Raw genomic sequence first — 230,686 nt, 5'->3', positions numbered from 1 at the left:
ATCCTGACCTTCGGCGGCTTCATGACCGCCCGCACGAGCATGACCGTCGTCGGCGTCATCATCGCCGCGACGCTCGGCTCGGTCATCGGTGCCGTCATCCTGTACTACATCGGCGCGTGGCTGAACGCGGAGCGCCTGGAGCGGATCGTCGCGCGCTGGGGCCACATCCTGCGCCTCAAGCCCGAGGACGTCCGCAAGGCCGACGCCTGGTTCGACCGCTACGGCCCGTGGGCCGTGCTGCTCTGCCGGCTCGTGCCGCTCGTGCGCAGCCTCATCTCGATCCCGGCGGGCATGTCCGGCATGAGCTTCCCGCTGTTCCTGCTGCTGACGACGATCGGCTCGCTCATCTGGAATACCGTGCTCGTCTCCGTCGGCGCTTCCGTCGGCGAGTCGTGGGAAACGATCGTCGGCTACATGGACATCTACTCCAACATCGCGTACGCGCTGATCGCGCTCGGCGTGCTCGCGGGCGCGTTCTGGTTCTACCGCAGCCGCCGCAAGGCAGGGCGCTGAGGCCGCCAGGCAAGCCGCGCGGAGCTGGGGCGGCTCTCCAAGCCGCAACGAGCCATGAAGCCACGAAGCAGCCAAGCAGGCGCAACAAAGCCCCGTTCCCGGATCTTGTCCGGCGAACGGGGCTTTTTCCTTACTCCGTGCCGATCGTCATGCCTTGCTCCCTCAGCATGCGGCGATAGGCGATGGCGACGCGGTCGGAACGCAGATGCAGCTCGGCCTGCAGATCGAGCGGCAGCAGCTCGGGCTTCTGCGCCTCGACGATGACCTTGTCCTGAGCGAGCAGCGTATTCTGAAAGTCGATGAACACCTGCTCCGGCACGTTCGGCGAGTAGTTGCGCAGCTGCAGCATGAAGGCGGTGCAGGCGGTCGCCGTCTCCGGCAGGACGATCAGGAACAAGTGGAATTCCTCGTCGGAACCGCTGCTGCGCTTGACGAGCTTGACGCAGGTCGGACCGAAGATCTCGTAGACATACCGGCTCTCGACGCCGACTCCCCGCCCGTCCGGGTCGGGCTGGTAGACGACGATCTCGTCCGTAAACAGCGCGTCCTCGCGCCGATGCACGCCGTAGTCGTTGATTTCCGCATGGCGGCTGTCTCCGAGCAGGCCTTCGTGGACGAACATCAGATGCGAGACGTCGAGGAAGTTCTCGACGACGCGAGGCGCCGCGGCCTGCACCGGATAAGGGCCCATCCAGACCGGGATCAGCGCCGGGTCGACCTTGCCCTGCAGCGGCAGCCGCTCCGGCTCGGCCTCGCCGAGGCACACCCAGACGAAGCCGCCTTCTTCCCGGCAGCGGTACGCTTCGGCCCGCGCCTTGGACGGAATCGGCTGGCGCGGCGGCAGCGATGGGATGCAGACGCATGCCCCGCCGCCGTCATAGCGCCACCCGTGATAAGCGCAGACGAGCTCGCCCCGGTCGACCTTGCCCAGCGACAGCGGCACTCCGCGATGGATGCACAGGTCCTTGAGCGCGTGGACGCCGCTGCCGCTGCGGAACAGGACGAGCTTCTCTCCCAGGACCGTGACCGGATAGGGACGGTCCGTCACGTCGCGCGCGAGCGCGGCCGGATGCCAGCAGGCCGTCAGTACGGGATCTTCCAGCCTCATTCATTTCCTCTCCTTTCACCCCTCCGCCTACTGCGGGATCGTTCCCTCGATGCCCTCGACGAACCACGTCATGCCCAAAATGTCCTCGACCGTCATCGCGCCGCCCTCCGGCACCCGCTCCGCCCCGCTCTGGTCGCGGATCGGACCAGCGAACACGTCGAAGCTCCCGGCAAGGATCTCCTGCTTCTTCTCCTCCGCCAGCGCCTTCACGTCCTCCGGCACGTTCTTGCCGAATGGAGCGATGTCGGTGATGCCGTCGGCCATCGAGCCGAAGTAGCTTCCGCTCTGCCAGGTGCCGTCGATGACCGCCTTCACCTGCTCCACGTAGTACGGCCCCCAGCGCCAGACCGGGTTGGAAATGTACGTCTCGGGCGCGTAGCGGCCCATGTCGGAATCGTTGCCGATGCCCCAGACGCCGCGCTCGGCGGCCGCCTGGATGCTCGCCGGCGAGTCCTGGTAGGCCGCCAGCACGTCGACGCCCTTGTCCAGCAGGCTGACCGCCGCCTGGCGCTCCGTCGCCGGGTCATACCAGGTATTGCTCCAGACGACGGACAGCTTGATGTCCGGATTGACGCTCTGCGCGCCGAGCGCGAAAGCGTTGATCGTATAGATGACCTCAGGGATCGGATAAGCGCCGACATAGCCGAGATGGTCGTTCTTCGTCATCTTGCCGGCCGCCATGCCGACCAGATAAGCGCTTTGATACTCCTTGCCGAGGTATGTGCCGAGGTTGTCCGCCGTCTTGTAGCCGCTCGCGTGCATGAACTTGACGTCGGGATGGCGCTTCGCCACATTGACCATCGCGTCCATATAGCCGAAGCTCGTGCCGAAGACGACGTCGTGGTTCTGGGCCAGCTCCTCGAACACGCGCTCGGCGTCCGCCCCTTCCGGCACGTTCTCGACGGTCGTCGCCTCGATGCCCAGCTCCTTTTCCATCATCAGTCGCCCCTGGTCATGCTCGTACGTCCAGCCTCCGTCCCCGGGCACGCCGAGATAGACGAACGCGACGCGCGGCTTGGCGATGCCGCCGCCTGCCGGGGCGGGAGAAGCGCCCGCCGGCTCGCCTGCGCTCGGGACCGACGTCGGCCCCGCCCCCTCGTTCGCCGCTCCGCCTCCGCCCGAGCACGCTCCCAGCACCAGCAAGATCGCAAGCATGCCGGCCGTTCCGAAATGCCCCCATCTTCTCCCCACTTGCATCTCTCCCCCTGACCGTTCTTGCGGAGAGTATAGAGATGAAGATAGGTTGATGTCAATATATATTACACAATACGGTGCCGAAGGATGAAAAAAGCGCGGATCCGAGGATCCACGCTTGTTCGATGTTATCTTTCCTCGCTCGTGATTCGCTTCGCATAGGAACCAGGCGTCATGCCGACGACCGCCTTGAAGTCGCGGATCAGATGGGCCTGGTCGAAATAACCGAGCTCCAGCGCGAGCGACGCCCAGTCCGGGTCGCCGCTGGCGAGGCCCATCGTCTCGTGCAGCCGGTACCGTCGGATGACCGCCTGCGGCGTCATGCCGATGTAGGCGCGGAACAGCCGCTGCAGGCTGCGCGGCGACAGCCCCCAGCGCGCGGCCACCTCCCGGGCGCTGCGCTGGCTGCGGTCGAGCTGGATGCCGGTGACGATGCGATCGGCCAGCTGTGCGGACGGATCGGGCGCTAGCGAGGCCGAGCCGGACGGAGCCCGCTTCGAGTGATCCGTTCCGGGCGCGGCCGATCTGGACGGAGCCATCTTGGACGGATCCGTTTCGGGCGCGGCCCCCAGGGAGGCCGGGGCGAAGGAAACCGAACCGGACGGGACAGGGGCCGGCGGGGCGGATGCTGGCGTAGGGTCGGATGCCGGGTCGAATGTCGGGTCCGGCGTAGGGTCGGACGTCGGGTCGGGCTCGGGGTCGGATGGCGGGTCGGACGTCGGGTCGGGCTCGGGGTCGGATGGCGGGTCGGATGTCGGGTCGGACGTCGTGCGGAAGCAGGGCAGCGTTCCGGGCTCTGCCAGCCGCTCGGCCCAGAACGCATCGACGAGCGCCGCTCGGCGGCTGGAATCCGGCTCGGCGAAGACGGCGCGCTCCAGCTCCAGCACTCCGGGGCCAAGCACCTGCTCCGCCGGCAGCCGCCGGCCGGCCAGCTCGCCGGGATCGCGGTCCAGCCAGCGGCGGAACAGTCCCGGGCGGAACAGCATGCCGAGCACCTCGTCCCGCCCCTCGAGCCGCTGCTGCGAGCGTTCGGCTCCGGCGACGCTGACGACCGAACGGCCGGGCTGCAGGACGACGTTGACCGTCGGATGCTCCAGCACCTCCTGCGTGTGGACGGCGCCCGGCGGCAGATTCCATTCGATGAGCCAATAATGGCGGATATAGGCCGCCGCCGGCCCTTGCGGCAGCAGCCGCTGCAGGCGGAAGCTCTGCGCCGCCGCCCGCGGCTCGAAGATGGCGCGGTTGTTGAGCGGCAGCAGCTCGCGATCGTCCATGGTCCGACCTCCTTTTCCTTATTATGGCGAATCGGCAGGACGCCCGTCCAGAAAGAAAAGCCGAAAAAGCCCAGGCGCCCCGCAAGGAGGCCCTGGACTTCTCGAATGTAGGAACGCCACGCTCAGTCGCCCCGCCGCGAGGAGGAGCTGGGTATGCGCAGCTCCGCCCGGTACTTGGCGACGGTGCGCCGCGACAGCGGGATGCCGAGCTCCGCCAGCCGCTCCGCGAGCTGCTGGTCGGACAGCGGCCGCTCGCGGCACTCGGCCGCGACGAGCTCGGCGAGCCGCTGCTTGGCGGCGGCGGCGGACACCTCCTCGGCCGCTCCGCCCCGGCCGAGCGCGGCGCTGAAAAACGCCTTGAGCGGATAGGTGCCGAGCGGCGTCCGCACCTGCTTGCCGGACACGGCGCGGCTCACCGTCGACTCGTGCAAGCCGAGCCGCAGCGCCACGTCCGCGAGCGTAAGCGGCCGCAGCGCCGGCCAGCCGCGCTCCAGGAACGCGGCCTGCTCCTCAAAGACGGCGCGCACGACCCGCGCGAGCGTCTCCCGCCGCTGCTCCAGCCCGCCGATGAGCGCGCGCGCCGCGCGGCGGCAGCTCTCCACGTAGGCGTACGCCTCGTGGCCGCGGGCGACGGCCGCGAGCGGGCCGGAGCCGATATCGGCGAGCGACAGCCGCGGCTCCCAAGCGGCGGCCAGCTCGACGAGCAGCTCGCCGTCCGCGCCCTGGCGGACGAGAGCGTCGGGCACGACCGCCTGCGTCCGGCCGGCTGCCCCGGCCGCCAGCCGCTGGCCGGGCCGCGGGTCGAGGCGCAGCAGCGCTCGGCGCGCCTCTTCGAGCTGCGCGCGGCTAAGGCCGGTGCCGGCCGCGATCTCCTCCCAGCGGCGGGCCGCCAGCTGGGGCAGCCAGCGCGCGGCGAGCTCGCGCGCCCCGGGAGCCGGCTCCGGCTCCCGGTCCAGCTGCAGCAGCAGGCATTCGCGCAGGTCCCGCGCGCCGATGCCGGCCGGCTGCAGCGACTGCAGCAGCCGCAGCGCCGCCTCGGCCTCGGCGGCGGAAAGGCGCAGCCGCTCCGCCGCTTCCGCGAGCGGCAGCGCCAGCCAGCCGCTCTCGTCGAGGTTGCCGGCGAGCCAGGCGGCGGCGCGGCGGAGAGGCGCGGGGGCGCCGCTGAGCCGCAGCTGCGCGAGCAGCTCGGCTTCGAGCGTGGGCGGCGCGGCGGCGGCGCGCTCGAGCGGATCGGCGGCCGAGGCGTGGCCGCGGCCGCCCAGGCGGCGCGAGGCCGCGGGCTCGCGGATCTCAAGCAGCGGATTGTCCGCGGCGAGCTCGCGCACCGCGCGGTCGAGCTCGGCCGCGGGCAGCGCGAGCAGCGCCAGCGACTGGCGCATCTGCTGCGTGAGCGCGAGCTTCTGCCGCTGCTCCTGGCGGAGCAGCGCCTGAGGCTGCAGGACGGGTCCCGGCATGGCGGCGGCCTCCTTGGGCGGTTTTATTCAGTATACCGCGCGCGGGTCGCGGCGCGGGATTACATTTTTTCGGAGACGAGCTTCGCCTGGGTGAACAGCAGCAGGTAGTCGCGGCCGCCGGCCTTGGAGTCGGTGCCCGACATGTTGAAGCCGCCGAACGGATGCACGCCGACGAGCGCTCCGGTGCACTTGCGGTTGAAGTACAGGTTGCCGGCGAAGAATTCGCGGCGAGCCTGCTCCAGGCGGCTGCGGTTGCGGGAGATGACGGCGCCCGTCAGGCCGTAGTCGGTGTTGTTGGCGATCTCGAGCGCTTCGTCGAACGTGGACGCTTTGATGAAGGCGACGACCGGCCCGAAAATCTCCTCCTGCGCGAGCCGCGCTTCCGGAGCGATGTCGGCGAAGATCGTCGGCTCGATGAAGAAGCCCTTCTCGTCGCCTGTGCCGCCGCCGTGCACGAGACGGCCTTCGTTCTTGCCGATCTCGATATACTCCTGGATCTTGGCGTACGCCTTGTCGTCGACGACCGGTCCGAGGTTCGTGCCGCGCTCGGCCGGATCGCCCAGCGTCAGCTTGGCGGTGCGCTCGACCACCTTGGCCAGCACCTCGTCGTACACGTCCGCATGGACGATCGCGCGCGAGCAGGCGCTGCACTTCTGGCCGGAAAATCCGAACGCCGACGCCGCGATCGCATCCGCCGCCAGCTCCAGATCGGCGTCGGCGTCGACGACGATCGAGTCCTTGCCGCCCATCTCGGCGATGACGCGCTTGATCCACTTCTGGCCCGGCGCGGTCTTGGCGGCCCGCTCGTTGATGCGCAGTCCGACGTCGCGCGAGCCGGTGAAGCTGATGAAGCGGGTCAGCGGATGCTCGACGAGGAAGTCGCCCACCTCGGAGCCCGGACCCGGCAGGAAGTTCACGACGCCGGCCGGCACGCCGACCTCCTCCAGCAGCTCGACGAACTTGGCGGCAATGACCGCCGTCGGGCTCGCCGGCTTGAGCACGACGGTGTTGCCGGAGACGAGCGCGGCCGTCGTCATCCCGGCCATGATGGCGAGCGGGAAGTTCCACGGCGGGATGACGATGCCGACGCCGAGCGGGATGTAGTACAGCTCGTTGTCTTCGTCCGGGATGCGGGTGAGCGGCTGCGGCTCGCTCAGGCGCAGCATCTCGCGGGCGTAAAATTCCATGAAGTCGATCGCCTCGGCCGTATCGGCGTCGGCTTCGGCGCGGTTTTTGCCGGACTCGACCGTCAGCCACGCGGAGAACTCATGCTTGCGGCGGCGCATGACGGCAGCGGCCTTGAACAGGTAGCCCGAGCGCTCCTTCGCGCTCGTGTGGCGCCACCAGCCGAACGTCTCGTAGGCGGTGCGGATCGCTTTCTCGGCCAGCTCGCGGTCGGCCTGGTGGACGACGCCGACGACCTCGGCCTTGTCGGCCGGGTTGATCGAGTCGAGCGTGCGCCCGGTCTCGATCGCCTCGCCTCCGATGACGATCGGGTACGTGCGGCCCAGCTGCCCGCGGACGGCGGCCAGCGCGGCCTCGTAGGCGGCGCTTTCCTCTTCCTTGCTGAAATTCGTGAACGGCTCGTTGGCATATTCCATTCTCATGCGAATTCATCCTCCTCGGAAAGGTCTCCTTGGCCCTCGCTGCTGACCGGGGCTCTTCGCCGTAAAAGATAAGCAAGAATCGTGCCACTAATCCGGGCCCCGATATCGCAGGCGGAGCCGGCTGGAGGACGTTGGCCTCGGAAATCCGGGCTCCGATATAGCGGGCGGAGCCGGCTGGAGGACGTTGGCCTCGGAAATCCGGGCTCAGTAACTCGATTTCTTCGACTAAGGCCCGCCAAACGCCAACTTCGGCACTCAGTAACTCGATTTCTTCGACTTAATACCCGCCAAACGCCACTTCGGCACCCAGTAACTCGATTTCTTCGACTTAATGTCCGCCAAGCGCCCACTTCAATGCCCAGTAACTCGATTTCTTCGTCTTGCCGCCCGCCGGATGCCCTCACACGACCCGAGTTACTCGGTTTTTCCGCGTATCTCCCCCATCCGGACGCACATCCGACCCCAGTTACTCGGTTTTTCCGCGTATCTCCCCTATCCGAACGCACATCCGACCCGAGTTACTCGGTTTTTCCGCGTATCTCCCTCATCCGGACGCACATCCGACCCGAGTTACTCGGTTTTTCCGCGTATCTCCCCCATCCGGACGCACATCCGACCCCAGTTACTCGGTTTTTCCGCGTATCTCCCCCATCCGGACGCACATCCGACCCCAGTTACTCGGTTTTTCCGCGTATCTCCCCCATCCGGACGCACATCCGACCCGAGTTACTCGGTTTTTCCGCGTATCTCCCCCATCCGGACGCACATTCGACCCCAGTTACTCGGTTTTTCCGCGTATCTCCCCCATCCGGATGCACATCCGACCCCAGTTACTCGGTTTTTCCGCGCATCTCCCCCATCCGGACGCACATCCGACCCGAGTTACTCGGCTTTTCCGCGCAACTGCCTCTTCCGGCTGTGCATCTGCCCCGTTCCATTGCCCAGCCCCATCCGCAGCCAGCTCATCCGCATTCCGCCGCGCTGCCCTGACTTCCTCCAAGCAGCCCGCGCGCCGCCGCGGCGCGTGCCGGCCAAGCCGCCAGAAACCGCCGTGGCGCCAGCGCCCTGGATGCCATAGCCTATACCGTTGGCATGAATATTGCTACTACAACTCCCTAAGAACGCCATTATCCGCATATAAAGGGGAAGGATCACTATGGACATCGGCTCCGAGCTGTACCGCAAGACGCTGCTCACGATTTCCGGCAATTCGCTCGTCGAGAAGCTGACGCTCAAATACGGCGGCAAGCTCGCCGCCAAATTCATCGCCAGCCAGGAGCTGGACGGCGCGCTCCAGGTCATCGGCGACCTGAACCGCAAAGGCATTATGGTCACGCTCGACCATCTCGGCGAAGGCATCCGGGCGCTGAGCGAAGCCTCGGGCTATCGCGAGGAATACATCCGCCTCGTGCGCGGCATCGAGCAGGCCGGCGTCAACTCCAACGTGTCGCTCAAGCCGACGCAGATGGGGCTGGCGCTCGATCCGGAAGCCTGCTACGCCAACATCCGCGCCGTCGTGCGCGAAGCGGCCGCCTCAGGCAACTTCGTGCGCATCGACATGGAGGACTCGCCCTACACGCAGGCGACGATCGACATGGTCAAGAGGCTGCACGGCGAAGGGCTGACGAACGTCGGTACCGTCATCCAGGCGTACCTGCGCCGCACGCAGGCCGACGTCCGCGACCTGATCCAGAGCGGCGTCAACCTGCGGCTCGTCAAAGGCGCCTACAAAGAGCCCGCCGAGGTCGCCTATCAGAAGAAGTCCGAGGTCATCGACAACTTCAAGGCGATCATCCGCATGCACCTCGACCAAGGCGTCTACACCGCCATCGCCTCCCATGACGACACGATCATCCGCTGGGTGCGCGAGTACGCCTCCGCCAACCGCATCGGCCAAGACAAGTTCGAGTTCCAGATGCTGTACGGACTGCGCATGAACGAGCAGGCGCGCCTCGCCTCCGAGGGCTACCGCGTCCGCTGCTACGTCCCTTACGGCAAGATGTGGTACCCCTACTACACGCGCCGTCTCGCGGAGAAGCCAGCCAACCTGATGATGGTGCTGCAGAACATGTTCCGTTGAAAAATGCCGCCCGCCCCGCAGCGGCCGGCGCAAGCCGCAGCTCCCGAGGAGCGGCCCGCCCGGCGGGGCCGCTTCTTTTTTCCGACAAAGCCCTTCCGCTCGGCTATTTTCGGCGGAAGGGCTTTTCGCATGCAGGAATCGTGTCTAATGTGTCTAATTTTATAGACATAATTGTCTGCCTATTCATACACTTATTAGACACCCCCATCGACGAGGAGGAACCAACGATGAAGCTGAACCTCCCCCGCTTGATCGAGCTGCCCCAGACGAGTTATGCGCTCGCGGAATGGCCGGAGCAGCCGCCGGATCGTCCCCTGTTCCGCCAGGAGACAGACGGGAGCTGGAGCTGGCTGCCCGAAGCGCTTGCGAGCCTGCCCGACCGGCTTGCAGCCGCCCTGCCCGCGTCGGCGTTCCCCGCATCGCTGCGGCTGGACGAGCTGCCGCCGCTGCCGGACGGCTGCCCTTGGCTGCTGCTGCTGGACGAAGGCGGCCAGCCCTGCGGCTGCGTCTCTGCGACTGCGGCGCTTGAGGAGCTGCGCCAGTCGTTCCGGCGGCTGAGGGCCGGCTTCGAGGCGACGCTGGAGACGGTCGACAGCGCGATCACGGTCATCAACGCCGACAGCGAGGTAATCGCCTGGACCGGCGAGGCGGAGCGGATGTTCGGCATCCGCCGGGAGGAGATCATGGGGCGTCCGGCGGATGCTTTTTTCCAGAAAGAACGGCTCCAAGTGCTGCGCGCGCTGACGACCGGCGAGGTGCTGCAGGGGGCGCAGCATCAGCCGCGGCCCGACATGCACGCCGTCATCCACGCCCGTCCGATCGAGCTCGGCGGCGAGCGCATCGGGGCGGTGGCGGCCGAGCAGGACATCACGTCGCAGATCCGCCTGAACCAGCAGCTGTTCCGGATGACAGCCAAGATGCAGCATCTCGAGCGCAAGGTCGAGCGGCTCGACCCGAGCGGCGCCGACCCGTTCTCGGCGATCCGGGGCGGCAGCCCGGCGGTGCGGGCCTCCGTCGAGACGGCGCGCAAGCTCGCCTCCGCCAAGGCGCCCGTGCTGCTGCTCGGCGAAAGCGGCGTCGGCAAGGAGCTGTACGCCCGCGCGATGCACGATGCCGGACCGGGGCCGGAGACGCCTTTCATCGCGATCAACTGCGGAGCGATCTCGCCGACGCTGTTCGAGAGCGAGCTGTTCGGCTACGAGCGCGGCGCCTTCTCCGGCGCGGATCCGCGCGGCCGCAAGGGCAAGCTCGACCTGGCGGCGGGCGGCACGCTGCTGCTCGACGAGGTCGGCGAGATGCCGCTGGAGCTGCAGGTGAAGCTGCTGCGGGTGCTGCAGGAAAAGACGTTCTACGCCGTCGGAGGCACGACGCTGCGTCGCGCCGACTGCCGCATCCTCGCGGCGACGAACCGCGATCTGCTGGCGATGATTGCGGACGGCCGCTTCCGCGAGGATCTTTACTACCGGCTGAGCGTCGTCACGCTCGACATCCCGCCGCTGCGCGAGCGCACCGGGGATGTGTACGAGCTGCTGCCCGCGTTCCTCAGCGAGTTCGCCCTGCTGTACGGCCGCTTCATCGAGGCTTGTCCGCATGAGGTCGTGCAGCGGCTCGCCGCCTACGACTGGCCGGGCAACATCCGCGAGCTGCGCGGCGCGGCCGAGCGGCTCGTGCTGCTCGCGACCGACGGCGTCATCCGGCTGGAGCATCTGCCGCCTCGGCTGCTGCAGAACGCGGCGCGCCAGAGCAGCGGCACGGGCGGAAAGAGCGCTCGCAGCGCCGCGACGCCCGACCGCCTCGGCTGGGCCGGCACGTCGGAAGCCGCTGGCGGGGCTGCCTTCGGCGAGCAAGTCTTCGGGGGGCCAGCCTCGGGCAGCGCCGCTTCCGGCGGGCCTGCCTACGGGGCTGTTCCCGGCAGCGCAGCTTCCAGCGAACTCTCCGTCGACGGAGCTGCTCTAGGCAGGCCGTTCTCCGCCGGACCTGCTCCTGGCGGGGCTGCCCACGGCTACGGCAATGGAAGCCAGCCGTTCCCTCCGGCTCGCTGGCCCGACAGCCCGGAAGACTACGAGCGCGAGCGCATTCGCCGGCTGCTCGAGGCTGAGCGCGGCAACAAAAAAGCGGTTGCCCGCCAGCTCGGAATATCGCGAGCGACGCTGTACAACCGCATGAAAAAGCTGGGCATGCCCCTATAGGCAGACGCTGCAAGAAAAAACCGATCTGCGAGCGGCTGCCTTTTGGTCGAGGACGGTCGAGGCGACCGCCCCCAGGCTGGCGACGGTCAAAATTCGCTGCCCGAGGAGACGGCCCACCGCTGAACTCGCCCTCAAGCGGATCGATGAACCCCGCAGAAGCAGCCCGGAATGATCGGTTGCCGCTCGAAAACGGATCGAGAAGCTTCTTTGCCGCGGCTGAATCTGCTTGCTGCAGCCGGCAGCCGCGCCTCCAGCCCCCCATTGCCTTGCCGCGGTCAGGGAAAGCCGCCTCATTGACGCGGCTTCAACCTTTACGACGCGTCAGACGCTTAGAAGCTCATTTGGCCTGCTTTCGCGGCGCTAACGATTCCTCACGCGCTTAGATGTCCCGATGCGCGTGTTTCGGCCATGTTTCGGCGGCTTTTGCCGCTCTAAGCGTTTCATCCGTCGTTAGATTTTCAATGGGGCCGCTTGAAGCCCTCTAACGAGCTGATTCGTCGCAAGCTTTCGCGGCGGCAAAGCCTCCCTGTCGAGGTGTCCGCCTGCCGCGACAGCGTGCCCGCTTTCGCGCATTGCGCTCGCCTACTTTCACTGCAACCGCCTGCCTGCATCGCGCTCGCCAGCTCTACCAGCTCATCAGCAGCCGCTCGATGTCCCGCTCGTCGAGCACCCGTCCGATCTCCACCTGCATGCATTGCAGCTCGGTCACGGCCTTGACGCCATGGCGCGAGCCGGGAGGAAACCGCATGACGCTGCCCGGTCCGATCGGGTAGATCTCGTCCTCGAGCATGAAGCGCCCCTCGCCGGAGAGCACGGTCCACACCTCTTCCTTGCCTTCATGCAGATGGTAGCTCGTACACTTGCCCGCATGGACGGCGACGCGCCGCGTCAGCACCTGGCCGCCGCCGCTCAGCCGGTCGATCTCCAGCGTGCGGCAGCTGCCCCAGCGCTTCTCCTCCTGCATCGGCAGTCCGGGCAGCTCGCGAAGCGCTTCCTTGATCCGGTCGGAGTGCTCCTTGCTCGCGACCAGGATTCCGTCGGGACTCGCAGCCACGACCGCGTCGGAGATGCCGATGACGTGGATCGGGCAGCCCAGCTCGTTGATGAGATGGGTGTTGCGGGCGCCGGCCGATACGGCTCCCGGCCCCAGCTGCGCCTCGCCGAGCTGGCTGAGGAACGTGCTCCAGCTGCCGAGATCCTTCCAGCTGCCGGCATAACGCAGCACGAGGCTGCGGGAGGCTTTCTCCGCCAGCTCCTGATCGAAGCTTTTCTCGCTCCATTCGTCGTAGCCCCGCAGCAGCTCCGGCAGCGAGGACGGATATCCCCTCGCCTGAAGCTGACCGAGCAGCCACCCTAGGCGAAAGACGAAGACGCCGCTGTTCCACAGCCCGCCCTGCTTGATCAGCCTCGTCGCCGCCGGCGGATCGGGCTTCTCCGCGAAGCGCCCGACCGGCAGCCAGCCCGCGCCCGCTCCGTCTGCGCCTGCGTCCGCGCCAGGCGGCGCCGCATTCCTGCCCGCTCTCGCGCCGTTTCCGCCTGCATCCGCGTCCGGCCGCGCTGCGCTCCTGCCAACTCCCGCTCCGTCTGCGCCTGCATCCGCGTCCGGCCGCGCTGCGCTCTTGCCAACTCCCGCTCCGTCTGCGCCTGCATCCGCGTCCGGTCGCGCCGCTCTCTCGCCCGCTCCCGCTCCCGCGCCAGCGTCCGTCATGCCGCCGAACTTCCGGCCGCCGGCCGCCGCACGCCGCTTCGGCCGGCGGGGGCGGGGCTCGCGGATCGGCACGATGTAGCCGTACTGCGCCGAAGGATGCGTCGGCTCGGTGCCGATCATGCCGAGGTCCGCGCCGCGGGCGAGCGCCTCCGGCAGCCGCCGCAGCAGCGCAAGGAAGTCCGCCTCCACGAACAGGTCGACCGGCAGCACGCACACTGCCTCATCCTCCGGCGCGCGGCCCGGACCGGCCAGATAGGCGGCGCCGAGCGCCGCCGCCGTGAACGTGCCGCGCTTGGCCGGCTCCTCCACGATCGGCACGTCCGCTCCGGCATGGGCGCGCGTAATCTCGGCCTGGCTGCGATGGGTCACGATGACCGCTCCCTCCAGCAGCCCCTCCTCCCGCAGCTGGCGGCACAGCCGCTGCATCATCGACTCGAGGGTGCCGTCCGGCGCGGGCAGCAGCTTCAGGAACAGCTTCGACCGAATCTCGTTGGACAGCGGCCACAGCCGCTTGCCCGAGCCTCCGGACAATAGGATAAGTCTCACTTCCGTCTCGTTCTCCTCTCCTTGGCGTCTGCCGGAGCGCTCCCGCTCCCGCGCGGCGCCCGCCGGCGCTGTCCGCGCAGCGCGGCCGAAACAAAGCCTGGCGGATCGGCCTCGCCGCTCTCCCGCGAAGCGGCCGCGCCGCCCCGCGGCGGCTGCGTCCCGATCCTCTCCAGCGCTTGCCGCAGCTGCCGTCCCGCCGCTTCCCAGCTCCAGCTCTTCATGTCCTGGCAGCCCTGCCGGCCCTTACGCCGACAAAGCGCGACGTCCCGGCTCGCGGCGCGCAGCTGCCGCTTCAGCCCGGCCAGATCGGCCTCGGCCCACAGCTGCCCCTCCTGCGCGAACAGGCCGCCGAACCGGCGCGAGATCGCGCCGGCTCCCTTCATGCTTTCCGCCGGCTTCCGCAGCTTGTAAGGAACGGCGAACGAATTGCCGTCCGTCAGGAAGTCGCTCTGCCCGCCCCAGCGGGGCGCGATGACCGGCACGCCGCTCGCGAGCGCCTCCATGAACGGCATGCCGACGCCTTCTCCCCGTGTCGGCAGCACGAAGGCGTCCGCCGACGCGTACAGCCCCAGCAGCCGACGCTCGCCGATATGGCCGGCGACGATGTGGATCGGCGCGGGCCGATGCGACAGGCGCAGCGAAGCCACGTAGCGGCGGATCGCCCGCTCTGCCCCCGCCGAGCCGCCGGCTTCCCGCCAGCCGCTCGTCTTGATGACGAGCAGCACGGAGTCCTTTTCGCTGAACTCCTCCGCGTAGGCGCGCAGCAGCGCCTCCGGATTTTTACGATGCTGAAAGCTGAACACCGAAAGGAAGACGAAGCGCCCCTCCGCTCCAGACAGCGCGGCTTTCGGCCTGCCCGGCCGGAACCGCCGCGTGTCCACCCCGTGCGGCACCCGGTACACCGGCACGCTGACGCCGCTGTCCTTCATCGCCTGCACGTTGTGCCGCGACGGCACGAGCACCGCATCGTAGCGGTTGATCGTCCTGCGCCACTGGGACGGGATGCGCGACGTCTCCCAGACGGCGTTGAGCACGACCCGTCCGTAGCCGGCCCGGCGCGCCCGATCCGGATCGAGCGTATGCGGCGGATAATGGTACACGAGCATCCGGCGGGTCCCCGGAGCAAGCCGGCCGGCGGCAGGCTGCCCCATGGCCGCCGAAGCGTTCACCGGCAGGCCGGCCCCGCGCAGCGCGCGCACATAGCTCCGGCTCGCTCCGCCCAGTCCGCCGGCGCGGCCGAGCGGGCCGCGCCAGTCGACGGACCAGCCGGAGCGGCGGGCTTGCGGCGAGCGGCCCCGCCCTGGCGCGGCGTGTCCGGCCCGGCCGCTGCCGCGCGGCTTCATCGGCGGCCGCCCCCGCCTCGCCGCACGGCGGCGCAAGCGGCAAGCCTCGGTCCGGCAAAGGCCGGCGGCCGACGCTTCGCCGCCCCGCCGCGCAGGAAAGCCGTTCTGCCCGCGTCATCGGCGCGTCCGCTTCCGCCGAGCGTGCGCCGAGCTGAGCCGGCTCCGGCCGGCGCTTCGATCCGGCGCGCGGACGCTCCGGCCTTGCGCACATAGCCTTTGCGCTCGTGGAAGCTCACGGAGCGATGCTTGGCGGCCAGCTGGCGCGTCCGCTCCGGCGTCAGGCTGCGGACGCCGTCGTGCAGGGCGCGGTTGAGCGCCGGACGCAGCCGCACGGCGGCCGGATTGCGGCTGTACACATAGTTGCCGTACGTCTCGTACTCGCTGAACCCGAACTGCTGCGAGCGGTTCAGCTTGGTCAGGATCGCGCGATGCCAGCTCATGCCGTGGCGCATCTCGATGTCCCGCTTCATGTCGCGCAGCTTCGCCTTTTCGAACAGCATGTAGTGGGTGACGAGCGAGCGCGGCGCGGCCGCCTTGCGGCCCATGAGCCGCTCGTGCATGCGCAGGTACTCCGGCTGCGTCCAGCTGCGGGTGTAGAACGTCGTGCGGCCGCCGGAGCGGAACGTGTGGGGCCGAATGAGCACGGTGTCGGCGTCGATGACGAGGAAAAAATCGGCCGAGCACAGCTTGTCGCCGCTCAGCTTGAGCAGCTGCTGGAACAGCCAGCCGGAGCGCTCCCAGCGGGCGGAGCGGTAATGGATGTCTTTTTTCGTCAGGGGCAGCACGGTGTTCTCGTCGACGAATCTCCATCCGTGCTCGCGGCACAGGGAGACGATGGCGTCCTTGCGGGGGGCGACGATGACGATCTCGCCGATCGGATGGCGCACCTGGGCGCGCGCGGCGCGGATGACATGGGGCAGCGTCGGAAGGTCCTTCTCGATCGCGGGGATGAGCACGTCGATGCGGGGGAGCGCTGCGGCTCCCGCCGCCTTCGGCTTCGGCATGGTTTCGATCAACTCCTGTACGGTCGTCAAAAGCTTTGCCACCAGCATATGCCGCCCGCGGGGGCCGGGGCTGGGCAAGCAGGATGAAGGGGCCGATGCCTTGGCGGCTCGGGCGGCCGGCCGGACAGGCGCTTCGGGGAAATGGCGGCCTGCGCCGCGACCCAGCGCTCGGAGGAATGCCGCTGGCGCCGGCCTCGCTGGATTATGTGCCCGCGCACCTGCTATAGTGGACGCATGAAGAGCCTGCTGAGCCGTCCTGGAGGCGGCGCGGCAGGCGCAAGCGACAGATTCCGCTGAAGCGGCGGCTCCACGAGCCGTCCCAGCACAGCAAAGGAGATTTTTTTCATGGACAAGCATGATCTGAAATCGGAACTGATCCGCCGCTTCGTCGCCTATGCGGCCGTCGATACGCGGAGCGACGACAGCAGCGAGACATGCCCCTCGACCCCGGGCCAGCTCGTGCTGGCGCGCCAGCTGGCGGACGAGCTGGAGGCGATCGGGCTGACCGAGGTCACGCTCGACGCCAACGGCTACGTCATGGCGACGCTGCCAGCGACGAGCGCCAAGGCCGTGCCGACGATCGGCTTCCTCGCGCATATGGACACCGCCTCCGACTTCACCGGCACGAACGTGAAGCCGCAGCTCATCGAGAGCTACGACGGCGGCGACATCGTGCTCAGCGCGGAGCCCGGCATTACGCTCTCGCCGCGCGAGTTCCCCGAGCTGGCCGGCTACAAGGGCCAGACGCTGCTTACGACCGACGGCACGACGCTGCTCGGCGCGGACGACAAGGCGGGCATCGCCGAAATCATGACCGCGATGGCCTATCTGGCCGCCCATCCGGAAATTCCGCATGGCCGGATTCGCGTCGGCTTCCTGCCGGACGAAGAAATCGGCCGCGGGCCGCATCGCTTCGACGTCGCGGCGTTCGGCGCCGACTTCGCCTACACGATGGACGGCGGTCCGCTCGGCGAGCTGGAGTACGAAAGCTTCAACGCCGCCGAGGCCGTCGTCACGATCCAGGGCAAAAACGTGCATCCCGGCTACGCCAAGGGCAAGATGCTGAACGCGCAGTCGATCGGCATGGCGCTGCACGGCCGCCTGCCGGCGGGCGAGGTGCCGGAGTTCACGGAGGGCTACGAGGGCTTCTTCCACTTGATCTCGTTCGAGGGCACGGTCGATCGGACGCGCATGCGCTACATCATCCGCGACTTCGACCGCGAAAGCTTCGAGAACCGCAAGAGCCTGCTCGCGACGATCGCCGAGGAGTTCCGCCAGACGTACGGCGCGGGCAGCGTCACGCTCGAGCTGAAGGACCAGTACTACAACATGCGCGAGAAAATCGAGCCGGTGATGCACATCGTCGAGCTGGCGCGGCAGGCGCTCGAGGACTGCGGCGTCAAGCCGGACATCAAGCCGATCCGCGGCGGCACGGACGGGTCGCAGCTGAGCTACATGGGGCTGCCGACGCCGAACCTGTTCGCGGGCGGAGAGAACTTCCACGGCCGCTACGAATATGTGTCCGCCGACACGATGGTCAAGGCGGCCGAGGTCATCCTGCGCATCGCCGCTCTGGCGGAGGAGCAGGCTTAGCCCGCCCGCCGGGCTTGGGAGGCGGCGGGCGCCTAAGCGCCGCAGGCGTAGGCGTTATGGCGCGCGCGTTGCATGCGTAGGCGTTATGGCGCGCGCGTTGTGGAAACACAGGCTCGGATGCAGATGCGGACGTTGCAAACGTAGGCGTTGAAATTGTGCGCGTTGCGGATACGCAGGCGCCGGACGCAGGTTTGGACGTTGCAGGCGCGAGCGTTGCGGATACGCAGGATCGGATGCTGCAGGCACGGGCGCCTAGGCAAAAGTTAGACGCATGATGATGAACGCCGGCAGACAGGGAGCGCCGCTCCTTGCCTGCCGGCGTTTTTGTGCGTTCAGCCTGCCGAACTGCATCAAACCCGCTCCTCGGCGACCCGTAACTCGATTTTTTCGACTTATTGCCCACCCAGCCCCCTCCTCCAAGCCCCGTAACTCGATTTTTCCGACTTATTGCCCACTCCGCTCCCTCCTCGGTGCCCCGTAACTCGATTTTTCCGACTTATTGCCCACCCCGCTCCCTCTTTGGCGACCCGTAACTCGATTTTTTCGAGTTATCGCCCGCCGAACCCGCTCCTCGAAGCCAAGCTCTTGCCGAACCGCTAGCGCGCCACCACCGCCAAAGCCGCCCTCATTTACAACCTCTACACCCCGCGCTGATCCGGCGCTGACAGTCGTCCGGTAGGCTCTAGCCGAGAGAGCGCGCGGGACGGGATCGCCGAATCTGCCGCTTTCGCTACGACCGAACCGGGAGGGATCGCCATGCGCCTCGCCTTGTTTACGGATACGTTCGCCCCGCAGATGAACGGCGTCGCCCGCACGCTCGGGCGGCTGACCGCCCATCTGGAGCGCCGCGGCATCGAGCATCTCGTCTTCGCCCCCGCCTCGCCTGAAGAAGCGACAACGCCGCCTCCCGCCCCGGAAGCGCCGCCGCTGTCGCTGCGCCCGTCTCCCAGCGTCCCGTTCCTGCTCTATCCGGAATGCCGCCTCGCCTTGCCCAACCTGCTGTCGATCCGCCAGCAGCTCGACCGCTTCCGCCCCGACCTGCTTCATCTGGCGACGCCGTTCAACATCGGCCTGTGCGGCCTCCGCTACGCCCGGCGACGCGGCCTGCCCCATGCCGCTTCTTACCACACCCACTTCGACCGCTACCTGGCCTACTACGGCATGGCCAAAGCCGTCCCGCTCTACTGGCGCTACATCCGCTGGTTCCACCGCAGCTGCGGAGCGACGTTCGCGCCGTCGCGCGAGACGCTGCTCGCCCTCTACCGCCAGGGCGTCGGCGGCCTCCGGCTGTGGACGCGCGGCGTCGACAGCGAGCTGTTCCATCCCGCCAAGCGCCGCGCGGGGCTCGTCCGCGAGCGCTTCGGCATCGCCCCGGACGAGCGCATCCTGCTCTACGTCGGCCGCATCGCGCCGGAAAAGGATGTCGCCACGCTGGCCGAGCTGCTGCGCAGGCTGCCCGCTTCCCGGGAGGGAAGGGCGCGCTGGCTGATCGTCGGCGACGGCCCCGCTCTGCCGGAGCTGCGGGCCGCAGCGCCGGACAACGCCATATTCGCCGGCTATCGCGAAGGCGAGGAGCTGGCCGAGCTGTACGCGTCGGCGGATCTGTTCGTCTTTCCATCGAGCACGGAGACGTTCGGCAACGTGGCGCTGGAAGCGATGGCGAGCGGCTTGCCCGTCATCGGCGCGGACGCCGGCGGCATCCGGGAGTCGGTGCGCCACGAAGCGACCGGCCTGCTCTGCCCGCCCGGCGACGCCGCCGCCTTCGCGTCTGCCATCGAGCGGCTGACGGCCGCCCCGGAGCTGGCGCGCCGCATGGGCGAGCAAGGCCGCAGCCATGCCGTCACCCGCTCATGGGTCTCGATTTTCGACGAGCTGCTGGAGCAGTACGGCGAGGTGATCGAGCGCTCCCGGCATGCAGAGCATGCGGGCCGTTCGTACCGCACTGGCTGACCGCGCTCGGCCCGGCTCGGCCTACGCCCCCCTGCCCGGGCCCGCATGCCAAAAAGCCGTTCCCCTGCGCCGAAGCGGGGGAACGGCTTCTTTTCCATCTGCCCGAAGGCCCGAGTCCGTCCTCTACAGAGCGAGAGCCTCGCCGGCTTCCTCGCGCTTCGGCGCGGCGCCTGCGGCCTCGCGGCGCTGGCGGGCCGCCTTGCGGAAGAACAGCAGCTCGTAGATGCAAGGCACGATGACGAGCGTCAGCACGGTGGCGACGATCAGGCCGCCGATGACGACGATCGCGAGGCTCTGCGAGACGATGCTGCCGCTCTCCGCCGAGCCGAACACGAGCGGAAGCATCGCGCACACGGTCGCGACGGCCGTCATCAGGATCGGCCGCATGCGCGTGCCGGCCGCCTCGAGCAGCGCTTCGCGGATCGGCATCGTCTCCTCGTTCTGCTTGACGCGGTCGAGCAGCACGATCGCGTTGGTGACGACGATGCCGATCAGCATGAGCGCGCCGAACATCGCCGTGAAGTCCGGCGTCACCTGCGTCACGATCAGGCCGAGCACCGCCCCGATCGCCGCGAGCGGCAGCGTGAACAGGATCGCCAGCGGCGTCCGCAGCGTCTTGAACGTCAGCACCATGATGAGGTAGACGATGCCGATCGAGATGAGCGCGATCATGCCGAGATCGGCGAAGTCCTGCGACATGTCCGCGGAGGCGCCGCCGACATAGGCATGCGTGCCTTCAGGCAGCTTCAGGCCGCCCACCGCCTTGGCGATATCCGCGCCGACGACGGACAGCCGGCTCGGCTCCGCCTCGGCCGCGATGCGGACGTAAGGCTTGCCGTCCTTGAGGTAATAGACGGCCGGCTTTTCTTCCTTGACCCACTTGGCGACCGCCGATACCGGCTGCGGACCGGCGTCCGTGAGCACGGTCAGCGCGTCCAGCTCCGCGGCATCCGCCGGAGCGAGCGCCGGCTGCAGCACGACCGGCGTCTGCCGCCCGTCCTCCCCGGCCAGCATGCCGATCGGCACCGGATTCAGCATGCCCTGCAGCTGCTGGGCGAGCTCCGCCGACTTGGCTTTCGCCGGATCGACCTCAAGCGTGTAGACCGTCTTCCGCTCCTGCTCGTTGCTCTCGACCTTGAGCACGTCCCGGACCGGCTCGATGGCGGCCATGACCTTCGCCGCGGCCGAGCTCGCCGTCGCCGCGTCCGGTCCCGTCACGTCCACGTACACCTGGGAGCCGCCGCCCCCGCCGATCAGGCTGGACGTCTGCACCTCAAGCGCGGCGTCGGCGGGCGCTCCGGCCTTCGCCTTCACCTGCTCGACCAGAGCCTCCGCGTCCGTCCCCTTTTTCAGCCCGAGCATATAGCTGATCTGCGTCCGCGACGCGACTCCGCCGTACTGGGCCGATTCCGCGTTGCCTCCGGCGGACATGTACACCCATTCCTGCTCAGGAAGGCTGCGGAGATACGACTCCAGCTTCTCTCCGTCCGCGTCCATCCGCTCCTGCGTCGCGTCCGCCTTGAACTTCAGCGTCACCGTCAGGTTGGAGGCGTCCGACGTGTCGAGCGCGCCCTTGGGCATCGCGACATAGGCGCCGATCGAGCCGGCGAGCAGCACGACGGCGGCCGTCAGCGGCAGCCACTTGCGGCGCAGGTTCCAGTCGAGGAAGCGCTGGAAGCGGCGGGACGGCCCATGCTCCTTCAGCGACACGCCCTTGAACAGCCCGGCGCCGAGCAGCGGAATGACCGTCAGCGCGACGAGCAGCGACGAGAGCAGCGAGTAGGTCACCGTCAGCGCGAAAGGAAGCAGGAACGCCTGCAGCGAGCCGCGCAGCAGGCCCATCGGCAGGAACACCGCGACAGTCGTCAGCGTCGACGCGGTGATCGCGGTCGAGACCTCGCGCGTCGCGTCGACGACGAGCGGGATCGAGAAGCGCTCCTTTTGCAGCCGGCGGAAGATGTTCTCGATGACGACGATGCTGTCGTCGACGAGCCGTCCGACCGCGACGGCGACGCCGCCGAGCGTCAGGATGTTGAGCGACACGCCCGACAGGTCGAGCAGATAGAGCGTCAGGCCGAGCGACAGCGGGATCGACACGATCGTGACGAGCGTCGCGCGGATGTTGCGCATGAAGACGAGGATGACGAGCGTCGCGAACAGCGCCCCGAGCAGCACCTCTTTCATCATGCTGTTCACGGAATGCACGACCTGCTCCGAGGTGCTCATGAGCACCTTGAGCTCCGCGCCGGGAATCTCCTCGTTCAGCCGCTCGGCCGCCTTCTCCACGCCTTCGCCGACGGCGACCGCGTTGGCGCCCGGCGCCTTGGTCACGGTCAGGACGAGCGCGTCCTTGCCGCCGAGCCGGCTGATGCCGCCGGCCTCGCTCTTCGCCTCGACCTGCGCCACGTCGCCGAGCGCGACGCCCGGAGCGACCGGCAGCTTGCGCAGCGTCTCGACGTCGCGCAGCGTCGACGCCACGTTCAGGTTGACGGCGCTGCCGCCGAGCTGGCTCTCGCCGACCGAGGCGGAGCCCGTGCGGCCTTGCAGCACGCCGTACAGCGCCTGCAGCGGCACGCCCTTGGCGGCCAGCTTATCGGGGTCCGGCGCTACCGTCACCGACGGCTGCGGACGGCCCGACAGCTGCGCCGCGCCGATGCCGTCGATGCCTTGGAACGCCTCGAGAATGTCCTTCTCCGCCTCGGCGCGCTTCGCCTCGGCCACCGTATCGTCGAACGTCAGCGTCACCCAGCTCACCGGGATCATCGACGTGTTCAGCTGGATCACATAGGGCGGGGCAACCCGCTCGGGCAGCGGCACGGCGGCGATCGCCCGCTCCACGTCCATCCGCGCCTGCTTCATGTCCGTCGACGAGTCGAAGCTCAGATTGAGCTGCGAGTAGCTGTCGCCGGACGAGGCGAACGAAGCGGTCTTGCCCTTGATGCCCGCCGTCGCCTCCTGCATCGGCTTCGTCACGAGCGCCTCCATCGACGCCGCGTCGTAGCCCGGCCCGATCGTCGTCACCGTCACCTCCGGATTGTCCGCCTCCGGCAGGAACTCCATCGGCAGCTTCAGGTAGCTCGCCGTCCCCATCGCCAGCACGAGCACGACGCATAGCCACACCGCCGCCTTGTTTCGGAATGCTCCTTGAATGAATGACCTCATCCCCATCTTCCTCCCCATCATCGCTTGCTCTTTGTCTGATTAAAGTGCCATAGAAAGTGTACCTTGCGCCCGGGGAGGCCTGGAAACGGCTGGGGGATGGTATTCATTCCCATCCGCGGGAGGGCAAAGGGCCCGGACTTCGGTCGGGGATCGGGCTCCGCCTGCGGATGGAGGCGGACGCGGAAGCATGGGGATCGAGAGCGGACGAACGGCCGCGGGCTTCCTTTTTTTCGCATGCAAAAAAGCCCGGGAGATCGTCCTCCCGGACCTGCTCAGTCCTCCCGCCGCACCGCCCGCTCCAGCTCCTCGACGTAGGCGGCCCCCAGCCGGGAAAGCGCGCGCTGCCGCTGGCTGATCCAGCCGACCTCGATCGTCTCGTCGCATTCCAGCGGCACGGGGATGATCTCGTTGCCGTTGAGGTCCTTGCTCAGCACGCCGGTGGAGATCGTGTAGCCGTTGAGGCCGATGAGCAGGTTGAACAGCGTCGCCCGATCGCTGACGCGGATGCTTTTGGGATGGGACAGCGTGCTGAGGATCTCCTCCGCGAAATGGAACGAGTTGTACTCGCCCTGGTCGAACGACAGGTACGGGTACGGCTCCAGATCCTCGACCGTCACCCTCGCCTTGCGGGCGAGCGGGTTGCGGATGCTGATGAACACATGCGGCTCGGCCGTGAACAAGCTGTGGAACTCCAGGCTGGCCGAGGCGAGCAGCTTCTGGATGACCTGGGCGTTGAACTCGTTGCGGTAGAGGATGCCGATCTCGCTGCGCAGCAGCCGCACGTCCTCGATGATCTCATGCGTCTTGGTCTCGCGCAGCGCCAGATCGTACTCCTCCTGCCCGTATTGCTCGACGAGCCGGACGAACGCGTTCACGGCGAACGCATAGTGCTGGGTCGAGACGGAAAAATGCTGCGGCGCCTGGCGGGCGCTCCGGTAGCGGCTCTCCAGCAGGTCCGCCTGCTCGACGACCTGGCGCGCGTAAGCGAGGAACTCCGTCCCCTCGGTGGACAGCTCGATGCCCTTGTTCGTACGGCGGAAGATCGTGATCTGAAGCTCCTGCTCGAGCTCCTGCACCGCCTTGGACAGGCTCGGCTGCGAGATGAACAGCCGCCGGGCCGCCTCGTTCATCGACCCTCTCGCCGCCACCTCGATGATGTAGCGCAGCTGCTGCAGCGTCATGCTGGCTCGTCCTCCTTGCTCGTTCGGATAGGGCTAGTATAACGGGAGACGGCCGCATCCGTAAACGAACCGGGCTTCGGCGGGCGGGCTGAGCGGCCGGCAAAATGAAAGGCATGACCAAGTCATACCTGGTCATGCCTGCATGAAGGACATGCGCGCGGCGGACCGGATTCGCCGCCGCCCCCGCACCCGTCCGTCCATCCGCTACTGCGCCTGACGCGTCCAGTGGCGATGCTCGGCGACCGCCTGGATGAACGGCTGGCCGAGCCCATCGCCTGCGAGCAGGCCCGGATCGCCGGCCTGCGCCTTGATGCCGGCAAGCGCGAGCAGCCGCTCCGCGTCCTCCGTCCGGGCGAAGCCGATCGCCTTGAAATGCCGGAATGCCTCCTTCAGGAAGTCCGCCAGCTTCGGCTCGGCAGCCAGCGCCTCGACGCTCGCCTTGCCGCCGGCGACGAGCACAGCGTCGAACAGCACCGAGTCGCTCGTCAGGAAGCTGTGGTCCGCCTCGACGTCCGCCCCGCTGCCGCTCTTGATCGGGCCGAGCCGCGTGCTGCAGAACTCCGGCACGATGCCGGCCGCCCTCAGCTCGCGGACGAGCGCGTCCGTCGCCGCGCCGTCGAAGCCTCCCGCGACAAGCACCGCGACCTTGCGGCCCTTCGGCGTCTTGACCGTGTTCATCATGCTGAGCGCCGGCGAAGCGCCGCTCTTGCTTTTGCCCGCTGCGCCGTCCGCCTCCGCCGGAGATGCCGCGCCGATGTTGGCGGCGATGCCCGCCGCCAGCTCGCCGCTCACGTTCGCGAACATGTCGACGACGGCCTGGCGGAGCGCCTTGTCCTTGACATGGCCGAGCTCGAAGCTGAACGCCGAGACGATATGTCCCTTCTCCACGTCCGACATGCTGTTCCAGAACAGCGCCGCCTGGCTGTAATGGTCCTTGAAGCTGTCGCTGCGCTCGCGCGTGACATGGCCCTCGACCTTTTCCTGATGATGCTTGTAGCCGTCCGCGCTCGGATGCGGCGAGCCGCCGGCGATGCCGTTCTTGTGGTACGCGGCCGGGCCGCGGTTGATCGTCATGCGGTGCATGCCGTCGCGCTGGTTGTTGTGCACCGGGCACATCGGTCGGTTGATCGGCAGCTCGTTGAAGTTCGGGCCGCCGAGGCGCGACAGCTGCGTGTCCGTGTAGGAGAACAGCCGCCCCTGCAGCAGCGGGTCGTTGGAGAAGTCGATGCCCTTGACCAGATGGCCCGGGTGGAACGCGATCTGCTCCGTCTCCGCGAAATAGTTGTCCGTATTGCGGTTCAGCGTCAGCTTGCCGATCTTGCGCACCGGAACGAGCTCCTCCGGCCACAGCTTGGTCGGATCGAGGATGTCGAAGCCGAACTTGAACTCGTCCTCCTCCTCCAGCACCTGGATGCCGAATTCCCACTCCGGGCAGCGGCCGGCCTCGATCGAGTCATGCAGGTCGCGGCGGTTGAAGTCGGGATCCTTGCCGCCGAGCTTCTGCACCTCGTCCCACACGAGCGAGTGCGTGCCGAGCAGCGGCTTCCAGTGGAACTTGACGAAGCGCGCCTTGCCCTCGGCGTTGACGAGCCGGAACGTATGCACGCCGAAGCCCTCCATCATCGCGTAGCTGCGCGGCAGCGAGCGGTCGGACATCGCCCACATGACCATATGGGCCGTCTCCGTGTTGTGGACGACGAAGTCCCAGAACGTGTCATGCGCCGACTGCGCCTGCGGAATCTCGTTATGCGGCTCCGGCTTGACGGCGTGGATGAAGTCCGGGAACTTCATCGCGTCCTGGATGAAGAACACCGGCATATTGTTGCCGACGAGGTCGAAATTGCCCTCCTCGGTGTAGAACTTGACGGCGAAGCCGCGCACGTCGCGCACCGTATCGGCCGACCCGCGCGAGCCGGCGACGGTCGAGAAGCGCACGAACACCGGCGTCTGCTTGGACGGGTCCTGCAGGAAGCCCGCCTCCGTCAGCTCCGTCAGCGGCTCGTACGCCTGGAAGTAGCCATGGGCGCCGGCGCCGCGCGCATGCACGATGCGCTCGGGGATGCGCTCATGGTCGAAGTGCGTCATCTTCTCGCGGAAATGGAAGTCCTCCATCAGCGTCGGGCCGCGCACGCCCGCCTTCAGCGAATGCTCGTCCTCCGCTACATGCAGGCCGGTATTGGTCGTCAGCTTCTGCCCGTCGTTGTCGACGGTGAAGTCCTTCAGTCGCTCCGTCTTGGCCGTCTCGTTCGGGTGCCGCTTCGGCTGCTCGCTCATGGAAAAAACGTCCTCCTCCAGATGGGTTGATGTCCTCCCTCCTTAACCGGAGGGGACGGTCCCCAATCAAGAGCGCGAGCTTCTAGGCGGCGTCCGGCGAGGAGCCGCCCGCCGCAGCTCCGTCGCGCCGGCCTGGCGGCGATCCGGCGTTCTCCGCTCTGCGGAAGCCGCTCAGCTCCTGGCGCAGCGCGTCGGACATGTCCCGCAGCTGCTCCGTCGAAGCGGATACTTCCTGCATGACGCCCCGCTGGGCCGCGCACAGCTCCTCGGCGTGAACCGTATGCTTCGCGATCGACGTCGCAAGGCCGAGCAGATCGTCGCTCGAGGCGAGCAGCTCCTCCATCGAGGCCGACAGCTCTTCCGTCGACGCCGACACCTCCTGCGCCTGCTCGGCGACGACCGCGATCGACTCGTTGACGTCATCGAACGCCGCTCCGGTCCGCTCCAGCTCGCGGAAGCCCGCCTTCGTCTCCTCCAGCCCGCGCACCATCGCCTCCGCCGCCTCATCGGCCTGCTGCGCCATGCCGCGCACCGCCGCCGCGATCCGCACCGAGGACGCCGCCGTTTCGTCGGACAGCTTCTTCACCTCCTGGGCGACGACCGCGAAGCCTCGGCCATGCTCGCCCGCGCGCGCCGCTTCGATCGAAGCGTTGAACGACAGCAGCTTCGTCTGCTCGGCCACGGCCGTGATCACATCCGTCACCTGGCCGATCTCCTTCGCTTGCCGCACGAGGCGCTCGGCTACCGCGCCGGCCTGCTCGATCGCCGCTCCGACCGAGTCCATCCGGCGCCGCGCCTCGGCCATGCGCGCCTTGCCCTCCTCGGCCGCCTGCATCGCCCGCTCCGACGACTCCGCCGTCAGCGACGCCGATTCCGCGACGCCGTTCAAGCTCACCGAGCTTTCCTCCAGCGCCGTCCGATTCTCGCCCATGCGCTGCCGCTGGCCTTCGGCCGACTCGGAGATGAGACGCATCGTCTCCACCATCCGCTCCGAATCCTTTTCGGCCGATGACGAGCTCCTCGCCAGCAGCCGCGCCGCCCCTCCGAGCTCGTCCGCATTGTCGCCGATCGTTTCGATGAGACGGGACAGCTTGGCCTTCATCGCGTTGACCGACTCCGCCATCGCGCCCAGCTCCGCGATCCTCGGCCGTTCCATGTCCTCGCCGCCGAGGTTCCCCGAGGCGATGTCGCCCGCGAGCCGCGCCGTCGCCCGCACCGGCCGGACGATGAGGCGCGTCAGCCAGGCCGCGGCGGCAGCGCCGACGAGCAGCGCGGCGGCGGCGACGATCGCCAGCACCAGCCTCGTCCGCTCCACCTGCTCCTGCGACGCGGCGATCGACTCGTCCAGCAGCGACTGCTGGAACGCCTCCAGCTCGGCGGCCTTGTCCGACAGCTGCGCCGACAAGGGAATGCTCTTCTCCACCAGCAGGGCGGTGTAGCCCTCGGTGTCGCCGCGCTGCCGCAGCTTCGTCAGCTCGGCGACGACCTTCCCATATTCGCCTTCCAGACGGTGCAGCTCCGTGACGAGACCCGCCGCCTTCTCCTCCCGCATGTCTGCCTGCAGCCGCTCCATCCCGGCCGCAAAAGCTTTCCGATCCTGATTGTAGGCCGTGTAGTTCTTCTCTTGGCCCGTCAACAGGTAGCCGCGGATGTTCTTGTCCTCGCTTGCCGCGAGATAGCGCAGATTTTGAATAAGGACGATATTCCCGACTCGCTCCTCCATCAATTGCTGGTAAGTCCCTTTGACAGAGCCAACCTGGAACCAGCCGGCGCCTCCGACGACCATCGTCAGGAGCAGCACGCCGGCGAACCCGAGAGACAATACGGTACGAAGCTTCAACATTCTGCCATCCCTCGCTTTGATTACGGATGTAACGATACGAATACATTAGACGAAAATAGGTCTTATCATCTATATAATCGGATTGGATCGGGGAATAAATGAGTCTATGGACCCAGTTCTTGACCGGCGATTAGGCATTCATCCGTTTATTTAGTATTATAGATACAAGAATGTCCATTACGTTCAAGGAGGAACGATCATGACCCCCTCTGACCATACGCCGATTCCCTATTCTCTGCTGGACCTCGCGCCCGTCACCGAAGGCTCGGACGCAGCCGAGTCGTTCCGCCGCACGCTCGAGCTCGCTCAGCTCGCGGACGAGCTCGGCTATACGCGCTACTGGCTCGCCGAGCATCACAACATGCCCGGCGTCTCCAGCTCCGCCACCGCGCTCATCATCGGCCATGTCGCCGGCGGCACGAAGCGCATCCGCGTCGGCTCCGGCGGCGTCATGCTGCCGAACCATGCTCCTCTGGCGATCGCCGAGCAGTTCGGCACGCTCGAATCGCTCTATCCGGGCCGCATCGATCTCGGCCTCGGCCGCGCGCCCGGCTCCGATCAGCCGGCCGCCCGCGCCCTGCGCCGCGGCTTGACTGCCGGCGGGCAGGACTTCCCCGAGCTGCTGAGCGAGCTGCGCGGCTATTTCGACCCGACGCTCGGCACGGCCGCCCCGGGCGTGCGCGCCGTTCCGGGAGAAGGGCTCGACATTCCGATCTGGCTGCTCGGCTCCAGCGGCTTCAGCGCCCAGCTCGCCGGCGAGCTCGGCCTGCCGTTCGCCTTCGCCAGCCATTTCGCGCCCGACTACCTGCTGCCGGCCCTGGCGCTCTACCGCAGCAGCTTCAAGCCGTCGCGCCATCTGGAGCGGCCCTATGCGATGGTCGCCGTGAACGTCATCGCCGCCGACACGGACGAGATCGCCGCGTGGCTCGCGACCTCCCAGCAGCAGCAGTTCCTGAACATTGTCCGCGGCCGCACCGGCAAGCTGCAGCCCCCGGTCGACTCGATGGACGGCCTGCTCTCGCCGCAGGAGCAGGCGATCCTGACCAGCACGCTGCGCTATTCCATCGCCGGCAGCAAGGAGACCGTCAAGCGGCGCCTGCCGGAGATCCAGGAAGAGACCAGGGCGGACGAGTTCATCGTCGCCAGCCAGATCTTCGATCACGCGGCGCGGCTGCATTCTTGCCGCCTGACGGCCGAAGCGTTCCGGGAGCTGGGCTGAGCGGCCGGCTTCCGTTCCTGCTTCCACCCAAAAAGCGAGCCTCTCCGGCTGGAGAGGCTCGCTTTTTTGGCGATGCGGCGTATGGCGTCAACGGAATATTCCCATATTTCGGATTGATCGGATAATGAAGTAACTGTATAATAGCTCATGCCAATTGAAATCCCATAGCGGCATGACCGTTCCGATAGAGAGGGGGATTCAGATGATCGGAGTCATAGTCGTAGACCCTTACCAGCTCGTCCGGCGCGGCATCACGTCTATCCTGTCCGGGGTAGACTCGATTCAGGTTGTCGGCGAAGCCTCGGACCGCAAGGAGGCGCAGTCGCTGATCCACAGCCTGCGCCCGGACATCTGCATCATGAACAACCGCATCAACCAGCAGAGCGGCCTGGAAGTGATCGGACAGCTCCGGCAAGCCGGATCGTCATGCCGGTTCGTCTATCTGACCTCGTCGATGCCGCCAGCGGAGCTGAAGCGCGCGCTCGAGCTCCAGGTCGAGGGCCTCGTCCTCAAGGAGGCGCTTCCCGAGGAGCTGATCCACGCCATCCGCATGATCTCCCGCGGCCGCAAGTATTACGACGTCGAGCTGCTCGAATCGCGGCTGACGGATCAGCCCGCCGACATCACGGCCGGCCTCACGCCCAAGGAGAGCGAGGTGCTGCAGATGCTGAGCGAGGGCTTGTCCAACAAGGAGATCGCCGCGCGGCTGGTCGTGACGGAATACACGGTCAAGAAGCATGTCAGCCAGATCCTCTCCAAGCTTGACCTGCCGGACCGTACCAAGGCGGCGCTCTACTACCATCAGAGCCGGTCGGCGATCGGCAGCTGATGCTTCCTGCATGCAAACGCACAGAGCCGGCGGACATGGGTCCGCCGGCTCTTTTTCCGTTGCCGCTTATCGTACGTCCCCGAAGGCATCCGCGGACGGCTCCGCAGGATCCGTTCCGGTCAGTCCAGCGGACCTGCTATGCCTCCCCAAGGAAGGAGCCTCATCAAGGCATAGCCCTCGATCTCGCTCACCGGCACTTGGCCGAGCTTCGGATTGCGGCTGTCCAGGCTCGCGCCGGGTTCGCGGTTGTCCCCGAGCACGAAGACATGCTCCGGCCGCACCGGCTGCGGAGCCATGTCTTCCGGATCGCCCGTCGAATACAGCTCCGGGAGGGCTTCCTCGTTGACATAGACGATGCCGCCCCGAATCTCGACAATGTCGCCCGGTAGGCCGATGACCCGCTTCACGAGACGATAGCCGAGGCTGCTGCTGGCGATGACGGCGACTTTTCCGTAAGCAGGCTCGCCGATATACCGAGAAAGCTTGTTCACGAGCAGGATGTCCCGGTCGGCCAGAGAGGGCTGCATCGACTCCCCGGAGACGCGGTTCAGCCCTGCGATGCTCGTGATGAGGAAAACGGCGGCCGCCAAGCCCGCGATATAGCGGACCCAGCCCCACAGCTCCTTCTTCAGGCCGCTCATGGCGTCGCGCCGTCTCCAGCGTATACGTCGCCGGACACCGTCGGCGCGGCAGCGGGCATGTCTACGCCGGACAAGGAAGCGAGCGCGGCAGCGGTTGCCGCCTCAAGACGGGAAGCGTACTCCCGCTTCTGCTCCTCGCTGTCGAAGCTGCGGGAGGAGAGCAGCGACTCGGCATAGTCGGCGATTTCCTGGCGCTTGGCTGTCTGCAGCTCCGCAGAGAATCGCTCGAACTCAGCCGCTTGGCGCTCCAGCTCCGAGCGGACCTGGCGCTGCAGCTCCGCTGCTTGCCGAGCGGTCTCGTCCTGGATGGCGCGATCGAGCTCGGAGACGGCGGCATCGGCCTGCAAGCCTGCCCAAGCCATGATCCTGCCCTTCAGATCCACGTCGGCGTAGGCCGCTCCGGCCGTAATCGCCATCGCGGACGCGATCGCCGCCGCTCCGATCGCCATTCTTCGCCACCATCCGTTCGCGGCCCTCGCGCCGCTCCGCTGCTTCCTCATGTCGGTTCCCGCTCCTTCTCTTCAGCCGTAAAGCCATGAAGCGAAGAGCATGACGGGCATCCCCGCCATGCTGCTCCCTTCCTTGCGATTGCGCTCGATTTACTTGATGACTGCCGCCGCATCCAGCGCTGCAAGCGCGGCTTTCGTCTTGGTGTCGGCTTCGGCTTTTACTTTCGCCTGCGCGGCTTCGACCTGCTGCTTCGCATAAGCGCTCAGCTCGGCGCGCAGCTCGGCGATTTTGGCTTCGATATGGGCGCGGATCTCCGCATCGGATGCCGCTGCCTGCTCCTCGATGAGCTTGCTGAGCTTGTCCTGGCGGTCCTTGATCGTCGCCGTCAGGTTGTCCGTGGAGGACTTCTGGTAGGCAGCGACGTCTTTGCCGACTTGCTCTACGCTTGCTTTGGATTGGCTCTCGACCGAGCTTTTCAGATCGATCTCGCCTACGCCCTTGGCGAGGTTTTTCGCCGTGTCGACCGTCGCGTTCACGTCGCTCACGAATTTATCGAAGTCTGCAGGCGCTTTGGAGGACAGGCTGTCCGCCGCCGCGTTGACTTGGTTGATGTAGTCGTTTTTCTGGCTGTTGATGGTTTTCATGGAGCCTTCGGACTGCTGCTTCTGGTACGACACGACGCCGTTTACGGATTCCGTTTTCAGCTGCTTGTACTCGGTGTTGTAGGCGTCCAGCTTCTTGCCGTTCTCGATGAGCGCCTTCACGGCCACTTCGGTCGTTGCCGAGCGGAACTGCTTGTTGTACCAGCTGTTGAATTGGCCTGCGATGTCCACGCCTGCGAATGCCGTTCCCATGCTGGCTACGATTCCCGTTGCGACGACGCCGACTGCGATTTTCGTTTTAAGCATTTTGATAGCCATGATTGATTTATCCCCTTTGAATTGGTTTTGGTTGAGTTATGTAAGGCTTCCCGCATCCGGCTTGCCGCCGGTTCGAGCGCTTATTCCCCTTGCGTCAGCTCCGTCAAAAGCTCGTCCAGGCTGCGCTCCAGCTCGTCATCCGCTTGGGCTCGCGCCGCCGCCGATGCTTCGTTGAATTGCCGCCCGATGCCGCCTTCCGGACCGGTAAGCGCGGCATCCGCTTCGTCGAGCTCGCGGAGATAGCGCTCCAGATGCTCGCTGTAGGTGTCGAAAGCTCTCTGACGGGCCCGCTCAGCGGCCTCTTCGACCTGCTTCCCGTAGGTTGGCTCGGCCTGCTGAGCGAGCAGGTCGGCGGCTTCCCGGAACGACTCGGCGGCTTGGCGCTCCGCCCCCCAGCGCAGCTCGTCCGCTTTCTGGCCGAAAGCTTCCGAATACCATTCCTGCACCGCCGCTTTGATGCCCGCTTGGCCAAAGGCTGTTCCCGAACCGATCGCCGCCGCGAGCGCCAGCGCTGCCGTGCCGGCAGCCAAGCCTCTCCGTTTCATTCCGTTCACCTCGACCTTCCGTCTCAAGAGCTTTCGTCCTGCTGTCTGTACTCAAGTATAGAGGAGCGGCGCGCGCCGAGGCCTCCCCCCCGAGGATACTTTGCGGTGTTCCAGTTCGCCCCAATTTTATCAGTCCGATGGAATACCACAGCGAGACCCGCCTCGTCGAAAGGATGCTACTCTTCCTCCTTGTTCCGTCCATTCCAACCCCAGTGTAGTAGCCCAAAGTGCCGTACAAGGTATCCTTTCGAGCCATACATCACTCGAATGTTGTCGACAGAAGTCGGATTTTGACATTCTTTGGACCTAGATCTGCATCGCCCCGCGCTGGGATGCCTTCCGTTTATCGAATCGGCCGACCGGTTATATAATTTCCACGACAGGAAATGCATGTACGGAAGCAAGCTCGACGACTCCACGAAAGCGAGGTCAATGGACATGAGTAAAAAAATCGTAGGCGTATACGACACGGAGCAGGCGGCGATCGAGGCGATCGAGCTGCTGAAGGAGCGGGGCGTGGATAGCGACGACATCTCGATCCTGGCCCGCGACAAGGGCGATGTCTCGACGATTCAGGAGGAGACGGGCACGATGGCGCCGGAGGGCGTCGCCGCCGGAGCGGCGGGCGGCGGCATGCTGGGCGGCATGACCGGCTTGCTCGTCGGCCTCGGCGCCTTGGCCATCCCGGGCATCGGCCCGATCGTCGCGGCCGGCCCGATTGCGGCCGCGCTTACCGGCGCGGCCGTCGGAGCGGGAGCCGGCGGGCTGGTCGGCGGGCTGATCGGCCTCGGCATTCCGGAGAACGAGGCTTCCCTTTACCATGAATATGTCCAGGACGGCAACATCCTGGTGCTGGTCGAATCGCGCGCCGAGCGCGACCATGAAGTCTATGACTCCCTGCGGAGCACCGGCTCCATCAACGCCCCCTCGTATGAGCGCGACGTGCAGCCTTACGGCCAGTCGGCGGCCGCGACCGAGCTGCCCGGCGATGCCGGGGCGGTGCCGGCAGGCGAAGTCTACCCGGACGGCACGCCGGTGCGGGCCGGCCGCCCCGACGCGTCGACGACGATCGGCTTGGCCGGCGACAGCTACGTCGATACCGATCTGGACCGCGACCGCGACGGCCGGGTGATCGGCAGCGACCGCGATCCGGTGGACGGCAGCTATCGCGCCGCCGACGGCTACGCCGAGCCGGGACGCACGCGGGACAGCCGTTATTATGAAGAGAACGGCGTCCGCCGGGACGGTCCGCCGCTGAATCAGGACCGCGACGGCGACGGCGACGTCACGCTCAAGGAGCGCGCCCAGAACCTGCGCGACAAGGTCGACAACCGGTTTTAACGCCACGCGAGGCGTGGCCGGCAGCCTTCCTTAAGCGGACAGCTCCGCTTCAATAGAGCGAGGGCGGCGCGCCGCAAAAGATGAAGAAAGGCCTCATCCGTTGTTCGGAGAGGCCTTTCTTTATTTTACGGACAGCCATGCGGACGTCCCGGCAAGGAAGCTTCTTCCCTGGCTCGACCCGCTCAAGAAGCTTCGCCGGCCTCCTGGAACGCGGCGGCGGATTCGCGGCGACGCGTCATGACGAGGTTGAGCACGATCGCCGTGACCGAGCCCGTGACGATGCCGCTCTGCAGCAGCATCGACGCCTCCGTCGGCAGCTGCGCGAACATCGACGGCACCGTCGCGGAGCCGAGTCCGACGGCGAGGCTGCAGGCGACGATCATGAGGTTGCCTTCCTTGCGCAGGTCCACCTCGGACAGGATGTTCATGCCCGCCGCGGCGACGGAGCCGAACATGACGATCATCGCGCCGCCGAGCACGGCGTTCGGGATGACGGTCGTCAGCGCCGCCAGCTTCGGCAGCAGGCCGAGCAGCACCATGATGCCTCCCGCGGCGAAGATGACGTTGCGCGTCTTGACCTTGGTCAGCTGGATCAGGCCGACGTTCTGCGAGAACGCCGTATATGGAAAGGCGTTGAGCACGCCGCCGAGCATGATCGCCGCGCCTTCGGAGCGGAGGCCGTTCACGATCTGGCGCTGCTCGACCTTCTGGTCGGTCGCCTTGCCGACGGCGAGATAGACGCCCGTCGACTCGACCATGCTGACGATGTTGACGAGGATCATCGTGCCGATCGCCACGAGGCTGAACTGCGGAGCGCCGAAATAGAACGGCGTCGGCACGTTGACGAACGAAGCCTCGGCCACGCCGCCGAAGTGGACCATGTCCATCGCGTACGCCGCGCCCGTCCCGACCGCGAGGCCGACGAGCACCGCGACGGCCCGCAGGAAGCCGCGCGCGAAGCGGCTGACGATCAGGATGACGACGAGCGTCAGCAGCGCGAGCAGCAGGTTGCGCGGCGCGCCGAAGTCGGCGGCTCCCTGGCCGCCCGCGACGTTGTTCATCGCGACGGGGATGAGCGACAGGCCGATGATCGTTACGACCGAGCCGGTGACGACCGTCGGGAAGAAGCGCAGCAGCTTGCCGTAGAGCGGCGCCGCCAGCACGACGAACAGGCCGGAGACGATGATCGCTCCGTAGACGGCGGCGAGGCTGTATTCGGAGCCGATGACGATCATCGGGCCGACGGCCGTGAACGTGCAGCCGAGCACGACCGGCAGGCGGCTGCCGAACCAGCGCGAGCCGATGACCTGCAGCAGCGTCGCCAGGCCGCAGGTGAACAGGTCGGCGGCGATCAGATAGGCGATCTGCTTCTCGGTCAGGCCGAGCGCGCCGCCGATGATGAGCGGCACGACGACGGCGCCGGCGTACATCGCCAGCACATGCTGCAGGCCGAGCGCGGCGACCTTGCCGGGAGCGAGCGGCTTAGACATGCGAGCCTCCGCTCGGGCCGCCGGCAGCCGCGGACGCGGCGGATGCCGCCTCCGCCTCGCGCACGTAGGTCACTTCGCCCGGGCGCATGGACGCGATCCGCGCCAGCGAATGCACCTCGACGCCGAGCGCCTCCAGCAGCCCGCGGCCTTCCTGGAAGCTCTTCTCGATGACGCAGCCGACGCCGCGCAGCTCGGCGCCCGACTGCTTCACGATGTCGACGAGGCCGACCAGCGCCGCGCCCGTCGCCAGGAAGTCGTCCACGATGAGGACGCGGTCCTGCGGCGTCAGGTACGATTGCGAGATGCTCACCTGATACGTCTCCCCGCGGGTGAACGACACGACCTCGGACGTGAACAGGTTCTCCGTCAGGGTGACGGCTTTCTTTTTCTTGGCATAGAGGAAAGGCACGTCCAGCGCGATGCCCGCGGCCATCGCGAACTGGATGCCGCTCGCCTCGATCGTCAGCACCTTGGTGATGCCGCGTCCCGCGAAGATGCGGGCGAATTCCTGCCCGATCTCCAGCGCCAGCCTCGTGTCGACCTGGTGGTTCAGGAACGAGTCCACCTTCAGCACCTTGTCGGAGAGGATCAGCCCTTCCTGGCGGATCCTTTGCTCCAGCTTTTCCATTGTCCGTCGCCCCTCTTCTCCTCGATTCCCTTCATCCGGCAAAACAAAAGACAGATCTCCCCTGGGCGCGCTGCTCCAAGTGAGATCTGTCTGCGATGACAAGTCCTGTCGGCGCCTGCGCGAAGCGGTCCGGCGGACCTGATTCCAGGTCCGGGCCGGCCGCCCGCGCGGGCGCTCCCACTCATAGTCAGACGATTGCGATGGTCGTCCGGTAGAAACTTATGGGCCATATCCCCATGATTATACGAGCTTGTATTCAGTTATCTTTAACGTATCCTACACAATCCGACAAGGGCTGGCAAGCCCCAATATCCGACATCGCCGAGCCCCTAGCCCGCCTGTCCTTCCTCGCCCCGCTCGTCCACCCGCAGCAGCAGCAGGCCGCTGGCCAGCAGCAGCGCCGAGCCCGCATAGAACATCAGGTCGAGCGTGAAGTAGTCGATCAGGAAGCCGCCCGCGATGACCGCTATCCCCGAAAACAAGGCGATGCCGGTCTGATAGCGGCCGATCTTCTCGCCCCGGCCGGGCTCCCCGTCGGTCAGGTCGGCGAGCAGCGCCTTCTCGCAGGTGCGCTGCATCGCGCCGAACGCGCCCATGGCGATCTGCAGGGCGTACACCTGGGCGATGCTCGTCGCGAGCGGGAACAGCAGGAACAAGCCGGCCATGCCCCATGAGCCGGCAAGCAGCAGCGGCGTGCGTCCGAACCGGTCGGACGAGCGCCCGAACCAGCCGTTCAGAAACGCCGAGCAGATCGTGAACAAGCCGTAGGCGATGCCGTATTCCGCGAAGCCGCCCCCGATCTCCTTGATCTGGATCAAGTAGAACGGAAAGACGATGCCCGATCCGAGCGTCATCGCGTTCTGCGACAGCATGACCCAGCGCAGCGCGCTCCGCTTCATCGGCCCTCTCCCCCTTCTTCGCTTAGATAGGTATCGTACCAGTCGTTCCAGAACAGGCTGCCCGGATCGTACCGCCGCTTGACGGCCGCAAGCTCCTCCCAGCCCGGATAGCTCCGGCGGAACTGCTCCAGGCTGGCATAGGGCTGATACGTCAGGTAATACGCGCCTCCGAGCGACTGGGCCAGTCCGATCATCCGCTGCGTCAGCCGCTCCAGCCGCGCGAGCCGGGCCTCGCTCCGCTTCTCGTTGATCAGCAGCACGAGCGCCGCCCGATCCTGCGTCGAATACGAGAGCGTCGACTCGCCGTTCCGCGGCATGTAGCGGACGGTGATGTTGACGACGTTCAGCGGCTCCTCCCGCAGCAGCTCCCGCAGGCCGTCGACGAACGCTTCATATCGGCCGAGCGGAACGAAGTATTCCTGCAGCAGGTCGCTATGCTGCGCATCCCGGTACTCCAGGAAGTCGCTCTCCGGACGCATCGCGTTGTTGCGCGTCACGAGCTCGCCTTGCTCCGAGCGGAACAGCCGCTCCTGGAAGCTCCAGCTCAGGCTCTTGCCCCAGCCGTACTTCCGCTGCAGGCCGAACACGAAGCGCGTCAGCTCGACCGCCCGGTCCTGCTTGAGCTCCCGGTCCGCGCTCTCCAGGGGGAGGCCGGTCCGCCGGTATTCCGTCATGTACATCCGTTCGAGAAAATGCTCCGGCGCCGTCGACAGCCGCGCGATCAGCAGTCCCGTATCCGGCGACCGGGCCGCCTCCCCGAACCGCTGCGGGAACTCGCGGTACGACAGCACCGACGTATGCGTCTCGTACACCTCGTCCGCGGTCAGCCCCAGCGTCGCCTCGAGGATGACGCCGAGCCCTCCGAAGCCCCCGATCGCCGCGCGGAACAGCTCGGGCCGCTCCTCCCGGCTCGCCGTCACCACGCTGCCGTCCGCCAGCATCACGCGGATGGAGCGGACGGCGGCGATGAGCGGGCCTTCCGACGGATCGCGGCCGTGGATGTCGGCGCTCAGCGAGCCTCCGATCGTGAACATGTTCTGCGACTGCATGACGCGCACCGACAGGCCGAGCGGGTTGACCGCTTCCTGGATGTCGGCCCACGTCGCGCCGGCCTGCGCGGTAAGGGTCCTCGCCTGCTCGTCGACCGCGAGGATGCGGTCGTACCGCTTCATGTCGAGCACGACCGCTCCTTCATAAAAGGTCTGTCCGCCCATGCTGTGGCGCGTGCCGGCGATGCTGACCTTGCGGCCCTCCGCCGCCGCCTCCCGGATGGCCCGGCGGGCGTCCTCCACGCTGCGGACCTCCACCGTCCGGTCTACGCGCGCGCGGACGACGCGCCCGACATCGGTCGCCTCCTCGCCGCGAGGAAGGGCTGACCTCGCCTGCAGCGACAGCGCCAGCAGCAGCGCGTAGACCGCGCAGGCGGCCAGCGCGAGCCTGCGCCTGCCGCGCCCGCTCCTCATCCGCCGGCTTGCCCGGCTTCAGCCGCGAGGCCGTGCCGGTACTGGCCCGGCGTCATGCCGGTCCAGCGCTTGAACGCCCCGTGAAAAGCGCTCGGCTCCGAGAAGTGGAGCAGATAGGCGACCTCCGCCACGCTCAGCTCCTGCTTCGCCAAGTAGCGGACCGCCAGCTTGCGCCGCATCTCCGCGGCGACGCCGGCGAACGTCGCTCCCTCGCGCTGCAGCTTGGCCTGCAGGGTGCGCGCGCTCATGCCGAGCGACCGCGCGGCCGCAGCCAGCGTAGGAGGCGCGGCTCCGGTCCGCTCCAGCAGATAGCGCGAGAGCTCGTTCGTCATCTCCTGGCCTTTTGCGAGCGAGTCCAGCATCCGGTCGGCCAGCGCCTGGAACTCCTGCCGCAGCCTCTCGTCCCGCGCCAGCACGGGCCAGTCCAGCACTTCGGCCGGCAGCCGGATCGCGTCTTGCGCCGCTTCGAACTCCGGATCCAGCCCGAACACATCCCGGTACCGTTCCGGATCCGCCGCCGGCGCATGCCGGAACGACACGCCGGCCAGCTCGACCGGGCGGCCGACGAGCCGCAGCAGCGAGCGGCAGAGCGAGGCGACCATATCCTCCGTACAGTGGCGGGATGCCTCCAGCGCAGGGTTGTTCAGACGGAAGCGCAGCTCCGCCAGGCCGTTCTCCGCAGGCGCAGCTTTCAGCTCATAGCCGCTGCAGATCATTTCATGGTACTTGTTCATCGCCTGCACCGCTTCGCCGGCCGTCGCGCAGTGCTGCACGACGTAGCCCGCCACGCCCAGATCGGCCAGCTCCATCTCCGCCCCTTGATGAAGCCCGAACAGCGGGTCTCCGGCGAAGCGCGCCGCCTCGTCCATGAGGCGGGCCATTTCTTCGTGCGCGATCCGGGCATCGCCTCGCCGCAGCAGCTCGGGATCCAGTCCCGCTTCCCGGCAGAAGCGCCCGGTATCGAGCCCGCGAGCGGCCATGCCGCGCACCGATGCCGCCAGCAGCGCCACCGTCATTCCGTTTTCCCTCATGCGATCCCTCCTGTGCACGTTCCGTCACTACCCTCGCGCCTTCGCTCACTGCGCGGCGCGTTACGGCCAGTTTATCATAGAATCAATCCCATCCATCCGAAAGAAAAAGGAGACCTGCCCATGTCCCGCCGCATCGCCGTCATCATCGGCCATCCTGATTCACAAAGCCTCTGCCACGCGCTGGCCGCCGCCTATATCCGCGGAGCCGAAGCGTCCGGCGCGCAGGTGAGCGTGCTCGACCTCGCTTCGCTGGCGTTCGAGCCGAGCCTCCGCTACGGCTACCGCAAGCGCACCGAGCTGGAGCCCGATCTGCTGCATGCCCAGCAGACGCTGCTGAAGGCCGACCATACGGTCTGGATCTTCCCCATCTGGTGGGCTTCCATGCCTGCCGTGCTCAAGGGCTTTCTCGACCGCGCGCTGCTGCCCGGCTTCGCCTTCCGCTACGACGACAGCAAGCCGGTGCCGGTGAAGCTGCTGGGCGGCAGGAGCGGACGGATCATCGCCACGATGGACTCTCCGACTTGGTATTACCGAACCCTACTTCGGGATGCCGGCATTACCGTCATGAAAAAAGGCGTGCTGGAGTTCTGCGGCATCCGCCCGGTCGGCGTCACCCGCTTCGGCTCGATCCGCGGCTCAAGCGACGAGCGGCGAGCGAAAATGCTGGCCCAGGCCGAGCAGCTCGGGCGGGCGCAGAAGTGATGCCCCGCAGCGGCTGATCCTGGCTGCCCTGAAGGCAAAAAGCGTCCAGCCCCGCATGTCGATGCGGGGCTGGACGCTTTTTTTCTTTTATCCGGCGAAGCCGAGCCGATCCAGCAAGCGCAGGATCAGCACCGCCGCTTGCGCGCGGTCGGCCTTGCCTTGCGGATCCAGCTCGGCGCTGCCGGTGCCGGACATCAGGCCGAGCTGCGCGAGCGCGGAAACCGGCTCCTGCGCCCAGCTCGAGACAGCGGCGGCATCGCGGTAAGCGGACAGCGCCGCAGCATCTGCCGCTGCCGGCTGGCCCGCATAGGCCAGCGCCTTGGCGACCATGACCGCCATCTGCTCCCGCGTGACGAGCGCCTGCGGAGCGAAGCTCTCGGCGGAGACGCCGTTCACGAGGCCGGCACGCACGGCAGAGGCGAGATCGCCCGCATACCAGGCTTGGTCCGGCACATCGCCGAAGCCGGAGCGCTCCGCCGGCTCGGCCAGGCCGAGCGCGCGAGCCAGCATCGCCGCGAACTCCGCGCGCGTGACCGCCTGGTTCGGCGCGAATCGGCCTTCCCCGACTCCGCTCGCGATGCCGAGGCGGGCCAGGCGGTTCAGATCGGCCTGCGCCCAGTGGCCCGCCAGATCCTTGAACGCCGCATCGGACCGGATCAGCCCATAGACGCTGTCATGCGGCGACAGCAGCGTGATCCGTCCGTTCTCGTTTCGCAGCGGGATGAACCGCAGCTGTCCGGTGCGCTCATCCAAATAGAAGGCGGACCAGCCGCGTTCCGTCGAAGGCGGCACGAGCGTCCGCTCGATATACGTTCCGGCATGGTCGCCGGCGCTCTTGCCGTCGATCCGCAGCGAGAACTCCGCCATCGGACCGAGGCTGCGGCCGGACGCGCCTGCTGCGCGAGCCGCCTGAGCGGCCGCTTCCGACGAAGGAACGCCGATCACGACCGTTACGACAGCCTCGCTGCTCAGCCCGGCAAGACGGGAGACCGGCAGCCTGTAGCTCGCCGCGCCTTTCTCGACGATGAGCTCGACAGCCGCGCCGGCCGTCAGCTTCTGCAGCGCTCCGGCCGGGAAGACCAGCTCGGCAAGCTCGCTCGTCGCCTCGAGGCGCAGCGTCAGGCTCCTTCCCTCAGCGGCGGCCATCCAGGCCGCGAGCTGCTCCGAGCTGACAAGGAAGCGGGTCGATTGCCGTCCGTCCGTCAGCCGTACGTCCTGTTTCTCCATTGCCGCCGGCTGGCCGTTCACCATGAGAACCGCGTCCGCGCCGGGAGTCGGAGCTGGCGTCGAGCTCGGGCTCGCCGTTACCGGCGTTGGCGTCGGCGTCGGGCTCGGCGTCGGTGTTGGCGTCGGAGCTGGCGTCGGTGTTGGCGATGGCTCCGGCGTTGGAACGGCCGCCCACTTCGCATGCAGCTCCAGCGGGCCCGTCACCGCCGCATTAAAATCATACGCCTGCTTCAGCTCCGCGTCCGTGTACCAGCCGCCGAACGTGTAGCCCGTTCGCATCGGATCGCTTGGCTTAACGACCTTGCCCCCGTGATCCACTTCCAGCGCCGGAACCGCGCTGCCTCCATGGCTGTCGAAGCTCACCGCGTACTGGTTCAGCGTCCACTTCGCATGCAGCTCCAGCGCACTCGTTACTGCGGCGTTGAAGTCATACGCTTGCTTCAGTTCCGCGTCCGTGTACCAACCCCCGAACGTGTAGCCCGTTCGCGTCGGGTCGCTTGGCTTCGCGGCTTTCGCGCCGTGATCCACGTCCAGCGTCGGAACCGCGCTGCCTCCGTGGCTGTCGAAGCTCACCGCGTACTGGTTCAGCGTCCACTTCGCATGCAACTCCAGCGGGCCCGTCACCGCCGCATTAAAATCATACGCCTGCTTCAGCTCTGCGTCCATGTACCAGCCCCCGAACGTGTAGCCCGTCCGTGTCGGATCGGTCGGCTTCACAGCTTTCGATCCGTGATCGACGTCGAGCTTCGCGACCGAGCTGCCTCCGTGGCTATCGAAGCTCACCGCGTACTGGTTCAGCGTCCACTTCGCATGCAGCTCCAGCGGGCCCGTCACCGCCGCATTAAAATCATACGCCTGCTTCAGCTCTGCGTCCGTGTACCAGCCCCCGAACGTGTAGCCCGTTCGCGTCGGGTCGCTTGGCTTGCCGACCTTGCCGCCGTGATCCACGTCCAGCGCCGGAACCGCGCTGCCTCCGTGGCTGTCGAAGCTCACCGCATACTGGTTCAGCGTCCACCTCGCATGCAACTGAAGCTCACCCGTCACCTCGGCGTCAAAATCATACGCCTGCTTCAGCTCCGCGTCCGTGTACCAGCCCCCGAACGTGTAGCCCGTTCGCGTCGGATCGCTCGGCTTGCCGACCTTGCCGCCGTGATCCACGTCCAGCGCCGGAACCGCGCTGCCTCCGTGGCTGTCGAAGCTCACCGCGTACTGGTTCAGCGTCCACTTCGCATGCAGCTCCAGCGCACCTGTCACCTCGGCGTCAAAATCATACGCCTGCTTCAGTTCCGCCTCCGTGTACCAGCCTCCGAACGTGTAACCCGTTCGCGTCGGATCGCTCGGCTTGCCGACCTTGCCGCCATGATCCACATCCAGCGCCGGAACCGCGCTGCCTCCGTGGCTGTCGAAGCTCACCGCATACTGGTTCAGCGTCCACTTCGCATGCAGCTCCAGCGGGCCCGTCACCGCCGCATTAAAATCATACACCTGCTTCAGCTCTGCGTCCGTGTACCAGCCGCCGAACGTGTAGCCCGTCCGCGTCGGATCGCTCGGCTTGCCGACCTTGCCGCCGTGATCCACGTCCAGCGCCGGAATCGCGCTGCCTCCGTGGCTGTCGAAGCTCACCGCATACTGGTTCAGCGTCCACCTCGCATGCAACTGAAGCTCACCCGTCACCTCGGCGTCAAAATCATACGCCTGCTTCAGCTCCGCGTCCGTATACCAGCCGCCGAACGTGTAGCCCGTTCGCGTCGGATCGCTCGGCTTGCCGACCTTGCCGCCGTGGTCCACGTCCAGCGCCGGAACCGCGCTGCCTCCATGGCTGTCGAAGCTCACCGCATACTGATTCAGCGTCCACTTCGCATGCAGCTCCAGCGGGCCCGTCACCGCCGCATTAAAATCATACGCCTGCTTCAGCTCTGCGTCCGTGTACCAGCCCCCGAACGTATAGCCCGTCCGCGTAGGGTCGCTCGGCTTCACGGCTTTCCCTCCGGCCGGCACCGTCTGCGATGCGACCGTACTGCCTCCATGGCTGTCGAAAGCCACGACCGCGCTTGTTTCGATGCGGAAGGTGATCGTCGCCGCGTTGCCGACCGCGTCGGTCACGACGAGCGTATACGTCCCATCTGCCGACACCGGCTGGCCGCTCGTCCAGAGCGCCCCGTTGAGCGTCGCCGTGCCTTCCGTGAACACCGGCGTCACCGGGACGTTGTAGGAGCCCCCATCCTTCACGCCTGTCACGATTGGAGGCGTCATGTCGATGCTGAAGGTGAGCCTGGTCTGCGACGTTCCATGCAGCGAACGCACATCCAGCACATGGGAGCCTTCGCCCGACTCCACATGGCCGTTCGGAATCTGCCGGCCGTCTAGCGTCGCCGTACCGCTGTCGAACGCAATCGTCACGGGCCGGCTGTACGAGGCGCCGTTCGTCACGCCGGTCACGACCGGCGCCGGCTCCGCACTTACGTTCAGCTGGACGAGCGCATCCGTGCTGCTGCCTTCCGAGTTGGAGGCGCGGTAAAGGAATGAGTCCCCTCCGACAAAGCCCATCCTCGGCTGATAGATGAAGGTTCCGTCGGGGCGCAGCGTCAGCGTTCCGTTCGATGGAGGCTTGCTCACCGCCGCCCGGTTGGCTCCGCTGTCATTGGCGAGCACGCTGACGCTGGACGCAAAGGCCGGCGCCGCTCTAAAGCTGAAGCTGTCTCCTGCCGCCAGCGGCGCGGAGCCCCCCCTCGCGAACCGGATAAATGCCCGTCTCCGCCAGGTAAGCCGGAAACGGCAGCTTGCCTCTCAGGTCAGGAAGCTGGAAGATCCGGATGCCGTCGCCTCCGAAGCGGGCGTACAGCACGGAAAAGAGCGCCTCGTTTTCCGATATCTGAATTGTCTGCCCGACGGCCTGCGGCCATCTGGCAGCGCCGGCATGCATCGACACCATGCCCATGTAGGCTAACTCCTGCGGATACGTAGAAACTTGCGGGTCGGGAAAGCCGCCCTTGTGAGCGACCAGCACCTTCACTCCATCGACATCCGCCACATTCGGAAGAGCGAACGTCGAGCTGCCGTCCCCTCCGTAGGTCGTGCCGACAAGCGAGTACAGGGCGGAGTGCTCGCGTATGGCCAGCGTGCCGCCATTGGCGCTGAGAAAGCCCCCCGGGGCGAAGCTGCCGGCGAATAGAACGGCCTCGCCGATGTTCACTCCGATCTGACCCGGCATATCCGCCGTTTCATCGCGATTGGGGAAAGCGCCTCTCACGGCGATATAATAACCCACTCCGCCCATCGGATCCTCGTCCCGAAGATCCGGGAGCGCGAATGTCGATTTCCCGTCGCCTCCATAATTAGTCCCCAGCAAGCTGAACAAAGCGGTATTCGACTGTATGCTCAACAGCCGGCCATCGCAATACGTCCAGCCTCGCGGCGCGAAATCAGTCGCGAACAGCGCGACCTGCCCGAGCATCGGCTCGATTCCAGAAGCGGCATTGGCCTTTGGCGGCGCAGGCAGCAGCCCGCCCCCCAGCGCGATCAATACGGCCATCGCCAGGACAAGCGTTCGGCGCAGGAGCGCCGGCATCGGCAACAATATCACAATCAGATTCCCCCATGGATCATAATGAATGCTTTCTCTACTCTACTACAGCATTCATTCCAAAAAAATGCAATTTCTAGTTTTGCCAAACGCGCTATCGCGGCCGCGACACATTCCGGTTACCCGCCTCGCGGAAGCGCCACGGATAGTCCCGCGCCTCGCCGCTATTGCCGATGCCGACCCGCGGGCCGGCCACGATCTCTCCCGGCTCGCGCCCGGCCGCGACGAACAGCGGCCGCACCCACATCGCATGGCCGTAATCGGCCATCGTAATGCCGAGCGCCCGCGACAGCTTGCCCGGTCCGCTGGCCAGCTCATGCGGCCGGAGGCCGAGGCCGCGCCTGCGCGCCATCAGCTCCAGCCCCTCGCACGGCTCCAGCGCCCGGATGAGCACGCCTTGCGGACATCCCGCCTGCTCGCTGACGATGTTGAGCAGGCAATGCGTGTGCATCACATGCGCATAAGCATGTCCCGGCTCGCCGAACATGACCTCCGTGCGCTTCGTACGGCGGCCGCCGTAGCTGTGCGCCGCCCGGTCGTCCGGGCCGCAATAGGCTTCCGTCTCGACGATCCAGCCGGCCGCCCTCCCCTCCGGCGTCTCCTTGACGAGCGCCATGCCGATGAGCGCCCGCGCCAGCGCAAGCGTCGGCCGGCGGAAAAAGTCCTGATCGACCGGCATCCATTCCATGCGCGTCCTCTCCTTCTCCGATCTGCCATGAATCTGCCTTTATTTTACCCGCGAGGGGTGGGTAAGAGGGGGCTTTTCTGATACAATAACGAAAAATTCACTCAGAGTAGGGGATCGATATGGAGTACATCAGCACGAGAGGGAAAGTGTCCGGGGTCGGCTTCGTCGACGCCATCCTGATGGGACTGGCCGACGACGGCGGCCTGCTGGTGCCGGCCCGCCTGCCGCAGCTGTCCGAGGCTGCGCTCAAGCAGTGGCAGGAGCTTCGCTACCAAGAGCTCGCCCTTGAGATCTTCTCCCTGTTCATCGGGGACGAAATTCCGCGCGCGGAGCTCAAGCAGCTCGTGGACGACAGCTACGCCACGTTCCGCGACGAGGACGTGACGCCGGTGCGCGGGCTGCGGGACGGCCTGGACGTGCTGGAGCTGTTCCACGGCCCGACGTTCGCGTTCAAGGACGTGGCGCTGCAGTTCCTCGGCAACCTGTACCGCTACGTCGCGGCCAAGACCGGCTCGACGATCCATATCCTCGGCGCGACGTCCGGCGACACCGGCGCCTCGGCGATCGAGGGCGTGCGCGGCAAGGAAGGCATCTCCATCTGCATCCTCCATCCGCACGGCAAGGTCAGCCGGGTGCAGGAGCTGCAGATGACGACGATCGACGACGCCAACGTGCTCAACCTGGCGATCGACGGCACGTTCGACGACGGCCAGCGCATCATCAAGGAGCTGTTCGCCGACGTGGACTTCAAGCACCGCTACCACCTGCGCGCGATCAACTCCATCAACATCGCCCGCATCCTCGCGCAGACGGTCTACTACTTCTACGCCTACCTGCAGCTGGCGAAGCGCGGACATGCCGGCCCGGTCAGCTTCAGCGTGCCGACGGGCAACTTCGGCGACATCTTCGCCGGCTACCTCGCCAAGCGCATGGGCCTGCCGGTCGACCGCCTCATCCTCGCGACCAACGAGAACAACATCCTCGCCCGCTTCGTCGCCGAGGGCGTGTATCAGCCGGGCGAGTTCCGCGGCACGCACAGCCCGTCGATGGACATCCAGGTCGCGAGCAACTTCGAGCGCTACCTGTTCTATCTCTATGGCGAGGACGCCGCGAGCGTCGCCGGGCTGATGGAGCAGTTCAAGCAGCAAGGCTCCCTTTCGATTCCGGCCGACAAGCTCGCCGCCGTGCAGGCGGATTTCTCCGCCCATGCGGTCGGCAACGAGGAATGCCTCGACACGATCGCCCGCTACCATCGCGACACCGGCTATCTGCTCGATCCGCATACGGCCTGCGGCGTCGCAGCCGCCGACCGCATCGCTCCGGCGAGCCCGGTCGTCGCGCTGGCGACGGCGCATCCGGCCAAGTTCGACGAGTCGATCCGGCTGGTCGGCATCGAGCAGACGTACCCGCCGCAGATCGCGGAGCTGTTCGAGCGCCCGACGTATGTCGAGCTGTCGCCGGCGGACGCGGACGCGATCGCGGACCGGCTGAAGACCTTCTTTGAGTAAGCGTGAGCAGCCCGATCCCAAGCCCCGGCATCGAATGCCGGGGCTTTTTGGCGAGCTTTTTCCTTCGGCCACATAATCCCCGGCTGCGCTGCCTACCCTATGGATATCCTCGTTTTGCCATAAAGGAGGCTTTGCATGTCGTTCGACTGGGTTTGGAAATCCGCTTTTCTCGTGCTCGTAGGCATCGTCCTGCTGCGTGCCGCCGGCCGCAAGCCGCTGTCGCAGATGAGCATCGCGCCAGCCGTCATCATGATCTCGATCGGCACGACGATTGTGCAGCCGATCGCCAACCACCACCTCTGGATCGCCATCGGCTCCGCCGTGATGTTCATCCTTACGCTGCTGGCCGTCGACTGGCTGGAGCTCAAGTCGAACCGGTTCGAGCGGCTCGTCCGGGGCGGCTCCAAGATCATCATCGAGAACGGCCAGATCCACGAGGCGAACCTGCGCAAGCTGCGCCACTCCGTCGATCAGATCGAGATGCAGCTGCGCAACCTCGGCATCTCCAGCCTGAGCGAGATCGAGCGGGCGACGCTGGAGCCGAACGGCCTGCTCGGCTACCAGCTGACGCGCCGGGCGCGCCCGGCGACCGTCGGCGACCTGGAGGACCTGCTGCTGAAGCATCTGCCTGCGGCGGCCGGACCGGCCGAGCTGTTCGACGAAGTGTCCCGCCAGGGCCACGGCACCCGCGCCGTCGATTCGAAGCTGCAATAGGCGGGCGAGAGCTCCTGCCGTCTAAGCAGGCGGCGATAGGAGCAAGAGAGGAAATGCATCCAAAACGCCCCTGTTGGCTACCGGCGTAGAATGCTATTTCACTCGGCCTGAAAAGGAGCAAACAACAAAAAGAAATCCGACGCTTTTAAGAAAAGCGTGGGGTTCTTGACAATTTGAGTAAGCCAATCAATATATATTGTTTGTTATATCCTAACGATGGGCATTATGATGATTACTTTTTCAAGTTGAACCTTTTTAACTTGTTATCTTCCACGAACTCCGTCTCGCTTCTGGCTTCTGCAGAGAGCGAAGGTTCCAACGGCGTTAGGACGCGCTGATGCCGTCGAACCGCGCTCCCTAAAGGCAAAAATGACGTTAGCACGCGCTCATGCCGTCGAACCGCGCTCCCTAAAGGCAAAAATGACGTTAGCACGCGCTGATGCCGACGAACCGCGCTCTCTAAAGGCAAAAATGACGTTAGCACGCGCTCATGTCGACGAACGCTCGTACACCTAATTCATTACGGCCGCATGCGGTCTCGATTCTTCTCTACGAATCGCTCCCAATGATGGTTCTCATCGAAAAATCTCACTCCATTGCCTGAAAAGATATCCTTTCTTTAATATCGAAAAAAGCGCATCGTCCCCTTCCGGGAACGATGCGCTTTTTTTGCGAAATCAGGCGCTCTTGATCTCCAGCACCTTGTATTGGATCTTGCCCATCGGCGCGTCGACCTCGACGGTATCGCCGACCCGCTTGCCGATCAGCGTCTTGCCGAGCGGGCTCTCGTACGAGATCTTGCCGTCGATGACGTCGGCCTCGGCCGGCGCCACGATGCGGTACTGCAGCTTCTCGTCGAACTCCTGATCGAGCAGCGAGACGAGGGAGCCGACGGTCACCTTGGACGTATCGGAGCTGTCGGCGACACGCGCCTTCTTGAGCATCGCCTGGATCTGCAGAATGCGCGTCTCCATGAATGCCTGGTCTTCCTTGGCGGAGTGGTACTCGCTGTTCTCCTTGAGGTCGCCGTAGCTGATCGCCGTCTTGATCCGCTGCGCCAGCTCGCGGCGCTTCGGACCCTTCAGGTCTTCCAGCTCCGCCTCCAGCTTGGCCAGTCCCTCGGCCGTCAGGATTATTTCTTCATTCGCCATGATCGTTCTCTCCTATCGGGTCGCATATGCCCTCTAGTGTATCACAATCGAGCCGGACCATGCTGAGCGGCGGCCCCGACGCGGCAGAGGACGGGCGAATTTCCTCAAGCCGTCGGCGCTCCGGTCCGGCCGGCGCCGGAGCCCTCCCGGGTCGAAGCTCCTTGCTCCAGCGTCGCGATCAGGCGATGGCGGCCTCGCAGCGGCCGGTAGCCGAGGCGGCGGTTGATCGCCAGCATCGGGACGTTGAGCGAGTCGTTGTCCGTCCGCAAATAGCGGGCCCCGGCGCGCAGCGCGAGGCGGATCGACAGCAGCTTGAGCGCGCGGGCGATGCCGCGGCCGCGATATTCCCGCGCGACGCCGGTATACTCGTGGTACATGCCGCCGGAATCCTCGTTGTAGATGACGTTGCAGATGCCGACGAGACGCTCTCCGTCCATCGCCACGAGCACCCGCGCCGGCGCGTAGCCCTCCACCTGCAGGCCCCACTTGAGCCATTCCCCGTAGGGCATCGTCTCGCCGAGGAAGCCGGGGATGTCCGTATAGGTCGACGTGCACAGCTCATGCAGCCGCCGCAGCGTCTCCTCTCCCGGAGGCAGGTCCGCCAGCGAGGCAAAAGCGATGCCCTCCTCCTCCAGCCGCTCGATGATCATCCTGTCCTCCGGCTGCGAAGGGTCCTGGCCGTCCGTCAGATCGAGCACCGACTGCCACGAGCGCCGCTCCGTCTCGAACCCTCCGCGGCGCGCGAAGGCAATCGCCCGCTCGTCATCGTCCCAGCATTCGCTGAGCAGCGTGTCCGCGCCGGCTTCTCGCGCCCACTCGCGGGAGCTCCGGGTCAGCTCCGCGCCGATGCCCTGTCCATGCGCGTCGGCGGCGACGAGCACGAAGTGGTTCACCATGCCCGGCGGCGTCCAGGGCGCGCGCCAGATCGTCGAGTAGCCGACGAGCCGTCCGTCCTCCGCCTCGGCCACCTGGCGCAGCCGATCGTAGCCCGCGAGCTTGCCTTCCTCGTTTCGATGCAGCTGTCCCTGTTCGTACATCTTGCGGTCTTCCTCGGCCAGCCCCTCCGCCGTCGTCGGCTCCGCCAGCCACTCGTTCCACAGCGCGGCCATGCCGTCGTAATCGTCCGGCAGCCTTGGCGCCCGAATCTTCGTCCCGATCAATGGCGTTCCTCCCTGTCCCTGTCCCTGTCCCTGTCCGCCTGTCGGCGTCCTTGATGACTCCATTATGGAAGCCTGCCGCAGGCCCGGTAAAGGGAGGAAACGGATATAGCCAAAGAAGGGCTGCCCCGTCCCGTCCGCAAAGGACGTTCGGGGCAGCCCTGGAGGCCGTGATGCGCCTACACGCCGGCAGCGGCCGGCTCCTTGCCCTCGCCGCCGCGCAGCTGCTTGCTGCGCAGCTGGCCGCAGGCGGCGTCGATGTCGGCGCCGTGCTCGAGCCGCACGCTGACGCTGACGCCGTTTTTCTTGAGCACGTCGTAGAAGCCGTCGATCGCCTCCTGCGTGCTGCGCCGATACTGGCTATGCTCGTCGACCGGATTGTACGGAATGAGGTTGACGTTGGCCAGCCGGAGCAGCTGCGGGCGGGAGCGGACGAGCTCGGCGAGCTGCTGCGCTTCCTCGCGGCGGTCGTTCACGTCCGCCAGCAGGATGTACTCCAGCGTGATGCGGCGGCGCGTGCGCTCGAGGTAGTAGTCGATGCTGTCAAGCAGCTTCGCGATCGGGTACGCCTTGTTGATCTTCATGATGCGCGTGCGCAGCTCGTCATTGGGGGCGTGAAGCGACACGGCGAGGTTCGCCGGCACGCCGCTGTCCGCGAACTCGCGGATTTTGGCCGTCAGGCCGCTCGTCGACACGGTGATGTGGCGCGGGCCGATGGCGAGGCCCTTCGGATGCTGGACGATCGCGAGGAAGTCCATCAGATGCGCGTAGTTGTCGAAGGGCTCGCCGATGCCCATGACGACGATATGGCTCACCCGCTGGCCATGCCCCGCATCGTCGAGGAACAGCTGCACGCGCATGATCTGCTCGGCGATCTCGCCGGCCGTCAGATCGCGGCTCTTGGCGAGCAGCCCGCTCGCGCAGAAGCTGCAGCCGATGTTGCAACCGACCTGCGTCGTCACGCAGACGCTGAGGCCGAACTTATGCTTCATCAGCACCGTCTCGATCAGGTTGCCGTCCTGCAGGCGGAACAGGAACTTCACCGTCCCGTCCACCGACTCCTGGCGCGTATGCTCCTCCAGCGTGCCGATCGCAAACGACGCCTCCAGCAGCCGCGCGACCTCCGGCTTGACGCCGGCCGCCTCCATGCCCGCGAAGTCGCGCACCCGCTTGCGGTAGAGGCTCTCCCACGCCTGCATCGCGTGGAACTTGCGGTGTCCCCGCTCGCCGAGCCAAGCCTCCAGCCCATCCAAAGTGAATCCATACAGGGAAGTCATCGTTCCATTCCTCTTTTCTGAGACTGACAATCATTGTCATTTATAATAATTGCAACCATGTAAGAATTGAGTTAATATAATAATTAATCTAATTTAGATCCGAGGGCGCCGGACAGCGGCTGCTACCGTGCTCCGCGCCCCGGATCCGGAAAGGTCGCGACCCCCATGCCAGACTATCATCACCTGGAGCATGTCAAAACGCAATCCCGTTCCAAGCGCACGCTCTGGATCACGCTGCTGCTGACCTTTTTCTTCACGATCGTGGAAATCGTCGGCGGCCTGCTGTCGAACTCGCTCGCGCTGCTCTCCGACTCCGCTCATATGATCTCCGACGTCATCGCGCTCGGCCTCAGCATGACCGCCATCTACATGGCGTCGCGCCAGCCGGACTCGCGCTATACGTTCGGCTATCTGCGCTTCGAGATCATCGCCTCGTTCCTGAACGGGCTGGCGCTGGCCGCGATCTCCGTCGGCATCCTGATCGAGGGCGTCCGCCGCTTCCTGCGGCCGGAGCCGATCGACTTCGGCCTCATGCTCGGCATCGCCTCGATCGGGCTCGTCGTCAACATCGTGCTGACGATCGTGCTCAGCCGCAGCATGAAGGAGGAAGACAACCTGAACGTGCGCAGCGCGCTCTGGCACTTCATCGGCGACCTGCTCAGCTCGATCGGCGTCATCGCCTCCGCGCTGCTCATCCTCTGGACCGGGCGCGTCTGGTTCGACCCGCTCGTCAGCCTCGTCATCGCGGGCATCATCTTCGCCGGCGGCGCGCGCATCACGCGCGAGGCGTACCTCGTGCTGATGGAGTCCGTGCCGGGAGGCTTCGATCTCGAGGAGATCCGCCGGGCGATCCGCGCCGTCGAGGGCGTCGAGGACGTGCACGAGATGCATCTGTGGGCCGTGTCGACCGAGCACTACTCCCTGACCGCGCATGTGTTCGCCGACGAGCGCATCCAGCCCCACTGCATCATTCTAGCCATCAACGACACGCTTCAAAAGAACTTCGGCATCTCCCACTCCACCGTGCAGATCGAGCATGCCCGCATCCATCCGCATGGCGAATACGGCGCCGCGTTCCTGCGGCGCAAGCGGCTCGGCCTGCGCTCGAGCGGCCGGCGCGTCTAGCGGGGCTCCGCAAGCGCGGCGGCCGCCGCAGCCGGCCTCACGTCCATTTGGAAGCCCAGAGCTTCATTTCCCGGATGATCTGATGCAGATCCTCGCCCTTGGGCGTCAGCGTATACTCGACCGTGACCGGCACGGTCGGGTATACCTTGCGTTCAAGCACGCCCTTCTGCTCCATATGGCGTAGCGTGCTCGTGAGCGCGCGCGGGCTGACGGCCGGGATGAGCCGCTGCAGCTCGCCGAAGCGGCGCGTGCCGACGAACAGCTCCCGCAGGACGAGAAAGGCCCATTTGCCGCCGATGACGTCCAGCGTCTTTTCGATGTTGCAGTTGATCACGTCGGGCTTTTTCGGTACATAGTTGTTGGCAGCCAAGTCGAACGTCTCCTTCTCGTAAGCTAGTAACCTCAAGTATAGTAGATAACCCTTGTATAATAAAGTGACGAATTTTTCACTACTTCCATCCCGGTAGAAACATGCGTAGAATAGAGGCTGTTCCGAAATCCGATTCCAATGGAGGGATATCCCGATGAGCATGAATTACCGCAGGCTGGGAAGCGCCGGCGTCAAGGTGAGCGACATCAGCCTGGGCAGCTGGCTGACGTACGGAGGGTACGTGGAACGCGAGAACGCCGTCAAGGCGATCCATACGGCATACGATCTGGGCATCAACTTTTTCGATACGGCGAACGTGTACGAGCGCGGAGCGGCCGAGACGCTGCTCGGCGAGACGATCAAAGCGTTCCCGCGCCACTCCTATGTGCTGGCGACCAAGGCGTTCTGGCCGATGGGCGACCTGCCCAACGACCGCGGCCTGTCGCGCAAGCATCTGACCGACCAGTTCCACGCGAGCCTGAAGCGGCTGGACGTGGATTACGTCGACATCATGTACTGCCACCGGCATGATCCGGAGACGCCGCTCTACGAGACGCTTCGCACGCTGGACGACCTCGTGCGCGCCGGCAAGGTGCTGTACGTCGGCGTGAGCGAGTGGACGGCGTCGCAGATCGCGGAAGCGCATGCGATCGCCGACCGCTATCTGCTCGACCGCATCGTCGTCAACCAGCCGCAGTACAACATGTTCAACCGCTACATCGAGCCGGAGATCATCCCGTACAGCGAGCGCAGCGGCGTCGGACAAGTCGTCTTCTCGCCGCTGGCCCAAGGGCTGCTGACCGGCAAGTACACGTCGGCGACCGACATCCCGGCGGACAGCCGCGCGGCCAAGCTCGACTGGGTCAAAAACGGCATCACCGAGGAGAAGATCGGCAAGGTCAAGCAGCTCGCGCACGTGGCGGCAGAGCTCGACCTGACGGTCGGCCAGCTGGCGCTCGCCTGGATTCTGCGCCAGCCGAACGTCGCCAGCGCCCTCGTCGGCGCGAGCCGTCCCGAGCAGGTCGTCGAGAACGCCAAGGCTTCCGGCGTGAAGCTCGACGCCGAGATCGTCGAGCGCATCGAGTCGATCCTGACCGGCGAGAAGAAGTAATCGCAAAAGAGCCGTACCGTTCGTCAGCTTGCTGACGGCGGTACGGCTCTTTTAGTCGGATGCGGCTATACCCGTTCCATGAACTCCAGCCGGTTGCCGAACGGATCCTGCGCGTAGAAGCGCAAGATGCCTTCTTCTTGCCTTGCGTCGTCGTCGGCCGTCGCGATCCCTGCCTCGTCCAGCGCCCGGCGCAGCTCCTCCAGCCCCGTCGCGAGAAAGGCCGGATGCGCTTTGCGAGCCGGCACGAAGCCGTCCTGCACGCCGATATGGACCTCATGCCGGCCGCAGCGGAACCAGACGCCGCCCCGCTTCGCCAGCTCGGGCGGCTTCGGCAGCTCCTCCCACTGGAGGCGGCCGCCGTAAAAGCGGCGAGCCTCCTCCTCGCAGCCCGCCGGCGCGGCCAGCTGCACATGGTCGATTCCTTCGTAGGCGAAAGCCATCCTGTCCCTCCCTTTCCACGCAGGCAATCGAGCGGGCCTTCTAGAAGCCGCGCCCCCTTACTCCAAATACCGCTCCCGAAGCAAGCGGCGTTCCTCCGCGCTCACGCCGAGCGCCTGCTCGAGGTAGCCGACGGTGGAGCCGTACACGCGCCGCATCTCGTCCAGCGCGCTATGGATGTACTCCGGCGACACGCCCAGCACGGAGCGGACAAAGCCGAGCACCCGCTCGTCCGGCAGCACGGCGCCGACCTGGGCGAGGATGCGCTCCGTCGCTTCCGGCCGCGTGCCCTCGGTCGCCATGTAGTCGGCCGCGATCGTCTCCTCCGAGGCGCCGAGCGCCAGCAGCACGACGGCGGCTGCGAAGCCCGTGCGGTCCTTGCCGACCGTGCAATGCCACAGCACCGGGCGGCCTTCCGCCTCCAGCAGCGCGCGCATGAGGCGGGCATAGGCGCCGCGGGTATGCTCGTCGGTCACGAACTGCCGGTAGATGCCGGGCAGCGGATTGTCGAGCTGGCCGCCCGCCGCGAGCTGGCCGAGCAGCTTCGGAATCTCTCCGGAGCTGAAGTTGCCGCCGAACACCGGCAGCTGCAGATACGGCGCCTCGCCGATGCGCGGCGTCGGCACCTCGGCCCCTTTGTCCGCCGTGCGCAGGTCGCAGACGAACGCCAGCCCGAGCGATTCCAGCAGGCGGAACTCCCCTTCGCTCAGATCGGTCAGCTCCCCCGACCGGTACAGATGTCCCGGCTTGACCCGCCTGCCGCCCTCGGCCGGCAAGCCGCCCAGCTCCCTCAGGTTCAGCCGGCGCTTCAGCTCGGCGCGGACGTCCCCGCTTTGTCCCACAGCCTCTTCTAGGCTCATCTCTTTCTCCTCCTCGGATAGACAGCTCCAGGCTCATCGCAAAGGTTATTCGTCCCGAGACGAGCCGGCTCCTGCCGCTATCGACGAATCGATGGTGTCCAGCGCCGGGTTCACGGCGCGGTCGACGCATCGACTCGGATGCCGATGCTTTCCGGCTCCGCCTCGGCATCCATGCCGTCCTGGATGACGACGGTCCAGCTCGCGCCGTTTTCCTGGTACGAGCTTTCGACGATGATCGGCACGGCCGCATGCGCCTGTTCGAGAGCCATGCGGATCGCCTTCTCCCGCGACAGGGCCAGCTTCTGCGGGTCGCCGCTGTCGATCCGCTCGACGGACGCCGCCTTCGCCTGGGCGGGATAGGACTCGTTGATTCCTCCGTCGAAACGGACCCTCACCTGCTGACCGAGCTCGACGGAAACAGGGCTCGTGACGGACAGGGCGTTGCCCGACGGGCCGCCCTCTCCCGTGAGAAGGAACCCGCCCTTGTCGATGCGGACGACATGTCCGGTCATGGACGCTCCTTGTTCGGCGGGCGTCTTTGCATCCGGAATCCGGACCTCCTGAACTCGTTCGTCCTTCGCCTGGTCATCCTCCAGCCGCACCGTCCAGCTCGCATCGTCCGCCGCATAGACGACTCCCTGCACGACCGGAACGGCGAGCTCCGGCAGCTGCTCCAGCGCCCGGCGAATCGCCTCGGCCGCCGTCAGCGACGCGCCTGCGAACGGCTCTCCCTCCTCCTGCAGATGCTTGATGACGCGGGCGGTTCCCTGTCCGGGATAGCTGGTCGCGATCGCTCCGCCTTGAAAATCGACGGATACCTTCTGTCCGACCGGCGGCAGCTCCAGCTCGCCTCCGACCGCGACCCAGACCGCTTCGTTGCTCGGCAAACCGGGCGCGGAGGAAGTGAACAGGAACCGCCCCTCCTCGACGCGCACGGCATGTCCGATCCACGGTAGAGCGGTGGAGACGGCCGGCGACTCCGCGTCGTCGCTTGAGCCGCAGCCCGCCAGCACGCTGGCCAGCAGGGCGAGCGCGGCAAGCAGACCAAGCAAGCGGCGATGGCGCAGGCCGGGGGCTGCCGGCCCCTGCCGAACCGGGCGGCGATGGTTCAGCCTGGAGCCGTCCAGCCTCTCTAGATCCGGACGGCGGCGGTTTACTGCGGCGGTTTCGGCACGGACAGGCGGGACGGCGGAAGGGTACGACGGCGCGCGGAGGACATTTCCCTCCTGCTGCCGAACGGCTGGTTCTCGCATGACACGCTCCCCTTTCTCGGGTCGGCTTCGGCTCGACCGAACGCCTCTTCTGCCCTTCCTGACGCCCGCCGCCTGCCAAAGGTTGCCATGCGCCTCACATTCCGAGCGTAGAAGGCCCGCCTGCCCCCATCGACCGCCTGAACAGCGACGTGCGGAGAAAGAGCGCCAGCCCCAGTCCGGCCGCGAGCGCGGCAACGGCCACGCATACCGGCTGCAGGCCGAGCCGGTCCGCCAGCAGGCCGACGAGCAGCGTAAGCGCGATCTGCAGCCCGCCCTGCGCCATGTCCGACGCGCTGGCGACGCGGCCCATCAGCTGCGCCGGCACCTGCTGCTGGAAGTACGTCGCATAGCCCGCTCCCGCATACGCCATGCCGAACCCGAGCCCGATGAACGCCGCCGACGGCATCCAGAACCCATCCGACAGATAGAACAGCAAATAGAAGACGCAGGTCATGAACGTGCCGCCGCCGAGGTACCAGAGGAAAGGAACGCGCCGGGCGAGCAGCGCCGCCGTCGACGCGCCGGCCAGCGACCCGATGCCGGTCATGCTGACGAGCAGGCCGTACGCCTCCGGGGACAGCGTCAGCTGCTCGCGGATGAACGTCGCCTCCTGCGAGTCGATCGCCGCTCCGAGCAGCATCGCGCCTTGGAAAAGGCCGTACACGAGCAGGAACGGCTTGGCCGAGCGGGCGAAGCGCCCGACCTCCCGCCAGTCGGCGGCCCATGCCCGCAGCCGCGGCAGCCGGACTTTCCCTGGCGCAGCCAGGGCGGAGCCGGAAGGGAGGCTCGGTTCGTCGGCGGAATTCGAGCCATGAGGGGAGCGTTCGGCTGCACCGGCGGCCGGCTCGCCCCGATCCGCCTCGGCCTCCTTGGGAGCCGCAGGCGCGCCCGCTGCGCCTTCGCCCACGGACGGCAGCCGCGCGATCATGCCGGCGCAAGCGAAGAACGTCGCGGCGTTGAAGAAGATGCTGAAGTCTGCGCCCCATAGCGGGATGAACAGGCCCGAGACGGCGGGTCCGAGCAGGAACGCGCCGGAGCTGCTCATGCCGAGGATGGAGTTGAAGCGCGCTCGCTCCTGTCCGGGGATGAGCTTGACGATGTACACCTGCTGGCTGGGACCGAAAAACGAGCCGGCAAGCCCGATCAGGAACACGAGCGCGTAGATGCCCCACAGCGTGGAGACGAAAGGAATGGCCGCCATCAGCGCGCCGCGCACTAGATCGGAGGCGATCATCAGCCGCCGCGGGTCGGCGCGGTCGACGATGCTGCCCGACCAGAAGTTCGTCAGCAGCAGCGCCGCAGGGCGCAGCGCGAACAACACCGCCACGGCGGCCGCCGAGCCGCCGCTCAGGTCCAGCACCGTCAGGTTGATGGCGACGAAGTAGATCCAGTTGCCGAGATAGGATAGTCCCAGTCCGCTGACGAGCAGGACCGCTTGCCTCCATGAGGTCATACGGAAGCGCCTCCAATTTTGAGTTCTCTTCCAGAATATCACAGGCATGCGTGGCGTCCCGAAGGCAGATGTGGCGTTCCCGTGGCGGGCGTCGATCCAGTCATCGGAGGGGCGCGTCAAATCGAAGGGCGACGGTCCGAGAACCGTCGCCCTTCTTCCCTGCCCGCTTGAGCGGGGCTGCAAACACGCCCTAGCGCTGCAGCTCCAGCTGCGCGCAGGACGGCACGACGACATCCGCGTCCGGCAGCTCTTGCGCCTTGTCCGCGTCGGCCAGGCCGATGGCGGCTCCCGCTCCGGCGGCGCGCGCCATGAGCATGTCGCCGTTCGTATCGCCGACGACGGCGACGCGAGCCGGATCAACGCCGAGCCGGCGGCAGGCGAGCTCGACCATGTCGCCGTAAGGCTTGCCGCGGTCGACCTGATCGGTGCCGATGATCTCGGCGAAATAGCCGTCCAGCCCGAGCCAGCTCAGATGCTGCACGGCCGATGTCGTCTCGTCTGCGGTCACGACCGCAGCCGGCAGCCCGAGCTCGCGGCAGGACGCGAGCAGCTCCGGCACGCCGGGCAGCGCCAGCGCGGGCCGCTCCTGCTGCATTCGGCTCTCGGCGAGATGCAGGCTTTCCTGGGCGAAGACGCGAGCCTCGCTCCAGCCGAGGCCGCGTCGGTAGCCGCTTGCCGCGAGCAGCGCGAGCAGCTCGGCCAGCGTGCCGGCCGCGAGCGGACCGTTCCGGTCATAGCCGGAGGCGATGCCGCTCTCCGCGAACGAGATGCCCCATTCCCGGCCGAGCTCCTCGCGCGGCAGGTCCGGGAACCCTTTTCCCCGCAGCCGCTCCGCGAACGCCTCCTGCATATGCCGCGTCCATACTCCCCATGTGTAGCTGAATTCGATCAGCGTCCCGTCCTTGTCGAACAGGATCGCCTCCACCTCGAAGCCCTTCTCTCCTGCCAGCAGCAGCGCCATCTGTCTCCTCCGTTCCCAAGTTCGATTCCTGATCTCATTGAAGAAGGTTCGGCCGGAATAGTCAAGCCGAGGCGGGAGTAGAGCGAGAGCGGGGGCGAGACGGATGCGGGTGTGGAGGCAGGTGCCGAAGCAAGTGCGGAGACGGATGCAGGTGTTGGAGCGAGTGCCGAAGCGAGCGCGCTGCGGGGGCAGGTGTGGGAGCAGGTGCCGAAGCGAGTGCGGTGCGGATGCAGCTCCCGAAGCGAGTGCCGAAGCAGAAAAACCGCCCGCTCCTTGCGGAACGCGCGGCTTTATTCGAGTCCAAGCGCTCGACTGTCCCGACTAGAACGTCGTGAACCCGAGCCGGTCCTGCACGCGGTACATCAGCCGCTTGAGCCAGACGGTCTTCTCCTCGTACTCGCTGTAGTCGAGCGTGTAGCGGGCGCCGTCGTTCGTCCACAGCTTGCGGAAATACGCCTCCAGCTCGGCGGCGGGACGGCTGTCCGGAGCGGCCTGCACCCGCAGGTTCGTTTCCAGGTTGAGGTCGTCCAGGTTGCGCGTCGTGAAGTTGGCCGAGCCGTTATGGATAACCGCGCCGTTCGGGCCGGAGACAAGCATGAGCTTGGCGTGGTACTGCTCCTCGTCCGTGTTGTACCAGCGCACCTCGATGCGGCCCTCCGTCCGGTCCCGCAGCTCGGCGGCGACGGGGCGGTTGGGCACGCCGATTTTGGAGTTGCCGAAAGCGACCTCGTTCGGATCGAGGATGAGCCGCACCTGCGCGCCGCGGTCGGAAGCGCGGACCAGCGCCTGCACGACGTCGCGGTCCGCCAGGTAGAACATGCCCAGCCAGATCCGGTCCTCCGCTCCCGCCGCGTCCAGATCGCGCAGCACATGCGCGCGGATGCGGCCTTCGGTCAGCAGCTGCACGGAAGCTTGCTCGGCGGAGGGCGGACCCGAGGATGCCGAGGCTGGATCGGATGCGGCGGAGGACGGCGCGGAGGATGCCAGGGCTGGATCGGATGCGGCGGAGGACGGCGCTTCAGTTGCTGGCGTCGGAGCGAGCTGATCCGGTCCCGGCAGCCGCACGTCCGAGCCGGACAGGTCGATCGCCGCTTGCTCGGTTCGCAGCGCCTCGGCCAGCAGCTCCGGCACGCCGGTGACGGCATAGCCGCTGTTGGAGTTGAAAAAGCTCGCGTCATGCGCGTTCGCGCTGGCGACGACGAGCGTATCCTCGGTGATGAGCGTCTTGCGGTGGTTGGCTTTGGCGTTGACGAGCTTGAGGTAGGAGCGGACGGTCATGTCGGGGGCTCCGCTGGCCATCTTGTTGGGCAGCCAGCCCCGGCCCTCGGTGCCGAGCCAGCCCGCCGTCAACCGCCAGCCCGCCGTATAAAGCGGATTCGAGTCCCGCAGCGGATCGACGTCGGTGACGACGACGGCGATGCCGGCCTGCCGCAGCCGCTCCAGGTCAGGAGCGGGATGCGAGCCGTAGGAGGTGTTCACGTCATCCGTGATGACCGTGACGCTCAGATTCGGAAGCTCTTTTTTGCGGGCGATGAGGGCGTCTGCGACCGGCCGGCTCAGAGGCGGGAACGACTGGTCCTCGTTGTAATACCCGTTGAAAAGAAACAGGTCAAGCACGACGAACCGCTCGGCGTCCCCGATCGCCCGGAGCATGCGCGAGAAAATGGCCTGCTCCGTCGTCTTGCCCCCGTCCTCGTCCTCGAACGTCAGGTCGGTCAGCAGCTCGATGCGGCTTGCCGGCACAGGATGGACCGCGCCCTCGAACGACACGCCGGGCGGCAGCGGCTTGTTCGCCTGATAGAGGACGACGCCGGCGTACAAGAGCAAGAAAAGCAGGAGCAGGACGAGCCGCAGGCCGGGGCGGCGGGGGCGCCGAGAACGGCGCGGACGGCTTGAAGCTCCGCCCGAATCAGGCCGAGCGGGCGCGGGCTCATCCCCGCCCTGTACAGCGGCCGGCGCGCTGCGTGCCGCTTTTGCCGGAAGCGGGTTCGCTGCATGGCGGCGGTCGGATGGCCGCTGGCGGCGACGCGGATCGGATGGATCGGCGTCCGCGAGGTCGGATGGAGGAATCGGTTCATTGGGGCGGGATGCGCTCATGGAAGGCCTCTTTCTAGTCCCGCGTTTCGCGAGGGTTTTCTTCATGAGTACCGCCGCGCCCGTCCCTTTGAAACAGCAGAGGAAAGAAGAGGCGCGGGCGGCAGGAATGACCGCCTGCGCTTCAATTGAACGGCTCCGGACGCGGCACGCAGGCCAAGCCTCTGAAGCGGCAGCCACCGGTCCAAATTTATGGATCCCATCGGCGGGTCCAAGGCACTTTTGTGCCTTGGATTTCATTCGGCGGCCCGTTTCGGTGCATCCAAGGCACTTTTGTGCCCTGGATTTTTGTCGGCGGCCCGTTTCGGTGCATCCAAGGCACTTTTGTGCCCTGGATTTTAGTCGGCGGCCCGTTTGGGAGGATCCAAGGCACTTTTGTGCCCTGGATTTTAGTCGGCAGCCCGTTTCGGTGCATCCAAGGCACTTTTGTGCCCTGGATTTTTGTCGGCAGCCCGTTTCGGTGCATCCAAGGCACTTTTGTGCCCTGGATTTTTGTCGGCAGCCCGTTTCGGTGCATCCAAGGCACTTTTGTGCCCTGGATTTTAGTCGGCGGCCCGTTTCGGCGGGTCCAAGGCACTTTTGTGCCTTGGATTTCATTCGGCGGCCCGTTTCGGTGCATCCAAGGCACTTTTGTGCCCTGGATTTTTGTCGGCGGCCCGTTTCGGTGCATCCAAGGCACTTTTGTGCCCTGGATTTTAGTCGGCGGCCCGTTTGGGAGGATCCAAGGCACTTTTGTGCCCTGGATTTTAGTCGGCAGCCCGTTTCGGTGCATCCAAGGCACTTTTGTGCCCTGGATTTTAGTCGGCAGCCCGTTTCGGTGCATCCAAGGCACTTTTGTGCCTTGGATTTTAGTCGGCGGCCCAAATTGGGGTGCCTGCCGGGCTCAAGCGGTCGCCAGCTTAGTCGCGGAGATCGCTAGAATCGTCGTCACCGCTGGCCAGAGCGCCGGAACTTGACGCTCCTCCCCCAATTGAAACGGAGCCAGGCCCGTCCATAGCCGCTGGCCGATGCCGATTCGCCTCAGCGGGCGCCCCGTACCGCTCCGCCTCGTACTGGCGGAGCAGCTCCGCCAGCTCGTTCGCGGAGCGCAGCTCGGCGCCCGAGTCCGCAGCGGGCGCAGCCGCACCGCTGTCGACGGAGCCTCGGCCGCCGAACCAGCGGGCCAAGCGCGAAGCTGCGCCCCGCTGTATAGAGGCCGCGGCCGGTACGGCAGCAGGACGCCCTGGAGCAGCAGCCTGCTCGGCGTCTCCCGCGCCTCCTCTAACTCCGGACTCGGATCCCACCCTGCCGACCGCGCCCCCTCTAACCCCGGACGCGGATTTCACACCGCCGTTGCCAGCGCTTCCTCCACCGCCGGACGCGGATCTCGCGCTGCCGACCGCGTCTCCTCTAACTCCGGACGCGGATCCCACGCCGTTGCGAGCGCCTCCTCCACCGCCGGACGCGTCGCCGCCGAGCCGCCGCTCCAGCTCGCGCGCATGCTCCGCCGGCGTGCGGTCGGCGCGGTACGCGTAGCCGCGGCCGATCTCGCGCGCGATCAGCGCCCGGTATCGGCGGCGCGCTTCGCCGCCCGGCCCGGCGGCCGGATCGCCGCCGCCGGAGCTGCGGCGGCCGCGCCGCTGGGCGTCGCCGACCCGCTCCAGGCGGACGACCTCGTCGACGTAGCCGGTCTCGACGCCCGGACGGCGCAGCTCGCGCGACAGCCGCAGCCAGCGCAGCAGCTGGCCGAGCAGCCGGTGCAGCCGCTCCGGCAGCCAGCGCCGCACGAGCCGGTAAAGCAGCACCAGCGCGAGCACGGCGGCGGCGGCAGCGGTGAGGTAGCCGAACCAATCGCTGAGCAGCGCCAGCCAAGCCGGCGGCGGCTCGGATGGAGGCATCGGCGGCATCCCCGTTGCGCCGGCCGGCGGCTCCGTCGCGGGAGGAGGCGGCTCTGTCGAGCCCGACAGCAGGCGGCGCAGCAGCGAGCGCAAGCCGTCCAGAAGCGCCTGCAGCGGGCCGAGCCAAAGGACGCCGAGCCCGAGCAGGGCGACGACGCCGAGCGTGAGACGCCGATTGAGCATGGCAATGCTTGGTGTTACCGCATGGCGGCTATCCTCCGCATGCGCCGCGCGGCGCAGCTGCCAGCCGTTCCAGCGCAGCAGCAGCAAGCTGATGGCGGCGAAGGCGAACAGCAGCAGGTTGCTTACGGCAGCAGGCTGATCCGCGACGGCATAATAAACCCTAGGCCCGAGCGCCACGAGCCAGGCGCGTCGCCACGATAGATAACAGGGGCGGCCGCTGCAAAGCTGCACTCCGCATAGGTGCGCTGAGCAGGAGGGGGGCGCGATGCCGGCTCCAAACCGCATGCGAAGCCGAGCCCCAGCGCCCTAGCGTCAGCGCGAACCGGCTCCACATCGCGCTGGCGGGGGCCTCGCTAGCCTAGGCCGCTCAGGCCGAGAGCGTGAGCGCACCCGAGCCCACAGCACACTAGCGGCTCGCCAGGCGGCGGCATATTCGGCGGCCAGCACGGCCGCCGGGTAGAGCGCCGCCGTTTCCGGCAACGTGCCCCACAGCAACAGGCCGCGCCGATCCTCGGCCAGCTGCGCCGCCGCCAGCGCCGACTCATCCCGCTCCGGGCCGCTCGATTCCCCGTGTCCCGATCTGCTCGCTCCGCCGTGCCCCGACCCGCTCGCTCCGCCATGCTCCGGACCGCTAGCTCCGCCTTGCTCCGGACCGCTCGCTCCCCCGTGCCCCGACCCGCTCGATCCGACATGCTCCGGACCGCTCGATTCCCCGTGCCCCGACCTGCTCGATCCGACATGCTCCGGACCGCTAGCTCCGCCTTGCTCCGGACCGCTCGCTCCCCCGTGCCCCGACCCGCCCGAGCCGCCGACCTCCAGCCGGCCCGCGTCCTTCTGCTTCGGACCGCCCGCTGCGGCTGAATCCGCTTCTCCCGGCTCCTGCCGCCATCCTTTGGGGCCGTCGTCCAACCGCTTTCGCCCGCTCATGCCGGCTCCCTCCTTCGCTTGCGCCCGTCCGCGGACGGCGGCCGCACGATCGTCACGCCATGCCCGAGCGCGGACAGCCGCTCCGCCGCCTCCCGCACGCGGGCCGATTCATGCGCCGTGATGAGCAGATAATCGAGCCGCTCGCCGCCGGCTCCCTGCTCCTGCCGATCCGCCTCCTGGCGCAGCAGCTCGTGAAACGGCACCCGCGCCTGCGGCGCCACCGCCGCCATCGCCTCCAGCAGCGGCTCCAGCGCGAGGCCGCCGTAGCCGGGCTCCACGCGGTTCGGCAAGCCGGCCGCTTCCTCGGCCAGCATCGCGTTATGCGCGAAGCCCGCGCCAAGGCCGCGGTGCAGCAGCTCGGCCGCGCTCGCGGCGGCGCAGCGCAGCGCTTCCTCCAGCCCCTCCGCGTCGTTCACCCGGCCCCACATCGTCTCCGACTCCTCGACGTTCAGCAGCAGCATCGCCCGCGGATTCGCCGTGTGGCCGTAGCGATGCACCTGCAGGCCGGCGGAGCGCGCCGAGGCTTTCCAGTGGATGCGGTTCATCGCGTCGCCCGGCGCGTAGTCCCGCACCCCGCTCGTCACGAACGGATCCTCGGCCACCCAGCGCCGCACCTCCAGCTCGCCTTGCCAGCGCAGCCACGACTCCGGCAGCCGCTCGAGGCCGGCCAGCTCCGGATAGACGACGAGCCGCCACGGCAGCTCGACCTTGATCGACGCCGCGAACAGGCCGAACAGATCGCCGCCCGTCATCGTCGCGGTGCCCATATGCCAGACGCCCCGGCTCGCGCAGACGGCGGCATGGCGGCGAATGATCCGCACTCGCGGCGGCAGCGTGAACAAGCTGGCGTGGTTCTGGTAGATCGAGCCGGAGCTGATCGACATCTGGCCCGTCCCGCGAAACAAAAGCCCCGCCGGCAGCATCGCCTCCAGCCGCAGCCACGGCACCGGCAGCCGCTTGCCGTTCTCGATGGTCTCGACCATCTCGATGGCATCTCCCGCATGGCAAGCCGACGCGCTGAACGAGCGCTCCACCCGCACGCCGCGCAGCGCCCAGCGCCCGAGCAGCAGCCCCTGCAGGCCGAGCGCCGCCGCCAGCGCGGCCAGCAGCGCGAGCATCCCCATCAGCGGCCTCCCGCGCCGGCGCCCGAAGAAGCGCCCGGCTCGCCCGCTGTCCCGGCAAATCGGCCTGCCCCGCTTGTCCCGGCCGGCCCGACCCCGCCAGCTGATCCGGCTGCCCCGACAGCCCGGCTATTCCCGCCTGTCCCGCCTGCCGGCCCGGCCAGGCCCGCCCCGCCCGCGGCGCTCGCGGCGAGCGCGGCCAGCGCCTCCTCGCTCGGCACGGGCACGCGCGCCAGCGCGTCCTGCACGATGCGCCCGGCGGCCGCCGCCTGCGGCTCCTGGCGGCGGCGCGGCACGATGCGATGGGCGCATACCGGCACCGCCAGCCGCTTGATGTCGTCGGGCAGCACATACGCTCGCCCCTGCATCGCCGCGTACGCCTGCGCCGCGCGCAGCCACGCCTGGGTGCCGCGCGGGCTGACGCCGAGCAGCGCGTCCGGATGCTCGCGCGTCGCCTCCGCCAGCTCGACGAGATAGGCGAGCAGGTCGGCGTGGACCGCGACCTCGCGGCAGCGGCGCTGCGCCTCCAGCAGCTGCGCCTCTCGGGACCGGTTCCCTTCGTCCGCGCGGCCGCCTGCCGCCGCGGGGTCTTTTTCGCCCGGAGTCCCGCCCCGCTGCAGCTGCCCGAGCGCCGTCCTCCGCAAAATCTCGACGCCCTCCTCCCGATCCGGGTAGCCGAGCTTCATGCGGATCATGAACCGGTCCATCTGCGCCTCCGGCAGCGGGAACGTGCCCTGGCTGTCGATCGGATTCTGCGTCGCGAGCACGAGGAAAGGCTCCCGCAGCGCCATCGTCTCGCCATCGATGCTGATCTGGCGCTCCTCCATGCACTCGAGCAGGCTCGACTGCGTGCGCGGCGTCGCCCGGTTGATCTCGTCGGCGAGGACGATCTGCGTGAACAGCGGGCCCGGGCGGAAGCGGAACTCGCCTTCCTTCTGGTTGTAGTAATGGATGCCCGTCAGGTCCGACGGCAGCAGGTCCGGCGTGAACTGCACCCGGCGGAACTCCAGTCCGAGCGCCGCCGCCAGCGACTGCGCGAGCAGCGTCTTGCCCGTCCCCGGCACGTCCTCCAGCAGCACATGCCCGGAGGCGAGCAGCGCCGTCAGCAGCAGCTCCACCTCCTCCCCCTTGCCTACGATCGTCTGCGCCAAGCTTGTCCGAACGGCATCGGCAAGCGCTTTCACCTGTTCCATGTCCTCGCTCCTCCCCGGCCCTCGGCCGCCCTCTGTCTCCTGATTCTACCAAAACCCGGCCGCCCTGGCACGGAAAGCCGCCCGAAAAAGGCAGACGGGCCGCCCGGCTCCTGCTACACTGGAGCCAGAAGCCGCCGCTAGGAAGGCGGCCTGACCGGCTCCTGCTGCACTGGAGCCAGAAGCCGCCGCTAGGAAGGCGGCCTGACCAGCTCCTGCTGCACTGGAGCCAGAAGCCGCCGCGAGGGAGGCCCGCTCGTCCGCGGCCTCCCGATCCTTTGCTGCCGGAGGAGCTTCGCCTCCTGAATGAACCATTCCCGCCAGGCCCAGCGCCTGCCCGAAAGGCTGTGATCCCCGTGTCCAATCTGCACGAGCAACCGACCCCTGATCCTGATCCTGATCCTGATCCGACTGCGGCCCCGACGCCGCCAAGCCCGTCCGCAGCCGCCCTGCTCGCCGATGCCGAAGCCTACGCCCGCGCCGAGCTTGGCGGCGATACGAGCGGCCACGACTGGTGGCATGTGCAGCGCGTCGCCGACATGGCCCGCCGTCTGGCCGCGGAGGAAGGCGCCGACGCCTTCCTTTGCGTGCTCGCCGCGCTGCTGCACGACGTCGCCGACGAGAAGCTGAACCCGTCCAAGGAAGCGGGCATGGCCAAGGTCGCCTCCTGGCTGGAGGCGCGAGAGCTGGCCCCCGGCGACCGGGAGCATGTGCTGGAGATCATCGGCACGATGTCTTACAATGGCGGGGCGAATCCCCCGATGCGCACGCCCGAGGGCCGCGTCGTCCAGGACGCCGACCGGCTGGACGCGATCGGCGCGATCGCCGTCGCGCGCACGTTCGCCTATGCCGGCCATGTCGGCCATCCGATCCACGATCCCGGGCTGCCTCCGCGCGACCGCCTCGTGCTGACGGCCGAGGAATACCGCAAGGACAAGAGCACGGCAATCAACCATTTTCACGAGAAGCTGCTGAAGCTCAAGGACCGCCTCAACACGCCGGCGGCCAAGCGCATCGCCGAGCAGCGCCATGACTTCATGCTCGGCTACCTGGAGCAGTTCCGGCTGGAGTGGGACGGCGAGCGGTAGCCGCGCCGGAACGACGACACCATCAGGGGATGAGGAAGGATGCCATGGACCGCGAGATCCGCTTGCTGACCGCCGAGGAAGGAAGCTGCGAATATTCGATTGCCGGCTCCTGCCGCCAGCCAAAAAAAGGTCCTCAGGGCTCATGCCCCGAGGACCTTTTTGCATGCTCTGCTGCTCCGCGCCTACAGGCTCTTCGCGCCGAACGTGTCGCCGCCTTCGAGCGCGCCGGACTCGAAGCCCTTGTAGAACCAGCGCTTGCGCTGCTCCGACGTGCCGTGCGTGAAGCTCTCCGGCACCGCGTAGCCGCGCGCCTTCTCCTGGATGCGGTCGTCGCCGACCGCGCTCGCGGCCGTGAGCGCCTCCTCCAGGTCGCCTTCCTCCAGCAGGCTCTTGCCCTGCGCATGATGCGACCAGACGCCGGCGTAGTAGTCCGCCTGCAGCTCGAAGCGCACGAGGTACCGGTTGAACTCCTCCTCGCTCAGCCTCTCGCGCAGCGGCATGATCTTGTCCGACGTGCCGAGCAGCGTCTGCACATGATGCCCGACCTCGTGGGCGATCACATACGCCATGGCGAAGTCGCCCGGAGCCTGGAACTGCCGGCGCAGCTCGTCATAAAAGCTGAGGTCGATGTACAGCTTGCGGTCGCCCGGACAGTAGAACGGCCCCACCGCCGACTGCTGCGTGCCGCAGGCCGACTCGACCGCATCGTCGTACAGGACGAGCGTCGGCTTTTCATACGTCAGTCCCTGCTGCTGGAAAAGGCCGCCCCAGATCTCCTCCGTATCGGCCAGCACGACCGACACGAACTGCGACAGCTCCGCCTCCTCGGCCGTCTCCTCGTACGGCTGCGACTGCTCCGTGCCCGCTCCGCCGATGACGCCGCCGAGCAGGTCGCCCGGATTGCCGCCCATCAGCGTGACGAGAATCAGCAGGATGATGCCGCCGATGCCGCCTCCAACTATGGTCTTGCCGCCGATGCCTCTGCCCCGGCGATCCTCCACGTTCGCGCTGCCTCTTCTCCCTTGCGTCCGCATCCCGTTCTCCTCCGTACCTTCGTTTTACTGAAGATATACCCGCATTCGGGCCGTTGACGCGAAGGGGGCGAAAAGGACGTCGCCGACCGGATTGCCGCCGAGCCGGACTTAGGCTGCAAGCATGCCTTGCACGCCCTAAAAGAAGCAGCCGCCGTAATCGGCCTTGCGGTCGCGCCACACCGTATGCACATGGCCGCGGCCGGGCAGCGCCTCCTCCGCCAGCGTGACCGTCTCCAGCCATAGGCGAGGCCCGTCGATCCGGACGTACGAGCCAGGCACGCGGTCGTCCGTCGAGCCCGACCAGCCGATGTACGTGCGCTCCAGCGCTTCGGGCGAAAGGTAGGCCGCGAGCAGCGCCTGCGCCGATGCCGGAGCCGCCGTGCGCACCCAGGCGGCGATCGACGCGCGCACCCGCTGCTTCTGCTGCTCCCCGAGATGGGAGTACGGGATGCCCTCCGCCTCGGGGAAATGCCCGTCCTTGCCCGGGCCGAGCAGCACGTCGGCGTGGCTGTCGCCGAGCCGGGCCGCCGCCATCTGGTCGGGCGGCAGCGAGCGCAGCATCGCGTACATGCTCTCCAGCCGCGGCTCCATGACCGCCCAGTCGCGTCCGCCGGCGGAGAACAGCCGCGGCTCGATGCCGAGGAACATCGGCGTCACGCCGGTCTCGCGCGTGTTGCTGGCGAGGTTGAGCGCCAGATGGCGCCCGCTCAGCTGCAGCATCCACGGCTCGCGGCTGCTCGGGTCGCCGAGGAACGCGACATGGTACAGCGCCGAGCCCCAGCGCGGATTGCCGCCTGCGGCCGACGACATCTTGTCGTCGGCGAGGATGATGCCTCGGGCCGTGTCGTAGCCGCTCTCGCTGAGCGCCTCCCGCAGCAGCGCCTTGAGCGCCTCCAGGCTGTCCTCGCCGAGCGTGCCGAGCGCGATGCCGTTGCGCGGGAACTCGTCGACGGGGCGGTTGCTCCAGCTGACGGCATGCTTGGCCGTAAAAGGAAGCCGCAGCGCTTCCCGCTGCGGCGGCGTCAGCGTCGCCTCGAACGCCACCGCCAGGCAGACGAGCCGCGACGGCCCATCCGTCCGGGACGCTTCGCCCGGCCGCTCCGGCTTGGCAGGCTGCGCCGGGCATCTCGCCTCGGCGGACGACGCGATCGGCCTCGCCATCGCCTGGCCGACGGCCGCGTCCGCGACGGCGAGGCCGCTCTTGCCGCCAGGAGGCGCAGGCTTTCCTGCCTGTCCTGGCGCGGCGGCGCCCGGCGCCCGACGCGCCGCATTCGGCGCAGGCGCAGCTCCAGCTGCCTGATGCGGCGCATCCAGCCGCGCCGCCGTTCCCGGCGCCGCATTCGACGCTTGCGGCGACGGCGCGGCTCCGTCCCTTTCGTTCCGCGCAAGCGGCGCTCGGGCCGCCATGTCCATCAAGCTCGGCGCAAGCGCCGGGGCCGGGGCCGCCTGCGCTTCCGGTCCGGGATAGCCGCCTCCCAGCGTCGCGCCGATTCCCGTCGCCAATACGGCCATCGCAGCCGTTTTTCTCCACCTGCTCTGCTTCAAGGCTCTGTTCTCCTCCTTTTTCCACCTGCTAGCTTCTTCCTCCCGCCTCCCTTTTATACGTTTTTTGGCAAAGCAAAAACGCCCCATGGAGGGCAAAAGCCCGTCCCATGGGACGCTGCTTGGAGCAAGCGGCATCCTGGCCGCTGCTAGACAAGGCTCCATCCGCCTACGTACGGAACCGGCTGACCAGCCCCTGCAGCTCGTCGGCCATCTCCGCGAGCGATCGGGCGGAGGCGCGCATCTGCTCCATCGAAGCGAGCTGCTCCTCCGTCGAAGCCGCAACCTCCTGGGCGCTCGCCGAATGCGACTGCGCGACCTCGGCCATACGTCGGCCGGACTCCGTCATCTCCCCGGCGCGGACGCGAATCTGCTGCGCCACGGCCGCCATTTCCTCCATATGCGGAGTAATGCCTCGGGTGCCGCCGAGAATGACGCCGAATTTGTCGGAAGCCTGGCGCGACACCTCGACGCCGTCCTTCGCGCTGCGCATCGCTTCCTCCATGAGCCGGGCGGACTCCTCCGTCTCCTGCAGGATCGCGCCGATCAGCGCGCCGATCGAGCCCGCCGACCGATGCGACTGCTCGGCGAGCGAGCGCACCTCGTCGGCCACGACGGCGAAGCCCCGTCCGTGCTCGCCGGCGCGGGCCGCCTCGATCGAGGCGTTGAGCGCCAGCAGGTTCGTCTGGCGAGACAGCTCGCCCAGCACCTGCAGGATGCCGCGGATCTCCCGCGAGCGCTCCGACAGCGAGCGCACGACGCCGCTCGCGCGTTCGATCGAAGCATGGATCGTCTGCATCTGCTCCAGGTTTTCGGCAACGATGCTTCCGCCCAGCTCCGCCTCCTGGCTCGTCCGGCGAGACAGCTCCAGCACCTCGGCGGACGTCGATCCGACCAGCTCCGCGCCTTGAGCGAATTCCTTCAGCGTCTCCCGGTTCTCCTCCACCCGCGCGGCGGTCCATTCCGCGCCGCCAGCCATCTCCTCGATCGCCGACGCCACAGACTCCGCAGCCCGCGCCGACTGCTCGGCGCCGCTGCTCAGCTGCTCTGCCGCAGAGCCGAGGCTGCCCGCGTGAACAGCGATGCCGCCGACCATGCCGCGTATGTTGTCCGACATGCGGCGGAACGAGTCGCTCAGCTCCCGCAGCTCGTCGCGGCCGCGCACTTGCGGCTGCTCCCCCGTCAGGTCGCCGTCGGCCATCCGCTGCGCGGCGCCGTTCAGGCCGGCGAGCGGACGGCTGATCATGCGCGCGGCGAACCAGCCGGCGGCGATCGCCGCGGCCGAGGCCAGGCCGCAGATGACCATGATGAACAGCTGCCCCTTCTCGGCTTTACGCTGCGCCTCCAGCTTGACGACCTCGATGACTTCCTTCTCGACCCAGGTGGCCAGCGCGTCGCTCTCGGCCCGGATCTCGTCGCTGATCGGCTTGATGTCCTTCTGCCCCTCCAGCGCGGCTTGACGTTTGTTGACGAGATAAGCGTTCATGATGCGCACGGTCATCTGCCGGAACTGATGGTTCGCCTTTTGAATGCGCTCCAGCTGCTCCCGGACCTCCTTGGCATCGCTCCGCTTCATCGCGGACGCGATCGTCTGGTCGATCCCGTCATTGGACTCGTACAACCCTTCCTTGTAGGAAGGATCGTCGTACAGCAGGAATGCCCTCAGCCGGCTTACCTGCCGTTCCGACAGCATCTGGATCGTCTGCGCGTCGGAGCGGAGCTCCCCGGCCACATCGGTGATGTACGCGTACGAAGCCCGTGTCGACTTCTCATTGAAATAGGAAAGGACGGATGCCAGCCCGAACAGAAGAGAGACGAGAACAAAAATGGCGATTAATTTGTGCCTCAGCTTGATCTTCATGCAAAAATAATCCTTTCTAAAGCAGAATAGAATGTATTTCGACATGATAAGGTCAAGTTGTTAGCGATTAATCACAGTATTCTGCGAAACGAATGATGGAATTGTTAAAAATTCTATTCCCGTCTCGCCTTTTTACACATTGCTTCTTCACCGAAGCAACGAAAAAAAAGCCCTCTCGAATCTTGCAACGATTCAAGGCGAGCGAATGGAGGTATAAAAAGCTATCCTGATCGACCATCCTAATGCCAAGGAGGTGAGATCCATGGCAAAAGACGTGCGCTGTGAAGTAAACTCGTGCAAGCACTGGGCTGCCGGCAATCACTGCAACGCTTCTTCGATCTATGTCGTGAGCCGCAGCAGCAAGCCGAGCCATTCCGACGAAACCGACTGCAAAACCTTTGAACCGAAAGTGTGATCCATCCGAAAGGCGACCGTGCCAGCGGTCGTCTTTCTCTTTTGTTATATTAACCAATAATGATTCTTATTATCAGTCGGGGGCGAAAAAAAGAACCTTATCTCGCCCGCATTCGCGGAGATAAGGTTCTTTGCGTATGAAACGAGAACGAGAAATGGTCCTCCTCCGGCATATCGGCGGCGCCAGGCCGCCGATATGCCGGAGGTCGGCTGCCAGCCGCCTTAGCCGCGAGGCTGGCCGCTACGCGCGCCTTGCGCGGACGGAGCCGTTCCGGCGGAGGCTGGACCGCGGCCGGAGCCGCCGCGGCGACGCTTGCGCTTGCGGCCGGCGCCGGCTGCGCCCGGCTGCTGCGCTTCGGAGCCGCCGGCTGCGGGACGCTGCTGCGACTGGCCGCTCGGCTGCGGACGCCCGCCTTGGCGCGCGTTCCCGCCGCCTTGCTGCTGGGAGCCGCCGCCCTGGCGCGCGCCGCCCGACTGCGGACGCACGCCTTGACGCGCGTTCCCGCCGCCTTGTTGCTGGGAGCCGCCGCCTTGGCGCGCGTTCCCGCCGTCACGCTGCTGGGAGCCGCCGCCCTGGCGAGCGTTCCCGCCGCCTTGGCTTTGCGACAGCGACGGAAGCACCGGCTCGCCGCCGGCCATCGGGTACGGATGGTCGCTTACGACCGGCACTTTCTTTTTCGTCAGCTTCTCGATGTCCTTGAGGTAAGGAACTTCCTCGTCCTCGCAGAACGCGATCGCCGTGCCGCTCTTGCCGGCCCGGCCCGTGCGGCCGATCCGGTGCACGTACGTCTCCGGGATGTTCGGCAGGTTGAACTGGATCACATGCGCCAGCTCGTCGATGTCGATGCCGCGGGCCGCGATGTCGGTCGCCACGAGCACGCGCGTCGCGCCGCTCTTGAAGTTGCCGAGCGCCGCCTGGCGGGCGTTCTGCGACTTGTTGCCGTGGATCGCCTGCGCGGTGATGCCGGCCTTGGTCAGCACGCGCACGACGCGGTCCGCGCCATGCTTGGTGCGGGTGAAGACGAGCACCGACTCGATCGAGCGGTCGCGCAGCAGATGGATGAGCAGCTGCGGCTTGCTGTCCTTGTCGACGAAGTAGACCGACTGGTCGATCCGGTCGACCGTAGAGGAGACCGGCGTAATCTCGACCTTGACCGGGTCATGCAGCAGCGACTCGACGAGCCGGCTGATCTCCGGCGGCATCGTGGCGGAGAAGAACAGCGTCTGCTTTTTGGCCGGGATGCGCGCCATGATCTTCTTGACGTCGTTGATGAAGCCCATGTCGAGCATGCGGTCGGCCTCGTCGAGCACGAGGATCTCGACATGCTGCAGGTCGGCGTGCTTCTGGTTGATGAGGTCGATGAGGCGGCCCGGCGTCGCGATCAGGATGTCCATGCCGCGCGCCAGCTGGATCTCCTGCGCCCGCTGGGACACGCCGCCGACGATCGAGAAGCAGCGGATGTCGGTGAACTGGCTGTACGCCCGGATGTTGTCCTCGATCTGGATCGCCAGCTCGCGCGTCGGCGTCAGGATGAGCGAGCGGATGCGGCGCTTGCCTTGGGCTTTGCCGCCTTGGCTCGTCAGCCGCTGGATGATCGGGATGGAAAAGGCGGCCGTCTTGCCGGTGCCGGTCTGCGCGCAGCCGAGCACGTCGCGGCCTTCGAGGGCCGCCGGGATGGCCTGCGCCTGGATCGGCGTCGGCTCGGTGTAGCTTTCTTTCTCAAGCGCTTTGAGAATGGGGGAAATCAGCTTCAACTCAGTGAATTTCATTGGGTCTCCTATCGTTTTGAATGATCTATTTTCACGGTATGGTCGAACTTGTAGGCTCCGTAAGCTGCAATCCGCGAATATTCCCTTCTATCATAACGCAAGCTTCGAATGAAATATACTGCCTCAGCGCCCGATCGCAGGCCGTCAGGCAAAAAAAGCCGCTCCCGCCCGCATCGGAGCCTGCGGGAGAAGCGGCCCGCCATTCGCCCGGAGGCCGCGCGCTAGTGGCCCTCGGCCTGGTCCACATGGCGGATATGCTTATGGTTCGCGGCCAAGAAGGCCGCCGACAGCAGCACGAAGCCGGCGCCGACATAAAAGGGCACGCTATGGCCGTAATGCTCGCCGAGCTTGCCGGCCATGTAAGGCGCGATCGCGCCGCCGATGAAGCGCAGGAAGCTGTACGCGGCCGAAGCCGTCGAGCGCTCGACCGGAGCGGCGTTCATGACGCCGGTCGTGATGAGCGTGTTGTTGTTGCCGAGCAGAGCGCCGGCGAACACGACGCTGGCGATGACGACCCACTGGACGTCGGTCCAGACCGCCATCGCGAGCAGCGTCAGGCTGAACAGCGCCAGCATCGCGCCCATCGTTTTGACCGTGCCGTACGCCCGCTGCAGGCGCGGCGCCATGAACACCGACGTCAGGGCAAGCAGGACGCCCCAGCCGAGGAACACGTAGCCGATGCCGCGGATTTCCAGCCCCATGACGAACGGGGCGTAGGCCATCAGCGTGAAGAAGCCGATGTTGTACAGGCAGGCGGTGAGGCCGAATACGAGCAGCGAGCGGTGGCGGACGAGCGCCCGGATCGGATCCAGCAAGGAGGCGCGGCGCGCGGGAGCCGTTCCGGCCGCGGCCTTGCGCTCCTTGGGCATGAGCGCGATCAGCGCGACGAAGGCCGCGAGCATGCAGCCTGCGACGCCGAGGAAGGGTCCCCTCCAGGACAGCGTGCCGAGCTCGCCGCCGAGCAGCGGCCCGACCGCGATGCCGATGCCGATCGCCGCTTCATAGAGGATGATCGCCTTGGTGACGCCGCCGCGCGACATCGACACGATGGCGGTCAGCGCGGTCGCGACGAACAGCGCGTTGCCGAAGCCCCAGCCGCCCCGATAGGCGACGAGCTCCCAGATGCCGCTGGAGATGCCGCCGAGCCCGGAGAACAGCGCTACGATGACGACGCCGACGAGCAGCGTCCGCTTCATGCCGAGACGGCTCGAGATCAGGCCGGTCACGAGCATCGCGACCGCCATGACGGCGTTGTAGCTCGTGAAGAGCAGCGTCGTCTGGCTTGGGGTCGCGTTCATTTTTTCCGATATGGCCGGTAGAATAGGGTCCACGAGCCCGATGCCCATGAACGAGATGACGCCCGCAAAAAAGACCGCCCATACGGCCCGGGGCTGGTTGAAGATGCTGGACGACGGCTGCGCCGCCTCCTGGACGGCTTCTGCCGTCAAAGTCGATTTCGCCACGCTGTTGTCACTCCTGTTCCTGTCGCCATGCTTGCTTCGCCTCGTCGATGCGCGCCTGCAGCTCCCGGTACTCGTCGCGGACGCGCCCGATCTGGGCCAGCTTGGCGTCGATCACGTCCAGCTGCTGCCGCACCGTGTCCTCGAGCCGCAGCACGGCGGCGCGCTTCTCCGCGCCCGTCTCCTCCCGCACCGCCTGCCGCAGCCGCGTCAGCTCCTCATGGATCGCCACGTACTCCTGCAGCTCCTGCAAGGAGAACCCGAGCGCGTCCCGGGCGTCGATCAGCTTGCGCAGCCGAAGGACATGCTCCTCGCCATAGAGCCGGTACCCCCCGTCGCTCCGCTCCGGGGAGAGCAGGCCGATCTCCTCGTAGTAGCGGATCGTGCGCTTCGTGAGGCCGGTCATCTGCGCGATGTCCTCGATCTTGTACATAGCCCCCACCTTTTCGTTTCTATATATTTTATAACTAAAATATTATGAGCTCATGTTACCACTCCATAACCTTGACGTCAACGTAAAGGTTGAACGAAAAAAAACCCGCAGGCGGCCCGAAGGCTGCTTGCGGGTGGAGGAAACGATGTCGGTGCGGCGCTAGGAGCGCCGCGTCAGGGCGCGATCAAGGCAGCGCCAGGAACTGCTCGGTGAACAGCTTCAGCAGGTGGTCGAGCGTCGTTGGATCGCTGTAGGTCGACGCTTCCGTGTCGATCGTGATGACGCGGCCCGCTTTGACGGCCGGGATGCCCTTCCACGTCTCCGTTTCGAAGACCGGGTTGGACATGCCCTTGGTCTGGCTGAGGACGATGTAGTCGCCGGCGTAATCGCCGAGCTTTTCGCTCGAGAGCGCGTAATAGCCCGGTCCGAGCACGTCCTTGGTGACGCTCTCCGGCATCTTGAGCCCCATCGCCTGGTACAGCACCTCGGTGCCGCGCGCCCAGTTGTTGCCGAAGACATAGATGTTCTTGGCGTCATACTCGTACACGGATACGGTGGAGTCCTCGCCGATCTTCGCCTTGATCTGCTCGCCTGCCTCGGCGGCACGGGTTTTGAAGTCGTCGACCCAGGCCTGGGCTTCGGCTTCCTTGTTCACCAGCTTGCCGATCTCGACCTGCTGCTGCAGGTAGTCCAGCTTGCCCCAGGTGTAGGCGACGGTCGGCGCGATCTCCGCCATCTTGTCGAGGTTCTTGTTGTGCGTGCCGGCGATGATGAGATCCGGGTCAAGCTCGACGATCTTCTCGAGGTTGTCCTCGGAGACGATCTCGACGCCGGCCAGCTTGTCCGTGAACAGCGGGTTCTTGCCGGTCCATTCGTCGACGCCGACGAGCGGCAGGCCGAGGGACAGCACGTTCGGCGCGCTGGCCAGCGCGACGATGCGCTGCGGGTTCGCCGGCACCTCGACCGGGCCGGATTCCGCCTGGTAGGTGATCGTGCCGGTCGCGGCCGGAGAAGCCGTCGGCTCGGAGCCGCCGCCGGAGTCGTTTTTCGATCCGCAGGCGCTGAGGACGAGCGCCAGCGTCAGCGCGATCGGAGCAAGCCATTTTCTCATGATGAAGAACCCCTTTCTATATGTTTCATGAAGTAATTGATAATGATTATCAGTAGCGACTTCATTACTATAAGGGGGCCGCCCCTGCCTGTCAATAGGAAAAAACAGACTCCTCCCGGGCGGTTTGCAAAAGGAGCATTCGTGGTAATTCCGAAGTAATGACCTGCGGTCGACGGCAGCGCCGGGAGGCGGCCGGACCAGCGGACGGAGGCGTCGTCATGAGTGAATTCACGGTAGATAACGAGATCGGAAAGGCAAAGCCGGCCCGCAAAGCGATGGTCATCCTCAATCCTTCCTCCGGGAAGGAAAGGGCGGCCGAATACGCGCGCGACATCGAAGACGTGCTGCGCGCCAAAGGCTACGACGTCGAGCTGCGCGAGACGGCCGGCGAGCAGGACGCGACGCGCTTCTGCCGCTCCGCCTGCGGGATGCGCTGCGACCTCGTCGTCTCGGCGGGCGGCGACGGCACGCTGAACGAGACGATCAACGGCCTGCTGAGCCAGGAGCATCGGCCGCAGCTCGGCATCGTGCCGCTCGGCACGGTGAACGACTTCGCGCGGGCTCTCGGCCTCCCGCTCGATCCGCAAGCCGCGATCGCGGCGCTCGCTTCAAGCCGCGTCCGGGCGGTCGATCTGGGCCGGATCAACGACCGGCTGTTCACGAACGTCGTCGCCGCCGGCAACATCGCCGAAGCGGTGGCGGCGGTCAGCTCGGAGGAGAAGTCCCGCCTGGGCTCGCTCGCCTACCTCAAGGAAGGGCTCAAGGAGCTGGTCTCGCAGAAAGCCTATCCGATGCGGATTGAATATGATGGAGAGGTCTGGGAGGGCGAATCGCCGCTGTTCGTCGCCGCGCTGACGAATTCGGTCGCCGGCTTCGAAAAGATGGTGCCGGACGCGGCTGTCGACGACGGCCTGATCCACGGCTTCATTTTCAAGGACATCGGCTGGCTCGGCACGCTCACGGCCGGCTGGTCGCTCTGGGCAGGCAGCCTGCGGGAGCACAAGGATGTCGTCGCCTTCACGGCACGCCAGGTCAGCGTGCGCTCGTTCGAGCGCGTGCGCACGAACGTGGACGGAGAAGAAGGCCCCGACCTGCCGCTGGAGCTGCAGCTGCTGCCGGGCCATGTCGAGGTTGTCGTGCCGGAGGACGATCGGTGAAGCGTCTATTCGGACAGAAAGGAGGCCGTCCCGTAACGGGACGGCCTCGGTCGTCATGCAGGCCTGGTGCGCGAGCCGGTCCGCGCTGACTGTGAAATCGGTTTCTAAAAGAGGTTGAAGCGCTTGCTTGCGCTGTGCCACAATAAGGAGGACGCGGATTCCAATCCGCTGGATTCATCCTACCTTACAGCCTAAGGAGGCTATCGATCCATGAGAACATTCAAGCTGGGCGCAAGCGCCCTGGAGGTGCCGGCGGTCGCGGTCGGCTGCATGCGCATCAACTCGCTGGACAAGCCGGGGGCGGAGCGCTTCGTCCGCAGCGCGCTGGATCTCGGCGCGAACTTCTTCGACCATGCCGACATCTACGGCGGCGGCGAGTGCGAGGAGATTTTCGCGGAGGCGGTCGGCATGAGCCCGAGCGTGCGCGAGAGCTTGATCCTTCAGTCCAAATGCGGCATCCGTTCGGGACAATTCGACTTTTCCAAGGAGCATATCCTCGGGTCGGTCGACAAGATCCTGCAGCGGCTGCGCACCGACTATCTGGACGTGCTGCTGCTGCATCGCCCGGATACGCTCGTCGAGCCGGAGGAGGTCGCCGAGGCGTTCGACCAGCTGGAGCGCTCCGGCAAGGTGCGCCACTTCGGCGTCTCCAACCAGAACCCGATGCAGATCCAGCTGCTGCAAAAATTCGTCAAGCAGCCGCTCGTCGCGAACCAGCTGCAGCTGAGCATTACGAACAGCACGATGATCTCGCAGGGCTTCAACGTCAACATGGAAAACGAATCGGCGGTGAACCGCGACGGCAGCGTGCTCGACTTCTGCCGCCTGCACGACATCACGATCCAGCCTTGGTCTCCTTTCCAATACGGCTTCTTCGAGGGCGTGTTCCTCGGCAGCGCCAAGTTCCCTGAGCTGAACGCCAAGATCGACGAGGTCGCGGAAAGCTACGGCGTCAGCGCGACGACGATCGCGATGGCCTGGCTGCTGCGCCATCCGGCGAACATGCAGCCGGTGACCGGCACGATGAACATCGAGCGGCTCACGGACTGCGTGCGTGCGGCGGACATCCGCCTGACGCGCGAGGAATGGTACGCGATCTTCCGCGCTGCGGGCAACGTGCTGCCTTGATGCGCGCATAGATGCGCCTGCGCTGACCGCGCGGGCGCGGAGGCACGGATCTGAGCGCGGTTGTGAATGGGCCAGCATCGCTGGCTAGAGCGAGCAGTGTTGGTGCGAGCGGGCTCCAGCAACTGCGAGCGGGCGAAACTGCGACGGGCATGGGCGCGAGTGGCGGGCCGGTGCTTGCGCGGGAGTAAACACGAGCACGCGGCTCGACATTGCTGCGAGCAGAGCGGCTGCGCGATGCTGGCGTCACGACAAGAGGGCTATCCCAAGGTCGGTATCAACGACCGATGGGAAGCCCTATTTGTCGTTCCGCCCGGAACGAGCGCTACACGCGGTTTTTCCGCGCGTAGGCCGCAGTACGGCTCTCCAACCTCCCGCTACACGCGGTTTTTCCACGCGTAGGCCGCAGACCGGCGCTCCAACCTCCCGCTACACGCGGTTTTTCCGCGCGTAGGCCGCAGACCGGCGCTCCAACCTCCCGCTACACGCGGTTTTTCCGCGCATAGGCCGCAGTACGGCTCTCCAACCTCCCGCTACACGCGCTTTTTCCGCGCATAGGCCGCCGTCCGGCGCTACAGACTCTCGCGACACGCGGTTTTTCCGCGTGTAGGCGAGCCTTTTGCCTGGCCGGGAATTCAATGTCGCGAGATGCGCCATGCCGACCATGCAACGGGCAATGAGAGGGTCTAGACTACCTTCGTGCGGCCGGTTCCGAAAGCGGCCAAGTTCGTCTATCAGCTCTAGTCATAGCCAGTAGTAAAAAAGTGCACCCGTAAGTTGCCGAACGTTGCCACGCTTGCTCCAGCCCCATCCACTCCAGTAGTCGAGCCCGATCAACGAATTGAAATGGGGGCCGGTTTTACCGTTAAGGACCCGCTCTCCGGGCCGCAGCGCCCGAAGCGGCCAGCCGTCCCTCCCCGCGCTCCTGCTCTGCTGGGCGGGTTCCGCCCACCACCCGCTCAGCACCCTCCACGCGCTGCGGCCAGGGCTAGGCCTTGCGCCGATACACCCGCTCCGGCCGACCGACGCTGCCGTAGGCCAGGTCGGCCTGCAAGCGGCCCGCGCTGACGAGATATTCGAGGTAGCGGCGGGCGGTCGAGCGGCTGATGCCGAGCCGCGCGCTCAGCAGCGGCGCGGTGAGCGGCCCCTCTTCCTCGCCGAGCAGCCCGCTTACTTTGTCGAGGGTGAGCTGGTCGATGCCCTTGGGGTAGCCGCTCGGGCGGCCCCGCTCCGCGCCCGGCTCGCGCAGCCGCAGCAGCGCGTCGATCTCGGACTGGCCGAGCGCGCCGGCCGCCTCGGCTTCGAGCGCCGCCATCCGCTCGCGATAGGAGCGGTACCCGAGCAGCGTCTCCTGCAGCCGGTCGAAGATGACCGGCTTGAGCAGGTAGTCGTAAACGCCGCCCTCGATCGCCTCGCGCACCCGATGCAGCTCCTTGGCCGCCGTCACCATGATGACGCCGGTGCGCGGATGGCCGGCGCGGATGCGGCGCAGCAGCTCCAAGCCGTCGACATGCGGCAGGAACAGGTCCAGCAGCACGAGGTCCGGCTGCAGGATGTCCAGCAGCTCCAGCGCCTGGCGGCCGTCTGTGGCGACGCCGGCCGCCTCGAAGCCGTCCACCTTGCCGACGAAGCGGCGGTGGATCTCGGCGTTGCGCACGTCGTCCTCGACGATGAGCACTTGAATCATGGCGAATCGCTCCTTTGCTTGGGGATGGCGACCGTGAAGCGCGTGCCTCCGCGTTCGCCCGGCTGGAACTCGAGCCAGCCGCCGAGCTGGCGGACCGAGCGCTGGACGAGCGCCAGGCCGTAGCCTCTTCTCTCCTTGCTTTTCGTGGAATAGCCGACCTCAAAGATGCGCTCGGCCGCCTCCTCCGGAATGCCGCAGCCGTTGTCCTCCACCTCCAGCACGAGATCCGGCCCGAGATCGGTCAGCAGCACGGCGACGCGCCCCTCTCCGTCGTGGCTGACCGCCTCCAGCGCGTTGTCGATCAGATTGCCGAGGATCGTCACGAGCTGCGAGCGGTCAAGCTCCGGCGGCACGTCGCGGAACGTGCTGTCCTCGTCGACCTCCAGCTCCACCCGCAGCTCCTGCGCGCGGTTGATCTTGCCGAGCAGCAGCCCGCCGATGACGGGATCGGGAATCTCCTTGAGGATCGTGCCGATACGGCTGCTGTGGCTGTCGGACTCCCGCGCGATGAACGCGACCGCCTCGCGGTACTGGTCCAGCTGGAGCAGCCCCGAGATCGTATGCAGCTTATTGGAAAACTCATGCGTCTGCGCGCGCAGGCCGTCGGCGTACTGCTGCATCTGCGACAGCTGCTGCGTCAGCAGGTACAGCTCCGACTGGTCGCGGAAGCTCGACACGGCGCCGACGACGCGGCCGCCGGCATCCTTGACGGGCACGCGGCTGACGATGACCGCGCGCGTGCCGACGATCGCCTCCTCGCCGTAGGCCGCGGCCTCGGACTCGCCCGGCCGCGGAAAGGCCGCGTCGGGCAAAATCCCGCGCGCCGGGCGTCCGAGCAGCTGCGCGCGATCCTCGAGGCCAAGCATCCGCATCGCCTGCTGGTTGAGCAGCGTCGCCTCGCCCCGGTTGTTGACGGCGACGATGCCCTCGCGCACCGACTCGAGCACCGCCTCCTGCTCGCGATACAGCCGTCCGATGTCCTCCGGCTCGAGGCCGTGGATGGCGCGCTTCACATGGCGCGCGATGAGCGCCGCGCCAAGCGCGCTCAGAGCGAGCGCGGCCAAGGCGAGCGCGGCGATCGGCAGCAGGAAGCGGCGGGACTTGCGCTCGATGTCCTCGGTCAGAATGCCGACCGACACGACGCCGATGATGCTTCCGTCCGCGCCGTATACCGGCGTCTTGCCGCGCAGCGACGGGCCGAGCGTGCCCGTCGCCTCCGACACGATCGACTGGCCGGCGAACACCGGACCGTTGTCGCCGCCGACCATCGGCTGGCCGATCAGCTTCGCATTGGGATGCGCGTAGCGGATGCCCTCGGCATTGCCGACGACGATGAATTCGGCATCCGTCCGGCGGCGGATCTCTTCGACCATCGGCTGCAGGATGAGCGACGGGTCCGGCTCGGCAAAGGCTTCCCGGACGTCGGGAATGGCCGCGACCATCTGCGCCAGATTGAGCGCCTTGGAGCCCTCCTGTTTCTTGTACGTGTCGAGGAGCATCTCCCGAAAGGCGAGCGACAGCAGCAGCAGGATGATGGAGGTAAGCGCGCAGAGGAGCAGCGTCAGCTTCGTTTGCAGGCGCATCGGTCGGCTCGTCCTTTCCGTGGTTTTTATGAACAAAATGGCTGAAATGCGGCAAATGCAAGGTATGCGCGCAATATAGCCGGCTGGAATATGTTCATGATACAGTCACAATTGTAAACGCTACCATAAAAGATTGGCGCTAGATCGAAGTATCCGTACTATACCACAAGGGGGAAGCGTCATGAAATTCAATTCGTGGAAATGGAAACCGGTCGTCGCCGCGCTGGCGGCCGCAGCGGCAATGTCCGCGCTGACGGCATGCGGAGAGGGAGGCGGCTCCGGAGGCTCGGGCTCGTATCCGTCCAAGCCGATCGTCGTCGTCGCTCCGTCCGGAGCCGGAGGCGGCTGGGACAAGACCGCCCGCTCGCTGACGAAGGTGCTCGGCGAGACCAAGCTCGTCGACAAGACGATGACCGTCGAGAACAAGCCCGGAGGCGGCGGCGCCGTATTCATGGCCGAATACGCCACGCAGGACAAGAAGAACCCGTATCGGCTGTTCGTCAGCTCGCCGCCGATCCTCATCAACAACCTCAAGAAGGAAGGCAACAGCCCTTACGGCTACAAGGACGCGACGCCGCTCGCCCAGCTGACCAAGGATTACGGCGCGATCGTCGTGCGGGCCGACTCCAAGCATGCCGACATCCAGTCGCTGATGGCCGATCTGAAAGCGGATCCAACGAAGGTGACGGTCGCCGGCGGCTCGGCTCCGGGCTCGATGGACCATCTCATCACGGTGCTGCCCGCCTATAAGGCCGGCATCGACCCGAAGGCGGTCAAGTACGTCTCCTACGACGGCGGCGGCGAAGCGATCGCGGCGCTGCTCGGCGGCAACGCCGACGCCATCGGCACCGACATCTCCAGCGCGTCGGAGTACCTCAAGGCCGGCAAGGTGCGCGTGCTCGGCATCACGTCCCCGGAACGCCTCGGCGGCGACTTCAAGGACGTGCCGACGCTCAAGGAGTCCGGCATCGACGCCGAGTTCACGATCTGGCGCGGCGTGTTCGGACCGAAGGAAATGACCGACGACCAGAAGGCGTACTGGGCCGAGAAGCTGCAGGCGCTGAACGACTCGGACGCGTGGAAGAAAGAGCTTGCGGCCAATGCCTGGGAGCCGGAATTCAAAGGCTCCGACGACTTCGCCGCGTTCCTCGGCGAGCAGGAAAAGATGATTCAAGAGCTGCTGACCGCGCTCGGCATGGCTAAGTAACACCGAGTATTTCCGATTGATTTCGATTCCATTCTTGCGAGGTGAGGCATCATGAACCGCATCTTCGACCGGTACGCCGGCGTCGCGTTCCTGCTGGTCGGCGCAGCCTTCGTCTGGGAAAGCCGCAAGATCGGCGAGAGCTCCTACGGCAGCAACGTCGGTCCGGATATCTTTCCGATGGGGCTCGGCATCCTGCTCATCCTGCTGAGCGCGCGGCTGCTCTATGAGACGCTCCGCGGCCGGATGACGGACGCGGCAAGCGGCGAGAAGCCGAGACTCGACTACAAGCGCTTCGGCATCCTCGTCGGCGCCGCGCTCCTGTACGCGTACTTCCTGGAGGACATCGGATACGTGCTTGGCACGTTCCTCTTCCTCCTGCTCGGCTTCCAGGTCATCGAGCGGGGCCGATGGCTCGTCTCGCTGCTCGTGTCCGCGCTGTTTTCGTTCGGCGTCTATTATTTGTTCGTCCAAGTCCTGGAGGGCACTCTGCCCGGCTTTCCCTCCTGGATGAATCTCGGGTAGAAGGAGGCTGTCCCCATGGAAACGCTGCAATTCCTTGCCGACGGCTTCGCTTCGGCCCTGCAATGGCAAAACCTGCTGTTCGCCTTCGTCGGCGTGCTCATCGGCACGGCGGTCGGCGTCCTGCCCGGCATCGGCCCGATGAGCGGCGTGGCGCTGCTCATCCCGGTCACGGCGACGCTGACGAGCGGGCAGGATCCGGCGTCCGCCGCCACGAGCGCGATCATCCTGCTCGCCGGCGTCTACTACGGCGCGATGTACGGCGGCTCGACGACGTCGATCCTGCTCAACACGCCGGGCGAGTCCTCGTCCGTCGTGACGACGCTCGACGGCTACCAGATGGCCCGCCAGGGCCGGGCGGGAGCGGCGCTCTCGATCGCGGCGATCGGCTCGTTCGTCGCCGGCATCGTGGCGCTCGTCGCGCTCGTGCTGCTGGCGAAGCCGCTGTCCGAGGTGGCGATCAAGTTCGGTCCGGCGGAATATTTCTCGCTCATGCTGCTCGGCCTCGCCGCCGTCAGCGGCCTCGCCGGCAAGTCGATGACCAAGGCGCTGATCATGACCGTGCTCGGCCTGCTGCTCGCGACGATCGGCATGGACAACGTCTCCGGCGTCGCCCGCTTCACCTACAACGTGCCGGTGCTGTACTCCGGGCTGGAATTCCTCACCGTAGCCGTCGGCCTGTTCGCTCTCGGCGAGGTGTTCAAGACGGTGCTGCACCGCGACTATGGCGGAGGCGAGATCATCAAGGTCGGCCGCGTGCTGCCGACCCGCCAGGATCTCAAGGAAAGCGCAGGCCCGATCGCGCGCGGCTCGCTGCTCGGCTTTTTCATCGGCGTGCTGCCGGGCGCCGGCGCGACGCTCGCCTCCTTTTTCAGCTACATCATGGAAAAGAAGCTCAGCCGCAATCCCGAGAAGTTCGGCAAGGGCGCCATCGCCGGCGTCGCCGCGCCCGAGTCGGCCAACAACGCGGCCTCCGGCGGGGCGATGATCCCGCTGCTCACGCTCGGCATCCCCGGCTCCGGCACGACCGCGATCCTCATGGGCGCGCTCATCATGTACAACGTGCAGCCGGGCCCGCTCCTGTTCGAGGACCATCCGGGCGTCGCCTGGGGGCTGATCGCAAGCATGTTCATCGGCAACCTGATGCTGCTCGTGCTCAACATGCCGCTCGTCAAGGTGTTCGCCAAGATCATCGAGACGCCGCCGAAGTACCTGCTGCCGATCATCATCGCCATCTCCGTGTTCGGCGTCTACGCGGTGCAGTACACGACGTTCGACCTGCTGCTGCTCATCGGCTGCGGCATCGCCGGCTACTTCCTGGCGCAGAACGACTATCCGCTCGCTCCGCTCGTGCTCGGCCTCGTGCTCGGGCCGATGATCGAGAACAACATGCGGCGCGCGCTCACGGCGTCGAACGGCGACTTCAGCATCTTCCTGACGAAGCCGATCTCGCTCGCCTTCCTCCTCGTCGCCGTCCTGTGGCTGCTCGTGCCGCTGCTGCTCAAGCTGCGCGGCAAAAAAGTGATCATCAACGAAGAAGCGTAAGGAGGGGAGCGGCGACGCTCCCTTTCCTCATCCCCGTCCGACCGGAAAGGAAGATCCGCCATGGCATCCAGCTCGACCATCATCATCCGATTGGAAATCCGCAAGTCCGCCATCTCGTTCGGCGAGGTGGCGGTGACGATCGGCGCCTGCGGCGGCGACATCGTCGCCACCGACGTCATCCGCTCGTCGCCGGAGACGGCGATCCGCGACATCACCGTCCACGTGCCGGACGAGCGCCGCGAAGCGCTCGTCTCCCATCTGTCCTCGCTGCAGGGCCTCAAGGTCGTCAACGTCTCCGACCGCACGTTCCTCGTCCATCTCGGCGGCAAGATCGAGGTGACGCCCCGCATCGCGGTCAAAAACCGGGAGGAGCTGTCCCATGTGTACACGCCGGGCGTCGCCAAGGTGTGCCGGGCGATCCATGAGGACGAGTCCAAGGCGTTCTCGCTGACGATCAAGCGCAATACGGTCGCCATCGTCAGCGACGGCACCGCGGTGCTCGGCCTCGGCGACATCGGGCCGTACGGCGCGATGCCGGTCATGGAGGGCAAGGCGATGCTGTTCAAGCAGTTCGCCGGCGTGGACGGATTCCCGATCTGCCTGGACACGACCGACACAGAGGACATCATCCGCACGATCAAGAACATCGCGCCGGGCTTCGGCGGCATCAACCTCGAGGACATCAGCTCACCGCGCTGCTTCGAGATCGAGGAGCGGCTCAAGGAGGAGCTCGACATCCCCGTGTTCCACGACGACCAGCACGGCACCGCCGTCGTCATGCTGGCGGGCATGCTCAACGCGCTCAAGATCGTCGGCAAGCGGCGCGAGGACGTCAAGCTGGTCATCGTCGGCATCGGCGCGGCGGGCGTCGCCTGCGCCAAGATGCTGCTCGCCGCAGGCTTCCGCAACGTCGTCTGCGTCGACCGGCACGGGGCGATCCGCGCGGGCGAGGCCTACGACAATCCGATGTGGAGCTGGCTCGCCGAGCACAGCAATCCGCATGGCGAGAGCGGCGGGCTGGACGAGGCCATCGCCGGCGCCGACATCTTCCTCGGCGTATCGGGACCGGGCGTGCTGAAGGTGGAGCATCTGCAGCGGATGGCCCGCGATCCGATCGTGTTCGCGATGGCGAACCCCGAGCCGGAGATCGAGCCGGAGCTGGCGGAGCCGTACGTGCGCGTCATGGCGACCGGGCGGAGCGATTATCCGAACCAGATCAACAACGTGCTCTGCTTCCCCGGCATCTTCCGCGGGGCGCTGGAGTGCCGGGCGCGCTCCATCAACGAGCCGATGAAGCTGGCCGCGGCCGAGGCGATCGCAAGCTCCGTCAGCGAGGAGGAGCTCAGCGAGTCCTACATCATCCCGAGCGTGTTCAACGAGGAAGTCGTGCAGCGCGTGCGGACGGCCGTCATCCAGGCGGCGATCGACACCGGCGTCGCCCGCCGCATTCCGCGCGACTTCCGCTGATCCGCCGTCATGGGCGTCTTTCTGCTCATCCTGCTGCAGGTCATCTTCCCCGTGTTCGCGCTGCTCGGTCTCGGCGCGCTGCTCCATCGCCGGCTGCGCTTCGATCCGCGCACGCTGTCGCGGCTGACGGGCAGCGTGCTGCTGCCGGCGCTCGTGTTCGCGAATCTGTACGAGGCGCGGTTCGAGGCCGCGCTCGTGCTGCAGGTCGCGCTGTTCCTGCTGCTGCAGAACGGCCTGCTGATGCTCGCCGCGGAAGCGGCCGCGCGCTGGCTGCGGCTGGAGGCGCGCACCGCCTCGACGTTCCGCAACAGCATCGTCCTGTTCAACTCGGGCAACTTCGGCCTGCCGGTCAGCCAGCTCGTCTTCGCTACGCAGCCGGTCGGGATGTCCATCCAGGTCATCGTCACGCTGTTCCAGACGCTCGTCACGAACACGTACGGCCTGTTCAACGCGATGCGGGTGGAAACGCCGGGCTGGCGCGCGCTGCGCGGACTGGCGCTGAACCCGATCGTGCTTGCGATGCTCGCCGGCATCGCGCTGCAGGCGACGGGGCTGCGGCTGCCGGATTTCATCTGGCGGCCGATCGACACGGTCGCGTCCGCCTTTCTGGCGGTGGCGCTGTTCACGCTCGGCGCCCAGATCGCCGGGCTGCGGCTGCGGCGCCCGTCGCTGCCGCTGCTGCTGACGGCGGCCGGCCGGCTGCTGATCTCTCCGGCGCTGGCGCTGGCGCTCATCCTCGCGCTCGGCCTGGACGGCGTGACCGCGCAGGCGCTGCTCATCGCCGGCTCGTTCCCATGCTCGCGCAATATGGCGCAGTTCGCCATGGAGCACGGCAACGATCCCGACTACGCCGCCGAGGCGGTGCTGCTGACGACGCTGCTCAGCTCGCTGACCGTGGCGGCGACCGTGTTCGCCGCTCAGCAGCTGTTTGGATGAGGCGGGCGGCATAAAACGTTCTCGTTACTCGGCCCGAGAGGCCATCAGGAGGAATGAAGCATGAGCGGAATCGGAACGAAGGAAATTATCGACATCAACCGTACGGCGTCGGGCTTCGAGTCCAGCATCGTGCTGCATGCGGGCGGCCGCTGCATCGACGTCAAAAGCATCCTCGGCCTCACCGTCACGCTGGTGCGGGACGAATGCTACACGCTCGAGATCCACGGCCCGGACGAGGTCGACGCGGCGGTCGCGCTGCTCGACGCCTTCGCCGCCGCGGGGCTCCGCGTGCGGATGAAGTAGCGGCCGGAGGCGGATTCGCCAGGGCGTGTTTGCATACCCCGAAGGAAGCAGATGGGGCCGAATTTTTGATCCCTGCGTGACGAAGCAGGGGGCAAAAAGGCGGTGATAGATGCCCCTGAGCGGGTTTGCAAACACGCCCTAGGGGGGATATTGTTCCTAGGCGAATTCGAAGTCCATCAAGGAAAAAAGCGCTGCCGCTTTCTTCTTCCACACGGACTCCGTTTCGCTTCTGGCTTCTGCAGAGAGCGAAGGCCCCCGAACCGCGCTCCTTAAAGGCAAAAATGACGTTAGGACGCGCTCATGCCGACGAACCGCGCTCCCTAAAGGCAAAAATGACGTTAGGACGCGCTCATACCGACGAACCGCGCTCCCTAAAGGCAAAAATGACGTTAGGACGCGCTGATGCCGACGAACGCTCGCACACCGCCAGCTTGAATTCATTACGGCCGCATGCAATACCCGCTTTAAGAGGTTCGTTTCCATGATCCTATTTTTCCCACAGTCTCAGCAGCCTGAAAAGATATCAAAAAAGGAGCCGTCTCAGAGACGGCTCCTTTCGTTTGTCCTACTTCAAGCATCTTTTCAGCTGATCGTAAAAGTTTTCCCTAGAACCAGCCAGGATAATGACGACCAGTTCTCCTTCCTCGTTCTCTTCGACACGGTACGCGATCTCATAATTTGTTTCCTTATAAGAGACATCGTAGCCGAATAAGCCCGAAAGATCCCCGGTCTTTCGTTCCCCGATTGATGGATCATGACGAATGGCGAGAATCGCATCGAAGTACGCACGCTTCAGCGGCTTCTCGACGAGCTTTTTGAAGTAGCGTTCCGCAGGACCAAGATAGATGACGGGAAGCATCTAATCCTCCATCACATCGCCGAAGATGGCTTCCGTTCGGTCGGAGCCTTCGAAGTGGCGAGCGGCATCCTGGGATTCGGAAATCATGGTTTTGACGGCGGCTTTCAAAGCCTGCTGCTTCTCGCGGAATTTAGAGAGCAATTCGGAACCGACATAACCTTCCTGAATGAGATCGGCAAGAATCAAATCGGCATAATAGTCGTTCCCAGCCTGTTCACGCACGGGCCGAATGATGATGTGGCTGCCTTTGATGCTGAATTCGACTTCATCCTGGATGCCCGCCTGTTCGAACAACTTTTGAGGTATCGTTACTTGGCGCTTCGGCGAGACTCGCGCACGCTTCCATTCCATACCGTTCATCACCTCATTTGCAATTGCCATAGTATACCCCATTTTCCTTTTTTCTCATTTTCTTTGTTTCCATTCTTCTTTACTTTACACCTTTCGTTGCGATTGGAAAAGAGGGATTCTTGCACGTTTAAGCAAAAGCAGAGCCGCCCTCCACCCCGTCCTGCGACGTAGTGGAGGGCGGCTTCCCGCATGCCTGGCATCGAGCTTCGCCGGCCTTTTAGTTGGCTGGATCGGGCAGGCTATCGCCTGCCTGGGGCTTCCATGCCGCACGCGCCAATTCCAAGGGAGGCTCGCACGCTCCGGATGCGAAAGAGGCTACGCGCCGCTCTCGGCGCCGGCCGCGCCGGAAGCCGAGCCGGCCGCGCCCGGAGCGGAGCTGTCGCCCGGCGTCGTGCTGCCGGGACCGTCCCCCTGCGCAGGAGGCTCGCCTGGAGCACCGTCCGGCGGGGCGAAGCCTTGGCCATCGGGAGGCGTCATGCCGCCTTGACCGCGCCCTCCGCCTTGGCCGCCGAAGCCGCCGCGGCCTCCGCCCATGCCTCCGCCGCCGGTCGTGACGCCCGATTCATCGACATAGGTGACAGCCGAATCGCCGAGCTCGAAGCTTACGACCTCCATGCCGCCGCTGAGCGAGCCGCCCTCGTACAGGCCGTCCTTCGCTGCGGCGCCGGACGTCCCGCCCGTATAGAAGCTGTAGGTTCTGCCGGACTCCAGCTTCGGCGAGGCGATGACGATGTTCTGGATCGTCTTGGACGTCTCGAAGCTCACCAGCGGCGTGCCCGATTCATCCGCCAGCGTCACGAGCGTGCCGGCCGCGAGAGCCGACGGGAACGTCATCGATACGGAGCGCTGGGAAGAGGTGTCCGACGGAGCTTGCGCCATGCCGGAGCTGCCGGCGGCGATGAGCAGTCCGCCCGATTGCTCGAACGTTCCGTCGTAATCCAAGCTGCCGTTGCCGCCGTTCGTCGGGCCGTTCACGATGACGGTGCCGCCGGACATCGCGATCGAGCCGTTGGAATCGAGTCCGTCGCCTTCCGCGTCGACGACGAGATAGCCGCCGCTGATCGCGAGCCGCGCCTTGCCCGCCGCGCCGAAGCCGCCGCCCGGGCCGCCACCTTGGCCTCCTGGCTCGCCGCCCGGACCGCCTTGGCCCTGTCCGGATGCGCCATCGGCGGCGCCCTGCTCCTCAGCCGGCGCTTGACCTTGTCCCGCCGTGCCTGTCGGTGATGCGGCCGTCTCCTCCGCGCTGCCTTCCGAGGCATTGACCCCGTCGTCGCTGGCGACGACATGGATCTCGCCGCCGCTGATGGCGATGTCGGCGCTCTCCAAGCCTTCGTAGCTGGCGGCGATGTTGATCATGCCGCCGCTGATCGCGAGCGAGGCGTCGGCATGGACCGCGTCGTCGCCGGTGCGGATCGCCAGCTGGCCGCCGCTAATTGCGACCGCGCCATTGCTATGGACCGCATCGTCCTTGGCGTCGATGTCGAAGTCGCCGTCCGCGATGGAGATGCCGACGGTCGCCTTGAACGCCTTGGCGCTGCCGGATTCCGCATCGGTCTCCGTGCCGACGGCCGAGCCGGCCGAGCCGCCGCCCTCCGAGCCCGCGTCGCCCGTTCCATTTTGCACGCCTGTGTCCGTACCTGTGACTGCCCCGTTCCCCGTACCCTCTCCGGCTCCGCCTTGCTGGCGCTGCCCCATGCCGCCGAAGCCGAAGCCCTCCTCCTGATGCGGCTCCGCCTCGGCGCTGCCGCCTCCGCTGACGATGCGGTATGTGCCGCCGCCGACGAGCAGCGAGCTCGCCGCCTGGAAGCCGTCGCTGCCCGAGGCCACGTCATACGTGCCGCCCTCCAGCGCCACATAGCCTTTGCCTTCCTCGCCGTCGTTCGTCGACTTGAAGCCGTCGCCGCCCGCTTTCACCGTCAGGACGGCATCCTTCACCGCCAGCAGGTCGCGGCCGACGATGCCGTCGTCCTTGGCGGTCACGTCGATCGTGCCGCTGACGATCTTGAGCTCGTCCTTGCCGACGATGCCGTCGTTGAAACGGGCCGTCACGGACAGCTTGCCCGCGCCGTTGATCGTCAGGTCGTCCTTGCTGAACACCGCCCCCGACGGCTCGCCGTCCTCGTCCTGCTCGGCATAGGCCGCGCCGTCGGCCAGCCGGTTCGACGTGCCCTCCTGCAGCGTCAGCACGGTTTTGCCGGCCTGCTTGACCCAGATCGCCGGACCGCTGGAGCTCGACACCTCCGCTCCGCCCAGCACGAGACGCACGGCGCCCTCGTCCGCGCTGTCCACGACGATGCGGCCGTCCGTCAGCGAGCCGCTGACTGCATAGGTGCCGGCGGCCGAGATCGTGACGATGCCGCCGTCCACGCTTGCCCCGGCGCCGTCGACGCTGGCGCCCGCGCCGCTCAGCGTGATCGTCGTCGCGGCCGAAGCGTCCCACTCGACCGCCAGGTCATCCTCGTCATAGGACGCGATATCGCTCAGCTTGACGCTCGCCAGCTTGGCGGCAGCCGCCGCGCTTTCCGCCGAGGCGTCAGCCGCGGACTCGCTCCCTGTGGCTGCGGCCTCCGCAGCCGTGTCCGCCGCTCCGTCGCTGCAGCCGGCCGCCAGGATGGCGGACAGCAGGACGAGGCCGGCCATTTTAGCCGATAGGTTGGTCTTCATCATCATCATCCTCTCTCTGAATTCAATACTCCTGCACGACGGGACTCATCGTCAGCGTAATGTCGAGATTGCCGTTGCGGACGCGGAGCGCGTCGAGAAACTCCTTCTGGTTCGTCTGCGGCCCCATCTGGACCGAGTACATCACTTCATACAAGCTGCCGAGCTCGGTCGTGCGCACCCGCTTCAGCTCGTACCCGACCTGATGCAGGCGGAACACCTCGGCGAACGCCTCCTCATAGCCGAGGCTCTCGGGTATCGTCACCTTGAGCGTCTTCATCGCCGGGCGGCTCGCGCCGAACTTGACCGCCTTCAGCACGAGCATCAGCGCGCAGAGCACGATCGTGAACAGGACCGCATAGCCGAAAGCCCCGACGCCGCAGGCGAGGCCGGCCGCCATCGAGAACAGCACATAGGAAATGTCCTTGGCGTCGCCGGGGGCGCTGCGGAAGCGGATGATCGAGAACGCTCCGGCCAGGCTGAACGCCCGGGCGATGTTGCTGCCGATGAGCAGGATGATGATGGCGACGATCGTCGGCAGCACGATCATCGTCAGCGTGAAGCTCGGGCTGTACGCCGGCTGCGTCCTCATATAGGTCAGGCTGATGAGCAGGCCGAGCCCGATCGCGACGCCGAGCGTCAGCAGCGCATGGCCGAGCGTGAGCGCGGACTCGCCGGCAGCGGCGGTGCCGAAGATGGATTCGATCATAGGACGATTCTCTCCCTTTCGATGACGGGCGCCCCTGCGCCGCGGATGTTCTTCTTGTATTCGTTGCCGTACTTGCTGAAGCCGGTCCGGTACAGGCCGAGCTCCGAGAGCAGCCGCGACAGCCAGACCGGAACGGTCTTCTCCGCCTTCACTTCCATGAGCCATTGTCCCCGCTCCAGCAGCGGCTCGCCGTAATCGCCGGCCTCCAGCCGCAGGTCATGCCGCCGGGAGCGGATGTTCGTGTCGAACGTGATGCGCAGGTCGCGGCTTTCCTTGCTGAACAGCGCGATGCGGTCGTAGGCGAGATAGGCCATCGGCCGCAGCTCGTAGCGGCTGAGAAAGTATTCGATCTCGCTCATCACCTGCCGGTTCATGCCTTCGCGCCACTCGGGCGGCACGCCGCTCCGGGCGAAGCCGTACGCCTCGCCGAGCCGCATCGCAGTCCGGCGCTTGTTGACGAGTCCGCTCACCTTTTTCTTCAGCTCCAGATACACCTTGGCGTCCGGCCCCGGCACGCCGTAAGCGCGGATGCGCAGCTTCTCGCGGTACTTCGGCTTGGCCAGGCTCGTGCGGATGAGCGTGTGCTGCTCCGTGTCGTAATACAGGTTGCTGATGGCATAGAACTTGTCGTTCCGGTTGAACTCGTCCAGCTGCATATGCTCCATCAGGCGGTTGTACAGGTCATAGAAGGCTTTCGCATCCATCAGGTACTTGTTCTCGTACCGGTTGAACACCTCGATCGCCATGATCCCATCGCCCCTTTCGGCTGTCGTATCGGCGGGCGTCCCCGTCGTGCTGGCTTCAGCTTAGAGGGTCAACCTTTAGCGAAGCTTAAACCCCGCCGGACATGCTACACTTAGGGCGTGCAGGCCGCCGGTTAAGGTTGGCTAAAGGTTCGCTTCTTAAAATAAGCGCAAGGGAACAAGAGAAACGAAGCGGGACCGGGAGCGTCCGGGTCCGCAGGCGATAGGAGGGATTGCGATGAGGATTCTGATCGTGGAGGACGAGACGAATCTCGCCGAAGCGCTCGCCCAGGTGCTGCGCAAGCATCATTATTCGGTCGATCTGGCGCATGACGGCGAGGAAGGTCTCGACCACGCGCTCAGCGGCATCTACGATCTCGTGCTGCTGGACATCATGCTGCCGGAGCGCGACGGAATCTCGGCGCTGCGGGCGCTCCGCGCCGAAGGCGTCGCGACGCCGGTCATCCTGCTGACGGCCAAGGGCGAGACGGCCGACAAGATCGCCGGCCTCGATACGGGAGCCGACGACTATATCGCCAAGCCGTTCGATACCGGCGAGCTGCTCGCGCGCATCCGCGCGGCGCTGAGGCGCAAGGGCGAGGTTTTGCCGGAGGAGGGGCTGCGCTTCGGCGACATCGAGCTGAGCCCGCAGACGCTCAAGCTGAGCTGCGGGGGCAAGGAGCTCAAGCTGATCTTGAAGGAAAGCGAGCTGCTGGAGCTGCTCATGACGCGCCGCGCGGCGGTCACGAGCAAGGAGCAGATCATCGAGAAGCTGTGGGGCTTCGACTCCGACGCAGAGCCGAACAACGTCGAGGTATACGTCAGCTTCCTGCGCAAGAAGCTGGCCTTCCTCAAGGCGAAGGCGCGCATCGCCACGATCCGCGGCGTCGGCTACGTGCTGGAGGAGGGGACATGATGTTCCAGCGGCTGCGCAACCGGTTCCTGCTGCTGAACCTGGGCCTGTTCTCGATCCTCATGCTCGCCGCCTTCGGCGCGATCTACGGCATCACCGTGCAGAACATCAACCAGGACATCCGCCTGGAGCTGCTGCGCGTGGCGGACTATTACCGCAACGATCTGGGCGGGCCAGGCGCCGGGCCGCATCAGGACGGGGGAAAAGGCGACGGCTTCCGGCCGTTCCAGCCCGGCGGACGCATGGAGCCGCCGCCGGAGCGCTCCGTCTCGTTCGCGCTGCACACCGACAGCGAGTGGAACCTGCTCTCCAAGTCGACCCGCTTCGACATGGAGGACGACTTTTACGAGCAGGCCAAGGACGAAGCGGTCGCAAGCCCGGTCGAAATCGGCCGCTTCACCCTCGACGGGACCCGCTGGGCGTACAGCGTGCAGCAGCGCCCGGACGGCGCAGGCTACTCCATCGTCTATCTCGACGTGAGCGCGCAGCAGACGATCCTGACGAATCTAATCTACACGTTCACCGCCGTCGCGCTCGTCATGTTCGCCGCCATCTTCCTCGCCAGCCGCTATTTCGCCGGGCGCTCGATCGAGCCGGTGCGGGAGGCGTTCGAGAAGCAGCGGCGCTTCATCGCCGACGCCTCGCATGAGCTCAAGACGCCGCTCGCGGTCATCAACACGAACGCGGACGTGCTGCTGGCGAGCGGCTCCGAGACGATCGACAGCCAGGCCAAGTGGCTGCAGCGCATCAAGTCGGAGACCGAGCGCATGAAGAGGCTCACGACCGACCTCCTTTACCTGACGGAAATGGAGGACGCGCGCGAGCAGCCGCTGCAGGTGCCGTTCGACCTGAGCGATACGGTGGAGAGCGTCATCCTGACGATGGAAGCCGTCGTCTACGAGCGGCGGCTGGAGCTGGACTATGACATCGAGCCGGGGCTGACCGCCGTCGGCAGCGCCGAGCAGATCCGCCAGGTCGTGCTCATCCTGCTCGACAACGCGATCAAGTACGCCGGCCCGCAAGGACGGATCGCGATCTCGCTCAAGAAGCAGCATCATCATTGCCTGCTGCAGGTGACGAACACCGGCGAGGGCATCCCCGAGGAGCATCTGGAGCGCATCTTCGACCGCTTCTACCGCGTCGACGCCTCGCGCTCCCGCAAGCAGGGCGGGTACGGCCTCGGCCTCGCCATCGCGCGCTCGATCGTCGAGCAGCACAAAGGGCGCCTGTACGCGAAAAGCGTCCCGGGCGCGGAGACGAGCTTTTATATGCAGCTGGGCGGATGACGAAAAAAGGGCCTTCTCCCACCAGGAACGGTGGAAGAAGGCCCTTCGTGCTGCAGCTTCCGGAGAGGATCAGGACTGGAAGAGAATTTCTCCCAGCAGACGCTGAAGCAGCAAGGCGCTCTCTTTGCGGCTGCTTGATGCGTTCCTTTCGAAATGGAACGGGTCGTTCGCGGTTCCGATCAATTTCGAGCCGATCGCCTGGCGATAGGACTCTACAGCCCATGCCGAGAGGCTCGGCGTGGCGATCATGTCAACGGACATGGGCTTGTAGCCGCTGAACTGCATCGCTTTGACAAGCATGACCATCATTTCCTGATGCGTGATAGTCTGGTTCGGCTTGAACGCGCCGTCGCTGTATCCGTTGATGATGCCTGCCTTTGCGACCAGCTTGACGGCATCGCTGTACCAGCTTCCTGCAGCGACATCCTTGAAGGCCGCCGCCGCTTCGCCGCTCGCGGACGGCGACAAGCCCAGCGCCTTGCTCAGCATGACGGCGAATTCGGCCCGCGTCACCTTGCCGTCCGGCCGGAACGTCCCGTCCGAATAGCCGTTCAAGACGCCGCGCGCAGTCAGCGTCAGGATGCTGGAGTCGTACGCCGCATTTCCCGTCGCATCCTTGAAGGACGACGCTTTCTTGACGACCGCGAACAATCCGTCCTTCAGGCTGTACATCGTGACGTTCGCACCGCCTGCAGCGGAGTCGACTCGTACGGGAACCGGTTCGAACCGGTTCGTTTCCGGGTTGAGCCGGTAGCCTCCGATCTGAGAAGCAGGCATGCTGCCGGAAACGAGGATGGCATGCCCCACGTACTGCCCATAGTCGTTCAAGTCCTGGACGGACCCGTCTTTCTGAACTGCCGCCAGATCGAATTTGACGACAGAGCCTAGCATCGCGCCTTTATTGGATGTGCGCAGCTCCGCGCCAAGCGAGGCATCCTGGACGAAAATGGACAGCCGCAGCGAGCTCGCTTCCGGCATGTTCGAGGCTAGGGCTGAGGCAGGAACGGTCCAGGTTCCGACCGATGTTTCCAGAATCAGGCGGCCGTTTTTCTGCGCGGCCGATTGGACCGCTCCCGATTCGATTTGGAAAACAATTTGTCCGGCTTTGCTTTCGCTCTTGGCCCGGACGTCCGATGACCCTGCGAGCTGGCCGGCCGCATAGGCCGCATTCAAGCCGATGACCGCCGTCACGACTCCATTCGCGTCGGTCTCTTCCTTGACATCGAGCTTCGCCGGCGCTGGCGTAGGACTCGGCGCCGGCGCTCCGCCGCCGCCGATCATGCCGCCTCCGCCTCCGCCTCCGCCCCCGCCTCCGCCGGCCGGGGGCGCAGTCGGCTTGACGCCGCCGCCAGGGGTATCTATGATCATCGCCGGAATGGTCATGGCGACAGGCTCGCTTTCCAGCTTGCCTTGGCTCGTCCGCGTAATGAAGACCGTGCCTCCTGGCGATCCCATGTCGCCTGTATCCAAAGAAACGGAGCTGCTTCCCGAGGAGGGCTTGCCGGAGGCAAGGAGCGCGTAATTCGAATGATAGACGCGGATCATGTCGCCGGCCGCCAGATTCCTGACCTCTACCCGGTCGCTCGCGTACAGATACTTGTACAAAGAGATATCGCGCGCGTCTGGCGGCGAGCTTTCAAAACGACTCAGGACGAGGTACTGATATAAAGGCGCCTCGCCATCCGCGCCGCTCTGGACCAGAGCCAGGCCGACCGCCTTGTCCGGAATCCGCACAGGGCCGACTTTCAGGCTATAGGAGGCTTTGCCTCCCGGAACGGAAGCGATCGCCTCGCCGAGCAGATCGTCCTCTCCCATCCAGTACAGCTTGTAAGTCATGGCGGTTCTTTCCACGCCAGGCTTCCAAGTCAACGTGCCTTCCAGCTCCCCGTCCTTTGCCGGCAGCTCCGCCAGCGAGAACTCCTTGGCGAATGCCCCAGGGAAATTCCAGAAAGGCAGCACGACCGGCTTGCGCGGCTTCCAGTCATAGTTGTCCGTGCGGGGCCACACGGCCAGGGAGACCGCTTGAGCAGGAGCATCATGGACGCTGGCCTTGAGGACGACCGTGCCGTCCTCCAGCTTGACCTCCGAGTAGAGCGACAGGTTGGAGGACAGCGTGTTGCCGGATGCATCCCTCAGCTCCGCCGCATAGCCCCTCACCAGCTCGGAATCTCTTCCAGGAGTCAAATACAGCTTGCCTTGGAATGCGGTCGGGTCGGAATAGCCGTACTCCAGCTGCACATCGCTCGGCATGAGCATCGTCTGGACGTACTCTTCCAGCCCGTCCAGATTCGCGAACCGATACGTCCGGCTGTCCGTGGCCAGCACGATCGTTCCGTCCGCAGTGACATGCGCTTCCTTGGCTTCGAACGGCAGGTCGGCGATCTTGGCGTACGAATCACGGCCGTAGACCGCTTTTCTTCCGATGACGAATTCCTTGCCCACGGCAAGCGGCCGTTCGGGATAGGTTCCGAGAATCTGGGCAGGAGAGCTCTTGCTCCGCCTGACGTTGCCCAGATAGAGGCTCGTCCCATCCTGCAGGACGGGACCGTCGCCCGAGGAGAAAGCAACGGAGGTCGAGGAGACCTCCTGCAGGGTGGCTGCATCATAGCGGCTGATCTTGCTGTAAGTAGCGACGTACAGGCTGCCGCTTGCCGCATCGTAGACCGCTTGGCCTTGGGACGGATTGCTCGGATAGGCGAAGACGGGCTGATTCGTTCCGCTGCCTGCAAGGCGCAATTCTCCATTCATTTCCTCGCCCCAGTAGAAAAGCTTGGAGCCTGCGGGAAGCAGCCGCTGCGGATTGGACGACGTCCGGATCCGCTGCACTCCGCTCCCAAGAGCAGATGCATCGAGGATGCCGATCGCGGTTTCCCCATGGAAGGCCACATAAAGCTTTCCGGCCTGCAGCTCCAGATGAGCGGGCTGGGAGCCGACGTAAGCCTTCTCCACGAGCGACAGGTCGCTTTTCAAAAGCTTGACGACTTCGTTTGTGTCCTTCGACACGCCATAGAGATAAGTCTCGTCCGAGACGATGCTTGACAGCGGGGCGTTCGGCACGGCGTGGAAGCCGGATGCCGCCTGCAGCTTGAATTCAGGCTGCATCAGCTTCTCCGGCAGCTCGTAGACTTCAATTTTCTTGGCATCCCACCGGCCTTTCTGCACGTAGATCCTGCCGTCCCCGATCTGTCCGCGCTCCGCCTCGGCGAAAACGTCTCCAGGGAATCCGGCCAGCTGCAGATAGCGATCCCGGCTGTACAGGCCTTGCTGGGTCAGGATCAGCTCTCCTTTCTGGTCCAACAGCTTGGACATCAGATACGAGTAGCTGCCTGATCTCGGGTACATGCCTTTGATCCACGTCAAGTCGAGCGCATCCAGACGCGAGCCTGCATAGAAGACGTCATCCCCGTCAAGACCGATGTACGGAGCTGGAAACTCGAATCCATACCCTCCTCTGTAGGTGGATTCGCTCCTCTTCCTTCCGGTGTCGTACTCATAGGACGACAGGTTGGAGCCTGTACTCCCCGTCTCGCCGATGTACAGCAGACGACGGCTCTCATCCGCCTTCAGGACCGCGTCGGAGACCGACTCTGCAAATCGGGTCGTAACCCCCGTGGAACGGTCCTGCTTATAGACCGTATTCCACGAGCCGCCGCTTGTATAGAATATATATTGCGACGTTACAGCCAGCTGCAGAGGGCTGTACGTCGTTTCAATGACCGAAGCGAGCGTTTGCGTCGTCATGTCTACGACCCGAATCGATGTCGCTCCGGAGGAGGCGATATACAGCTCGTTGCCGTACCGCTCCAGATCCGACGGCATGGAGCCGACCGTCAGCTCCTTTTCCACCTTCTGCGTGGCCGTATCCACAATGGTCAAGGTGTTGGTCGACTTGGAGACCGCATACAGCTTTCCGCTCGCTTCGTCCAAGTCCCAGTCCGTCAGCTCGTTTGCCAGCGGGATCGTTCCGATCTGCTTCAATGCCTCTGCCTGCGGAGCTTTCTCGGCATGCGCCGTGCCGGCTGCCCCGAGTCCTGAAACCCCTCCCGACAATAGGACTGCCGCCGCTAGGAATGCGCTTAACCCCTTCGTGACTATTCTTTTCATCGCCCTGTCCTGCCTCTCCTCTACGAATCACCAACCTATCCTAATCTACGGTTTTTTTTAAAAATATTCCATATAAATGTTTTTAAAAGAATGCCGCTCTGGAGGCATGATGGATCAAGCTTCCGCAAGCAGGGAGATGAGCACCTGAACCAGACGCAAGGATGCGCTCCGGCATGCAGCCGGGCGAGCCCGCCATGAGCTCGCCTTTTTTCATTTCTGGTATAGTTTGGGTAAAAATGTTTTACCCCTGAAAGGCGAAGTCCCGATAAGGTTATACTGGGAAACGGAGGTTCGCATCGACTCCGGCGCATGCCGTCCTCTTCCCATTCCTATCCATAAAGGGGCTGATTCCATGGATGCTCCATCCACGAACCTACCATCTTCGCCGAGCCTTTTCCGCAACCGGTTCCTGCAGACGATCCTGCTCTCGAGCATGACGCTGCAAATCGGCATCTGGGTGCGCAACTTCGCCATCCTGCTCTACGTCGCCGAAAAGACCAACGACGATCCGATCGCCATCTCGCTCATCAGCGTAGCCGAGTTCGCCCCGATCTTCATCTTCTCGTTCATCGGAGGCACGTTCGCCGACCGCTGGCGGCCCAAGCGGACGATGGTCTGGTGCGACCTGCTCTCGGCCGTATCCGTCTTCGTCGTGCTGCTGGCCGTCCATTACGGCAGCTGGGAATCGATCTATCTGGTCGCCTTCATCTCCGCCATCCTGTCCCAGTTTTCCCAGCCGTCCGGCATGCGTCTGTTCAAGCAGCATGTCCCGGAAAGCCAGATGCAGCAAGGCATGGCGCTGTTCCAGTCGCTGCAAGCGACGTTCATGGTGCTCGGCCCGATGCTCGGCACGTTCGTCTACAGCCGCTTCGGCCTGGAGACGTCGATCGCCGTCATGGGCACGGCGTTCCTGCTGTCGGCGCTCGTGCTCGTCCGCCTGCCCAAGGATCTCGTGCAGCCGCGCGAGGCCGGAGCGAGCGGACAGTTCTGGAGCGAGCTCGCCGAGGGCTTCCGCTACGTCTGGCGCAGCACGGTGCTGCGGACGCTCGGCATCGCCTTCCTGCTCGCCGGCCTGGCCGTCGGCCTGGCGCAGGCGCTCAACCTGTTCATCGTGACGGAGCGGCTCGGCCAGGACAAAGAGTTCCTCCAGTACCTGCTCGTCGTCAGCGGCGTCGCGATGCTGATCGGCGGAGGCGTCGTCGCCGCGTTCGCGAAGCGCATCCCTCCGCAGCTGCTGCTGGCCACCGGCATGCTGTTCAGCGCGGTGTGCACGGTCATCGTCGGCTTCTCGACGAGCGTGCCGGTGACGCTCGTCACCCAGTTCATCAACGGCCTCGCCTTCCCGTGCATCCACATCGGCATCAGCACGATGATCCTGACCTGGTCGCAGCCGTCGATCGTCGGGCGGGTGAACGGCGTGCTCAACCCGCTGTTCATCGGCATGATGGTCGTGTCGATGTCGCTGGCCGGCGTGCTGAAGAGCGCGTTCCCGCTCGTCGCCATCTACAGCGGCTCGGGCCTGCTGTTCCTGCTCGGCGCGCTGGCGATGCTGCCGATCGCCAGGCACAAGGCTCCGGAGCAGCCGGCGCAGGTGCCGGCGCAGGCGTAGATTTTTGACGCAGGCAAAAGAAAAAAGCCGCCCCCTCGCTGAACTGCACCCCGTCAAGTAGACAGTACAAAAAATAAAGATCTATGAAGCGGCCTTAGCCCTAAATTCAATGGGACTGAGGCCGTTTAGTTTTTTCTGCAATCGTTCGTAATTGTAAAAGTGGATGTAATCATCAATATCGTTCTTTAGCTGCTCAAAAGTTTGGTATTTATGCAAGTAGTACTTCTCACATTTCAACGTTCCCCAAAAAGATTCCATAGGACCGTTATCAATACAACGTCCGACCCGGGACATGCTCTGCTTCAGCTTAGCCTTATCCAACATTTTCTTAAAACTCGAAGACGTGTACTGGAAGCCCCGGTCGCTATGAAGGAGCGCTTTGCTTCTTGGCGCTGCCTTTAGCGCCAACTTCAATGTTTTAAACACGAGCGGATTATTATTGGAATGTCCCAGTACATAAGAAACAATCGATTTATCATGAAGGTCGAGAATGGCGCTTAAATAGGCCTTCTGACCGTTGCCATATTTAAATTCAGTGACATCCGTTAGCCACTTTTCGTTCGGTGCTTCCGCTTGAAACGCACGGTTTAATACGTTCTCAGCTACGTGCTGCGGTGTAGAACGTTCATATTTCTTTTTCTTCCTGCGAATGACGGACTGAATCCCTTTTATCTTCATCAGACGATACACGCGTTTGTGGTTAATCCGCTTCTCCGTTTGTCGACGCATATGCAGCGTTAATTGACGGTAACCGAAGGTGCCTTCAACCTTTTCATATAACGTCATCATGACCGCCGTAAGCTCCTGGTTCTCCAACTGTCGTTGGCTAGGCTTGTGACTGAGCCACTTGTAGTAGCTTGACCTTGGAATCTCCGCCACCTTGCACAGTAGCTGTATGCTAAGCGCTTCTGCCTGCTGCACGGCTTGGATAGCGAGATAAATGTTTTCCTGTCGATGTCCGCTTAGCGACGCCTCCCTTGAAACTCCTGTAACTTTTTTAAGAAAGAATTCTCCGCCCGAAGCCGCTCAACCTCGTACTCCAGTTTCTTCATGGCGAGCTTTTGCTGGTCGACCTCAGATAACTCTTCAGGTGCCTTTGTGCGCCCTCTGCCGTCTCGCAAAGCGTTCTCGCCATCTGCTTCGTACTTCTTTACCCATCCGTAAACTTGCTGATAAGAAACGTGATATTTCTCTACTGCTTTTTGATAGTTTCGATTTTGCGATAAGCAATAGATTACAATGTCCATTCGTTCTTCCCAAGTCGTTGTCCGTCCCTTTGTCATAGCGGCTCCGCCCCCGTTCTTATACGGTCTTAGACCGCTATGACTATTATACTTCTTAATCCAGTTTCGGAGCTGTGTACGGCTTGCCATATGGTACTTCCTTATGATTTCATTCTGTGAGTACTTTCCAGATAGATAATCTTGAACAGCCTGAAGTTTAAGTTCCACTGAGTAGCTCTTATTCTCTGCACGCCATGCTAACCCTTCGAATCCGTACAGTTCATAACGACGTCGCCATTCCTTCAACGTACTGACGTTAATGTTATATTTACAAGCGATGTCTCTTCGTGATCCCCGTCCTGCTTCATACTCCTTCAGAATGGCCAATTTCTCTTCTCCGCAGTACTCATTTATTTGAGACATGAAAAAACTCCCCTTGATAAACAGGTTTTTATTATTTCACCTGTCTACCTAAAGGGGAGCATATCACGCCGGGGACGGCCGTGCTGCCCGGATGATCCGGGCAGCTTTTTTGTATTGGTGTCGCGGGCGGCGTGCGCTACACGCGGTTTTTCCGCGCGTAGGGCGCCTGGGCGCTAGCGCAGCGAGCGCTTCGCGCGGTTTTTCCGCGCGTAGGGCGCCTGGGCGCTAGCGCGGCGAGCGCTTCGCGAGGTTTTTCCGCGCGTAGGGCGCCTGGGCGCTAGCGCGGCGTGCGCTACACGCGGTTTTTCCGCGCGTAGGGCGCCTGGGCGCTAGCGCGGCGTGCGCTTCGCGCGGTTTTTCCGCGCGTAGGGCGCCTGGGCGCTAGCGCAGCGTGCGCTACACGCGGTTTTTCCGCGCGTAGGGCGCCTGGGCGCTAGCGCAGCGTGCGCTTCGCGCGGTTTTTCCGCGCGTAGGGCGCCTGGGCGCTAGCGCAGCGTGCGCTTCGCGCGGTTTTTCCGCGCGTAGGGCGCCTGGGCGCTAGCGCGGCGAGCGCTTCGCGCGGTTTTTCCGCGCGTAGGGCGCCTGGGCGCTAGCGCAGCGAGCGCTACACGCGGTTTTTCCGCGCGTAGGGCGCCTGGGCGCTAGCGCGGCGAGCGCTTCGCGAGGTTTTTCCGCGCGTAGAGCGCCTGAGCTCTAGCGCAGCTCCTTGCCGTCCCGATAAGCCGGGTCATGCAGCGCCTCCAGCACAGCCTGAGCCTTGACCCCGTCGGCGAAGTCGTACACGATCGCCTCTTCGCCGCGGATGCGGCGCAGCACCTGCTTCAGCATCGGCAGCGGTCCTTCGTCCTCGGCGACCTCCACCGGCTCGAGCGAGGCCTCGTCCCGTCCGACGAGCAGCTGCCGCCAGTTCTCCAGCGCGACGACGCCGTCTCGGCCGCGAATCACCATCGACACCCGCTCCTCCGCTACGCCGCGCGTGCGCCCGGTCAGCCGGATCCGCTTGCCGTCCGCCAGCGTCAGCTCCGCCTCGGCCTGCGTCTCGCTCGCCTCCGCTCCGTCGCCGTAGTCGACCTGGCTGCGCACCCCGACGATGTCGCCGAACAGCTGCTGGATCATGTGGATCCAGTGGATGCCGACCTCGAGCAGGAAGCCTCCTTCCGCGCGCGTCGTGATCCAATCGTTCTGCTGCCAGGCGCGCGGCCACTGCGGGAACTCCAGGATGAGCTCCATGCTCTCGATCTCTCCGACGGTCCGCTCCTCCAGCAGCAGGCGGCGCATTTCCCTCACGGCCGGGTCCTGCGGGAAGGAGAAATGAACGGCATTCACGACGCCGGCCGCCTCCGCAGCCGCGCGCATCCGCTCCGCCTCCTCGAGGCTGCTCGCCAGCGGCTTTTCGGAAAAGACATGGATGCCCTTCGCCATCGCGGCCTCGGCCGTCTCCCGATGCAGGGACGGCGGGACAGCGATGTAGACGAGGTCGAGCTTCTCCCGCTCCAGCATGAGCCGCCAATCCTCGTACAGCGCGATTCCGGGCCGCTGCTCCCCGATCTCCCGCAGCGTCTGCGCGCGCGGCTCGCTCGCCGCGACCAGCTCGCATTGCTCCGCGAACCTCGGCTGCGTGCGCAGCGACATGCCCTTGCCCATATTGCCCAGGCCGATGACGGCCATCCGGATCTTGTCCATGGTTCAGCTCCCCCTGATGCCTTGAAATGTTCGGTCTCTCTAAGGGTTCGACCCGGCGCTTCGCGCTTCCTTCCCGGCTGCGAAAAGAGGGACGGGGCCTGCCATTCGCCCTCGGGCGGCCTCCTTTTTCGGACCGCCTGACGGACAGCCGAAAGAGCCGCTATTCAAGCCTCGCTTGAATAGCGGCTCCTGGGCTCGTCCTGCGGCGGAACCCCCGCCTATTGCAGCTCGACCGTCTCGTTCAGCTTGCTGTCGCCCGAGCCGGCGCCGGTCAGCCGGTGCAACATGAGCTTGGCCGCCTCGAATTTATTCGCCGTGTCCCAATACTCCGCCGCCTCGGCGTTCACCTTGACGAGCACGACGTTCGGGTCGTCGTAGGAGGCATGGAGCAGCTTTTCGTACGCCTTGTTCCAGAACGCCTTCTTCTTCTCCAGATCCTCGACGAACTCCGCCTTGCCGCGGATCGAGACGAACGACTTGCCCGCATAAGCGACGTTGACCCGCGGATCGCGCCGCAGCTCCCCGTACTTCGCCGTATCCTTCATCGTAACGAACCACAGGTCGCCGTCGAACTCGATCTCCTGGGTCTTCATCGGCCGCGAGACAAGGCCTTCCTCCGCGATCGTCGTCAGCATCGCGGTCTCGATGCCGTCGATCAGCTCCCGCACCTTCTCCACCGCTTGTTCATGGGTCGTCTGCTTTTCCGACATGATGCATCACCTCTTCCGCTTTTGTATTCCCTTTTTACACGGAATCGATAAGTTCCAATCGTTCTGCTGACGCGCAAAAAGGCGGCCCTCCCGCGAGGAAGGCCGCCCTGCACAAATGTTACGCTCAACCGCCGGCGGCGAAGACGCCGCTTTTGTACGTGAGCGTATAGACGATGCCGCTGTCCGTCAGCAGCGTCGCAGCGACATTGTCGCGGACGATCGCCGTGCTTTTGCCGTCGGCTCCGACCTTGTACAGCCCCGGCTCATAGCCGTCCGAGACGTAATAGACGCCCTTCGGTCCGACCTCGTACGAATGGGCCGGCTTGTCGCTCAGCTTGATCTCGCGCCCGGCCGCCAGATCGTAGCGGTACAGATCGCCCGCCTGAGCATGCAGATCGCTCGGACCGGTCCCGACCGGCTGCGCCCGGTAGTACAGGCTGCCGCCATGCAGCCGGACGTCGAAGACGGGACGGTCGACGACGATGCGGCTCGCGCCTCCGCCGAGTCCGGCCTGGCCGAGCTTGCCGGTCGCGCGGTCCACATAGTAGACGGAGGCGCCTTCCAGCCAGAAGTCGGAGGCCGATGGAGTCAGCCTCGTCTGCGTACCGCCGTCCAGCGGGATCCGGTAGACGGCGCTCGTCGCCGTCTGGTCCGCCTCTTCATAGCCGAGCGCATAGGCGCTGCCGTCCTTGACGTACAGCTTGTCGCTGCCGACATGGCCGACGCTGCCGCCTGAGACCGTCCGATTGATGCCGTAGGTGAAGGCGCTGTCGCCGATGGAGGAAGTCTTCCCGGTCTTGAGATCAACCTGCTTCAGGTTGCCCGGCTGCATCGTCATGAAGTGAAAGTTGGTGTACAGCAGCCGGTCGCCGGAGCGGGCATAGGCCATCAGGCTCTTGCCGCCTCCGACCTCCTTGAGCGTCCCGCCGTCCAGCCGGTACAGCGTCTCCGAGCCCATCGTAAGATCGCCGGAATGCAGGTTGACCAGCAGCTGGCCCTCCAGCTTGACCACTGCCTCCAGCCAGCCGTCGCTTGGCTTCCAGCCGCTCAGCGAGGCGGCTTTGGCCGCCTTGCCCGTCGCCGGATCGAGCGCGTGGAGCTCCGCCTTGCCGCTGATGACCGTCGGATAGTAGACCTTGCCATCCGCCGCTTTCGCCTGGCTGAGGACCGGCTTGCCCGGCAGCTCGATCCGGACCGGCTTGCCGCCGTCTTTTTGCTTGTACAGCAGCTCGGACGTCGCCGTGGCGGTATAGAACGAACGGTAGTAGTACGAAGTGTTACCCGACCTTGCCAGCAATTCGGTCGAGCTCTCCACCTCGGCGCGCGTACGCTTGTCCGTCAGCTGCCGCTTGATCGGATCGATCAGAGAGCGCGTATCGGCAAGCTTCGGATCGATCTTGTCGTCGCCGATGAGGATGAGCCCGTCCAGCCATTGGATCTCCTTCTCCAGCGCGTCCGAGGCGCTGCGCAGCGGTAGCAGGATCGTGCCGTTCACCTTGTACGGGGCGACGTCGATCGCGACGGCTTTGCCGTTCACTTCCATCGTCCGGCTGCCCACGGCAAAGCGGATCGTCCTCTTGAGCGCGGCATTTGTCAGCACGACCTCATTCGGCCGCTTGGCGTCCCAGATCGTTTCCCAGATGCCGCCGGAGCGGTTCGCTTCTCCCGCCAAGTAGCTCAGCAGGCGGATCGGCACGAAGACGCGGCTTTCGCGCTGCACGAGCTTGTAGTCGAGGTACAGGTCCGTCTTCTGTCCGCGGATGAACGCCTTCTGTTGAAAGTCGTAGGGCAGGATGACGGTCCGGTCGAACGCCTGCTTCAGCGACGTCGAGGCCGGAGCTCCGCTGTCCGCCGCATCGGCGGGAGCAAGCGCGGCGCCAGCCCACAGGGCGGCCGCGAGAACGGCGAGCGCAGTCTTTTTCATGTCGGGTCTCCTTTTTATGGGGGTCTTCCCGAATAGACGGATGTCGACGGAAGAATGTTCCAGCCTCCATCCTGAGCCCGTCTCTTGCCCGCCGCTCCACGCACGCGTTCCGAGATTTCTCTTGACCTCCATCATTTACACCTGTAATCTATACCTATCGTTTACATGTGTAGATGTTCAAGGAAAAGGAGGAATTCCGAATGAACGCCCCCATCCGCATCAGCGAATCGGAGAGCGAGGTGATGAAGCTGCTGTGGGAGCAGGAGCCGCTCACGGCCAGCGAGATCATCGAACGCCTGCAGCGGCAGATGGATTGGTCGGATCAGACGATCAAGACCTTTCTCAACCGCCTGCTCAATAAAGAAGCGATCCGCTTCGAGAAGTCCGGCCGCACGTATCTCTACTATCCGCTCGTCACCCGCGACGAGTACTTGAGATCGGAGAACCGCTCGTTCCTGAACCGCGTCTATGACGGAGCGATCGGCATGATGTGCGCCAAGTTCCTGGAGGAAGAAAGGCTGTCCGATCAAGAGATCGAGCAGCTGCAGCGGCTGCTGGACAAGCAGAAGAAAGGCGGCGACGCATGAGCGCGCTCGAGGCGATCTTCCTGCTGCTGCTCCAGGCCTCCATCGGCTCGTCGGCGCTCATCGCGCTCGTGCTGCTCCTCCGCCGCTGGCGCGAGGGGCGGCTGCTGCCGCGCGTCATGCCGCTGCTCTGGCTGCTCGTGCTCGTCAAGCTGCTCGTTCCGGCGCTGCCGGAAACGCCGTTCAATCTATTCCGGGTCGTCCCGGCGCTGGTTCAGGAAGCTTCCAGCGTCGTCTCGGAAGCTCCTGCGAAGTCGGCCGCATCGGGTCCGGCCAGCCTCCCGGCAGCAGCTCAGCCGGCGGCTCCTGGCGCCGAGGCCAGCGCAATCAGCACAACGGATTCGGACAAGCCGACTGCTGCTGCAGCGCCGGATCCGGCTGCTTCCGCCCTCAGCCTCTGGCTGATGTTAGGCGCGCTCGTCTGGCTGGCAGGAATGCTCGCGCTGGGCGGCACCGGCCTCTATGCCGCGCTGCGCTTCCGCCGTATCTTGAAGCATGCCGTACCGGTTCAGGAGGCTTCCGTCCTTTTCGCCCTGGAAGCGTGTCGGCAGCGGCTCGACATCCGGCGCCGCATCGGGCTGTACGAGCTGCCCGGGCGAGCGGGTCCTTTCGTCTATGGCTGGATGAGACCTGCCGTCTACATGCCCGCAGGCTTCGCCGCCGAAGCCGATTCCCGGCAGCTGACGCATGTGCTGCTGCATGAGCTGATCCATGTGAAGCGGAAGGACGTGTGGGTCGGCGCGCTCTGGGCCGCTGTCGCCGCGATCTACTGGTTCAATCCGTTCGTCTGGCTGGCGCTGCGGAGCATGAAGGCCGACCGTGAGATCGCCTGCGACGCCGGCGTGCTGGACGCGCTCGGCGAACGGGAAGGCTCCTCCTACGGCATGACGCTGCTTCAGCTTGCCCGCCGCCCCGGCCCGCGCCCGGCGCCGGGACTGCCGTTCGCGCTGTTCCCGCAGAAGCGCGGTGAGCTGAAGCGGCGGATCGCCATGATCGCGCGCTTCCGCGAAGGCTCGTATCGCCTTTCGTTTCCGATCATCGTACTGGCGCTCGCCGCCAGCGCCGTGCTGCTGATGATGGCCTCCGCCCCGCTTCAAGGGCCGAAGACGCTCGAAACGGCCTCGGCGAAGGGTGACAGCCGCGGGCCTGGATCTCTCGGCATCACCCGCAACATGGATGACTTCAAATGGTTTTCCAGTCTGGATCGGCTGCGCGTCCATACGAACTTTGACTTTAAAGTGCCGGACGATCTGCCGCAGGGGTATAAAATGAGCCACTTAAACGTCGACCAGGCCGTCCGAGAAGAGGAAAAGGACCGGGTCACCGTCGGGTTCGTCTCCATGAGCCCTGCAGCGGGCTACGTTCCGAGGTTCGAGCTTAAGGCCTCGCTTAACGATCTGCGAGAGACGTATCGAGTGCAGCCAGGCGAGGAATTTTGGACGAACGCTCCGGCGATGTGGGGAAAACCGGAGCCGATTGCGTTCCGGCACGAGCCGGCCGAATTCGCGGGTATCCAAGGCACGCTCGTCACGGAGGTCCAGAACTATGCCTGGCATCTTCCCGAGCACGCCAAGACATTCATTTGGAAGGACGGAGACGTCTGGTACGCTCTCGATTATTTCAGCGAGAACCATAGCCAGAAGGAAGGAACGCCTCAGCACTGGATGAACCTCAGCGACGCGCAGCGTGATCAGGTGCTCCGCTCGTTCGTCTGGCCGGATCAAGTAAAGGCGACGGACTACAGCGGAGCAGGCGAACCATTTCCGCTTTACGATACCGAAGATCTGGACGCTGCGACAAAAATCCTCGGCTTCGAGCCAATGCTGCCGAAGACGATCATGACAGAGAAGCTGACGCTTGATAATGCGGTTATGCTCCAGCGGGGGGGACGGAATATTAGCTATCCGTCGCTAATTGTGAGCGATTCTCTGGAAAGCACCTACCGCGCGCCTTCCAATGCCCCCATAGGCGATCGGAACGATACGGTATCCTTCTATCAAGGCAGCGGCCCCCTCGTCGAGGCGGACAAGCTGATTCCCCCAAGCCGCATAAGCTTGCACGGCATGGATTTATTAGTCGTGAAAGACAGCAATTCCGCAACAAATCCATATGGATTCGATAAAGGCTACAACGATGACCGCACCCACACCTACTACATCTGGGAAAGCGGCGGCCGGCATTACGTGGCGTTTTTCCGCGGCATGGACGGGTTCCACAATGAGGTGCTGAAAGAGCTGGTCGGACTGACGAAGAGTTAGGAAGGCTTCGCCTTAATGGCAAAAGAAGCGTCCGCTCCGGCTCGCAAGAGCTTGGACGGACGCTTCTTTTTCCAATCGTCGAGGCCTGGCGAAAGCTAGCGCCGCCGCCTTGCCCCTGGCGGCAAAGAGCTCGCCGACCAATTGCGGCGGCATGCGGTCAGCCAGCAGCTCGCGGGGCTCGGCCGTCGGCTGTCAACGTTCGTGCAGCAGCCCCCGCAAATGCTCCGCCAGCGCCTCCGCCGCCTGCCGATGCGCCTCGGCGCCGGGATGCTGGCGGGCGCCCTGCGTGCGGGCCGTCATCGCCGGCAGCTGGAACACGGCGACGCGGCGGTCGCCGGTGCGCCTCGCATGGGCGTCGACGGCGCGATAGAGGCTCGGCATCATCTCGATGCCGAGCATGCCGTACGCCCAGACGATCCACGCCTGCGGATTGCAGGCGCGCAGCCGTCCGAGGAATTGCTCAGCCGCCGCCTCGAACGCCTGCAAATCCTCCTCGTGAAAGCTGCCGTCGTCCTTCAGCCGCTGCTTGAACGTCTGCCCCGTCTCCGCGCAGGTCCACTGCGGCGAGCGGAACGCGCCGCTGTCGTTCGTGCCGAGATTGACGACGACCGCATCCGGCTGCCAGGAGCCGAAGTCATGCGGCTCCAGCGCGCCGAGCGCCGCGTTGCGCTCGCCGCCGAGCAGGCCGCATGTCTGCTCGTACACCGCCGGCATCCGCGAGCGCGGATCATTGTCCCAGCCGCTGAGCACCCCCCAGCCGCTCTGCGACAGGATGCGGCAGTCGGCGTCCAGCGCCTCGGCCGTCCGCCAGCCGTAGCTGTCGAGCGCGCTGAACCACATCGGGATCCAGTCCTCTTCCGCCTGCGCCCCGACCGCTCCTTCGCCGGAAGTAATGCTGTCCCCGACGAACTCGATCCGGCGCGCCCGCTCCGGCACCGGCAGCAGCTCCCCGTCCGTGCGCAGGCCGTGGAGCAGCAGCGCGCAGGCCGGATCTCCGCTCATTGCCTGCGTTTCCTTGACGAAACGCACGCGCTTGGCCGTCCGCGGGTCCATCCCGCGGAACACCGGCACCCAGCGTCGGCCCTCCTGAGCCATCTGGCGGCTGACCGGAGTCCCGTTCACCAGCAGGCTGAACCATGGCTCATACGGTCCGAACGAAGCCTCGACCTCCAGCCACAGCTCCGTCCCCGTCACGACCAGCTCGATGCCGCTGCCCGTCCAGAACAGCGCGAGCGGCGAGCGCGACGGCCCTGTCCTCCCATGCGCTCGGATCAGCGGCGCATCCTCCAGCGCCATCGTCCGCATCTTCTGTTCCATTCTCGCATCCCCCTCGTCGGCTCTTTTCGCGCGAGCCCTGCATCCGTGCATGGGTCCAGCGCCCACGGGCGGCGCAGCCTAACGGTTAGGCCGCGCCGATCTCCTCCTTATCGTTCCACTCGGCAGAGGGATCGTCAAGCCTGCGGCAGCCTCCGCGCCGGACGCCGCTCCGCGCGCCGGTACGCCCGGGGCGTCTGGCCTTCCCATTTCTTGAACACCTTGATGAAGTAGCTCTGATCGTGAAAGCTCAGCCACGCCGCGATGTCCGCGACCGGGTAGTCGGTGAGCGAGAGCAGCTTCTTGGCCTCCTCGATCCGCTCGCGCTGGATGTAGGCCGAGATCGTCAGCCCGACCTCCTGGCGGAACAGGCCGGACAGGTAGTTGGGGCTGAGGTGGGCGCGCTCGGCGAGCCGGGGAAGCGTCAGCTCTCCGTACAGCCCGCTGGCGATCTCATGGAGGCAGTCCTGCACGGCGGGAGAAAAGCGGCCGCGGCGCTCCTGCGCCACCCGGTCGACGAAGTCGAACAGCGCCTTGGTCATGACCGCGCCGACCTCCTGCAGCGACGGCTGGTCCTCGAGCTGCTGAATATAGTAGTCGCTGAGCGTGAAAGCCGTCTCCTCCGGCAGGCCGCCCTCGATGGCGGCCCGGCAGATGAGCGCGATGCCGGTGATCATCAGGTTCTTCTCGCTGCGCAGGCGGCTGCGGCGCGCGAGCACGCCGAATTCCTCCTCGCCGACGATGAACTCCATGACGAACGCGCGCATCCGTTCTTTTTCCCCGGTGCGCACGTAGTGCAGCAAGACGCGCTCATGCGGCAGATTGGCATGCTGCAGCCCGCTGCGCCGGCTGCGCGACAGCTCCGCCTCCGCGCCGCGCCTCTCCGCCGAGGCCGGCTCCTGCAGCGGAGCCTCGGCCAGCAGGCCGGCTGCCGGATCGACCGGCGTCCGGCGCACCGCGAAGTGGACCATGAGGCCGATCGCGGCGGCCCGCTCCGACTCCAGCAGCGGCACCGCCTCGTACAGCTCGAGCAGCTGGCGCCGGTTGCCGGCATGGAGCGCGGCCAGTCCTTCGTCCAGGCCGTCGCCCGCATCCCGCTCCTGCGCGAACGGTCCGAGCACGATCGTGCCGGCGAGCCGCTCGTCGTCCAGCGCGTTCACGAACAGGTATTGCAGCCGCGAGCGCGTGAAGCGGATCGGCTGGTCGGCCGCCACAAGCGCATATTCGGCGCCGGCGACCTGGTCGCGGACGGCCGCGAAGAACGGATTGGTCCGGAGCGCGGCGGGGGCGTGCTCCGCTTCGATTTTTCGCCCCGGATGGACGATGAAGACCGGCACCTGCAGGGCGTCGTATAGAAGCCTTCCGAATTCCCTCAGCTGCTCCAGCTTGTTCATGTCCGTCCCCCTTCGGCTGCCGGCCGATCTCAAGATGTGAAAAAAGTACTACAAATCGGAGAAAAGAACAAGGAACGCCGATGTAAGCGCTCTACAATGGAGGAGCAGCAGATCCCACTCTCTCCGAAAGGATGATCCCATATGCTTAACGAAAAAATCGCGCTCGTCACCGGCGGAGGCAGCGGCATCGGCCGCGCCACGAGCCTGAAGATGGCCGGCTACGGAGCCAAGCTCGTCATCGTCGACTTCAACGAGGCCGGAGGCCAGGAAACGGTCCGGCTGATCCAGGAGCAGGGCGGCGAGGCGATCTTCGTCCAGGCCGACGTCTCCAAGGCCGAGGACGTGCAGCGCTATGTGCAGGCGGCCGTCGACGCCTTCGGCCGGATCGACGTCTTTTTCAACAACGCCGGCATCGTGCAGAAGTTCAACCGGCTCGCCGACATCGAGGAGAGCGAGTTCGACCGCATCATGAGCGTCAACGTGCGCGGCGTCTTCCTCGGCATGAAGTATGTGCTGAAGGTGATGGAGCAGCAGGGCGGCGGCTCGATCGTGAACACGGCTTCCACCGCGGGCGTGAAGAGCGAGCATAGCGCGTCGGCCTATTCCGCGAGCAAGCATGCGGTCGTTGGCTTGACGAAGGGCGCGGCGATCGAATATGTGAAAAAAGGCATTCGCGTCAACGCCATCTGCCCGGGCGGCGTCGAGACGGCGCTGACGAAGGGCGTCGAGGCGGCGTTCCTGTCCGGCGGCTACGTGCCGGAGGAAGTCGGCAACATGCGCATGGGCCGCTACGCCCAGCCGGACGAGCTCGCGGAGGTGGCCTGCTTCCTGGCCTCGGACCGCGCCAGCTACATGACCGGCTCGATTGTCGTCGCCGACGGCGGGCTCACGCTGTAAGGCGCGGACGGACGGGCAAGTCGCAAAAAAGAGAAGGAGCCGAGCAAGCTCGGCTCCTTCTCTTTTTTGCGGTTGATGGCGATGGGCGGATGGACCGCCGGAACCGGCGGGACGGGACGGATTCAAGGCAGTTTTCTGCCTTGAATCCATCGGTTCCGGCTGGCTGGGACGGATTCAAGGCACATTTCTACCTTGGATTTGCCGGTTCCGGCCGTCGGGCCGGATCCAAGGCACATTTCTGCCTTGGGTTCAGCGTTTCCGGCCGGTCGGGCCGGATCCAAGGCACTTTTCTGCCTTGGATTCGCCGGTTCCGGCCGACGGGCCGGATCCAAGGCAGTTTTCTGCCTTGGATTCGCCGGTTCCGGCCGGTCGGGCCGGATCCAAGGCACTTTTCTGCCTTGGATCCACCGGTTCCGGCCGTCCGGGCCGGATCCAAGGCAGTTTTCTGCCTTGGATTCGCCGGTTCCGGCCGTCGGGCCGGATCCAAGGCAGTTTTCTGCCTTGGATCCATCGGTTCCGGCCGGTCGGGCCGGGTCCAAGGCACATTTCTGCCTTGGATTTGCCGGTTCCGGCCGGCCGGGACGGATTCAAGGCAGTTTTCTGCCTTGGATTTTCCGGTTCCGGCCGACGGGCCGCATCCAAGGCAGTTTTCTGCCTTGGATCCACCGGTTCCGGCCGTCCGGGCCGGATCCAAGGCAGTTTTCTGCCTTGGATTCGCCGGTTCCGGCCGACGGGCCGGATCCAAGGCACTTTTCTGCCTTGGATTCGCCGGTTCCGGCCGTCGGACCGGCTCCAAGGCAGTTTTCTGCCTTGGATTCACCGGTTCCGGGCAAGCGAGGATGGCTGCATACGGCGGACTGCGATGAAGGAGTTCAGACTACCTTCGTACGTCCTGGCTGTACCTGCCCTTGCCTTGTCCGCCTCGCCCTGCCTCTACCTGCCTTGCCCTGTCCGCCTCGTTCCACCTTTACCTGACTTGCCTTGTCCGCCTTGCCCGTCCCGCATCGTCCTGCCGCTCGCCCGCAGTGCAGCTCGCCTAGAGGCCGAGCTGCTCCCGCCAGCGGCGCTTCGGCTGCCAGCCGAGCAGGCGCATCGCCTTTTCGCTGCTCAGCAGCGACTCATGCCCTTCCAGCGGAGCGCGATAATCCTGCACCTCGGGATAGCGCGCGGCCATCAGCTCGCGGCTCGGAACCGCCATGCTCGTCTCGTCCGACGCCAGGTTCAGCGCGACCGAGCCGAGCCCCTCCGCCTCGACGGCCAGACGGCAAGCCTCGGCGGCATCGCGCGTGTCGATGTAGCTCCATAGGATGCGCTCCCGCTCCTCGGGCTTGTCGATCCAGGACGGGAACTGCTCGTACCACTCCGGCGGAATGACGTTGCCGAGCCGCAGCGAGACGACCTGCATGCCGGTCCGCCGATGGAACATATCGGCCGTCAGCTCGCCGACGACCTTGGACAGGCCGTAACTGTCCTGCGGCAGCTGAGGATGCGCCTCGTCCATCGGCACATACTGCGGGCCGAACGGATGCACGGCGAAGCAGATGCCGTAGCTCGACTCGCTCGAGGCGACGACGGCCTTGCGGATGCCGAGCCCCGCCGCGGCCTCCAGCACGTTGTAGGTGGACATGACGTTGTTGCGGAACGTCGTCTCGGGCGGCACCATGCCCGCTCTCGGGATCGCCGCCAGGTGCACGACCGCGTCTGCGCCGGCGAGCGCGCCGTAAGTCTGGCCGAGATCCTGCAGATCGACGATGAGCGTCGGGCAGAGCGGCTCCTCCGGGTGGCGGGTATCGACATTCGTCACTTCATAGCCTTGCTCGAGGAAATGCCGGACGACCCAGCGTCCCAGCACGCCGCTTCCTCCGGTCACGACCACTTTCTTGCCAGCAGATGACATGATCGGATCTGCCTCCTCTAGTTGGGTTTTAGCTGCACTGCTTCGTTCGCATGCCTCGCTGCAAGGACAGCTCCCCTTAGCTTAAACTTTGTTTAGCGGACGAACAATCTTTTTCTGGACTATGCCCCCTATGGAAAAAAAGGTATGGTTTACCTATCCGAAAACGATTGCCGAGGAGGAAGATGTCCGATGGAGGAATATGTAAGAGATTATGCGATGTACGCGTCCGTATTCGGCCTGTTCAGCATGAGCTGGTTCGGCTGGGCCCAGGAAAAGCCGCGCGAGTCATGGCGGGCCGGACTCGGGATCGCGGCAGGAGCGGCGCTGCTCGTCTGCCTGGGCGGCGTCTACTTGAGCATCACGAACTGGGACGCGCCCTCGGCGCTGAACGAGACGAACGCTTTCCGCGCTTACCTGATCGCTTTTTATGCGGAGCTGGCGCTGGCCGGCATCGGCTCCTGGCTTCTGTACCGGGCCAAAAAGCCGTCCTTCGTGGCGCCGTGGATCACGCTCGTCGTCGGCGTCCATTTCATCAGCCTGAAAAGCGTCTTCGACGATGCCGCGCTGTACCTGCTCGCGGCGCTCATGATCGCCGTCGCCCTGGCCGCTGTCCCGCTGGCGCGAAAGCTGAACGTCGCCTCGAGCGCGATGACCGGCATCGGCTGCGGGACGATCCTGCTCGGATTCGCCGCGCTGGGCCTGATCCGCTTCTGGATGGCGGCTTGAAGCCGCAGGCCAGCGTCGCCTGCGTCGCCCGGGTGGCCCGTGCGAGGCCAGCATCGCCTGCGTCGCCCGGGTGGCCCGTGCGAGGCCAGCATCGCCTGCGTCGCCCGTGTGGCCAGCGAGGCCAGCGTCGCCTGTATGGCCCGCGAGGCCCGTGTGGCCCGCAGGCCAGCTTCGCCTGCGTCGCCCGCGGGGGGCCGACTGCCGAGCGGCTCCTCGCGCCCGCCGCTCACGCCTGCGCGGAGGCCGGCTTGGCGGGCCGCCTGAACAGCGGCAGCTGCAGCCAGAGGATGCCGCCGATGAACACGGCCGCCCCGATCCCGACGTAGATCGTCATCGGCTCGTCGAAGAACAGCACCGACCAGAGCATCGTGAACAGCGCCTGCACGTTGCCGAGCAGCGCGGCCGCGGCGAGCGGCACGCGCTTCAGCCCTTCCGCGAACCAGACGAAGCTGAGCCCGGTAATGAGGCCGAGCGCGAGCACCGCCGCCCATGCGGCGAGCGACATCTCGCCGACGAAGCCCCAGCCGGGCTGCAGCGGCGGCAACGGCGCCAGCAGCAGCGCGCTGACGGCGAACGCCGACAGGTTCATGCTGCCGGAATCCAGCTCGCCGACGAGGCGGCGCTGGCTGATGACATGCAGCCCCGCCCCGGTGCCTCCGAGCACGAGCAGCAGCATCGTCAGCCCGCCCGAGCCGAGCTGCTCCAGCGGCATGCCGTTCCAGCCGATGAGGCCGACGCCGAGCATGCGCAGCGCGGCGGCCGTCCAGCCGCGGCCGGATACGCGCTCGCGCAGCAGCCAGGCGGAGAACAGCAGGATCGCCGTCGTCTGCACCGGCGGGATCAGGATGTTGGAGTACGAGTAGCCGAGCGTGATCGCGGCGTTCTCGAACAGGTAGTTGGCCGCTTTGGCCGCTCCGCCGATCCAGATCCACTTGAGCGCCAGATGAAGCCGCAGCCCGCGGCCCCGCACGAGCATATAGATTCCCAGAAACAGCACGCCGAAGAAAAAGCGGCCGAACGAAATCGCGAAGCTGTCCAGCATCGGCGAAGCGGTCTTGACCAGCACGCCGACGAAGCTCCAGGCCAGCGTGGCCAGAAGCACAAGCACGTAACCCATTGCCGTTCCCCCTTCGATGCATGAAGTATAGGCTCGCACGGGAGAATAGGCAAGAGCGGCGGCAGAAGGCCGAGCGGCTTCGTTTCCAGCCGTTCCCCCTGCGGAAGCGGTTGTGGAAGGCGGCATTCCTCGCTATAATACTGAATATACGTTCAGGATACGATCAAGGCTAGGAAACCGGGGTGAGGCCGAGTTGAACAAGAAGCAGCAGCAGACGGAGCAGACGAAAAAACGGATCGCCGACGCCGCACGGACGTTGTTCGTGCAAAAGGGCTACAAGGCGACGTCGATCGACGAGATCGTCCAGGCGACCGGCTGCAGCGCCGGCAACATCTACTACCATTTCAAGAGCAAGGAAGGGCTCATCCTCCATCTGCTCGACGAGTGGAACCGCGAATGGGAAGACAACTGGCTCGCCGAGGAAGCCCGCTACGAGACGGCGGCCGACAAGCTGTACGGCATGGCCGAGCATCTCGCGCTCGACCAGTGGAGCCACCCGCTGGCCAAGGCGGTCGACGAGTTTTTCAACCTGTCCGACAAGACGAGCGGCGTCGAAGAGCGAATGCACGGCATCGTGGAAGGCTATCTGGCGTTCAACCGCCAGCTGCTGCAAAAGGGCGTCGACAGCGGAGAGTTCGCGGTCCAGGACGTGGAGACGGCGGCTCTCCTGCTGGACAGCCTGCTCTACGGCCTCAGCCAGCATGCCAAGCGCATGACGCGGGAAAAGGCTCTCGCGGCCTATCGGGCCGGAATGGATGCGTTCCTGTACGGAATCGCCGGAGCGGCTCGGTAACAGCCGCGCTTTTTTTCGCCATATTCTAGAACGAATATTCAGGATTTTCGCAATCCATCAGGGGGTACCATCATCATGACGCTTCTACTGCGCAACCGCGGAGCGATCCTGCTCCTCATGCTCAACCTGTTTATCGTCTTCACCGGCATCGGCCTCGTCATCCCGATCATGCCGAAATTCATGGAGCTGCTCGGCATCTCCGGCAGCCTCGTCGGCCTGCTCGTCGCTTCCTTCTCGCTGACGCAGCTGCTGTTCTCTCCGCTCGCGGGACGGCTCTCCGACCGGTTCGGCCGCAAGCGGCTGATCGTGATCGGCATGACCGTCTTCGCCGTATCCGAAGCGCTGTTCGGCTTCGCCGAGCAGCCTTGGCTGCTGTTCGCCTCGCGCCTGCTCGGCGGCGTCAGCGCCGCGCTCATCATGCCGGCGGTCATGGCCTACGCCGCGGACGTGACGACCAAGGAGGAGCGCGCGGCCGGGATGGGCTACATCAACGCCGCGATCACGACCGGCTTCATCATCGGGCCCGGCATCGGCGGCTACATCGCCGAGTTCGGCCTGCGCGTGCCGTTCTATGCGGCCGGCGTCGCCGGCCTGATCGCCGCGGCGCTCACGCTGTTCGTGCTGCGCGAGTCGAAGCCGGCGCAGCCGGACGCAGCCGCATACGCGGCGCAGCTTCCGGACGCCTCCTACGGCCGCCGGAGCAGCCTCGCCGGCCAGCTGCTGACGTCCCACCGCGAGCCTTATTTCTTCAGCCTCATCGTCGTCTTCACGCTGTCGTTCGGCCTCGCCAACTTCGAGACGGTGTTCGGCCTGTTCGTCGACCACCGGTTCGGCTTCGAGCCGAAGGACATCGCGTTCATCATCACGTTCGGCTCCATCGCCGGCGCCGTCGTGCAGGTGACCGCCTTCGGCTGGATCCTCAACCGGTTCGGCGAGAAGCGCGTCATCTCGACCTGCCTGCTGTTCGCCGGCGCGTTCATCCTGCTGACGCTGTTCGTGCACACGTTCTGGCTCATCTTCGCCGTGACGTTCGTCGTCTTCCTCGCGATCGACATCCTGCGGCCCGCCATCAGCACGCAGATGTCCAAGCTTGCCGGCGCCGACCAGGGCTACGTAGCCGGACTGAACTCCGCCTTCACGAGCCTCGGCAACATCGCCGGTCCGATCGTCGCGGGCGTGCTGTTCGACGTCCATATCGCGACGCCGTACGCGCTCGCGAGCGTCGTGCTGCTGCTCTGCTTCGTCCTCTCGACGAGGCTGCGGGGCGGGGAGCCGGAGACGGGCCGCTAGGCGGAGCCCTTCTTCCGGGTCCCGCTCGGCTTGAACCGCGGCAGCCCGATTCCTTATCCTGGGGTCAGCGGCGCATTAAACAACCAGCAAAGGAGGGTCTCTCCATGCATTCGAATCTCCGACTGATCGTGGACACCGACACCGCCGGCGACGACGTCACGTCGCTCCTGATGGGCCTGCTCTGGCCCGGCGTGCGCATCGAGGCGATCACCACCGTCATGGGCAACATTCCCGTCGAATCCTGCACGGCCAATGCGCTGACGACGGTCGAGGCGGCAGGCCGCGGCGGCCAGGTGCCGGTCTACCAGGGCTGCGACCGGCCGCTGCTGCGGCCGCTCATGCAGGCGGCCTACGTCCACGGCGCGGACGGCATGGGCGAGTCGAACTTTCCGCCGCCCGAGCATCGCGCCGAGACCGAGCATGCCGCCCATGCGATCGTCCGGCTGCTGAACGAGCATCCCGGCGAGCTGGAGATCGTCGCGCACGGCCCGCTCACGAACCTCGCCGTCGCGTACATGCTCGACCCTTCCATCGTCCATAAGGTCAAGAAGGTGTGGGTCATGGGCGGCAGCTGCCACTTCCGGGGCAACATCACCGCGACGGCGGAGTTCAACTTCTACGTCGATCCGGAAGCGGCCCGGATCGTGTTCCAGGCCGGCTTCCCGATCGTCATGATCGGCTGGGACATCTGCGTCCGCAACGCCCTCGTCGGCGGCGAGGACCTGCAGCGCCTGCACGCGATCGACACGCCGACAGCGCGCTTCTACCGCCAGGTCAACCGCAAGGCGCTCGCCTTCAACCAAGCGAACGGGCTGGACGGCGTCACGCATCCCGACTCCATCACGATGGCGATGGCGATCCAGCCGGAGCTGATGCTGCGCTCGCAGCGCTGCCAGGTGGACATCGAGTGCCAGAGCGAGGCGAACCGCGGCTTCAGCGCCGTCGATACCCGGCCCGCGCCGGAGAATACGCCGGCCTGGACCGGCGGCGAGCGGACAACCGCCGAGGTGTGCCTGGAGGCCGACTACGGACGGTTCTACCGGATGCTGACGGCGGTGCTGAGCGGCGACTTCCGCGAGTTCGCCTGAGGCGCGCGCGGCCCGGCAGCGGCTGCCTGCCTCTGCCCCGCGGAGAACGCGGAAAAAGACGGCGCCGGGATGCTCCCGGCGCCGTCTTTTTCCGCTTGGCGCGCCAGGCTCCGCTCAGTTCGCCGGAGCCATGTTGTTGTAGATGACGTCCGCCGTCACCTTGCCGCCGGCGACATCCTGCGAGGTGTAGCCGGAGACGACGTTTCCGACCTTGAACTCCTTCTGCAGCAGCTCCTCGGACGGCTCTGCGGCCGTCGGCTCCGGGCTGCCGAGGCGGGTCTGCTCCGTGACCGACACCCACAGGTCTCCGACCTTGAAGCTCTTGCCGTCCGCGCTCACCTCGGTGATGACGCCGTCGATGTTGACGGCGACCTTGCCCATGACCGGGGGCTTCGTGCCGACGCCGGCCGAGGCCTGCGGCTTCGGAGCCGGCTCCGGCGCGCTCGGATTCATCAGGAACAGGCTTGCCGACAAGGCCGCGCAGGCGGCCAGGCCGACGCTCCAGCCTGCGATCGTTCTCTTTTTGCTTGCTTCCATATTCATTCTCTCCTTCGCGGGATTGGATTTGATTTCTTCGGCCGTAGCCGCTGCCGCCGTCAGCTTCCGGCATGTCTCTTCCTGAAAGGCCTCGCTCGTCTTGACGCGGTCCATCGCCGACTTATAGACAGACTTCTTCATGGTCCAGACCTCCGATCTTCTGCTTCAGGATCATGCGCCCGCGCGCCAGCCAGGTGCCGACCGTGGCGGGCTTCGCCTGCAGGATCGCCGCGATCTCCTGGATCGAGTAGCCCTCGTAATAATGCAGGTGAATGGGGAGCCGGTACTTGCCGTCCAGAGCCAGCACGGCCTGCAGCACCTCGCTCTCTTCCTTCGGAAGATAGCTCAGGTCCTCGGGCACGGGATGGCGGCTCTTGAACCAGCCCGCCTTCAGCATGTTCTTGCTTTTGTTGATCGCCGTGCGGATCAGCCACGCCTTCTCATGCTCGCGGCTCTCGAAGACGGGACGCTTCTGCAGGTAGGCGAGGAACGTGTCCTGCGCCGCTTCCTCGGCATCCGCCGTGTTTTTCAAATAAGCGAAAGAGACCTTGATCAGGCTCTGCGAATGCTCGCCGATCGCCCGTCGCAGCGATTCGTGGAACGCTTCGGAATCGTGCACCGCCGGCACCTCCTTTCACTAGGAATACAACTCGGGAACGCGTTATTTTTCATGGCGCCCAATCTTTTTTTCCTCTGCCGTCCGCTGGCCCTTGACAGATCCGGCCGTGCGCCTTACCCTGATGTCAGCAACCACTGACATCTATCAGGGATAAAAGAGGAGAGCGAGCTGTGAGCAACCGTCATCTGGAGAGCAGCGGCAAGCTCCTGCGGGCCGCGATCGACCTGATCGCGGAGAAGGGCTACAACGGCGTCACGACCCAGGAGATCGCCGCGGCGGCCGGCCTCAGCGAGAAGACGCTGTTCCGCCACTTCGGGAGCAAGCAGAACCTGCTCGAAGCCGCGTTCGACCGGCACCATTACGCCGAAGAGATGAAGAAGCTCTTCGAGGAGAAGCTGACCTGGGAGCTGGAGGCCGATCTGCTCACCGTCTGCCGCACCTACCACGCGATCATGAACCGCAACCGCAAGCTCATCGAGATCAGCATCAAGGACGAGGCGCATCTGCCGGGGTTCAAGGAGCGGACCCGGCAGCACCCGCTGCAGCTGCTGGAGATTCTGACGCACTATCTGACCGAGATGGGTGCAAAGGGAAAGGCCGTTCCGGGAAATCCGCGGATGCAGGCGTTCACGTTCATGATGGCTCAGTTCGGCGCCTTCTCGAACGATCTGGAGGCCGGAAGAAACTATCCGCAGCTCGAGCTGGAGCCGTTCCTGCAGGAGAGCGCGAGGCTGTTCGCTAGGGCTTTGACCCCCTAGCCTTTTTTATCCCCCTTATGTCAGTAAGCACTGACACCCACACGAAGCGAAGGAGCGTGAACGGCATGAAGGAATCGATCCAAGCGTACGACGCCGCCATCATCGGAGGAGGACTGACGGGGCTGACGGCGGCCGTCTATCTGGCCCGGGCGGGCCGATCGGTGATCCTGCTGGAAAAAGAGCGGCGGCTCGGAGGAATGGCGGAGACGACCCGCATCAACGGGGCGCTGTTCAATCTGGGTCCGCACGCGATGTACGAGGGAGGAGCGGCGCTCCGCATCCTGCGCGAGCTGGATTGCGAGCCTCCAGGGGGCTATGCGGCGAAGTCAGGCATGCTGGGGATCCTCCAGGGACGGATCGTCGACGTCTCCCGCGACCTGTCCGCGGAGGAAAGCGGGGAGTGGAGCGGGCTCATGGGCGGTCTGAGCGGGATCGACACGGATGCCGTCGGCTCGCTGAGCCTGCGGGACTGGTCGCAGAAGAAGATCCGTCACGAGCGCGTGCGGCTCCTGTTCGAGGGCATGTGCAGGCAATGGACGTACAGCGGCGACATGAGCGCGCTCAGCGCCGGCTTTGCCATCCGTCAAGGACAGCTGGCCGCCCTCGGCGTCCGCTACGTCGACCGCGGCTGGCAGGCGGCGGTCGAGCGGCTGCGCGGGGCGGCCGTTCAAGCCGGGGCCGTCCTCGCGGCCGGCCGAGCGGCCGAGCGGGTGCTGCTGCGGGACGGCCGCGTGCGCGGAGTCTCGCTGGCCGACGGGTCTGCCCTGGAGGCGGCAGCCGTCCTCATGGCGGCAGGTCCCGAGGAAGCCTGCCGGCTGGTGCCCGGCAGCGCGCGGATGTCGCTCGGCAAGTGGCGCGGGGAGGCACGCCCCCTCTATGCGGCGTGCCTGGACATCGCGCTGAAGCGGCCCCCTTGCCCGGAGCGCGTATTCGCCCTCGGGCTCGATGAGCCGCTGTATTTCTCCAAGCATTCGGGACCGGTGTCCCTCAGCGACGACGGGTCCGCCGTGTTCCATGCGATGAAGTACAACGGGACGGACGGCGGCTCCGACGCGAAGGCCGACGAAAGCCGGCTGACCGAGCTTCTGGACCTGCTGGAGCCGGGCTGGGACAAGGAAATCGCCGCCATGCGCTTCACTCCCGGCGTCCTCGTCGCCCATGACTCGCGCCCGGCCTGCCGCCACGGCGCCGGCCCCGCGCCCGGCCCGTCGGTGCCCGAGGCGTCCGGCCTGTTCGTCGCCGGCGACTGGGTCGGCGCGGACGGACGGCTGGCAGACGCCGCCATGGCCAGCGCCAAGGCGGCGGCCGAGGCGATCTTGCGCCGCCGCTAGCAGCTCCCGAAAGAGATCCTTCGCCGTTGCAGGCGGAGGATCTCTTTCGGGAATCAGGCAACCCTCCTGCGCCCGAGGCATGCAAAGGGGCCGATACCGCAAGCCATCCAAAACGGCTTGCGGCAATCAGCCCCTTTTTGCTTGACCTTACTCTCCGGTAATGCCGGTCTTGTCGATGCTTTCTACGAACCATCGTTGAACGATCAGATACAGAAGGACGAGAGGAAGGATGGAGACGAGCGTCCCGGCGAAAGCTTTCGCCTCCGTGAAGTTCAGATTCGGGTTCTGATTGAAGTCGCCGCCCTGGCTGGCCTTGACCGCCGCGCCGTAGGAGTTCTGGAGATCCCCCAGCAGCATCGGAACCGTCCGGATCTTCCCGTCCAGGTAGAACGACGTCAGGAACGTCTCGTTCCAGTAGATGGAAAAGGCATACACGCCGACGATGATGAAGGCCGGGCCCGCCATCGGAATCGCGATTCTCCAGAACGTCCGGAATGCGCCTGCGCCATCGATGAAGGCCGCCTCCTCCAGCGCGTTCGGGATCATCTTGAAGAACTGGAAGAAGATCAGGATGAACAGAGCCGCCTGCTCGCCTTGTCCGGTCAAGGCCGGCACGACGAGCGCTCCGAGGTTGCCTTTCAGGCCAAGCTCCAGGAAAATCTGGAAGCGAGGAATGAAGAACAGCGTTTTCGGAACGATGTAGGTGAACAGAAGCAGCATGAGGACCAGGCTCTTTCCCCGGAAGGAGAAGCGCGCCAATCCATATCCGATCAAGGCGGAGGAAACGATCACGCTGACGGTCGAGGCTCCCGCCAGCAGGCCGGTCGTCAGGAACGACCCCGGCAGCTTCAGCGCCTTCCAGGTCATCTCGTAGTTGAACGCATACCACTGGGTGGGCAGCCACTTCACCGTGCTGTCGACCAGATCCATGTTGGACATGAGGCTGGCCGACGCCATATAAAGCAGCGGATACAGAAACACGAAGCCGAAGACGATCAGGACGAGATAGGTCACGGCCTTGTGGAGGAATCCGTCGCTGATCTGCATGCCGAACAGGAATTTCTTCAGGGCAGGGACGTATGTCCCGAGAAGCCGCTTCATCTGTCCTGACCGGTTGAGTTCACCTTGCATACGTGCCATTAGAGCCGCCCTCTTTCGAATTTCGGTTGCGGGTCGCATAATACAGGATCAGGATGAGCGCGATCTGGACGAAGGCATACAGCAAGGACAGGGCGGAGGCGTATCCTTCCCGCCTGGATCCGTCGAACTTGGCCTCCATGATGATCTTGTTGATCGGGTTCAGGTCGAAGTTCGCGAGGAAGACGACCAGATAGATCACGCATACGCTGACCAAGGAGTAGATGGTAGGCAAGGTGATCTTCCAGAAGGACGTCCACGGAGACGCCCCGTCGATCGAGGCGGCCTCGTACAAGTCCTTGCTGATTTTTTGCAGCGCCGCTAGGAAGATCAGGATCGGAACGGCGCTGTACCACAGCAGCTGCAGGATCAGCTCGAACAGGTCGACGATCAGCAGCAGGATCTCCCGGGACGGGATGAGGGTCCGAAGCGTCTCGAGCATGAAGCCATTGGCCGTGATGGACATGCCTCCGTACGTGCTCATGTTCTCCATCAATTTTCCGCTCAGGATGATGATCGGCAGGAAGAACAGCAGCCGGAAGAAGGCCTTGCCCCGGATCTTCTGGTTGAGCAGCATGGCGATGATGATCGACAAGGCGATGATGACCGGCACGTACAGCAGCGTCTCGACGAAATACGTCTGCACTTCCACGACAAAATCCGGCTCTTCGAAAAGGATCCGCTTGTAGTTCTCCGTTCCGACCCAGGCATACCGCCAGCCTGATTTCGATCCGAAGGAGACTTTGTAGAAGCTCATGGAGATCGTCCTGTACAGCGGATAAAGGACGAAGGCAAGAAAACCGACAATCCATGGACTGATGAACAAGATTCCCGTCAGGCTTTTCTTGGTCCTCATGTTTAGTTTCATAGAATCACGAATCCTTTTGATTTGATCCCTGCGTTGCCGTACTTGTAGTCCGCATCCGTGTGGTTGATCAGGATTTTCAGGCCGTTGTCGTACTCGACCAGGACGATCCCGTCGTCGACGATCGTATGGTTGACCATCTCCCTGCCCAGGACTTGGTCCAGCGCCTCGCCCACTGCCGCATGATAGGCGTCGATCCGATCCTCCAGCACGCCCAGCTGCGACACGAAGAAATCGTTGGACGCCGTCCGCTTGATCCGGTAGGTGGATTCGCCGGTCAGCACGAAGGAAGGATACGTTCCGAATTCAATCAGCTTCAGGATCGACTCGGCATCGTTGGAAGAGAAGTTCATATAAGGAGAGTACATCTCCGTATATCCGCTCAGGACAAGCGGCACCAACGGAATGGTCGCATCGATGAAGATCAGGTTGGACGAGGCGATCGGCGTATCGTAGTAAGCGCTGATGTACTTGTACAGGTAGGCATCCGGCCGATACAGGCCCGTCGTGATCCCGCTCTCGTTCAGCTCCTTCAGCGCCTTTTCCGCATAGGCCATCCCTTCGTGAGCGTAGCCGATCGTCCCGTGATCATAATGGGTGAACGCGCTGGAGCCGAATCCGTCCAAGGCCAGCGCTCCGACAGACTCCTTCTTCAGCGGCCCCGCATCCTGCTCGGCCAGCACGGGATAGAATTTCGGATTGTTCAAGTAGTTGTAAAGCGCCTTGTTCTCGTTGACCACGTTCATATCCTGCCGGTTCAGCTTGCTGGCCGTATAGGAGGTGGGATCATGCCAGGATCTCGCATAATCGGCATAGGAGCTGAACTTCACGCCGTTGGAAGAAAAGTAATCCATCGCTTCCCTGAACGCCCCTTCGCCGCCTAGCTGGCTCAATACGCCGAACCGATAAGCCCGTTCCTTCTTGACGAAGGTCTTGAACGATACATCCAGGTCCCCGTAGCCTTTCTCCTTCAGCTGCTTGACAAGCTCCTGCGCCTGTCCATAGGTCGTGACGGGCACATTCTCGACGCCGAGCGTTCCCATCTTGATTTCGTTGTTCACGAAATCAATCTTCATCGGCATCCGCTCTTTGACTTCCTGCATCCGCTTCGGCAAACCGTCCGTCTGGAGCAGGAATTCGCGGAATCCTTTGGCTACTCCGACATAATCGGCTTGCTTGCCGCTCAGGAAGACATAGCGCTGCGTCAGGTCGAACGGATTCGGATCCTTCTGGAAGCTGAGGATCGACTGGTCCGTGTTCGTCCGGCTCTGCACCTGGGCATACTGGGTGCGGTACGTGTAAGAGAAATAGGATTGATACAGATTGGTCTGCAAGTCCCGAGACACGTAATTGTAGGTCGCATACCCGGTGCCGCCCTCCGCGATGACGAGCACGCCCGAACGTCCGGCCTCGTGGACCATGCCGAAGATCGGCAGCGTCACCCGCTCGAGAGGCTTGACGACCGTCCTGCGCGAGTTGAACTCCGGCGTATCTTCATAGCCGGGATCCGGTCCGTAGACGGGAGCGGAATAGCCGGTCGCATAGCTCGGCTTCTCGCTCAGCCTCACCAGCGCTCCCGCTCCGTCCGGCAAGACGATATAGCCGTTCTCCCTGTGCGCGACGCTCCCGAAGAACGGGTAGGGAATGATCTCGCTCAGCCGGACGTCGTTGTTCCCCGGCTTGCCGAGCTTGGGATTGTACTCTTCGATGCTGCTGCGGGGGATGTCGACCAGCAGATCCCCTTTCTGCAGCGAGACGACAAGGTCGAACCTGATCTTCGCCTTGGCGAAGTCGATCGCGGCCTTGAAGCCGTCCTCCCTGTACTCGAACGTCATTTTGGCGCGGTCTCCCAGAAGGGTGCGCCGGCCGGCCGTGAACTTGTTGTACGTCATGATCGAGACGCCGGACTTCATATACCCCGCGATCTCGGCGCTGTACTTGGCTCCTCCCTGATCCATCCCGACATCATAGGAAAACCAGGTTTCCCCGCTGCACTTGTCCTTGACCGCGACGGCCGCGGTCTCTTCTTCCACATAGAGCGCCAGCTGGCTGTTCTCAGCCGCCTTCCGGAAGGAGGCGGGAACCGCTGCAGCGGCGTTCCCGGCAGCCTCCTTGGCGGGACCGATGCAGCCTTGCCCGTCGTTCACTGCGATAGCCTTGTGGCTGCTTTGGGCTGCAGCTATGCCATACTTGACGCTCTGGTGGTCTCCAAGCCGATGAGTCGCGAAGAGAGCCGCCGCAATCAGGATGACGATCGCCAAGCCCCACCATTTCTTCACCATCTTTTGCCCGCCTCCGTAATGACATCTTGCCCGAACCCGAGCAGCTGGCTGCCCAGTGAATACAGCACGAACAGGAACAATCCGACAATGAGCATCGTAAAGGCGCTCTTGAAGACGACGCCGACCGTCTCGCCCACTTCATAGCTGTGGATGTCCTTGATCATGAAGAACATCAGGAACGCGATCCATAGCGTCATCGCCTGAATCGGCAGCTCATAGAAGATCGACTGCTCCAGCGTGAATCCATTGCTGGCCAGGATGAGCGGCGGCAGGATGACGATCAGCGGGCTCAGCGCGTATGCCGTCGCGATGTACACCTCCCTGAAGCTCCCTTCCCCGTCGCTGATCGAGCAGACCAGGTAATTGGAGACGACCCACAGCACGGCGAATCCAAGGATGATCCACAGCTGATGGAGGAAGTAGCCTTGCTTGTCGACAAAAAGGCGGCTCGCAAACTCATGGTGCGCGATGAGCAGGACGAAGATCAGCGCATAGATCAGCGTAGCCGACAGCCGGGAGCCTCTGTTCTCATATTTGATCTCGTAGAGCGAATCGAGAGGATGCTTGAGGATCCGGAAGATCAGCAGGAAATCGTGAAGGAACTTCCTTCGAGACGCGGCCTTCAGCCGTTCTTTGGCCCGAGCGGCATAGCCGTAGGTCCGGTTCGCCCACTTGTGCGCGTAGCGCAGCGCCATCAAGCCCAGCAGGATGCCGAACACAAGGCCCAGATGGTCCCGCAGCCAGATCTGGCGGATTTCCCAGAATGATTCCGACAGGCCCGGCTTGTAGCCGACCTCCTCGAACTCCCGGTAAGCCAGGTCGGCCTCGCCGCTGCGGAGATAAGCCTCGCCCAGGCCGATATGGGCCTTGTCGAAGGTGGAGTTGTAGTGGAGCGTATGCTGCCATTGCTTCCGGCTCTCGGCGTAGTCCCCGTCCTGATAGGCATCCATCGCCTGATGGACGATATGGGAGAACTCCGACGGCCGGTACGTCTGGATCATCTTCGTGCCCTGGTCGACCACGAGCAGCTCGTCGGCCGAATTGGACGCGATGCTGACGGGCCGATTCAGCAGGCCCAGCCGGCTGGAGTTGAAATCCTTGCCGCCGAACATGAACAGCAGGTTTCCATTCGCGTCATATTCGAAGATCCACCCGTCCGAGCTGACGGAGAAGACGGTATTATGGCGCCCGATCCATACGCTCTCCATCGAGAACATGCCGACGATATCATCCGGGAAGTAGTTCTTGCCCGAGACGTTGAATTTCTTGATCGGATTCGTCTCGACGGAGGAAGTGACCGTGTAGAGGAACCCCTTCTTGTCGATGGCGATATTGCTCGGCACGTCCGGGAGCGCCTTGGCCAGCTTATCCTTCTGAGTCTTGGTCAGAAAAGCGGACCGCAGCTGGTCCATCAGCGGCACCTTCAGCGGATTGGCGCCGAAAAACGTAATGAACTCGCCCTCGCGGTTGAGCAGGATGAGGCCGTACGTCGATCCCGCGCTTCGGACATAGATGTTGCCCCTGACGTCGACCGCGACATTCGTCGGGCTGAACTCGTAGCCTTCCGCGAAGATCGGCGAATCGGGCTTGCCGATCTCGGCGGTCAGCGCAAGCGACTCTTTGTCGAAGACAAGGATCTTCTGCGCCTTGGCGTCCACCGCATAGATGGAGGCTTCCGTCACGAAGGTGCTTTTGACTCCGGAAAACTTGTCGCTGGCCAGCTCCTTGTAGAAGCGGAGCTTGCTGTCCAGGATGAAGACTTTGTTCAGCACGCTGTCGGTGACATAGACATAGTCCTGGCTGTCCACGAACACATGCTCCGGCGTGTCGAGCCGCTGTCCGTTGATCTGGCCGATCTGCTGCCCGGGCGTATAGGCGTCCTGCGTCCGGATCGTATAGCCGTCGCTGTCGCTGGTGTACGTGAAGTAAGGAGCATCCGATGCGGCATGGGCCTGCGCCGATCCCAGCAGCGCCAGGACCAGCACCGCCGTCCAAAACCTCCAGCTTCCCTTTGCTATGCGCATTCCCATTTACTTGATCCCCGTATGAGCCATGGAATCCATGACTTTATTTTGTAGAATGATGAACAGCACCAGGTTCGGCACGAACAGGATCATGCCGGCCACGGCCGACAAGCCGGCGCCGGCCACGATGTTCCCCGACTGCGCCACGAGCGTGTTCAGATAGAACGGGAGCGTCCGCAGCGATTCGTCGTTCATGAAGTTGGCCGAGCTTTCGACGTTGCCCCACGTCGCCTGGAACGTCAGGATCGCGACGGTGACGAGAGCCGGCTTCACGAGCGGCAGCATGACGCTCCAATACACCCGCCAGTTTCCTCCTCCGTCCATCTTGGAGGCTTCGATCAGATCATCCGGCACCTGGTCCATGAACTGCTTGAGCAGGAAGATGCCGATCGGCATCGCCAGCAGGGGTACGATATGCGCCAGATAGGTATTGAAGATGCCCATCTTCTCGATGATGAGGAAGCGCGGGATGGCTACGGCGATCGGCACGAACATGAGCGCCAGCGTATTGATCCTGTTGAACGTGTCCTTGCCCTTGAAGGTCAGCTTCGACAAGGCGAAAGCCGCCAGGGAGCTTACCGCGAGGGTAAGCAGGATGACCGCGATCGCCGCGAGCAGGCTGTTGAACACGTACCGCGACAGCGGGAGGCCCGATTCCGTTGAAAAATGAACGAGCAGGCGGAAATTCTCCAGCGTAGGCTGGCTGACGAAAAACCGCGGGGGATAGGCGAACAGCTCCGTGAACGGCTTGAACGAGTTGTTGATGATGAACACGATCGGCAGAGCCATGAACAGGGACAGGACCGCCAGGACCAGATGAAACCCCGTCTGATCCCGGTGCAGCTTGTCGGGATTGATTTTGACCACTCTTCTCACCACTCTAACGGAAGTAGGTTTCAAGCTTCAGGATTTGTCCCCGAACAGCTTGTAGCTGACTTTGTTGAACAGGATTACGATATACAGCAGCACGACCGTAACCGCGGAAGCATAGCCCATCTCGTAGCGGATGAAGCCGAAGTCGTTGGCATGGTCCACGATCAGCCAGCCGGCATATTGCGGAGGAGGCGTCCCTCCGCTGAGCGCCGCGGCCATCCCGGATGCGTTGAACGTGCCGATGATCGCCATGACGGCCCCGAACAGCATCTGCGGCTTCATGGACGGGATCGTGATGAAGAAGATCTCCTGCCATCGATTCCGAATACCATCGATATAGGCCGCTTCATACATCGTTTTGTCGATATTCAGCAGGCCCGCCAGCATCGCCAGGAATCCGACGCCCATGCTTCCCCAGAGCGCGATGAAGATCATGATCGGCACGAGGATATCCGGCGCTTGCAGCCACTGCACCGGCTCCTTGATCAGGTTCATCTTCATGAACCAGTAGTTCAGGTAGCCGGTCTGGTCACCGCTGAACAGCACTTTCCATACGACGGTCATCATGACCGGGCCGGTGATGGACGGGGAATACAGGATGACGGTGTACAAGGTCCGGATCCGGTGGGGAACCTGGGACAGCATCCAGGCGAGAAGGAATGCCAGCATGTATCCGATCGGGCCGACGATCGCGCCGTACAGCAGCGTGTTGGTGACGGCATGCTGCAGGAACACCGAGTCTCCGGTAAACAGGTCGATGTAGTTCTGAAAGCCGACAAACCGGGGAAATTCCACCGTGTTGAAGGAAGTGAAGGACATCGCCGCGGCGATGGCGACCGGCAATACGATCAGCAGCGTGAACAATGCCGCATACGGCAGGATGAACAGATAAGGAGAATCGGCGAGCCGCTTGAAGCGGCTCCGCTCGGTTTCCCCGCTGAGGCCCGGACTCGCCGCGCGCTCGATCGAAGTGCTACTTTCCATCGTCTTTCACCCAATTCCCTACGTTATCGATGGTCGGAACGCGGTATGGCTTGATCAGCTTGCCATCCTTGACATATCCGAACTCCTGCAATTTCCGGTCGAACTCCCGGTTGATCGTCTTCACCGCGTTGTCGAGCGCCGTGCGCGGATTCTGCTTGTTGAAGACGACCGCATTCCAGGCGTTGCTGATTTCCCGCTCCAGCACATAGTCGCCCGGCACTTTGCCGGTCGTCTGGATCCATTTCCACTGCTCGAGAATGGCCTCTTTCGAGTCGGACGGCCATGCGCTGTCCGCGAAGCCTTTCAGGTTGGCGGTCATGTACAGGAATTTCTCTCCCAGAGTCGACTTGATGTTGTACGAGAACGCGCTTTGAGTATCCGCGCTGGCCCACCACTGGATGAACTTCCACGCAGATTCCTTCTTCTCGCTGCTCTTGAAGATGATGCTGGACGATCCGTACGTCGGATCCCAGCGCTCGACGACCCCCTGCTCGTTCCGGACTCCCGGGATCGGCAGGACGGCCCACTGTCCCGCCAGCTCGGGGGCGGCATATTTCAGCTGGATGTACGTGTTCGCGTCGCCGATTCCGACCGGCGTCTTGCCGTTGCGGAAGCTCTGGTAGAACTCGGATGTCGTGATCGGCACGTTGTACACCGTGAACAGATCCGTCATGAATTCGAATCCCTCGTAAGCGCCGCTCGCATTGATCGCCGTCTTGCTGCCGGTATCGTCATACAGCCGGCCGCCGAACTGGTACAGGAACGGCGTCGTCGTATCGAATCCCTTGAACGAGTTGTTCGATCCGAGCGGGGTATAGAAGTTCATGTCGTACTTCTGCAGCATCGGGACGAGGCTGGCGACATCTTCCCAGGTCTGAGGCGGCTCCTCGCCGAGGAACTTCATCAGATCCTTGCGATAGAAGAGCAGCTTGACGTCCTGCGTCTCCGGGAAGGCGTAGACGCCCTTGTCGTAGATGAACGGGATGAACGCGCCGGGGTTGTACTCCTCGGCCAGCTTGTAGAATCCGTCGTATGGCCTCAGATCCTCGATGATGCCCCGGATCGCCAGCTCGAACGGCTTGCCGAAGCTGACGCCCATGGCCGCATCCGGCGTGCTGCCGGCCGCATTGGACAGAACCAGCTTGTTTTCGTCCGGGAGGATGGACAGATTGACCTTGATGCCGGTGGCAGGCGTGAACTCTTCGTCGATCATCCGCTGCATGAGCTCGACATACAGGCGGGACTGGTTCACCCAGACCTGGACGGTCTGGCCGTCGACGGCACCCGCGCTGCCGTATCTCGGATTGGCGAACGAATAGAAGAAGGACTTGACGTTCTCCACCGAGCTTTTGACGATCCCCGCTTCCGGCTTCGGCAGCTCCCCTCCGCTGCCGACATAGATCTTGTCGAGGTGAAGAGGACTGTAGACGAGCATGGGGAGGACGGACTTGATCCTTCCGTAGGCGGAAGTCTGATCTCCGACGAACTTGCCCATGTAATGGGGCAGCTCGTTCGGATCGTCCACGAATTCCCGCACCATCTGCGCGGCGACTTCCAGCTGCGAGAGGGCCGGCAGATCCTCCTTCCCCGTCTGTTCCGCCAAGGCCCGCTTCTGCTCCTCGATCTTGGCGGCGATTCCCAGCAGATAGGCGGAGATCTCGGGAATGTACTTTTCCAGATTCCATTTCCGTTCCCGATCGACCAGTCCGCCTGTCAGCCGGTTGACCTGCTGCGATGCGGCGTCCATCATCTCGGCCGTCTCGAGCAGCTCGTGATAGATGTCCCGCACGGAAGAATTGTCGTTCGACAAGGTCAGGCTATGCATTCCCTTTTCCAAATAGATTTCATAGGGCGTTCCGTGCTCGTCCTGGAGAGTCTCGTTTTTCCAGCCGCTGGAATAAGGGAAGGAATAGCTGCTCAGCTCGCGGAACGGAACGTTCCCGTCCAGCTCGATTTTCCGGTGGCTCGGCATCCCGTTGTTCGTATCCTGGGAGTACTTGAAGGTCAGGCGGTAGAAGCCGCTTTCCTTCGCTTCGAAGCGGTACGAGACTTTGTCGCCGCTTTCTCCGAACGAGTAGCCGTCGAGCACGTTCAGCACCCTGTTCTTGTACGAGTAGGGAGTGACGGCCGCATCGCGAACGTACTTCGCCCGGATGCTCGGCCTGCTCTTCCGCGCCATGTCCTCGGCTTCGATCGTGACGGACTGGACTTCGCCCGATGGGGCGCCTGGCTTGGATGCCCGATAGTCCTGATACGGCTGCACGGCTGTGGCCGTGTTCTTCAGCTCTGCCTTTCCGATCAGCAGATGGCCTTCGTTGATCGTGATCTCGACGGCGTTGCGGCCTTTTTTCAGATGGAACTTGAGCGGTTCCGCGAAAAAGAAGTTGGGATCGCGAAGGCCTTCGCTTCTCCAGGCCGAATCGATCTCCGATCCGGGAACCAGCTCATCGCCGTACCGATCCACCTTCTTGTCTCCCTCGCGCACTTTCCAATCCACCGGGAGCTTGATCTCATTCATCTCGTTGTACGGCTTCTCTCCGTTGACCTCCACGCTCAGCTCCGGATTCAAGGCCGAGCGCGCCAGGATGAAGTCGTCCAGCCAGATCTCATACAGCCCTTCTTCCGGCACCTCCGCTTCATAGGCCACCTTGTCTTTCGGAGCGGCATAGATGACATCGCCGCCGTACCCTTCGCTCTCAGCCGATCCGTACACCTGTCCTCCCCCGACCCGCTTCAGGGAAATGCCGGCCGGCCGCTCGGGAGCGGCAAGCTTGGCCTCGGTCCAGCTCCGGAGAACATGCCCATACTGGCTGCTGCCGTCCTTGCCGTTCATGTACGCCTCTACAGCGGCTGCGCTGCGCTGCAGCTCCGCCGGCGAGGCTTGCGGAGCGGGGCTGCCGCCCGGGAGCATCACCGCCAGCGCTCCGGCTGCGGCGATGATTCCGATGCCCGCCCACGCATAGCCGGTTTTTTTGCGTGCCTTCACTTGATCACAACCTAACCTCGTCGAGTTTTACTAAAAAGGATCCGCAGCCGCCGGTCGGAGTACTTGGACCGGCAGCTGCGGATTCCGTCTCGCCTTACTGGGCGTTGTACTCGCGCAAGTAGTCGTCGAGCGTCTTGTTCATCAGCGCGTCCCACTCCGCCGCCACATCGGTGTACTTCTTGCCTTTGTCCCGGATCTGATCCCGGATCTCCCACGGATTCAAGGTCTCATAGGCTTTGTTCACGCCGGGAAGCTGCCTCGGATAAGGCACTGGATTGGACAGCGACTGCTGGAAGTCTACGTTCTGGAAGGCCTTGAAGTTGAAGATCGACAGCTCGCTGTCCTCCGGGAAGCCTTTGACGAGCGGATGGTTTTTAAGCACTTCCGGATTGGTCGTGATCGGCCAGCCTTGGACGAAGTCCATCAGGCTGTCCTCCGCGCGGATCGGCGCATCTTCCGGCAGGCCCAGGTATTCATCGATCAGCGCCCAGCGTGACTTCAGGCCTTCTTCTCCATAGGTCAGCCACTTCAGCAGCTGGAAGGCCGCTTCCGCCTTGACCGGCTCCTCGTCCAGCGCGCTGGAGAGGCTCAGCGTATCGAAGTACCCGTGCAAGGCGGTCACGCCGCCTTCCGGAGCGGCCGGCATCGGATAGATGTCGATGTCCATGTTGCGGGTCTTGATCATTTCATTGACGCTGCTGCTGAGCGAGTAGAGCCAGAAGTTGCCGACCGCTTCGAGGCCGTCTCCCCATGGATTGGTGGAGTCGCCGACCTTCTTCTTGCGCACGTCTTCCGGCAGATCCCAGAACCAGAGGCCTTGCTTATCCTCTTTGGCGAACTGGTCCAGCCACTCTCCGTATTTCGGACTGTTCGCGAAGTCGAACCGCTTCGTCTCGGAGTTGAATCCTTTCCAGCCGTTCGGGACGCCGTCGAAATAATGGGGGCCGTGGTCGATGAAACCGATGCCGCCTGGGAAGACCGGGTTGTTCGGAGTCAGCTTGGCGACTTCCAGCCGCAGGTTCTCGTAATCGGCGTACGTCCAGTTGTATGGAGGCACCGCGATGTTGTTCTCCTTCAAAAGCCCCAGGTTCAAGGCAGGGAACTCCGACACCGACTGGAACGGAATGCCGTACGTCTCCTTGCCGTCATACGTCTTCATGAAGCTGCGCGCATTCTCCGAGATCCATTTCGACTCGGGATCCGCCTCGAGATACGGCGTCAGATCCAGCGTCAGCTCGCGGTCATAGGCTTCGGCAGCCAGCGGAGAGTAGTAGATGTCCGGCAGCGTCCCTTCCATCGCCCGCGCCGTGAGGATCTCCAGCTCATCGTTGTCCGACTGCTCGATCGCCAGCTGCTGGTCGCGGACCACGGTGATGTTCGGGTATTTCTCCATGAACTTGCGGACGTTCAGGAACATCGGATTGGTATCGTCGTTTTCCCCGTAGAACCGCATCGCGTAGGTCAGCTCGATCGGCTGCTCCTGCCAGTCGGCGACTCCGTTCCCGTCTTCATCCGTCCCGTTCGTCCCGGCTTCCGCATCGCCCGTGTTCGAATTCTCTCCGTTCTCGACAGCCGCGTTCTCCACGTTGGAAGAATTTCCAGTGCCGGAGTCGTTGCTGCAAGCGGCGGACAGCATGGATGCGATCACCATGACCGCGGTGACGGCCATCATTCTTTTTTTCATAGGACCCTCCCGGTTCGTTTCCTAAGTTGGATTGGATTCATTCATAGCGGACTTGCAGCAGATCCCAATAATGCAGCTTGGGCAGCTTTACGAATACGCTTCCATCCTTCTGCTCGAATTCCAGCTCGACGGAGGAACCTTCGTAATAATCGGGCGAGGCGAGCAGGATCCGCTTCACCTTGCGTTCCGCCTGGAACTTGATGCCGACGTCCGTCAGCTCGCCAGGCTCGGTCTGGGACGCCTCGTTGTCCTTCCATTCCATCGTCGACGCTTGCGTGAGGTTGATGAAATGGATGACGTCGACGCCTTCCTTCTGTTTGGCGAACGACCACACCTTGCCGGGCTCGGCTCGCGGCGAGACCTCGACTCCGGACGTTCCGGCCGCCTTGGCGTCGAATGCTTCCAAGCCATCCCGCAGCAAGTTCTGGTAAGCCGTCTGGAAGTCGTAGTAATCGATCAGCTTCTCTTCCAGCTCGGCGGGGATGGACAGGTTCCGGTTGGGGAAGTATTCATTGGAAAGCATGTTCTCCCCCAGCTCCAGATGGGAGCCGCCTGCCGCGAAAATGACGGCATCGGCCAGCAGGACGCCCGGCGCATTGAAGGAACCTTTGCCGGATTTGGAATGGTCGTAGTTCATATAGGCGGCCAGCACCGTATTCAGCTTCCCTCGGCCGGACCGGCCGTTCTTGTCGATGACTTCCTTCAGGTCGTCGTAGCGGGGATGGGACCATACCTCGGTGTAGAGGAACTCCACCGGCGCCAGCGCCGCCAGCAGTCCTTGCCCGTACTGGTCGACCGCATTCATGACGTAGTCGACGTCCAGGCTCTTCTTGGCCGCCTTGAGGAAGGAGACGTAATCCTGGGGAAGGTTCACGGCGCGTCCCGTAGCATCGTACAGCGTTCCTCGGGGTCCGAGCTGATCGACATGCCAGCCGTCGAAAGGCAGATGGCGGAACACTTCCTGCTCCTTGGCGACGATATAGTCCTGCCAGCCGGGATTGCCCGGATCGACCAGCATGATGTCGCTCGCCCATCCCGGAAGCGGATGCTTATCCTGCTCCGTCCGGTCCCGGTCCTTGAACAGTCCCCATTCCTGCCTCACGCCGTCCTGCTCGGCATCGTCGTATGCGCCGAAGAGGAGATTGTAGTTCATCGCCTTCATGCCGCGGCTGTGGGCCAGGTCGATATAGCCCTTCACCGTGTCGTAGGCGACTTCCCGGTTCGCGATATCCTTCCATTTCGCTGCCGGCTTCCCGCCTTCCAGCGGGAGCGGATCATGATGCTTGGACTGCCAGTCGTAGAACTGGATTCCGTTGATGTGGAACCGGTTCAGCCGTTCGATCACCCGCTCCATCTGCTTCCGGTCCATGGCCGGAAAGTCGGCCAGATAGCCGTAGCGGGGGAACCTGGCCCAGTCGGACGAGACGTCGACCGCGATGTTCATCTGATCGACGATCTTCTCGTCCCGGGTGACGAACACCTCCGCCATATAGCCTTGGAAGTCCTCCTTCGGCGGAGTCCAGGTCCAGGAAGCCCGGCCTCCTTGCGGCGCGACTTTCCTGCTGCCTATTTTCGTCCCGAGATGGCGGTACTGGACGATCAGCTCCAGCCCGCTCCCGGCCGGATCCAGCTCCAGGGAAAACTCCACGGGCTCGCCGGGCTTGTAGGCGGCTTTTTGCGTGTTCAGGGACATCAGCACCTGCTCGCCGGGATGAGCCGCCTCCACGGCCGACAGCTCTCGCGGCGCGCTGCATCCAGACGCCAGCACCGGCATGAGGCATGTCAGGATGATCGCGGCGCGCCTTCCTCTCTGTACATGAATCTTCATCCTGCTCGAACTCCTCTTGCTCGGATATGAAAAGCGGCTTCCCCTTTCCGCATGCGCTTTCATGTTTGTGGCCTGTTATCAGGATACAAGTAAAGGACGGATTCCTAAGATAGGAATCCGTCCCCTGATCAGGTGGAAAAATGTTTCGTCCCGGCGACATCCTTCCCCCTCCCGTCCGACATCTGTCTACCCTTCGCCTGCCTCATCCTTCTGCCGCTTCCATTCCTCCACCCATCGGTCGAAGGCTTCAATCGGCGCGTCGCCCATGATGATCTGGGTGAACACCTCCTTTTCCTCGTCCAGCAAGCGCCGCCAGGACGGGTCGAGAGCATTCAGGCCATGATCGCCGCTCTGCACCTTCTCCACCTTCGGATCGAGCAGGTTCCGTCCGCCCACGAGCAAGGAATAGGCTCGCTTGAAATTCGCGTCACGCGTATTCCAATCGACGATGCCCGTGCTGGCGTACGGCTTCCGCTTCACCGAACGGATCGTTTCAAGATCGTTCGCGAGCATCGCGTACTCGGACATTCCTTTAAAATCGGCCTTGTCCCGGCGGCCGGCGAGCACGTCCCGCATCGCTTCCACGGACACCTTGATCTCATCGCGGGGAACGAGCACATGCGGCAGGGGCTTGAAGATGTCTCCGTATTTGTAGCTGTCCCTCAGGATCATGTTCACGACTTTGAGGACGGCTTCCGGATGCTCGTACTCCTTGCGGACCACGACATAAGACTGCGTCGGCCGGAACACCTTGGCATTGAACCGGCCCTCCGCGTCGAGCGGCAAGGCGTACGCCTGCCAGTCGGCTCGGGAATTGTTCTTGAGGGCTTCCGGAATCGACCAGTCTCCGCCGAAGGACGGGGCGAAGAAGATGCCCGCTTTGCCGTTGATCACGACCTCCGCCTCCGTCTCCCGCATTCCCATCTCGCGGTCGATCAGTCCCTTGGCATAGAGATCCTGGAGCGCGGCCAGAGCGTTCCTCGTTTCCGGCTGGATCGATCCATAGGCCGGCTGGCCGTCTTCTCCTCGAAGCCAGAAGCCCGGATAGGCCTGGTACGCGGAGAAGATCGGATTCAGGTCGAAGCTGCCCGGGCCGGCATGGAAAGCATCGTAGAGCGAGGCGCCGGCGGCGATGCCGATCGTATCCTTCCGCCCGTTTCCGTCCGGATCCTCCTCGACGAAAGCCTTAGCAACGAGCTCCAGCTCCTTCATCGAGGCAGGCGGCTCGAGGCCCAGCCGGTCCAGCCAATCCTTGCGGATCCACATCATGCTGAAGTCCTCCGGATTTGCCGAGGGCAGCGCCAGCATCCTTCCGTACCGCGTCGCGCTTCGCATCGCGTCTTTTTCCGCGCTCTCCAGGATCCGTTTCATAGCGGGGGAGGCGTATTTCGGATAGAGCTCGGTCAGATCCGCCAGCTCCCCCGCCTCGACCATCTGGCTGAACTGGTAGCGGGACACGACCATCGCATCCGGAAGCGCATTGCCGGATATCGCCAGATCGATCCGCTGCTCCATATTTTCACTGGTGGCGAACCAGTCGATCCGGACGTCGACGTTCAATTCTTTCCGGATCGCTCTGATCCATGGATTGCTGGCCGGCGTCTCCCCGGTATACGATTTGTAGTTGGGGTCTACTTCCATGGCGATCGACAGGACGATCGGACGGCTATAGGGCGAGAATGCCGGCTCTCCCTCCGCTTCCCTTGCCGGTCCGCCGGATCCGGGCTCGCTGCAGGCGGCGGCAGCCGCGGCGAGCAGGATCACGATCAGAAGCGCTCTAGCCTTCGTTTTCAACATGCGGTCCTCCTGGGCGTCTAAAGTTGTCGCGGCGTCCGCTTGCGGACCCGGTACTCGCTCGGGAGCATCCCGGACTGGTCGCGGAAGATGCGGCTGAAGTATTTCTCGTCCATATACCCGGTGTGCTCCGCGATCCATTGGATCGTCCGGTTCGTATGCAGCAGATACTGCCTGGCTTGCTCCATCCGGATCTCGCGGACATGCTCCTTGAAGGTGCGACCCATGATGTCCTTGAAGCATTGGCTGAAGTAGCTTCGGCTCATGTTCATTTCCTTGGCGATTTCGGCAGAGGTCAGGGGCTGGTCCAGCCTGGCCCGCATCATCTGCTCCGCTTTCATGACGCAGTTGACGATATCCTGCGAATAATGGATCTTCGCGGCCAGCAGGCGGAGCTTCTCTCGCACCGCTTCGAGCCACTGCTCGATCCGATGCCAGGATGAAAACGACTCGTCGACTTCCAGCTTGCCGTCCCAAGTCGACGAGAAGATGCGGTTCCGTTCGCTGGCGAAGGCATACAGCAGTCCCATCAGCTTCGGCCGCGGAATCCGCATGCCCTTGATGCCCCCCTTGAGCCGGCCGAACAGCCTGTCGTCATACAGCCATTCTCCGGACAGCAGCAGCTCCTTCAGCGGCTCCAGCTCCTGCTCGCCCCCCTCCGGCTGGAGCGGTCCTTCATCGCCTGGAAGGATGCAGAGCGACAGGACCGGACTCCGAGGGTCGAAGGCATAAAACAGCTCCGTGCCGGCGAACGTCCGGACCCAGCTCTGCAGCTCGGCCAGCGTAAAGCCATGCAGATCCGACCACTGGATCCATGCCGTATCGCGGCTCGACCCGCTATGGCGGGAGACGGCTGCCTGCAGCCGCTCCTCGCTCCCGCGGGCTGCAAGCAGCAGCCAGGCATTGCGGTCGACAGCGATGGCTTCGGCTTGGGCGTCCTGCTTCAGCTGCTCGATCCTGCCGCCCTCATCCTGGCCGTCCAGCCCGATCAGCGCATAGCCGCATTGCAGGCTCGGCTCTCGGATCCCTGCCGGAGAACGGCCGGCCGCCTCGCCCCGCGGCTTGTCGCGGATCCGTTCGGCGATGCGTCCGAGCACGTCCTCCAGCTGCTCCTTCTCCAGCTCCACTTTCGCGATATAGTCGATCGCGCCCAGCCTGAGGGCTTCTTGGATGTACTCAAAGTCCTGGTGCAGGGTAAGCACGACGACCGGAAGCTCGGGAAAGCGGCCGCGCACGACCCGCATGAGCTCCATCCCCGACAGGACCGGCATGCCGAGGTCGGTGAGCATCAGCTCGACGTCGTTGGCTTCCAGAAAGCGAAGCGCCTTCTCCCCATTGGACGCCTCGCCGACAACCTCCATGCCGAAGCGGCTCCAGGGCATCATCGAGATGAGCCCTTTGCGGACCAGCTTGTCGTCGTCCACTACAAGCACTCTAATCATAGTTGCCTTCTCTCCTCTTCAATCGGTACCGTCAGGAAGATGCTCGTCCCCTTGCCGAGCTCGCTGCGGACCTCCAGCTTGGCCCGATCGCCGTAGCGGGTCTCGATCGTACGCTTGACATAGCTCATGCCGATTCCCATTCCTGTCTTCTGCTGCTCGGAAGGCTCGCTGCCGAGCAGCTCCTGGATCTTCTCCTCGGACATTCCCGAGCCGTTGTCATGGATCGCGATCTCGATGCCGCGGTTCTGCCGGACGACGACCTGGATGTATCCTTCGTCGTCCAGTCCATGATAGAGCGAGTTCTCCACCAGCGGCTGCAGGATGAATCGCGGAACTTCCTTCTTGAGCAGCTCCTCCTCGACCTGGATGCGGACATCGAACTGGAAATCATACCGGATCTGCTGCAGCGTCAAATACTGCTCGGTCGCCTGGATCTCCTCTTCGATCGTGGAGGGCCGTCCGAGCTTGCCGAGATTGTAGTACAGCAGCTTGTTCAGCGACTGCACGAGGCGGTCGATCTCATGCTGTCCGTTCATGACCGCCAGCCAGTGGGCGGTATCGAGCGTGTTCATCAGGAAATGAGGATTGATCTGATGGAGCAGCTTCTCCACTTCCAGGTCCACGCGCTGCTTCTCCTTCTCCCCGATCTCATGGAACAGCTCCCAGATATGCCTCTTCATATTCTGGAATTGGCGCAGCAGCGCGTCGAATTCCGGAATGTCGGTCCATTTGGGGCTTGCGCTCGCCTCCGCATGCGTAATCGTCTTGATTTCCTTCTGAAAGACGCCGAGCGGCTTGTAGACCATCTTCCACAACAGCCCGGCCAGCAGCACCGACACCCCCAGCAAGACGAGGGAGAACAGGGAGGTTTGCAGGAACCAGCGGTTCTTCTCCTTGTTGAAATCGGCCTCTGCGAAAAGGGAGACGGCGCTCCAGCCCTGCTTGCTTTCCTGCTTGTACCAGTAGTAGCCCTTGCTGTAATCGGCGCTCTTCTCCGGAGAGAATCCGGGGAAAGCCGTCCCGCTCTTGAACAGTCGCGGCGCCTCGCTGTAAAGAATCTTTCCCTTCCTGTCCAGCAGGACCACCCGGGAAGGATTGTTGCGGGCTTCCTTGCTGTCGAGCATGTTCTTCACCAGCTGGAATCCGGACTCGATATAGACGTAGGCGTCATCCCTCCCGGGAAAATCCACCTTCCGAAGGACCGACAGCACCGGCTCGTTGTCCAGCCGGTTGAAGCTTTCATGCGGTCCATAATAAATAATTCCGTAAGATTGGGCAAAGAGAGGCAGCTTTCCCGAAGAAAAGCTGTATTTCACCGGAAAGTTGGCGAACCGATAGGACTGGTCCTTCTCGAAATAATACATGGCGAGACCGATGTCCGGATTGGTGGACGTGATCAGGTTCAGCTTGCTCTTGAACTGATGCTGCAGCTTCATCCGGTTGAAAGACTCCTCCGTGCGGATCAGCTCGTCCAGCTCCTTGACGGTCCTGCCCTCGTAGGCGAACTGCTGGGAAATATGGTTCAGGCCGCTGAGCGAATTCTCCAAGGACAAGGTGACTTGGCTCAGATTGCTTTGGATGCTGGATTCAAGCTTGTTGGTCAGGATCGAGTTGATGGTATAGTAAGAGATCATGACGATAAAAACGAACGGAACGAGCGAACCGAGGAAATAAATGATGAAAATTCTTTTTTTCAATGTCATTCCGATGACCTCTGCATGGTTATGGATTTCCGTTATGGATTTCCGTTGTGTATTTCGTCAAAATGGCCTGTGGTTCCTGTTTGACGTCTACAATAGTGAAAAATCGAGGCCGAGCCGAGGGATCTGGCCGCGCTCGACTTGCGAGAGGGAGAGGGAGAGGAAAGATGACGGACAAGCTGCCCATCCTCGTCGTCGAGGATGACGACGACATCAGCCGGCTGTTGTGCGGCGTGCTGCGCAAGGACGGGCATGAGCCCCAGCCGGCCTACTCCGGCACGGAGGCGCAGCTCTACCTCGAGCAGCGGCCGTGGGCGCTCGTGCTGCTCGACCTGATGCTGCCGGGCAAGCGGGGCGAGGAGCTGCTGGAGGCGATCAGCGCGCGGCACGGCTGCCCGGTCATCGTCATCTCGGCGCGGGACGGGCGCGAGCCCAAGATCTCCGCGCTGCGGACCGGCGCGGACGACTACATCACCAAGCCGTTCGACCTCGAGGAGGTATCGGCCCGCGTCGGGTCGGTGCTCCGGCGCCATCGCCGCCTGCCGCAGCAGCCGGGTCCGCAGCCGCTGCGGCACAAGGACCTGGAGCTCGATCCCGAAGCCCGGACGCTGACGGCGGGAGGGACCGAGATGGCGCTGACGGCGCGCGAGTTCGACATCATCGCGCTGCTCATGGCTTCTCCGAAGAAGCTTTTCACCAAGGCGAACCTGTTCGAGAGCGTCTGGGGCGAGGAGTTCCTCGGCGGAGGCGACAACGTCGTCGGCGTGCATATCAGCCATCTGCGGAGCAAGCTGGCCAAGGTCCGTCCAGGGGAAGAGTACATCGAGACGATCTGGGGCATGGGCTACCGGCTCAAAACTTAAGCCTTTCTTATGGATTGGCTTTAGGAACGCTTACGAAACGGCCTTTACACTTGAGCCATGACCCGAACCGGGACCAGGAGGCTGAGGCAATCATGCAGGAATACGTCTTGAGGACGCATCAATTGACCAAGCAGTACGGCAAGCAGGTCGCGCTCGACCATGCGGACATGACGGTCCGCAAAGGGGCGATCTACGGCTTCATCGGGCAGAACGGAGCCGGCAAGTCGACGCTCATGAAGCTCGTGACGGGGCTGGCGTTCCCGACGTCCGGATCGGTCGAGCTGTTCGGGGCGGCGAGCGGCTCCGAGCTCGTGCAGGCGCGCCGGCGCATGGGGGTGTCCATCGAGAGCCCCGCGCTCTACCCGCAGCTCACGGCGGCCGAGAATCTGGAGGCGCACCGGCTGCAGCAGGGCATCCCCGGCCGCGAAAGCGTCCGCCGCACCCTCGAGCTGGTCGGCCTGTCCGGCACCGGACGCAAGAAGGCGCGGGCGTTCTCGCTCGGCATGAAGCAGCGGCTGGCGCTCGGCGTCGCGCTGCTCGGGCAGCCGGAGCTGCTCGTCCTCGACGAGCCGACCAACGGACTCGATCCGATGGGCGTCGTCGAGATGCGCGAGCTGCTCACGCGGCTCAACCGGGAGAGCGGGATCACGATCCTCATCTCCAGCCACATCCTGAGCGAGCTCCATCTGCTCGCCACGCACTACGGCATCATCCACAAGGGCCGGCTGCTGGAGCAGCTGACGAGCCGGGAGCTGCAGGAGCGCTGCCGCCAGTTCATCCACATCAAGGTGAATCTGCCGGAGCGCGCGGCCGTCGTGCTCGAGCGCGAGCTCGCGACCCGGGAATTCGAGGTGGCGGCGGACGGCAGCATCCGGCTGTACGCGCATCTGGACCGGCCGGCGGCCGTCGCCTCGGCGCTCGTCGCCGGCGGGCTGGAGCTCGAGCAGCTCATGCCGATGGGCGAGGATCTCGAAAGCTACTTCGCCTCGCGGATCGGAGGCGGCGGCCATGCTTAACCTCCTGCGTTCCGAGAGCTACAAGCTGCTCCGCAACCGCTCCCTCTGGCTGCTCGCGGCCGTGCTGGCCGCATCGGGCATCGCCTACGTCCTGTTGACGTACTTCGACGATCCGGACGGCGGCGGGACGCGGGGCGCGGCGAGCGGGCTCGACCTGCTGGCCACGGCGATGGGAGGCAACAACTACATCATCAAGATCGGGCTGTGCGTGCTGGCCGGATTTTTCATCTCCAGCGAATACAGCGCCGGCACGATCAAGCGCGGCGCCGCTTCCGGCTACAGCCGCAGCCGCTTCATCGCCGCCAAGCTGCTCGTCTTCATCGGCGGCTCCGTGCTCGTCGCCCTCATCTTCCCGGCGGTCATCTTCGCGCTCGGCTCCGCGCTGATGGGCGTCGGCGAGCTGCCGGGCGGAGCGTCCGCGGCGGACTACGCCTGGCGCTCGCTGCTCGTGACGGTCACGCTGTCCGCGGCGTTCGCCGCCGTGACCGGCGCGGTCGCGACCGTGCTGACCGACAGCGGCAAGACGATCGGCACCTTGTTCGTCTTCTATTTCTTCGCGGACGGCCTGTACGCCATGGCCGGCAAGTTCATCCCGTTCGTCGAAACGATGTACCGGCACTCCATCTTCAGCCTGATCAACGCCTACGCCGATCCCGCGATGAGCTCGGCGCAGCTCGCGCAGTCGGTCTATGTCCCGCTGCTCGTCGCCGCCGCCTTCATCGGCATCGGCATCGCCGTCTTCGAGCGCAAGGAAATCCGCTAGACCAAAAAGGAGGAGGCAGCGCATGGCGCCCATCCTGATCATCCTGTCCTTGGGCGCCGCCGCGCTCTGCCTGCTCCGGCTGCTGCGGATGCGCAAGGAGGCGCGGGCGCTCGCCCGCCATCTGCGCCGCTACAACGACGGCGAGGTGTCCGGCCAAGCCGTCATCGGCGGACCGGACCGCGCCCTGGAGGCGCTGGCCGCGGAGATCAACCGCCATACCGGCCTCATCGTCCAGGCGCATGCCGAGCGGCGGCGCACGGAGGACGAGCTCCGCCAGGCCGTCGCCAACATCTCGCATGACCTGCGCACGCCGCTGACGTCCATCTCCGGCTATATCCAGCTGCTGGAGCGCGAGGGCCTCAGCGAGGACGAGCGCCGGGATGCGGTCGCCGTCATCCGCAAGCGCACCGCGCGGCTGAAGTCGCTGCTGGACGACTTCTACGAGCTGTCGAGGATCGACTCCGCCGACTACGCGCTGAAGCCGGAGCGGCTGCGGCTCGACAAGCTCGTCCCCGAGATTCTGATGGGCTTCTATGATGCGATGGAGGAAAAGGGGCTGGAGCCCGCCTTCGAGCTGTCCGAGCGTCCGCTCGTCATCCGCGCGGACGAGTCCGCGGTGCGCCGCGTCGTGGAGAATCTGGCGCTGAACATGATCCGGCACGCCTCCGGGCGGGTCGAGATCGCCCTGGCCGCCGAGGGCGGGCGAGCGGCGCTCCGGCTCCGCAACCGCGCGCCGCAGCTGCTCGGCACCGACCCGGAGCTGCTGTTCAACCGGTTCTACATGGCCGACGCGTCCCGCTCGGGATCAAGCTCGGGCCTCGGCCTGTCCATCGCGCGCGGGCTGATGGTCAAGATGGGCGGCGGCCTGAACGCCGAGATGAAGGGCGACGCGCTGGAGCTGACCTGCGAGTGGCGGCTGGCCTAGCGCTCCGGATCGGCTCCCTGCCGCTCCTTCCACTCGCTGGGCGTCATGCCGGTCTCCTTCTTGAAGATCCGGCTGAAATAAGAGGCGTCGGAGTATCCGACCCGGGCTGCCGCGTCGTGGATCGTCCCCTCCTCGCTGCCGAGCCACTCCTTGGCGGTCTGGATGCGCTGCCGGATCAGCCAGCGCGAGAAGCTCATGCCCATCTTGCGGGTGAACAGCTGGCTCAGGTAGTTCCGGTTGAGATGCAGCCCCTTGGCGATCGCGTCGAACGAGACCGGCTCGTGAAGATGGAGCGAGACGTGCAAGGTGACATACCGGACGTAGTCCGCCTGCTCGATGGCGGCCTGCAGGTCGAGCTGCTGCCGGAGCAGCTTGTTCTCGGACTTCACTTCCTCGTAGTTCTTGAACAGCTCCGTGACGCGCACGATGCTCGTCTCGGTCGGGATGCGCTCGAAGCTCGAGCCGCCGATGCAGCCCATCGCGTCCGTCCCCCGGTAGATCCGGTCGGCGTCCTCGGGCGAGCTTACCGGCCCCCCGTAGACGAGCTTGAACGCATGAGGATTGACCTCGGCGGCCGCCCGGAAGATCGTCCGGGACAGCGCGATGCCCTGCTCCATGGTCATCGAGCCCTTGACGCCGGCGCCGCCTCCTTGGGTGAAGCCGAGGTGGGCGCAGATGATGTCGGCTCCGGCCGCGGCCATCCGCCTGGCCTGATCGGCCGAAAAGACGAAGGCGACCGCGAACAGCCCCTTGCGCACGGCCCGGGCCACGGCCTCCACTTCCTTGTCGAACGAAATTCCGGCTTCGTGAAGGGCTTCCCCGTAAACGCCGTCGATCAGGCCGACGGTCGGAAAATTGGTCATGCCGGCGAAGCCGGCTTCCTTGATCTCGTCCAGATAGGACTCGAGCTCGATCTCCGGGTCGGTCGCGCACAGGCCGAAGATGCACGGCGTATGGCGGACCTGCCTCAGCACCTCCTGGACGCCGATGTCCATCACCATGCGGTTGCTGTTGCCGAACGGCAGCAGGCTCGCCGTCGAGCCGCAGCCCATCAGGCGGAAGCGCCCGGCGTTGAGCACCAGAATGAGGTCCGCGCCTCCCGCCTCCGCGTATCCTGCGAACAGGCCGCAGCCGATCGCCGCGCCGACGATCGGCTTTTGGCTTGCGACGGCTTCCATGAGCTTTTCGCGAATTTGAGTCGAAGTCTGCATGCTCGCCATCCCTTCCCTGCCTAGTATCCTATATTCTACCATTTGAGGGATACGGCGTTCAAAAGGCACGGTTTCAGCGCCGGCCGACGCCAAAAAGGCTCTGCCCCAACGGGCAGAGCCTTGCGGTCTTGGCTCACGCATGAGCCGGGCCTTGCCGTCACGGCTCGCGGCGCAGCTTCGCGAACCGTTCCGTCTGGTCGCGGATCGCCCGCTCGGTCGGCAGCCTTTCCATGGAGCTCGCTCCGTAGAAGCCGTGGATCTCCGGACAGCGCTCCAGCACATAGGCGGCATCCTCCGGCTCGGCGATCGGCCCGCCGTGGCAGAGGATCAGGAGGTCCGGCCGGACCTCCAGCGCCGCGCGGGCGATCGAGCGGACCCTCTCGACCCCCTGGTCGAGCTTCAGGGCCGTCCGCGCCCCGATCGCGCCGGACGTCGTCAGGCCGAGATGCACGACGAGGATGTCCGCCCCGGCGCGCGTCATTTGCACGGCATCGTCCTCGTCGAACACGTACGGGGTCGTCAGCAGATCCAGCTCATGCGCCATGCGGATCATCTCGACCTCCTTGGCGTAGCCCATTCCCGTTTCCTCCAGGTTCGCCCGGAAGTGGCCGTCGATCAGGCCGACGGTCGGGAAATTCTGCACGCCGCCGAACCCTTCCTCCCGGATCTGGCGCAAGAACCGGCTCATGATCCGCATCGGATCGGTCCCGCATACCCCGGCGAGCACGGGCGTCCGCTTCACGACGGGCAGCACCTCGCTTGCCATCTCCATGACGATCGCGTTGGCGTCTCCGTACGGCATCAGGCCCGCCAAGGAGCCATGGCCCGCCATGCGGTAACGGCCCGAGTTGTAGATGACGATCAGATCGATGCCGCCCTCCTCCTCGAACTTCGCGCTGATGCCGGTGCCGGCGCCTCCGCCGATGATGTAGCCGCCTTCCTTGACCTTCTCCCTGAGCCGATTCAGGATCGATCCTCTATTCGAAGCCATGACGTCGCCTTCCTTTCTCGTGCGGCCGTTCGCCGCCTGCATGCCTCCAGTATGAAGGATGAGCCCGACGTTCGACAGGGACGATCGTTATGCTTCCTAGCACTTTCATCGCAAGTTGCGGAAAACTCCCTATCATAATCCTAAAGCAGCCTACCATTCTCTATTTACTCGTCCGCCCGACTTTGAGAAAGTAAAGACATGTAAGCGCAGTCATCATGGGGAGGCGGGAAATCGGGCATGAACCGAAGCGTAATTATCATCGGCACTCTGGATACGAAGGGAGCCGAAATCATGTTCCTGCGGGAACGGATCGAAGGCGCCGGCGTCGCCACGATCGTCCTGGATGCAGGCGTATTCGAAGCGTTGACCGGGCAGGCGGATCTGTCGAACGAGGAGGTCGCCCGCGCCGGAGGCGTTCCGCTGCAGGAGCTGATCGACGGCAGGGACCGCGGCGCCGCGATGGACGTCATGATGAAAGGCGCGGCGGCGCTGCTGGGCGGTCTGCATCGGGAAGGCCGGGTGGCCGGAGTGATCGGGCTCGGCGGCTCGGCGGGCACGACGATCGGCACCTATGCGATGCAGGCTCTCCCGATCGGGGTTCCCAAGCTCATGGTATCGACCGTCGCATCGGGCAATACGCGGCCCTACGTCGGCGAGAAGGATATCGCGATGATGTATTCGGTCGTGGACGTGTCCGGCATCAACCGCCTGTCGGCGAGCATCCTGTCCAACGCCGCCCATGCCATCGCGGGCATGGCGGCAGGCTCGCCTCCACGGCTGGAGGACAAGCCGCTCGTGGCGGCGACGATGTTCGGCGTCACGACGCCCTGCGTCACGGCGGCACGGGAATACCTGGAGCGCAGCGGCTACGAGGTGCTGGTGTTCCATGCGACCGGCAGCGGAGGGAGGGCGATGGAGGCGCTCATCGACAGCGGCTTCATCGCCGGCGTGCTGGACGTCACGACGACCGAATGGTGCGACGAGCTCGTCGGCGGCGAGCTCTCCGCCGGGCCGCAGCGCCTGGAGGCGGCCGCCCGCGCCGGCATTCCGCAAGTCGTCTCGACCGGCGCACTGGACATGGTCAATTTCGGCCCATGGGATACCGTTCCCGAGAAGTTCGCCGGGCGCAACCTGTACCGCCACAACGCGACGATCACCCTCATGCGCACCGATGCGGAGGAAAACCTGCGCCTGGGCGAGATCATCGCCGCCAAGCTGAACCGGAGCCGAGCTTCGTGCGCGATGTTCCTGCCGCTCCATGGCGTCTCCCTGCTCGACGCCGAGGGCCAGCCGTTCCATGGGCCCGACGAGGACGCCGCCCTCTTCTTCTCCCTCAAGCAGCATCTCGACCCGACGCGCGTCGAGATCATCGAGATGGAGAACAACCTCAACGACGAAGCGTTCGCGCTCGCCATGGCCGAGCGGCTCGTCGAGCTGATGCGCCAGGCTGCCGTCCACTGAACGGAATAGGCCGCTTCCGGTCCCCCCTAGCGAAATGGCATCGGATGATTCAGTCCAAGAGGCTGCCCCTGCGGGCAGCCTTTTTCGGTTGCTTTTATTGACAAGCCTTTCAAAAGGGGGCTATCATTGACGTTGATAATCATTATCAGCATCTAAATCCAATACAGACAAGGAAGGGTCATCCACCATGAATGCCTTGAACCGCCGCTTCTCCCTCCGCCTCCCGCTCCTGGCCGCCGCGCTGACGCTCGCGCTCGCCGGCTGCTCCAGCACGTCCAACAACGCCCCGGCCTCCTCGCCGAGCCCGTCTCCGAGCGCCGCGCCTACCGCGGCGGCGACCGCGACGCCGGCTTCCGACTATCCGATCGTCATCAAGCACGCCTTCGGAGAAACGACCATCGACAGCAAGCCGGAGCGCGTCGCGACGGTCCAGTGGGCGAACCACGACGTCGTCCTCGCGCTCGGCGTCGTGCCGGTCGGCTTCTCCGCGGCCAACTACGGCGTGCAGGACGACAGCGGCCTGCTCCCTTGGACCGCCGCCAAGCTCAAGGAGCTCGGCGTGGACAAGCCCAACGTGTACCAGGATACGGACGGCCTTGACTTCGAGGCGATCTCGGATTCCGATCCGGACGTCATCCTCGCCTCGTACTCCGGCATCACGCAGGAAGATTACGACACGCTGAGCCAGATCGCTCCGGTCGTGCCGTACGAAAAGGCTCCCTGGGCCACGACGTGGCGCGAGCAAGTGCTGCTCAACGCGACCGGCATGGGCATGAAGGCCGAAGGCGAGCAGCTCATCAAGGACACGGAAGCCCTCATCCAGGAAAAAGCCGCGGCGTACCCGCAGTTCAAAGGCAAGAAGGTCGTCTGGGTCAACTTCTCCGCGAAGGACATGTCGCAGCTGCATCTGTACACGCCGGCCGACCCGCGCGGCGAGTTCCTCATCTCGCTCGGCATGGACTATCCGGAAAGCGTCACGAGCCAGATCACCGATCCGACGGCCTACTCCCTCAAGCTGAGCGCGGAGAACGCGGATGCGCTGAGCGACGCCGACATCCTGGTCGGCTATGGCGACGAAGCGCTCTATGAGGCGGTCAAGGCCGATCCGGTGCTGGGCAAGATTCCGGCGATCCAGCGCGGATCCGTCGTCTTCATCGGCAACGGCACGCCGCTGGCGGCAGCCGGCAACCCGAACCCGCTCTCCATCGCGTACACGATCGACGACTACCTGAAATTGATCGGAGACGCCGTCAGCAAGAGCAATGGCTAGTCCGGCAGCGGCCATTCCGGATGCGCAAGCGGGCTCTCCGGCGCCGAAGCATTTCGCGGCGGTGCTGATCCTCGGGCTCGTCCTGCTCGCGCTGTGCGTCGTCGCCTCCCTCGCCTTCGGCGCCCGCTTCGTGCGGTGGAACGAGCTGATGGACGGCTTGTTCCATCCGGAGGTGGACACCTACGGGGCGAACGTCGTCCGCAAGCGGATCTCCCGCACCGTCTTCGCCCTCTGCTGCGGCGGAGCGCTCGGCGTGTCCGGGGCGCTCATGCAGGCCGTCACCCGCAATCCGATCGCCGATCCGAGCATCCTGGGCGTCAACACCGGCGCCGCTCTGTTCGTCGTCTGCGGGCTGGCTTTCCTGAACATCAGCACCGCGAGCCAGTACATCTGGCTCGCTCTGGCGGGAGCGGCGATCACCGCCGTCTTCGTCTTCGGCATCGGGTCTATGGGACGTGGCGGCGCCACGCCCCTTAAGCTCGTTCTGGCGGGAGCGGCGACGAGCGCGGCGCTGGCCTCGCTCGTCACCGCGATCATGATCCCGCGCTCCTACGTCATGGACCAGTTCCGGTTCTGGCAGGTCGGCAGCGTCGGCTCGGCGACATGGAGCGGCATCGGCACGTTCCTGCCGTTCCTGCTCGCGGGCATCGGCATCGCCATCCTGTGCGCCCCGGCGCTCAACGCGCTCGCGCTCGGAGACGACGCGGCGACCGGCCTCGGCGTCCGCACCGGCTTCCTGCGGTTCGTCGCCGCGCTCGGCGGCGTGCTGCTGTGCGGAGCGACGACGGCGCTCGCCGGCCCGATCGGGTTCATCGGGCTGCTGGCCACCCATCTCATGCGGCTCGTGCTGGGGCCTGACCTGCGGTACGTCATCCCGATGTCCGCGATCGCGGGCGCCGCCATCCTGACGCTGTCCGACATCGTCGGCCGGCTGGCCGGCAGCCCCGGCGAGCTGGAGGTCGGCGTCGTCACCGCGTTCATCGGCGCTCCGCTGCTGATCGTGCTGGCGATGAGAGCGCGGGTGCGTTCCTTATGAGCGCGGCCTCGATCTCCCTCATCACGGCGGGACGCCGGGTCCGGCGCCGCCGCTGGATCGCCGTCACGTCGCTGCTCGCCCTGCTGGCGCTCGCGCTCTGCTGCGCCATGCTGCTGCTCGGCAGCACGATCTATCCGGTGCAGGACGTCATTCGGGCGCTCACGGGCGAGCCGCTCAAAGGCGTCTCCTTCGCCGTCAACACGATCCGGCTTCCGAGGATGCTGGCCGGCCTGCTGGCGGGACTCGCCTTCGGCATGGGCGGCTACATCTTCCAGACGCTGCTGCGCAATCCGCTGGCGAATCCCAACGTCATCGGCATCACCTCCGGCTCGAGCGCGGCGGCCGTGTTCGGCATCGTCATCCTGCAGGCGAGCGGCGCCGTCATCTACGTCGCCTCGGTCATCGCCGGCCTGGCGACCGTAGCCGTCATCTACCTGCTGTCGCGGGGCAAGTCCTTCTCCATCGGGCGGCTGATCCTCGTCGGCATCGGCATCCAGGCGATGCTGGACGCGGTCATCTCGTACCTGCTGCTCGTCAGCGCGGAGCAGGACGTGCCGGCGGCGGTCCGCTGGCTGACCGGCAGCCTCAACGGCTCCCAGATGGACGAGCTGCCGCCGCTGGCGCTGTCCGTGCTCATCTGCGCGCCGCTCCTCATCGTGCTCGGCAAGCCGCTGCATGTGCTGGAGCTCGGCGAATCCTCCGCCACCTCGCTCGGCGTCAGCGCCGACCGGACGCGGATCGCCCTGTTCCTCGGCTCCGTCTGCATGATCGCGCTCGCCACGGCGACGACGGGGCCGATCGCCTTCGTCTCCTTCCTGGCGGGACCGATCGCCAAGCGGCTCGCCGGAGCCGGCTTCTCGAACGTCGTGCCGGCCGGGCTGGTCGGGGTCAACCTCGTGCTGGCCGCCGATCTGATCGGCCAGTTCGCCTTCGCGTACCGGTTCCCGGTCGGCATCGTCACCGGCCTGCTCGGCGCGCCGTATCTGATCTTCCTGCTTGTCCGCATGAATCGAAGGGGAGAATTGTAACCATGAAACCGACTCCTGTGTTCCAAGCCGAGCGGCTGGAAGCCGGCTATGACCATAAGACGGTCGTCGACGGCGTCAGCCTCGTCGTGCCGTCCGGCCGGATCAGCGTCATCATCGGAGCCAACGGCTGCGGCAAGTCGACGCTGCTCAAGACGCTGGCGCGGCTCATCAAGCCGTCCGCCGGCCAGGTGACGCTGGACGGACGGTCCATCGGCTCGATCGCTCCCAAGCAGCTCGCGCGGACGGTCGGCATCCTGCCGCAGTCGCCGATCGTGCCGGAGGGCATCTCCGTCGCCGATCTGGTCGGACGCGGACGCTATCCCCATCAGCCGCTGCTCGGCGGCTGGTCCAAGAAGGATACGGCGGCCGTCGCCGAGGCGATGGACCTGATGCGCGTGACCGAGTTCGCGGACAAGCCGATCGACGAGCTGTCGGGCGGTCAGCGCCAGCGCGTCTGGATCGCGATGGCGCTCGCTCAGCAGACCGACATCCTGTTCCTCGACGAGCCGACGACGTACCTGGACATCACGTATCAGGTCGAGATCCTCGACCTGCTCACCGACCTCAACCGCGACCACGGCACGACGATCGTCATGGTGCTCCATGACATCAACCTGTCCGCCCGGTACGCGGACTACATCTTCGCGCTGCACGAGGGCAAGCTCGTCGCCGAAGGCAAGCCGGCGGACGTCGTCACCGGCTCGCTCGTCAAAGACATCTTCGGCCTCGACTGCACCGTCATCGAGGATCCTGTATCCGGCACGCCGCTCGTCGTGCCGAGAGGCCGGCATCACGTGTCGGCCGGACGAAGCTGAACGAAGCCGCGGCCGAGGCCGCGGCGGATGCAACGCCGCGACACCAAAAAAGCGCCCCTGCGGGGGCGCTTTTTATCTCTCAGCCCCCTACTCGCGCTGCGAAGGCTTGCGGATCAAGACCGCGCTCGCCGCCGTTCCGATCAGGAGGAAGACGGCCATGAGCAGGCTCGCTTCTTTCATCCCGGCGTTGAACGCATGGAACACGATCGGCTTCGCGTCCTGAAAAGCAGGGAGGGCCCGGAACGCCTCCGCTTGCCCGCGGCCGAAAAGCTGCGAGCCGGCAAAAGCCCCCGCTTCCTGGAGCAGCTCGAGCAGCTTGTTCTTCGATTCGACGTCCATGCTCGAAAGAGCCGCGACTTGCTTGCCCAGCGACTCGTCATATCCTTCCGTCAGCTTGATCCCGAGCAGGACCACGCCGAAGGACAGTCCGACTTGCCGAAAGACGTTCAACATTCCCGAAGCCATACCGACCTGGCTCTTGTCGACGGCACTCATCGCGGCATTGGCGATGGGAGGATTCACGAGCGCGTTGCTGATGCCGAGAAGGATGAATCCCGCCAGCAGATGGCTCCATTCCAGGGGAACTTGAATCCGATGGCGCAGGACAAGGATTCCGATCGCCCCGATCAGCAGCGCTCCGCCGATCAGCCACCGATCGCTGATTTTTCCGGATAAGAACCCGGCCATCGGCCCTAGCACAAGGGTAAATCCGCTGATCAAGAGCATCCTCTCTCCCGTTTCAAAAGCGGAGTAGCCCATATAATTCTGCATCAGAATCGTGAGGTAAGTGAACCCCCCGTACAGTCCCGCTCCCAGAACGAAAGCCGCGATGTTGGCGCCGTTGAACGCCGCGCTTTTGAACATCGACAATTCCATCATCGGCTGGTCGACCTTGCTCTCGGTCACGATAAACGCGATGAAGAAGAGCAGCGATGCGCCGAACAAGCCCAGAACATGCCCGTCCGTCCAGGAATAATCCGGGTGCATCTCCTTCTGGATCAAGGCGAGCACCATCGTGAAGATCATCGCCGTGCTGAATGCGAAGCCTGGATAATCGATTCTCCCCTTGCTGTTCCGAGCGCTCTCCCGGATGAAATGCATTCCTGACAGAATAGCCGCGATGCCGAAAGGAAGATTGACCAGGAAGATGGATCGCCAGCCCCAGCTGTCCACCAATGCCCCGCCGATAAGCGGACCGGCTGAGATCGCCAGACCGACCACGCTGCTCCAGATGCCCAGCGCAAGTCCCCTTTGCCTGTCGGGAAAAGAAGCAGTGACGATCGTCAACGACAGGGACATCATGGCCGCGCCGCCGATGCCTTGCAAGGCTCGGAACAGGTTCAGCCACACATCGCTGGCCGCGAGCCCGCAGGCCAAGGAGCCGATGACGAACAAGCCGAGCCCCGTCAAAAAGACTTTTTTGCGTCCGACGACATCCCCCAGCTTGGAGATCGGCAACAGCAGGGCCGCATAAACCAGCGTGTAAGCATTCAGCACCCATTGCAAATTCGAAAAGTCGGAAGCGAAGCTTCGTTGGATATCGGGCAGCGCGACATTGACGATGGTGAGATCCAGCATGGCCATGAACACGCCTAAGCTGACGATGATCAGAACCCACCACTTTCTAGAATGGCTTTCCATTTGATGTCCCTCTTTTCATGTTTTTGTGCACACAAATGCACTTATTGGCGGAAAAGAAAAGCACTCTAGGGCTGCAGGTTCAAGAGTGCTTTCATGTTGCTCGCCGTCTTTTCGAACCGGTCTACGACACCGTGCTGGTTGGCTTTGTAGTAGATTTCCCGGCCTTCTTTCCTTCTCTGCACGATATCGAATCGATTCATGTAGTCCAGATGGCGAGAGATCACGGATCGGTTCTGGGGGAAGTGCTCGGCGATCTGCCCGATGGTCATTTCCCCATAGATGGAGAGGAAGACCAGCAGCTCGCTTCGGACCGGGTCAAAAATGGCTCGGTAGTATTCAATGTCGATGTTGTCTTCGATCAGCTTCTTGCACTTGTTCGGATCGTGACCAAGTCCCATCCTCTCACCGCCTGCCTTTTATTATATGCATTTGTGTGCACATGTAAACAAAAATCTTCGAGAGCATCCAGCCGGACAGCGGGCTGAACGGGAGATCCAGGTCTTCTTTGCCAAATCCATCCGCAACGGAGCCGCCTGCGAGGACAGCCCGCCAAAAAAGGAAGGCGCCCCTCCAAGGGGCTCCTTCCTTCTTGCCGTCCTTATTTATAAAACACCTTTTCGATGTTGTACTTGGCCTTGAGCTGATTGATGAGATAGGTTTCGTAGATTTCCCGGTGCATGGGCTCCTCGATCAGGCACACCTCGATCTTGGCGACCTCGCTGCGATGGTTCTTCATGACGGACGACGCATCCTCGAAATGCTTCTTGATGCGGGGCCGCAGCTTGCGCGCCTTGCCGACGAACAGCAGCTCGTCCTTGTCGTTGTAGAACAGGAAGATTCCGCCTTCTTCCCTTGTGATCCGATGGAAATCCGTAAACCCGTAAATATGGCTGGACTGAGGATCCTTTTCCTTGTATAGGGTGACGTCCGGTTTTGGAATGGTGATCTGAATCATGCGCGTTCGCTCCTTCTGCTGGGCCTGTCTCATTGGTATTTCTATTATTATACCTGCTTATACTCCGCATGTCCCGCTGCGCCTGCGGACCGGAATCCAGACCTCGCATGCGGATTCGGTGCGGCTCTCATCCGTCCAGGCGTACTTCTCCACGCACGGTCCCTCGACTTGCTCAAACTGCGTGGACGGGAACCACTCCGAGTAGACGCGCCTCCAGACATTCAGGATCTCCAATCCGATCTCTCCCTCCCCCTCCATCGGCTCCCGGCTTTCAAAGACCGCATACGTCTGAGCCGGAAGAGGAAGGATCGCCAGCCCCTCAGGAGCGGCCGCTCCTGCCGGCGCCTCGGCTCCCATCAGGTAGCGCCTGCTCCCATCCTCGCGAAAGTCGAAGTGATAGCCGTTCAACAGCGATCCCGCCGGCCTGCCGGCGGCCTCGTTGATGGCATCATGCGTGCCGTCCCTCCAGATCGTCTCCACAAATGCCGGAATGTCCACGAACGGATCTCCCTCAGCACGATTTCCTTTCCGATGACGGTTGCAGCCGCATCCTCCGCAAGGCGATAGTTCATCTCGCTCTTCCCTTTGATCTGGATTTGAAAGGAGATTCGAGGATAAGCTTTGAGCTTCACATTCCTATGCCGGGCCGCAGACGGCGTCACGCCGTGAAGCCGCTGGAAGGCTTTGGCGAACGCCTCCGGACTCTCATATCCGTAGCCCAGGGCGATATCGACGACCTTCCGGTCCGTTCCGGCCAGCTCTTCCGCGGCGAGCGTAAGCCGGCGATTGCGCACATATTCCGAGATCGTAAAGCCCGTCACGGCATGGAACATCCGCTGGAAATGGTACTTCGAGGACAGCGCCGCCCTCGAGATGCCGTCGATATCCATCGGCTCATGCAGATGGTCCTCCACATAATCGATCGCCAGCCGCAGCATTCGAAGCGACTCCATCCGCTCTCCTCTCCTTTCTGCTATCAGAGTAAAGGAAACGCTCCCCCGCTGCCTGTGCAGACGTGCTTCATCCTGTCGTTCGGCCTCAGCCGCCGGCGCCCTTATCGGGCTGCTCAGCGTAGCAATGGCTTTCAATGATTTGTTCGATCCCCAGCACAATCAGCCTGACCCCGAACTCGAACGCGCGGTCGGTCCCCATCAGCTCGAACAGCCCGTTCGTGAACATCCGTCGGAACAGTCCCGCTTCCGCATCGTTCATGGAGTCGAGCAGGCGGACCATCTCGTCGCCCGGAGCGGCTCCCTTGTCCTTCGAGATGGCGGAGACGTTGCGCTCATGCTGATAGTCGTCCAGGACGAAGTAGAAGACGTAGTTCACCAGCGTCGTGACGACCTGCATCTTCTGCTCCTGCTCCAGCGGCGTCTCTTCCACGCAGAGCAGCATGCGGTTGGTGAATCGGATGATGTCCGGCTCGTGAGGCAGCGTCATCATCATGAGCTGCGTCGAGCAGGGATAGCGGCGGAGCACGCTGCGCACCGCGGCGGCCAGCCCCGTCAGCTGCTCCTTCCAGTCCCCGTCCGAGCGGAATTCCTCCAGGATCCGTATCGACACCTGATTGGCCAGGCGCTGATACAGATCCTGCTTGCTCTTGAAATGCCAGTAGAGCGAAGGCGCCTGGATGCCCAGCCGGTCGGCCAGCCGCCTCATGCTGAACTTCTCGATGCCTTCCTCGCCAAGAAGCTCCCACGAAGCCCCTAAGATCTTATCCTCCGATATCGAAGGCTGCTGCTTTTTCATCTGGCACCCGCCCTCTTATCTAACGGTGTAAGTTTATGCTTTACAGCTTCCTACCGCCATGATATCATCTAACACTGTAAGGCACAACCTAACGCCGTTAGATTGGCTTCAAAAAAATAATCTTAGAAAGCCGTGACCTGTATGGATGCAGAGAACCTTCATTTCTTTGAAAAAGCCCCGATCGCCAAAGCCGTCGCCCACTTCGCCGTGCCGATGATGCTCGGCACGTCGATGAGCGTCATCTATTCCATCTTGAACGCCTATTTCCTGGGCACGCTCCACGATACGGCCATGCTGACCGCGCTCGCGCTGACGCTGCCGCTGTTCGCCGCCATCATGGCGCTGGGCAACCTGATCGGGATGGGCAGCGGCACCTTCATCTCCCGCCTGCTCGGCGAGAAGAGCTACGACAAGGCCAAACATGTCTCGTCCTTCGCCTTTTACAGCAGCCTCGTCCTCGGTCTGATCGTCATGGCGGCCGGCCTTCCGCTGATCGACCCGATCGTCCGCAGCCTCGGGGCGACGCCGGATTCCTTCGGCTACACCAAGGACTACGTGACGGTCATGCTGATCGGCTCGCCGCTTGTCGTCCTGTTCTTCACGCTGGAGAACATCGTGCGCTCCGAGGGGGCGGCCGTCACCTCCATGGTCGGCATGATGCTGAGCGTGGCCGTCAACATCGCGCTCGATGCGATCGCCGTCTTCGCGCTCGACTGGGGCGTGGTCGGCGTCGCATGCGCCACGGTCGTCTCCAACGGGGTCGCGAGCGCGTTCTACGCTTATCACATCGGACGCAAGAGCCGCTTCCTGACCGTCTCCGCCCGATGGTTCAAGGCGAGCAAGGAGATTCTGGCCAACGTACTCAAAATCGGCGTTCCCGTCTTCATCATGAGCGTCTTCCTCGGGGCCATGTCGCTCATCTTGAACCATTATCTCGTGGAGTACGGCGACTCGGCCGTCGCCGCCTACGGGATCTCGTCGCGGCTGCTCCAATTTCCCGAGTTCATCCTGATGGGCTTGTGCGAGGGGGTCGTGCCGCTCATCGCCTTCTCTTTTGCCGCGGACAAAGGACGCATGAAGCAGACGATCGGCTTCACGATCAAGACGATCCTGGCGCTGGCCGCCTCGTTCGGCGTCATCGTCTATCTCGTCTCCGACCACTTGATCGGGCTGTTCACGAACGATCCGGGCTTGATCGAGATGGGCAGCTACATCCTGCATGTGACGTTCCTGTCCTTGTTCATTACCGGCCTGACCACGCTGTTCGTCGGGGTCTTCCAAGCGACCGCGCAAGGAACCGCAGCGTTTATTATGTCCGTGATCCATGGGATTACCCTGATTCCCGTGCTCTACTTCGCCGACCGGCTGCATGGCTTCCATGGCGTGGTCTGGTCGCTCGTCGTCGCGGACGCGGCCGCGTTCCTGGTCGGAGCGGCCATGCTGTACCTGCTACGCAAAAAGCTGCAGCCCGACCTGGACGGTCTCGTGCAGGGATGATCCGACAGGCTCCGCCGACCCGCCTCCGCTCCGACACCGTCGAGCCGCTTCAAGAAAGCCGATGACGGGGGCGCTATGCGCCCTCGTTTTCCTTTTTCAGCCCTTCCAGGAATAGAGCCAGCATCTTCATCGCTTCTTCCTGGGCATCGGGATCCACGGACGCGCCGGCAAGCCAAAGCGCAGTCTCGTTCAGGCCGCCCGAGATGAAGTGGACCAAAGCGTCGAGGGGCATGGGCCGAACATAGCCCTGCTCCTGCATCCGGCCGAGCTGCTCCCTCAGCAGCCGCATGGAATGATGGCGGTCCATCTCTCTCCATGCTTCCCAGCCCACGATCGCCGGGCCGTCGATCAGCAGGATGCGCCGGCTCCGCTCCTCGATCGCCGCCAGGACGAACGCGCGGCAGCCCAAGTAGAGCTGCTCCCCCATCTCCTCGCTTGCCGCCGCCTCGCTCTCCACCCTCTCCGCCACGTCTTGCTGGACGTCGGCGAGCACGGCCCGGAACAACTCCTTCTTGCTGCGAAAATGATGGTAGACCGCCCCGCGCGTCAGACCCGCCTCTTGCACGATCGACTCCAATGCCGCCTCCGCATAGCCGTATTCGGTAAAATGGCTCCGGGCGACCTCCATCAGCTTGCGGATCGTTTCCGCCGCGTCTTCCTTGCTTCTCTTCACATGCGCCCTCTTTCTTCAGTCGTTCCAGATTTTTTCGGAATAGTGCTCGCTGTATTCGCCCGAAGGCGGAATGACCGTGATGACATCGATCAAGACGCCATTGGGATCGACGGTCATGAAATGCCGCTGGCCGAACTCCTCGCTGCGGATCTCGAGCGCCAGCGGCAGCCGGGCTTCGCGGATAAGGCGATCGTATTCGGCATCGACATCTTCCACTTCGAAGTTCAGAATGAGTCCGTTCGTACGCGTCCGGCAGCTCTCGGGTATCGTGGGATGCGTCGCGTCAAGAATGGCCAGCTCGTACGAACCCTTCTCGCCCGACAGCTTCAAGCTGACATACCAGTCGGCCTCGAACACGTTCTGGAACCCGAAGTGCTCCTCGTAAAACGACGCCGTCGAACGAACTTGTTCCGTCAACAGGACCGGATAGAAACTGGATGCTTTCATGCCAAATGCCCCTTTCGGCTTGGAATGCTTTTACCTTAACATACATACAGCATGTATGTAAACGAGCTTTTTTCCAAATCCTCCGGTTGGCGCGGACCATCCATCGTCCGGCTTATCGCGCGCGGCGAACCATCGTCTCCTTCCGTTCAAAGCCATATTGCTCATAGAGTCCATGCGCGTCCAGGGTATTGAGATGGATCGACGTATGCCGAAGGCGGGGATGGGCGATCAGGACCGACATCATCCATTTGCCGAGCCCCTGCCCCCGATGCTCCGGGTCGACGATCACGTCGCACAGCCAGGAAAAGACCGCTCCGTCGGTCACGACGCGCATGAACGCGACTTGAACGCCGTCGGCTCCGTAAACCCCGAAGCACAGCGAATCCTTCCAGCTGTTCAAGACGGTCTCTTCCGACCGTTCCGCGGCCCAATAGCTGCCCTTCAGCCAGGCAAGGACCACGTCCGGCTGCAGCTCGTCGGTCCGGTCGCTCATTCGGTACGGCGGTTCGTGCTGAATCCATTCCATATACAGGCCTCCTCTTGGTTCCGATCGGGAATGAATTCAGTATAAGGGTTTCCATTGAAGCAGAGAACGGAATTATGAAGCAGGAGAAGGTGAAGGACGAGCGGAAGCAGCAGATCGACAGCGGGGCCCCTACGTCCTCGTCCGCTCCGCGAGCCGCCGGAAGGGCAGGCGGCCTGTTTCAGCGCCACGCCGTCATGGTGAAGGATCGCTATCGCTTGGATTCAACTCCTTGGAAAGGGTGAATGCAGATGAAAAAAACCGGCCAGCTTGAAAAAATCAACCTGCTTGAATTGACCAGAGGCCTGTCGGAATACAAGAACTGGATGGTCAGCGAAGTGAACGACCATGCGCTGCGGATAGCGGTCATGAACGGCCCGTTCCACTGGCATAAGCATGATGAAGGCGATGAGCTGTTCCTCGTGCTGGAAGGAGAGCTCTATATCGACCTGGAGGGCGAGACGGTGTGCCTGAAGCCAGGCGAGATGTTCACCGTTCCGCAAGGCGTCATGCACCGGACCTGGTCCAAGGAGAGGACGGTCAATCTATGCGTGGAGAAGACGGCTACCGTTACGAGCGGCTCGGATACATAGGCGAAGGGCCATCCTCTCGAGGATGGCCCTTCTAGCTGTTACTGCTTCACGATCTGCCAATTGACGCCGAACTTGTCTTCGATTTCCCCGTAATAGGATCCCCATGGCTGCCGTTCGAAAGGATACCTTTCGGTGCCGCCTTGGACCAGGCTCTCGAACGATCGGCGAGCCTCCGCTTCCTCGTCGAAGGTGAGCGCCAGCGAAAGGAAGCGTCCGCCCGGAGACGATCCGTGGGGAGAATCCGAAAGGAACAGGATATTTCCTCCGGCAACGGACAGCACCATATGCATCACTTTCTCCTGGCTCGATTCCGGCGTTCCGGGAACTTGCCCATACGTCATGGTGGAAAGGATCTCTCCTCCCAACGCTTGCGCATAAAAGGCAGCCTGCGTTCTTGCGTCTTCCGAATGAAGGTACGTGTTAAGTTTTGCGGTCATGTTCATCATCCTTCCCTTAGGGCAATTTGGGTTTCTATAAAGACGACGCGCCGAAGACATCGAAATCGACATGACCGCCAAAAAAGAAATGGATTCTCGGCTGCTTATTTTCACGCCGGCGGCTCGGCGGCATGGGCGTGAAGGAGAGACCATCAGGTCCGCAACCGTCGCATGGCCAAGCTGACGCTGCACCGCGTCCTCGGTCTCGCTGTAGATCTCGTTCAAAGCGGGCTGGATTCCCCGGCCGACCAGACATCTCGGGTTGGGATCGCTTTGATGCAGCTCGAAGAGCGGCGCCGGCACGACCGCTTCGTATACGTCATTCAACGTGATAGCAGCAGCTTCGCGGGCCAGCTTCCAGCCGGCGCCGGTTCCTCCAAGTTGGTTGCATCGAATGGAAATGTCAAAGGGGCTTTTCCTTTGTCAGGAAAAGCCCCCGGGTAGATCATCCCGGACCGCCAGAGCCGGGATGCTTCCTCACGATCGAATCATCGCCCTCCAGAAACGGCCAAGCCGGGTACTCGATCGGCAGGCGGCTGACCTCATCCAGCCGGAGCCGCTCGTCGCTTGTTAGCATCATGCCGCTCGCCGCCAGGTTTTCCTGCAGCTGATCGGGACGTTTCGCGCCGATGACGACACACGTTACGGCGGCCTGGTTCAGCACCCAGGCAAGCGCGATTCGGGCCACCGTCGTCTCGCGTGCGGCCGCGATCTCTTGAAGCGTGTCGATGATCGCGTAGGCTTTATCCTTGTCGACCGGAGGAAAGGAAATGGTCGCGTGCCGGTCCTCGGTGTCCCCTTGGCGATCGCGGGTGTATTTACCGGACAGGAAGCCCCCGGAAAGCGGGCTCCAGACGATCAAGCCCATGTTCTGATCTTGAAGCGCCGGAATGATTTCCCGTTCGATCTCGCGCGCGGCGAGAGAGTAGTACGCTTGGCTGCTCTTGAACGCGTGAAGTCCGTGCAGCTGCGAGAGGCCCCGCGTTTTCAGGATGCTCCATCCGGTCATGTTCGAATGGCCGATGTAGCGGACCTTCCCGCTCCGAACGAGATCGTCGAGAGCCCGCAGCGTTTCTTCCCAGTCTGTCACCTGATCGGGGTTATGGACTTGATACAGATCGATGTAGTCCGTTCCGAGCCTCTTCAAGCTGGCTTCGACTTGCTGGATGAGATGCAATCGAGATAGGCCGAGCTCGTTCGGGCCGGGTCCCGTGCGTCCCCTCACCTTCGTCGCGATCAGAGCTTGATGCCGCTTGCTCTTCAGCGCCTTGCCGAGAATTTCTTCCGATCGGCCGTCCGAGTAGATGTTGGCCGTATCAAAAAAGTTGACGCCGGCATCCATCGCCTGATCGACGAGAAGCCCCGCTTCCTTTTCGCCCAGTCCGCCGAAAACGCCCCATTTTTCGCCGCTCCCGAAGGTCATGGTTCCGAGTCCGATCTCCGATACCAGCACTCCCGTCTGGCCAAGCAAGTTGTAGTTCATCGTCTTTACTCCCTCCAATGATTTGGCATATAGTAACGGAGACGAAGCCGAATCGGAATGGACGCAAGATCGAGGAACTTTTTTTGAATTTTTTATGGTTGGGGGGGCCGCGCCGTGAAGGTAGAGCAGTTATGGGAGGAATACCACGAGGCCGTCCGGAAGTTCGTTCTGCACAAGACGAACCGCCATCCGGATGCCGATGATATCGTGCAGATGACGTTCATGAAGGCTTATGAAGGGCTGGCCCGTCTTCAGGACGAGGAAAAACGACGCGCGTGGATCTATCAAATCGCCAGAAACAGCATCGTTGATCATTTTCGGAAAACGAAGAGGGCGGATGCCCTTCCGGAGCAGGTGGCGATGGCCGAGGAAGAACCCGCCGCAGCTTGCAATTCGGAGGCCGCGGAAGGGATGATGAGCATCCTCGCTCGTCTTCCGGATAAATATCGGGAGGCGCTTGAGCTCTCCGAGCTTCAGGGCATGTCTCAGAAGCAGTTGAGCGAACAGCTGCATCTTTCCTATTCGGGAGCGAAATCCCGCGTGCAGCGCGGCCGCGAGCTGGTCAGAGAAATGATGACAAGCTGCCGCGCGATCGAAGCGGATCCGTACGGAAATATCATCGAATACGCCGTCATTCACGAGGAGCCGAAACCAAAAAGGAAGCCCAGACCATGACCTTTCCCGCGGGGAGCCGCTGGACCGCTTCTAAACGGCAAAAGGACGAGAAGAACGCTCGGCGCTCCTCTCGTCCTTTCGCGTTCACCCCCTGCTCTGCCGCTCACTTCGTTCTTCCGTATCCCGCGCCGTAACGAACCACGGTTTTGTACAAACTTTTATCGGGCAGCGTTTTCAACCCGTAAAAGTTGGGCCGGGTGTTGACCTCCAGAATCCATAGCCGCCCCTTGCGGTCGAGCGCCACATCCAGTCCGAGCTCCTTGAAGCGCCGGTTCTTGCCTTCGAAGCATCGGGCTGTCTTCAGGCCCAGCGACTTCAATCTCCGCATATAATCCTCGATCTGCGCCGTCGTGTAGCCTGCCTGGCGAAGCGTCGGCTTTGCAAGAGTCAGCTTTCCTCCTTGATGATAATTCGTGACGACCTTGTTCTTGAGTCCAAGCTTGACGAATACGGCGGTGGCGACCCATTTCCCCTGCTTCGTCTTCTGGACCATCGTCCGCAAGTCGAAGGGCCTGCCGCCGGAGGTTTTCAGGTAGATGCCCTTCTGAAGAAGGTAGCTTCTGCCGCGGGCGGTCTTTTTCAATTCGCGGAAAAGATCTTCGATCGAACGGACGGATACCGTTCTCGTCTTGATCTTCAACCGGAACGTCTTGGAGGGAGCCCTCTCGATCCGCGCGATTCCGTTTCCGCCGGTTCCGGTCGTGGGTTTGAAGTACACCCTTTCATACCGGCCGGTCATCTGGACAAGCGAGGATCGGGCAAAAAGCTTCGTTTCCGGAACAAACGGCTTCAAGTCCCGGCTGGACTGCAGCCATTTTGTCTTTATCCATTTATTGTTCAGGGAGATGCTCCCGCTGCCTTTTCCGCCCATCCCATCATCTCCTTTGCATTGCGGCTCAGGATAATGTACATCCCTTTCCAGAGAAAGGTCACGGCAGATGCACCCGTTCGGAGGATTTAGACTCTGGACTCTCAAGGATCGCTACTTGCCGCGCCGTTCCGCTTCACCTTGCCGATATAGGCCTCCCTCATCCTCCTTAGGTTGGCCTTCTTGCTGCTTGTTCAGCTTTCAGTGCGTCGACGTTTGCGGAAGGCCGCCACGCTCTCACGATGAGCGCATGCTTCGGAACAGTAGCGCTTGGACTTGTTCTTGGATGTATCAATAAAGGCTTTCTGACAGGGTGCAGAGGCACAGATTCCGAATCTCTCGGTTCCAAACTCAATCAAGACAAAGACAAGCCCCATGGTTGTCGTCGTAGCCAGCCAATGAGCGCATCCATCCTCCTCCGATTCAAAATGCAGATGGTAGGGCCCATGCAGCCAGCTTATTCTTGGCGTCGCCCCGCTAATACGGAGTTGCTCATTCAAAAGCGCCGCTGCATCCTGCGCCTTCTGCTCTCTTGCCAGCTCGAACACGGTCCGCAAAGATTTTCTCAGCGATCGGACGATCTCAATATCCTCCGAACGAACAGGCCACGATTGAATGGTATCCCGATGAACAGCGATAGCGGCATCCCAATCAAACCCTTCCTTTTTCCCAGCGGCCGAATCCAGAACATGGTTCTCGCTCTCGACGAGAAATTGCTTCAATTCTTCAGGCGTAGCCAAGCTGTCGGTCCCCTTAACGGGACAAAGCGTATTGATGAGGTCAACCGCAAGACCTACGGAGAGCGATTGGTAATAGGTAAAATTCATTTGACATGTCACTCCCTGGTAATTACAATCGTTACATGCAATATGATTTTAACATGTTACAACACGCGGTGAAAAGGAGGTCTGGGAAGGAATGGTTATGTCGTTAACGGAGGTTGCGGAGAAGATCCCGGAAAGGAGATGGTGGGCGCTCGGTGCTGTTTGCCTTGGACTATTCATGGCCCTGCTAGATGTTACGATAGTAAACGTCGCTTTGCCGGCCATTAGCAGCGATCTTCAAACAAATTTCTCAGGCTTGGAATGGATTGTCAACGCTTATACGTTAGTGTTTGCTGTGGTGCTGGTTCCTGCAAGCCGATTGGGCGATATTTTCGGACGAAAGACGCTCTTTATGTTGGGGATAGCCGTATTTACAATCGGCTCTCTGTTATGCGGATTGTCCGGCGGTATCGCGATGCTGAATATGTCTAGAGGCATTCAAGGACTCGGCGCATCCGCAATGATGCCTTTATCGCTCGCGATCATCTCGGCGACGTTCAGCGGCAAACAGCGGGGAATCGCAATCGGGGTATGGGGCGGTGTCAGCGGATTAGCCACGGGAATCGGCCCGGTAATCGGAGGGCTTCTAGTTAAGCATATCGGATGGCAATCTATTTTCTATCTGAATATTCCCGTCGGCATCGTTGCTATATCGCTGTCTTTATGGGCGATCAAGCAATCCAAGGACGAGTCTGCCGCGCGCAATATCGATCTATTCGGGTTCATTGCCTTCACCGTCTTCATGTTCTGCCTCATATACGGGTTGATTCAAGTTAACCAAGAAGGCAACGATTGGACCTCGCCGCACGTTTGGCAACTGCTCGGCCTATCTCTCCTTGCCCTAGTCGTATTCATCGCAGGCGAGCTTCGAATCAAACACCCCATGGTAGATCCCCGTCTATTCAGGATTCCCAGCTTTACGGGCTCAGCGATTGCCGCCTTCTGTCTAAGCGCTGGGATGTACGCATTGCTATTCAATCTCACGATCTACTTGCAAGGCTTCCTCGGATTGGATGCGATGGAGTCAGGCGTCAGGCTTATCGCATTCACCGCGATGGCTCTGCTATTCGGCCCTCTGGCCGGTGCATTGATGGGGAAAATAGGTTCAAAACGGCTTATCGTCGCTTCCATGGTTTTGCTGACAATCGGGGTTTACTCCATGACTCATCTCTCCCATCATAACGCCCCCTCGGAATGGGTAGTCCTGCTACCCGGATTCATTATCGCCGGAATAGGAAGCGGATTAATTAATCCGCCCATCTCCAACCTGGCGGTCGAAGCCGTGCCGGTTCAACGAGTGGGCATGGCGTCCGGAATGAACAGTGTGGCTCGCCAGATGGGGAGCGCATTCGGGATTGCTCTCTTCGGAGCTATCCTATCCAGCCGTTACAACTCACTGGTTACGGATAGAGTGCAGTCGTTGCAAGACAACCAACTTACTGGATCAGCGAGGGAGCAAGTGATCCAAGCAATCGAGTCGGCGGGTCCCATGGCAGGCAGCAACGGTCTGGCGGGAATAGAGTATGAAGCCATATTCCACAATGATCCTCTTCTTGACACCTACCGTCAGATCGCTCGCGCATCCTTCGTTGATGGAACGATTGACATTATACGGATCGCTTCCGTGATTCTGGCTGTCGGCACGGTGCTCTGTCTGGTTCTGATTCGCAAGAATAGTTCGATCCCATCCTAGTAGAAGGAGTTGATAGCTATGAAAATCGATTCGCCCATTGTAGAAACTTCTCTCGGCTCGCTTCAGGGCATTCGGAGGAACGGCGTCATTCAGTTTCGCGGGGTTCCTTATGCCGAACCGCCGATTGGGGAATATCGATTCGCCCCAGCGCGCCCTGCTGCCGCTTGGACGGGAATTCGAGATGCAAGCGCCCATGGCGTCATTGCACCACAACCTCCTTCGTCATTGCGTCGGATTAGCGGAGATTCTACTGAATTGCCGCAGGGGGAAGATTGCTTATCCCTTACGATCACCTCGCCTGGCATTAATGAAGAAAAACGGCCTGTAGTCGTTTGGCTCCATGGCGGACACTATATGACTGGCTCCGGGTCGCTGGACTGGTACGACGGGTCGACGCTCTCCAAGGAAGGAAACATCGTTACCGTAGGGGTGAATTACCGACTTGGAGCTCTTGGGTTTCTGCATTATCCCGGGGTCAGCGACGGAAAAATGGGGATTTACGATGTCGTAACCGCTCTAAAATGGGTTCAAGCTCATATTGAGTGTTTTGGCGGTGATCCCGATCAGGTCACGGTTATGGGGCAATCAGCAGGTGCGCATATCATTATGTGTCTATTGGCATTGCCGGATGTTCATGGTCTTTTCCAAAGAGCGATTCTACAGAGCCCCCCCGCTAGCCTCGCTCCGTTGTCGGAAGCCAAAGCGGCTGAGAATGGAAAGCGACTGCTGGATCTTCTGAATATTGATCAAAGCGACCCAAAAGAAATAATCGCCCAGCTGCGCGCCTTATCGCCGGTTCAAATCCTAAAGGCAACGGGACAGCTAGGTCAAGAAATCGCAAAATTCGGTCAAATCGTTCTGCCTTTTATGCCTGTATTCGATTCACTCTCTGCTGCCGAGCGTTTTATTGAGATGGCTGCCAAAGGTGCCAGCCAAGCGGGTATTGATCTCATTATCGGCACCAATAGAGAGGAAGCAAATGCCCTACTCTTGAATGCATCTGATCTCGATTCAGCTGTCGTGAAGGATCGCTTCAGGGTTGTGACCGGAAAAGAAGAAGCATTCGAGCAATACCGCATACGCCGCCCTGGCAGCACGCATATCGATCTGCTATCCGACTTGATTACCGATTATGCGATCCGGCTTCCTTCCCTGAAGTTGGCGGAAGCTGTTCATATGGCCGGTTCTCACGCTTGGGTTTATCAGCTTGATTGGGCGCCGCCCGAGTCTCCTTTTAAAGCCTGCCACGGGATAGAATTGCCTTTTACATTCGGAAATCTCGAAGCATGCAGCGAAGCCCCGATGTTCCAAGGGGCTGATCTGGAGGTTGTTGCCGATCTATCAGCTGCTGTCCGCAGCGCTTGGTTAGGGTTTATAATCGCGGGGAATCCCGGCGTCTCCCTCCCATGGCCATCTTACGAACTGGAACAGAGACAAACCATGCGATACGCCTCGGTAATTGGTGTCGTAGGCGATCCGGCCGGGCTGTCTCTATGAATAGAATATTTCTCTTTACTAGTACCTGTCTTGTGCTCAATCGCGAATCAAAGGCTTTGTACGAGAATAGTATGACTTATACAGGCCAACAGTCTTCATCAAGAAGGGTTTCCTTCGGGTAAGCAGCAGCGATTGGATTAAACGTAAAGCTCTATCGGTTTGTGGGCAAGAACCTTTCGCCCTACTTGTGGTACGGTTCACCGTATCTATTGATAGGGTAAACTAACTACAACACCCCCACTTCCTTCGGTTGGGAAATGGGGGTGCCTTTTTATTGATTACTCAAGTGTTATTAATGTGTAGGTAGTCTTTTCTTCTTCGGTGAATACATGAATCTCTGTCTTTTGTTCAACTAATGCTTTAACTTTAACAGGGACCACAAACTGTTGATCTCTCAAACTGTCACCAATAATGCCACTAATATGCTCATCGTCTTCTGCATGTAAATAAAACTTATTTGAATCAGTATTTACCCCAACCAATATACCTTTTACCTCAATTTGCTTTACTTCCGTTTTTGTTTCTTTGATAAGAATGTCTATTGCCTTTTTGATATTTCCAGAGTCGAGTAAAGCTTCCTTGTATTTCTGATTAGGAGATGCCCACTCAACTTTAATCCTTGTATCTTCATTATCTAACTTATTTAGTAATGTATAATATGACTTTATTGCTCTAATACTGAGTCCTTTGACAACTGTTCTAAACTTTTCTTCCTCAGGAGTTGCCTCAAATAGTTCCATTAGTTTTTCCAATGTACTAGACGCATCAGTATCACCAAAAAGCCCTTGTACTGTATCAGACTTCAAACGAACTCCAAAGGATGCTGCAAAAAAACCGCTTGCTTTCAACTTATTTGCGTTAATAATATCCCTTGCAACAGGCCCGCGGCTGCTTGTAGTGTTAGACCCTACATAGTAAGCCAAATTTTGTGTAGTAATCAGAACTTCACCTAATAGTTCTGCATCGATTTCGTTACTATGTTGGTCACTAACATTCAAGGATATATCGAGAACATCTCTTCCAGATCGAGTAGCCGTCATAGTTGTGTCCTCTCGAGGAGGAAGAGTTGGTGCTTGTTGATCTAGTTCTAAGAATGAATCGGGATCAGGTAGTTCTTCCTCAACGATACTACTCAATTCTCTATAATTGATCTCTACAGTATTATCCTGTCCTTTTGGTGTCCGGACTTCCAATACCAATTTATTTTCCGAATGAAGAATGCAGTCACGTAAAGAGACCTTCCCATTCAGAATAAGAAGGTACCTCGTTCCACTCACAGGCACATAAAACCATGTGTCGCTATTGGAATTTGTATCGATCCAATTGACCATGTATTTTTGTCCTGTTATGCTTTCACAAGCAAACACCTTGGGCCCGTCGAAATACTCGAATACGTTAATAATTTTAACGGCCCCAATAGGGAAAGGAAGAATATAATCCATAGAAACCATCCCTAACTTAGGAATTATCCTTAAAATACTTTTTTACATCAATCCCGTTATAGACCCACCAGTTAATATGGGATTTATGGTCTGGTTCTGAGACGACGCCTGTTTCACTAACTATTTGACCTTCAATTATATGGCCTCTATTCTTGAACAAAACAATCTTTTTCTTAGCCTTTTGAATCTGTTCTAGATCTGTAAACACCGAGATAGCACAGGCTTCACATTCTTTATCAGGCGGATAGCGGAGATTTGCCTCTTTATGACTATAAAAATCCTCATCCAGTGGAGGATTGTTTAATGATAATCTATAAACCGGGGCTACATCTTTTGACTTTGCACTTCCAGGAGGGCAAGACACCGGATAGTGGTCTCCCCAATTACCATTATTACCACCGTCGGACATAGTATCCTCTCCCATTTATACTTAACCAACAGAAATAAGATGACAAATACAAGAAACATTTTCCACCTAATCTTAACCTACGATAAGTTCATTCGTAAATAAAAAAATCGCCGCTCTCCACCAATAAGTCGGAGTACGGCGATAATTTATAGATATCTATCCCTTCACAATCTCCATTAGCTTCTCGTAGCTATTAACCACATCGTACTTCAGTTGATCAGAGTTGAGCTTTGCAAAATGCCTTCGTGCACATTCAATCTTCGCCTTCTCGACTTCACGCAGCTCCATAGAGTCTAACGAACCTTTCGTCTCGGCAATAAAGTATATATGCTTCACGTCGCCTTCTTTGAATACAATCGCCCAGTCTGGATTGTAGTCACCAACTGGAGTAGGGATGTAGAAGCCCCGCGGCAACTTAGCGTAAATGTGTACTTCATTGCTCGTATCCAGCTCTTTCGCAAAAGCCCGCTCGATCTTGGAATCCGTCACCACATAGTCGTAAATGTGCTTCTCAACCGCTATCGCGTTTTGTCCAAGCTGTCCCTTCAACGTGTTCTTCGTGAACACATCGGTATCGAACGTATCATTGATCACATCATACGTAATGGATTCAATGATCGTCGTCGCCTTCTGCTCATTGATCAGTCTGGACGCCCGAAGTATAAACTCCTCGGGATTCTTCTGGTATAGCATAAACTTCGCTTGCTTGATACCTTTCATAATGGCCACAATCGTTTTTCTGGTGAGCTTCGTTTCATCCATCAGTTTGCCGATCAAGTCGTATTTGATCTTCGACGCCGCAGCTTGATGAACATAATCCGCGTCCGTCTCTCGAATTACGAACGCTTCTCCCTGCTTCAATTGTTCACGGGATTCGATTTCATTCATTTCCCCATGCTTGATGGAATAACGAATTGAAGGTACCTCCAAGCTCATATCAATCGCCATGATGCTCTTCCGCACTAATTCTTCCGAGTCAAACTGAACCGTGTAAACCGATCTTTTATTGATCCGGCTCCACAACTCCTTGAATTCTTTCTTATGGAAGTTGCTGTTCACCGTGATATTCGGAACTGTATTCTTCCTGTCATCATTCGTCATGTCCGACTTGCCTTCAACGTAGATCGTTTTAACCAGTTCAATAAGCTGCTCTTGATGTGCATTCAACTCGTCGGGCAGTTTAATGGTTTGTTCTTCAACCGCTGCAAAATAAACATCCGTCAGATTATAGTCATCGTCGGTATAGCCGTTACGAATAAACGCGTTTTGCAGCTTGTTTGCGAGTCTCTCATCGATCTTCAATTGTTCGCCGCGGGCATTCACAAGGACTTTTTCCAAGAAGAAGTTATTATCTGCCTTGCGTGGGCGATCCGACAATGTCGCGGCAATCTCGCCCTGAAGTTGCTTGGCAAATTGCTCATAGGATTCACTTGCGACAACGGTTAGTGCATTGATCTCGTGAACGTCAATACCCGGAATACTGGAGTCGATCCGTTCGCCATATTTGTTCACGCAGAGCCGCAATCCACGACCAACTTCCTGCCGCTTCTTGATCGTGGAATCACTGTGCTTGAGCGTGCAAATCTGGAATACGTTCGGATTGTCCCAGCCTTCCTTCAACGCCGAGTGGGAGAAAATAAAACGCGTTGGTTCCTCAAAGCTGAGAAGTTGCTCCTTCTGTCGCATAATCAGGTCGTATGCATCCGCATCATCGGAGTCGGTTTCTCTGGCAGACACTTTGGAATCAACGAACCGATTGCTCTTTTTGTCGATCGAGAAATAACCTTTATGCGTATCCTTTACGCGAATCATATTCAAATATTGAACATACGGGTCATCCGCGAACAATGACAGTTGTTCGTTCAGGAGTTCCATGTACTCTTCCTCAAAGATATCCGCATAATCGCCGTTCCGTTCGTTGCCGTCTTTATCGTATTGTCGATACTTCGCAACTTCATCGATAAAGAAAAGCGAGAGCACTTTAATACCTTTATGAAACAGTACCCGCTCCTTCTCAAAGTGAGATTTCAGCGTCTCTCGAATCTGGATTCGCCGGAAATGAAGCTCGCTCACATCTCCTTGCACGTCTCCGGCGAACAGCGTAACACCATTAATAAAGCTGATACTGTTATTCTGACCGTTGATCTCGGATACCTTGTAACCTTTATACTGCTCCAAGTTCTCGGACAATTGATAGAGGTCATCGCCTGTGACGATCTTCTTGGATACTTTGGTTAATCCGGTTTTGGTTCGCTTTTCATACTCAAGCCGGGCTATTGGGGCATGCTTATTGCTGACATCAATGCCTTCGAGATAAACGTAGCTGTTCGTTCCGCTTGATCCTTTGACTGAGATGCCCTTCACACTGATCTTCTTGACCAGCTTCATGTTGTATGCGTCCAGAGCATCAAGGCGATAGATTTTGTTGTAGTCTTCCCGATGCGTTGCCGAATATCGCAGCGTAAACAATGCCTTGAAATCCTTCAATGCCTCTTTCGTCTTCTGACCTTCAACCGATTGCGGTTCGTCGATGATGAGTATAGGATTGGTGCTTGCAATTACATCAATGGGTTTACGGGATGCAAAGTCATCCAGCTCCATTGTAATTCTTCTTGCATCCTTACCCTTGGCATTAAAAGCTTGGGCGTTAATGATCATGACGTTGATTCCAGCGTCGCTGGCGAACTTCTCTATGTGATGCAACTGCTTCGAGTTATAAACAAAGTAACGTGCCTTCGATCCATACTCCGTCATGAAGTGGTCTTCGGTAATCTGAAATGTCTTCAGAACGCCTTCACGAATCGCGATAGAAGGGACGACGATAATGAATTTGCTCCAGCCGTACTTTTTGTACAACTCGAACATCGTTCGAATATACGTATAGGTCTTCCCTGTACCGGTTTCCATTTCAACCGTAAGATTGAATTTGCCTTCGAGCCGCTCCGATAGTTTTAACCCGTTCTGGCGTTGAACCGTTTGAATATTGCTCAGAACTTCCTGATCGACTAGCTTGATGGGATTGTTCTTAAATCCATATTCAGATTCGTTGCTTGTTGTTTGCTGAAAGAGATCACCGATTTCTACACTCTTTTGCCGCCGACCTTTATCAAGCGTAAACCGAGACGATTCGTTAGGTTGTCCTTGAAATACGTCAACAATGCTCTTTACCGCATCCAATTGGAACTGCTGGTGTTTGAATTTGATTTTCATCGCTGCTCACCTTCCTTACAGCACTTGAATTTCTGTGCTTGGGGAGAGTAGCTTGAACAGTTCTTCAACATTGATGCGAGCAGAATCATCCCGGAACGAACTGTCACGGAATACAACGCGAAGCGGTTGATCTTCTGCGATCTTCTTAATAACCGCCTCGGACACCTCATCATCAAAGCATGCGATCAAGGAATTGCCTGCAACGTAATGAACGGTCTTCCCGTCAACTACTCTGGATTCCATAGGCAAAGAAAGCTCCAGCCCGAATTCTAGCATCACTTGAATAAGTAAGTCCTCACCTGTACGGTCTTCTTTAATGTTGGTACCTACATCTTCAAGGTTCAATTGACCAAGCTTGTCCGGCGTATAGTAGACATCTTTCATGTTGCTAGAGTCTACTCGGTATACACGGTAGCCGTAATCGGTGTCTGCTCCGGTTTCTTCTTTGATTTTTTGGGCTGCTAAACGGATGCGACTTTTACCAATATCACAAATGGTTTTATAACCTTCTTTATACGTTTGGGAATCTTCGTCAATTGCTACAGGATATTGAACCATTATATACTTTCGGTTACCTCCATCGTCTGCATTAATTTGCATCACAGCATCAGCAGTAGTCGCGGAGCCCGAAAAGAAATCCATAACAATTTCTTCCTTGCCCGTTAGTACAGTTAAGAATATATTTAACAACTCTTTGGGTTTTACAGTATCAAAACCATGGTTATTACCAAGCAAATTATTCAGGTAGGTTTTCCCCGATTCTGAACTGCCCGTTTTATCCTCATTTAAGAAAGTGTACAAAGGATCGTGTTCAGCTTCCTCTTCATCTTCGTAGTATTTTCTAAAAGGAGTTCCGTTTTTAAATTCAATGTAACCATCATCGAACAAACTTTGTATAAAACTTTCCCCTCCCTGCCATCTTTGGCCTTCAGGGGGAGTGTATCCGTTTATCTCAAATCTCATAGTAGCTCTTTCATTACCGCCTCTATTTGACTTCAGAATAGTTGTTAGTCTGTACTTGCCCTTAGCATCAGTATGAGGATATGATCTTTCATCTCCGGAATACGTGGGGAGGAACTTTACATTGTCAGCATTCTTGGAGTACATGTAGATATACTCTGAGCAACGTTGTGGCTTGAATTTCGAATCTCCTACATTAATAGGCTTTCTTCTTGATTTCCAAACAAAGGTGGCTAGTAAATTAGTACTTCCAAAAACCTCATCAGCTATTTTTCTAAGATTGTGCATCTCATTATCATCAATGCTTATCAGTATTACTCCGTCTTCTCTAAGCAGATTCCTAGCCACTTTCAACCTCGCATACATCATAGTTAGCCAATCACTATGAAACCTTCCATTAGACTCGGTATTTTGAAAGAGGCGATTACCCGATTCATCAATTTGTCCAGATTCCTCCATGTACTCATCTGTCGGTTCTCTAAAGTCATCCTTATAAACAAAATCCCTTCCGGTGTTGTACGGAGGATCGATGTAGATCAACTTAATTTTGTTTAAATAGGATTCTTGCAACAACTTCAGCACTTCAAGATTGTCACCTTCGATATAAAGATTCTGAGTACTATCCCAATCTAAACTCTCCCCTTTTACCGGTCGCAGAGTCATATCAATTGGTGTATTAGCTGTTAGGATAGCCTCTTTCTTGCCCGGCCACATCAATTGATACCGTTCTTTCTCCGCTTCAACAAGGTAGCCGGATAGCTCCTGTCTCAACAAGTCAAAATCAATCGCACGCTTGATCTTTCCTTGTTCATCTCTTGCTTCTGTAATTACGTTGGGAAACAGTTCCGCAATCTTGTCGATATTGACCTGAGTCAGATCGGTTGATTTCATCTTTAGATGGTTCATGTTATGGTTAGACCTCCCGTTACTTAGTTGAGAAGTTGATTCAATTCTTTGCGTTTCCGTTGCAGTTCTATATTTAATTCGACCTTACGATTAAACTGCTTTTCGCCACGAATCTTAGCTTCTAGCCGCTGGCATTCTTGGGTCAGCTTATCTATGCTTGCTTGCCGCTCCAGAACGGCTGTAAGCTCCATTTCCGACTTCGAGTTAATCGGCAGCAGTTGACGGATGATGTTCTCGTATACGGCCTTTAAATCAAGTCCTTGAATGATGTCCAGCTTCAATTCTTCTACAGGCTGCCATTCCGATTCGTGATACGAACGTACAACGGAGCGGTTATCATCGGTCTGATTCCGCTCCTTGTAGGCGATTGCGAGTTTTGCCTGATCTTCGTATACAATGACGTGCAGTATGGGGTAAGGGATCGCCTTGTCGATGCTCCGCAACAAATCAAGTGAGTAAGTTCGCTCTTTCAAGTGAACCTCAAACACCTGAACTTCCTCAATGTCATCTTTCGGTTCGAGGCGAATCGTCTCTTTGGATAGTTTGTGCTTCCAGATGATCGACTCGACTTGCTCGGTAAACAGTTCCTTTAGATGTTGATTGGCGTGAAGCTTCTCATAGAACTTATTTTTCGGTATTTTGCGATTCACAAGTGTGCTTGATGGTAGCTTGAGCATCATTCACTCACCTGCCGGATGACAACAAAGGTAATGAGTTCAAAATCTTCAAGACCTTTGACGGAATCGATTAAAGCAGTTGTGCCTCCCGAACTGAACAAGCTATCCAGATCGCCTTCTTCCTTCACCTGTACAATAGAGCGGATCGCTTCCTCAAGCAGCATGGAATAGGCATCCATCTTCCTGCCGTCTTTCGTCGCTTGATTGAAGCTGCGACATGCCTCCAAGACAGGTTCAGATTGTCCTCGGCACAGGGCACGCAGAACATCGAGTGTCTTCTTGACATCCATATGATTGGTGACGACTTCGCCATCGTCACTCAAGTAAACCAGATAAAAGGGATGCAGACGATTCTGCTTGTCCGGGTTCAATTCTTCATTCACATTCCGAAGAACGAATATGACGCCGGGCTGCACTCCCTTATCTTCATCAGCAGAAACAACGGCATGCAGTCCGCTTGGAACGGTATCGAGTTCGCCATTCTCTTTGACGTAGTTCACCAAATCCATGCGGAAGTCATTAAGACCTAAATCCGTTATGGATACGCCAGTATTCATGTCATCCAGATCGACAACTTCCTTCTGCAAGCGATTAAGCTGCTGCTTCCGGTATTCCAGATCACTGGACTGATTAAACAGGACGTTGTCGTCGCCGGTTGCCGTCATATCCATGATGATCATGCGATTCTCGACCCGTTCTTTCAACTGAATATATTCATCCAGCGTCATGTTGGGCCAGAAGTTCACGAGCTGAATGGATTTGTTTTGAGAGCCGATCCGATCAACTCGGCCAAATCGCTGAATGATTCGTACCGGATTCCAGTGAATATCATAATTAATGAGAAAATCGCAGTCCTGCAAGTTTTGCCCCTCGGAGATGCAATCGGACGCAATAAGCAGATCGATTTCGCCATCAACATTAGGCATGGTCAGCTTCTTCTCCTTGGATCGCGGCGAGAAGCAGGTGAGCAATGTACTGATGTCATTCCGAAGTCCTGCGGTATTCTTGTTCTCATCGCTGCCGACAATTTTGGCGGTATCGATGTTGTACTTCGACTTCATATACGCAGACAGATGGTTGTACAAATACGCCGCGGTATCCGTAAATGCACTGAAGATGATCACTTTACGATTGCCCGGATTGATTGGCTGTCTGATTTTATCATCGATGACTTGTTTCAAGGCATTCAGTTTTTCGTCATGTTCGGGCGATACCTTTTGCATCTCTTCGTGAAGAGCAGATAGAATTTGGTGATCGCTCATCAAATCTTCTTTCCATCGAAGCACGTCCATATCGGATAGATTGATCTTGATGGTATCCCCGATGGTAAAATCATCGTCCAACCAATCGTCATCATCGAGACTGGCATCTTCAATCTCGGTGTATTCAACCGCATCTGACTTTCCGCTTCGCTCATAAGCCTCAATTCTCTCCAATGTCTGACCGAGCTTGGAGATCATCTTGGACAGCGTGAGCCGGAAAGATTCCACAGAACTCTCCAACCGTTTGAGCAAGTTGATCCGCATCAGGAGCTGCAAGCTGCCTTCCCGGTCCATTTGCTTGAAGCTCCCGCTTCCGCCTTTTACACTCGTATCGTACATCTCTTCATACAGTCGCAAGCGGCTCGGTTGTATGTACTTGAACGGAGCATAAATGCCGAGGTTGATTCTGGACAACTCCATAAAAATATCATTATAGCCGATGACATCCGTTCTGTCTGTCAGGTTGCAGAACTTGGATAAAGGCGGCAATCGCTTAGGGAATTCACCGATCTCCTCCGCTTTGTAATACTTCTGAATATGCTTGCGGGAGCGAGCGATGGTCAGACTGTCCAGCAGCTCGAAGAAATCAAAGTCAAGCATTCCCAGCAGTATCTCTGTCGTCCGTTCAGCGGCATCCAGCTTAGACCACTGATTGAAGGCAGACTGGGCCCGTTTGAAGATGTCGTTGATGCCCCGCTCCGTGCCCAGCTTATTGTTGATCTCCTCGGGATTTCCCTCATAGGCAAGAGCAAGCTGGTTGCGAAGATCCATGAACTTGTTATTTACCGGGGTTGCCGACAACATCAGTACTTTTGTCTTAACACCGCTCTTGAGCACTTTCCGCATCAACTTCTGATATCGGGTCTCTTTGTCCTTCTTCGCTTCGTTATTGCGGAAGTTGTGCGATTCGTCGATGACGAGCAGATCATAGTTGCCCCAGTTCAATCTGTCGAGCGGAATGTCATTGGACTTGCCTCTCTCACGAGAAATGTCCGTATGGTAGAGCACGTCGTATCGCAGACGGTCGGCATACAGGATGTTGTTGGTCACGTTCTGTTTATACGTGAGCCAGTTATCGCCAAGTTTCTTCGGACATAGCAACAAGACCGACTTGTTGCGAAGTTCGTAATACTTGATAATGCCAAGAGCGGTAAATGTTTTCCCGAGGCCGACGCTGTCTGCAAGGATGCAGCCATTGTATTTCTCTAGCTTGTTGATGGCACCGAGCACTGCATCTTTCTGAAAGTGATAGAGCCGCTTCCAGATTTCCGTTTCTTTGAAGCCTGTTGCTTCGTTCGGCAGTATATCTTCCGTAATATCTGACAAGAACTCGTTGAAGATATTGTAGAGAATAACGTAGTAGATGAACTCCGGCGAGTTCTCTTTATAAACGGATGAAATGTGCTCGGCCACCTGATTCGTCACATCTTCAAGTTTGCTCTTGTCGTTCCAGACTTGATTGAACAAATCGAAATACGTTTTGGTAAACGGAACCTCATTGAATTTGTTCACCATCTTGGATAAAGCGTTGCCTTTCTCGTATCCAAGATCGACCGTCGTAAAGCCATCGATTGGCATGTATGTGATGGCATCGTCAGATGTCTGCAAATTCAATATTCCTTGCATTGCACCTGAAGTGCGATTCGACTTGAAAGTAACTTTCTTACGAATCCAATCGCTGCATTCTTTTGCAATCGCTTTGAGGTTCATTTCATTTTTTAGCCGGATTTCAAACTCGGAACCATATAGGCTCTTCTCCCGGTTCAACTTCGGAATGTAAAACTCCCGCTTCTCTTTCTTAATGCTATCCGCAATAAAGGTAGGCGAAGTGAAGATAAATCGCACTTCTTCCACCTGATTCAGCTCTTTCATTAACGCTTCATAGGCGTAGATCGAAAAGCAGGATGCTGCGATCGACAGCCGCGAACCTTTTCGTATCGATTGTTTAAGGTCATCGCCGAGCAGATGGGCACTTCAGTATGGCTGGCCGCGTTCTTTCAACCTACTGCCGCCGGACCTATGGCGTGGATGAAGAAACCGCCGCTCGCTGGACTGTTGCCTACTTTCAACGCGAATTTCCCCAGCAACTGCAACGTCACTGGAAACAACTGGCGGAGGCATGAGGATGTATGAATTTGGAGGAAAGGAGACTGGGGAGATGACTTATGAATCATTCAAGCGTAACAGTCAAAAGGAATACCTCGGATTCTGCGAACGAAAAGGATACATCTACTCTGTGCCACTGGATGCAGGGAAATTTGCTGTTGTCGCACTTCGCAATGGGCAGGTCACGGTACTGATTACTTATGCCGCTCAGACATCCCCGATCTTTAAATAAACGACGGAGCGTCGGAATCCAAATAAGTGATTAAGAGCAGGAAAGTCAGTTCATACGGTCATTGCAGATAGCCGTGCTGTTGTATCGACAGGAAGGTTATTTTCGCTGCCTTGAAGGGAGGTTAGACACATGGAGAACATGCAGGAACTGCTGGCCAGAAAAAAAGGGGTGGTGGCAGCAATGCAGATGATGGATCGAAACGCCCACTTTGATTCGGAGGAAGGTAGGGTGTATGCCCAGACGCTGGTCAAGCTGGTCACGATTGAAATGCAGATTGAAGCTCAAGAAAAAGAAAAAATCGCCCGCTAATAGAGACGGAACGATCAAGAAAAAAGTGTTGTCATCATCATAATTCAAATTCATCTATCACGCAACTGGAGGAGCCACCGCGGCTTCTCCTTTTTGCATTTCTATGGAGGTCAACCACATGAATGTATATGAAATGCCGTCAATCAAAACGCTGTTTACCGAGGCACTTGCCGAAAAGCCGGACTCCTATGTCGTGGATCAAATCTTTTCCCGTTTCCCGTCGCTGACCGATCTGATGAATGTCACGGAGCAGGAGCTGACCGCCATTAAGGGTATCGGCAAAGTGAAAGCACGCCAAATCGTCGCCGCTCTACAACTCGCACGGAGATTGAATGCACCCGTTTACAGTCATCCGCATGTGATCCGCTCCCCCAAGGATGCCGCCGATTTGCTGATTCCTGAAATGCGGTATCTGCAACAAGAGCATTTCGTTGTTCTGTTTCTGAACACCAAGAATCATGTCATTGGCCAACCGGAGACGATCTCGAAGGGTTCACTCAATGCAGCCATCGTGCATCCACGCGAAGTTTTCCGGGCCGCCATCAAACGTTCCGCAGCATCAATCGTAGTTTCGCACAACCATCCGAGCGGCGACTGCACACCATCACATGAAGACATTCAACTTACGGCTCGTCTGGTCGAAGCTGGGGATGTTACCGGCATCGAAGTACTCGATCATATCATCGTAGGCGGAGACCAATTCATCAGTCTCAAGGAACGTGGACTTATGACTTCGTAACAAACAACGGACAGTGAATTTAACTCCATTCGCAGCGGCTCTCTATAATAGCTAGCCGCTGTGTCCCTAGACCATCAAATTCACATTGGAGGAATATACGCATGAACAATCATCAGCATCAATTCCAGTTACCCGCATCAACGAACGGAAGCAAGGTCGAACTTCATCCGCATCCGGCGGTTTCCATTACGACTGTTGTCGTGCTGCAACATACAACATTCCCGGACGCTTCGAGGAGGCTCGTATGTGAATCGGAATGCCGGAATGAACCATTTGAAATCGTGGTGTTGAAGGATGTTCCATTCAGCGGGCTGCGGGTCAAATTTAGGTTCATCCGGGAAACAATCGAGCAATTGAGCGGCTGGAAGGTGTATCTGTTCAAAATGTACAGCCCCGGATCAGCCAGCGGAGGAATGTTCGCTGATCGGCGGATGAAGGAATTGTACATCGATGCGGATTTATTGCGGATGCCTCTTCGGGCAATAGCCAAACTGATTGGCAACTTGCCTGATCTGCTGTCCGCATTATCAGAACGTGTGAAATCGGCTGTAGATGGATTGTACAAACCGGGAAGGATAAAAGGCCTTTCGAGTAAATCAACAAGCCTCTGTGGAGCTCACCGTAAGCGAGAATGGCCTTTGCTTCCCAGCACATTACGTTTTTTCTGCGGATGAACTCTTCGTTCAGGTATCGATCAACGACAATGAGGTTTATCTGCGGTTCGACAACGGTTGGAGAATGTTCTTTCAAACGCATCTGTCGTTGCCGTTCTACGCCTATAAAACCCCCATTGAGGTCAGGAGTCAAGGATACACCATCCCGTTGCCGCTTGATGTTTGCTATGATCTGAAGCGTGATCCGCAGGAGCTACGTTTTATGGTGTATGCGGATTAAGGTCTGCTTATATCCTGCATCAGCAACCGGAAAGGCGGCTCGCTTCGCTCGCCGATTAAAGACCACCCTCTCCGCTCCCTGAGGGAGAACGTAAAGGGTTCCCACCCTTTACAATCCCGTCACTCGCCGTACGGCGTTCCTCAGCTAACGCTGAGGACACGAAGGAGTGTCGTCTCTAGGCACCGCTCAGTCAAGGGTAAAGGCTTCGCCCCTTCGGCCCTTGACTGGCTTCATGCGACTCTCTAACGTGTCATTGTGCAATGCGAATTGATGGAGAGATTGGGCCGCTCGCTTCGCTCGCGGCCCCCCACAAAACATGTCATCTTATTACGTCGGTAAGATAGTTCTGTCGCAGCTTGTATTTCTCTTTGCCGACATACGGTTCTAAATGGGTTCCCGTAAAAAGCAGATTTATCGGATCAATACGCACCGTTTTGTAAGTCAATGTGTCTTTCCCGCTCCAGCCCGCTTTGAGTACCGGGAATATTCTCTTCATCAAATGCAAGTGTGGCGACATGGAGAGCCATTGGTCGAGTTCCTTTTTAAACAACGCACCGACATCAACAAGGGGATGCCGGAATGCTTCATGCAGTTTCAACTTCCGTTTCTCTTCCTTGGTTAATGTCATGTAGGCTTCCTGAAATGTTCCGTACTTGTTGATGCGTCGCATAATCTTGTCTCTGCCGCTGAACTTATTAATATCAACGATGACTACGTGTCTCAAAGCGTCAGCCTGTTCATCCAGCAGGAATCGCGACAGAGTTGGCCTTGCGTGCTTGTTCCGCCTTTTCCTGCGTTTCTCAAGGCGAATCCACTCTTCGCCATCACTGTATTGTTCCTTCGCCTTATCGTAGACGATGACCTGCTGGCTCTTTTTACTACCGAACATAAACGTCTGGTCAAGATCATTGTAGTTTCGCGGTTTCATCTTCTGATAGCCGACGTAGATACGCTTCGCAAACTCCTTCGAGGTCAGAAACCGGAGCCAATCCTGCTTATCGTCGTTGTGAGCGACATGTGCATCGAGATGACTGCCGATAACGAAGTCGATCAATGCAAGTACATCATCGGGTGAGAGTTGGTGCTTCCAAGGATTCAACATGATGGATGTCGTTGGGGCCTCCGGGTTGGCCTGCATCCACTGTACGCTGAACAAGTCATGCACCAGCCTGTATCGGTAAAAGGTTTCATCATCGTCCGTCTCGAATCTCGCGGGCCGAATCAGGTCAACGAACGCTTGTGTTGGCGGCTCGTCTGAACAAAGGATCAGCTTGTCGTAAGGACAGTCAAAGTGCTTCATCTTGCTGGCGGATTGAATGCTTTGAATGATCGGCACGGTGTTCAACAACTCCGCTGCCCTTTGCTTATTGTACAGAAACATACGGTTTCACCCCAAATATCGAGAGGGCCTGAAGCCTTACGTAGCAAGGGATTAAGCCCTCTCGGTTGTCATTCTTGTACACCTGTTGTTAGAGATCCATCTTCTGCTTCCGATGGGTGATCCAACATGCGATTTAAGGCCAGAGCAAGCTGTTCAATAAAGTCTTGCTCTTTCCTTCGTTTGTCGTGAACGATCTCAAACACATCGTCCATCTCGTTCAGGTCAATGCCAATATCGAGGATAAAGTCCATAGCAACCTCCTTTATTTATATATAGGTTTTTATAATTATATATTTGCAAACCATCATAGCAGAGTTTATAATCACTGTAAACCTGCTTGTACAGAAAGGATGATCATCTATGCCAAGGCGGATTCTCACTCGCGAAGAGTTTGAAAATTTGAAGATGAGCGATTTGGGGGAGCGATTAAAGTTCTTCAGAAAGGAAGCTGGAAAGCTTCACTCCAACAAATCATTTACAACGACGGCAATGAGTGAACGCGTCGGTGTCAGTCACCAGACAATCATCTCTATCGAACGCGGGGATTCCAAGAAACCTGCATATCAACTTATTTTCAGAATCACACAGGACTTGGGAATACCATTCGACGCGTTAACAGATGAATTCTACCAAGGGGAGCCCCGATTGATAGCCATCGGGGAACCAACCGAACTCGCTCCTGCCTCTGCTGAGGAAAGTCCGCTGTCTTATATCGGTGCCATCGTCTATCAGGCGTTCACAGACGGGATGATGCGATTTATTCATGATCTCCAATCCTCTCGCCCTCTCGACAAAGAGCAATTTATCGCTTCCATGGGACGCATAATTGGAGAACTGGAGTCACTTAAATCATCTGAGGAATTGTTCAATCAACCGCATCCGGCAGTCAAAGCCAGTGCTCTGTTCAATGACATGGGCAAGTATCCAGATGCATTTCCTGTTTTCCCGCGTGCATCATGGAACGAGCATCAATCCAATTTCATTAACAAGTACGAAAACAAAGGAGAAGATGAAGTATGAGCAAGCTTAAAGCAGCTCTGTACGCCCGCGTAAGTACGGAAGAGCAAGCCAAGGAAGGGTATAGCATCGCTGCTCAAATCTCGGAAATCAGGAAGTATGCGGAGCAGAACGGCCTTGAAATTGTGGATGAATATGTGGATGAAGGTGCGAGTGGCAAAAGCATCTCAGGCCGCCCACAGATGAAACGGCTATTGAAAGATGCCAATCAGCAGAAGTTCGGCGTTGTCATCATTTATAAAATTGACCGGCTCGCACGCAAGCTGAAGGATGCTTTGGAGATTAGCGAAACGCTGGAGAGAAACAATGTCAGGCTGATCAGTCTGAATGAGAAATTCGATACGACAACGGCTTTTGGCCGGACGGCATTCCAGATGATCTGTTCGTTTGCCGAACTCGAACGCAATAACATTGTCGAGCGAGTGAAGCTTGGAATGGAGCAGCGAGCCAAGGAAGGCAAGTACAACGGAGGAAAGGTGTTGGGGTATGACAACATTGAAAAAGAGCTTGTCATCAACGAGTATGAAGCCGTCATCGTCCGCAAAATATTCGATTATGCCAATCAAGGACTTGGATTCAAAGCCATCACCCGCCGTCTGAATGAAGAAGGCTATCGCTCCAAGATGGACAAACCGTTCAATGTCTGCGGCATCAAGACGATCCTCAATAATCCCATCTACATCGGAAAGATACGTTATAACCAACTGCAAGACTGGTCTGAAAAACGCAGGAAAGGAAAGAATCCCGACTTCCTGCTTGTTGACGGAACACATGATCCGCTTATTGCATCCGAGTTATGGGAGAGTGTTCATCAGAAGCTTGGTAAGCGTTCCTACAAGCCGTCCCGCTCCCATCAGCCGTACATTCTGAGCGGATTACTCAGATGTCCTGCTTGCGGTCACGGAATGGTTCCTGCACGTTCCAAAGGTGCTGGAGGCAAATCATATCGTTACTATATCTGCGGACAATTTCACAACAAGGGTAAGACCGTTTGCCGCTCTAATATGATGCGAGCTGACGTAGCCGAACAGCAAGTGATTGATGAACTTGTAAAAGTAGCATCGCGTCCAGATATTCTGATGAAACTGGTCGATAAAATCAATGCCTTGCGATCAAATGCAGACGCTCCGGTCATGGAAGAAAAGAAAGCCCTTGTTGCCGAGTTAAATGCCAACAGCAGGAAGCTTCAGAAGCTGAAAGACAACATCCTGAGCGATCCCGAGTTGGCTGCAATATTCAAAGATGACCTGAAGGAAACACATGCTCGTCAAGAACAGCTTCAGAAACGGCTGGAGACCATCGAAGCTGAACTGGACGAACAATTTAATAGGCCTGTTGATTTCGATTCGTTGCAAAAACTGTTGACGCTGATTCAGGACGCCCTCTTGAAGATCGATGCGGATGAACAAAAGGCGTTACTGCGGCTAATGGTCGAAAATATCCGCATCACCAAGGATTCTCCAAGGCGGGTCGGACGACAGATCACCCAGATCAACTTGCACTTCGATTTTACCATCGAATCAATGCAAATGGATTCTGCCGTCCTCCTCAGTCGCCTAGCGGAAACACAAGCTCTGGATTGCGTTGCACCGCTTGAGCCGGATGTGCTCGCCAGTCTCAACGAACCTCATACCGAAAGCCTCCGGGACTTGATGAAGTCCCTTTTTATTTTACCTTTAGCGATGATACGGTTCACCGTATCATCTATAGAGCGAAATCGAAAGGCACCCATTTGGGTGCCTTTTGCGTTCTGATGAAGAGTTCGCAACACTTCACAACTACAACTTGTTCTCGTCAACCATTCTCCAGTATTGATATCCTAAAGCTGTTAGGCGGCAAGACTTAGTATTCATTGCAGCAAAGTACATAAATTCTTCCCCTACTGGTCTGACCAGTCCCACTGAAAACATCTTTTGAAGTTGTTTAAACAACAAAGCATTCGTTGGGCTATGCCCCTCCACAGTGTCCTCAAAAGACGGGTCAAGTGGATATTCATGTTCAGGGACTGGGAAAAACTCCTTAATTTTGCGGACTGTTTCTATTGGTATGGGTGGGATTACTCTTCTTAGATGTGTAAATCGAGAGACGTTTGTTTTAAATACTGGGCGCTGCTCCCAATCGCCAAGAGCACTGTCAACGTAGGAATAAATTCCGCCTGGGGTAACGAACCCTCTTAGATCGGCTGCTCCCCCGTATAGTGCATCAATAATCAAAGATGTAAATACACCGGAGCCTCCCCTCTCCATTGCATACTCCGAAGCCCTTGATGCGGTCAATACAGTTAAACCGTCTCCTAGTCTAGCAACTTCCCCGCCATCCAGTGCGGGAGATGCAAATTGACCAGAATGGCAGCAGTCCAAAATAATTACTTTTTCTCTTGCTCTTGATCTATTTGCCCAATTTAATATTTGGTCCATTGAAATACCTTCATCACCTGCACTGTGGTCTGGCGTAACAATCAACCCACCTGAAGAATTAACCAACCCATGACCAGAAAAATAAAACAATGCGACATCACTTGGTCCTTCAAACAATTGCTCAATATGCTGTCTGAGAGAGCCTCGAGTGATTGTGTCAGAAGGCTCCGTTAGGAGCCTTACACTGAAATTAGGAGAACCATCCGCATCTCTTTCAAGTACAGTTGCCATCTCAACTGCATCTTTAACGCATCCTTTTAGAGGAGATGTTGGATAGTTATTAATACCAACTATCAAAGCTTTTCTCAAAATATCACCCCAACTCTTTGATAGCTGTAATAACAGAATTACTATTCCATTTAACAATCCTGTCTGCATTCTCTTTTACGATCTTTGAGGTTCTTTCTGATCCCCACGGCTCAATTGCAATAATTGGCTTCACTCTAGCAAACCCATTCTTGGCGATTTCAATCTCCTTGTTAATCCATTTGCTATATGTCGCATATACACCGGCAAGGATTATTACAACATGAGCGTAACTCATCTGGACTCTTATTGCTTCATATAGCTGCCTATCGTTACTCGCATTATGTATTGGACTACTTTGAGGCACTGAGTAGTCTTTGTGTGCAAATCCACTTGTCTGTAACAACTGCATAAGCTTTAAATAAGCATCCGAGTATGCCCATGAGTGGCTGGTAAACAGGTTATAGGTTTTTGACATACTATCTCCTTGTTGTTTCTGAATTTATTTATTTTTACAAAGGACACCCTTTTGGGTGTCCTTGCGAGTCAGTGTATATAGGAAAGCATTGAGTCATTACTTTTTAGGGGAGATAACGCTGGATCCTCCACTAGGTGGGTTCTTACCTCCACTCGAAGAATTTTGTGGGGGCTGATACCCTTTCTGTTCTTGCACTGGTTGATATCCAAAATTTCCGTTAGGTCTCTGGGGTGGTGTAGGGTGTTGTTCTTTACTCATCGTTACTCACCTCCTTATCATCCGAGAAAAACTCAATCCACTTAATCTGGTTCGCTGGAATCCATATGCCTTCTGTATTTTTTCGTTTTATCCAAGCGCCATCTTCATCCATTTGAAAGACTGATTCAAGAAACAAATCTCGTTCTCCCGCGATAGATGATGAAAATGATTGTGACCCATACCAACCGAGTACCTGCGATCCATCATTTAGAGTAACAATTGCCCAGGAACCTGATAGATTGCTCATTTTGTAATCCCAAGCCGTAGGTATTGGATGAAATGCACTTTTGCTTACTTTAAACATCATTTTTCTCAACCATTTTTGTTGTACTAACCAAGAAAAGAACATTCCCAACAAAATGGGACTGAGCAAAACCACGCCAGCCATAAGGGCGAACCACCTCAAAGTATGGTGGATAGAGTAATCTATTTTCGCCAAGTAATAAAAGAGGGGAGACCATAGAGCATAATTTAGGCAACTAAAGAATAAGTATCGCAAAATGGCTGTTTGAAGTTGGCTTTCCCTTGTGGGTACAAATATACTAAAGACCCAAAACATCAAATACCCCGGTACCAAGAAAGCGAAAGTATAATATACCGCGTCAAAGCTGCTCAAAGTCATTGCTTCTCTCTCACTTCCATTCTAACCTTTCTCTTTTTAGCTGGAGCCCACTTCCCCCATCTTTGTAGCTTCTCTCCGACTAACCCACCATGCCAATACTCCACTCGAAATTGCTCTGCTTCCTTTTTCGCAGGCCCCGTCAGGTCCGACGTGGTAACAAGCAAAGTCAGCATGCAATTGTGATTCCGCTTGGCAGCAACAAGTTCTCGAACAGTCTGAACGGGAACCATGTTGTGATCGGCATAGCATTTTGCCTGTACTGCCGTCCTCTCGCCACGCTTGTCCACGATAACTAAATCCACTCCACCGTCATTTCCGCCGATTCCGACTTCGTGAACGACGTAGCCCAGATCTCGAAAGTATAGTGCAAGCAGTCGCTCAAACTCAGTACCATTAAGATCATCGAGTGGCCTGGACAGAATGACCTCATCTGGTCGACAGGATTTCGAACTCCGGTTAAATTTCTGCTGTGTTGATACCGATCGCCGCTTGTTTGCGTTGGCAGGACGTCGAGTTCTGCCCTTTTTCTTCTTCTGAGGCTGCAATAAGCCTGCGATAACACCTAGCGCTACAACTGCAAGTAGAAACAATATGATTTCCTTCATAAGATACCTCGCTCTAGTTGTTCTCTATCCATCTTACTATGTTTGGGTATATTTTCCTACCCGTGATTTCTTTCGCTAAAATTAATCGGATAACCAAAAGGAGAATCAATATGGCTCAATTTCAAACCGTTATATTATCAACGCTCAGGAACAGATTCGAAATTAATGACCTCCAAGGTGCCTACCAGCAAAATGTATGGATAATGGCGCTAGCAATCATTCCTTACATTGAGAGACACGCTATGCCCCTGCCTGGAGATGAGGAACCGCCAACCCACACCATGCGCCTCGTGCTTCGCACTACCGACGAGGCAGGGACCAACGTCTACGTGGATGGAACAGACATTTATATAAGGATAGACAGCGCCACCAAGACAGCAGAATTCGTATGGGAGGACCTCTGGGCAGAGGGTCCTCCCATTTTTCATGGCGGCACCGTCCCCGACGCGCTCCGCTGGGTCCATGAGCTCGCCGAGCCATTCTATGTCCAGTTAAAAGACCCATTTCTGACACCCGAACGGCAGATTGCTCTGAACGGCCACGACGAGGACTACACGGAACCGGCATAGGAACAGCGAAACGAAGTCAACGCAACCAAACGCCTGACTGAAGCCGACTTTGACGGCCACTTCTAGCCACACAAAATTGCGTCACTCCCGTCGATGCCCGTCCGCTAACCCAAAAAGGAGGAATCACCTGAATGACTCTGACCATCAGCGAGAACAAGAAGAAAACTATCGTAGCCTACATCAACGATCACTACGACGAGCACATGTCCCACTTTCCCTACGCCAAGTACCCGACCGAGCCGCTCGACAGGTGGCTCGAGCAGTTCGTTGACCCGAAGGCAGTCAAGCCGGAGACCGTTCGCGCCTCCCTGTCCTGGCGCGGTGGCTTCTGGCAGCGGAAAGATGCTCCCTACGCCCAACGGCAAACCTCCCTGTCCGTCGTCAAGTCCTGGGCGGAGTTCACAGGCACAAATGCCTTCGAGCCCGCCCAGGTGCTTGATTTCTGGACAAGCAGGCTCGGCGACGAGCCGCTTGCTTTCGATACCGCTGCCTTCCTCGCCCATCTGATCCGCCCCGACGTGCTGGAACATGCGGACACTCAGCGTCTGGGAGTGATACGGGACCTTCTCCAAGAGGTCGGGCACGAGGACGGAGAACGGGAGGCCGACCGTAGCCTGGGCGGTCTTCTACGGTACACTGACTTTTTCCGAATGCTGCTTCCCAAGATGCAAGCCAAGCATGGTGATCGGACGCAAGTACATCTAGACCGCTTCCTGAAGGCGTACGGCAACCGACATGCCTTGGCCAAAATTGCGGACAAAACACCACCCACCATCGAGCCCACCGTCCGCTCACTGGACTGGGAGTCCATGCACTGCAAGCACTTCGTCCCCGAGCAGATCGCGGGCAGGGCGAACGCCGACGCGCTGTTCGCCTGTCTGCTCCTTGCGCTGGACGACCAGCCGGAACAGAGGGAACGGCTCACGGTCGGGCAGGTGGCCGAGCTCGTCCCGCTTGGCAGCGGCGGCATTTGCAATCCCGGCAGCTACCACTACGCCATGATCGCTCTGTTCGGCGGACAGAAAGGTCGCGACTTCTTCTTGTTCGAGAATGCCGAACTACAGGCCGCCTTTACCGAGCAGGCCAACCAGTCCAGCCGCGACATGCGCTTCTACCGCAAGCATGCAGACGCCGCCATCACGATCAGCCCGAAGTACGTCCGTTCATGACCTCAGAGTTGCGTCTTTTCCGCCGACGTCGACAACGACGGTACCGGCGCTATTTGGAATGACAACCAGTCTTGCGCAACATCAATTTCTACCGATTAGGAGGCCTCACCATGCCCAATACCAGCGGGATCGCCAGACTATCCGAGCAGGCCGATCGCCTGCTCGAACATGTCGAAGAAGCGCAGAGCCTGCTTACCGCTATCATCCTGCACATCGAGCAACACGCTGCCAGCCTTAGCCCAGCTAATGCCCAATCTGTCACGCTGGAGGCCCATCGCCAATTTTCTCGGGCGGATCGCAAGTTGTTGAAGTGCAAGCTTCGACTAATCCATGAGAGATCGAGACATGAGGACAAATAGAAAGGCGAGCGCCACAGCCTACGCTGCCCGCTCGCCTCCATTTTAAGACTTGCGCCCTTCTTCCCCGTCGTACGTTTCGAACATGTCCTTCGCCATTCGCTGGACGAGCCTTATTTCCGATAGGCTCCGGTCGCGGAGCAGGGACAAATGAATGTCCAGCACATCCTGCTTGTCCAGATCCCCATCCCAGTCCTCCGCTTCGTCCAATCGACCAAACTTCAGCGCTTCCACGGGGTCGGCCCCCAGGGCTGACATGATTTTTTGCAGCGAGTTCAGAGAGATGTTACGTTTTCCTCTCTCCACGCCGCCTATATAGGAATCCTGTAGCTCAGCCAACTCCGCGAGCTTGGCCTGCGACAGTCCCTTTTGCATTCTCAGTTGCTTAATTCTCGCGCCGACGAGCGCCAAAAAATCGGGCATATCCACCACCTCTTACCTTCAAGCGTAGGTAATTGGTAAGGACGAAGACAGAGTACTCAACTATAAGAAAATATTGCCGATAATACTTATAAGTTCTTATAATAGAAATTGTCGAACGAATAGTGCCTGAGTCACAGAAAAATTCGATATAGGGCTCCAACAGAAAGGGAGGTAGGAACATGGTTTCCAAACGATGTGAACTAATCAAACAATATCCGCTTTGTGAAGATCTGATCTCGATTCATGAATTTCTCGGGTACACATTGGCTACATGCCGAGAACTCGAAATGGACAGGCATCATGGCGAGCACTTAGCCGCGCAGGCTCTGCTTCTCCTAAATGAAGTGCAAAGAGAGGATGCCGAAGACGCCTACTTGAACAGCTCAAGTCTCGCTCAAAAGCAAGGCTTGGGAATCAAGGAAATACTGAATTGGAATAAGTCCAAGGCACGTATAAGCAAACCCGTCGGTTCAGACGTCCTGAAAATGATTGCAAGTAACAGGGCTCTGGAAACGGAAACACTCACCGAACAGGAGGCCGCAGGCTACCTTTTGCTCGCAGCCCTCAGGCTGAACTTTATCAGAGAGCAGCTTACCCCGTTGGAGATGGAGTTTAATTATCAACTTCGTGTCCTTGAACCGGACGTGGCACTTGAGGCAGGCCTGCACTTTCTCAAAATCCAAGCTTAATTATTACCAACTAACTCCCGTTAATGAAAGGTGATGAGTATGGATACGTTCCAGACGATACTCCTGTTTGTATTCGCCATCGTATTTTTCGTAATCTTCAACAAAATGTTTCGCATTACATACTTCGGGATCAAGGGCATGGCTACCGTCTTCATCATTTGCCTGCTGATTTCGGCTGCGGTAGTGAACTGGGGGTTTACCTTCGTCGCTAACCACTACGGATGGATCATTGCTGCCGTAGCGGTCATCCTCGTTCTCGTCGCCCTCGGGAAACGCGGGTCTCAGTCTGATGAAACAAAATCTGATGAGCAACCGAGCTAGAAGTCTGGCTAGTTGAACTTCGTTCAGAAAGATGAAGTAGATCGCTTCATCTTCTTTCTCAACTTCCTAATTCCCAACATTTTACTTTTGGTGTACCATTGCCAAAGAATAATTCAGGAGGGCTTACATGGTAAACAAAATTAATTGGTTTAGAAGCATCGTCATCATAATAGCACTTACCGTTTTACCTTTCGGCACTGCTAGTGCCGCCAGCGGGGTAACTCCGAAAAAAGACGATTATTATTTTGTCTACAACAGCTCGAAAGTCGGCGCCAAGGATCTCGCGGCGATCAAGCAATACGTTGCTAAGTTTAAGAACACCAATAACGTTTTGTTCGACGCGAATCCATACAAAGAAGCACCCAAACTCTACGACGCTCTGAAGGCCGACCAGAAGAAGCGCGGCGGCAAGGTTGCCGGAATCCAGATCTTTGGCGTGGCTAGCGATGTGCCTTCCTTCACTTACACCCACAAAATGAAGCCCTCGAAGGGTAACTTCGAGTGGAACGGCGTCGAGGAGGACAAGGGTGAGAAGTACGTTTCCGACCTTCTCTACTCCAACTTCAAGAACGACAGCAAGTACCTGAAGGACGTTTCCGTCTACGGCATCGTGCAGGACAAGCTTCCGATCAGCGTCATTCCCGAATGGCCGGTGTCCCGTCTGCCGCTGACTAAAGGCGAGATTGCCAAGTACATGGGCAGCTACGACGCATACCGCAAGCAGGTCCAAGGGAAATCCATTCCGACCGTCGTCCTTTCAGCTCCGACTGAGTTCCAGCAGGGTCTGGATGAAGCCCAAGACGACCTCGGATTCTTCTTGAAGCGCCTGAAAAACGAGAAGGAGTTCGGTCTCTTTAAGAACACCGATCAGCGCGTATACTACAAGGAACTGGCCGCCAATCTCGCCAAGGAGAACAAAGCCGGAGTGATGGATCTCGTGTTGGGCAGCTCGGGAGACGGAAACGGTGCCTCCCTGAAGAAGGGCGGAAAGGAATACTTCGTCGATCGCAAGAGCGCTGCCAGCCTGAACTCCAACTACTACACGGCGTTCATCTCCGGCTTCCCTTCCGCGAAAGGCCTCGGCACCGAGAGCGTCGTTCACGACGGGATGGCAAAGGGGAAGATGATCAATCCGATTGCCCAGACGATCCCTACCTACAACAGAGGACTCGCTAACCACCTCTGGCTGAAGATCCCCACTCCCGAAGGCGAAACGGGCGACGACTGGCACGGCGACGTTGCGGTCACTAAGGAGCTTCTGAAAGAGGACAATCCGCTCTTCTTCATCTACAAGTACTACGAAGGGATCGACGGCGGGAAAAGTCGCCTGCAGAGTTTCTTCGAGGCGGACGTCGCTTACGCGACTCTAACAACAGCGAACATGACCACTTCCCACATCTCCTACGGAGTCGACATGGTGTGGTCCTCGTTTGGCTTCGAAAACCTGTTCTCCCTGCATTATCTCGGCTTGGCCGACTACTGAGCTGGGTACTCGCCTACCGGAATCTTACGGTGGGCTTTCTTTTTTTCAAAACAACCCCATTGCTTGTGTTAGTGATCTTCGGATTTCCCGCATTCTAACGCAGAAATAAATGTATATTATAATTTGAATGACGCCGAGACGCTCGGCGTGCGGCACGTAGGAACATAGAAGGAACACAGGTATTCTTAGATTAGCCGGATGTTTGGTATATTACTAATTCTCAAAAAAATAAATACCACAGTTCTATTGACAACTCTATTTCTTGTGTGCTAGATTACTAATCGTATCACAAAATCGAATACAACTGTGCCGGGGCGATGAAGAAACACATTGTGTTTGAAAAGCCACGACAAAAGGGAATCTAGGCCGTCACGATAAAATAATATTGATCCTCAATATTCAAAAAGTGACGATAAAAGCTCTCAATGATGAGCGCCAGTTTAAAATACCTGCACTAGTATGTCTATGACATGCTAGATCAACAGGTGTTTTGCTGGCGCTTTTTTGCGTTTTTTTTCAGAGCTCCCCAGCCTTACGGCCTTCATTTCCCGCACCAAGATTCAGCTACATAGAGCCGACAGCACATGTTCCTTGACAATCGCATACGGAAACCGACTACCGTAAGGTTGCCCGTTTCCACCAAACTCAAAAAACCAGGAGGAATTCAAATGAAAAAGCACCTTCAAGACCCTACCAAATTGGTATTTAGGCCCGCAACGAGCGTGCAGAAGTCGAGAGAAGTAGTTCCCGCCAGCATGCTCACGATTGTCAATACTAAGCGTTTTGGCAAAAGAGTCATGATCGCGGCCGAAGTGAGGGAAAAGCTCGGTGATCCGGCTAGCATTCAGGTTGCGTTCGATGACGATGGGGTTTTCCTCGGCGAAGACCTGGGTCTGGATAGCGGCGGCCGCTTTTCGCTTAAGGCAAATGGAAAGAATGCGGTAATCTACTCCAGCGAACTCGTCAAAGAGATCACAGGCATGTTTGGCTTGGATTTCAGCAACAAGACTTCCGTTTCATTTCAGAATGTGACCTACTTGGAAATCGCCGATAGTCCCGCCGCTTATATAACCTTGTTACAGCAGGGCCCGGCATCTGAAGGTACGTTCGAGCAAGATGACAGGAATCCCAGTTCTGTCAGTAATCAAGATAATGACTTGGACACCGACGATGACGCCGAGTCTGACAACGATCTGGAGCCCGACGATGACGAAGAGTCGGATGAAGATCCCGAGCTCGACTCAGATGGTGAGTTCGATGACGACTTGGACACCGACGATGACGGCGAGTCCGACGACGATCTGGACCTCGATGCTGATGACGAAGTAGATGTTGAAACAGAAGGAGACATCTCAGAGGAATACCGACCACTTGCTCTCTCGCGACATAAACGCGGTCGAATATCCTAAAAGCCCGGAATGGCCCCTACATCTTGGGGAGCCATTCCTCCCCACCTGAACAAATTCGGATTAAAGACCCGTCCGGACGGTAGGACGGGCTCTGATGATCCCCATCAAATTACGAAAGGGCTGGTACAAATGAATTTCTTTGAATATCGCTCTCAGAAGTATGCAGATGACTTCTTCAAGGATGAACGCGAAGATATTCCTGCGAACGGTGAACTATCATGACGGATATTACAGAGTCCTTAACCCTTTCAGCAGAAATGCTGAACAGCATGACTACAGGAGCGGCCGCAGAGACGATGGCCTTAGCCAAACTTGGTCCCAGATACCTGCCAGTCTGCCCCCCGGACCACCGAGGCGTGTCCGAAAAACACGAATTGAGCTGTACGAGACCCGGAAAGTGCCCCGCCGTTAAGGATTGGCGCATACAGGCATCTGATGATCCGGCACACATCAACGAGTGGTTCAGACGCCTTCCTAACAGGAACATCGGTATGACACTCGGTAGCGAGGTCGGAGTTGCCGCGTTTGACGTAGATGGCCAGTATGGGCGAGAGAAAATGCAAGAACTCTTCAACGGAGACATTCCGAGTACTTGGCAGTTCTCCACACCCGGTGGCGGAGAACGATTCCTTTTCAAAGTGCCGAAAGGACGAACCCTTCGAAAGTTCACAGTCGCCAAACCGGGCGCCGTTCATGAGGAATTGGCTTTTCTCGCCGATAATCAAATGACGGTCATTCCTCCCTCGCGCCATCAGAACGGCGGACAGTACCTTTGGCTTCCCGGCAGGGGTCCCGGTGACATTCACTTGGCTGAGCTTCCCGCAGGAATTCTGAGAAAGATGCGGCAAGAAAGAAAAGCCGATGCTTCCTCAGAGAATAACGAAATTAACAAAGGAATGTCTGATCCAGACTTGCGGGGACTCGCGAAAAGATGTCGCGTGATTCGGGAGGCAGTTGAGGAGCAGGTTGCAAGCGGTTGTGCTGAGGATCGCTGGCACGCGATAACGTCCATGCTCGTCCGAGCCGGGTTCCCGAACACCGCCCTCGCCTTCTCCAAGATGAGCAAAAAGCATGACGGCCACAGCGAGCGACGAATTCGGCAAATGGAGAGTGAGGGTGACAGCGCCGCCTACGGCCCCACCCGATGTTCGACCTTCGGCTGCGGCGCCGATCAAATGGTATCTTGTCACGGTAAGATCCGAAGAAATCGGCGAACAGGGGAACTCTCCAATTCCCCCGCCGCGTTTCTTCAAAGCCGTGATAAGGGCGTTGTTTCCGCAAAACAAACGGGGCTGGATGCCTACTCGAAGCTACTCGCGAGTAGATACAGCATAAACGGCGGAAATCTCTGTCAGGTAAGGGCCAATAAAGACGGCGGATTAGACCACGTCCCGCTCGCCAATTTTGTGGCCCGAATCGCCAAAACCATAACCAGAGATGATGGTGCCGAGCGAACCGCGCTGTACGAAATCGACGGGGCAATCATTTCACCAGAGAAGAAGTTGCCACCCATCCGTGTTCTCGCTAGCGATTTCGATTGCATGAAGTGGACCACCTCGTGGGGGCCAGAGCCGAACATTCTGCCAGGCTCCCAGATGAAGGATACCGTCCGACACGCCATCCAGTCGACGGCGACCGGGGCTGCGAACGAGCGAATCTTCGCCCACCTTGGCTGGATTCAAATCGACGGGGTTTGGAGGTACCTTCATTCAGGGGGAGCCCTTGGTCTCTCGAACATAAAGGTAGAACTGGATGACCGCCTGCAAAATTACGTGTTGCCTGCATCCTGCGGGCATTCCAAGAAAGCGATGCAAGCCAGCCTCAAACTATTGGAACTGGCCCCGCACCGTGTGACGTTGGTACTGTGGAGCCTTGTCTTCCTTGCACCAATGTGCGAGCTCCTCAGACAGATGCACCTGGAGCCGAAGTTTTTGGTTTGGCTCAGCGGCCATACCGGAACACGGAAGACATCGCTGGCGCTACTGTTCCTCAGCCATTTTGGAGACTTGCTCGGTTCTCCGCCCGCGAGCTTCAAGGACACGGCCAACGCAGTGGAGAAGCGAACTTTCGATACGAAAGACTCACTTCTCCTGATCGACGACTTCCATCCGACAGCCTCACCGAAGGATAAGAAAGACATGGAAACTGTCGCACATAAAATCCTGAGAGGTTACGGAGATCGGGTTGCACGAGGACGGATGAAACAGGACACGACGCTCAGAAAGGACTATATTCCGCGCGGAGTTGCCTTAGCGACTGCCGAAGACATGGTAAGCGGTGGTTCCAGTACTGCCCGGTTGTTTCCTGCCGAACTTCAAAAGGCGGACGTCGACCTCGACAAACTAACGGAAGCGCAGCGGGAAGCTCCTCGGCTGAGCGAAGCGATGTCGGGTTACTTGCAATGGCTCGGTAAAGCAATGAACGCACCTCTGGACAGCAGTCTTAAGGAGCTTTTCCTTGAAAAAAGGAACGAGGCTGGCAGCCTTGGTGTTCACGGAAGACTGGTAGACGCGTCGGCCTTGCTGTACATCGGTCTACGCTCCGGGCTCGGGTACGCCGAAAGCGTAGGAGCGATAACAGTAGATCGGAAAAGTCAACTGCTCGAAACGGCCTGGAATGTGTTTCTCAATGCGGCCAGCGAGCAGGGAGAGAAGGTTGCCGAGGTTAAGCCATCGACACAATTCACAACCATTGTCTCTCAGTTGCTGGCTAACCGAAGCATTCACTGCGACCACGTCCGTCGGGAACCGGTTCCCGAGAGTGTACCGAAGAGCAGTACTCTGATGGGCTGGCAGGATGACAAATACTATTACTTTCTGCCAGATCCGATCTACAACGAGATCAGCCAATTCCTGTCCAAACGTGGGGAGCAATTCCCCGTTTCAGCCGCTACGCTTTGGAAGGAACTGGCCAACGCAGGCATAACGAAGACCGAAAACGGGAAGGAGAACGGCAAAGAGCGGCGACACTCCCTTGCGAAAAAGGTCATCAAAGGCCAGCGGCAAAGATTGCTCTGGGTGAGGGTGGATGCACTTCACGAGAAGGCCAAGGACAAGACTGGAAATAACACTCGCGCAGAGCTTCGAACGGGGAACGCCGAACCAGATGAACTTGAACTGTTGGGAGAGCTCTGAATTTCCCGCCCCGAAATTCGGGGGCTTCACCCCCGAAAAACAATGGCACGGGGGCGCGACGAAACCATGAGGGACAAGGCCTGCGGGGCTAACGCCCCCATTGCCCCCGTAAAAATAAAAAGAAAAGAAAAAAATGTCCCCCCCCCTGACAACGAACGTTCTCCAAAAAAGTTGCCTCTCTCCGCTCCAATCCGGGGGCAACGGGGGCAACACACCAAAGCCTAAGTGCCGCGAGGGTTCTCCGCAAATCACTTTTGGGGCTCACTCACCCGAAGGGGGCTGCGGGTGCTTTTTCGGGAAAGTCCGGGGGCTTCGCCAAGTAATGGGTATGGACAATTCAACAAGGATATTTCACCGAACGACTTGTCCGACCCTTGTAACAAACCGTATTTGTTGGGTTTTCAACCATTTAATATATCCATGATATGGGATTAATAGAGACCAATCATGGAGGCGAATAGAAATGATTCATATCGATACTCTTCAAGACATGCAAGACTTATGTACGACAGAAAATGCGCTGCCAGCACCCGCTTGCCGGTTTCTCGGGGATTTCTTGGGCCAGTTGCAGCTATCACTCGATCACGATGGCGGAGAGTTCCGATTGTCCGACCACGGATATGCGCTACTCGTGCTGCCTCCTGGACAATGCCTTTCCACCTACCAACTTGAAAGCTGGTCGGTCGATGTGGAGTACGCTGAGCGAATCGCTCTTGAAGACTGCCAGCTTTTCAAAGTCTGCCTGATGGAAGACAACGATAGGTTCACTTTTCTGATTTCACTGGTCGGCTCCCAACCCGATACAACAGAAAATTGGTTTGCCGGGATGCTGGATGGGGGTGTCTGTCTGTGACGATCGAACCATCAGATTCTCGTCAAGGGAAACCCGCGAAAAGAATTCAGGTTGTCAGCCTGCGAATGGTACGCGAATCGAGTTCGATTCTCTACCCGAACCGAAAGATCCGCACTCCGGCGGATGCGGCGGCACTTTTTCGCCAGTTCATCGGGGAATGTGACAGGGAGACATTCTGCATCCTTTGCTTGAACACGAAGAACGAACCCACCGCTATCCATCAGGTTTCTACCGGAACGCTGAACGCATCCTTGGTACATCCGCGTGAGACGTTTAAGCTGGCGATCCTAGCGAATTCCGCTTCAATCGTCGCTTGCCACAACCATCCTTCCGGGGAGCCCGATCCGAGCCCGGAGGACGTGGACTTAACAGAGCGTTTGCGAGACAGCGGATGCCTGCTTGGTATCGAACTTCTTGACCACATCATACTCGGAAACGGTAATTTCGTAAGCCTGAGGGAACGGGGACTGATGTAAGTGCACAGTCCCATATCCAATGTAAACCAGAAATCATCGAAGTGAGGAAAACAGCTACGACCAAGGAGGAACTGAACATGGATATCAACCAGCAAACAAACGAGCGAGATCTGTTCATTGACGTTCTTGCCGACATGATCTGCCAGCTTATCGAAGAAGAGAATCAGCGACGCATTGCTTTCTGGGAGCAGTTTATGAAAGACATTGGCGCACGGCGTATCGCGTAGAGACAATCCGGTGGGTATTGAACTGACATCCCTTGCCGGCCTGTACCTTCGTGTCTCGACCGATAAGCAAGCCGACGGATACAGCCTGGACGCCCAGAAGGCTGCCCTGCTCGACTACTGCCGAAAAGCCCAGATCGAAGTGTACAACATCTACGTTGACGCCGGAGTCTCTGGAAAATCTATCGAAAGCCGACCGGCATTACTCGAACTGCTTAAAGACGCCAAGAACGGCTGCTTCGGTCAAGTCTTGTGCCTGCGGCTGAACCGGATCTCCAGAAGGCTAGCCGATCTCCTGCACATCGTCGAACTGCTGGCTCAGCAAAATGTCAAACTGCACAGCTTGACGGAAGATCTCCATACGGACACCCCGGCGGGCAAGTTCTTCTTCCAGATGATCGGCGCAGTGGCGGAAAACGAGCGGCGGCAAATTTCCCAGAACGTACGCCTCGGCATGCAACGGCGAAACAGGCTCGGCAAGTGGAATGGCGGCAATCAAGTGCTTGGGTACTGCTGGATTCCCGATCTTGATGACCAGCACCAAACGGCACAAATCGTCCCCGAAGAAGCCGATCTGGTTAGATCCATCTTCGAATGGTACGCCAGCGGCCTCGGTCTAAAGGCCATCGCTAACCGACTGAACACCAACAGCTACCGTACCAAGCGTGGTAAGACATTCTACTCCGTCTCCGTACGTAGTCTGCTGACAAACGTGAATTACATCGGGAAAATCACCTATCGCGATGACAAGGGAGTGCGAAGAGTAACAGATGGTGAGCATGACCCCATCGTCTCTCTTGATCTCTGGGAAAGAGTCCAGGATCGGCTTGCCGAACAATCCCATCCACCGACCAAGCTCATCTCCCGCCACTCACCTCTGACAGGATTGCTCAAGTGTCCGTCCTGCGGGAGCGGTATGGTCCCTGCCCATGTCACGCGCAAACGCAAGAACGGTACGAATAAGGTCAATCATTATTACGTTTGCAGCCGCTACAATTCTGGCGGGAGCGCAGCATGCCTTCCCAATCACATCCCGGCGGATACAGCCGAAACCTGGGTCAATGAACAGGTTCAGCAGTTCTTATCTCATCCCTCCGTCTCCGAACGACTCGTGAAGGAGATCAATTCCAGAAACGAAAAGAAGATGCAGCCCGTCCGGCAACGTGTGAGGGAGATCGAAACTCAGCTCGCTTCCTATCGGGGCCGAAGTCAGCGCTGTTTCGAGATGTTCGAGGATGGACACATCGACGCCCTGGAACTCAGAAAAAGGCTTGACGATGTACGGGCCGAATCGGCGCTGTTGGAAGAAGAGCGGGAACAGTTGGAGCAGGAATTGGCCAAGCATTCCGAGCGCTCCGTTCCTGTGACAAGCATTCAACAGGCGCTAGCCAACTTCCGCCCGCTGATGCAGAACGCATCGCCAGAGCAACAGAAGAAACTTTTCCGAGGCCTCATTGAAAAAATCATTGTCCCGCAAGACCGGAACATCATGAATACGGTCATTCAGACTAAAGCAGCCTTGCAGAACCTAGAGTTTCCGACATTACAAACAGAAGGAGCCAAAAAAGCATGAATAAGAAAGTTAGAAATACGGTCTATAGAATTCTGGGTATGAACAAGGATGCCAATCAGAAACGGCTTCAGTCACCTCCGGGAAAGTGCAAGGGTTCCTCAAAAAGAGGTTGTCGCGAGATACAATCGTTGAGCCGGGAACAGCTCGATACCGGAACGTCCAAAAATCATTTTCTACTGAAAGATGATTATCGTTGTCAAACCGCTCGAATAAGATCAAGAGACAGCCCATTGCTGAGCTGGAAATGCCGCCAAATGCAACAGAGGGGGGAGGAACCAGCATGAACAGCCCAACCATAAGAGCTGCATTGTATGGGCGGGTCAGTACAGAGGACCAAGCTGAGAACGGCTATTCAATTGATGCTCAACTCGATCAACTGCGAAGATACTGCGAGCTATACGGCAGAGAAATCGCGGGAGAATACGTCGATCGTGGCGTTAGCGGCAAAAGCTTGAAGGGTCGCTATGAGCTTCAGCGGCTTCTCCGTGACGCCGAAGAAGGGAAATTCGACGAGGTGATCGTCTGGAAGTTCAACCGGATGGCCCGCAAGAACATCGACCTGCTTCAGATCGTTGATTTTCTAGAGAAAAATAATATCGCGTTCCATTCGTTCACCGAGAAGTTCGACACAAACACATCTATGGGAAAATTCGCGCTCCAGATGATGGGCGCTGTCGGCGAACTAGAACGTAATACGATCGTGGACAACGTAAAAATGGGCCACAAGCAACGGGCCAAAACCGGCAAGCACAACGGAAAAGTGCCACTCGGCTACCGCATTACAGAGGCACAAGGCAGCGGACGCTCTAGGGACTCCGAGATCGTCATCTTCGAGGAAGAAGCGGCGATCGTACGCAACATCTACGAGCAATATGCCTCTGGCCACGGCCTGAAGGCGATCGCCAATGACCTGAATCATCGGGGATACAAGACCAAGTCCGGCAAGCCCTTCTCAATCTGCGCCATCCGCGACCTGCTCGACAACCCGATGTTCGTCGGAAAGATCCGCTATAACCGCTACGAGAACTGGGCGGAGAGACGTCGCAAGGGAAAAAGCTCTGAAATCATTCTTGCCCAGGGAGATCACCCTGCAATCGTGTCGGACGATCTCTGGGAGAAAGTACAGTTACTACGGAAGAAAAAGAGCACAATGCCGAAGAAGCGCTTCGAAGGCGAGTACCTGCTGACTGGGCTCATCCGCTGCCCCGAGTGCGGCGCGGCGATGACCGCTAGCCGTACGGTGAATCGGGCGAAGGACGGGTCTAAAGTTGTCCGCATGTACTACTCCTGTGGGCGCTTCCGAAGCCAGGGCAGCTCCGTCTGTCACGCCAACAGCGTCCGCAAGGACGAGGCTGAGAGGGCTGTGACGGAGCGCATCCAGCAGGCGGTCGCGCAGCCTGACATCCTCAAGAAAGTCGTCCGGAGCGTCAACGAGCGACGCTCGAGCCGGATCAAGCCCCTCCGCGACGAGCTGGCATCGGTGCAGGCCCGGATCGACATGCTAGAAGAGAAGAAGCGAAAGTATCTCGAGTTGTATGAGATGGACGTGATGGACCGACAAATGTTCGCAGGTCGCCTGAACGACCTGAACAAGGAACTCGACGCCGAGCTCACCCGCCGGTCGAAGCTACATCTGGAGCTCCGGGACGACCAGGCTGAACCCGTCTCCTACGAGCTCGTGCGCTCCTTGCTGAGTAGGTTCGACGCCTTGCTCCGCCGCTCACCGTTCCCGCAACGCAAGACCCTGCTCCACCTGATCGTGAAGCAGATCACGCTGGACGACAGGAAGCGCGTCGGCAACGTTGAACTCGCCTTTAACGAGGAGACCGAGAAGCATTTTTTAAGCGCAGCCCCTTCCGCTGATAACATGGCGAAAGGGGCTTTTCCTTTGTCCGGAAAAGCCCGAAAATTGGATTATAAGTTCTCCATTTTCCTTTAAATAGTTGATCACGACGCTTAACTATCAGTTTCGTATTTATAACCTTCTATGCTCTTAGACGCTTTATATCCTGTCTTGGTGGATAGCCAAACATTCGAGAATATTCACGACTGAATTGCGAAGGGCTTTCATAACCTACTCGAAATGCCACATCAGTAGCATCGGCTGTCTCGGTTAACAGTAATCGACGTGCTTCCTGAAGCCTCAGTTGTTTCTGGAACTGAATAGGGCTCATGGCAGTCACTTCTTTAAAATGCCGATGTAAAGAAGAGACGCTCATATTCGCTTTTTCAGCAAGTTCTTCAATTCGAAAAGGACTAACAAAGTGATTGGCGATATGTTCAATAACGTCATTGATTTGATAAGCTGAGCTACCCTCCACCGCAATTTGTTCAAGAGTAGCCCCATGCTCACCTTGCAGAACCCTATACAAAATTTCCTTGGTAAACAGCGGTGCAAGCATTGGGATATCCTTGGGGTTATCCAACAAACGGGCTAACCTAATGACCGCATCCAATAAAGGCAGCTCCATACGGTTGACAAACATCCCTCGCTTTGCATTTTCTCTCGGCCCTACCCGGATTTCAGAATCACGCAGCACCTCAATAATTTGCTTTGCCGTAAATTCAAGCTTGAAACCCAAATAGGGAACATCGGGAGTGGCTTCAGTGACTTGGGCGGTAACCGGCAAGTGAACAGATGCAACAAGGTAATCAGTAGGACTGTACCTAAATCGCTCCTGGGAGAGCCATACCTCCTTCGCCCCTTGAACCACCATACAAAAGGAAGGCTTATAAACCCCATGTCGTGGTACGGACGCATTCGAGTCACGCATAAAAAATAATGACTGAATAGCGGTCTGGTGAACCCCGTCCTTTTCTGAATAACGTTCGATGATTTTGGCGAGCTCGTTCTGCTCCTTAGTGATGATTTCAGACATCTGATCCTCGCCCTTTCCGGCATATTTATAGTTCGATTATAATCCATATCCGTCTGCCACATAAGTGACCGTGAGAGGATTAGGCAAACATCTGGCAAGAATGGGATAACGGCTACGTTGTCACCTGGTGCATAATAAGGTTGTGGAAAGGGGGGATAATACTTTGCGATGAGCAACACTTGGAAAATTTACATGCTGACCCTTATCAGCTTTTTCGTTGGTACGTCACAATTCGTGATCTCAGGTATTTTAGATAAAGTTGCTACTTCGGTCGGCGTATCGTTATCGGCGGCGGGACAGCTTATCACTGTTTTCGCGCTTGCGACAGCAATTGGTACCCCTATAGTCATGGCCATGACAGCAAAAGCGGGGCGACGTAAGCAACTGTTGCTGGCGCTTGCCATTACGTTACTTGGAGTCATCTTGACAGTCGCCTTGCGGGGGTATGTCTTCCTGCTTCTTTCTCGTATCGTACTCGGGGTCGGATCAGGTGTTTTCGTCGTCACTTCTTATGCAACAGCTGCAAATTTGGCATCTGCTGGACGACAAGCCAGTGCGATGTCCAACGTATCGCTTGGTTTTAGCTCCTCACTCGTTTTCGGCGTTCCCATTGGTCGCGTTGTTGCTGCCGCTTACGATTGGAAGGTGATCTTCTGGGGCATTGGATTGTTCACCTTGCTTGGAATATTCGCCGTAGCAAAGGTGATTCCATCTGCGCAAGGGGAAGCATCTGTCGCACTTGGCAAACAACTTGCCCTTTTGAGGAACCCACGAATTGCGACCGCACTCGGCATAACCTTCTTTGTATTTACTGGCTATTCGGTGGTTAATACGTATATTACCCCATTCCTCACCTCCGTTATGTCGTTGAATGGGGGGATTGTGAGCGTCATTCTTCTCGTTTTGGGCATCGCGAGCTTAATCGGCTCTAAACTTGGCGGGATTTCGGCGGATCGGATAGGCACATCTCGTACGTTGTTTCTTAGTATGATCGTACAAGCTATATCTCTTGTGTTGTTATCAATATCCACAGGGTCAAACTTCTTTGCAATTCCGTTGCTCGCCCTTTGGACAATCGCCGCTTGGACGTTCGGACCGACGCAGAACTTTAACCTTCTGTCTCTCGCTCCCGCAGCCTCTGGTATCATGCTTAGCTTGAACAGCACTTTCGTACAACTCGGATTTGCAGTTGGTGCTGGTATCGGAGGAGTTGCAGTCGGTGGATCGTCTATATTAGCGATCTGCTGGATTGGAGCCGCTGCGGCCGTGGTAGCGGTCGTCGTGGCGTTCGTTTCTTTCGGGCTTACCCGTACGTTCGCGAAACGCGCACCATCAGAATGAGCGTGTTATCGTTGTAATGTAAAAGATCCATAATTTGAAAATTGGAGGGTTTGAAATGCAAAAAGTAACTTTGAACAATGGTGTTGAAATGCCAATACTCGGTTTTGGTGTTTTTCAAATGGCTGATCTAAATGAATGTGAACAAAGTGTCTTCGAAGCTATAGCGGCAGGCTATCGGCTGATTGATACAGCTGCCTCTTATCTAAATGAAGAAGCTGTTGGCAGAGCAATCAAACGGAGTGGTGTAGCACGAGAGGAACTTTTTATCACTACAAAACTGTGGGTTCAGGACACGGGGTATGAGCGCACCAAGAGGGCATTTGAAAATTCACTGAAACGATTGCAATTGGATTATTTGGACTTGTATTTAATTCATCAGCCATTTGGTGATGTACATGGCTCCTGGCGTGCTATGGAGGAGCTGTATCGAGAAGGAAAGGTACGTGCGATTGGCGTTAGTAACTTCCATGAGGATCGTCTGATCGATTTAATTCTTCATAATGAAGTCGTTCCTGCCGTAAACCAGGTCGAAACGCACCCTTTCAACCAACAAATTGAAAATGCGAAATTCATGAAAGAGAACAATGTTCAGATTGAGTCATGGGCACCCTTTGCTGAAGGAAAAAACAACTTGTTCCAAAACGAGGTGTTGGTATCCATAGCCGAAAAGCATAATAAATCGGTTGCTCAAGTGGTATTACGTTGGTTAACACAAAGAGAAGTTGTTGTGATTCCGAAGTCTGTTCGTAAAGAAAGAATCGTCGAAAACTTTAACATCTTCGATTTCGAATTAAGCCAAGAGGATATGGAGTCGATCACTACTTTAGATACGAAGCAGAGCCTGTTCTTCTCCCATCGCGATCCTGAAATGGTGAAATGGATTGGCTCCCGGAAACTCGATATCTAATCATTTTACGAAGGCTACAGCCACTAACAAGCTGTAGCCATTTTCTTATTTAGCACAGAACCCAGACGCTTCCGGCGGTCAGTTCTCATTACATGTTACCCTCGAATCATGTGGCAATGCTTCTTCGGCGACCTCGGCAATGTCCGACTGTTTCGTGATGAAGAATATTTGAAATTGACTCTAAAATTTCGCCCTACTTGTGATACGGTTCCCCCCGATTAATCCGGAACCCGCGATAAATCTGCTCGAGCAGCATCACCCGCATCATCTGATGCGGATAGGTCATCCGCCCGAACGACAGCTTCTTGTCGGCGCGCTTCAGGACGGCCGGCGACAGGCCGAGCGAGCCGCCGATGACGAAGCTGACGGCGCCGCCGCCGTAGACGGCCTGACGGTCCAGATGCGCGGCCAGCTGCTCGCTCGACCACGTCTCGCCGTCGATCGCCAGCGCGACGACATGCGCGCCGTCCCGCAGCGCGCCCAGGATGCGCCCGCCCTCGCGCGCGCGCACCTGCTCCTCCTCCGCCGACCTCATGGAGTCCGGCGTCTTCTCGTCCGGCAGCTCGCGGATGTCGAGCTTGGCATAGGCGCCGAGCCGCTTCGCGTACTCCTCCACGCCGCCGGTCCAATACTTCTCCTTCAATTTCCCCACGCATACGATCTGAATCTGCATGTCCACGGTCCTCCGAACGATTGATCTGCTCCTCCCAGCTTATCCGATTCCAGCCCTCCGTAGCAAAAGATAGACGAATGCTCCCTTATGCCGCTCGCGGATTGCCTCTACAATAACCGTAACCGATCGAAAAAGGCAGGGATTCGAGTGGCGGTCCAAAGAGACAAATGGGAGCAGCATCGCGTCCTTCGCGGCGACCCCCGGATTGCCGCATGGCTGCCCGAAACGCAGCTGCTGGAGAAGGAAGCTTTGGCCCAAATGCTGCTGCGCCATAAAAGCGTCGTCCTGAAGCCTCGCGACGGAAGCTTCGGCACGGACATCGTATTCATCACGCGAAAAGGCGCGGACGCCTTCCGGATGCAGCACGAGAGCAACGCCATCACGATGAGCGGCACCGACGAGGTTCTCGAGTGGCTGTGGACCGAAAGCAAGGGAAGAGGCTATCTGGTGCAAGAACGGATTCGGCTGGCCCGCATCCAGGGCAGGCCGTTCGACATCCGGATCATGGTCCAGCGCAAACGGGCGGCTCGCTCCCCTTGGACCGTGACCGGCTCTTATGCGAAAGTGGCGGCGAAAGGCTATCTGGTCACGAATGTGGCCAGCCGCCCGATTCCGTTGCTCCAAGCGCTGAGAGCGGCCCGGATCGAAGACCGGAGCCTGCCGTCCCAAGTGAAGCAGGCCGCGCTGCAGGCTGCCGAACGGCTCGGAGAGCGTTATCCCGACCTCCGGCAAGTCGGGTTCGACATCGGCATCGACAAGGACCGCCGGATCTGGATCATCGAAGGCAACTATCAACCGGTCCTGCGCCCTTTCCGGCTGTTGAAAGACTCCTCGATGCTGCGCACGATCAAGCGGTACCAAAACCGCTGAAATGCAAAAAGACGGCCTGCCCTGTTGTCAGGGGCAGGCCGTCTTCTCGGCTTGGCATCCGAACTCAGCCGACGACGCGCGTCACCCGGAACTGGTTCACGCCGACCTGGATGATGGCGAACTGGCTGTACGAAGTGCCGGAAGATGTATACGGCTCCGCGGCGATATCGCCGCTGGGCGTCCGGACCGTGGCGCTGATTCGGGTCAGCAGGCAGACTCCGCGGCCGGAAGCTCTCCATGTCTCGTCTCGCGACACCGCATAAGGATCGTTCGCACAAAAGAGCGACGAATACACGACAGTCCCAAACGCAGTAAACGATGTGGAGTTGGTGATCTGAACCGGATCATACCCTTGCACCTCTCGAAGTCCCATCTAAAAGCCTCCCTAGTAGTGATAGACTAGTAGATGCGATAGATTCGATTATGTGCGGGCCAGATGCGGACGGGAGCTCAAAAACGGACGTTTGTCTGCGGGTCGGCCGCGGCTGCGGTCAGCGCCGCCAGCGCGTGGCCGCGATTAGCGCCACCAGGACGTGGCCGTGATCAGCGCCACCAGCGCGTGGCCACTGGTCAGCGCCACCAGGGCGCGGCTGCGATCAGCGCCACCAAGGCGTGGCCGGCGGCTCGCCCTGCCCGAGCTTCACCGTCTCGCCGATGCGCGGCGTGCAGACGGCGACGCCTTGGACGCTGGCGGCCTGGAGCAGGCGCTCGACCGGATCGGTCCAGGCATGCATCGCGAGCCGGAACGCGCCCCAGTGGATCGGGACGAGCAGGCCGCCTTTCACATCCTGATGCGCCTGCACCGTCTCCTCCGGCAGCATGTGGATGTTCGCCCACCGCCGGTCGTACTGGCCGCATTCCATCAGCGTCAGGTCGAACGGCCCGTACGTCTCCCCGATGTCGCGAAAATGCGGGCCGTACCCGCTGTCCCCGCTGAAGAAGATCCGCCTCCCCATGCCCTCGATCACCCAGGAGCACCACAGCGTCGAATTCCGGCCGAACAAGCCCCTCCCGGAGAAATGGCGAGCCGCCGCGCAGGTCAGCGTCAGGCCCTGCAGCGTCACCGACTCCGACCAGTCGCACTCGCGGATCGCCTCGCGCGCGACGCCCCACCGCTCCAGATGCGCGGCTACGCCGAGCGGCACGATGAACGTCCCGGTCTTCTCCTTGAGCTGGAGGATCGTCGGATAGTCCAGATGATCGTAATGATCATGCGAGAGCACGACCGCATCCAGCCAAGGCAGAGCCTGAAGGTCCAGTGGCGGCGAGCCCTTGAACCGCTGCCCTCCGACAAAGGGAACCGGCGACGGCGCCCGCCCCAGCATCGGATCCAGGAACACCGTTCTTTCCCCGAGCTCCAGCAGCACCGCCGAATGGCCGAACCAGGTGACGCGCGCCGATGCCCCCCTCTCCTCCGCAGGCGCAGGCACATACCGCTCCACGGCCAGCGGCCGGTCGGGAACGGCTTGCGGCGTGCCTTTGATGAAGTCGCCCAGAATGGAAAGCTGTTCCTTCCAATCCTCGATCATCGGCGTCGGCAGAGGATAAGCGAACACGCCGTCGCGGTATTGCTTCGAGCGGCGGATGCGCGCCCGCGATTCGGCGGACGGCTTTCCTCCCAGGGCGGGCCGGACCCAGAGGTAAACCAAGATCAAGGCTGCGGCAATCGCCAACGCTATTCCTACCCCTACTCCCATTTCGAGCGAGCCCTCTTTTCTCACGTAAATTGTTCCGAACGATCGACCTGCACCTCCCAGCTTATCCGATTGCCGGCCTCCATAGCAAAAAAACCGCCCGGACGCACGCGTCCGGACGGTCTCGGCTCAACCGATGGCGAGCACGATCTTGCCTCGGCCATGCCTCGTCTCGATCAGCCGGTGGGCGTCTGCAGCCTGCTCCAGCGGGAACGCCTGCCGGATCTGGATGCGCAGCTTGCCCTGGCTGTGCAGCTCGACGAGCTCGGCCAGACGGGCGGCGCTGCGCTCGCCGCGGACGACGCGCAGGCCAAGCTCCTCGATCAGGTCGTAGGCGGCGAACGTGCAGATCCGGGATCGATCTGCGACCAGCTCGACCGAGGCGCGCGCCGCCTCCGCTCCGGCCGTATCGAACGCCGCGTCGACGCCGTCCGGCGCCAGCGCCCGCACCCGCTCGACAAGCCCCTCTCCGTACGTCGTCGGGATCGCTCCGAGCGAGCGCACGTAGTCATGGTTGGCCTCGCTGGCCGTGCCGATGATCGTCTTGGCTCCCCACTCCTTGGCCAGCTGCACCGCAAAAGCCCCCAGCGATCCGGCCGCGCCATGGATCAGCACCGTGTCGCCCGGACCGACGCCGATGGCTTTCAGGGCGATATGCGCCCCTTGGCCGTTGCCGGTCAGCCCGCCGGCCTCTTCCCAGGTTATGCTGCTCGGCTTGCTCACGATCTGATCGGCGCCTACGACAATGTATTCGGCGTAGCTGTTGAGCAGGCTGAAGCCGAGCACCTCGCTGCCGACGGAGAAGCCGGCCACGCCCTCGCCGACTTGATCGACGATGCCTGCGAACTCGTTGCCCGGAATCTGCGGCAGCCGGATGTCGGCGCCTTGCGGCGTCCATCCGCTCCTCACGCTGCAGTCATAATGCTGCACCCCGGCCGCTTTCACCTTGACTCTCACTTGACCCGGTCCAGCCTGCGGATCGGGAAACGATATGACCTCCATTACTTCGGGACCGCCGACCGAACGGAATGCGGCTGCTTTCATTGTAAGCTCCTCCTTTGTCGATCCATCTGCATGAAATAAAACGTCAGAATGCCGAGATGCAAAACCGCCAAGACCAAGTAAAGGTTGCTGTAGACAGCCGCTCCTGCATGGTGGTGGAGCGGGTTCCACTGGCTGACGGCGCCTTGATCGACGACCTTGCCGTACACCCCCGCCGCGATGGCGCCGGAAATGAAGTTCAGCATCGCCAGCAGGCCCATGCCGACGCCGGCCTGCTCTTGCGGCAGCGTTCGGGAAATCGCATTGGACAACGCCATGTAGAGGAACGATTGCCCGACGTTGCCGAAGATCAGCATCCCGGAGAAGAGCCAGGCCGACAGGCCCGCGAACGTGGACAGCAGCAGGAAACAGGCCGTCACCAGCGCCGAGCCCAAGTAAAAGAGCGCGGAAAAGCCTTTCTGATCGGCCAGCTTGCCGCCCTTGCGCCCCAGAGCCGCCGTCACGGCCGCGGCCGGCACCAGCGCGAGGCCTACCCAGCCGGGTTCGATCCGATTGACATGGGTCAGCAGCTGCGGGCTGAGAAAGACAAGCGAATACCCGATTCCCGTCGCCAGGAAAGCGATCGTCAGCCCGAGCGAATACCTGCGGCTTCGGAACAGGTCCGGCCGGATGAACGGATCCGGCACGGAGCGGATCCTCGCCACGAACAGGACGAACAAGAGCACGCAGCCGGCCGCCGGCAGCCACGCTTGGCTGGCAATCGCGAGCAGCAGCAAGGCGACCGTGCCGGCAAGCAGCCCGCCTCCGAGCCAATCCAGCCGGCGCGCATCCCCGGGCGTTTCATTCAGATACTTGCGGTAGGAAGGCAGCGCCAGCAAGGTAAGCAGCGGCATGCCGAACAGCCAGCGCCAAGGAACGGCGCTCACGAGCAAAGCGGCGACGGCCGGCCCCAGGGCGCTGCCGAGCGCAAGGCCGGTCATCGAGATGCCGAGCGCGCGGCCGCGGCTCTCCGGCGGGAAATACCGGACGGGGATGATGCCGGCCGTGGCGGGAATGACTGCCGCGCCGGCGGCTTGCACGATTCGGCCGAGCAGGACGGTCTCGAACTGCTGGGACAGCAGCCCGATGGCCGAGCCGAGCGCGAACAAGCCGAGGCCGAAGGCCAGCAGGTTTTTGAGCCGATACGTATCCGCCAGCTTCCCGTACATCACCGTTCCGACCGCATAGACCAGCAAGAACGCGGAGGATACCCAGCTGACCTGCGACAAGGAGAGGGTGAACTCGGCGGCGATCTCCGGCAGCACGACATTGAACATCGTCGCGCTCATGACGGAGATGGCCAGCGTGAAGGCCAGAATCCGAATCAATTTCTCGCCCGCTTGCCGCTGGACGGCGCCTTCCATGGAGCAGGCCTCCTTTGGTACCGTTTTGCGCAATTCCAGTTGATTCCCTTGCATGCTTTATTTTACAATCGCGTATAGATAAACGAAAATATATCTTAAACCATATCATCGATATACTCCGGTATATGACTCAAAGGAGGGACGCGCATGGAGCTGCTGCAGCTGCGGTATTTTCGAACGGTGGCTCGGATGGAGCACATGACCAAGGCGGCGCAGGAGCTGATGATCGCGCAGCCTGCGCTGAGCAAGACGATTTCGAGGCTGGAGGAAGACGTGGGGGTTCCGCTCTTCGATCGGCACAAAGGACGGATTCGCTTGAATCCGTTCGGAAAGGCGTTTTTGGACAAGGTCGAGCAGGCGCTCGATTTGCTGGAGGACGGCAAGAAAGAAGTATCCGAGCTGGCGGGACTTGAGCAAGGGAGCATCCATCTGGCGACCTCGACGCTGGACCGGATCTCGGATGCGCTGGGCGAGTTCCTCGCGCTTCATCCCGAAGCCCATTTTCGGATCACCCAGACGTCGATGGAAGAGATGGAGCTGTTGGTGGAGGAAGGCGGAGTCGATCTGTGCTTCACGGCGCTGCCGATCCGCCGGCCCGACATCAGCTCGGTATCCATCATGAAGGAAGAGGTGTACTTGGCCGTTCCCAAGGGGCACCGGTTCGCCAGCAGGAAAAGCATCCGGCTCAGCGAGGTGGCGGAGGACCCGTTCATCGGGTACAAGGAAGGGTTTCCTTTTCAGAAGATGAACGATCTGTTGTTTCGAGAAGCCGGCATGGCGCCTGCCTTCGTCTGCCGCGTCGACGAGCCTGCGAGCATCGCCAGTCTCGTCCGGACCGGGCTGGGCGTCGCGCTCGTCGGCAATTGCGGCGGCCCGAACGCGCAGATGAGCCTGCTGCAGATCGAGTTCCCCGTCTGCCAGCGCCATTTTCAGCTCGCCTGGCACGAGAAGCGGTACCTCTCCCTCGCCGCGCGCCGGTTCCGCGACTTCCTCATCGACTACTTCGCCTGATTCCTTCTCCACTCCCCGATGCTGTCCAGGATGGGGAGGAAGCTTCGGCCCTGTTGCGTGAGCGAATACTCCACCTTGGGCGGCACTTCGCGATACACCTCTCGATGCACCATCCCGTCCTGTTCCAGCTCCCGGAGCTGGCTGGTCAGGATGCCTTTGGAAATGCCCGGCACGAGCCGCTGGAGCTCCCCGAACCGTCTCGTCTCCTTCAGCTGCCACAGGATGATGAGCTTCCACTTGCCCGCGATGACGTTCAGCGCATCCGTCACGAGACAGAGCTCCCGCTTCTCCTCCGGGACCTCGCCCTTGAAGGTCGTTCTTGCCATATCGATCTCTCCTCTTCATGGTCTTAAAAAGGCGACTAGGTACTCTAAATGTGCCTACTAGTCCTTTTTGAACTAATGCCATAGTATAGGATCAGATTCTTGTCCACAATCTAATCCTATTGCCTATAGAGGAGGAACCATCATGAATATCGCCATCATCGGAGCAAACGGCGTATCCGGAAGCCTGATCCTGAACGAAGCGGTCGACCGCGGCCATGCCGTCACCGCCATCGTGAGGGATGCTTCCAAGATCTCCGCCGACAACGTCGCCGTCATCGAGAAGGACCTGTTCGACCTGACCGGCGCCGATCTCCGCCCCTTCGACGTCGTCGTCAGCGCCTTCAAGGCGCCGATCGGCCAAGAGTCGCTGTACCTGGACTCGAGCGTCGCCCTGGCGACAGCCTTGAAGGACGCGCCGGACACGAAGCTCGTCGTCGTAGGCGGCGCGGGCAGCCTGTATGCGGATGCCGACAGCACGACGCTGCTGATGGATACGCCGGACTTCCCGGACTTCGTCTATCCGACCGCCATGAATGCCGGCAAGCAGCTGGAGCACCTGCGGCAGTCCGATTCGATCACGTGGACCTACATCAGCCCGGCCGCGTTCTTCGATCCGGAAGGCCCGCGCACCGGCTCGTACCGCAAAGGCAAGAATCACGTCATCCCGAACGCTCAAGGCAACAGCTACGTCAGCTACAACGACTTCGCCATCGCCGTGCTGGATGAGATTGAGCATCCGCAGCATGTGAACGAGCGGTTCACGGTCGTCAGCGACAGCGAATAAGGAAGGGCACGGAGGCGCTCCCATCGCGGAGCGCCTTTTTTATTTCCGTTTTCCACCGCTCACTTCGTCTTCTTCCGGTAAAACCGCTTGGCCTTCTCCTTGTTCCCGCAATCGTCCATCGAGCACCAGCGGCGGCTATGGTTGCGGCTCGTATCCAGAAACAGCCAGCCGCAGGCATCGGCCCCGCACAGCTTCAATCGGGCCAGATCCGGAGACAGCAGCAGGTCCGCGGCCGAGCGGACCACAGGACCGAGCATGCTGTCCATCTCCACGCGCTCCGGGCGGAAGGGCATCGAGAATCGGTTCGCATCATCCGCGATCAGCTTGAACTGCTTCCCGGATCGACTTAGATAAAGATTGATCCGCTCCATGTCTTCCGCCGGAGCCCGTTCCTTGCGCACGACGGAGCACAGAACTCGGAACAAGGCTTCCCGCAGCTCGACGGCTTGTCCCAGCACCCGGTCCGCCTCTTCCGGAGCTTGCCCGGCCAGCTGCAGCAGCTGGTCCCTCTGCCGCTCCTCGTTGAGAGCTCCGGCTTCATAGCTCCAGTTTGCCAAGCGGGTGTAGTCGGTCAGCCACTCATTCGGATGGTCTCCGGTGTGATAGCCCACCGTATTGACAAAATCCAGGCACAAGCGTTCATCCAGCCTGTAAAAAGTCCTCGTCATGCCTTCCTCCCCCATCGCAATACTAACCCCCTAAATCATTATTGACAGTTAGAAGCAACCCTTTTATACTCTAACCACGATTCAGTGTAACCCCTATACATAATTTTAGAGGGTTATAATTACGACGTCAATGCACGGCATTGGCCCAGGAGGCTCTTGATGTCTACCCATCATCGAAAATTAGGGTTCAACGGCTTATGGAAGGACAGCGACTTCATGAAGTTCTGGTCCGGGGAGACGCTGTCCTTGTTCGGGGTTCAGATCACCAGCCTCGCCATCCCGCTGGTCGCGGCAGAGACGCTGCAGGTCACTCCGGCCCAGATGGGCCTGCTGAATGCGGCGCAATACCTGCCGTTCCTGCTGATCACTCTGTTTGCCGGCGTGTGGATCGACCGCAACCGCCGCCGCCCCGTATTGATCGCGGCCAATGCCGGGCGGGCCCTGCTGCTGGCTCTGATTCCGCTCAGCTTTCTGGGCGGGTGGCTCCAGGTGGAGCATCTCTATCTCATCGTGTTCCTGACGGGCGTGCTGACCGTATTTTTCGACCTGGCGTATCAATCCTATCTCCCCTCCCTGGTCACCCGCTCGCACGTCGTGGAAGGGAACAGCAAGCTTCAGCTGAGCGCCTCCATGGCTCAAGTCAGCGGGCCGGGACTGAGCGGCGCCTTGATCTCCATCGTGACCGCGCCGCTCGTCATCGGCATCAACGCCGCGACTTATCTCATATCGGCGATCTTCATGGGGACCATCCAAAGGCCCGAGCCGATTCCCCCTCCCCCTGAAGCACGGGCTTCCGTTCTTGATGACATCCGCGAAGGCATCGGCATCGTGTTCCGCAATCCCTACCTGCGGGCCTTGGCAGGAGAAGCCGCGACGTACAATCTGTTCAGCCAGGTCAGCTGGGCGGTCCTGATCCTCTATCTGACGCGCAGCCTCCACATCGGCCCCGCGCTGCTGGGCATCATCCTTTCCGTTTCAAGCATCGGCGCTCTTCTCGGATCGCTGGCCGCAGGCCGCATCCACGCCCGCCTGCGCACCGGCTCCGTCCTGCTGGGATCCATTCTTCTGGCCTGCATCGCTCCGCTCCTCGTTCCGCTAGCCAGCGGTCCGTTGCCTCTGTCGGTTCCCTTGCTGATCCTTTCCTTTTTCCTAAGCGGATTCGGGGTGGTGATCTCCAATATCCACATCATCAGCTTGCGCCAGACCGTCACGCCGGAGCATCTTCTGGGCCGGATGAACGCGAGCTACCGTTTTGTCGTGACGGGGACTGCGCCTATCGGCGCGCTGCTGGGGGGCTGGCTCGGGACGGGGATCGGACTGCGGCTGACCTTGGCCGTAGGCGCAGCCGGCACCTTGGCCGCCGTGCTCTGGATCTTCTTTTCTCCTGTGCCGCGATTGGATGGATTGCCTGACGGAATCGAGGGCAGGCCTTGACCGCAATCCGCCTTTCATGACAGGAGCTGTCACCAATAAGCCTTACGATAAGGAAAACCCATTCTTATCATAAGGAGTGATTCGCCGTGAGCAAGCATACGCTGCTCTTCTTCCTCATCCTGTTCATGATCGGGACCGATACGTTCATCATCTCTCCCTTGCTTCCCACCCTGCAAGGAGAATTCGGCGTCCCGACCTCTCAGGCGGGATGGATGCTCGGCGCCTACACGCTCAGCTCCGCCCTGTTCGCCTTGATCGCAGGACCCCTCTCCGACGGCTGGAACCGGAGGACCGTGCTCCTGTGCGGCTTGACCGGATTCGCCGTCTCGACGGCTTTATGCGGCTTGGCGGAGGATTTCTGGTCGATGTGCCTGTTCCGCTTCCTCGCCGGGGCCAGCGCGGCGTTCACCGCGCCGCAGGTGTGGGCGTCCATCCCGGCGGTCGTGCCTCCGGCCAAAATCTCGAAAACGATGGGCATCGCCTTCTCCGGACTTGCCGCCTCCCAGGCGATGGGAGTTCCGCTCGGCAGCTGGCTCGCGGGCTCGCATTGGTCCGTGCCGTTCTGGACGATCGCCGGAGCTTCGCTGCTGCTCGTCGCCGCCGCGTATGTCCTGCTCCCGGACATGAAGCCCGACCTCGGCAAGGCCAAGGCCGGGAGGATCTCCATCCTCGCCCGCTATGTTCCTTTGGCGAAGAGCGGCAAGGCCAGGAGCGGCTTCCTGTCCTACCTGCTCCTGCACCTCGCTGTCGGCACGTCCTTCGCCTTCCTCGGCAAATGGATGGCCGACCGCTTCGGCCTGCCGGTCGAGCAGATCGGCACCGTCGTCATCTTCCTCGGCGTCGGCAACCTGCTCGGCAGCATGGTCAGCGCCTACCTCACCCGCCGTCTGGGCGTCATCCCGACGATCGCCGGCGGCATGGCCGCGCTCGTCGCGCTGTACGCGGCGACTCCCTATGCGGACAGCATCCTCGCCGTCAGGCTCGCCTATCTCGTCCTGTTCACCACGCTCGGCATCCTCTTCCCGATCTTCATGCTGACGCTCACGTCACTTGACCCCTCCATCCGAGGGACGATTTCCAGCCTGGCCAACTCGACCATGAACGGCGCGAACACGCTCGGCGCCTGGATCGCCGGGCTGCTCTACATGCAGGCCGGGGGCTACGCCGCGGTCGGAATCTTCTCGGCCGCCTGCATCGCGCTATCGCTCGGCGCCTTGCTGCTGGGCGGCACGCTGCAGGCCAAGCCGGCCTCATCGGATGCGGAGTCCTCGGCCTCGGCATGAGGATCGGGCGAAAAGCGGGACGATGGCGTATGGCCCTTCAGAAAGCGGCTTCCCTCGGGAAGCCGCTTTCGTTCGTCGGAATGGACTTGACGGAAGCGGGGGCCGTCGGTTATTCTAATGTTAGTTACCACTAACTAACATAATCATGACGACAAGGTGGCTGAGACCGTTGACGAGTTCAGACCCTACGGACACGCGCGACAAGCTGATGCAAGCCGCCATCGAGCTGATGGCCGAGAACGGGTTCAAGGGCGTGTCCACCAAGCAGATCGCCGCAGCGGCGGGCTTCAGCGAGATGACGCTGTTCCGCCAGTTCGGCACGAAGCGGCATCTGATCGCAAGCGCGGTTGAACGCTACCATTACGGTCGGGAGATGGCCGGCCTGTTCACAGGCGGCTTCGCATGGGATCTGCGATCCGACCTCGGCCGGATCGGCCGCGCCTATCAGGAGACGATGGAGCACAACCGCAAGCTGTTCCTCGTCGTCCTGAAGAGCGACGAGCTGGCCGACATCCGCGAGGAGGCGAACAAGCAGCCCCGCAAGCTGCTGGACCTGCTGACGGACTACTTCGCGGAGATGAAGAAGCGCGGCAAGCTGATCGACACCGACGCCGAAGCGCAGGCAGCGGCGTTCATCTGGATGAATTACGGAGCGTTCATGTCCGGCTTGTTCACCCCGTCGCCGTTCAAGCCGGACGCCCAGGCCGCGTTTCTCGCGAGCGGCATCGAGCTGTTTGTCCGAGGCTTGACCCCTTAATCCGAGGAGAGAGGTGCTTGAGCATGAGCAGAAGAACCGTAGGCCAGACGGCATCGGCCGGCTACCAGATCGGCGTCCGCCGAACGCTCCCCGCCGGCAGCGAGCGGATCTGGAGCTTCCTGACCTCGCCGGCTGGCCTGAAGCTGTGGCTGGGCGAGGTTCCGCCCTTGGCCCTTCAGGCCGGGGAAGCCTTCACGGCGCGGAACGGCCTCAGCGGCGAGTTCCGGGTCGTCAAGCTGGGCGAGCAGCTCCGCTTGCGCTGGCAAAAACCCGACTGGCCGGCTCCATCGACGCTGCAGATCCGGCTGCTGCCTGCCGGAGAAGGCAGGACGACCGTAAGCTTCCACCAGGAGAAGCTGGATCATGCCGGCACCCGCGAGGCCATGAAGCAGGTTTGGGAAAACGTCTTGGACGAGATGAAAAAGGAGCTGACCAAGGATGAATAAATACAGCCATGTCGATCTGCGCGTGAACGAGCTGGAGCGCGCTCTGCCTTTTTATGAAAAGCTGCTGCCCGCGCTCGGCTTCGTCCGGACCTTCCACAGCGCCGACTGGCGCGTTTTTGCCGGCGAAGGAGAGCTCCCGCAAGCGCCCTATGTCGCGATCACGGAAGATCCCGAGCATCGCGCCAACGCCCATCTGACCGGATTCTGGGCGGACAGCCGGGAGGAAGTCGACCGGCTGGCCCGGCTGGTCGCCGAAGCGGGCGGGACGGTGGCCGACGGCCCGAGGCTGTTCCCGATCAGCCCGACGTATTACGCCGTCTTCTTCGAAGACCCTTGCGGCAACAAGTTCGAGATCGTGCACCGCCTGAACTAGCGTCAGACGCCTTCCCAGTTCCTCCGGAACAACCGGGAAGGACGATGCCCGGCATGGTCGGCATAATGATCGGTCTCCGTGACGAGATCGGCGACCTTCCGCCGGAACGCTGCCTTGAGCAGCTCCTTGCCGAGGATCACCTCATAGACCTGCTGCAGCTCCGTCAGCGTGAACCGCCCGGGCATCAGGTTCAGGGCGATGTCGGTGCCGTTCGTCTGTTCCCGCAGCCGCTCGATGGCGCAGGCGATGATCTTGGCATGGTCGAATGCCAGCCCGTCGTTCGATGCGATCGAGTGGACGACGGACGTGGAGGTCGGCTTGGCCGTCACGGTCCGCTCGACGACCGCCGTCAGCTCTTCCTCCTCCGTGCGCAGCTTGAGCTCGCAGGTCCAGGTCTTGACGCAGCCTTCATCGAGCTGTTCCTTCTGCTCCCGCAGGAGGCGATAGCCGACCTTGAACCAAGCGGCCTCCTCGGCGTCGTCGCCCGCCTGCACCTGCACCCGGGCGCTGTCGATCAGCGCCATGTAGCTGCAGCTCATCACCCAGGCGCGCGGGTCGCGGCCGACCTCGGTAAAGGTCCCCAGCTGCTCCAGGTAGACGTCGCTTACGCCCGTCTCCTCGCGGAGCTCCCGCGCGGCGGCCTGCTCCGCCGTCTCGTCCGGCCGGACGAACCCGCCCGGCAGCGCCCATTTCCCCAGGAAGGGATGCCCTCCCCGGCGGATGAGCAGAAGGCGCAGCTCTTTTTCCGGAAGCTTGCGATAGTTGTCCGTCTCCGCGCTGGTGACGGTGAAGACCGCCATATCCGCCGCCACCGACGGCCGCTCGTACTCTCCCGGCCGGTATTGCTCCAGCCACTCTCGCTCCGTCCGTCCGTCCCGATCGACCGGCTCCACCGGCTCCACCTCCTTCATGCCTTCGTCCCCCGTCGCAGCGCGCCGAAGTAGTTGCCGTAAGGCTCGAATGCCTCCAGCACCTCGTCTACCGTCCGCATCCGCTCCTCCAGCGTTCCCCGGAGCGTGATGTAGGGAATCCTCCGCTCCTTCAGATCGCCGATGATCTGCTTGTGGAACACATGCCGCTTCTGGTCGCCGCTGCGGTCCCAGGTGTCGTCGTAAGGGATGTCGTCGTCGCACAGGAAGAACAGATCGTAGCGCTGCGCGTTCTCCAGAGCGATGCGCGTGAGAAGCTCCGGCGCCCGCCCGTGGTAGTCCAGGGCGAACATGTACGTCGTAATCGCATTCGTATCGACAAATAGATAACGATTTGCTTCCAGCAGTGCCTGCTCTTCCCGCTCGATATGGCCCGCGGCGATCTCGTCGAATGCCTCCAGGCCGATCCGCCGGTCCACCTGATGCTCGGTCCAATAATCCCGCCCGTATTCGCTGGCAAAGGCCGTTCCGTGCCTTTTGGCCAAAGCTTCCGTCAGGGTCGACTTGCCGGTCGACATCGCTCCCACGAACACGACCTTTACGATGAGGTCGCGATACACGAGATCGCTCACGAAATGCCGGTACCGATACGGATCGGAGCGGACCATCGTCGCCGAGACCGGCACCTGCCCGCGGGCTTCGTCGACCCGCCGGTCGACGGCCCCCAAGGCGAGGCTCATATGCTTGCCGTAGAACTCGCTCGAGTAGAAGTTGGTCACCTGCTCGCCCTTCAGCAGCCCCAGGATGTACTGCTCCTCCCGGATCTCATGCTCCCTGTCGTCCGAGTATCCGTCCGGTCCGTCCCAGGCTTCCACGACCCGGACGGACGGGTAGAGCTTGCGGATCCAGCCCGCCCGCACCTGGAGCGGGATCGGAGTGACCGTCGTCTCGTAGATGACCACGATCAGCTCGTCGACCTCCCGCAGCGCCGTCTCGATCATGTACTGATGCCCTTTGTGCAGCGGGGCGAACTTGCCGAGCGTAAGTCCGAGCTTCTTCATGCCGATGCCTCCTTGACCCCTTTGTTCCAATTGTAATAGCCGTAGGCCGCGTTCACCAGATAGGCGCTCCACATGACGATCATGAGCAGGCCGTCCGCGCTGCCCTCCAGCGTCCGGATGCTCCAGAGCAGCACCGTGAAGATGTTCAGCACGATGTAGAGCAGCCACTGCTCCTTGAACCGCCGCACCATCAGGATCGTGGCCGCGATGGACAGCACTGTCGTCAGGGCGTCGATGTAAGGCGAGTTCTGCGCCGGGATGAACGACAGGCCGAGTCCGAGCAGCAGGGTGCCGCCGATGCAGAGCGCTCCGATGAGGAGCAGGCTTCGGACGTCCATCTTCCGCATGGTCAACTGGCCGCCCTGGTAGTTCCTTCGCCACAGGATGAAGCCGACGATGTTCATCGGGACGAAGAACAGCAGATTGAGCATCACTTCTCCGAACAATCCGTTGCTGTAGGCCAGATAGGCGTAGCCGACGGTGTTGTACATGCCGAATCCGTAGCTCGCCAGCTTGCCCTTGGCCGTGAGCACGACGCAGAGCACTCCGGTCAGGAAGACCGTGAACCCGAACCACGAATCCTTGGACAGGACGGTAAAGCCGATCGCAACCGCCGTAAATAGAATCAACCAGGCCACTTCGAACCATCTCCAATGGCCTGCCTCCGCCTTCTTCATGACTCATCCCTCCGCTTTCTTCGCGAGCTGCTGTCCGTTTGTTGTTCGTACCATTTTGATATTTTCAATTTGTTACGATCAATATAGATCAACTTTCCTCCTCTTGCAAGCCTTTTTTTCCTTCGGCTTCCATCCTTGATCTTGAGCGGCTTTTCCGCGATAATGCCAGAGACATCTGCAAGGGAACAGGAGGAGGCCGAGATGCCGCAATTGATCTTCAGAGGAATTCCAGCCGAGGGCGTACGTTCCATCAGCAAGCCGCTTGTCGAGGAGATGGCCGCGATCTGCGGGTGCGGAACCGATAATTTCACCTTGGAGTGCCTGCATGTCACGGCCCTATTCGACGGCGAGTACACCGAGCCCTATCCCTTCATCGACGTGTGGTGGTTCGAGCGGGGAGACGAGGTCCGCGACCGCATGGCCGCCGCGATCGACCGGCATGTCCGGTCGCTCGGCATTCCCGAGCTGGAGCTTTCCTTCCGGGTCGGCCGCGAGGACAATTTCTATGTGAACGGGCGCCGGTACGAAGGGTAGCGGATGCATTCATCCGCCATAGGGACACAAAAAGAAGGCATCCTCGCGGATGCCTTCTTTTTGCTGCTGCTTTTCGCCTTCAAGCTGGACTACGGCCGTCCCGGCCTTCGAGCAGCTGTATCGGTACAGTCCGACGAAAAGCCGGTTGTTCGGACTGCCGACAGAACGTATCTTGAAGGCAACGGCCAAGACGTTCGCGAACACGCTGCCGGATCCAGGAAAGGAACGATCGACTATGATCCAAAAAGAGCTTCGGCTTTCTTATTTCTTTGCCGTATTGAATGCGGTCATCATCGGATTGTCCTTCTTGTTCGCCAAAATCGCGCTTGATCACGCCGGCCCGCTCGACACGCTGGCCTTCCGCTTCGCCTCCTCGTTCCTGGCGATGTCCGTGCCCGTGGCGCTCGGCTGGGTCAAGCTGGACTACCGCGGCAAGCCGGTCCATAAAGTCCTGCTGCTCGCCGCCCTGTACCCGCTCGGGTTCTTCACGCTGCAAGCGTTCGGGCTGCTGCATGCCACCTCGGCGGAGGGCGGCATCCTGTACGCCTTCACGCCCATCGTCACGATGATCGTCGCCTCGCTCGCGCTCAAGGAAACGACGACTGCCTTGCAGAAGGGGTCGATCTTCGTGTCCGTCTTCGGCGTCGTCTTCATCTTCGTGATGAAAGGCAGCCGGATCGACCTGTCGAACCTCGCGGGCATCTCCCTGCTGCTGCTGGCCTGCTTCGCCTTTGCCGGGTATACCGTCATGGCCCGCTCGCTGTCGAAGTCCTTCCGTCCTGCCGAAATGACATACTTCATGATGGGAGTCGGCTTCGCCGCTTTCCTGGTCGCCTCGGTCACGGACCATGCGGCTGCAGGTACGCTGGACCGCGTCTTCGACCCGCTCTCCAGCGGCGCCTTCGTCGGGTCCATCCTGTTCCTCGGCGTCGCGTCCTCGCTCGTCACGGCGCTGACCTCCACCTACATCCTCGCCCGGATGGAAGCCTCCCGCATGAGCGTCTTCGCCAATCTGTCCACGATCGTCTCCATGGCGGCCGGGGCGATCGTTCTCGGCGAGGAGCTGACGATCTATCATCTCATCGGATCGGTGATGATCCTGGCGGGCGTCATCGGGACCAACCGGCTCGGCCGAAAAAAAGCCGCTCCGAAGCCGGCGGCCGCGGTTCCTGCGGAAGCCGAGCCTCTCTAGCCCCGCGGGCGGAAGCGCGCGACTTGCCGCCGCTCTAGTCCAGAAGCGTCGTGATGCGGATGCTCTCTATCTTGGCGTCCTTGATGTGGAAGGTCATGTAGTCGACATAGTTGGCCGGCTCGTAGCGGAAATCGTCCTCTTCGTCCGCCGCGCCTTCGCCGATGAGGCGCCCCTCCGGATACGCCTCCTTGAGCTGGTCGACGCTGTCGCCGACCTTCACGTTCCGGATCGTCGCGTACTTGGGGTCGGTGATCTCGATGTTGAAGATGAAGAACTTCTTGCCCTCCGCGGAATTGATCGTCTGGATGACGAGCCCCGGATAGGCGTACGCGTTCTCCGTGAAGCCGATCAAGTTGTCGCGATTCGTTCCGTCGTTCTCGGCATACGTATGCGACTTCTTCTCTTCCGGCTTGCCGAGCAAGCTTTCCAGCTTCGCATCGTCCACGATGTCCTGCAGGGCGATGTTCTGGTCCTTGTAGACGAACGACAGCTCCTTCAGGACGACATTGTCCTCTTTTTCGATCGAGCCTTCCTTGATGACCTCGGAGCCGGGGCTGGCGGCCGGCGTTCCGCTCGGCGCCTCGGTCGGCGCTGCCGACGGCGACGGCGCGACCGCCGCCGATGTCGGTGCGGGCGCGTCGTTCCGGTTTTCCTGACAAGCCGCCAGGAGCATCATCAGAGCCGCTGCGAGCAGCAGCACGGCTGGTTTTCGTCTGTTGTTCATCCTATCTTCCTCCTGAATTCGTTTTGGGCACCGCATGAGGTCAGTATAGGAAAGACGTTTCGCAGACTCATCACAGACTTGTAACGGTCTTGTAACTTCCGGCCAGAGGCAGCGCGATGGAAACCGTCGTTCCCTCCCCCAGCCCGCTTTCGATCGCCAAGGAGCCGCCCGCTTTCTCGACGATCTCCTTGCATAGGGACAGGCCCAGCCCGGAGCCTTTGGCGGAGCTTGCGTTGCTCGCTCGGTAAAACCGCTCCTGGACGCGGGAGATCTCGTCCTCGCGGATGCCGATCCCCTGATCGCGGATGCGGACGACGGCTTCCTGCTGCCGGACATCCGTTTCGATCGATACCCGCGTGCCGGGGCTCGAGTATTTGACGGCATTGTCGATCAGGTTGGCGATGGCATGCGTCATCAAGAGCGGGTTCACCTCGACGAAAGCCCCTTTTCCCGGACTGACGTCCAGCGCGACGCCCTTGCTGTCCGCCTTGGAGCGCATGTCCGCCGCCGCGAGCCGGGCCAGCTCCGACAGATCGGCGCGTTCCGTGGCGATCCCTTCCGGTCCGGCCTTGTCGAACCGGGACAGCAGCAGCAGCTCGTTCACGAGCCGGGTCAGGCGATCCGATTCCTGAACGAGATGGGCATAGATCTTCCGCAGCTCCGGGTCCGACTGTTCTCCTTCGTGCAGGTACTGGGAGAAGCCCCGGATGGCGGCAAGCGGCGTCTTCAGCTCATGCGACACGTTGGAGACGAACTGCTTCTGGTGCTGGATGTAGCCGTTCAGCTGGACGCCCATCCGGTTCAGCCCGTCCGCCAGCATGCCCAGCTCGTCCTTGCGGTTCAAGGCGACCGGCTGGAACTGCCGGTTGGAAAACTTCTCGGTCGCGCCGAGCAGATCGAGGATCGGCCGGGTCGTCGTGCGGGCGATGAACAGGCTGGAAAGCGTGATGAGGATCAGGAATCCCCCTGCCCCGACGATCAGGATCGAACGAATCTGATCCAGGATGGCGTAGAAGTAGGAGAGGTCCTCCACGAACTCCACCACATAGCGGTTCTCGTAATACCGGTCCTGGATGGGCACGGCGAAATACAGCTTCTTCGACTCGGTCACCTTGTAGGCATAGTTGCCCTGCAGGGCTTTTTGGATGTTGTCCTGGAATATCAGCGGATGGCCGTCCTGGATGATGATGCCGTCCACCGCCAGCCCCAGCAGCTTCCGGTCGCGGTCGTAGATCCGCACCTCCTTGAAGGAGGCTTTCAGCGTCTCCAGGGCGCTTCTCGGCACATCCGCGGCCTGCCCCTCGCCTTCGGCCCGCTCCTGCTTGGCCATGACCTCGCGGAAGGACAGCTCGCTCAGATCCGCCTTTTCCATCATCTGCTTCTCGATCGTCACGAAGCTGAAGTAATCGATCGCCTTGTTCACGGATACCAGGATGACCGCAAAGGAGAGCACCGAGAAAAACAAGCAATACGCCATCAATCGCGCGGCATACTTCAGTCGGAGCCACCTCCCAGCCGGTAGCCGAACCCGTACACCGTCTTCACATAAGCGGGGGTGTCCGCGTCGTCCTCCAGCTTCTTTCTCAGCCGCATGATGGTCATGTCCACGCTGCGGCTGTCGCCCAGATAGTCGAATCCCCATACGAGCTCCAGCAGCTCGTCCCGGGTGAATACTTTGCCGGGCCTGCCCGCCAGCGTCTCCAGCAGCTTGAATTCCTTGGCGGTCTCAGAGACCGGGGCTCCGTTCTTGAGGACGGCTTTCGCCTCCAGATCGACCGTCAGCTCCCCGACCTGCACGCGGCCGCTTCCGTTCGGCGGGCTTGGATCGGCCCCCTCCTGCCTTCGAAGCACCACTTTGATGCGGGCGACAAGCTCCCGGTTGTCGAAGGGCTTGGTGACGTAATCTTCCGCCCCGAGCTCCAGCCCCAGCACTTTATCGATGATCTCGTTCTTGGCCGAGACCAGGATGACCGGGACCGCCTGCCGCTTGACGATCTCCTTGCACAGGTCGTAGCCGGAGCAGTCCGGCAGCATCAAGTCCAGCAGCACCAGGTCCGGCTGGAAGGCGTCCAGCTCGCTCAGCCCCTCGGCGCCGTCCTCCGCCGTCCGCACCTGGAAGCTCTCCCTGCGGAGCACCAGCTCCACCAGGTCCCGGATGGCTTCCTCATCGTCGATGACGAGAATCTTCTTCACCTGATCCCTCCTTCGGCAAGCACGCATGGGTGGCGCTTTTCGATGCCGAGCAATCTGTTCGCGGTTTGTTTCTCCTGCCGATGCCGCTGGCGGGACTGCCGTTCAAGGCTGGCAGGAGGAGTCGTTATTTTGTCTTACCCTGCGGGAGAGGAACTATTCAAGGCAACCAAAACAGGACCCTCCTTGGGCGGATGGTCCTGTTCCATGAGCGGGTACATGCTCCGTCCGCCTATTTGCGGGCCTGGAGCCAAAGCTTTCCGATACCCCGCCCGCTTCTCTGGTCGTTACAGGGAGAACTTCGAGACGGCAGCCTCTTGATGCGGACAAGCGCGGCGCAACCCTCTACCCTGCTTGCGTCTTGCCGCCTCATGCTTCCCTCACGCGGAATCCCTTTCTCATCAGCCACACCGCCAAGCTCATCTCATAGACGCCGACAGGCAGAGCCAGCAGCCCTTTGGCCGCGGAGTAGGGCTCGATGGCGCCGAACATCTCCAGCAGCCCCGCCGCGAACACCAGTCCCGCCGTCACCATGCCGAACCCGGCCAGCGGCCCGGGCACCAGCCTCGTCCGCACGAACAGGTAGCTGTACAAGGCCGTGTTGAGGCCGAGCATGAAGTTGGGGCCAAGCATCGATGTCCAGCGGTGGGTTCCTTGAAGCAGATACCCGAGCTGGAGAAGAATTCCTTGATCGGCCCCGGCGTTTGCCTCATAGTGGATACTGAGCTGCACCAAGCCCAGTATGGCCACCGCGCCGATGGCGATGAACACGGCCTCCAGGAATCGAAAGCACAGATAGCCCAGAGCCAGATGCTCGTTCCAGCGGCGGACGTACGGAAACAGCATGACCGCCGTCCCCACCGCCGACAGCACGAGCAGGAGATCGTTCAGTACGCCGGCCAGCACCGTGGCTTTATCTCCTTCCAAGACGGCCAAGTACCACTTTTCGTTCAATACAGGTTCGTAACAAAGAACGGCCACGATCGATGAAGCCGCAGCCAAGATATAGAGCATCCCCGCAACGAGGCCATTCCTTCTGTCTTGCGTCATTCCTTCACCCTCCTAGTCGATTGGAGCTGCCTATGGACCATCATGAGGTTGTCGAGCGAGCATTGATTCATATCGAAGAGCGCCTGGACCAGCCGCTGTCGCTGGATGAGGTGGCGGACGCCTTCCATTTGTCCAAGTTCTACTTCCATCGGCTGTTCTCGGCCATGACGGGCATCTCGTTGAATTCGTACATCCTCTCCCGCAGGCTCAACGCTTCCTTGCCGCTCATCCGGGAAGGCCGAACGTCCCTCACGGATATCGCATCCCAGCTCGGCTTCGGGACGCCCTCCTCCTTTACCCGCGCGTTCCAGCGCCGGTACGGGATCGCTCCAAGCTCGCTGAGGGCTCATCTTCCGCCTCTTCTTCCCGTCCCGATTCCCCCCCTCGTGCGGAGGCCCATCAAGAACATCAACGGCGACGTCGTGGCGGACTTCACCCTGACGGAGTTCGCGCCCATGCGGCTCAGCGGCATCGTCTTCGAGGTGGATCTGGCGTCCGACTACGAGGCGACGATCCGGTCCCACTCGAATCTGCTCCTGCAGGAGCTGGACGCTTCCGTCCAAGGTCCCTGCTACGTCGTCTATTCCAATTGCCAGCCTGACTCCACCCGATTCAATGTGCTGTGCGGCATTCCGCAGGAGCTCCGGATCGAGAAGCCGTTTTA

At 61.3% G+C, this 230,686-nt stretch carries 198 protein-coding genes, 2 pseudogenes and 1 riboswitch (2 of these 201 only partly in view); of the genes and pseudogenes, 81 read left to right on the top strand and 119 right to left on the bottom strand.

Annotated elements, in window-relative coordinates; genetic code table 11:
• Positions 1 to 513, top strand: the 3' portion of a protein-coding gene (locus B8V81_RS01765; protein WP_028598847.1) for a DedA family protein. 102 nt of this gene lie to the left of the window's left edge; only the last 513 of its 615 coding nucleotides appear in the window; its start codon lies beyond the left edge, outside the window; the stop codon is at positions 511 to 513.
• Positions 514 to 643: 130 nt separating this feature from the next.
• On the opposite strand, the gene B8V81_RS01760 is transcribed toward B8V81_RS01765, so the two are convergent.
• The 5 genes from B8V81_RS01760 to pruA all read right to left on the bottom strand — a co-directional run bounded on the left by B8V81_RS01760 (position 644) and on the right by pruA (position 7,150).
• Positions 644 to 1,621, bottom strand: a complete 978-nt coding sequence (locus B8V81_RS01760; RefSeq protein WP_028598846.1) for an aromatic ring-hydroxylating dioxygenase subunit alpha — start codon at positions 1,619 to 1,621, stop codon at positions 644 to 646.
• 27 nt (positions 1,622 to 1,648) lie between these two features.
• Positions 1,649 to 2,818 carry a BMP family ABC transporter substrate-binding protein gene (locus B8V81_RS01755; RefSeq protein WP_028598845.1) on the bottom strand — a complete coding sequence of 390 codons (1,170 nt, stop codon included), beginning with the start codon at positions 2,816 to 2,818 and terminating at the stop codon, positions 1,649 to 1,651.
• A gap of 125 nt (positions 2,819 to 2,943) precedes the next feature.
• The gene (locus tag B8V81_RS01750; RefSeq protein ID WP_052333212.1) at positions 2,944 to 4,089 is read right to left on the bottom strand and encodes a helix-turn-helix domain-containing protein; all 1,146 of its coding nucleotides are present in this window, start codon (positions 4,087 to 4,089) and stop codon (positions 2,944 to 2,946) included.
• 122 nt (positions 4,090 to 4,211) lie between these two features.
• Positions 4,212 to 5,543: an RNA polymerase factor sigma-54 gene (rpoN, locus tag B8V81_RS01745; RefSeq protein WP_101807560.1), complete on the bottom strand. Its 1,332-nt coding sequence runs from the start codon at positions 5,541 to 5,543 to the stop codon at positions 4,212 to 4,214.
• 59 nt (positions 5,544 to 5,602) lie between these two features.
• Positions 5,603 to 7,150 (bottom strand): L-glutamate gamma-semialdehyde dehydrogenase, encoded by a 1,548-nt coding sequence (pruA, locus tag B8V81_RS01740; protein WP_028598843.1) that lies wholly within the window; start codon positions 7,148 to 7,150, stop codon positions 5,603 to 5,605.
• A gap of 1,156 nt (positions 7,151 to 8,306) precedes the next feature.
• Between pruA and B8V81_RS01730 the strand changes: the two genes are divergently transcribed.
• Both B8V81_RS01730 and B8V81_RS01725 read left to right on the top strand, forming a co-directional pair.
• A complete protein-coding gene (locus tag B8V81_RS01730) occupies positions 8,307 to 9,230 on the top strand; it encodes a proline dehydrogenase family protein (RefSeq protein ID WP_028598842.1) in 924 nt (307 codons plus the stop codon).
• Between the two features lie 227 nt (positions 9,231 to 9,457).
• Entirely contained in the window at positions 9,458 to 11,419 is a 1,962-nt protein-coding gene (locus B8V81_RS01725) for a sigma-54 interaction domain-containing protein (protein ID WP_101807558.1), read from the top strand.
• A gap of 625 nt (positions 11,420 to 12,044) precedes the next feature.
• Here the strand turns inward: B8V81_RS01725 and B8V81_RS01720 are convergent.
• The 3 genes and pseudogenes from B8V81_RS01720 to B8V81_RS01710 form a co-directional block, all read right to left on the bottom strand.
• Complete coding sequence (locus B8V81_RS01720) at positions 12,045 to 13,673, bottom strand: sugar phosphate nucleotidyltransferase (RefSeq protein ID WP_101807557.1); 1,629 nt, start codon at positions 13,671 to 13,673, stop codon at positions 12,045 to 12,047.
• Complete coding sequence (locus tag B8V81_RS01715) at positions 13,670 to 15,016, bottom strand: glycosyltransferase family 4 protein (protein ID WP_101807556.1); 1,347 nt, start codon at positions 15,014 to 15,016, stop codon at positions 13,670 to 13,672. The genes B8V81_RS01720 and B8V81_RS01715 overlap by 4 nt, the downstream gene beginning before the upstream one ends.
• 209 nt (positions 15,017 to 15,225) lie before the next feature.
• Positions 15,226 to 16,020, bottom strand: a pseudogene (locus tag B8V81_RS01710) (DUF6492 family protein); the annotation flags it as partial.
• A gap of 360 nt (positions 16,021 to 16,380) precedes the next feature.
• Between B8V81_RS01710 and pepT the strand changes: the two are divergent.
• Both pepT and B8V81_RS01700 read left to right on the top strand, forming a co-directional pair.
• Positions 16,381 to 17,613, top strand: a complete 1,233-nt coding sequence (gene pepT, locus B8V81_RS01705; RefSeq protein ID WP_028598840.1) for a peptidase T — start codon at positions 16,381 to 16,383, stop codon at positions 17,611 to 17,613.
• Between the two features lie 756 nt (positions 17,614 to 18,369).
• A complete protein-coding gene (locus B8V81_RS01700) occupies positions 18,370 to 19,563 on the top strand; it encodes a glycosyltransferase family 4 protein (RefSeq protein WP_028598839.1) in 1,194 nt (397 codons plus the stop codon).
• A gap of 123 nt (positions 19,564 to 19,686) precedes the next feature.
• Here B8V81_RS01700 and B8V81_RS01695 read toward each other — a convergent pair whose 3' ends face one another.
• The 4 genes from B8V81_RS01695 to B8V81_RS01680 form a co-directional block, all read right to left on the bottom strand.
• Entirely contained in the window at positions 19,687 to 22,725 is a 3,039-nt protein-coding gene (locus B8V81_RS01695; RefSeq protein WP_101807555.1) for an efflux RND transporter permease subunit, read from the bottom strand.
• 272 nt (positions 22,726 to 22,997) lie between these two features.
• Positions 22,998 to 23,906: a LysR family transcriptional regulator gene (locus B8V81_RS01690; RefSeq protein WP_028598837.1), complete on the bottom strand. Its 909-nt coding sequence runs from the start codon at positions 23,904 to 23,906 to the stop codon at positions 22,998 to 23,000.
• 204 nt (positions 23,907 to 24,110) lie between these two features.
• A complete protein-coding gene (locus B8V81_RS01685; protein ID WP_101807554.1) occupies positions 24,111 to 26,180 on the bottom strand; it encodes a catalase in 2,070 nt (689 codons plus the stop codon).
• A gap of 82 nt (positions 26,181 to 26,262) precedes the next feature.
• Positions 26,263 to 28,023, bottom strand: coding sequence for a methyl-accepting chemotaxis protein (locus tag B8V81_RS01680; protein WP_084137200.1), 1,761 nt, complete (start codon positions 28,021 to 28,023; stop codon positions 26,263 to 26,265).
• Between the two features lie 199 nt (positions 28,024 to 28,222).
• On the opposite strand from B8V81_RS01680, the gene B8V81_RS01675 reads away from it, so the two are divergent.
• Together B8V81_RS01675 and B8V81_RS01670 are read left to right on the top strand one after the other, a co-directional pair.
• Positions 28,223 to 29,242, top strand: coding sequence for an LLM class flavin-dependent oxidoreductase (locus B8V81_RS01675; protein WP_028598835.1), 1,020 nt, complete (start codon positions 28,223 to 28,225; stop codon positions 29,240 to 29,242).
• A 202-nt stretch (positions 29,243 to 29,444) separates the two neighbouring features.
• Positions 29,445 to 30,071: a LuxR C-terminal-related transcriptional regulator gene (locus B8V81_RS01670; RefSeq protein ID WP_228551761.1), complete on the top strand. Its 627-nt coding sequence runs from the start codon at positions 29,445 to 29,447 to the stop codon at positions 30,069 to 30,071.
• A 119-nt stretch (positions 30,072 to 30,190) separates the two neighbouring features.
• Here B8V81_RS01670 and lepB read toward each other — a convergent pair whose 3' ends face one another.
• From lepB to B8V81_RS01650, 4 genes are all read right to left on the bottom strand, one after another.
• Positions 30,191 to 30,712: a signal peptidase I gene (gene lepB / locus B8V81_RS01665; RefSeq protein WP_052333206.1), complete on the bottom strand. Its 522-nt coding sequence runs from the start codon at positions 30,710 to 30,712 to the stop codon at positions 30,191 to 30,193.
• Positions 30,709 to 31,212, bottom strand: coding sequence for a hypothetical protein (locus tag B8V81_RS01660; RefSeq protein ID WP_043111303.1), 504 nt, complete (start codon positions 31,210 to 31,212; stop codon positions 30,709 to 30,711). Before B8V81_RS01660 ends, lepB begins: the two co-directional genes overlap by 4 nt.
• Positions 31,213 to 31,311: 99 nt before the next feature.
• Positions 31,312 to 32,082, bottom strand: coding sequence for a hypothetical protein (locus B8V81_RS01655; protein ID WP_101807553.1), 771 nt, complete (start codon positions 32,080 to 32,082; stop codon positions 31,312 to 31,314).
• A gap of 80 nt (positions 32,083 to 32,162) precedes the next feature.
• Entirely contained in the window at positions 32,163 to 32,654 is a 492-nt protein-coding gene (locus B8V81_RS01650; RefSeq protein ID WP_146000437.1) for a hypothetical protein, read from the bottom strand.
• Between the two features lie 411 nt (positions 32,655 to 33,065).
• Here B8V81_RS01650 and B8V81_RS25570 point away from each other — a divergent pair.
• A pseudogene (locus B8V81_RS25570) lies at positions 33,066 to 33,560 on the top strand (general stress protein); the annotation flags it as partial.
• Positions 33,561 to 34,150: 590 nt separating this feature from the next.
• On the opposite strand, the gene B8V81_RS01640 reads toward B8V81_RS25570, so the two are convergent.
• The 5 genes from B8V81_RS01640 to B8V81_RS01620 all read right to left on the bottom strand — a co-directional run bounded on the left by B8V81_RS01640 (position 34,151) and on the right by B8V81_RS01620 (position 39,479).
• Positions 34,151 to 35,458 carry a nucleobase:cation symporter-2 family protein gene (locus B8V81_RS01640; protein WP_101807551.1) on the bottom strand — a complete coding sequence of 436 codons (1,308 nt, stop codon included), beginning with the start codon at positions 35,456 to 35,458 and terminating at the stop codon, positions 34,151 to 34,153.
• A complete protein-coding gene (locus B8V81_RS01635) occupies positions 35,451 to 36,086 on the bottom strand; it encodes a xanthine phosphoribosyltransferase (protein ID WP_101807550.1) in 636 nt (211 codons plus the stop codon). Before B8V81_RS01635 ends, B8V81_RS01640 begins: the two co-directional genes overlap by 8 nt.
• Positions 36,087 to 36,250: 164 nt before the next feature.
• A riboswitch (purine riboswitch) is annotated at positions 36,251 to 36,354 on the bottom strand.
• Positions 36,355 to 36,415: 61 nt separating this feature from the next.
• Entirely contained in the window at positions 36,416 to 36,985 is a 570-nt protein-coding gene (locus tag B8V81_RS01630; RefSeq protein WP_101807549.1) for an MFS transporter, read from the bottom strand.
• Complete coding sequence (locus B8V81_RS01625; RefSeq protein WP_101807548.1) at positions 36,982 to 38,448, bottom strand: FAD-binding oxidoreductase; 1,467 nt, start codon at positions 38,446 to 38,448, stop codon at positions 36,982 to 36,984. Before B8V81_RS01625 ends, B8V81_RS01630 begins: the two co-directional genes overlap by 4 nt.
• Positions 38,445 to 39,479, bottom strand: a complete 1,035-nt coding sequence (locus B8V81_RS01620) for an AraC family transcriptional regulator (protein ID WP_101807547.1) — start codon at positions 39,477 to 39,479, stop codon at positions 38,445 to 38,447. The genes B8V81_RS01625 and B8V81_RS01620 overlap by 4 nt, the downstream gene beginning before the upstream one ends.
• A 120-nt stretch (positions 39,480 to 39,599) precedes the next feature.
• Between B8V81_RS01620 and B8V81_RS01615 the strand changes: the two genes are divergently transcribed.
• Positions 39,600 to 40,181: an NAD(P)H-dependent oxidoreductase gene (locus tag B8V81_RS01615; RefSeq protein WP_101807546.1), complete on the top strand. Its 582-nt coding sequence runs from the start codon at positions 39,600 to 39,602 to the stop codon at positions 40,179 to 40,181.
• Positions 40,182 to 40,268: 87 nt separating this feature from the next.
• On the opposite strand, the gene B8V81_RS01610 is transcribed toward B8V81_RS01615, so the two are convergent.
• From B8V81_RS01610 to B8V81_RS01595, 3 genes are all read right to left on the bottom strand, one after another.
• Positions 40,269 to 44,120: an InlB B-repeat-containing protein gene (locus B8V81_RS01610; protein ID WP_244912706.1), complete on the bottom strand. Its 3,852-nt coding sequence runs from the start codon at positions 44,118 to 44,120 to the stop codon at positions 40,269 to 40,271.
• Complete coding sequence (locus tag B8V81_RS25490; RefSeq protein WP_127464585.1) at positions 44,092 to 44,940, bottom strand: tail fiber protein; 849 nt, start codon at positions 44,938 to 44,940, stop codon at positions 44,092 to 44,094. The genes B8V81_RS01610 and B8V81_RS25490 overlap by 29 nt, the downstream gene beginning before the upstream one ends.
• 145 nt (positions 44,941 to 45,085) lie before the next feature.
• Positions 45,086 to 45,679: a DNA-3-methyladenine glycosylase gene (locus B8V81_RS01595; protein WP_028600217.1), complete on the bottom strand. Its 594-nt coding sequence runs from the start codon at positions 45,677 to 45,679 to the stop codon at positions 45,086 to 45,088.
• A gap of 119 nt (positions 45,680 to 45,798) precedes the next feature.
• On the opposite strand from B8V81_RS01595, the gene thrC reads away from it, so the two are divergent.
• On the top strand, positions 45,799 to 47,187 hold the full coding sequence (gene thrC / locus B8V81_RS01590; RefSeq protein ID WP_028600216.1) for a threonine synthase: 1,389 nt from the start codon (positions 45,799 to 45,801) through the stop codon (positions 47,185 to 47,187).
• Between the two features lie 135 nt (positions 47,188 to 47,322).
• Complete coding sequence (locus B8V81_RS01585; protein WP_028600215.1) at positions 47,323 to 47,901, top strand: DUF421 domain-containing protein; 579 nt, start codon at positions 47,323 to 47,325, stop codon at positions 47,899 to 47,901.
• Positions 47,902 to 48,578: 677 nt separating this feature from the next.
• Here the strand turns inward: B8V81_RS01585 and greA are convergent.
• From greA to rlmN, 3 genes are all read right to left on the bottom strand, one after another.
• Positions 48,579 to 49,052, bottom strand: a complete 474-nt coding sequence (greA, locus tag B8V81_RS01580; RefSeq protein ID WP_028600214.1) for a transcription elongation factor GreA — start codon at positions 49,050 to 49,052, stop codon at positions 48,579 to 48,581.
• Positions 49,053 to 49,156: 104 nt separating this feature from the next.
• A complete protein-coding gene (locus tag B8V81_RS01575; protein WP_052333527.1) occupies positions 49,157 to 50,212 on the bottom strand; it encodes a GNAT family N-acetyltransferase in 1,056 nt (351 codons plus the stop codon).
• 176 nt (positions 50,213 to 50,388) lie between these two features.
• Positions 50,389 to 51,486: a dual-specificity RNA methyltransferase RlmN gene (gene rlmN, locus B8V81_RS01570; RefSeq protein ID WP_101807544.1), complete on the bottom strand. Its 1,098-nt coding sequence runs from the start codon at positions 51,484 to 51,486 to the stop codon at positions 50,389 to 50,391.
• 165 nt (positions 51,487 to 51,651) lie between these two features.
• Between rlmN and B8V81_RS01565 the strand changes: the two genes are divergently transcribed.
• Positions 51,652 to 52,611, top strand: coding sequence for a cation diffusion facilitator family transporter (locus B8V81_RS01565; protein WP_101807543.1), 960 nt, complete (start codon positions 51,652 to 51,654; stop codon positions 52,609 to 52,611).
• A 37-nt stretch (positions 52,612 to 52,648) separates the two neighbouring features.
• Here B8V81_RS01565 and B8V81_RS01560 read toward each other — a convergent pair whose 3' ends face one another.
• Positions 52,649 to 52,981, bottom strand: a complete 333-nt coding sequence (locus tag B8V81_RS01560; protein WP_244912694.1) for a winged helix-turn-helix transcriptional regulator — start codon at positions 52,979 to 52,981, stop codon at positions 52,649 to 52,651.
• Between the two features lie 160 nt (positions 52,982 to 53,141).
• On the opposite strand from B8V81_RS01560, the gene B8V81_RS01555 reads away from it, so the two are divergent.
• Positions 53,142 to 54,092: an aldo/keto reductase family protein gene (locus B8V81_RS01555; RefSeq protein ID WP_101807541.1), complete on the top strand. Its 951-nt coding sequence runs from the start codon at positions 53,142 to 53,144 to the stop codon at positions 54,090 to 54,092.
• A 65-nt stretch (positions 54,093 to 54,157) separates the two neighbouring features.
• On the opposite strand, the gene B8V81_RS01550 is transcribed toward B8V81_RS01555, so the two are convergent.
• The 10 genes from B8V81_RS01550 to B8V81_RS01505 all read right to left on the bottom strand — a co-directional run bounded on the left by B8V81_RS01550 (position 54,158) and on the right by B8V81_RS01505 (position 66,452).
• Entirely contained in the window at positions 54,158 to 54,532 is a 375-nt protein-coding gene (locus tag B8V81_RS01550) for a VOC family protein (RefSeq protein ID WP_101807540.1), read from the bottom strand.
• Positions 54,533 to 54,589: 57 nt separating this feature from the next.
• Complete coding sequence (locus B8V81_RS01545) at positions 54,590 to 55,390, bottom strand: tyrosine-protein phosphatase (protein ID WP_101807539.1); 801 nt, start codon at positions 55,388 to 55,390, stop codon at positions 54,590 to 54,592.
• A gap of 110 nt (positions 55,391 to 55,500) precedes the next feature.
• Complete coding sequence (locus tag B8V81_RS01540; protein WP_146000435.1) at positions 55,501 to 56,643, bottom strand: DUF3221 domain-containing protein; 1,143 nt, start codon at positions 56,641 to 56,643, stop codon at positions 55,501 to 55,503.
• A 94-nt stretch (positions 56,644 to 56,737) separates the two neighbouring features.
• Positions 56,738 to 58,096: an MFS transporter gene (locus B8V81_RS01535; RefSeq protein ID WP_180968351.1), complete on the bottom strand. Its 1,359-nt coding sequence runs from the start codon at positions 58,094 to 58,096 to the stop codon at positions 56,738 to 56,740.
• Positions 58,097 to 58,286: 190 nt separating this feature from the next.
• Positions 58,287 to 59,057: an HAD family hydrolase gene (locus B8V81_RS01530; RefSeq protein WP_101807536.1), complete on the bottom strand. Its 771-nt coding sequence runs from the start codon at positions 59,055 to 59,057 to the stop codon at positions 58,287 to 58,289.
• A 321-nt stretch (positions 59,058 to 59,378) separates the two neighbouring features.
• The gene (locus B8V81_RS25070; protein WP_228551765.1) at positions 59,379 to 61,154 is read right to left on the bottom strand and encodes a phospholipase D-like domain-containing protein; all 1,776 of its coding nucleotides are present in this window, start codon (positions 61,152 to 61,154) and stop codon (positions 59,379 to 59,381) included.
• 896 nt (positions 61,155 to 62,050) lie between these two features.
• Complete coding sequence (locus B8V81_RS01520; protein WP_101807535.1) at positions 62,051 to 63,388, bottom strand: hypothetical protein; 1,338 nt, start codon at positions 63,386 to 63,388, stop codon at positions 62,051 to 62,053.
• Between the two features lie 135 nt (positions 63,389 to 63,523).
• Entirely contained in the window at positions 63,524 to 64,138 is a 615-nt protein-coding gene (locus tag B8V81_RS01515; protein ID WP_101807534.1) for a hypothetical protein, read from the bottom strand.
• Positions 64,135 to 65,262, bottom strand: a complete 1,128-nt coding sequence (locus B8V81_RS01510) for a DUF58 domain-containing protein (protein ID WP_101807533.1) — start codon at positions 65,260 to 65,262, stop codon at positions 64,135 to 64,137. Before B8V81_RS01510 ends, B8V81_RS01515 begins: the two co-directional genes overlap by 4 nt.
• Complete coding sequence (locus B8V81_RS01505; RefSeq protein WP_146000434.1) at positions 65,262 to 66,452, bottom strand: AAA family ATPase; 1,191 nt, start codon at positions 66,450 to 66,452, stop codon at positions 65,262 to 65,264. Before B8V81_RS01505 ends, B8V81_RS01510 begins: the two co-directional genes overlap by 1 nt.
• A gap of 353 nt (positions 66,453 to 66,805) precedes the next feature.
• On the opposite strand from B8V81_RS01505, the gene B8V81_RS01500 reads away from it, so the two are divergent.
• Positions 66,806 to 67,537: an HD domain-containing protein gene (locus B8V81_RS01500; RefSeq protein ID WP_342352559.1), complete on the top strand. Its 732-nt coding sequence runs from the start codon at positions 66,806 to 66,808 to the stop codon at positions 67,535 to 67,537.
• Between the two features lie 182 nt (positions 67,538 to 67,719).
• Here the strand turns inward: B8V81_RS01500 and ypfJ are convergent, their stop codons facing one another.
• From ypfJ to B8V81_RS01485, 3 genes are all read right to left on the bottom strand, one after another.
• Complete coding sequence (ypfJ, locus tag B8V81_RS01495) at positions 67,720 to 68,571, bottom strand: KPN_02809 family neutral zinc metallopeptidase (protein WP_101807532.1); 852 nt, start codon at positions 68,569 to 68,571, stop codon at positions 67,720 to 67,722.
• 135 nt (positions 68,572 to 68,706) lie between these two features.
• A complete protein-coding gene (locus tag B8V81_RS01490; protein WP_180968350.1) occupies positions 68,707 to 70,116 on the bottom strand; it encodes a DUF3500 domain-containing protein in 1,410 nt (469 codons plus the stop codon).
• Positions 70,117 to 70,282: 166 nt separating this feature from the next.
• Positions 70,283 to 71,974 carry a methyl-accepting chemotaxis protein gene (locus tag B8V81_RS01485; protein WP_180968349.1) on the bottom strand — a complete coding sequence of 564 codons (1,692 nt, stop codon included), beginning with the start codon at positions 71,972 to 71,974 and terminating at the stop codon, positions 70,283 to 70,285.
• Positions 71,975 to 72,236: 262 nt separating this feature from the next.
• On the opposite strand from B8V81_RS01485, the gene B8V81_RS01480 reads away from it, so the two are divergent.
• Entirely contained in the window at positions 72,237 to 72,389 is a 153-nt protein-coding gene (locus B8V81_RS01480) for a DUF1540 domain-containing protein (protein ID WP_084137510.1), read from the top strand.
• A 221-nt stretch (positions 72,390 to 72,610) separates the two neighbouring features.
• Here the strand turns inward: B8V81_RS01480 and B8V81_RS01475 are convergent, their stop codons facing one another.
• From B8V81_RS01475 to B8V81_RS01460, 4 genes are all read right to left on the bottom strand, one after another.
• The gene (locus B8V81_RS01475; RefSeq protein WP_101807529.1) at positions 72,611 to 74,158 is read right to left on the bottom strand and encodes a DEAD/DEAH box helicase; all 1,548 of its coding nucleotides are present in this window, start codon (positions 74,156 to 74,158) and stop codon (positions 72,611 to 72,613) included.
• Positions 74,159 to 74,379: 221 nt separating this feature from the next.
• Positions 74,380 to 75,621, bottom strand: coding sequence for an MFS transporter (locus B8V81_RS01470; protein WP_101807528.1), 1,242 nt, complete (start codon positions 75,619 to 75,621; stop codon positions 74,380 to 74,382).
• A 7-nt stretch (positions 75,622 to 75,628) separates the two neighbouring features.
• Positions 75,629 to 76,051 carry a MerR family transcriptional regulator gene (locus tag B8V81_RS01465; protein ID WP_244912693.1) on the bottom strand — a complete coding sequence of 141 codons (423 nt, stop codon included), beginning with the start codon at positions 76,049 to 76,051 and terminating at the stop codon, positions 75,629 to 75,631.
• Between the two features lie 184 nt (positions 76,052 to 76,235).
• Positions 76,236 to 77,162 carry an iron-hydroxamate ABC transporter substrate-binding protein gene (locus B8V81_RS01460; RefSeq protein WP_101807526.1) on the bottom strand — a complete coding sequence of 309 codons (927 nt, stop codon included), beginning with the start codon at positions 77,160 to 77,162 and terminating at the stop codon, positions 76,236 to 76,238.
• Positions 77,163 to 77,380: 218 nt separating this feature from the next.
• Between B8V81_RS01460 and B8V81_RS01455 the strand changes: the two genes are divergently transcribed.
• Positions 77,381 to 78,319, top strand: coding sequence for a diacylglycerol/lipid kinase family protein (locus B8V81_RS01455; RefSeq protein ID WP_101807687.1), 939 nt, complete (start codon positions 77,381 to 77,383; stop codon positions 78,317 to 78,319).
• A 210-nt stretch (positions 78,320 to 78,529) separates the two neighbouring features.
• Positions 78,530 to 79,447, top strand: a complete 918-nt coding sequence (locus B8V81_RS01450) for an aldo/keto reductase (protein ID WP_101807525.1) — start codon at positions 78,530 to 78,532, stop codon at positions 79,445 to 79,447.
• 985 nt (positions 79,448 to 80,432) lie between these two features.
• Here the strand turns inward: B8V81_RS01450 and B8V81_RS01445 are convergent.
• Positions 80,433 to 81,131 carry a response regulator gene (locus B8V81_RS01445; protein WP_028600199.1) on the bottom strand — a complete coding sequence of 233 codons (699 nt, stop codon included), beginning with the start codon at positions 81,129 to 81,131 and terminating at the stop codon, positions 80,433 to 80,435.
• Positions 81,128 to 82,714 carry an ATP-binding protein gene (locus B8V81_RS01440; protein ID WP_028600198.1) on the bottom strand — a complete coding sequence of 529 codons (1,587 nt, stop codon included), beginning with the start codon at positions 82,712 to 82,714 and terminating at the stop codon, positions 81,128 to 81,130. The genes B8V81_RS01445 and B8V81_RS01440 overlap by 4 nt, the downstream gene beginning before the upstream one ends.
• 181 nt (positions 82,715 to 82,895) lie before the next feature.
• On the opposite strand from B8V81_RS01440, the gene B8V81_RS01435 reads away from it, so the two are divergent.
• From B8V81_RS01435 to B8V81_RS01410, 6 genes are read left to right on the top strand one after another with little or no spacing between them, the layout of a single operon-like run.
• A complete protein-coding gene (locus B8V81_RS01435; protein WP_028600197.1) occupies positions 82,896 to 83,921 on the top strand; it encodes a tripartite tricarboxylate transporter substrate binding protein in 1,026 nt (341 codons plus the stop codon).
• A gap of 51 nt (positions 83,922 to 83,972) precedes the next feature.
• Positions 83,973 to 84,443: a tripartite tricarboxylate transporter TctB family protein gene (locus tag B8V81_RS01430; RefSeq protein ID WP_028600196.1), complete on the top strand. Its 471-nt coding sequence runs from the start codon at positions 83,973 to 83,975 to the stop codon at positions 84,441 to 84,443.
• A gap of 15 nt (positions 84,444 to 84,458) precedes the next feature.
• On the top strand, positions 84,459 to 85,985 hold the full coding sequence (locus B8V81_RS01425; RefSeq protein ID WP_028600195.1) for a tripartite tricarboxylate transporter permease: 1,527 nt from the start codon (positions 84,459 to 84,461) through the stop codon (positions 85,983 to 85,985).
• A 60-nt stretch (positions 85,986 to 86,045) separates the two neighbouring features.
• Positions 86,046 to 87,452: an NAD-dependent malic enzyme gene (locus B8V81_RS01420; protein WP_028600194.1), complete on the top strand. Its 1,407-nt coding sequence runs from the start codon at positions 86,046 to 86,048 to the stop codon at positions 87,450 to 87,452.
• Between the two features lie 9 nt (positions 87,453 to 87,461).
• A complete protein-coding gene (locus B8V81_RS01415; RefSeq protein WP_028600193.1) occupies positions 87,462 to 88,388 on the top strand; it encodes an AEC family transporter in 927 nt (308 codons plus the stop codon).
• Between the two features lie 60 nt (positions 88,389 to 88,448).
• Positions 88,449 to 88,691, top strand: coding sequence for an HPr family phosphocarrier protein (locus tag B8V81_RS01410; RefSeq protein WP_028600192.1), 243 nt, complete (start codon positions 88,449 to 88,451; stop codon positions 88,689 to 88,691).
• Positions 88,692 to 89,256: 565 nt separating this feature from the next.
• Here the strand turns inward: B8V81_RS01410 and B8V81_RS01405 are convergent.
• The 5 genes from B8V81_RS01405 to B8V81_RS01385 form a co-directional block, all read right to left on the bottom strand.
• Positions 89,257 to 89,550, bottom strand: a complete 294-nt coding sequence (locus B8V81_RS01405) for a type II toxin-antitoxin system RelE/ParE family toxin (protein WP_101807524.1) — start codon at positions 89,548 to 89,550, stop codon at positions 89,257 to 89,259.
• Positions 89,551 to 89,931, bottom strand: coding sequence for an AbrB/MazE/SpoVT family DNA-binding domain-containing protein (locus tag B8V81_RS01400; protein WP_043111725.1), 381 nt, complete (start codon positions 89,929 to 89,931; stop codon positions 89,551 to 89,553).
• Between the two features lie 285 nt (positions 89,932 to 90,216).
• On the bottom strand, positions 90,217 to 92,565 hold the full coding sequence (locus tag B8V81_RS01395) for a carbohydrate-binding domain-containing protein (RefSeq protein ID WP_084137519.1): 2,349 nt from the start codon (positions 92,563 to 92,565) through the stop codon (positions 90,217 to 90,219).
• A 22-nt stretch (positions 92,566 to 92,587) separates the two neighbouring features.
• Entirely contained in the window at positions 92,588 to 93,271 is a 684-nt protein-coding gene (locus B8V81_RS01390; protein WP_101807523.1) for a DUF4956 domain-containing protein, read from the bottom strand.
• Positions 93,268 to 94,017, bottom strand: coding sequence for a polyphosphate polymerase domain-containing protein (locus B8V81_RS01385; RefSeq protein ID WP_028600189.1), 750 nt, complete (start codon positions 94,015 to 94,017; stop codon positions 93,268 to 93,270). Before B8V81_RS01385 ends, B8V81_RS01390 begins: the two co-directional genes overlap by 4 nt.
• A 235-nt stretch (positions 94,018 to 94,252) precedes the next feature.
• On the opposite strand from B8V81_RS01385, the gene B8V81_RS01380 reads away from it, so the two are divergent.
• Both B8V81_RS01380 and B8V81_RS01375 read left to right on the top strand, forming a co-directional pair.
• On the top strand, positions 94,253 to 94,930 hold the full coding sequence (locus B8V81_RS01380) for a response regulator transcription factor (RefSeq protein WP_028600188.1): 678 nt from the start codon (positions 94,253 to 94,255) through the stop codon (positions 94,928 to 94,930).
• Positions 94,927 to 96,213: a sensor histidine kinase gene (locus tag B8V81_RS01375; RefSeq protein WP_323744210.1), complete on the top strand. Its 1,287-nt coding sequence runs from the start codon at positions 94,927 to 94,929 to the stop codon at positions 96,211 to 96,213. The genes B8V81_RS01380 and B8V81_RS01375 overlap by 4 nt, the downstream gene beginning before the upstream one ends.
• Positions 96,214 to 96,282: 69 nt before the next feature.
• Here B8V81_RS01375 and B8V81_RS01370 read toward each other — a convergent pair whose 3' ends face one another.
• Entirely contained in the window at positions 96,283 to 100,191 is a 3,909-nt protein-coding gene (locus B8V81_RS01370) for an S-layer homology domain-containing protein (RefSeq protein WP_146000433.1), read from the bottom strand.
• A gap of 478 nt (positions 100,192 to 100,669) precedes the next feature.
• Here B8V81_RS01370 and B8V81_RS01365 point away from each other — a divergent pair, with 478 nt between their 5' ends.
• The gene (locus tag B8V81_RS01365) at positions 100,670 to 101,926 is read left to right on the top strand and encodes an MFS transporter (protein ID WP_028600185.1); all 1,257 of its coding nucleotides are present in this window, start codon (positions 100,670 to 100,672) and stop codon (positions 101,924 to 101,926) included.
• 81 nt (positions 101,927 to 102,007) lie between these two features.
• Here B8V81_RS01365 and B8V81_RS01360 read toward each other — a convergent pair.
• From B8V81_RS01360 to B8V81_RS01345, 4 genes are all read right to left on the bottom strand, one after another.
• Positions 102,008 to 103,572, bottom strand: a protein-coding gene (locus B8V81_RS01360; protein WP_101807520.1) for an IS3 family transposase whose coding sequence is annotated in 2 segments (ribosomal slippage) — positions 102,008 to 102,936 and positions 102,936 to 103,572 — 1,566 coding nt in all. Because the reading frame shifts where the segments join, the coding sequence is not laid out codon by codon here.
• Positions 103,573 to 104,265: 693 nt separating this feature from the next.
• Positions 104,266 to 105,255, bottom strand: a complete 990-nt coding sequence (locus tag B8V81_RS01355; RefSeq protein WP_028600184.1) for a Gfo/Idh/MocA family protein — start codon at positions 105,253 to 105,255, stop codon at positions 104,266 to 104,268.
• A 218-nt stretch (positions 105,256 to 105,473) separates the two neighbouring features.
• On the bottom strand, positions 105,474 to 105,965 hold the full coding sequence (locus B8V81_RS01350) for a pyridoxamine 5'-phosphate oxidase family protein (protein WP_028600183.1): 492 nt from the start codon (positions 105,963 to 105,965) through the stop codon (positions 105,474 to 105,476).
• A gap of 124 nt (positions 105,966 to 106,089) precedes the next feature.
• A complete protein-coding gene (locus tag B8V81_RS01345) occupies positions 106,090 to 107,889 on the bottom strand; it encodes a stalk domain-containing protein (protein WP_180968348.1) in 1,800 nt (599 codons plus the stop codon).
• 200 nt (positions 107,890 to 108,089) lie between these two features.
• On the opposite strand from B8V81_RS01345, the gene B8V81_RS01340 reads away from it, so the two are divergent.
• Positions 108,090 to 108,476 carry a BlaI/MecI/CopY family transcriptional regulator gene (locus B8V81_RS01340; RefSeq protein ID WP_028600181.1) on the top strand — a complete coding sequence of 129 codons (387 nt, stop codon included), beginning with the start codon at positions 108,090 to 108,092 and terminating at the stop codon, positions 108,474 to 108,476.
• Positions 108,473 to 110,731, top strand: coding sequence for a M56 family metallopeptidase (locus B8V81_RS01335; RefSeq protein ID WP_101807518.1), 2,259 nt, complete (start codon positions 108,473 to 108,475; stop codon positions 110,729 to 110,731). The genes B8V81_RS01340 and B8V81_RS01335 overlap by 4 nt, the downstream gene beginning before the upstream one ends.
• Before the next feature lie 192 nt (positions 110,732 to 110,923).
• Here the strand turns inward: B8V81_RS01335 and B8V81_RS01330 are convergent, their stop codons facing one another.
• The gene (locus B8V81_RS01330) at positions 110,924 to 112,048 is read right to left on the bottom strand and encodes an SGNH/GDSL hydrolase family protein (RefSeq protein ID WP_052333519.1); all 1,125 of its coding nucleotides are present in this window, start codon (positions 112,046 to 112,048) and stop codon (positions 110,924 to 110,926) included.
• Between the two features lie 134 nt (positions 112,049 to 112,182).
• The gene (locus B8V81_RS01325; protein WP_052333518.1) at positions 112,183 to 113,439 is read right to left on the bottom strand and encodes a helix-turn-helix domain-containing protein; all 1,257 of its coding nucleotides are present in this window, start codon (positions 113,437 to 113,439) and stop codon (positions 112,183 to 112,185) included.
• 141 nt (positions 113,440 to 113,580) lie between these two features.
• Between B8V81_RS01325 and B8V81_RS01320 the strand changes: the two genes are divergently transcribed.
• On the top strand, positions 113,581 to 114,336 hold the full coding sequence (locus B8V81_RS01320) for an SDR family NAD(P)-dependent oxidoreductase (RefSeq protein WP_028600178.1): 756 nt from the start codon (positions 113,581 to 113,583) through the stop codon (positions 114,334 to 114,336).
• Between the two features lie 1,036 nt (positions 114,337 to 115,372).
• On the opposite strand, the gene B8V81_RS01315 is transcribed toward B8V81_RS01320, so the two are convergent.
• The gene (locus tag B8V81_RS01315; RefSeq protein ID WP_101807517.1) at positions 115,373 to 116,233 is read right to left on the bottom strand and encodes an NAD-dependent epimerase/dehydratase family protein; all 861 of its coding nucleotides are present in this window, start codon (positions 116,231 to 116,233) and stop codon (positions 115,373 to 115,375) included.
• Positions 116,234 to 116,422: 189 nt separating this feature from the next.
• Between B8V81_RS01315 and B8V81_RS01310 the strand changes: the two genes are divergently transcribed.
• Entirely contained in the window at positions 116,423 to 116,959 is a 537-nt protein-coding gene (locus B8V81_RS01310) for a hypothetical protein (protein WP_101807516.1), read from the top strand.
• A gap of 226 nt (positions 116,960 to 117,185) precedes the next feature.
• Here the strand turns inward: B8V81_RS01310 and B8V81_RS01305 are convergent, their stop codons facing one another.
• Positions 117,186 to 118,076, bottom strand: a complete 891-nt coding sequence (locus B8V81_RS01305) for a DMT family transporter (protein ID WP_101807515.1) — start codon at positions 118,074 to 118,076, stop codon at positions 117,186 to 117,188.
• A 193-nt stretch (positions 118,077 to 118,269) separates the two neighbouring features.
• On the opposite strand from B8V81_RS01305, the gene B8V81_RS01300 reads away from it, so the two are divergent.
• The 3 genes from B8V81_RS01300 to B8V81_RS01290 all read left to right on the top strand — a co-directional run bounded on the left by B8V81_RS01300 (position 118,270) and on the right by B8V81_RS01290 (position 121,247).
• Positions 118,270 to 118,869 (top strand): TetR/AcrR family transcriptional regulator, encoded by a 600-nt coding sequence (locus B8V81_RS01300; protein ID WP_028600176.1) that lies wholly within the window; start codon positions 118,270 to 118,272, stop codon positions 118,867 to 118,869.
• 75 nt (positions 118,870 to 118,944) lie between these two features.
• The gene (locus tag B8V81_RS01295; RefSeq protein WP_101807514.1) at positions 118,945 to 120,159 is read left to right on the top strand and encodes an MFS transporter; all 1,215 of its coding nucleotides are present in this window, start codon (positions 118,945 to 118,947) and stop codon (positions 120,157 to 120,159) included.
• Between the two features lie 104 nt (positions 120,160 to 120,263).
• Complete coding sequence (locus B8V81_RS01290; RefSeq protein WP_101807513.1) at positions 120,264 to 121,247, top strand: nucleoside hydrolase; 984 nt, start codon at positions 120,264 to 120,266, stop codon at positions 121,245 to 121,247.
• Positions 121,248 to 121,361: 114 nt separating this feature from the next.
• Here B8V81_RS01290 and B8V81_RS01285 read toward each other — a convergent pair whose 3' ends face one another.
• Together B8V81_RS01285 and B8V81_RS01280 are read right to left on the bottom strand one after the other, a co-directional pair.
• Positions 121,362 to 121,925 (bottom strand): hypothetical protein, encoded by a 564-nt coding sequence (locus tag B8V81_RS01285; RefSeq protein ID WP_146000432.1) that lies wholly within the window; start codon positions 121,923 to 121,925, stop codon positions 121,362 to 121,364.
• Positions 121,906 to 122,403 (bottom strand): RNA polymerase sigma factor, encoded by a 498-nt coding sequence (locus B8V81_RS01280; RefSeq protein WP_101807511.1) that lies wholly within the window; start codon positions 122,401 to 122,403, stop codon positions 121,906 to 121,908. Before B8V81_RS01280 ends, B8V81_RS01285 begins: the two co-directional genes overlap by 20 nt.
• Positions 122,404 to 122,573: 170 nt before the next feature.
• On the opposite strand from B8V81_RS01280, the gene B8V81_RS01275 reads away from it, so the two are divergent.
• Both B8V81_RS01275 and B8V81_RS01270 read left to right on the top strand, forming a co-directional pair.
• Complete coding sequence (locus B8V81_RS01275; RefSeq protein WP_101807510.1) at positions 122,574 to 123,161, top strand: TetR/AcrR family transcriptional regulator; 588 nt, start codon at positions 122,574 to 122,576, stop codon at positions 123,159 to 123,161.
• A 65-nt stretch (positions 123,162 to 123,226) separates the two neighbouring features.
• Positions 123,227 to 124,492, top strand: coding sequence for a phytoene desaturase family protein (locus B8V81_RS01270; RefSeq protein ID WP_101807509.1), 1,266 nt, complete (start codon positions 123,227 to 123,229; stop codon positions 124,490 to 124,492).
• Positions 124,493 to 124,639: 147 nt separating this feature from the next.
• Here the strand turns inward: B8V81_RS01270 and B8V81_RS01265 are convergent, their stop codons facing one another.
• The 12 genes from B8V81_RS01265 to B8V81_RS01210 all read right to left on the bottom strand — a co-directional run bounded on the left by B8V81_RS01265 (position 124,640) and on the right by B8V81_RS01210 (position 144,094).
• A complete protein-coding gene (locus B8V81_RS01265; protein WP_244912692.1) occupies positions 124,640 to 125,632 on the bottom strand; it encodes a carbohydrate ABC transporter permease in 993 nt (330 codons plus the stop codon).
• Complete coding sequence (locus tag B8V81_RS01260) at positions 125,613 to 126,386, bottom strand: carbohydrate ABC transporter permease (RefSeq protein ID WP_244912691.1); 774 nt, start codon at positions 126,384 to 126,386, stop codon at positions 125,613 to 125,615. Before B8V81_RS01260 ends, B8V81_RS01265 begins: the two co-directional genes overlap by 20 nt.
• Positions 126,387 to 126,493: 107 nt before the next feature.
• Positions 126,494 to 128,776 (bottom strand): DUF5696 domain-containing protein, encoded by a 2,283-nt coding sequence (locus B8V81_RS01255; RefSeq protein WP_101807506.1) that lies wholly within the window; start codon positions 128,774 to 128,776, stop codon positions 126,494 to 126,496.
• A complete protein-coding gene (locus B8V81_RS01250; protein ID WP_146000431.1) occupies positions 128,770 to 130,761 on the bottom strand; it encodes a YIP1 family protein in 1,992 nt (663 codons plus the stop codon). Before B8V81_RS01250 ends, B8V81_RS01255 begins: the two co-directional genes overlap by 7 nt.
• Before the next feature lie 45 nt (positions 130,762 to 130,806).
• A complete protein-coding gene (locus B8V81_RS01245; protein WP_244912690.1) occupies positions 130,807 to 131,667 on the bottom strand; it encodes a carbohydrate ABC transporter permease in 861 nt (286 codons plus the stop codon).
• A gap of 36 nt (positions 131,668 to 131,703) precedes the next feature.
• Positions 131,704 to 132,657 (bottom strand): carbohydrate ABC transporter permease, encoded by a 954-nt coding sequence (locus tag B8V81_RS01240; RefSeq protein WP_101807503.1) that lies wholly within the window; start codon positions 132,655 to 132,657, stop codon positions 131,704 to 131,706.
• Positions 132,647 to 135,643: an extracellular solute-binding protein gene (locus B8V81_RS01235; protein WP_244912689.1), complete on the bottom strand. Its 2,997-nt coding sequence runs from the start codon at positions 135,641 to 135,643 to the stop codon at positions 132,647 to 132,649. Before B8V81_RS01235 ends, B8V81_RS01240 begins: the two co-directional genes overlap by 11 nt.
• A gap of 94 nt (positions 135,644 to 135,737) precedes the next feature.
• Positions 135,738 to 137,327: an ABC transporter substrate-binding protein gene (locus B8V81_RS01230; RefSeq protein WP_101807502.1), complete on the bottom strand. Its 1,590-nt coding sequence runs from the start codon at positions 137,325 to 137,327 to the stop codon at positions 135,738 to 135,740.
• Positions 137,328 to 137,364: 37 nt separating this feature from the next.
• Positions 137,365 to 139,155, bottom strand: coding sequence for a glycoside hydrolase family 66 protein (locus B8V81_RS01225; protein WP_180968347.1), 1,791 nt, complete (start codon positions 139,153 to 139,155; stop codon positions 137,365 to 137,367).
• Between the two features lie 186 nt (positions 139,156 to 139,341).
• Positions 139,342 to 140,952, bottom strand: coding sequence for an extracellular solute-binding protein (locus B8V81_RS01220; protein WP_101807500.1), 1,611 nt, complete (start codon positions 140,950 to 140,952; stop codon positions 139,342 to 139,344).
• 17 nt (positions 140,953 to 140,969) lie between these two features.
• Positions 140,970 to 142,391: a response regulator gene (locus B8V81_RS01215; RefSeq protein ID WP_101807499.1), complete on the bottom strand. Its 1,422-nt coding sequence runs from the start codon at positions 142,389 to 142,391 to the stop codon at positions 140,970 to 140,972.
• Complete coding sequence (locus B8V81_RS01210; protein ID WP_101807498.1) at positions 142,388 to 144,094, bottom strand: sensor histidine kinase; 1,707 nt, start codon at positions 144,092 to 144,094, stop codon at positions 142,388 to 142,390. Before B8V81_RS01210 ends, B8V81_RS01215 begins: the two co-directional genes overlap by 4 nt.
• A gap of 164 nt (positions 144,095 to 144,258) precedes the next feature.
• Between B8V81_RS01210 and B8V81_RS01205 the strand changes: the two genes are divergently transcribed.
• The 4 genes from B8V81_RS01205 (at position 144,259) to B8V81_RS01190 (ending at position 147,658) form a co-directional block, all read left to right on the top strand.
• Positions 144,259 to 144,954 carry a response regulator transcription factor gene (locus B8V81_RS01205; protein ID WP_101807497.1) on the top strand — a complete coding sequence of 232 codons (696 nt, stop codon included), beginning with the start codon at positions 144,259 to 144,261 and terminating at the stop codon, positions 144,952 to 144,954.
• Between the two features lie 92 nt (positions 144,955 to 145,046).
• Entirely contained in the window at positions 145,047 to 145,970 is a 924-nt protein-coding gene (locus B8V81_RS01200) for an ATP-binding cassette domain-containing protein (RefSeq protein WP_101807496.1), read from the top strand.
• Positions 145,963 to 146,733 (top strand): ABC transporter permease, encoded by a 771-nt coding sequence (locus tag B8V81_RS01195; RefSeq protein WP_101807495.1) that lies wholly within the window; start codon positions 145,963 to 145,965, stop codon positions 146,731 to 146,733. The genes B8V81_RS01200 and B8V81_RS01195 overlap by 8 nt, the downstream gene beginning before the upstream one ends.
• Positions 146,734 to 146,755: 22 nt before the next feature.
• Complete coding sequence (locus B8V81_RS01190) at positions 146,756 to 147,658, top strand: sensor histidine kinase (RefSeq protein WP_101807494.1); 903 nt, start codon at positions 146,756 to 146,758, stop codon at positions 147,656 to 147,658.
• On the opposite strand, the gene B8V81_RS01185 is transcribed toward B8V81_RS01190, so the two are convergent.
• Both B8V81_RS01185 and B8V81_RS01180 read right to left on the bottom strand, forming a co-directional pair.
• A complete protein-coding gene (locus tag B8V81_RS01185) occupies positions 147,655 to 148,869 on the bottom strand; it encodes a phosphoenolpyruvate hydrolase family protein (protein ID WP_101807493.1) in 1,215 nt (404 codons plus the stop codon). The genes B8V81_RS01190 and B8V81_RS01185 overlap by 4 nt on opposite strands.
• 157 nt (positions 148,870 to 149,026) lie before the next feature.
• The gene (locus B8V81_RS01180; protein ID WP_101807685.1) at positions 149,027 to 149,860 is read right to left on the bottom strand and encodes a phosphoenolpyruvate hydrolase family protein; all 834 of its coding nucleotides are present in this window, start codon (positions 149,858 to 149,860) and stop codon (positions 149,027 to 149,029) included.
• A 237-nt stretch (positions 149,861 to 150,097) separates the two neighbouring features.
• Between B8V81_RS01180 and B8V81_RS01175 the strand changes: the two genes are divergently transcribed.
• From B8V81_RS01175 to B8V81_RS01155, 5 genes are all read left to right on the top strand, one after another.
• Entirely contained in the window at positions 150,098 to 151,321 is a 1,224-nt protein-coding gene (locus tag B8V81_RS01175; RefSeq protein WP_101807492.1) for a Tm-1-like ATP-binding domain-containing protein, read from the top strand.
• Positions 151,322 to 151,508: 187 nt separating this feature from the next.
• Positions 151,509 to 152,591, top strand: a complete 1,083-nt coding sequence (locus B8V81_RS01170; protein ID WP_101807491.1) for an iron-siderophore ABC transporter substrate-binding protein — start codon at positions 151,509 to 151,511, stop codon at positions 152,589 to 152,591.
• The gene (locus B8V81_RS01165; RefSeq protein WP_101807490.1) at positions 152,584 to 153,627 is read left to right on the top strand and encodes a FecCD family ABC transporter permease; all 1,044 of its coding nucleotides are present in this window, start codon (positions 152,584 to 152,586) and stop codon (positions 153,625 to 153,627) included. The genes B8V81_RS01170 and B8V81_RS01165 overlap by 8 nt, the downstream gene beginning before the upstream one ends.
• Positions 153,624 to 154,655: a FecCD family ABC transporter permease gene (locus B8V81_RS01160; protein WP_101807489.1), complete on the top strand. Its 1,032-nt coding sequence runs from the start codon at positions 153,624 to 153,626 to the stop codon at positions 154,653 to 154,655. The genes B8V81_RS01165 and B8V81_RS01160 overlap by 4 nt, the downstream gene beginning before the upstream one ends.
• A 2-nt stretch (positions 154,656 to 154,657) precedes the next feature.
• The gene (locus tag B8V81_RS01155; protein ID WP_101807488.1) at positions 154,658 to 155,470 is read left to right on the top strand and encodes an ABC transporter ATP-binding protein; all 813 of its coding nucleotides are present in this window, start codon (positions 154,658 to 154,660) and stop codon (positions 155,468 to 155,470) included.
• Positions 155,471 to 155,557: 87 nt separating this feature from the next.
• Here the strand turns inward: B8V81_RS01155 and B8V81_RS01150 are convergent, their stop codons facing one another.
• The 6 genes from B8V81_RS01150 to B8V81_RS01130 form a co-directional block, all read right to left on the bottom strand.
• Positions 155,558 to 157,111 (bottom strand): MFS transporter, encoded by a 1,554-nt coding sequence (locus B8V81_RS01150; protein ID WP_101807487.1) that lies wholly within the window; start codon positions 157,109 to 157,111, stop codon positions 155,558 to 155,560.
• Between the two features lie 65 nt (positions 157,112 to 157,176).
• Positions 157,177 to 157,509, bottom strand: a complete 333-nt coding sequence (locus tag B8V81_RS01145) for an ArsR/SmtB family transcription factor (protein WP_101807486.1) — start codon at positions 157,507 to 157,509, stop codon at positions 157,177 to 157,179.
• Between the two features lie 200 nt (positions 157,510 to 157,709).
• Positions 157,710 to 158,066 carry a nucleotide excision repair endonuclease gene (locus B8V81_RS01140; protein WP_028600151.1) on the bottom strand — a complete coding sequence of 119 codons (357 nt, stop codon included), beginning with the start codon at positions 158,064 to 158,066 and terminating at the stop codon, positions 157,710 to 157,712.
• A gap of 57 nt (positions 158,067 to 158,123) precedes the next feature.
• On the bottom strand, positions 158,124 to 158,546 hold the full coding sequence (locus B8V81_RS25565) for a GyrI-like domain-containing protein (protein ID WP_244912704.1): 423 nt from the start codon (positions 158,544 to 158,546) through the stop codon (positions 158,124 to 158,126).
• Positions 158,471 to 159,019, bottom strand: coding sequence for a helix-turn-helix domain-containing protein (locus tag B8V81_RS25560; RefSeq protein ID WP_244912688.1), 549 nt, complete (start codon positions 159,017 to 159,019; stop codon positions 158,471 to 158,473). Before B8V81_RS25560 ends, B8V81_RS25565 begins: the two co-directional genes overlap by 76 nt.
• An 85-nt stretch (positions 159,020 to 159,104) precedes the next feature.
• Positions 159,105 to 159,815, bottom strand: a complete 711-nt coding sequence (locus B8V81_RS01130) for a TetR/AcrR family transcriptional regulator (RefSeq protein ID WP_101807485.1) — start codon at positions 159,813 to 159,815, stop codon at positions 159,105 to 159,107.
• Positions 159,816 to 159,956: 141 nt separating this feature from the next.
• Here B8V81_RS01130 and B8V81_RS01125 point away from each other — a divergent pair, with 141 nt between their 5' ends.
• Positions 159,957 to 161,312, top strand: coding sequence for an MATE family efflux transporter (locus B8V81_RS01125; RefSeq protein ID WP_101807484.1), 1,356 nt, complete (start codon positions 159,957 to 159,959; stop codon positions 161,310 to 161,312).
• A gap of 73 nt (positions 161,313 to 161,385) precedes the next feature.
• Here the strand turns inward: B8V81_RS01125 and B8V81_RS01120 are convergent, their stop codons facing one another.
• The 3 genes from B8V81_RS01120 to B8V81_RS01110 form a co-directional block, all read right to left on the bottom strand.
• The gene (locus B8V81_RS01120) at positions 161,386 to 161,985 is read right to left on the bottom strand and encodes a TetR/AcrR family transcriptional regulator (RefSeq protein WP_101807483.1); all 600 of its coding nucleotides are present in this window, start codon (positions 161,983 to 161,985) and stop codon (positions 161,386 to 161,388) included.
• A gap of 15 nt (positions 161,986 to 162,000) precedes the next feature.
• Positions 162,001 to 162,432 carry a VOC family protein gene (locus tag B8V81_RS01115; RefSeq protein WP_101807482.1) on the bottom strand — a complete coding sequence of 144 codons (432 nt, stop codon included), beginning with the start codon at positions 162,430 to 162,432 and terminating at the stop codon, positions 162,001 to 162,003.
• 112 nt (positions 162,433 to 162,544) lie between these two features.
• Positions 162,545 to 162,958 carry a GNAT family N-acetyltransferase gene (locus B8V81_RS01110; protein WP_101807481.1) on the bottom strand — a complete coding sequence of 138 codons (414 nt, stop codon included), beginning with the start codon at positions 162,956 to 162,958 and terminating at the stop codon, positions 162,545 to 162,547.
• Positions 162,959 to 163,206: 248 nt separating this feature from the next.
• On the opposite strand from B8V81_RS01110, the gene B8V81_RS01105 reads away from it, so the two are divergent.
• Entirely contained in the window at positions 163,207 to 163,548 is a 342-nt protein-coding gene (locus tag B8V81_RS01105; RefSeq protein WP_244912687.1) for a cupin domain-containing protein, read from the top strand.
• Positions 163,549 to 163,586: 38 nt separating this feature from the next.
• Here B8V81_RS01105 and B8V81_RS26105 read toward each other — a convergent pair whose 3' ends face one another.
• Both B8V81_RS26105 and B8V81_RS01090 read right to left on the bottom strand, forming a co-directional pair.
• Positions 163,587 to 164,381, bottom strand: a complete 795-nt coding sequence (locus B8V81_RS26105; protein WP_342352560.1) for an Rrf2 family transcriptional regulator — start codon at positions 164,379 to 164,381, stop codon at positions 163,587 to 163,589.
• A gap of 49 nt (positions 164,382 to 164,430) precedes the next feature.
• On the bottom strand, positions 164,431 to 165,468 hold the full coding sequence (locus tag B8V81_RS01090) for an aldo/keto reductase (RefSeq protein ID WP_101807477.1): 1,038 nt from the start codon (positions 165,466 to 165,468) through the stop codon (positions 164,431 to 164,433).
• Positions 165,469 to 165,582: 114 nt separating this feature from the next.
• Here B8V81_RS01090 and sigZ point away from each other — a divergent pair, with 114 nt between their 5' ends.
• Positions 165,583 to 166,143: an RNA polymerase sigma factor SigZ gene (sigZ, locus tag B8V81_RS01085; RefSeq protein WP_180968346.1), complete on the top strand. Its 561-nt coding sequence runs from the start codon at positions 165,583 to 165,585 to the stop codon at positions 166,141 to 166,143.
• 103 nt (positions 166,144 to 166,246) lie between these two features.
• On the opposite strand, the gene B8V81_RS01080 is transcribed toward sigZ, so the two are convergent.
• Together B8V81_RS01080 and B8V81_RS01075 are read right to left on the bottom strand one after the other, a co-directional pair.
• Positions 166,247 to 167,014, bottom strand: a complete 768-nt coding sequence (locus B8V81_RS01080; protein WP_101807475.1) for a YheC/YheD family protein — start codon at positions 167,012 to 167,014, stop codon at positions 166,247 to 166,249.
• Between the two features lie 191 nt (positions 167,015 to 167,205).
• Entirely contained in the window at positions 167,206 to 167,838 is a 633-nt protein-coding gene (locus tag B8V81_RS01075; protein ID WP_101807474.1) for a CGNR zinc finger domain-containing protein, read from the bottom strand.
• 91 nt (positions 167,839 to 167,929) lie between these two features.
• Here B8V81_RS01075 and B8V81_RS01070 point away from each other — a divergent pair, with 91 nt between their 5' ends.
• Entirely contained in the window at positions 167,930 to 169,528 is a 1,599-nt protein-coding gene (locus B8V81_RS01070; RefSeq protein ID WP_101807473.1) for an MFS transporter, read from the top strand.
• 18 nt (positions 169,529 to 169,546) lie between these two features.
• Positions 169,547 to 171,025, top strand: coding sequence for a carboxylesterase/lipase family protein (locus B8V81_RS01065; protein WP_101807472.1), 1,479 nt, complete (start codon positions 169,547 to 169,549; stop codon positions 171,023 to 171,025).
• Positions 171,026 to 171,303: 278 nt separating this feature from the next.
• On the opposite strand, the gene B8V81_RS24650 is transcribed toward B8V81_RS01065, so the two are convergent.
• From B8V81_RS24650 to B8V81_RS01040, 6 genes are all read right to left on the bottom strand, one after another.
• On the bottom strand, positions 171,304 to 172,467 hold the full coding sequence (locus B8V81_RS24650; RefSeq protein ID WP_342352558.1) for a DUF6575 domain-containing protein: 1,164 nt from the start codon (positions 172,465 to 172,467) through the stop codon (positions 171,304 to 171,306).
• Positions 172,468 to 172,483: 16 nt separating this feature from the next.
• A complete protein-coding gene (locus B8V81_RS01060; RefSeq protein ID WP_146000429.1) occupies positions 172,484 to 172,876 on the bottom strand; it encodes a hypothetical protein in 393 nt (130 codons plus the stop codon).
• A 156-nt stretch (positions 172,877 to 173,032) separates the two neighbouring features.
• Entirely contained in the window at positions 173,033 to 176,086 is a 3,054-nt protein-coding gene (locus B8V81_RS01055) for a type III restriction-modification system endonuclease (RefSeq protein WP_101807470.1), read from the bottom strand.
• Positions 176,087 to 176,101: 15 nt separating this feature from the next.
• Positions 176,102 to 177,952, bottom strand: a complete 1,851-nt coding sequence (locus B8V81_RS01050; protein WP_101807469.1) for a site-specific DNA-methyltransferase — start codon at positions 177,950 to 177,952, stop codon at positions 176,102 to 176,104.
• Positions 177,953 to 177,975: 23 nt separating this feature from the next.
• A complete protein-coding gene (locus tag B8V81_RS01045) occupies positions 177,976 to 178,632 on the bottom strand; it encodes a DUF4391 domain-containing protein (protein WP_244912686.1) in 657 nt (218 codons plus the stop codon).
• On the bottom strand, positions 178,629 to 181,763 hold the full coding sequence (locus tag B8V81_RS01040; protein ID WP_244912685.1) for a helicase-related protein: 3,135 nt from the start codon (positions 181,761 to 181,763) through the stop codon (positions 178,629 to 178,631). The genes B8V81_RS01045 and B8V81_RS01040 overlap by 4 nt, the downstream gene beginning before the upstream one ends.
• A gap of 286 nt (positions 181,764 to 182,049) precedes the next feature.
• Between B8V81_RS01040 and B8V81_RS01035 the strand changes: the two genes are divergently transcribed.
• The 4 genes from B8V81_RS01035 (at position 182,050) to B8V81_RS24645 (ending at position 183,951) form a co-directional block, all read left to right on the top strand.
• Complete coding sequence (locus tag B8V81_RS01035) at positions 182,050 to 182,229, top strand: hypothetical protein (RefSeq protein WP_101807466.1); 180 nt, start codon at positions 182,050 to 182,052, stop codon at positions 182,227 to 182,229.
• A 129-nt stretch (positions 182,230 to 182,358) separates the two neighbouring features.
• A complete protein-coding gene (locus B8V81_RS01030; protein ID WP_101807465.1) occupies positions 182,359 to 182,538 on the top strand; it encodes a hypothetical protein in 180 nt (59 codons plus the stop codon).
• A gap of 118 nt (positions 182,539 to 182,656) precedes the next feature.
• Entirely contained in the window at positions 182,657 to 183,277 is a 621-nt protein-coding gene (gene radC / locus B8V81_RS01025) for a RadC family protein (RefSeq protein WP_101807684.1), read from the top strand.
• Positions 183,278 to 183,378: 101 nt separating this feature from the next.
• The gene (locus B8V81_RS24645; protein WP_146000428.1) at positions 183,379 to 183,951 is read left to right on the top strand and encodes a hypothetical protein; all 573 of its coding nucleotides are present in this window, start codon (positions 183,379 to 183,381) and stop codon (positions 183,949 to 183,951) included.
• Positions 183,952 to 184,490: 539 nt separating this feature from the next.
• On the opposite strand, the gene B8V81_RS01015 is transcribed toward B8V81_RS24645, so the two are convergent.
• Positions 184,491 to 185,552, bottom strand: a complete 1,062-nt coding sequence (locus B8V81_RS01015; RefSeq protein WP_101807463.1) for a hypothetical protein — start codon at positions 185,550 to 185,552, stop codon at positions 184,491 to 184,493.
• A 68-nt stretch (positions 185,553 to 185,620) separates the two neighbouring features.
• Positions 185,621 to 185,803, bottom strand: a complete 183-nt coding sequence (locus B8V81_RS01010) for a hypothetical protein (protein WP_101807462.1) — start codon at positions 185,801 to 185,803, stop codon at positions 185,621 to 185,623.
• Positions 185,804 to 185,912: 109 nt separating this feature from the next.
• Here B8V81_RS01010 and B8V81_RS01005 point away from each other — a divergent pair, with 109 nt between their 5' ends.
• Complete coding sequence (locus tag B8V81_RS01005; protein ID WP_101807461.1) at positions 185,913 to 186,572, top strand: helix-turn-helix transcriptional regulator; 660 nt, start codon at positions 185,913 to 185,915, stop codon at positions 186,570 to 186,572.
• Positions 186,569 to 188,323: a recombinase family protein gene (locus B8V81_RS01000; RefSeq protein ID WP_101807460.1), complete on the top strand. Its 1,755-nt coding sequence runs from the start codon at positions 186,569 to 186,571 to the stop codon at positions 188,321 to 188,323. Before B8V81_RS01005 ends, B8V81_RS01000 begins: the two co-directional genes overlap by 4 nt.
• A 24-nt stretch (positions 188,324 to 188,347) precedes the next feature.
• Here B8V81_RS01000 and B8V81_RS00995 read toward each other — a convergent pair whose 3' ends face one another.
• The 4 genes from B8V81_RS00995 to B8V81_RS00985 form a co-directional block, all read right to left on the bottom strand.
• Positions 188,348 to 189,364 (bottom strand): caspase family protein, encoded by a 1,017-nt coding sequence (locus tag B8V81_RS00995; protein WP_244912684.1) that lies wholly within the window; start codon positions 189,362 to 189,364, stop codon positions 188,348 to 188,350.
• Positions 189,300 to 189,710 carry a TIR domain-containing protein gene (locus B8V81_RS00990; protein WP_101807458.1) on the bottom strand — a complete coding sequence of 137 codons (411 nt, stop codon included), beginning with the start codon at positions 189,708 to 189,710 and terminating at the stop codon, positions 189,300 to 189,302. The genes B8V81_RS00995 and B8V81_RS00990 overlap by 65 nt, the downstream gene beginning before the upstream one ends.
• Before the next feature lie 250 nt (positions 189,711 to 189,960).
• The gene (locus tag B8V81_RS25480) at positions 189,961 to 190,590 is read right to left on the bottom strand and encodes a DUF6338 family protein (RefSeq protein ID WP_219623298.1); all 630 of its coding nucleotides are present in this window, start codon (positions 190,588 to 190,590) and stop codon (positions 189,961 to 189,963) included.
• The gene (locus B8V81_RS00985) at positions 190,587 to 191,195 is read right to left on the bottom strand and encodes a restriction endonuclease (RefSeq protein WP_101807457.1); all 609 of its coding nucleotides are present in this window, start codon (positions 191,193 to 191,195) and stop codon (positions 190,587 to 190,589) included. Before B8V81_RS00985 ends, B8V81_RS25480 begins: the two co-directional genes overlap by 4 nt.
• Before the next feature lie 110 nt (positions 191,196 to 191,305).
• Here B8V81_RS00985 and B8V81_RS00980 point away from each other — a divergent pair, with 110 nt between their 5' ends.
• The 3 genes from B8V81_RS00980 (at position 191,306) to B8V81_RS24635 (ending at position 193,292) form a co-directional block, all read left to right on the top strand.
• Entirely contained in the window at positions 191,306 to 191,764 is a 459-nt protein-coding gene (locus tag B8V81_RS00980) for a hypothetical protein (protein WP_101807456.1), read from the top strand.
• A 131-nt stretch (positions 191,765 to 191,895) separates the two neighbouring features.
• On the top strand, positions 191,896 to 192,933 hold the full coding sequence (locus B8V81_RS00975) for a hypothetical protein (RefSeq protein WP_101807455.1): 1,038 nt from the start codon (positions 191,896 to 191,898) through the stop codon (positions 192,931 to 192,933).
• 110 nt (positions 192,934 to 193,043) lie between these two features.
• On the top strand, positions 193,044 to 193,292 hold the full coding sequence (locus B8V81_RS24635; RefSeq protein ID WP_146000426.1) for a hypothetical protein: 249 nt from the start codon (positions 193,044 to 193,046) through the stop codon (positions 193,290 to 193,292).
• Between the two features lie 42 nt (positions 193,293 to 193,334).
• On the opposite strand, the gene B8V81_RS00970 is transcribed toward B8V81_RS24635, so the two are convergent.
• The gene (locus tag B8V81_RS00970) at positions 193,335 to 193,712 is read right to left on the bottom strand and encodes a helix-turn-helix domain-containing protein (RefSeq protein ID WP_101807454.1); all 378 of its coding nucleotides are present in this window, start codon (positions 193,710 to 193,712) and stop codon (positions 193,335 to 193,337) included.
• 179 nt (positions 193,713 to 193,891) lie between these two features.
• On the opposite strand from B8V81_RS00970, the gene B8V81_RS00965 reads away from it, so the two are divergent.
• From B8V81_RS00965 to B8V81_RS00925, 10 genes are all read left to right on the top strand, one after another.
• Positions 193,892 to 194,401: a hypothetical protein gene (locus B8V81_RS00965; RefSeq protein ID WP_101807453.1), complete on the top strand. Its 510-nt coding sequence runs from the start codon at positions 193,892 to 193,894 to the stop codon at positions 194,399 to 194,401.
• 39 nt (positions 194,402 to 194,440) lie between these two features.
• Positions 194,441 to 194,722, top strand: coding sequence for a hypothetical protein (locus tag B8V81_RS00960; RefSeq protein ID WP_101807452.1), 282 nt, complete (start codon positions 194,441 to 194,443; stop codon positions 194,720 to 194,722).
• Between the two features lie 127 nt (positions 194,723 to 194,849).
• On the top strand, positions 194,850 to 196,205 hold the full coding sequence (locus tag B8V81_RS00955; protein WP_101807451.1) for a hypothetical protein: 1,356 nt from the start codon (positions 194,850 to 194,852) through the stop codon (positions 196,203 to 196,205).
• 668 nt (positions 196,206 to 196,873) lie between these two features.
• Positions 196,874 to 197,614, top strand: a complete 741-nt coding sequence (locus B8V81_RS00950; RefSeq protein ID WP_101807450.1) for a hypothetical protein — start codon at positions 196,874 to 196,876, stop codon at positions 197,612 to 197,614.
• A 218-nt stretch (positions 197,615 to 197,832) separates the two neighbouring features.
• Positions 197,833 to 200,748 (top strand): bifunctional DNA primase/polymerase, encoded by a 2,916-nt coding sequence (locus tag B8V81_RS00945; protein WP_101807449.1) that lies wholly within the window; start codon positions 197,833 to 197,835, stop codon positions 200,746 to 200,748.
• 463 nt (positions 200,749 to 201,211) lie between these two features.
• On the top strand, positions 201,212 to 201,601 hold the full coding sequence (locus tag B8V81_RS00940; RefSeq protein WP_101807448.1) for a hypothetical protein: 390 nt from the start codon (positions 201,212 to 201,214) through the stop codon (positions 201,599 to 201,601).
• 65 nt (positions 201,602 to 201,666) lie between these two features.
• The gene (locus B8V81_RS00935) at positions 201,667 to 202,077 is read left to right on the top strand and encodes a JAB domain-containing protein (RefSeq protein ID WP_101807447.1); all 411 of its coding nucleotides are present in this window, start codon (positions 201,667 to 201,669) and stop codon (positions 202,075 to 202,077) included.
• Positions 202,078 to 202,154: 77 nt separating this feature from the next.
• Positions 202,155 to 202,304 carry a hypothetical protein gene (locus tag B8V81_RS25065; protein ID WP_180968345.1) on the top strand — a complete coding sequence of 50 codons (150 nt, stop codon included), beginning with the start codon at positions 202,155 to 202,157 and terminating at the stop codon, positions 202,302 to 202,304.
• Positions 202,305 to 202,314: 10 nt separating this feature from the next.
• Positions 202,315 to 203,874, top strand: a complete 1,560-nt coding sequence (locus B8V81_RS00930) for a recombinase family protein (protein WP_180968344.1) — start codon at positions 202,315 to 202,317, stop codon at positions 203,872 to 203,874.
• Between the two features lie 280 nt (positions 203,875 to 204,154).
• Positions 204,155 to 205,813, top strand: coding sequence for a recombinase family protein (locus B8V81_RS00925; RefSeq protein WP_101807445.1), 1,659 nt, complete (start codon positions 204,155 to 204,157; stop codon positions 205,811 to 205,813).
• A 46-nt stretch (positions 205,814 to 205,859) separates the two neighbouring features.
• Here the strand turns inward: B8V81_RS00925 and B8V81_RS00920 are convergent, their stop codons facing one another.
• Positions 205,860 to 206,753, bottom strand: a complete 894-nt coding sequence (locus B8V81_RS00920; RefSeq protein ID WP_101807444.1) for an AraC family transcriptional regulator — start codon at positions 206,751 to 206,753, stop codon at positions 205,860 to 205,862.
• 168 nt (positions 206,754 to 206,921) lie between these two features.
• On the opposite strand from B8V81_RS00920, the gene B8V81_RS00915 reads away from it, so the two are divergent.
• Positions 206,922 to 208,094: an MFS transporter gene (locus B8V81_RS00915; RefSeq protein ID WP_101807443.1), complete on the top strand. Its 1,173-nt coding sequence runs from the start codon at positions 206,922 to 206,924 to the stop codon at positions 208,092 to 208,094.
• A gap of 55 nt (positions 208,095 to 208,149) precedes the next feature.
• Positions 208,150 to 209,001, top strand: a complete 852-nt coding sequence (locus tag B8V81_RS00910; protein WP_101807442.1) for an aldo/keto reductase — start codon at positions 208,150 to 208,152, stop codon at positions 208,999 to 209,001.
• 193 nt (positions 209,002 to 209,194) lie between these two features.
• Here B8V81_RS00910 and rlmH read toward each other — a convergent pair whose 3' ends face one another.
• Positions 209,195 to 209,674 carry a 23S rRNA (pseudouridine(1915)-N(3))-methyltransferase RlmH gene (gene rlmH / locus B8V81_RS00905; RefSeq protein ID WP_101807441.1) on the bottom strand — a complete coding sequence of 160 codons (480 nt, stop codon included), beginning with the start codon at positions 209,672 to 209,674 and terminating at the stop codon, positions 209,195 to 209,197.
• Between the two features lie 147 nt (positions 209,675 to 209,821).
• Between rlmH and B8V81_RS00900 the strand changes: the two genes are divergently transcribed.
• A complete protein-coding gene (locus tag B8V81_RS00900) occupies positions 209,822 to 210,544 on the top strand; it encodes a YheC/YheD family protein (protein ID WP_180968343.1) in 723 nt (240 codons plus the stop codon).
• A gap of 64 nt (positions 210,545 to 210,608) precedes the next feature.
• Here the strand turns inward: B8V81_RS00900 and B8V81_RS00895 are convergent, their stop codons facing one another.
• The 4 genes from B8V81_RS00895 to B8V81_RS00880 all read right to left on the bottom strand — a co-directional run bounded on the left by B8V81_RS00895 (position 210,609) and on the right by B8V81_RS00880 (position 214,643).
• Positions 210,609 to 210,917, bottom strand: coding sequence for a hypothetical protein (locus B8V81_RS00895; protein WP_101807439.1), 309 nt, complete (start codon positions 210,915 to 210,917; stop codon positions 210,609 to 210,611).
• Positions 210,918 to 211,140: 223 nt separating this feature from the next.
• Entirely contained in the window at positions 211,141 to 212,199 is a 1,059-nt protein-coding gene (locus B8V81_RS00890) for an MBL fold metallo-hydrolase (protein ID WP_244912683.1), read from the bottom strand.
• A gap of 168 nt (positions 212,200 to 212,367) precedes the next feature.
• Positions 212,368 to 213,282, bottom strand: coding sequence for an NADP-dependent oxidoreductase (locus B8V81_RS00885; RefSeq protein WP_101807437.1), 915 nt, complete (start codon positions 213,280 to 213,282; stop codon positions 212,368 to 212,370).
• Complete coding sequence (locus B8V81_RS00880) at positions 213,279 to 214,643, bottom strand: MFS transporter (RefSeq protein WP_101807436.1); 1,365 nt, start codon at positions 214,641 to 214,643, stop codon at positions 213,279 to 213,281. Before B8V81_RS00880 ends, B8V81_RS00885 begins: the two co-directional genes overlap by 4 nt.
• A gap of 147 nt (positions 214,644 to 214,790) precedes the next feature.
• Here B8V81_RS00880 and B8V81_RS00875 point away from each other — a divergent pair, with 147 nt between their 5' ends.
• Positions 214,791 to 215,654 (top strand): LysR family transcriptional regulator, encoded by an 864-nt coding sequence (locus B8V81_RS00875; RefSeq protein ID WP_101807435.1) that lies wholly within the window; start codon positions 214,791 to 214,793, stop codon positions 215,652 to 215,654.
• On the opposite strand, the gene B8V81_RS00870 is transcribed toward B8V81_RS00875, so the two are convergent.
• The gene (locus B8V81_RS00870) at positions 215,642 to 215,980 is read right to left on the bottom strand and encodes a winged helix-turn-helix transcriptional regulator (RefSeq protein WP_101807434.1); all 339 of its coding nucleotides are present in this window, start codon (positions 215,978 to 215,980) and stop codon (positions 215,642 to 215,644) included. The two genes, B8V81_RS00875 and B8V81_RS00870, sit on opposite strands and share 13 nt — an antisense overlap.
• 142 nt (positions 215,981 to 216,122) lie before the next feature.
• On the opposite strand from B8V81_RS00870, the gene B8V81_RS00865 reads away from it, so the two are divergent.
• Complete coding sequence (locus B8V81_RS00865; protein WP_101807433.1) at positions 216,123 to 216,764, top strand: NAD(P)-dependent oxidoreductase; 642 nt, start codon at positions 216,123 to 216,125, stop codon at positions 216,762 to 216,764.
• Between the two features lie 59 nt (positions 216,765 to 216,823).
• Here the strand turns inward: B8V81_RS00865 and B8V81_RS00860 are convergent, their stop codons facing one another.
• On the bottom strand, positions 216,824 to 217,432 hold the full coding sequence (locus tag B8V81_RS00860; RefSeq protein ID WP_180968342.1) for a CGNR zinc finger domain-containing protein: 609 nt from the start codon (positions 217,430 to 217,432) through the stop codon (positions 216,824 to 216,826).
• 159 nt (positions 217,433 to 217,591) lie between these two features.
• Here B8V81_RS00860 and B8V81_RS00855 point away from each other — a divergent pair, with 159 nt between their 5' ends.
• From B8V81_RS00855 to B8V81_RS00835, 5 genes are all read left to right on the top strand, one after another.
• Positions 217,592 to 218,866 carry an MFS transporter gene (locus B8V81_RS00855; protein WP_101807431.1) on the top strand — a complete coding sequence of 425 codons (1,275 nt, stop codon included), beginning with the start codon at positions 217,592 to 217,594 and terminating at the stop codon, positions 218,864 to 218,866.
• An 86-nt stretch (positions 218,867 to 218,952) separates the two neighbouring features.
• A complete protein-coding gene (locus B8V81_RS00850) occupies positions 218,953 to 220,149 on the top strand; it encodes an MFS transporter (RefSeq protein ID WP_101807430.1) in 1,197 nt (398 codons plus the stop codon).
• Positions 220,150 to 220,318: 169 nt separating this feature from the next.
• Entirely contained in the window at positions 220,319 to 220,906 is a 588-nt protein-coding gene (locus B8V81_RS00845) for a TetR/AcrR family transcriptional regulator (RefSeq protein WP_244912682.1), read from the top strand.
• A gap of 23 nt (positions 220,907 to 220,929) precedes the next feature.
• Complete coding sequence (locus B8V81_RS00840; protein WP_101807683.1) at positions 220,930 to 221,352, top strand: SRPBCC family protein; 423 nt, start codon at positions 220,930 to 220,932, stop codon at positions 221,350 to 221,352.
• Positions 221,345 to 221,725 (top strand): VOC family protein, encoded by a 381-nt coding sequence (locus B8V81_RS00835; RefSeq protein ID WP_101807428.1) that lies wholly within the window; start codon positions 221,345 to 221,347, stop codon positions 221,723 to 221,725. Before B8V81_RS00840 ends, B8V81_RS00835 begins: the two co-directional genes overlap by 8 nt.
• Before the next feature lie 2 nt (positions 221,726 to 221,727).
• On the opposite strand, the gene B8V81_RS00830 is transcribed toward B8V81_RS00835, so the two are convergent.
• The 3 genes from B8V81_RS00830 to pnuC are packed head-to-tail and all read right to left on the bottom strand — an operon-like array spanning position 221,728 to position 224,332.
• The gene (locus B8V81_RS00830) at positions 221,728 to 222,636 is read right to left on the bottom strand and encodes an NUDIX hydrolase (protein ID WP_425320478.1); all 909 of its coding nucleotides are present in this window, start codon (positions 222,634 to 222,636) and stop codon (positions 221,728 to 221,730) included.
• Entirely contained in the window at positions 222,633 to 223,655 is a 1,023-nt protein-coding gene (locus B8V81_RS00825) for an AAA family ATPase (protein ID WP_101807427.1), read from the bottom strand. The genes B8V81_RS00830 and B8V81_RS00825 overlap by 4 nt, the downstream gene beginning before the upstream one ends.
• Positions 223,652 to 224,332, bottom strand: coding sequence for a nicotinamide riboside transporter PnuC (pnuC, locus tag B8V81_RS00820; protein WP_101807426.1), 681 nt, complete (start codon positions 224,330 to 224,332; stop codon positions 223,652 to 223,654). Before pnuC ends, B8V81_RS00825 begins: the two co-directional genes overlap by 4 nt.
• Before the next feature lie 201 nt (positions 224,333 to 224,533).
• Here pnuC and B8V81_RS00815 point away from each other — a divergent pair, with 201 nt between their 5' ends.
• Entirely contained in the window at positions 224,534 to 224,866 is a 333-nt protein-coding gene (locus B8V81_RS00815; RefSeq protein WP_101807425.1) for a DUF1904 family protein, read from the top strand.
• Positions 224,867 to 224,875: 9 nt separating this feature from the next.
• On the opposite strand, the gene B8V81_RS00810 is transcribed toward B8V81_RS00815, so the two are convergent.
• Entirely contained in the window at positions 224,876 to 225,070 is a 195-nt protein-coding gene (locus tag B8V81_RS00810) for a hypothetical protein (protein WP_101807424.1), read from the bottom strand.
• 31 nt (positions 225,071 to 225,101) lie between these two features.
• Between B8V81_RS00810 and B8V81_RS00805 the strand changes: the two genes are divergently transcribed.
• Positions 225,102 to 226,058, top strand: coding sequence for a DMT family transporter (locus B8V81_RS00805; protein WP_101807423.1), 957 nt, complete (start codon positions 225,102 to 225,104; stop codon positions 226,056 to 226,058).
• Positions 226,059 to 226,092: 34 nt separating this feature from the next.
• Here B8V81_RS00805 and B8V81_RS00800 read toward each other — a convergent pair whose 3' ends face one another.
• The 4 genes from B8V81_RS00800 to B8V81_RS00785 all read right to left on the bottom strand — a co-directional run bounded on the left by B8V81_RS00800 (position 226,093) and on the right by B8V81_RS00785 (position 230,022).
• A complete protein-coding gene (locus B8V81_RS00800; RefSeq protein WP_101807422.1) occupies positions 226,093 to 226,782 on the bottom strand; it encodes a hypothetical protein in 690 nt (229 codons plus the stop codon).
• Between the two features lie 70 nt (positions 226,783 to 226,852).
• The gene (locus B8V81_RS00795) at positions 226,853 to 228,259 is read right to left on the bottom strand and encodes a sensor histidine kinase (protein ID WP_244912702.1); all 1,407 of its coding nucleotides are present in this window, start codon (positions 228,257 to 228,259) and stop codon (positions 226,853 to 226,855) included.
• 17 nt (positions 228,260 to 228,276) lie between these two features.
• A complete protein-coding gene (locus B8V81_RS00790) occupies positions 228,277 to 228,975 on the bottom strand; it encodes a response regulator transcription factor (RefSeq protein WP_101807421.1) in 699 nt (232 codons plus the stop codon).
• Positions 228,976 to 229,341: 366 nt separating this feature from the next.
• On the bottom strand, positions 229,342 to 230,022 hold the full coding sequence (locus tag B8V81_RS00785; RefSeq protein ID WP_101807420.1) for a DUF4386 domain-containing protein: 681 nt from the start codon (positions 230,020 to 230,022) through the stop codon (positions 229,342 to 229,344).
• A 62-nt stretch (positions 230,023 to 230,084) separates the two neighbouring features.
• Between B8V81_RS00785 and B8V81_RS00780 the strand changes: the two genes are divergently transcribed.
• Positions 230,085 to 230,686 carry the 5' portion of a helix-turn-helix transcriptional regulator gene (locus B8V81_RS00780; protein ID WP_244912681.1) on the top strand. The gene runs 238 nt beyond the window's last position, so 602 of the gene's 840 nt are visible here — the first part of the coding sequence; it begins with the start codon at positions 230,085 to 230,087; its stop codon lies off the right edge, out of view.

It is taken from the genome of Paenibacillus pasadenensis (assembly GCF_002864175.1).
Classification (GTDB): Bacteria; Bacillota; Bacilli; order Paenibacillales; family Paenibacillaceae; genus Paenibacillus_O; species Paenibacillus_O pasadenensis.
The sequence above is the reverse complement of the archived record's forward strand: the minus strand, read 5'-3'. Positions and strand labels throughout refer to the sequence as shown.

Coding starts and splice junctions, on each gene's coding strand:
- B8V81_RS01405 (WP_101807524.1), bottom strand. CDS start 89,550: ATGCTTCCCGTCATCTATCTTGGTCCTGCGGAACGCTACTTCAAAAAG.
- B8V81_RS01080 (WP_101807475.1), bottom strand. CDS start 167,014: ATGGGCGGAAAAGGCAGCGGGAGCATCTCCCTGAACAATAAATGGATA.
- B8V81_RS01510 (WP_101807533.1), bottom strand. CDS start 65,262: ATGGGGATGCTCGCGCTGCTGGCCGCGCTGGCGGCGGCGCTCGGCCTG.
- B8V81_RS01420 (WP_028600194.1), top strand. CDS start 86,046: ATGGCATCCAGCTCGACCATCATCATCCGATTGGAAATCCGCAAGTCC.
- B8V81_RS01690 (WP_028598837.1), bottom strand. CDS start 23,906: ATGACGCTGCAGCAGCTGCGCTACATCATCGAGGTGGCGGCGAGAGGG.
- B8V81_RS00870 (WP_101807434.1), bottom strand. CDS start 215,980: ATGGCAAGAACGACCTTCAAGGGCGAGGTCCCGGAGGAGAAGCGGGAG.
- B8V81_RS00945 (WP_101807449.1), top strand. CDS start 197,833: ATGACGGATATTACAGAGTCCTTAACCCTTTCAGCAGAAATGCTGAAC.
- B8V81_RS01040 (WP_244912685.1), bottom strand. CDS start 181,763: ATGAAAGAGCTGAATCAGGTGGAAGAAGTGCGATTTATCTTCACTTCG.
- B8V81_RS01155 (WP_101807488.1), top strand. CDS start 154,658: ATGAAACCGACTCCTGTGTTCCAAGCCGAGCGGCTGGAAGCCGGCTAT.
- lepB (WP_052333206.1), bottom strand. CDS start 30,712: ATGAGCGGCCTGAAGAAGGAGCTGTGGGGCTGGGTCCGCTATATCGCG.
- B8V81_RS00875 (WP_101807435.1), top strand. CDS start 214,791: ATGGAGCTGCTGCAGCTGCGGTATTTTCGAACGGTGGCTCGGATGGAG.
- B8V81_RS01410 (WP_028600192.1), top strand. CDS start 88,449: ATGAGCGGAATCGGAACGAAGGAAATTATCGACATCAACCGTACGGCG.
- B8V81_RS00960 (WP_101807452.1), top strand. CDS start 194,441: ATGGATACGTTCCAGACGATACTCCTGTTTGTATTCGCCATCGTATTT.
- B8V81_RS01225 (WP_180968347.1), bottom strand. CDS start 139,155: ATGAAGATTCATGTACAGAGAGGAAGGCGCGCCGCGATCATCCTGACA.
- B8V81_RS00970 (WP_101807454.1), bottom strand. CDS start 193,712: ATGCCCGATTTTTTGGCGCTCGTCGGCGCGAGAATTAAGCAACTGAGA.
- B8V81_RS00795 (WP_244912702.1), bottom strand. CDS start 228,259: ATGGCGTATTGCTTGTTTTTCTCGGTGCTCTCCTTTGCGGTCATCCTG.
- rlmH (WP_101807441.1), bottom strand. CDS start 209,674: ATGCAGATTCAGATCGTATGCGTGGGGAAATTGAAGGAGAAGTATTGG.
- B8V81_RS01315 (WP_101807517.1), bottom strand. CDS start 116,233: ATGTCATCTGCTGGCAAGAAAGTGGTCGTGACCGGAGGAAGCGGCGTG.
- B8V81_RS01035 (WP_101807466.1), top strand. CDS start 182,050: ATGACTTATGAATCATTCAAGCGTAACAGTCAAAAGGAATACCTCGGA.
- B8V81_RS01485 (WP_180968349.1), bottom strand. CDS start 71,974: ATGAAGATCAAGCTGAGGCACAAATTAATCGCCATTTTTGTTCTCGTC.
- B8V81_RS01345 (WP_180968348.1), bottom strand. CDS start 107,889: ATGAAAAAGACTGCGCTCGCCGTTCTCGCGGCCGCCCTGTGGGCTGGC.
- B8V81_RS01255 (WP_101807506.1), bottom strand. CDS start 128,776: ATGGTGAAGAAATGGTGGGGCTTGGCGATCGTCATCCTGATTGCGGCG.
- rpoN (WP_101807560.1), bottom strand. CDS start 5,543: ATGCCGGGACCCGTCCTGCAGCCTCAGGCGCTGCTCCGCCAGGAGCAG.
- B8V81_RS01685 (WP_101807554.1), bottom strand. CDS start 26,180: ATGAGCGAGCAGCCGAAGCGGCACCCGAACGAGACGGCCAAGACGGAG.
- B8V81_RS01070 (WP_101807473.1), top strand. CDS start 167,930: ATGGTTATGTCGTTAACGGAGGTTGCGGAGAAGATCCCGGAAAGGAGA.
- B8V81_RS01460 (WP_101807526.1), bottom strand. CDS start 77,162: ATGAGAAAATGGCTTGCTCCGATCGCGCTGACGCTGGCGCTCGTCCTC.
- B8V81_RS00785 (WP_101807420.1), bottom strand. CDS start 230,022: ATGACGCAAGACAGAAGGAATGGCCTCGTTGCGGGGATGCTCTATATC.
- B8V81_RS01715 (WP_101807556.1), bottom strand. CDS start 15,016: ATGAAGCCGCGCGGCAGCGGCCGGGCCGGACACGCCGCGCCAGGGCGG.
- B8V81_RS01200 (WP_101807496.1), top strand. CDS start 145,047: ATGCAGGAATACGTCTTGAGGACGCATCAATTGACCAAGCAGTACGGC.
- B8V81_RS01755 (WP_028598845.1), bottom strand. CDS start 2,818: ATGCAAGTGGGGAGAAGATGGGGGCATTTCGGAACGGCCGGCATGCTT.
- B8V81_RS25070 (WP_228551765.1), bottom strand. CDS start 61,154: ATGAGCGCATCCCGCCCCAATGAACCGATTCCTCCATCCGACCTCGCG.
- B8V81_RS01595 (WP_028600217.1), bottom strand. CDS start 45,679: ATGGAATGGATGCCGGTCGATCAGGACTTTTTCCGCCGGCCGACGCTT.
- B8V81_RS01290 (WP_101807513.1), top strand. CDS start 120,264: ATGCATTCGAATCTCCGACTGATCGTGGACACCGACACCGCCGGCGAC.
- B8V81_RS25480 (WP_219623298.1), bottom strand. CDS start 190,590: ATGACTTTGAGCAGCTTTGACGCGGTATATTATACTTTCGCTTTCTTG.
- B8V81_RS01390 (WP_101807523.1), bottom strand. CDS start 93,271: ATGATCGAATCCATCTTCGGCACCGCCGCTGCCGGCGAGTCCGCGCTC.
- B8V81_RS01730 (WP_028598842.1), top strand. CDS start 8,307: ATGGACATCGGCTCCGAGCTGTACCGCAAGACGCTGCTCACGATTTCC.
- B8V81_RS00830 (WP_425320478.1), bottom strand. CDS start 222,636: ATGAAGGAGGTGGAGCCGGTGGAGCCGGTCGATCGGGACGGACGGACG.
- B8V81_RS01535 (WP_180968351.1), bottom strand. CDS start 58,096: ATGACCTCATGGAGGCAAGCGGTCCTGCTCGTCAGCGGACTGGGACTA.
- B8V81_RS01585 (WP_028600215.1), top strand. CDS start 47,323: ATGTCGTTCGACTGGGTTTGGAAATCCGCTTTTCTCGTGCTCGTAGGC.
- B8V81_RS01115 (WP_101807482.1), bottom strand. CDS start 162,432: ATGAAAGCATCCAGTTTCTATCCGGTCCTGTTGACGGAACAAGTTCGT.
- B8V81_RS01165 (WP_101807490.1), top strand. CDS start 152,584: ATGGCTAGTCCGGCAGCGGCCATTCCGGATGCGCAAGCGGGCTCTCCG.
- B8V81_RS01230 (WP_101807502.1), bottom strand. CDS start 137,327: ATGAAAAAAAGAATGATGGCCGTCACCGCGGTCATGGTGATCGCATCC.
- B8V81_RS01270 (WP_101807509.1), top strand. CDS start 123,227: ATGAAGGAATCGATCCAAGCGTACGACGCCGCCATCATCGGAGGAGGA.
- B8V81_RS00950 (WP_101807450.1), top strand. CDS start 196,874: ATGAAAAAGCACCTTCAAGACCCTACCAAATTGGTATTTAGGCCCGCA.
- B8V81_RS01430 (WP_028600196.1), top strand. CDS start 83,973: ATGAACCGCATCTTCGACCGGTACGCCGGCGTCGCGTTCCTGCTGGTC.
- B8V81_RS01655 (WP_101807553.1), bottom strand. CDS start 32,082: ATGGCTATCAAAATGCTTAAAACGAAAATCGCAGTCGGCGTCGTCGCA.
- B8V81_RS01180 (WP_101807685.1), bottom strand. CDS start 149,860: ATGGCTTCGAATAGAGGATCGATCCTGAATCGGCTCAGGGAGAAGGTC.
- B8V81_RS01175 (WP_101807492.1), top strand. CDS start 150,098: ATGAACCGAAGCGTAATTATCATCGGCACTCTGGATACGAAGGGAGCC.
- B8V81_RS00975 (WP_101807455.1), top strand. CDS start 191,896: ATGACTCTGACCATCAGCGAGAACAAGAAGAAAACTATCGTAGCCTAC.
- B8V81_RS00835 (WP_101807428.1), top strand. CDS start 221,345: ATGAATAAATACAGCCATGTCGATCTGCGCGTGAACGAGCTGGAGCGC.
- B8V81_RS01530 (WP_101807536.1), bottom strand. CDS start 59,057: ATGGCGCTGCTGCTGGCAGGAGAGAAGGGCTTCGAGGTGGAGGCGATC.
- B8V81_RS01055 (WP_101807470.1), bottom strand. CDS start 176,086: ATGAAAATCAAATTCAAACACCAGCAGTTCCAATTGGATGCGGTAAAG.
- B8V81_RS01260 (WP_244912691.1), bottom strand. CDS start 126,386: ATGAGCTTCTACAAAGTCTCCTTCGGATCGAAATCAGGCTGGCGGTAT.
- B8V81_RS01205 (WP_101807497.1), top strand. CDS start 144,259: ATGACGGACAAGCTGCCCATCCTCGTCGTCGAGGATGACGACGACATC.
- B8V81_RS01435 (WP_028600197.1), top strand. CDS start 82,896: ATGAAATTCAATTCGTGGAAATGGAAACCGGTCGTCGCCGCGCTGGCG.
- B8V81_RS01725 (WP_101807558.1), top strand. CDS start 9,458: ATGAAGCTGAACCTCCCCCGCTTGATCGAGCTGCCCCAGACGAGTTAT.
- B8V81_RS01220 (WP_101807500.1), bottom strand. CDS start 140,952: ATGTTGAAAACGAAGGCTAGAGCGCTTCTGATCGTGATCCTGCTCGCC.
- B8V81_RS01015 (WP_101807463.1), bottom strand. CDS start 185,552: ATGTTTCTGTACAATAAGCAAAGGGCAGCGGAGTTGTTGAACACCGTG.
- pruA (WP_028598843.1), bottom strand. CDS start 7,150: ATGAGAATGGAATATGCCAACGAGCCGTTCACGAATTTCAGCAAGGAA.
- pnuC (WP_101807426.1), bottom strand. CDS start 224,332: ATGAAGAAGGCGGAGGCAGGCCATTGGAGATGGTTCGAAGTGGCCTGG.
- B8V81_RS01320 (WP_028600178.1), top strand. CDS start 113,581: ATGCTTAACGAAAAAATCGCGCTCGTCACCGGCGGAGGCAGCGGCATC.
- B8V81_RS01185 (WP_101807493.1), bottom strand. CDS start 148,869: ATGCAGACTTCGACTCAAATTCGCGAAAAGCTCATGGAAGCCGTCGCA.
- B8V81_RS01750 (WP_052333212.1), bottom strand. CDS start 4,089: ATGGACGATCGCGAGCTGCTGCCGCTCAACAACCGCGCCATCTTCGAG.
- B8V81_RS01445 (WP_028600199.1), bottom strand. CDS start 81,131: ATGATTCAAGTGCTCATCGTCGAGGACGACGTGCGCAACGCCGAGATC.
- B8V81_RS00925 (WP_101807445.1), top strand. CDS start 204,155: ATGAACAGCCCAACCATAAGAGCTGCATTGTATGGGCGGGTCAGTACA.
- B8V81_RS01045 (WP_244912686.1), bottom strand. CDS start 178,632: ATGATGCTCAAGCTACCATCAAGCACACTTGTGAATCGCAAAATACCG.
- B8V81_RS24650 (WP_342352558.1), bottom strand. CDS start 172,467: ATGGATTATATTCTTCCTTTCCCTATTGGGGCCGTTAAAATTATTAAC.
- B8V81_RS01240 (WP_101807503.1), bottom strand. CDS start 132,657: ATGGAAAGTAGCACTTCGATCGAGCGCGCGGCGAGTCCGGGCCTCAGC.
- B8V81_RS01105 (WP_244912687.1), top strand. CDS start 163,207: ATGAAAAAAACCGGCCAGCTTGAAAAAATCAACCTGCTTGAATTGACC.
- B8V81_RS01625 (WP_101807548.1), bottom strand. CDS start 38,448: ATGAGGAGCGGGCGCGGCAGGCGCAGGCTCGCGCTGGCCGCCTGCGCG.
- B8V81_RS01380 (WP_028600188.1), top strand. CDS start 94,253: ATGAGGATTCTGATCGTGGAGGACGAGACGAATCTCGCCGAAGCGCTC.
- B8V81_RS01540 (WP_146000435.1), bottom strand. CDS start 56,643: ATGCGAGAACCAGCCGTTCGGCAGCAGGAGGGAAATGTCCTCCGCGCG.
- B8V81_RS01125 (WP_101807484.1), top strand. CDS start 159,957: ATGGATGCAGAGAACCTTCATTTCTTTGAAAAAGCCCCGATCGCCAAA.
- B8V81_RS01090 (WP_101807477.1), bottom strand. CDS start 165,468: ATGAACTACAACTTGCTTGGCCAGACGGGAGTGCTGGTATCGGAGATC.
- B8V81_RS00800 (WP_101807422.1), bottom strand. CDS start 226,782: ATGAACAACAGACGAAAACCAGCCGTGCTGCTGCTCGCAGCGGCTCTG.
- B8V81_RS01565 (WP_101807543.1), top strand. CDS start 51,652: ATGCCAGACTATCATCACCTGGAGCATGTCAAAACGCAATCCCGTTCC.
- B8V81_RS01660 (WP_043111303.1), bottom strand. CDS start 31,212: ATGAGGAAGCAGCGGAGCGGCGCGAGGGCCGCGAACGGATGGTGGCGA.
- B8V81_RS01350 (WP_028600183.1), bottom strand. CDS start 105,965: ATGTCGGAAAAGCAGACGACCCATGAACAAGCGGTGGAGAAGGTGCGG.
- B8V81_RS01425 (WP_028600195.1), top strand. CDS start 84,459: ATGGAAACGCTGCAATTCCTTGCCGACGGCTTCGCTTCGGCCCTGCAA.
- B8V81_RS01340 (WP_028600181.1), top strand. CDS start 108,090: ATGAACGCCCCCATCCGCATCAGCGAATCGGAGAGCGAGGTGATGAAG.
- B8V81_RS00980 (WP_101807456.1), top strand. CDS start 191,306: ATGGCTCAATTTCAAACCGTTATATTATCAACGCTCAGGAACAGATTC.
- B8V81_RS24645 (WP_146000428.1), top strand. CDS start 183,379: ATGAACAATCATCAGCATCAATTCCAGTTACCCGCATCAACGAACGGA.
- B8V81_RS01545 (WP_101807539.1), bottom strand. CDS start 55,390: ATGAGCCTAGAAGAGGCTGTGGGACAAAGCGGGGACGTCCGCGCCGAG.
- B8V81_RS01110 (WP_101807481.1), bottom strand. CDS start 162,958: ATGGAATGGATTCAGCACGAACCGCCGTACCGAATGAGCGACCGGACC.
- B8V81_RS01065 (WP_101807472.1), top strand. CDS start 169,547: ATGAAAATCGATTCGCCCATTGTAGAAACTTCTCTCGGCTCGCTTCAG.
- B8V81_RS00855 (WP_101807431.1), top strand. CDS start 217,592: ATGTCTACCCATCATCGAAAATTAGGGTTCAACGGCTTATGGAAGGAC.
- B8V81_RS01305 (WP_101807515.1), bottom strand. CDS start 118,076: ATGGGTTACGTGCTTGTGCTTCTGGCCACGCTGGCCTGGAGCTTCGTC.
- B8V81_RS01640 (WP_101807551.1), bottom strand. CDS start 35,458: ATGTCTAAGCCGCTCGCTCCCGGCAAGGTCGCCGCGCTCGGCCTGCAG.
- B8V81_RS01190 (WP_101807494.1), top strand. CDS start 146,756: ATGGCGCCCATCCTGATCATCCTGTCCTTGGGCGCCGCCGCGCTCTGC.
- B8V81_RS01050 (WP_101807469.1), bottom strand. CDS start 177,952: ATGAACCATCTAAAGATGAAATCAACCGATCTGACTCAGGTCAATATC.
- B8V81_RS01680 (WP_084137200.1), bottom strand. CDS start 28,023: ATGTTGAAGCTTCGTACCGTATTGTCTCTCGGGTTCGCCGGCGTGCTG.
- B8V81_RS00965 (WP_101807453.1), top strand. CDS start 193,892: ATGGTTTCCAAACGATGTGAACTAATCAAACAATATCCGCTTTGTGAA.
- B8V81_RS01550 (WP_101807540.1), bottom strand. CDS start 54,532: ATGGCTTTCGCCTACGAAGGAATCGACCATGTGCAGCTGGCCGCGCCG.
- B8V81_RS01465 (WP_244912693.1), bottom strand. CDS start 76,051: ATGTACAAGATCGAGGACATCGCGCAGATGACCGGCCTCACGAAGCGC.
- B8V81_RS01695 (WP_101807555.1), bottom strand. CDS start 22,725: ATGAGGTCATTCATTCAAGGAGCATTCCGAAACAAGGCGGCGGTGTGG.
- B8V81_RS01000 (WP_101807460.1), top strand. CDS start 186,569: ATGAGCAAGCTTAAAGCAGCTCTGTACGCCCGCGTAAGTACGGAAGAG.
- B8V81_RS00990 (WP_101807458.1), bottom strand. CDS start 189,710: ATGTCAAAAACCTATAACCTGTTTACCAGCCACTCATGGGCATACTCG.
- B8V81_RS00840 (WP_101807683.1), top strand. CDS start 220,930: ATGAGCAGAAGAACCGTAGGCCAGACGGCATCGGCCGGCTACCAGATC.
- B8V81_RS00885 (WP_101807437.1), bottom strand. CDS start 213,282: ATGAAAGCAGCCGCATTCCGTTCGGTCGGCGGTCCCGAAGTAATGGAG.
- B8V81_RS01385 (WP_028600189.1), bottom strand. CDS start 94,017: ATGGCGATCGAGGTGTTCAACCGGTACGAGAACAAGTACCTGATGGAT.
- B8V81_RS01620 (WP_101807547.1), bottom strand. CDS start 39,479: ATGAGGGAAAACGGAATGACGGTGGCGCTGCTGGCGGCATCGGTGCGC.
- B8V81_RS00865 (WP_101807433.1), top strand. CDS start 216,123: ATGAATATCGCCATCATCGGAGCAAACGGCGTATCCGGAAGCCTGATC.
- B8V81_RS00825 (WP_101807427.1), bottom strand. CDS start 223,655: ATGAAGAAGCTCGGACTTACGCTCGGCAAGTTCGCCCCGCTGCACAAA.
- B8V81_RS01395 (WP_084137519.1), bottom strand. CDS start 92,565: ATGAAGACCAACCTATCGGCTAAAATGGCCGGCCTCGTCCTGCTGTCC.
- B8V81_RS01505 (WP_146000434.1), bottom strand. CDS start 66,452: ATGGAACAGGTGAAAGCGCTTGCCGATGCCGTTCGGACAAGCTTGGCG.
- B8V81_RS01615 (WP_101807546.1), top strand. CDS start 39,600: ATGTCCCGCCGCATCGCCGTCATCATCGGCCATCCTGATTCACAAAGC.
- greA (WP_028600214.1), bottom strand. CDS start 49,052: ATGGCGAATGAAGAAATAATCCTGACGGCCGAGGGACTGGCCAAGCTG.
- B8V81_RS00815 (WP_101807425.1), top strand. CDS start 224,534: ATGCCGCAATTGATCTTCAGAGGAATTCCAGCCGAGGGCGTACGTTCC.
- B8V81_RS01355 (WP_028600184.1), bottom strand. CDS start 105,255: ATGGACAAGATCCGGATGGCCGTCATCGGCCTGGGCAATATGGGCAAG.
- B8V81_RS00920 (WP_101807444.1), bottom strand. CDS start 206,753: ATGTCTGAAATCATCACTAAGGAGCAGAACGAGCTCGCCAAAATCATC.
- B8V81_RS01325 (WP_052333518.1), bottom strand. CDS start 113,439: ATGAACAAGCTGGAGCAGCTGAGGGAATTCGGAAGGCTTCTATACGAC.
- B8V81_RS01400 (WP_043111725.1), bottom strand. CDS start 89,931: ATGGCAATTGCAAATGAGGTGATGAACGGTATGGAATGGAAGCGTGCG.
- B8V81_RS01555 (WP_101807541.1), top strand. CDS start 53,142: ATGAATTACCGCAGGCTGGGAAGCGCCGGCGTCAAGGTGAGCGACATC.
- B8V81_RS01170 (WP_101807491.1), top strand. CDS start 151,509: ATGAATGCCTTGAACCGCCGCTTCTCCCTCCGCCTCCCGCTCCTGGCC.
- B8V81_RS01215 (WP_101807499.1), bottom strand. CDS start 142,391: ATGATTAGAGTGCTTGTAGTGGACGACGACAAGCTGGTCCGCAAAGGG.
- B8V81_RS01310 (WP_101807516.1), top strand. CDS start 116,423: ATGGAGGAATATGTAAGAGATTATGCGATGTACGCGTCCGTATTCGGC.
- B8V81_RS01635 (WP_101807550.1), bottom strand. CDS start 36,086: ATGGAAAAGCTGGAGCAAAGGATCCGCCAGGAAGGGCTGATCCTCTCC.
- B8V81_RS01150 (WP_101807487.1), bottom strand. CDS start 157,111: ATGGAAAGCCATTCTAGAAAGTGGTGGGTTCTGATCATCGTCAGCTTA.
- B8V81_RS00955 (WP_101807451.1), top strand. CDS start 194,850: ATGGTAAACAAAATTAATTGGTTTAGAAGCATCGTCATCATAATAGCA.
- B8V81_RS01450 (WP_101807525.1), top strand. CDS start 78,530: ATGAGAACATTCAAGCTGGGCGCAAGCGCCCTGGAGGTGCCGGCGGTC.
- ypfJ (WP_101807532.1), bottom strand. CDS start 68,571: ATGCGGACGCAAGGGAGAAGAGGCAGCGCGAACGTGGAGGATCGCCGG.
- B8V81_RS01670 (WP_228551761.1), top strand. CDS start 29,445: ATGATCGGAGTCATAGTCGTAGACCCTTACCAGCTCGTCCGGCGCGGC.
- rlmN (WP_101807544.1), bottom strand. CDS start 51,486: ATGACTTCCCTGTATGGATTCACTTTGGATGGGCTGGAGGCTTGGCTC.
- B8V81_RS01295 (WP_101807514.1), top strand. CDS start 118,945: ATGACGCTTCTACTGCGCAACCGCGGAGCGATCCTGCTCCTCATGCTC.
- B8V81_RS01515 (WP_101807534.1), bottom strand. CDS start 64,138: ATGAGCGGGCGAAAGCGGTTGGACGACGGCCCCAAAGGATGGCGGCAG.
- B8V81_RS01075 (WP_101807474.1), bottom strand. CDS start 167,838: ATGAATTTTACCTATTACCAATCGCTCTCCGTAGGTCTTGCGGTTGAC.
- B8V81_RS01265 (WP_244912692.1), bottom strand. CDS start 125,632: ATGGCACGTATGCAAGGTGAACTCAACCGGTCAGGACAGATGAAGCGG.
- B8V81_RS01140 (WP_028600151.1), bottom strand. CDS start 158,066: ATGATTCAGATCACCATTCCAAAACCGGACGTCACCCTATACAAGGAA.
- B8V81_RS01145 (WP_101807486.1), bottom strand. CDS start 157,509: ATGGGACTTGGTCACGATCCGAACAAGTGCAAGAAGCTGATCGAAGAC.
- B8V81_RS01060 (WP_146000429.1), bottom strand. CDS start 172,876: ATGTCCGACGGTGGTAATAATGGTAATTGGGGAGACCACTATCCGGTG.
- B8V81_RS01630 (WP_101807549.1), bottom strand. CDS start 36,985: ATGAAGCGGAGCGCGCTGCGCTGGGTCATGCTGTCGCAGAACGCGATG.
- B8V81_RS01130 (WP_101807485.1), bottom strand. CDS start 159,815: ATGAAAAAGCAGCAGCCTTCGATATCGGAGGATAAGATCTTAGGGGCT.
- B8V81_RS00860 (WP_180968342.1), bottom strand. CDS start 217,432: ATGACGAGGACTTTTTACAGGCTGGATGAACGCTTGTGCCTGGATTTT.
- B8V81_RS01415 (WP_028600193.1), top strand. CDS start 87,462: ATGGGCGTCTTTCTGCTCATCCTGCTGCAGGTCATCTTCCCCGTGTTC.
- B8V81_RS00910 (WP_101807442.1), top strand. CDS start 208,150: ATGCAAAAAGTAACTTTGAACAATGGTGTTGAAATGCCAATACTCGGT.
- B8V81_RS25560 (WP_244912688.1), bottom strand. CDS start 159,019: ATGGAGTCGCTTCGAATGCTGCGGCTGGCGATCGATTATGTGGAGGAC.
- B8V81_RS00935 (WP_101807447.1), top strand. CDS start 201,667: ATGGTACGCGAATCGAGTTCGATTCTCTACCCGAACCGAAAGATCCGC.
- B8V81_RS01375 (WP_323744210.1), top strand. CDS start 94,927: ATGATGTTCCAGCGGCTGCGCAACCGGTTCCTGCTGCTGAACCTGGGC.
- B8V81_RS24635 (WP_146000426.1), top strand. CDS start 193,044: ATGCCCAATACCAGCGGGATCGCCAGACTATCCGAGCAGGCCGATCGC.
- B8V81_RS01480 (WP_084137510.1), top strand. CDS start 72,237: ATGGCAAAAGACGTGCGCTGTGAAGTAAACTCGTGCAAGCACTGGGCT.
- B8V81_RS01675 (WP_028598835.1), top strand. CDS start 28,223: ATGACCCCCTCTGACCATACGCCGATTCCCTATTCTCTGCTGGACCTC.
- B8V81_RS01455 (WP_101807687.1), top strand. CDS start 77,381: ATGAGTGAATTCACGGTAGATAACGAGATCGGAAAGGCAAAGCCGGCC.
- B8V81_RS01210 (WP_101807498.1), bottom strand. CDS start 144,094: ATGACATTGAAAAAAAGAATTTTCATCATTTATTTCCTCGGTTCGCTC.
- B8V81_RS01760 (WP_028598846.1), bottom strand. CDS start 1,621: ATGAGGCTGGAAGATCCCGTACTGACGGCCTGCTGGCATCCGGCCGCG.
- B8V81_RS25490 (WP_127464585.1), bottom strand. CDS start 44,940: ATGGCCGTATTGATCGCGCTGGGGGGCGGGCTGCTGCCTGCGCCGCCA.
- B8V81_RS00915 (WP_101807443.1), top strand. CDS start 206,922: ATGAGCAACACTTGGAAAATTTACATGCTGACCCTTATCAGCTTTTTC.
- B8V81_RS01195 (WP_101807495.1), top strand. CDS start 145,963: ATGCTTAACCTCCTGCGTTCCGAGAGCTACAAGCTGCTCCGCAACCGC.
- B8V81_RS01475 (WP_101807529.1), bottom strand. CDS start 74,158: ATGAAATTCACTGAGTTGAAGCTGATTTCCCCCATTCTCAAAGCGCTT.
- B8V81_RS00985 (WP_101807457.1), bottom strand. CDS start 191,195: ATGAAGGAAATCATATTGTTTCTACTTGCAGTTGTAGCGCTAGGTGTT.
- B8V81_RS01010 (WP_101807462.1), bottom strand. CDS start 185,803: ATGGACTTTATCCTCGATATTGGCATTGACCTGAACGAGATGGACGAT.
- B8V81_RS01440 (WP_028600198.1), bottom strand. CDS start 82,714: ATGCGCCTGCAAACGAAGCTGACGCTGCTCCTCTGCGCGCTTACCTCC.
- B8V81_RS01330 (WP_052333519.1), bottom strand. CDS start 112,048: ATGGAACAGAAGATGCGGACGATGGCGCTGGAGGATGCGCCGCTGATC.
- thrC (WP_028600216.1), top strand. CDS start 45,799: ATGGAGTACATCAGCACGAGAGGGAAAGTGTCCGGGGTCGGCTTCGTC.
- B8V81_RS01365 (WP_028600185.1), top strand. CDS start 100,670: ATGGATGCTCCATCCACGAACCTACCATCTTCGCCGAGCCTTTTCCGC.
- B8V81_RS01285 (WP_146000432.1), bottom strand. CDS start 121,925: ATGAAGAAGTCTGTCTATAAGTCGGCGATGGACCGCGTCAAGACGAGC.
- B8V81_RS00880 (WP_101807436.1), bottom strand. CDS start 214,643: ATGGAAGGCGCCGTCCAGCGGCAAGCGGGCGAGAAATTGATTCGGATT.
- B8V81_RS00940 (WP_101807448.1), top strand. CDS start 201,212: ATGATTCATATCGATACTCTTCAAGACATGCAAGACTTATGTACGACA.
- B8V81_RS01005 (WP_101807461.1), top strand. CDS start 185,913: ATGCCAAGGCGGATTCTCACTCGCGAAGAGTTTGAAAATTTGAAGATG.
- B8V81_RS00995 (WP_244912684.1), bottom strand. CDS start 189,364: ATGCAGACAGGATTGTTAAATGGAATAGTAATTCTGTTATTACAGCTA.
- B8V81_RS00805 (WP_101807423.1), top strand. CDS start 225,102: ATGATCCAAAAAGAGCTTCGGCTTTCTTATTTCTTTGCCGTATTGAAT.
- B8V81_RS01335 (WP_101807518.1), top strand. CDS start 108,473: ATGAGCGCGCTCGAGGCGATCTTCCTGCTGCTGCTCCAGGCCTCCATC.
- B8V81_RS01030 (WP_101807465.1), top strand. CDS start 182,359: ATGGAGAACATGCAGGAACTGCTGGCCAGAAAAAAAGGGGTGGTGGCA.
- B8V81_RS01160 (WP_101807489.1), top strand. CDS start 153,624: ATGAGCGCGGCCTCGATCTCCCTCATCACGGCGGGACGCCGGGTCCGG.
- B8V81_RS01700 (WP_028598839.1), top strand. CDS start 18,370: ATGCGCCTCGCCTTGTTTACGGATACGTTCGCCCCGCAGATGAACGGC.
- B8V81_RS00895 (WP_101807439.1), bottom strand. CDS start 210,917: ATGGGACTTCGAGAGGTGCAAGGGTATGATCCGGTTCAGATCACCAAC.
- radC (WP_101807684.1), top strand. CDS start 182,657: ATGAATGTATATGAAATGCCGTCAATCAAAACGCTGTTTACCGAGGCA.
- B8V81_RS25065 (WP_180968345.1), top strand. CDS start 202,155: ATGGATATCAACCAGCAAACAAACGAGCGAGATCTGTTCATTGACGTT.